Raw genomic sequence first — 189033 nt, forward strand, 5'->3', positions numbered from 1 at the left:
GCGTGGAATGATACTTGGCGTTGCAACTATATTCGGCGCTGGACGTTGTTGATCGCTCCTATTGGTGCCTCTTATTCCCGTCGACTTAAATAATATTTTGCCTTGAATTCTAGAATATATGATCTAGATGATAGTCACGCGATTCGAACAAGGCGTGATCTTGCGTATCGTGAATGGAGCGGCACTCAGAATGCCGCAGTAGATTTGATCATTGAAATGGGGCCCAGAGTAAGATGGATATAACGAACCACGATGCGTCAAACGGCGATATGCTCATGGAGCTTACTGCCGATGTTGTCGCTGCTTACGTCAGCAACAATCCAGTTCCCGCAGCCGAACTGCCAAATCTTATCGCCGATATTCACGCTGCGCTCGGTCGCGTCGGCACCACCGGCGAGCCTGCGCAGGCCGAGAAGCAGAAACCGGCCGTGAATCCGAAGAAGTCGATCCACGACGATTTTCTGATTTGCCTCGAGGACGGGAAGAAGTTCAAATCGCTGAAGCGACACCTCATGACACATTATGGGCTGACGCCGGAACAGTATCGCGAGAAGTGGGGCCTCGATCCCAACTATCCGATGGTTGCGCCGAATTATGCGGCGGCGCGGTCGCAACTGGCGAAGAAGATGGGGCTTGGCCGCAAGCGCGCAAGCTGAATCGCCGGCACCATTCGAATTCAAGATGCGGCGCCTTCTGGCGCCGCTTGTTTATTTGCGCCGTGAATGCCGCATCAAGCCGTCGTGTGAATTCGGCTCGGGGGCGCCTTTGATGAGATCGAGCGCCTGCTTGAGGGCGATGTGCCGGTTGAGGTCATAGCTCCAATGCTGTCTGACGCCCTTGAGGCGCTCGCGTTCGATCGCCCGTTCAAGCCGCAATTGAGCAAGAGCCCTTTCGCGCCCTTTCAGCATCTGCGCATCACCAAGTTCCATGCCGCAGCTTAGAAAATAGGCTGCGCGCTCCTGCACACTCTCCCTCGCGCCATTTTTCCTCGACGAATTCTCGCGCCTCCAAGGCCAGGCCAGACATGTTTCGCTCCGTGACAGTTGGCGTTCGTCTCCACTGTCGCGGCACGCCGGCGCGCGGGGATAAAATGGTGCCTGTGCCTGGTGGGATTTTTCAGAGAATGGCGCATTTTCAAATGCTTGAAAGGAATTGATTACGATAGTGGTTGCTAATTTGTTCACACGTCCCTCTTGCGTCGATATAAGAAGATATTCCTATAACGCGAGAGAGGTAATGCCGTGCAAGCTTTCAGTGTCTGTCTGCCGGAAATAACCGACCGTCCGCTGAAAGGCACGTCACCGCCACCTGCCGACGCCACGCCACGCAGGATCAGCCAACGCCGTTCGGAGCAGCATATCGAGATATGCGAATGCATGATCGATATCGTCGCCGCTCTGTTTAATGTCTCCAGCAAGGAGTTGCGCCGCGCTGGCAAGACGGCGACGGCGGTATCGCGTGTGCGCCAGATCGCCATGTATGTGTGTCATGTGAGCCTGGAACTCACCATGACCGACATCGGCAGCGGCTTCGGCCGCGACCGCACCACCGTAATGCATGCTTGTCACTTGATCGAAGACATGCGCGACGATGCGGAATTCGACGGCATTGTGGGGCTGACCGAGCGGATCGCCGTGGCGGCACTGCGCCGGGGAGACGCGGCCTGACATGATCAAGCAGCAGAACGAGCAGAACGACAAGCATACGCAACGTATTCTTGCCTATCTTACACACGGCAGGGCCGCCCTGCTGCGTGACGGGGCGGACATTGTGCTGCAGACCAGCGGGCACAAGCCTTTGCGCATCAGCGCGGCGCGACTGCGCGACATGGCGCTGCGCGGGCTTGTCGTGTGCAGCGGACAATCGGTCGAACTGACCGGTACGGGCAAGGCGGCGCGCGGGATGGGCCAAGCGCGGCCGGAGGCGCAGGGCCATATCGAGCAGGTCATCATCGAAACGGCGAGCGGGCCACAACGGGTTGCGCGCAACAGCGCCGAATCGCCGCTCGCGCTCCTGTATCGCCGCAAGGGCCGCGACGGCCGCAGCCTGTTGTCGGCGCGCGAGTTCGATGCCGGCGAAAGGTTGCGCGGCACTACACGCGGGCGATGATCATGCCGCGCCTCGGCGCCAATTGGGAAAGCGCGGTGTCTTCGGGCAAGCGCCGGGCGGGGAGCGGAGGGGCGGTCGAGTTGACCGACATGGCGCTTGCCGCGCGGATGCGTGTCGAAAAGGCGCTCGACGCCGTCGGTCCCGAACTGAGCGGTGTACTGATCGACGTGTGCTGCTTCCTCAAGGGGCTCGAACGGGTGGAGGCCGAGCGCTCATGGCCGGCCCGCTCGGCCAAGATCGTTCTCAAGACCGCATTGGCCGCACTTGCCCGTCACTACTTTCCGCCGGCGGGCGGTCGCGACGCCCGGGCGAGGATACTGCACTGGGGCGCGGAGGATTTCCGGCCCGAACTGCCGCGTTGAACGGGATGGCTGGATCTGTTCATTGCTTCACGGAATCGATGAACCGATCCAACCTTTGGATTTGACGCAATTGCGGACGGAGAAGCGGTCTACACTTGGCCTGGAATTGCTCCAGTCAGGAGGCCGGCTGGGGCGCAAGCGCCAGTTCCGCCTCCTGGCGGATGCGGCGCGCCATCGCGCGCAGGCCGTTGGCGCGCTGCGGGGTGAGATGTTCGTCGAGACCGAGCAGCTTGAAGGTATCCTCCGCATTGGTGCCGGCGATTTCGCTTGCCTTGCGGTCGGAATAGAGCGCCAGCATGATCGCCACCAAGCCCTTGACGATATGGGCGTCGGAATCGCCGCGGAAATGGAGCAGCGGGTCCTCGCCCTGTGCGCGCTCGGTGATGAGCCAGACCTGGCTGGCGCAGCCCTTGACGCGGTGCACGTCGGTCATTTCGGTTTCCGCCAACGGCTCGAGATCCCGCCCGAGCTCGATGACATAGCGGTAGCGGTCCTCCCAATCGTCGAGGAAGGAGAAATCGTCGATTATCGCGGCGAGTTTGTCGTTCATGCTTCGATCCTATCCCTCGCCATATAGTGAGGGAAGAGGCCGACGTCACGGAAAATCAGGCAAAATCCGATGCCGCCGGAGCTGTCGTCCGGCAATCGCCCGTGCCGGCGGGAACGAAAATGGGCCTTTCGATCGATCCGCTTGCAGATTATTGCCCGGCGGTCACATTCGGCTCCGCTGCGACGGTGCCGGTCTTGATGCTGTCGTCGGGTTTTGCGAGCGGCACCGTCTCGTCGAGGGGCCGTTCCGGTTCGGCATCCTTGTCGGCTGCCGTGTCATCGAGCATTTCCATCGCGATGCGCGCGGTTTCGCGCGCGCGAATGCCGATCGTATGAATGGCGGCACGGCCGGCTTCGCACACGCCCGGTTTTCGCTCGCAGATCTGGGACAAGTCGGCAAGGGCTTCGCGCGCCGCGCCAAAAGCCTGCAGCGGGCCGATCGTCTGGCCGTCCGAATCCGTTCCCCCCAGACCGAAGGGCAGCAGAAGCAGCACCAGAGATAGCCAGAACGCGGTCTTGATGAGAAACCTCATAGTCTCCTTCCTGTCCTGATCCGCTCAGTCGGAAGGGCGTTCCACCGCTCTCTCCGATGATGACGGACATGTCTGTAGGCCGGGTTGAAAGCCGGCTGCAGCTTTTCATCAAATTCAAAACAAATCGGAAAGAAGTCGCCTATGCGGCATTTGAATCGAATACCCATCGCGGTGGTGACCGCCTGTCGAGCATCCAACTTGCTGTTTTCGGGAAAAAAGCGCCGGCCGGGGGCGGTGGAAGGCGCGCCGCGGCAATGCCGTGCGTCGATACAGCTCGTTAACCATGACGAAAACCAATGTCCCGGATTGGCGTCATTTCGATTGTCTGGCGCCGTTCAATGCCGTTCGGCCGACCGCGGCTTATTCATTCATTAAAGGGTGAGTGAGAGGTTTGGGCCAAACCAAGATCCGCCCGACGGGCCGACAGTGAGTGCGTATCCTTGAGTGAAGTTCCGACCAATACAGGCGCTTGGGCAAACAGCCTGTCGCAATTGTGCGATCGGCTCGTTCATCCATCAGTCGATGATGTCCGCACGCGCGCGCGGCAGGGGCGTTTCGTCGGCGTGGCGCTCGGCGCGCCGCTTTTTCTTTCGGCCGTGCTCGCGCCGCTCCTGGCGCCCGCAATGGGGGCGGCCGTCGCTGCATCCGCCATCTGCGCAAGCTTCGCGCTGGCCTGGGCGCTGGCCATATTGGTGGCGGTGACGGGTGACAGCCGCGCTGCCGAATGGGTCGGCGCCACGCTCATGGTTTTGGTGACGACGCTCGTGGTCATGCTGGCCGGCGGGTTGGCCTCGCCGCTTTCGGCCCTGCTGGCCGCCCTGGCGATCGAGCCCTGGCAGGTCGCGCGCAGCCGCCGCGCCATGGTCGCCGGGGCGGCGATGGCCGGCTTGGCGGGGGCGCAGGTGATCGTGCTTCCCGCGACGGGATGGTTCGCAGCCCAGGACGCCCCAATGGCCTGGCACTGGCTTGTTCCGGCGGCCTATTTCGTCGTGCTCGGCCTGCGCCAGGCGGCCGGCCATGACGAGCGCGCCGTTGCGGCGGGCGAACCCGAAGCGCCGCTTCAGGAGAGGCTGAATGCGGTGACGCTGCGCGTTTCGCGAAACGGCGAAGTCCTCAGTGTGACCTCCCAGGCGCGGCAGCTTCTCGGCATCGAGCCGGAATTCATGCTGGAGAACGCGTTCTTCGAGCGCATCCACGTCACCGACCGCGTGGCCTGGCTGTCGGCGCTCGCCGATGCGCGCGAGGCCAAGCCGGTCAAGGAATTCGAGTTGCGCCTGCGCATTGCGGCCGAGAAAAACGAAATCGTCTTTGCACCCTTCATGGCCGAATTGCCGCAACGTGTGGCGGCTGAGCCGGAATTCGAGGTGGTTCTGCGCAGGGCGGACGAACTGGCCGGGCTGCGGCGGCAGTTGAACCAGATGAGGGAGGAAAAGGAGGCGCAGCATATCGACGGCCGCCACGTCCTCGCCAGTGTCAGTCACGAAATGCGCACGCCGCTCAATTCCATCATCGGATTTTCCGATATGCTGCTGCAAGGGACGAAAGGCCCGCTCGGCAACGCAACGCAGCGCGAATATGTCGAGCTTGTCAGGGAATCGGGCGAGCATCTGTTGTCTCTGGTCGATGCGATCCTTGATATGGGGCGGCTGGAAGCCGGCACTTTCCCCGTTGAGACATTGCGTTTTTCCCCCCGCCAGACGATCGAAACGGGCATGGCCCTCATGACTCCCGCGCTTGAGGAGAAGCGCATCAGGCTCGCATGCGAGATTGACGATGCGATGGACGAGATCTGTGCCGACAGACGCGCTCTTCAGCAGATCGTCGTCAACCTGTTGTCGAACGCGGTGAAATTTACGCCGCAAGGCGGTGAAATCACTGTTGGCGCGCGCAAGCGTGGTGCGCGGGTCGAATTGTGGGTGAGCGACAATGGCATCGGCATTGCCGGACCCGACCTGGAACGGGTCGGCAAACCGTTCGTCAGGGTCGTCAACGACCAGAACCGCCATTGCGAGGGAACGGGCCTCGGCCTTGCCCTGGTGAAGGGCCTGGTCGAGATGCAGAAGGGCTCGATGGCGATTGAGAGCGCGCCGGGCCTCGGCACGACGGTGACGATCGGCCTGCCGCTTGCGGATGAAGCCGCAGAGACGGCCGCCAATCAGGCCGAAATCATTGAAATTGCACGCACTAACCGAAGGGGACAGCCTGATGCGCAACTCCGCAAGATCGCGTAGACCATCGCGCGAGGCAAGCGGCCTGACGAGCCAGGCGCTGACGATTGCCGGACATGCGATTGCGCGCAATCCGCTGATCGTCGGCAGCACGACCGGATTCCTGATCATCCTGTTCTATGTGTCGGCGAATGCGATGTGGTATCAGCCGCATCGGCATATGGGCGCGTTCCTGTCGACACGTGCCGCGCCGCCCCGCCCCATCATCGAGCGGCCGGCCGAGCCCGCCGTGCCGCCCCGGGCGGCACCCGCACCCGAGCCGCGCCCCGAAGCGATGGCGCCGCAAGGCGTTTCCACCGAATCGGTCGCTTCGGTATCGCGGCCCCAGCCCATTGAGGAGACCGCGGCGCAGGGCCGGGTGGCGACCGTCCAGCGCCAGTTGAAGGCGCTCGGTCTCTATCCGGGCGAGGTCGACGGTCTGATCGGTCCGCAAACGCACAAGGCGGTGGAGGATTACCAGAAGGGCGCGGGGCTGGAGGTGACGGGCACCATCGACGAGGCGCTGGTCGCCCAACTGTCCAAGGGGACCCCCACCGCAATCGCCGACGACCCGGTGCCGACGCCTGCGCCGCGTGTCGCCGCGCTCGAGCAGGCGGACGAGAGGGCTGAGACGGCGTCTGTTGTCCCCGATCGCACGGTGGTGAAGGTCCAGGCGGGATTGCGTTCTTTCGGCAATGACGGGATCGAGATCGACGGGGTGGTTGGCGACAGGACGGCGGTCGCAATCAGAGAATTCCAGTCCCTGTTCGGCTTGCCGGTGACCGGCAAGGTGGACGCCGACCTGCTTTCGAAAATGGATGAAATCGGCCTGATCGACGGATAGGGTCGGAGGTGGACAGCCCATGCGTGTAACCTCCGATCTCTTTGTCGCCTCGCTGACGCGGCGTGTCTTCGCCGAGGGTGGATATGCCGCGGTGTTGCGGCGCGGCGCGCGCGAGGCCGGCGCCGTGTTTGTCATTGCGCGGGGACGCGACGGCACCGCGACGCTGCTCGGCCCGGCCGCTCAGACCGACTATGACGCGGCAAAGCCGTCGGAGCGTCTGTTCAGCCAGGTCGTGGAATGCCAGGGCGACGACGGGCCGATCGATGAGCGGCTGCAGCTTGAAGAACGCTTCGACCCCGATTTCTGGGTCGTGGAGATCGAGCCTGCCGGGCGGACCGAGGACCTCATCACGATCCGCTGAGCTCTGGATTCAGGCCTGGCGGCGCAGTGTCACGACTTTTGAACCGCCTCGGTGGCGAGGGGACATGGGCGCGGGCTCGGCGTTGCGGTAGCGGTGCACGAAATCCGGCACCGTGCGAACATCCGAGAAGTGCTCCGGAAAGGCGGAACAGGCGATCAGCAGCGCCTTGTCTTCCGAAATGGTGAGCGATTTCATGGCGGCGATGACGTCGTCGATCGTTGCCGAGCCGAAGAGCCGACCCGGCGAATGCGCGCCCGATGCGGCCTGGCCTGCCGGTCCAAGACGGGATGCCATGACCCGGCTGATCCTGTCGAGCTCGTCCTGCGGGTCGCCCAATGCGAGGTAGGCAGTCGGGTCTGAGCCGGCGACATTGTCGGACGCCTGCATCATCGACCTCAACTGGTCGCGGATCGCATCGGCCCGCGACGGCTTCGCCGCGGAGGCTTTCTCCGCGGCTGATTGTGCAGGCGTGGTATCCGATTCGACCGCCACGCCGGTGCCTGCAACGGGTTCCGACGCCTCCAGGGCCCTGACGAGGCTGGCGATGGTCGGGTTGAGCCTATCTCTGCGGGCGATCGCGCGGGCATGGCCGAGGCCGTGGCGGGCGATGACGGCGAGTAGGTCGAGGTCGCCGAGGAGCGGCGAGCACTTGAGGAGCGGAGCGGCGACGTCCAGCCGGTCGTTGGCGAGCTTCACGACGAGATCGGATGGCGCGTCGGCGAGGCCGGAGAGGGCTGCCGCGACATAGCGCCGTGCGTCGGGGGAAGCACGGTCAAAAAGCGGCAGGACGAGTTGCGAGAGCTGGCGTGCATCGCGTTTCGTCGGCCGTGTCAGCGAGCAGAATGCGGTCGTGGCGGCACGCAGCAGCCTGTCGCTCCTGCCTTGTTCGCCGCGTCGGGCGATATGCCTGAAATCTTCCGAGAACACGCTGGCTACACACGACACTGTTTTCAAACGCCAAGGCGGAGGCTGCGGCCCGCGCCGCCGTCACCGCTTGGCGCAAGGTCGCATGCAAGCGTTAGCAAGCTGTTAACCGCGCCCCGGAAAGCCTTGTTAACCATCGCTTTTCTTCACGCTGAGGTTCGGTGTGTCGAAATCGACCGCGATGGCCGGGACTGTGCGATAGGTCACAGCGCGCAAAGCCGAATTGCCGTAGTAACGTAGCGTTAACTGTTTGCTGGGCAAAACGTCAGGCGACGAGTTGTATGCGTGCTTGAGCGTGCCCACGAGGACCTGCGAAAGCCATGACGAACATCGTCCCCTTTGTGCGCAAGACCTCCGCCACCCGCAGTGCGCCTGCCGGCCCGGCCGCAATCATCATGTTTCCGGGCGTGCGCTACGAGCGCATCCCTTCCTCGCAGGACGACGGGCAGAAGAAGCAGGTGGGCAAGGCGGGTGGCCGGTCACCTCGCTCCAACGGCTCCAAGCGTTAGAACATGTTCCAACATATTGATCTGGCGCGCATATCTTTGCTTCAAACGTTTCCGTTTGAAGCGAACGCGCGCTAGCGGCAGGTTCACTGCGGCGTGCAGCGAAGCGATCCAAGAAATCTGTCGATGATCGCGGCATAGGAATCGTCGGGCCGGAAGCCGCGCACGACGGCGATGCCAAGCGGATCCTCGACCTCGACCAGGATCGACTGCTCGTAGGCCGGCGGCAGATCCTGACGCAATGCGATCATCTGAGCCGGCGAAGCGAGCAGGAGATCGATGTCGCGGCTGATGGTGATGCGGTCGTTGAACGAATAGATGTTTTGACCCCAGCGATTGTAGACCGATACCGACCAGAAGGGGGCGCCGTCGCTCGCCATGATATGCACCGGACCTGCGGCCAGATCGAAGCGGCAGGCGGCCGAGCGAAACAGCGGGTCGTTGTCCCGGATCGCTACGCCTCCCGACGGGCGCTCGATGGCGACCGTCTGCAGCGGCGCACCGAGCGCCGAAAGGCGCGACCAGGCATCGCGTTCCGAATAGAGCGGCAGCAGGAACAGCACCGTGACATGGACGATGACGACGCCCAACAGGGCCAGGATCAGGCAGTGGACGGTCCGGATTGCCATGCGCCTACATCATGCCGTCTTGTCTGTCCGCCGGCGGCGCCGACGGGCCCTGGCCGCGGCACCCCAGGCGGGTGACTTCCGGCAGGCTGATGCGGGCCCTTGATGCCCGCCCGGCGACCGGCGTGTCGTAAAGGGTGAGGACGAGCGTCATTTCGCGCAAATTGCCGGTGCGCAGCCAGTTGCCGGGCATCGGCGTGGGGGCGGCGGTAATCTCGACGCCGTTGTCATCCCGGTGGATGATGGCCATCGAATGCAGCCCGGGCGAGGCGTGGCGTGAGGCGTCGGCCGACCTGACATGCAGCGTCCACAACCGTGCCAGGGGCACGGTGCCTTCGAGGCGGTAGGTGCATCGTCCGCTCAGTCGAATGCCGGTGCTGTCGCGGTCGGCGTAGAAGGCGAGGCCTTCGGCAGGGCCGAGCGGGAGCACGGCATCGCGGGCGATTGCGGCCTTGGAATAGGGATCGGCTTCGGCCGAGCCGAGCTCGGGATAGGCGGTCCACACACCGGTGCGCAGCGCGGCCGGCCCGGTCATCTGGCCAAGCGCATACCACACGCTTGCGCCGCCGCCTGCGATTGCAAAGGTCAGCACGCCGAGCGCCATTGCCGCCGTCTTCAGCATGCCGCTCTCACGCCTGCCTGCCGTGACGCCGGATGGCAGCGGTATCGGGGCAATCTGTGCGGGGGTGGTCTCAGCATGGCGATGCGGCACGCAGCGAAACGGTCAAAGGGCCGACAGTGTGTCGGTCTTCGTGGCCGCCTGCAATGGAGGCGCTTCACGAAAGAGGTCCGACATTCCGCGCAGAAGCCGGACGGTTTCCGGCGAGGGCGTCGCCGGGCGTATCTGCGCGGTGGCACCCTCATCGCCTTCTCCGGTGGCCGATGCGACCGCGCCCTTGCGGCTGTCGTCGACGAAGGGATGATCGATCCCGGGTATCGGCTTCAACTCGACATTCTGATGGACATAGGTCATGAGCCGTTTCCAGGTCATGGCGGGCAGCGAGCCGCCCGTCATGTTGCGGGTCGGGGTGGAGTCGTCGTTGCCGAGCCATACCGCACCCGTATAGTTGCCGGTGAAACCGACATACCAGGCGTCCTTGTAGGCCTGGGTCGTGCCGGTCTTGCCGGCGCTGCGGATGCCGTCGAGCGCCGCACGGCGCCCGGTGCCGACTTCGGGGATGCGCACCATGATGGAGTTCATCGCCGTTACCGCCTGTTCGGAAAGAACGCGCCGGGGCGGCGGCGCGTCGTGCCGCCAGTCATAGACGATCTCGCCGGACGGGGTGCGCAACTGGGCGATCGCGTGGCGCGTCCCGGCATAACCGCCATTGGCGAAGACATTGAAGCCGGTCGCCTGGTCGAGAACGGTCAGGCTGGACGTTCCCAGCACCATGGTCTTGTCGGAAAAGACAGGCGATTCGACACCCATCGCCTCGGTGAGCGCCTTGATGGGCTTGATCGTGAGATGTTCCTTGGCGAGGCGGACCGGCACCGTGTTGATCGAGCGGATGAGGGCGGTCGCCAGCGTCAAGCGGCCGGAATAGCCGCGCGAATAATTCTTCGGCGACCAGCGGCCCCAATAGATTGGCGCATCGGAGATCACCGAGTCGGGCGTGAACCCGTGCTCCATGGCGGTAGCGTAGACATAGGGCTTGAAGGACGACCCGACCTGGCGGCGGGCCCGGGTGGCGCGGTTGTACTGGCTGGCGCCATAGTCCCTGCCGCCGACGACGGCGCGCACGGCACCGTCGTTCGCCATGAGGACGATGGCCCCCTGCGTGACCCCGTAGTCCTTGCCGAACTGGCGCAGGTGGAATTCGAGTGCCTCCTCGGCCGCCTCCTGCATGTCGAGGTCGATCGTGGTGCGGGCGATGAGGGCGTGACCCTTTATGCGCGCGGCAAGACGCTTGACCTCGTCGAACGCCCAGTCGAGGAAATAGTCTGGATGCTTCTGGTCCTCGCGGTCGACGACGGCGGCCGGGTGGCGGCGCGCCGCGACGACCTGGCCGTCGGTCATGAAGCCGGCCTGGACGAGATTGGTCAGCACCTCGTTGGCGCGGGCGCGTGCCGCCGGCAGATCGATGTGCGGCGCGTAGCGCGTCGGCGCCTTGAAGAGCCCGGCCAGCATGGCCGCCTCGGCCAGGTTCAGGTCCCTGACATTCTTGTCGAAGTAAAAATCGGCTGCCGCCGAGATGCCGTGCGTGCCGCCGCCCATATAGGCGCGGTCCAGATAGAGCTGCAGGATCTCCTCCTTGGACAGGTTCGTTTCCAGCCACAGGGCCAGGAAAGCCTCCTTGATCTTGCGCTCATAGGTGCGCTCGTTGCTCAGAAAGATGTTCTTGGCCAGTTGCTGAGTGATCGTGGAGCCGCCCTGGACGACGGAATTGGCCCTGACATTCTCCGTCATGGCGCGGGCGAGGCCCATGAAATCGATGCCGAAATGGTCGAAGAAGCGGCGATCCTCGGTCGCCAGCACGGCCTTGACCACGTGGTCGGGCAACTCGTCGACGGGAACGGAGTCGCGCTGGATGAGGCCGCGCTGGCCGATCTCGTTGCCATACCGGTCGAGAAAGGTGACGGCGAAATCGTCCTGCGCGCGCCAGTTGCCGGCCGTCTCCTCGAAGGCGGGCATGGCCAGCGCCAGCATGACGAGCGCACCGGCGGCTCCGAGCGTCATGCCTTCGCTGAAAAGTTCGACAATGGCGCGCCGCCAGCCATAGACGCGAAAGCGGCGACAAAAGATCGTCACCGTCTCCCAGAACCGGCCGGCCCTGGATGCCGCCTCGTAGAGCGTTGTATCGAACCACGCATCGAATTCGAGAAGGCGTGTCGCCCTGGGCGCCCTGGATTTGCGTGGCTCGAAGGGGTGTTCCATCGGAACGACGTCCCGCACTCGTGAAACATTCGCGCGCACCAACAATTGCGCGCACGCCAAATCGCCGCCCCCCAGGCGAGCTTCTTTTGTCGCCGATTTCGCGTGAGCGAACAAGGAGATTCGCAGATGAGACAACCCTAATGCGAAACAGCGTAAATCTGAAGAAAGCCAGCTGGCACAACCGGAGAAGCCGGATTGGCAAGCCTGCCCGACGCAGCGGAAGCTTGCTACGAACCTGCAGTGCCATCGCTTTGAATGTTTGAGACGGCCTTGCTGCTTTCCCGCAAGCATCCGCCGGTCCCATCGGCCGCGGTGGTCCGTGCCCGTTCCTGCCGCTTGAGGATTTCGATGAACAGCCTGACCTTGGCGGGCCGGAATCGGGTGGCGGGATAGATGGAATGGATGCCGCCGGTCGGCAACGTCCAGTCGGGCAGGAGATGAACCAGGCGTCCCGCAGCGATGTCGCCTGCGACCCGGAAATCCGGAAACACAGAGACCGCCGCACCGGCGAGAACGCAGGCATATGCGGCCGGCGTCTTGTCGGCTGAAATTGATGAGCGTGCCTCAATGATCAACTTTTCAGATTTGCCGCGCGAGAACTGCCAGCGCAGAGGCGCTTTCAGGGCATTGTTGGCGACCCATGGCAGGGCCTCGACCGCCTTTGGATCAAGGCGCAACGGCAAGTGTCGCGCCAGCGCGGGCGAGCCGACAAGAAACTGTTGGAACGTGCCGAGCCTTTGCGCCGGGTAGCTGGAGTCGGTTGGCCAACCGACGCGGATCGCGACGTCGAGCGACTTCTCCGAGAAATCGAAGACGTTGTCGTCAAAGGTCACGTCAACCCGCATGTGGGGGTAGCGCTGCATGAAGAGTGCGATGGCGGGACCAACCGCCATCGCACCATAGTCGATTGGAGCGGAGATGGCGAGCGTGCCCGTCGGGATGGCAGCGCTGCTGGAGATGTCGGCGAAGGCCGATCCGGCATCCCGCAGGATCACAGCACAACGATCGTAGAACAATCGTCCGGTTTCGGTCGACTGAACGCGCCGGGTCGTCCGCGCCAGGAGCGTTACACCGAGTTCTTCCTCGAGCTTCTTGACCTGGTGGCTGACGACGGCCTTGGCAACCCCCAGCCGATCGCCCGCGGCCGTGAACGACCCGGTTTCAACCACGGCCGCGAAGAAGGGCAGACGGTTGAGGTTCAGAAGTTCCGTCACGGCGATTGTCCGATCAGTTGATACATATTGTATGATTGTTGATCATTTTTCGATCGGCGACAACTTGCTATTGTTTCTTGCGGGGAGGATGCAACCTTGGAAGCAATGCAGAGGCAGACCGTCCCATGAAAATCGCTCTCATTGGCGCCACCGGCAATGTCGGCTCGCGCATCCTCGCCGAACTTGTCAGCCGCGGTCACGAGGTCACGGCCATCGTGCGCCATCCCGAAAAGGTCCCAAACGGCGCCGGAGTGACTGCGAAGAAGGGCGACGTGTACGACAAGGACGGGCTCGCCGCCCTGCTCAAGGGCCACGATGCGGTAATCAGCAGCGTGCATTTCACTGCCAGCGATCCGAAGACGCTGGTCGAGGCCGTCCGCGACTCCGGCGTGAAGCGTTATCTGGTCGTCGGCGGCGCCGGCAGCCTGGAGGTTGCGCCGGGCGTGACGTTGGTCTCGACGCCGGATTTCCCGCCCGAATACAAGGCCGAGGCGACGAAAGGGGGAGAGTTCCTCAACATGCTTCACGGTGAAGGGGAAATCGACTGGACGTTCCTGTCGCCATCGGCGGCGTTTGTGCCGGGCGAGCGCACTGGTAAATTCCGCCTCGGCGGTGACCAACTCCTGACCACCAACAAGGGCAGCAGCATTTCCTTCGAGGACTACGCGATCGCCCTGGTCGACGAGCTGGAGAAGCCCGCGCACAGCCGCCAGCGCTTCACCGTGGGCTACTGAAGTTCGCAACGCATACTGGTACTGGTTTCTCGCACTGCTTCTCTGCGCCTCACGGCAAACAGCAAACGGGGTATGACAATGATCTCGAGATCCGCGGTGTTCAGCTACGCAGAACACAAATACAACACGTCACCCGACTACCCATGGAGCAACTACCAGCATTACGCGACCCTGCGGCACAAGGATTCCGACAAGTGGTACGCCCTGGTCATGACGGTTTCGCGAGAGAAACTCGGCATCGCCGGAGAAGGCGAGGTTGATGTCGTCAACATCAAATGCAGGCCCGACGCTGTGGGATCGTTGCGCATGATGAAAGGCTTCCTGCCTGCCTATCACATGAACAAGGAGCATTGGCTCACCGTACTGCTCGACGGATCAGTCCCGGAAAACGAGGTCTATAACTTGATAGACGACAGCTACCAACTGACTGAAGGGGGCCAATAGAACGGAAGACGCTGCTACCAACGCAAGGGCACGAACAGGAGATACGGCCATGGCCACGACCGCCAGCGACATCGGACCAAGTGGACGGCCCTGACAGTGCGCCAATCGATCATAGGAGAGACTGGGATGACGATCAGCAGAAGACGCATTCTCAGCGCCGGGGCGACGCTCGGCGCATACGCCATGGTGCGTTCGACAAATGCGTTCGCCCTTGACACTCCAACCGCGCCACCGCCCGACATCGAGGTCCGCTCGCTCGACGAACTCTATAGCGCGGCGATCGCGGAGGGCGGCAAGCTCGTCGTCTATGCGGGCGGCGACGTTCCCGACGGCAATGTCGCGACCGAAAATGCCTTCAAGGCGCGTTTTCCCGAGATCGACGTCCGCATCATCACAGATCTTAGCAAATATCATGACACGCGCATCGATCAGCAGATCGCGCGCGGGCGCCTGGAATGCGATGTCGCGCATCTGCAGACCATGCACGACTATGACCGCTGGAAGGCAGCCGACCTGATCGAGCCCTACAAGCCGCTCGGCTGGGACGCCGTCTATCCCGAATTCAAGGATCCCGACGGCGCCTTCACCGCGATCAGAATATTCTCCTTCAGCAATGTCGTGGCCGCAGATCTCCCCGAAGACGAGACGCCACGCGATGCTCCCGACTATCTCGACCCACGGCACAAGGGAAAGCTCGTGCTTACCTACCCGCACGATGACGACGCGGTGCTGTTCCAGTTCGACCGTATCGTTTCGACTTATGGCTGGGATTTTGTCGACCGTCTGATGGCACAGGATGTGCAGTGGATCCGCGGCACCGTTCCGGCTTCACGCGTCGTTCAGGCGGGTGAGAAGGTCGCCACCTTTACGGCTTCCGGCGCACTGGCGCCCACGCAGACATCGCGTTTCCTGCTGCCGCGCAACGACACGTTCCTCACCTGGCCGCAAATGGCTGCAATCTTCCGCGCCTCGCCGCACAAGGAGGCCGCGCGCCTCTACCTGAGCTGGATGCTGGACAAGGCGACGATCGAGGCTTCGCCGTTTCAAAGGGTCGTGCGCCGCGATGTCGCCAATCCCGCCGGATTCGATCCCGTGTTTGCCTACAACACCGACCCGACCGCGTTCCGCCGCTTCATGGCCGATCGCGGCAGGATCGAGCGCCTCAAGGGGCAGTTCGAGCATCTGATCGGACCGGCGACCGGCGACAACCCGACCCAGGCCAAGGGACTTTATCTGGTCGATACCTGACGGAAGGGGCGGACGGCGTCGGCAAAAATTTAGGAATTTATTCTTGACACCGTGACGGTGCTTTGGTAGGGTTTCGTCATCGTCGGAATTGTGCCCCGATGGCGGCGCACCGAATTTTCAGGGATCATCGATGGCGAAGAACACGACGCTCAAGTGGGCGGCGGCGCGCCCGCTTTACGAAAGCGGGGCGGCCTCGCCGCAAATGCTGGCAGCGCTGACGGGCTATGCGCAAAGCACGATCGAGCGGCGTATCAGCGCCGAAGGCTGGACGAATGGGCGTGCGGCCGAGGAGGGCGATGCGCTAAAGGCGAGACTGCACCGCCAACTGGTGCATTGGATCGGGCAGATCGAACAACTGGCCAAGGACGGGGAGGAAGGGAGCGCCGCCCCCGACAAGGCGAAGATCGAAACGATCGGCGCGCTGGTGCGCACGCTCGAAAAGATCGGCGACCTGACGCGCCTCCACAAACCGCAAGAAAAGAACAACAACAATGCGGAAACCGCTTCGGTTCTCGAACGTATCCATCAGCGCATCGTCGAACTGGCCGACGAGCACGCCAGACAGATTGCCGCTCAAAGGACTGACGGAACGGCAAGCGCGGCTGGTCGGAAATGAGTGGTTCCTTCAGGCCCGCGCGGCGCAGTACCCGCTTGATGAGCCGACGGGCATCTGGCTCGTTATCGGCGGGCGCGGATCGGGCAAGACGCGTCTCGGCGCGGAATGGGTGCACGGGCTCGTCAACGGTTTTGCGCCGTTTGCCCGGCGCAAGTTCGAGCGCATCGCGCTGATCGGCGAGACGCTGGGCGACGTGCGCGAGGTGATGATCGACGGGCCATCCGGGATTGCAACGATCGCCAGACCGTCGACACGGTCTTCGGCCTGGTCGAGGTGCTTGCCAGAACGGCGGTGCCGCAGGCCGGCCAGCACCTCGAGATTGGCACGCACCAAGTCGTTGTCAGGCATCGCGGCGACATCGCCGCCGGCATGCGCTTTCGGGTCGGCGGGCGGGCGTTGACGATCCTGACAGTCGGCGATCCGGACCAGACGGGCCGCTATCTTGTCTGCCGGACCAGAGAGGTGTCGCCGTGACATCAAGCCTTCATCTGACATTGCAGGGTCTTCTGCGGGCGCTGGGAACGGCGCGGGACGTCCGGGCCGGAGCGCGGCGGGACGATCGTGCGGGCAGGCGGCGCAACGTCAACGCCACTGAAGGAGCAAGCGATGAGCCATCCGGCCCTTGAACTGCAAAAGGCGGTCTTTGCCGCCTTGAGCGCGGATGCCGGGCTCGTCGCCCGTCTCGGCGGCGCGTATATCTACGATCCCGTGCCGGCAAGCCAGGCCTTTCCCTATGTGAGCTTCGGCAAGGCGACGATGCGCGACTGGAGCACGGCGAGCGAGGCCGGCAGCGAGCACCGCATCGTGCTCGACGTGTGGTCGAAGGCGAAGGGCAGGGCCGAGGCGCTACGCATCATGGACGATATCCGCGCCTGTCTCGACCAGGTGCTGCCGCCGCTTGCCGACCATGTTCTGGTGAGCTTGGCCTTCGAGGCGAGCGAACTCGGCTTCGACGACGATCTCGCTCTCTATCACGGATCGATACGCTACCGCGCATTGATCGAGACGGCCTGACCGGCACGACCCCTTATCCCAACATTCGAAAGGAGCGCGCGGATGACGGCGCAAAGAGGCAAGGACCTGCTGCTCAAGCTCGATCTCGACGGGCTCGGCAATCATGTCGCGGTGGCGGGCTTGAGGACCAAGCGGCTCGCCTTCAACAGCGAGACGGTCGATATCACCAATTCCGACTCCAGCGGGCGCTGGCGCGAACTGCTCGAAGGCAGCGGCGTCCAGCGCGCCGCGGTTTCCGGGTCCGGCATCTTCAAGGATGCCGATTCGGACGAACAGATCCGTTCGCGATTCTTTGCCGGCGCCGTGTCGAGCTGGCAGTTCGCCATACCAGATTTCGGCATCGTGGAAGGTTCGTTCCAGATCACCGCGCTCGAATATTCGGGCAACCACGACGGTGAGGTGACCTTCGACATCGCGCTGGAATCGGCCGGCGCCGTGAGCTTCGTGGCCACATGAGCGGCGTGAACGCAAGACGCGGCGAGATCGCCGCCGAATTCGACGGCAAACAATACCGGCTTTGCCTGACTCTTGGCGCGCTGGCCGAACTGGAGCAGGCCTTCGGCGTCGGCAACCTGGCCGATCTGGCGGCGCGGTTTACCGGCGGCAAGCTTGCCGCCGAGGACCTGGTGCGCATCGTCGGGGCGGGCCTGCGCGCCGGCGGTCATGCCATCGACGACGAGGCGGTGCGCCATATGCACACGCCCGACGGCGCGGCCGGATTCGTGCGTATTGCCGGACGGCTCCTGGCGGCGACGTTCGGCACGCGTGCCGAGAAGGAGGAAACGCCGCCAAACCCTTGAACGCCGCAGCATCCCGCCCGGCGCCGTTTCCCTGGTCGCAGGCGATGGCGCTGGGGCTCGGCGTGCTGCGGCTTTCCCCATACCAGTTCTGGGCGATGACGCCGGCAGAGCTTGCCGCCGCGGCGGGGCTTGGCGCGCACCAATCGGGCGTGCCGGACCGCCGCACATTGGGGCGGCTGCTCGAGCGCTTCCCGGACCAAGACAGCAAAGGTCAAACGCATGACGGAGACGAATTTCCTGGACGATAACGCATATCTGGAAAACACCAGGGTGGAGCTCGAAGATCTCGAAAGGCTCTCGCGGCGTTTCGGCACGAAATTGACGAGCGCCATGCGCAGCGCTGCGGTCAGCGGACGCGCATTGGACGACGTCTTGCGGCAGATCGGGACGAACCTGGCGGGGCTGGCGCTCGAACAGGGCCTGCAGCCGCTCAAGGAATTGTCGGGCTCCTGGTTCGCCAGCCTGTTCTCGGCCGCCCGAAACGTCCTGCCCTTTGCCGATGGTGGCGTGGTGTCGTCGCCGACCTGCTTTCCGCTCGGCGGCCAGACGGGGCTGATGGGCGAGGCCGGGGCCGAGGCGATCCTGCCGCTTGCCCGCGGCGCCGATGGAAGGCTCGGCGTCGCTGCATCGGGCAGCACGGCGCCCGTCAGCATCGTCTTCAACGTGACGAGCCCGGATGCCGCCTCCTTCCGCAAGTCGGAAGCGCAGCTCACGGGCATGATTGCGCGCGCCGCCTCGCGCGGCCTGCGCTCCATGTAAGGCGGGAGACGAGACATGGCTGAGTTGTCAGGCTTTCACGACGTGCTGTTTCCGCTGAAGATCTCCTTCGGCGCGACGGGCGGGCCCCGGCGGCGCAACGAGATCGTCACACTGACCTCGGGCCGCGAACAGCGCAATGCGCGCTTCGCCCATTCCAGGCGTGCCTATGACGTCGGCACGGGCCTGCGCTCGCTCGAGGATCTGCACGAACTGACCGAGTTTTACGAGGCCCGGCGCGGCTCGCTGCACGCTTTCCGCTTCCGCGACCCGTTCGACATGAAATCCTGCCGGCCGAGCGACACGGTGTCGGCAGAAGACCAGACGATCGGCACCGGCGACGGTTCAACGGCAAGCTTTGCGCTGGCAAAGACCTACGGCGTGGGTGCCGACGCCTATCGCCGGCCGATCGGCAAGCCCGTGGCCGGCAGTGTGCGGGTCGCGGTCGATAGCGTGGAATTAGCCGAGGGAAGCCAGTTCACCGTCGATGCGGCGAGCGGAACGGTCACGTTTCTCGCCGGCAGCGTTCCCGGAAGCGGCGCGGTGATAACGGCGGGGTTCTTGTTCGACGTGCCGGTGCGCTTCGACGGCGAGGAACTGTCGATCAGCCTTGCCGCCTTCTAGGCCGGGCAGGCGCCGTCCGTTCCATTGCTGGAGGTGCGGATATGAGCGACTTCTCAGAAGATTTCCTGGCCCATCTCGAAGGCGATACGACCACGCTTTGCCATTGCTGGCGCCTGACGCGAAGCGACGGCGTGGTCCAGGGTTTCACCGACCATGACGCGCCAATCAGCTTCGCCGGGACGGCGTTTCGGCCCGAAACCGGGTTTTCGGCGAGCGAGGCACGCACGACGCTGGGGCTGAGCATCGATACGGTGGATGTCGAGGGCGCGATCTCGTCCGACATGCTCGACTTCGACGATGTCCTGGCAGGCAGGTTTGACGGGGCCAGGGCCGAGACCTTTCTGGTCAATTGGGCGAAACCGTCGCAGCGCGCTCTGTTGCGCATCGCCCATATCGGCAAGATTACGCGCGAGGACGGGGTCTTTCGCGCCGAGCTGCAAAGCCCCGCCGCCTTCCTCGACCAGCCGCGCGGGCGCTTTTTCCGGCGCGGCTGCGACGCCGAACTGGGCGACGCCAAATGCGCCTTCGATCTGAACGCGTCAGGATACTCCGCCACGGCAACGGCCGGGCCGCAGTCGGAAGCCGGGCGCGTCGTCGTCAACGCATTGCAAGGATTCGAAGACGGCTGGTTCACCGACGGCGTGCTCGAGGCAACGTCGGGTGCGCAGGCCGGCAAGCGCTGGCGGATCGTCGGGCACCGCCGGGAAAATGGCCGGACGGTTCTCGATCTGTGGCCCGCCCAGCCGGCGCCGGTTGAAGGCGATGGCTTCAAGGTGACGGCGGGCTGCGACAAGAGCTTTGCCACCTGCAAGGCGAAGTTCGCCAATCACCTCAATTTCCGCGGCTTTCCGCACCTGCCGGGCAATGACGCGGCCTATGGCTATGCCAGCGAAGGCGATCTGTTCGACGGGAGCCCGCTTGTGCCATGAGCAGGATCGAGCAGGACGAAGAGGCCACTGCAGCCCGCATCGTCGCGGAAGCGCTGACCTGGCTCGGCACACCTTACCGTCATCAGGGGACGACGCGCGGCGTCGGCTGCGATTGCCTGGGTCTGGTACGCGGCGTGTGGCGCGGCGTCTACGGCCGGGAGCCGGAATTGCCGGGTCCCTACAGCGCCGACTGGGCCGAGATGAACGGCGGCGATCCGCTGCTGGCGGCCGCGCAACGGCACTGCAGGCGCGCGGATGAGGGCGATCTTTCGCCAGGACGGCTTGTTGTCTTCCGCTGGCGGCGCGGCATGGCGGCAAAGCACGCCGGCATCCTGATAACGCGCGAACGTTTCATCCATGCCTATGAGGGGCATGCGGTGCTGATTTCGCCGCTGGTGCCGCAATGGCATCGGCGCATCGCTGGCCTCTTCCGCTTTCCCGACATCAACTGGAGTTGACCGACCTTGGCCACGATCGTTTTGCAGGCCGCCGGTGCCTATATCGGTGGGCTTTTCGGCACGGCCGGAGCCGCAATCGGCTCGGCCGCAGGCGCCATTGCCGGCTATCTCGCCGACCGGGCGCTCATCGACAGCACCAGGCGCCAGGAGGGGCCGCGGCTTACCGAGGTGCGCCCGCTCACGGCTGAAGACGGCACGCCCATCCCGCGTGTCTACGGCACGATGCGTGTCGGCGGTACGCTGATCTGGGCGACCCGCTTCGAAGAGACGAGCCAGACCGACCGGCAGGGCGGCAAGGGCGGACCGAAGGTCACCACCTACAGCTATTTCGCCAATGCCGCATTCGGCCTGTGCGAAGGCGAGATCGCCGGCATCCGGCGCGTCTGGGCCGACGGCAAGGAACTGGATCTCGATACGATCACCTATCGCGTTCATCGCGGCGGCGAGAGCCAGGCGCCCGACCCCTTGATCGAGGCCAAGCAAGGTGCGGGCAACGCCCCGGCCTATCGCGGTGTCGCCTATGTGGTGTTCGACAGACTGCCGCTCGACGATTTCGGCAACCGCCTGCCGCAACTCCAGTTCGAAGTGCTGCGGCCGATCGGCGCGCTTGCCGGACGGGTGCGCGCGATGGCGTTGATCCCCGGCGCCACCGAGTTCGGCTATGCGCCGGACGTCGTCCGCCGCACGCTCAGACCGGGCGAGACCCTGGCGGTCAACCGGCACGTGCTGTTCGGGGCGAGCGACTTTTCGGCATCGATCGACGAATTGCAGGCGACCTGCCCGAACCTGGAGCATGTGGCGCTCGTCGTGACATGGTTCGGCGACGATCTGCGGGCAGGCGCGTGCCGGATACGGCCCGGTGTGACGCAGGGTTCGGACAGCGGGTTCTCGGTCGCATGGCGCGTCTCGGGCCAGGGGCGCGAGGATGCGATGATCGTTTCGCAGGTCGATGGCGGAGCCGCCTATGGTGGGACGCCCTCGGACAGGAGTGTCATCGAGGCGATCGTCGACCTCAAGGCGCGCGGGCTGTCGGTGACGCTCTATCCGTTCATCATGATGGACGTGCCGGCCGACAACCAGTTGCCCGATCCCTATGGCGGGGCGGCGCAGGCGGCCTATCCGTGGCGCGGGCGCATCACCTGCCACCCGGGCCCTGATCGACCGGGCTCGGCCGACAAGACGGCCGCCGCGGCAAACCAGCTTGCCGCCTTCTTCGGCAATGCTCAGCCGGGCGAGTTCCAGGCGACGGCCAATGGCGTCTCCTATTCGGGGGCGGCGGCAGAATGGGGCTACCGGCGGCTCGTGCTGCACTACGCGCATCTGGCCGCGGCCGCCGGCGGCGTCGACGCCTTCCTTCTGGGTTCCGAACTGCGCGGCATCACCGCGCTGCGTGACGGAACCGGGGGCTATCCGGCCGTGACGGCGCTGTGCACGCTTGCCGGCGAGGTCCGCGCCATACTCGGGGCCGGGACCAAGCTGACCTATGGCGCCGACTGGACGGAATATTTCGGCCATCAGCCGGCCGACGGCAGCGGCGACGTCTTCTTTCATCTCGATCCCCTGTGGGCCCATCCGGCGATCGATGCCGTGGGCATCGACAATTATGTGCCGCTCAGCGACTGGCGCGACACCGATTTCGTCGATGGCAATCTCGACGGGGCGGCCACGCCCTATGATGGGAATGCCTTGCGTGGGGCGATTGCAGGCGGCGAGGGATTCGAGTGGTACTATGCTTCCGCGTCGGCCCGGGCAGCGCGCACGCGCTCGCCGATCGAGGACGGCGCGCTCGACGTTGGCACGGGCGAGGTGCTCGTGCGCGACTGGCTGCGCCGACGCCGCAGCGCGCGTCGGCGCATCAGCTTTGGCGTTGCGGCATCGCGCCGCGATCTGCGGCCCGGCACGCCGGTGCTGATGGCGGATTTCGATGCCGGACGGACCTACACTGTCGAGGAGATCGAGGAGGGGCTCGAACGGCGCATCAGCGCGCGCAGCATCGTCCGGTCGACCCCACCGCGTGCCGCGCCGATTGTTGGCGGCCGCGAGACTTCGCCGCCAGCCTTGCCGTCGAGGCCGGCTGTCCAGTTTCTCGACCTGCCCAATTGGGGCGATGCCGACACGCCGCACGCGCAGTTCCGCATCGCCGCATGGGCAAGACCGTGGCGGCGCCAGGTGGTCTATGCTTCGCCGGAACCGAACGGCTACGGGCACCGCACCACCATCGAGCGGGCAGCGACAATGGGCTATCTCGAACAGGCCTCACAAGGCACCTGCAGCGGCCGCGTCGACCACGCCCAGGCGATCATCGTCGCGCTTTCCTCGGGCGAACTGTCGAGCATTTCCAGGGCGCAGTTGCTGAACGGCGGCAATGCAGCCGCGATCCGGTCGCTGTCGGGTGCCTGGGAGATCGTCCAGTTTGAGACGGCAGAGGAGATATCGGCCGACGTCTGGCGGCTCACCGGGTTGTTGCGCGGCCAACTGGGCACCGAGGATGCCATGCGCGCCGGCGCGGCTTCCGGGGCGGCGTTCGTCCTGCTCGACCGAGCGGTGCAGCCTGCGGGACTGCAGGCCAGTGAGGCCGGGCTCGATCTTCATTGGCGGGTCGGACCGACGGCGGCCGAACTGTCGAGCGATCTCTTCGTCGTCGAGACGGTGGCTGGCGGTGTGCGCGCCGCCCGGCCGCTGTCGCCGGTGCATCTGCGTGCCGCCGGCGCGGCGAGCGGCGATGTCGATTTCACCTGGATCCGGCGTTCGCGGGTCGCCGCCGATGCGTGGCTGGAGGGCGACATCCCGCTGGGCGAGGAAAGCGAGGTCTATCGCATCGAGATACGTGATGGCGACGGCGACCTCAAAAGATCGCTCACCGCGACCACCAATGCCTTGACCTACGCTGCCGCCGACATCGAGGCCGATTTTCCCGACAGGCCGGTGCAGGCGGAGGCGAGCGTCAGTCAGTTGAGCGCCCGTTTCGGCCCCGGCCCGGCGGCGACGCTGAACCTCACCCTTTCTTAGGCGGCTTTTCACAATCAAACAGGAGCAGAGCATGGTTTCGAGCAAGAGCTGGCATCATTCGCGCACCATCTGGGCGGCGCTGGTGACGATCCTGACTTCAATCGCCGGATTGGTTGGCCTGCCGGTGGGAACTCTCGACCAGGCGTCGCTGGTCGACACGATCCTGCAGGCCGTGACGGCGATATCCGGTATCATCGCGATCCTTGGTCGGGTATCGGCTTCGCAAAGGATCGAATGAAGCACAACGTTCATTCCCTGTTCAGTCACGCTGGATTAGGGTTTGTCGCAATTCACGCTTGGATGGACCGCAAGGGACCCTGAAGAGGGCTATGAAAACGACCGCACCCCATATCAGCCTGATGGCGGCCATCGTGCTTGCCGCTTCTTCTGCCGGGCTCGGTCAGGCGGCGATGCGCGTCACCGCGCCGCCCGTCTCCCCGCTGCTTCACCTGGTCGCGGCCGATTGCAACGCGATAGGGCGGGCCGAGGCGGCGCGCAATGGCGGGCAATTGCGGCGCGCCGTGGCCGTCCAGCGCGGCGGCCGCACGATCTGCCAGATTGTCTATACGGTGCCGGGCAAGGGCGGCAAGCCGCCGCGCCGCGTGCAACGCAATATTCCGGCCGGATAGGTAACAATTTCGCCGTGGCCGGGTCTGATTCTCGGCAGAAGATTGGGTATAGACGTTCAACCGGGTGAGTACCGGATCCGGCGGTCGGCATTACGGCAAAGGGACGAGCAGCGAAAAGATGCGGATACTCGTTGTCGAGGATGACAAGAACCTGAACCGCCAGCTTGCCGAAGCGCTGACAGAGGCCGGCTACGTGGTCGACAGTGCCTTCGATGGCGAAGAGGGGCATTTCCTTGGCGACACCGAGCCCTACGACGCGGTCGTTCTCGACATCGGCCTGCCGGAGATGGACGGCATCAGCGTTATCGAACGCTGGCGCGCCGACGGCCGCAAGATGCCCGTTCTCATGCTGACGGCGCGCGACCGCTGGAGCGACAAGGTGGCCGGGATCGATGCGGGCGCCGACGATTACGTCGCCAAGCCGTTTCATATCGAGGAAGTCATGGCGCGCGTGCGGGCGCTGATAAGACGCGCAGCCGGCCATGCCAGCACCGAACTGGTCTGCGGCCCGCTGCGCCTCGACACCAAGGCATCAAAGGCTCATATCGACGATACCCCGCTGAAGCTGACCTCGCACGAATTCCGCCTGCTTTCCTATCTGATGCACCACATGGGCGAAGTGGTGTCGCGATCGGAACTCGTCGAGCATCTTTACGATCAGGATTTCGACCGCGATTCCAACACGGTCGAGGTGTTTGTCGGCCGCCTGCGCAAGAAGATGGGTGTCGATCTGATCGAGACGGTGCGCGGCATGGGCTACCGCATGCGCGATCCGCAACAGCCATGAGGGATGCAGCGTCCTTCGCGGACGGGAGGCGGGCGTGAAATACTGGTTGCGATCGCTTTCCTTTCGCGCCGTGACGTTTTCCACGATCTGGGCCGTCGCCGCCTTCGTGGTCATCGCAACGCTGATCACCGCGCTTTATCGCGACGCCTCCGAGCGCAGCTTTCACAGCCTCTTGAGCGCGCATCTCTACAGTCTCGTCGCCGCGGTCGGCGTGTCGGAGGAAGGCAGGCTGCAGGGCGGGCCCGAACTCTACGATCTGCGTTTCACCGATCCGGGTTCCGGCTGGTACTGGTCGGTCGAGCCGGTTTCACAGAACCTGGAAGGGCAATTGCGCTCGCCTTCGATGACGCAGCCGATCGAGGCGCCGTCCGTTGCGGCAGTGCCCTTCGACGCCCAGTTCCAGCGTCGCTACGAGGCGCGCGGCATCGACGGTGAGCGTGTCGAGGTGCTGGAGAACGACTTCATCCTGGACGAGGAAAACCGTATCGCGCGGTTTCGCATCATGGGCAACCGAACGGAACTGGAGCAGGACATTGCACGCTTCGAGCGTCAACTCTTCGGCTATCTGGCATTGTTTGGGTTCGGCATGGTTGGCATCAATGCAATCGCGATCCTGTTCGGATTGAAGCCTCTTGATCAGGTGCGCAATGCCCTGGCGCAGGTGAGGGAGGGCACGGCGAAGAAGCTCGACGGCGCCTTTCCGTCCGAGATCGCGCCGTTGGCCGAGGAAACCAATGCGCTTATCGACAACAATCGCCGCATCGTCGAGCGCGCCCGCACACAGGTGGGAAACCTCGCCCATGCGTTGAAGACGCCGCTGGCGGTGCTTCTCAACGAAGGGCGCAGGATGGGTGGAAGCGAGGGGGGGATGGTCGTGGACCAGGCCGCCGCCATGCAGGAACACGTCGAATATTATCTCCAGCGGGCCCGCGTCGCCGCGCAGCGCGAAAGCGTGGTCTACCGTGCCCCTGTTCGCGCGGCGCTGGAACGGCTCGTGCGGGTGATGCAAAAGCTCAATCCCGACAAGGAAATCAGGTTGCTGTTGCCCGACGAGGAAATCCATTTCGCGGGCGAGGCGGAGGATTTCGAGGAACTGGCGGGCAACATCGTCGAGAACGCAATGAAATGGTCACGCCGCAATGTGCGCGTCAGCCTGAGCGCCGCCGCCAGGGATAAGGGGACAGGCGAACTGCTGCTTGTGGTCGAGGACGACGGTCCGGGCATTCCGCAAGAGCGCATCGGCGATGTGGTCAAGCGCGGACACAGGCTGGATGAAAGCAAACCGGGCTCCGGGCTTGGACTGTCGATCGTGTCCGAGATGACGCGCGAATATGGAGGCGCGATGGAACTGGGCGATTCGCCGCTCGGTGGTCTGAGGGTCAACGTCCGGCTGCCCGCGGCAAGTTGAAAACGCTGGCAAATCTGGCTGAACGCCTGTACGCACGTGCAAAAATGGTCAAACATTAGGCCGTGTGGACAGTTATGGATTGGAGCGTGGTATGAGCGAAAATAGTTCAGTTCCAGGAGCGGACCCGCCGGAAGGGTCGACCCCTTTCAAGGGGCCGCGACGCCGAAATGGACGATTTTCGCCATACCCGTATCGGGCGCGGCGGATTTCGCCCCTGAATACGTCGAAAATGCTCGACGGTGTTCGACACCGCCTTGCGCTTTTCTCCTGTTCAGGAACGAAATCCGGCTCGCGCCACGCCCAAACCATAACTGTCCACACGGCCTAGTGCTGCGGAGCAGATGAAATGTCTGGAGAGGGGAAGCGGATGAAAGCCAGGATAGCGCTTGGCGTCGCGGCGCTTATGGCAAGCGGTTGCACGACGACCTCGCTGCCGGTGGGCGGAGAACAGGTGGCGGGAAAGGCGTCGATGATAGACGCAATGAATGGCGGATTGATCGGCGGAGACATCGGCGAGGACTTGAGCAGCCGTGAACGGCAGATTGCACTGGAAGCCGAATATCGTGCCCTCGAATACACCCCGGGCGGCCAGTCCGTTCCATGGCGAAGCGAGGGTGCCAAGCATTCCGGCGAGGTGATCCCGGCCCAGCCCTACAAGGTCGGCTCGCAGGATTGCCGCCAGTATGTCCACCGTGTATTCGTCGATGGTGCCGTGAGACATGCCCGTGGCACGGCCTGCCGCAATCCGGACGGAAGCTGGACGCCCCTGACTTGATGCGACACAATCGCCGCGGGTGTCCGGCGTCCCGAAGACACAAGCCGGAGCCAAATAGCCGCATGTCGGCGGCGTTGGCATGTGCACGCTGCAACGCTATTGAGATCGCATGCTCCTTTGGCTCACAATCGCGTTTTTGACCGCGGCTGCAAGTCTTGCCGTCCTCCTTCCGCTCGCCTCCAGGCGCGGCGAACTTGCCGGTGCGACCGAACATGACCTTGAAGTCTACAAGGATCAACTTGCCGAATTAGAGCGAGACGCCGCGCGTGGCCTGATTGGCGGCGAGGAAGCCGAGCAGGCCAAGGCCGAGATCGGGCGGCGGATATTGCGCATCGCCGGAGGGACACAGGCCGTCGATGGTGTCCAAGGCGCGCGCCGCACGCGCGTCATTGCCGCGGCAGCGGTTCTGGCCGTTCCGCTTCTCAGCTGGGGGCTCTACGCCGTTCTCGGTTCGCCTGACCTTGCCGATCAGCCGCTGCAGGCGCGCATGAGCAAGGATCCGTCCGACAGCACGGCCGACGAGCTTGTGCGGCGGGCGGAGGAACATCTGCGCGCCAATCCATCCGACGGCCGTGGCTGGGACGTGCTGGCGCCGATCTATTTGCGCATGAATCGCCCGGCCGAGTCCGTCACCGCCTATCGCAACGCGATGCGTCTTCTCGGCGCCACAGCCCGCCGCGAAAGCGGCCTGGGCGAGGCACTGGTTGCCGACGCGGGCGGTGTTGTCACGGCCGAGGCGGCCGAGGCCTTCGAGCGCGCGCTGCAGCACGATCGGGCGGATCCCAAATCGCGCTTCTTCCTGGCGTCCGCGATGGCGCAGGAGGGGCGTCTGGACGAGGCGGCGGATGCCTGGCGGCGACTGGCGCGCGACATGCCGCAGGATTCGCCCTGGCAGGGCGTGGTCGCAGCGGCGCTGGAACAGGCGGGAGAGATGACGGCGGCGCAGGACGAGACGATGCCCGGACCGACCCGCGAGGATATCGAGGCGGCCTCCGATCTCGATGTCGAAGGCCGCGCCGAGATGATCGAGGGCATGGTGGCCCGGCTCGATGCCAGGCTGCGCGAGAATCCTGCCGACCTGGAAGGTTGGCAAAGGCTCGTGCGCTCCTATCTGGTGCTGGGACGCAAGGACGACGCGCTCGCCGCTCTCGAGCGCGGTATCGCCGCACTCGGCGCGGAAGGCGGCGATGCGGCCGAAACGCTTCGAAACTTCGCGGCGCAGCAGGGACTGCAAGCGGACTAGATGATGACGCGAAAACAGAAACGCCTGTCGATCATTGCCGGTGCGCTCGCCGTACTGGGATGCGCCACTGCGCTGACATTCGTCGCGCTCGGCCAGAAGACCTCCTATTTCTATATGCCGGCCGACATCACCACGGCGAATATTCAGCCGGGCGAGCGTATCCGGCTTGGCGGCCTGGTGGAAAAGGGATCGGTCGTGCGCGGCCAGGGGACGCGGGTGACATTTGCCGTCACCGATGCGGCGGACAGCGTGCATGTCACCTATGACGGCATTCTGCCCGACCTTTTCAGGGAGGAGCAGGGGGTGGTCACCGAAGGCGTGTTCGGCGATGATGGGACGTTCGTTGCCGATAGCGTGCTGGCCAAGCACGACGAAACCTACATGCCCAAGGATGTCGCCGACAGACTGAAGGAGCAGGGCGTTTGGCAAGAATGATGGGAAAGACCAGGCATGGTTGAAGCAGGTCATTTCGCACTGGTGCTTGCCTTCGTTCTGGCGCTGGTGCAGGCGAGCCTGCCGCTGATCGGCGCGCGGATCGGCGATGCGCGCTTGATGGCGGCGGGCAATTCCGCCGCCCTGGCCGGCTTCCTCATGACGGCCATCGCCTTCGCCGTGTTGACGGCCGCCTATGTGCAGTCCGACTTCTCGCTGCTCAACGTCTTCGAAAACTCGCATTCGCAAAAGCCGCTCCTCTACAAATTCACCGGCACCTGGGGCAATCACGAAGGCTCAATGCTGCTTTGGGTGTTGATTCTTACCGGTTTCGGGGCGCTGGTGGCGCTGTTCGGACGCAATCTGCCGGCGACCCTGCGGGCCAACGTTCTGGCCGTTCAGGGCATGATCGGCGCGGCCTTCTTCCTCTTCATCCTGTTGACCTCGAACCCTTTTGCGCGCCTCGACCCGGCGCCGATCGAAGGCCAGGACCTCAATCCGATCCTGCAGGATGTCGGGCTCGCTATCCATCCGCCGCTGCTCTATCTGGGCTATGTCGGCTTCTCGATCTGCTTTTCCTTCGCCATCGCCGCGCTGATCGAGGGGCGCATCGACGCCGCCTGGGCGCGCTGGGTGCGTCCCTGGACGCTGATGGCCTGGATATTCCTCACCGGCGGCATCGCGATGGGCTCCTTCTGGGCCTATTACGAGCTTGGATGGGGCGGCTTCTGGTTCTGGGACCCGGTTGAAAACGCCTCCTTCATGCCCTGGCTCGCCGGCACCGCGCTGCTGCATTCCGCCATCGTCATGGAAAAGCGCTCGGCGCTGAAGATCTGGACGATCCTGCTTTCGATCCTGACCTTCTCCCTGTCGCTTCTGGGCACCTTCCTGGTGCGCTCCGGCGTGTTGACCTCGGTCCATGCCTTTGCCACCGACCCGACGCGCGGCGTCTTCATCCTGACGATCCTGACCGTCTTCGTCGGCGGCGCTCTGGCGCTGTTTGCATGGCGCGCCCAGGCGTTGGCGCCCGGCGGTCTTTTCCAGCCGATCTCGCGCGAAGGCGCGCTGGTGCTCAACAATCTCTTCTTGAGCACGGCGACGGCGACCGTGTTCGTCGGCACGCTCTATCCGCTGCTGCTCGAAGCGTTGACCGGGGACAAGATCTCGGTCGGCGCTCCCTTCTTCGAGGCGACCTTCGGACCGCTGATGGTGCCGCTTCTGATCGCCGTCCCGTTCGGTCCGCTCCTGGCCTGGAAGCGGGGCGATCTCTGGGCGGCGGCGCAAAGGCTCGTTTTCGCCTTTGCCGGGGCGCTGCTGGTGACGCTCGTCGTGGCGCTGTTCATCGATCGGGCCTCCGTATTCGCCGCCCTCGGCCTCGGCCTTGGTGTCTGGCTCGTTCTCGGCGCGCTGACCGATCTCGCCATGAAGGCCGGGCTGGGCAAGGTCGGTTTCGCCGCGGCGCGCCGACGCCTTGCCGGGCTGCCGCGCGCAGCCTTCGGCACGGCGCTGGCCCATCTGGGCCTCGGCCTGACGACGCTGGGCGTGATCAGCGTCATGAGCCTTGAGACCGAGCACATCATCACCATGAAGCCCGGCGAGACGACCGACGTCGCCGGCTACGAATTGCGGTTTGACGGGCTGCAGCCCCATCAGGGCGCCAACTATACGGAGGACCGCGGCGTCTTCGCGCTGATGGCGGACGACGGACGGACGATCACCCAAATCGTCTCGTCCAAGCGGCTTTACACCGCGCGCCAGATGCCGACCACGGAAGCAGGTATCGCCACGCGTGGCCTGAGCCAGCTCTACGTATCGCTCGGCGACCCCACCGATGACGGCGGCGTTGTCGTGCGCATCTGGTGGAAGCCGTTCGTTACCCTGATCTGGATCGGCTCGATCGTGATGATGGCGGGCGGAACCCTCTCGCTGAGCGACCGCCGGCTGCGTGTCGGCGCGCCGTCGCCGCGCAAGACGGCGGTTACTCCGGTTCCGGCGGAATGAGGGAGCGAACGGTGCGGATCGCCGCCTTGTTGCTGTGCGCGCTTCTGGCCTGGCCGCTTGCCGCCGGTGCCGTGGAGCCTGACGAAGTGCTCGACGATCCGGCACTGGAAGCGCGTGCGCGGTCACTGTCTGCCGAACTGCGCTGCCTTGTCTGTCAGAACCAGTCGATAGACGATTCCAATGCTGACCTGGCGCGCGACCTGCGCATCATCGTGCGCGAACGGCTCAAGGCCGGTGACAGCGACGGCGAAGTGATGGACTTCGTGGTCTCGCGCTATGGCGAGTTCGTGCTCCTGAAGCCGCGCTTCAACTGGCGCAATGCGCTGCTCTGGGGCACGCCGGTGGTTTTGCTTTTGATCGGCGGCGGTGCCATCCTGATGCGTGCCCGCCGAGCCGCGACACCGACGGCAAGGCTCAGCGCGGAAGAGGAAAAAGCCCTCCAGGATATTCTGCAAAAGCGCAGCTGATCCGGGGCAGTGGCCGGACCGCCCGACGCGTGGGCATCGGTCGGGCGATTTTCAGTCCTTCCGGCACACGCTTTTGATGGAGGAGCGCATGGTCACGACATTGCGAAAGCTGGAATTTGCGGGTCATGCGGGCGGGCAGCTCGCGGCGAGGCTGGACCTGCCGACGGGGCCGGTTCGCGCCTACGCTCTTTTTGCCCACTGCTTCACCTGCTCGAAGGACCTGCTGGCGGCGCGCCGCATCGCCGCCGAGCTCGGCCGCGCAGGCATTGCCGTGATGCGTTTCGATTTCACCGGACTGGGCTCGAGCGAAGGCGAGTTCGGCTCGACCAATTTTTCCTCCAACGTCGCCGACCTCGTTCTGGCCGCGGACTATCTGCGTGCCAATTTCGAGGCGCCGTCGCTTCTCATCGGACATTCGCTCGGTGGCGCGGCGGTGCTTGCTGCCGCCGGCAAGATTCCCGAGACGAAGGCCGTCGTGACGATCGGCGCGCCGGCCGACGCCGATCACGTGCTGAAGAGCTTCGGCGCCAGCCTTCAGGAGATCGAGCAAAAGGGTGAGGCCGAGGTGCAGCTTGGCGGGCGCAGCTTCCACATTGCCAGCCAGTTCGTCGCCGATGTGCAGCAGGCGACGTTGCGCGAGGCCATCGCCGGTTTGCGCAAGCCGCTTCTCATCCTGCATGCGCCGCTCGACCAGACGGTCGGCATCGACAACGCCACGCGCATCTTCCTGGCGGCAAAACATCCCAAGAGCTTCGTTTCGCTTGATACGGCCGATCACCTGTTGAGCGAGCCGCGGGATGCGGAATTTGCGGCCAGCGTCATTGCCGGTTGGGCCGGGCGCTACCTTCGCGAAGACGCCCCGCAGGGAAGCGAGCCGATCGAGCATGTCCGGGTCACGGAAACCGGCGAGGCGAAGTTCCAGAACGCCGTGCAGGCGGGCCGGCACCGGCTGTTCGCCGACGAGCCGGAAAGCGCCGGCGGCCTCGATTCGGGTCCTTCGCCGTACGATTTCCTCTCGGTCGCGCTGGGCGCGTGCACATCCATGACCTTGCGCATCTATGCCGAGCACAAGAAGATCCCGCTCGGCCGGGTCAGCGTCGATGTCTCACATGCCAAGATGCATGCGCGCGACTGCGAGGAGTGCACCGAGGAGGAGCGCGCCAGCGGCGCCCGGATCGACCGTTTCGAACGTGTCGTCACCGTCGACGGAGAGGTCGATGCCGAGCTTTCGGCCAAAATTGCCGAGATCGCGGATAAATGCCCCGTTCACCGCACGCTCGAAGCCGGATCGAAGGTCAAGACGACCGTCCGCTCGAAGCCGGAGCGATGAAACCACGACCTTGTGGGCTTCATCGAAGTAGGGGAGCCGGTATTCGTTCTCGCGGAATGGCTCGGCCTTATCCCGATTTGTTCTTCGCGCGCGTTCGCTCAAACGATTCCGTTTGAGCGGGTCATGTTCCAGGCTCGAACAGTTCGACCAGGTTGCCGGAGGGGTCTTCCAGCAGGGCCTGTCGTCCGCCCTTGCCGGTAACGATGTCGCCGCGAAAGGATGCGCCGGATTGGCGAAGCCGTTCGGTCATTTTATCGAGGTCGCCTGTTTCGATCTGAAACCTGTTCCAGCCGCCGGGCTGCGGTGTTCCGCCCGCAGTGCCGGCACCGCCTGCTCCCGGAGCGTTCAGCAGCAGCCGAAGGTCTCCGCGCGACAGCGCCGCGAATCCCGGTCCGGGATGCATGTCGACGACAAATCCGAGACGATCGCGATAGAAGGCAACGCTCTGGCCGACATCTGAAACGATATATCGAACGGAAACCATGGTCTCCTCCTTGCCGTTCGGTTCATCAGATTGCTATAGAACGGTAGCGTTTCATAAATGGAAACGAAACGCAAGCGTTTCATAATTATGGATGATGCCGGCATCGGGACAAAACATGGACAAGCGCATCGAACGCACACAGTGGGACGTGCGCCGTGCCGCCATCGCGCTGCTTGGCGAACGCGGCTATGCCGCCTTCAACATGGAAGCCGTCGCCAGGCAGGCGGGTGTTTCGAAAAGCACGCTCTACAGGCACTGGCCGACGAAGCTGTCGCTGATCGCCGATGCATTGGAAACGCTGAACGAGCAGCCCCGGCCCGTCCCGTCGCAAGGAAGCGTCAGGCAGCGCGTATGCCGTCTGATGCAACACCTCGCCGAGGCTCTTTCCACCTCGCAGTTCGGCGCCTGCATTCCGGCCCTCATGGAAGCCTCTCACCGCCATGCGGAAGTCGCGCAGTTCCTCCATTCATACAGTGCCCGCCGGCGCCGGACGCTTGTCGATTTGCTGCGCGAAGGGGTCGCTTCCGGCGAGTTGCCGGCGGAATTCGATGCGGAAATGGCCGCATTGGCGCTCAGCGGCGCGATCTTCTACCAGCGCAGCATGACGCCAGAGCCGTTTGCCGCCGATGATATCCCGTCGCTGGTGACGCTGGTTCTCGGCCCGGAACGGCCGAACTGAACGGCCGCTTGCGCAGCGAGGGGGCGGGGCGCGGCAGTACCACCTTCGCTCCGCTGACAATGAACATTACGAATTTTTCATTCGCTGGAAATGGCGTCGTAATGTGACGCGACCTAACTGTGTGTCCGAGGATTTCTCAAAGCGTCCCGCCAAGAAAGGACACACGATCATGAACTCTTCCGTTTCGACCTCTACCACGCGCAAGCGGCTTGCTACCGCCGTCGCCTCCGTCGCAATCGCCGGTGCCGTCGGCCTCGGCGCGGTGACGTCCGGCACGCTGCCCGTCTTCGCCGAGCCGGTGCGTGTCGATGCGCCACAGACGCCGGGCTTCGCCGATGTCGTCGACCGCGTTTCCCCGGCCGTCGTCAGCGTGCGCGTGAAGCAGAACGTCCAGCCGGCATCTGACGATATGCAGGGCTTCTTCGGCCCGCCCGGATTTGAGGACCTGCCGGACGACCACCCGCTGAAACGCTTCTTCCGTCAGTTCCGCGGCGAAGGCGATCATCGCGGCCCCCGCCAGTTCCGCCGGCACACGCGTCCGGTTTCGCAGGGCTCCGGCTTCTTCATTTCCGATGACGGCTATCTCGTCACCAACAACCATGTCGTTAAGGGCGGATCGGAGTTCACCGTCGTCATGGACAATGGCGATGAGCTCGATGCCAAGCTTGTTGGCACCGACCCGCGCACCGATCTTGCCGTGCTCAAGGTCGATGAGAAGCGCGACTTCACTTATGTGACCTTTGCCGGCGACGGCAGTGTTCGCGTCGGCGACTGGGTGGTGGCAGTCGGCAACCCGTTCGGCCTCGGCGGCACCGTGACCGCCGGTATCGTCTCGGCACGCGGCCGCGACATCGGCGCCGGACCCTATGACGACTTCATCCAGATCGACGCGGCCGTCAATCGCGGCAACTCGGGCGGTCCCGCCTTCAATCTCAACGGCGAGGTGGTGGGCATCAACACCGCCATCTTCTCGCCCTCGGGCGGCAATGTCGGCATCGCCTTCGCGATCCCCGCATCGACCGCCAGGACCGTTGTCGACGAACTGATCAAGGACGGCACGGTGGAGCGCGGATGGCTCGGCGTGCAGATCCAGCCGGTCACCGACGACATCGCCGAATCGCTGGGTCTCGATGACGCAAAAGGTGCATTGGTCAGCGAGGCGCAGCCCGACAGCCCGGCCCTCGATGCCGGGATCAAGGCCGGTGACGTGATCACCGGTATTGACGGCAAGAAGGTCGAATCGCCGCGCGAACTGGCCCGCATGATCGGCGGCATGGAGCCGGGCAACGCGGTCGAGGTCGCATTGTGGCGCGATGGCGCTGCCGAGACCGCTCGCATCAATCTGGGCGAATTGCCCGGCGCCGAACGCATCGCGTCGCTGGACTCGTCCGACGAGCAGAGCGGCGCCATGCTGGAGAATTTCGGTCTCACCGTGGTTGCTTCGGATGACGACGACAGCGTCGTCGTCACCGCTGTCGAGCCGGGCAGCGCTGCCGACGAGCGTGGCGTGCGCTCCGGCGATGTCATCGTTTCCGTCAATGGGCAGGACGTCAAAAGTCCCGGCGAGGTCGAAAATGCGATCGGCGAGGCATCGCAGGCCGGCCGCAAGGCGGTTCTGTTCCGGCTTCAGCGCGACGATTCGAGCCGCTTCGTGGCTCTGCCCGTCGCCAAGAGCTGACCTCCTCGGGGATGGCGGGTCTAAACACCCCGATCCGCCGTCCCTGGGAAAGGAACCGGAGCCAGTGTTGCGTAAGTATCCGGTTTCCTGCGGCAGCGGGATCCCATCCCCCGCTGCCGCTTTTTCAATCCGGTAGATCCCGATGCACAGGACAGTTGCGGCCAATCGGCACGATATCGACTATAAGGCGGGTATGAAGATTCTTCTGATCGAAGACGACCGCGAAGCGGCCGATTATCTCGAACGCGCCTTGAGCGAGACCGGCCATACCGTTCATGTCGCGCGCGACGGCGACAGCGGCTTCACCCTGGCCGACAGCGGCGATTACGACGTGATGGTGGTCGATCGCATGCTGCCGGGCCGCGACGGTCTTTCGGTTGTGGCGGGCTTGCGGGCGCGCGGCAACGAGACGCCTGTTCTCATCCTTTCCGCACTTGGCGAGGTCGACGACCGTGTCACCGGCCTGCGCGCCGGCGGCGACGATTACCTGACGAAGCCCTATGCCTTCAGCGAGCTCTTGGCGCGCATCGAGGTGCTCAACCGGAGGGCCGGCGCGCGGGAGGTTGATACGGTCTATCGCGTCGGCGATCTCGAGCTCGACCGCCTGTCGCACTCCGTCAAGCGCGCCGGACAGGATATCGTCCTGCAGCCGCGCGAATTTCGCCTGCTCGAATATCTCATGCGCCATGCCGGGCAGGTGGTGACGCGCACCATGCTCCTTGAAAATGTCTGGGACCTTCATTTCGACCCGCAGACCAATGTCATCGACGTGCATGTCTCGCGGCTGCGCGGCAAGATCGAAAAGGGTTTCGACGGGCCGATCCTGCATACGGTCCGCGGCGCGGGATACGTGCTGAAGGCCGGCTGATGCGCAAGCTGGCCGCAATCATGAAGACGACGGCGGCCCGTCTCTCCGCCCTCTATCTGCTCCTGTTCGGTGCCTGCGCCATCGTTCTGGTCATCTACATGACCTCCGTGTCGGTGCGCATGATCGCCGCCCAGACGCGCGAGGCAGTGAACGAGGAGACGCTGAGGCTCGGCCGCGCCTATGATCGTGGCGGCATACCGGCGCTGGTGAGGCTCATGGAAATGCAGGCGCGCCAGCCCGGAGCCAATCTCTATCTCATCGCCGATCCGAACGGACGCCTTCTTGCAGGCAATGTCGAGAGCCTGGAGCCGGGCGTTCTGGACACGCGCGGCTGGACGAGCCGGCCATTTGCCTATGAGCGCTACGGCGAGGCCGAACCGCAGGGCCATGCGACCCACACCGCCATGGCGCAGGTGATCCGACTGCCCAACCAGATGATCCTGTTGGTCGGCCGCGACCTGGGCGAGCCCGAGCGCCTGCGCCGGGTCGTGCAGCGCGCCCTCATACTTGCGCTTGGCATCATGGCGTTTGGCGCCTTCCTCATCTGGTACTTCGTCGGACGTGCCGCGCTCCGGCGGATCGACAGCCTGTCGGAGGCGAGCGCGCGCATCATGGGCGGCGACCTGGCCGGCCGCCTGCCGGTCACCGGTGCGGGCGACGAGTTCGACCGTCTGTCGGAAAACCTCAACGCCATGCTGGCGCGCATCTCGGCCCTCAATGACGGGCTGAAGCAGGTCTCAGACAACATCGCGCACGATCTCAAGACACCGCTCACGCGCCTGCGCAACCGCGCCGAGGAAGCCTTGTCGAAGAAGAGCGGCACGAAGGGCCATCGCGAGGCCCTGGAGGCGACGATCGCCGAATCCGACCAGCTGATCCGCACCTTCAACGCCATCCTGATGATCTCGCGCCTGGAGGCGGGCTATTCAGCCGAGGCGACTGGAGAAATCGATCTCGCGACCATCGTCAACGATGTGTGCGAGCTCTACGAGCCGGTGGCCGAGGAAAGCGGTGTCGGCCTCAAGAGCGGGATCAACGGCACGCATGTCATCACGGGAAATCGCGAACTGGTCGCACAGGCCTTGTCAAACATCGTCGATAACGCGATCAAATATTCTGCCGATCACGCCGACCAGCCGGAGGTCCTTGTTATGCTCGCGCGAAAAGAGGACGAAGTGCAACTGACCGTATCCGACAACGGGCCCGGCATCGCGCCGGACGATCGGCAACGCGCCACGGAGCGCTTCGTACGTCTCGAGACCAGTCGAACGCAGCCGGGCTCGGGCCTCGGACTGAGCCTTGCAAGGGCTGTCATGACCTTTCATGGCGGGCGGCTCGAACTGACCGGTGAGGAGACAGGCCTTGCCGTCTCCATGGTTTTCCCCACGAACCGGGTACAGTCTTGAGCAACAAGGAGGGCGGTGCATGACAGGCCAAGACTGGTCGCTGGAGATCGCCCACACGCTGTTGCCGCTCGATGCGGCCGCGGCGCAGTCCGCGCTCGACGATCTGGCCCAGGCGGCGGAGGAGGAAGGCTTCCAGCGCCTGGCGGATCTGGTGCGCGACGGTGGACCCCCGGCCGGGTTCCTGGCCGCCGTGAGCGACCTGTCGCCCTATCTGCGCGACGTGCTGCGCCGCCGCCCCATCATTCTCGATCGCCTTTTCGATACCGGCTGGCGCCAGCGGATCTCCGACATCGCTGCAGAAATGAAGGCCTGCAGCATGGCCGACGATGCCAGTGAGGCCTCGCTGATGGCCGACCTGCGACGTCTGAAGGCCGAGGCGCATGCCCTGATCGCGCTGACCGACCTCGCCGGCGCGGCCGATACCCAGCAGACCGTGGGCAACATGAGCGCGATTGCCGATGCGGCGATCGAAGCGGCCACGGCCTTTTTGTTGCGTGACGCGCACAGGCAGGGAAAGCTGAAACTCCCCGATCCGTCGGAACCGACCCGCGGCTCGGGCTGGATCGTTCTCGGCATGGGCAAGCTGGGCGCCCGTGAGCTCAATTTCTCCTCCGACATCGACCTGATCGTGTTCTTCGATCCGCAGGCGCCGGCGGTCGTCGAGCCGCTGGAGGCGACCGAACTCTTTTCGCGCATGACCCGCCGTCTGACCCGCATCCTGCAGGACCGCACCGAGCACGGCTACGTGTTCCGCACCGATCTGAGGCTGCGTCCCGATCCCGGGTCGACGCCGCTTGCGATCCCGGTCGAGGCGGCGCTCAACTATTACGAGGGCAGGGGCCAGAACTGGGAACGCGCCGCCATGATCAAGGCGCGCGCCATCGGCGGCGATGCGGCTGCCGCGGCTGCATTCCTCAAGGAGTTGCAGCCCTATGTCTGGCGCAAATATCTCGATTACGCGGCAATCGCCGATGTCCACTCGATCAAGCGGCAGATCCACACCCACAAGGGCCACGGCGAGATTGCCGTCAAGGGCCACAATGTGAAACTCGGACGGGGCGGCATCCGCGAGATCGAGTTCTTCGTCCAGACGCAGCAACTCATCGCCGGCGGCCGCTTTCCCGAACTGCGCGGCCGCGAAACCGTGGCCATGCTGGCGCAACTCGAAAAACGCGGCTGGATCGACGCCGAGGCGCGCGACGTGATGACCCGGCAATACTGGTTCCTGCGCAGCGTCGAAGACGCCATCCAGATGGTGGCCGACGAGCAGACCCACACATTGCCGGAGGACGATGAGGGGCTCGCGCGGATCGCCCATATGCGCGGATTTGCCGATGCCGATGCGTTTGCCGCCGCCTTCCGCGCGTCGCTTCAGGAGGTGGAAAGCCACTATGCGGCGCTGTTCGAGACCGCGCCGCAGCTCTCTGCCGGTCTCGGCAATCTGGTCTTCACCGGTGATGTCGACGATCCCGGTACACTGGAGACGCTGCACAATCTTGGTTTCGAGCGGCCGAGCGACATCTGCCGGGTGATCCGCACCTGGCATTTCGGCCGCTACCGGGCGACCCGTTCGGCCGAGGCGCGCGAGCGGCTGACCGAGCTCACTCCGGCGCTTCTCCAGGCGTTCGGCGCGACCAGAAGGGCCGACGAGGCCCTTATCCGCTTCGATGAATTTCTCTCCGGCCTGCCCGCCGGCATCCAGCTCTTCTCGCTTCTGCAGTCCAATCCGGGCCTGTTGCAGCTCGTGGCGACCATCATGGGGGCCGCGCCGCGCTTGGCCGCCATCATCACGCGCCGGCCGCATGTCTTCGACGGGCTGCTCGATCCCGCCTTGATGGCGGAGCTTCCCGACAGGGATTATCTCACTGCGCGGCTCGAGACCTTCATGCAGGGCGCCCGGACCTACGAGGAAACGCTCGACCGGCTGCGCATCTTTGCCGCCGAGCAGAAATTCCTGATTGGCATCCGCCTCTTGACGGGTGCCATCGATGCCGCGCGCGCCGGCAAGGCCTTCTCCGACCTGGCCGATTTGACCATCGGCGCCGCACTGGAGGCGGTTGAAGCCGAATTCGCCGTGCGGCACGGCCGCGTGCCCAGCGGACGCATCGTCATCCTCGGCATGGGCAAACTGGGCAGTCGCGAACTGACGGCGGGTTCCGACGTCGACCTGATCCTGCTCTATGATCATGACGCAGATGCGGATGAATCCGACGGCGACAAGCCCTTGCCCGCCTCGCTCTATTACGCGCGCCTGACGCAACGGCTGATCGCAGCGGTTTCCGCGCCGACCGCCGAGGGCGTGCTCTACGAGCTCGACCTGCGCCTGCGGCCCTCAGGCAACAAGGGGCCCGTCGCCACCCATATCGAGGCATTCCGCAAATATCAGCGCGAGCAGGCCTGGACCTGGGAGCACATGGCGCTGACGCGCGGCCGCGTCGTCGCCGGTAATGCCGGGCTTGCCGGCGAGGTCAACGCCGAGATCGAAGCCGTATTGGCCCTGCCGCACGACTTTGCAAGGATCGCCCGCGAGGCGCGCGACATGCGGGCGATGATCGAAAGCGAAAAGCCGCCGCGCAACATCTGGGACTTCAAGCTCATCCCCGGTGGCCTGATCGATCTCGAATTCATCGCCCAGGTGGCCACTCTGACCGGTGGGGCCGCATCCGGGCAGCGGCTTACCGGCACCGCGGATACGCTCGCCGTGCTCGACGCAACGTTCTGCAATCCGCAGACGCGGCAGGAACTGGTTGCCGCCCACGCCTTGTTCATCGAACTCACGCAACTCGTGCGGCTGTGCCTGACAGGCGATGTCGACGGCGAGGATATCCCGCCGGGGCTGGCCGACCTTCTGCTCAGGAGCGTCGACCTGCCCGATATCGGCGTCCTCGAGGCGCATATCCAAGAGACATCGCAGCGTGTCAGGGCGCATTTCGACAGGCTGCTCGGCACGGCGGATACAGCCTCCGGGAACGGCGACGGCGACGCGGGTATTTAGATAACGAGTTTACCGGCCTCGCTGGCCCAAGATCGCCGTGCCATTGGGCGATATTGTCACCTTTGATATATGCTAATAAGCTTTTGCAACCAGGTTTGGTGAGTCACCTTCCAGCTTCAGCCAGCCATTGCCAGCTGTGGACTTCTGCTTGCTCGCAACCTGCTGCGACAACCGCCTCCCGCGCCCCATTTCTCAAAATCCCGGCTCGGAAGGTGCAATCTTCCACTGCACTGCTTTTGCTCCGTGTGTGGGCGGATCACGGCCAGCAAGACGATGAGGAACTCAAATGATCAAAGACGTTGAAACCACTCCGCCGGGATCCGCGGGCTGGCTGCTGCCGCTCATCGGCGTGATCCTGGCCGTCATCGGCGTTCCGCTTGTATGGGGCGGTGTTCAACTCGTCGGCCTTGGCGGGTCATGGTATTATGTTCTCGCCGGTCTCGCCCTCGTCCTGACCGGCATTCTATACTTCTTGCGCAGCAAGCTCGGTGTTTGGCTTTACGCCATCACATTCCTCGCCACCATTGTCTGGGCGATATGGGAGGCAGGCTATGCCTTCTGGCCGCTGATCCCGCGCCTGGTCGCTCCGACCGTGATCGCGATCGTCGTTGCGCTCAGCGTTCCGCTGTTTGCAAGCGGCGCCAGGACGTCGCGCAGCATTCCGTTCGCAATCGCTGCGCTGCTGGGTCTCGGCCTGGTGGCAACCGGCTATTATGCCTTCCAGCCGCATGGCGTCATTCGCAATGAAATCGCCGATGCCGGACAGGCGGCAGAGGTCGTGTCCGGCGAAACGGACTGGCGCGCCTATGGCCGCACGTCCCATGGCACACGCTTTGCGTCGATCGATCAGATCAACACGGAGAACGTGCAGCACCTGGAAGTCGCATGGACCTTCCGTACGGGTGACATCCCCGACGAGATGGCACAGGACCAGAACACGCCGCTGCAGATCGACGGCACGGTTTATCACTGCTCACCGCACAACATCGTTCACGCGCTCAATGCGGAAACGGGCGAGGAGCGCTGGACGTTCGATCCGCAGGCGACATCGCCGCTGTGGCAGCGCTGCCGCGGCGTGAGTTTCTACGAACCGTCGGCAGAAGCGCTGGCGCAAGCCGCTGCTTCGGCAGCGAGTGCTGCCGAAACCCCAGCCACGACGGCTGAAGCAGTGCCGGCGGACAATGCGGACGACGACACGGCCGAATTGGCGCAGGCGCCGGCCACCCCGGCGCCCGCCGAGCCGGAAGCACCGGCGACCTGCGCGCAGCGCATCGTCATGACCACGATCGACGCGCGTCTCATTCAGCTCGACGCCAAGACGGGCGAACCCTGTGCCACGTTCGGCGAAAATGGCACGGTCGATCTCAAGCAGGGCATGGGCGAGGTCAAGCCCGGCTTCTACTTCCAGACGTCGGCGCCCACCGTCATGCGCGACCTCGTGATGGTCGGCGGCTGGGTGTGGGACAATGTGGAGACCGGTGAGCCGTCCGGTGCCGTGCGCGCCTTCAGTGCGGTGACCGGCGAGCTCATCTGGGCCTGGGACCTCGGCAACCCCGAGATCACCAAGCTGCCGCCGGAAGGCGAGAGCTACACGCGCGGCACGCCCAATGTCTGGTCCACGCCCTCCTATGACGACGAATTGGGTCTGGTCTATCTACCGACCGGCAATGCGACGCCGGACTTCTTTGGCGCCCATCGTTCCGAGGCCGCAGAGGAATATGGCGCCTCGATCGTCGCGCTCGACATGGCGACGGGGCGCGAGCGCTGGAAATTCCAGACCGCCCATCACGATCTCTGGGACTACGACGTGCCCTCGCAGCCGGCCCTCTATGACGTGCCCGATGGCGATGGCGGCACTATCCCGGCATTGATACAGGTGACCAAGCGCGGCCAGATCTTCATGTTCGACCGCCGCGACGGCACTCCCATTGCCGATATCGAGGAGAGGCCCGTTCCGCAGGATGGCGGGGTGCCGGAGGATACGGTCGCGCCCACGCAGCCCTATTCGGTCGGCATGCCGTCCATCGGCACGGAGCCCTTGAGCGAAATACGCATGTGGGGCGCCACACCGCTTGATCAGCTTTACTGCCGCATCGCCTTCAAGAAGATGCGCTACGAAGGCGAGTTCACGCCGCCTGGAACCGATATGAGCCTGATCTTCCCTGGCTATTACGGAGGCATGAACTGGGGCTCGGTCTCGGTCGACGAAGCGAATGCGATGCTGATCGTGAACGATATCCGCATGCCGCAATTCGTGCAGCTCATTCCGCAGGACGAAGTGGAGGAGCGTGGCGGTTCGGCCGCTCACGACGGCTTGTCGACCCAGACCGGCACGCCATATGCGGCATGGAAGAACGGTTTCATGTCCCCTCTCGGCGTTCCGTGTCATCAGCCGCCCTACGGCACGATAACCGGCATCGACCTGAATGCGCGTCAGGTGGTCTGGCAGGTGCCGGCCGGGACCTTGCAGGACACCGGTCCGCTCGGGATGAAGACCCGTATGCAGATCCCGATCGGCATGCCCACGCTGGGCGGACCCATGACGACGGCCGGCGGCCTGGCCTTTTATGCGGGGACGCAGGACTACTATCTGCGTGCCTTCGACGTCAAAACGGGTGAGGAGCTTTGGAAGGGACGGCTGCCCGTTGGCGCGCAGGCGACGCCGATGACCTATGTTTCGCCCGAAAGCGGACGCCAGTTCATCGTGGTATCCGCCGGTGGCGCGCGCCAGTCGCCGGACCGCGGTGACTACATCATCGCCTACGCTCTGCCAGAAGCGAACTAGCTAGATCGGGATACCGGCGATCCGGCACTTTTTCTCTCCTCCCCGCGCGGGGAGGAGAGAAGGCCGAATGCGGATTGCAACGTATCCTGATCTCAGGCCGCCGCAGCCATCTCCTCGGCTGGAATGCGCACGGAGACGATCGTGCCGCGGCCTTCGCGCGAACGGATCTTGAGCGCCCCGCCATGCATGTCGGCGAGCGAGCGTGAAATCGCCAGGCCGAGGCCGGAACCCGTGTGGTTCTTGGAAAACTGGTTCTGAACCTGCTCGAACGGCCGGCCGAGCTTTTGCAGCGCGTCTCGCGGTATGCCGCAGCCATTGTCCTCGATGGTCAGCACGAGCGCCCCGGAAGCCTTCTTCGCCCGCACCATGATGTGGCCGCCCTGGCCGGTGAACTTGACCGCGTTCGACAGCAGGTTGAGCGCGATCTGCTTGATGGCGCGGCGGTCGGCGTGCAGCGCTGCCGATTGGGCGATGTCGGTCTCGACGGTGATCGACTTGGATTCGGCCTGCACCGAGACGACGCGCACCGCCTCCGACACCAGTTCCTCCAGGTCGATCTTCTCGCGCTGCAGGGCGAACTGGCCCGCCTCGATCTTCGACATGTCGAGAATGTCGTTGATGACGCCGAGCAGATAGGTGCCGCTGGCATGGATGTCGCCGACATATTCCTCATAGCGCTCCGAGCCCAGCTTGCCGAACAAGCCCGACTGCATCAGTTCCGAAAAGCCGATGATGGCGTTGAGCGGCGTGCGCAGCTCATGCGACATGTTGGCCAGGAATTCCGATTTGGCGCGATTGGCGGCTTCCGCGCGCTCCGTCTCGCGCATGTAGCGGTGGTTCAGTTCGACGAGTTCCTGCGCCCGTTCCTCCTCGGCCCGGCGTGCCAGGCTGAGATCGTGGATCGTCGCCATCAGGCGCCGTTCGCTGTCGACCAGCTTTTCCTGGTGCAGTTTGAGCTGGGTGATGTCGGAGCCAACCGAGACCACGCCGCCGTCGCGTGTCTTGAGCTCGTTGACCTGCAGCCAGCGGCCATCCGCCAATTGCCGCTCGAAGGTCGCGCCCCCATGCCTGCCATGCGCGCTGGCCAGCTTGCGCTCGAAGGCATAGGCCTTCATACGGCCCTCGATCGTCTCGCGGAAGGTGCCGGACTGCACGTTGTCGCTCGACAGCCCCATATGTTCCTGGAAACGCGTATTGCACATGACCAGGCGGTCGGCCGCATCCCACAATACGAAGGATTCGGAGATGTTTTCGATGGCGGTGCGCAGCCTGAGGTCGGCCTCTTCCGACTGGCGGGCCAGGTTGTGCTGCTCGGTCACGTCGACTGCGATGCCGATGAGATGCAGTTCGGGCGCGTCGCGGTCCACCACCTGCGCGCGGGTGCGCATCCACACCCACCGCCCGTCGGCATGGCGCATGCGGAAGACCTGGTCCACCTGCTCGGTCTCGCGCGATGCGACCCGGTTGGCGATCTCGAACAGGTCTCCGTCTTCGGGATGGATGATCGCCGAAACCTCGCCGAAGGAGAGCATGGTGTGGCAGGGCTCGTAGCCCAGCATCTCGTACATGGAGAGCGACCAGTACATCTTGCCGCGCGCCATGTCCCAATCCCAAAGGCCGCAGCGCCCGCGCACCAGCGCCAGCTCGAAGCGCTGATGCGCCTCGCGATAGATCCGGTCGGCCGCGCGGGCGCGCGACGACTGGCTGAAATAGGCGTAGAGCACGGCGATCAGGACCGCCGAGGTGAGCACGAACAGGGCGACATTGAGCGAGACGGTCTTGCGCCATTTGGCGAGCACGGCGTCTTCCGGCAGGAGCGCTGCCGCCACGCCGGCCGCACCTGCGTCGTGGACCGCGGCGTACCATTGTTCGCCGTTGACGGAGACGGGCAGGACGCCGGCACGCTGCCCGAAAAGGAGCAGAGGCTGGCCGCCCGTCATGATGTCTTCCAGCGGCAGGTCTTGCCAGGAGAGATAATTGGGCGCCGAGGCGAGGACCTTGTGGTCGGTTCCGGCCACCGCGAGCACGAGCCGATCCGGCAAGGCGGCGATCTGGGCCGAGTGCTCGAGGAGCGATCGGGCGGAGACACTGCCGTTTGCCGGTTTAGCCTGCGCGGCCGCCATCGTGCCGGCGAGCTGTGCCGCACCCAGTGCGACGAGCGACCTGGCCGTGGTGATGGCCTCGTCGCGCTCGGACAGAAGCGCGGTGGCGCGGGCCGCGGCGATAACGATGAGGAAGATGACGATCAGGACGGGGATGGATCGCCTGACATAGGGTTCTGCCGCAATCAGCCGCTCATAGGTCGGTGCGGCGATCATGCGGACATTGCCAGTCAGCTCGGGCATCGACCATTGGTGGCCGTTGCGCCAGGCAAATGCTCCCCCTCCGGGCGCGCTACGCGCGTCCGCCTTCGCCATGCTGCAGGCTCCGTTGATGCTGGTTGTCCGATCGATCCGGTTTACCGCACGCCCGAATCGCCACTAAAGAATCAAAGGTGATTCGCCTTGTCCAGTGCCGGCGCGGTTATTTCGTAAAATTTTACCTAACTGGCCCGTTTTGACAGGCGTTTCGGTCGGAAGGGACAGGCGGCTTGAGCGCATTTGCTTCAAACGGAAACGTTTGAAGCAAAGATATGCGCGCCAGATCAAATGTTCTAAGCGAGCGTGCGTTCCACGATGTCGCGCAGGTCCGCCGAGAGGCCTTCGGCCGAAGCGATGCGCTGAAGCGTCTCGCGGGCCAGGGCCCTGCGGCCCGGCTCCAATTGACGCCATGAGCGCAAGGTGGTGGCAAGGCGCGCGGCCAGTTGCGGATTGCCGCGCTCGATCTCCAGAACGATGTCGGCAAAGTAGCGGTAGCTTTCGCCGTCGGGGCGATGAAAGCCGGTCTGGTTGGCGCTGCTGAAGGCGCCGATCAGAGCACGGACCCGATTGGGATTGGCGAACTGGAAGGCCGGGTGCTTCGTCAGGGCGCGCACGGTGTCGAGCGTTTCGTGGCCGGGCACGACCGCCTGGATCGTGAACCATTTGTCGAGAACCAGCGGATCTCCGCGATACCGTTCCTCGAAGGCGGTCAATGCGGCGAGGGTCTGAGGCGAGCCCGGATGACGGTTGGCGAGGACACCGAGTGCTGCGGCCCGTTCGGTCATGTTGGTTGCGGCGCGGAACTGTGCGTCGGCCCGCTCGGCATCGCCGGCTGCCGCCAGGTAGTCGAGCAGCACGTTGCGCAACGCCCGTTTGCCGGCGCTTGCCGCGTCCGGGCTGAAGGCGCCCGTGTCGGCCAGTTCGTCGTAAAGCCGCGCAAAGGCCGCGCCATTCTCCTTGCCGATGGCGGCTGCAAGCGCGTTGCGTGCCGCCAGGATGGCATCGGGGTCGATATCGGAGCCGATCTCGCGCGCAATGTCGGTTTCGGAGGGCAGGGTCAGGGCGAGTGCCCGGTAGGCCGGCTCGAGTTCGTGACTTCCAGCGATCTCGCCGCACAATGCGATCAATTTTCCGGGCATCTGGGGCGCGCGACCGCCGCGGACTTTCCCCGACGCGGCGATGAGGGCATCCGTCATCAGCGTATTCAGCGCCTGCCAGCGCGAGAACAGGTCGCTATCGTGACGGGCGAGGAAGAGGCGGTCTTCCTCCGTTTCCTCGGCCGAGATCGTGATCGGCGCGGAAAATTCGCGATTGAGCGACAGGCACGGCCGTTCCTCGACGCCCTCGAAGCGCACCGTGTGGCGCCGCTTGCGCACATCGATCACGCCGTCGCTCACCGTCGCGCCCTCGACTGCGCTCCAGTCGAGATCCTTGCCGTCGCTGCCGACCAGCCCGAAGGCCAGCGGTATGTGCATCAGCCGCTTGCGGCTTTCGCCGGGCGTCGGCGGCACGGACTGCTCGATGGTCAGCGTCAGTGCGCGCTCGCTGGTTGAATACCGAGCGTCGACGGCCAGATGCGGCGTGCCGGCCTGATGATACCATAGAGCGAATTGCGACAAGTCGCGCCGCGAGACGTCCTCGAAAACGCGCAGGAAATCCTCGACGGTGGCCGCTTCGCCGTCATGGCGCTTGAAATAAAGGTCCATGCCCTTGCGGAACAGTTCGCCACCCAGGATGGTGCGGATCATGCGCACCACCTCCGAGCCCTTCTCGTAGACGGTTGCCGTGTAGAAATTGTTGATCTCGCGATAGCGGCGCGGACGCACAGGATGCGCCAGCGGCCCCTGGTCCTCGGGAAACTGATGGGCGCGCAGCGTGCGCACCTCGGCAATGCGCTTGACCGCGCGCGAGCGCTGGTCGGCGGAGAATTCGTGGTCGCGATAGACCGTCAGCCCTTCCTTGAGGCAGAGCTGGAACCAGTCGCGGCAGGTGATCCGGTTGCCGGTCCAGTTGTGGAAATATTCATGCGCGATGATCGCCTCGATATTGGCGAAATCGGCGTCCGTGGCCGTATCCTCGTCGGCCAGCACATATTTGTCGTTGAAGATGTTGAGGCCCTTGTTCTCCATCGCGCCCATGTTGAAATCGGAAACGGCGACGATGTTGAAGACCTCGAGGTCGTACTCGCGGCCGAATTTTTCCTCGTCCCAGGCCATGGAGCGCTTCAGCGCGTCCATAGCGTAGGCCGCGCGCGCCTCCTTGCCGTGTTCGACATGGATGGCGAGATCCACCTTGCGTCCCGTCATGGTGCGGAACGTGTCGCGCACGACGCCCAGGTCGCCGGCCACCAGCGCGAAGAGATAGGACGGCTTGGGGTGCGGGTCGTGCCATTCGGCGAAATGCCGCCCGTCCGGCAGATCGCTGCGCTTTCCCGGATTGCCGTTCGACAGCATCAGCGGCGCTGCATCGCGGTCGGCTTCGATGCGCACCGAATAGACGGACAGAATGTCCGGCCGGTCGAGGAAATAGGTGATGCGGCGGAAGCCCTCCGCCTCGCATTGCGTGCAATAGACGCCGTTGGAGCGGTAAAGGCCCATCAGGGCCTTGTTGGTGTCGGGCGAAAGGCGGGTGACGATTTTAAGCCGGAATTGCCTGTCCGCAGGGACGGCATGGATGGTGAGCTGGTCGGGCGCTGCGGTATAGGCATTGGCATTGGCCGCAATGCCGTCGATCTCGAGCCCGGCGAGGTCGAGCCCGTCGCCATCGAGGATGAGCGGCGCGTCGTCGGACACCCCATTGCGCCGCCTGACGGCAAGTTCGGCCACGACCTCGGTGCGTTCGGCATCCAGACGGAAGACGAGGTTCGTCCGCTCGATGAGGTAGTCCGAAGGACGGTAGTCCTCGAGCTTGAACACCTGGCCCGTATCGGTCCGCATAGCCACCTATCCCGTATTGACGCACTGCAACTTCAGATTTCAGGGCGACCTGGCCCCAACATTTCGTGCCTCTTGCCCTTTACACAATTCTCTCAAGCGACAAAACTATGTCCACCCATACCACCGCAATCACTTCCAATTCACTCACCGGATGTATCAATGACCGTCTTGACGCCGAAATTTGGGATGGGCGCATCCGTTCTCCGTGTCGAGGATGCGGCCTTCATTACCGGCAAGGGGTGCTACACCGACGATATCGCGCCCGAGGGCGTGCTGCACGGCTATGTCCTGCGCTCGCCGGTTGCCAATGCCCGTTTCACCATATCGTCTCTCGACGAGGCCCGATCGGCGCCCGGCGTGCATCTCGTGCTGACCGGCGCCGACACCGCTCATCTCGGCGACCTTAAATCGGGCGTCATGCAAAAGCAGCCCGATGGCAGCATCGCGCCGACGCGCGACATTCCGGTCCTGTGCCGCGATCGCGTGCATTATGTCGGCGATGCGGTTGCATTCATCGTCGCCGACAGCCGCGGCGAGGCTCAGGACGCGGCCGAACTGATCGAGGTCGACTACGACGATGAGGAGTCGATTGCCGGCACGGCCGAGGCGCTGGCGCCGGACGCGCCTCTCGTCTGGCCCGAACTCGGCACGAACAGGTCCTTCGAATACCGGATCGGCAAGGCGCGCGAAACGGATGCCGCCTTCGCGGCGGCCGGGAAAGTCGCCAAGGTCCGCTTTCACAACAACCGCCTGGTCTGCAACTACATGGAGCCGCGTGCGGCGATCGGCGAGTGGAAGGATGACGAGAACCGCTTCGTGCTGACGACCGGATCGCAGGGCGTGCATTCCATGCGCGCCGTCATTGCCGGCCAGGTGATGAAGATCGATCCGGAAAAGCTGCGCGTCGTCACCCCCGATGTCGGCGGCGGGTTCGGGCCCAAAACCTTCGTCTATCGCGAATATCCGCTGGTTCTCGAAGCGGCGAAGCGGCTTGGCCGGCCGGTCAAATGGACCGGCGACCGCAACGAGCATTTCCTGACGGACGCGCAAGGGCGCGACAACGTCGTCGAAGCCGAGATGGCGATGGACGGCGAGGGCCGCTTCCTCGGCCTGCGCATCCGGCTGATCGCCAATATGGGCGCCTACAACTCGCAATACGGGCCGTTCATTCCCTTTGTCGGGGCGAGCATGTCGACCGGCGTCTATGATATCGAGGCGCTCGACGTGACTATCCTCGGCGTCTTCACCAACACCTGTCCGGTCGATGCCTATCGCGGGGCGGGACGGCCGGAAGCCGCGCTGCTTCTGGAAAAGCTGGTCGACGAATGCGCCCGCGAGATGGACCTGCCGGCCGACGAGATCCGTCGGCGCAATTTCATCCGCCCGGAGCAGTTCCCCTACAGGACGCCGACCGGCCGGGTTTACGATGTCGGCGAGTTCGAGGGCCATCTGGAGGCGGCGCTGGAACGCGCCGGCTGGACGAGCTTTGCCGAACGGCTCAACGAGGCGAAGGCGCGCGGCCGCATCCGGGGCTTTGGCCTTGCGACCTATATCGAGGCCTGCGCCTTTGCCGGTTCCGAGCCCGCCCATATCGAATTGAACGGCGACGGCACGGTGACGCTTCTGATCGGCACCCAGTCGAACGGCCAGGGCCACGCGACCGCCTATGCCCAGTTCGTCGCCGACAAGCTCAACCTGCCGATCGAGCGCATCAAGGTCCACCAGGGCGACACCGACCGCCTGGCGAGCGGCGGCGGCACGGGCGGCTCGCGCTCTATCCCGCTCGGCGGCGTCTCGGCGGCGCGCGCCGGCGAGGAGCTGTCGGAAAAGATCAGGAAGATCGCCGCTGACGAACTGGAGGCTTCCGCCGCCGACATCGAACTCGTCGACGGCACGGCGCGCATCGTCGGCACCGACCGGGTGATGGATTTCGCGGCCGTTGCCAAGGCGGCCAAGGCACCGGACGACCTGAAAGGCTTCGGCGAGTTCGTCCAGGACGAAGCGACCTATCCCAACGGTACCCATATCTGCGAGGTCGAGATCGACCCGGAGACGGGAACGACCGAGATCGTCGGCTACACCATCGTCGACGATTTCGGCGCCACGGTGAATCCGATCCTGCTGGCCGGCCAGGTCCATGGCGGCGTGGTGCAGGGCATCGGCCAGGCGCTGACCGAAAACACCGTCTATGACGAGGACGGGCAGCTCTTGACGGCGAGCTTCATGGACTACGCCATGCCGCGCGCCGACACCGTGCCGTCGTTTTCCTTCGAGACGCGCAACGTGCCCTCGACCACCAATGCGATGGGCATGAAGGGGGCCGGCGAGGCGGGCACGATCGGCTCAACGCCGGCCGCGCTCAACGCCGTCACCGACGCGCTCTACCGCGCCTATGGCATCCGGCATATCGAGATGCCGGCGACGCCGATGCGCATCTGGCAAGCGATCCGGGACGCCACGATGAAGTGAGCGTTCTTTCGGCCGATACAGCCCGCCCGCTGACGGGAATCACGCTGAAGACCCTGTCGGTCTGCGCCTTCGTGACCATGTCGTCCTGCATCAAGGCGGCGCCGGGCGTGCCGGCGGGTCAGGTCGTTTTCTTCCGCTCCTTCTTCGCCATCCTGCCGGTCGTGGTCATGCTGGCCTGGCGGCACGAGCTTGCCACGGCGCTCTACACGACCCGGCCGTTCGGCCACATCACGCGCGGCCTCGTCGGCGTCGGCGCCATGGGCCTCGGCTTTTTCGCACTCACCCGGCTGCCGCTGCCCGAATGGATCGCGCTCAACTATGCCCAGCCGCTGCTGGTCGTCGTCTTCAGCGCGCTCATCCTGGGCGAGACGGTGCGCATTTTCCGCTGGAGCGCCGTCATCGTCGGCTTCATCGGCGTCATCATCGTCTCGTGGCCGAAAATGACGCTTCTTACATCGGGCGCCGGCCTTGGCGACGGCGAGGCCGTCGGCATCATCGCCGCGCTTGTCGGCGCGGCGATCTCGGCCATGGCCATGCTGCAGGTGCGCCGTCTCGTGCAGACGGAAAGGACGGCGACGGTCGTCATCTGGTTCTGCCTGACGGCGACGGTCGCCGGGCTTGCCACCTGGCCCTTCGGCTGGGTGCAGCCGGATGCCTGGCAGGCTTCGCTCCTGATCGCGGCCGGCATTTTCGGCGGCGTGGGGCAGATCCTGATGACGGAAAGCTACCGCCACGCGCCGCTGTCGACCATTGCGCCGTTCGAATACACTTCCATGCTGCTCGGCATCGTCATCGGCTTCTTCGTCTTCGGCGAGGTCCCGACCGCCCATGTCGTCGTCGGCGGGTCGATCGTCGTGGCGGCGGGGCTCTTCATCATCTGGCGGGAAAACCGGCTCGGACTGCCGCGCGGCAAAGCGCGGAAGGTCACGCCGCCGCAGGGGTGAGGTTTCCTGCTCTTGGGCGGGGATGTCGCACTTGCCCCCTCCACCGCCTTCGGCGGCTCCCCGTGGTTGCGGCGCCTGCTCCTCCCCTGCGAAGCGGGGGAGGGGGACCATGCGAAGCATGGTGGAGGGGGCATGCAGGCTCAAACGTGATTGTCCCCGAGGCGAGCCGCGGCGATGATGACCACGCTCACTGCGCCGTCGATCCCTGTGCTGCCCGCTGCGCCGCCATGGCCCTCAATACCTCGCCCGTGCGCTCATCGGCGGCAAAGAAGGATTCTACGGCGAGTTCCGACAGCGAAACGTCGAGCGGCGTTCCGAAGACGGTGATGGTCGAAATAAAGGAGAGCGTTTCCGCGCCCGTCCTGATTTTCAGCGGCACGGCGACCAGCGCCCCGTCGGCTCTCTTGCGCGGCGGAGCAGTACGGTGCGGCGCCGGATAGGCCTTCAATTCTTCTTCCAGCGCCACCAGGCCCGCATCGCCTATCGTGTCGTTGAGCTTGCGCAGCCGTTCCAGGAGGTGGTCGCGCCATTCGGAGAGATTGACGATGCGCGGCGCCAGTCCCTTGGGATGCAGGCTGAGCCGCAGCACATTGACCGGCGGCTCAAGCAGCGCGGCGTCCGCCACGCCGTCGAGCAGCGGCGCCAAAGCGGCATTGGCCTTGACGAGGTTCCAGTGCCGGTCGACGGCAAGCGCGGGATTGGGCTCGTGTCCCTTGAGCACAAGTTCGACCGCCCGCATCGCCGCATCGAGCGAGGGGTCGTCGAGCCGGCGCTCGCTAAAGGCCGGCGCATAGCCGGCGGCCAGCAGGATGCGGTTGCGCTCGCGCAGCGGGATTTCCAGGCGTTCGGCAAGATGCAGCACCATGTCGCGCGAGGGCACGGAGCGGCCGCTTTCGACAAAGCTCAGATGGCGCTGCGAGATGTCGGCCTCGAACGCCAGGGCGAGCTGGCTCAGGCGGCGGCGCGTGCGCCATTGGCGGATGAGGGCGCCGGCATCCGGCGCTGTATCGGCAATTGGTTCCATGGCGCCCAGCTTAGCCGAGGCGTGTTCTGCGTTCTATTACGCGAGAGGTAATGTGAGAGAGCGGGCAAAGCGGAAGGAAAACGAACGAGAAGGAATGTTGCCATTGAGGCAGTGGCCCGATCTGTCCTGCCCAAACAAAAAAGGGACCGCCAAGCTGGCGATCCCTCAGCACTCTGTCAAGGAAACAGAGTCTTACTGGGCGGTGTTGGCCGTCGTCAGCGTATCGCCAACCTTGTCAAAGGTCGCGTCGAGCTGCGTACCAACCACCGAAGCCGCGCCGATGATGACGACGGCGATCAGGGCGGCGATGAGGCCGTATTCGATGGCGGTGGCGCCGGATTCATCCCGGACGAAACGCTTGATCATGTTCATTGTCAAGTTCCTCTGTTGTGACAGCTTCCTGTATCAGGCGTGATCCGTTCTACACGCGGCCTCTTGCTGTCACGTTAAGAAGTAAGGTGAAACAGGTCTTAACCACAGAATGGTTGATGTATATCTATTGTGATTATTCAAATTTTATTTTGTTTTGCCTTTTGTTTCCGGCGGCGCAGCAAGGATCTCCTGCGCCCGACGAGTCGCTGCACGCGTGCGGCCGATCCGGCCAATGCTCTATGCTGATCGCATTACCTCCCGCGTAATCGCCAGCACGACCTGGCCGGGCCATCCTCGGGACAAGTCGGCGCGAGCTGAAAGACCAGCGCCGGCGCGAACCCAACCGAGGAGACCCGCAATGACCGTCACCATCACTCCCTTCCTGCGCAAGGCCCTTCTTGCCGATGCCCTCGTCAGCGGCGCGGCCGCCTTTGTCATGGCCGCCGGGGCGGGCGTGCTCGACCCGCTCACCGGCCTGCCCGCCGCGCTTTTGTTCTGGGCAGGTCTCGCGCTCATCCCGTTCGTTTTGGTGCTGGCCGTCGTCGCCCGGCGTGAGACGGTGTCGCGCCTGGTGCTGATCGACATCATCGCCATCAACGCGCTGTGGGTGGCGGGAAGCTTCGCGATCCTGCTCGCGGGCGCCGTCGCGCCCAATCTGCTCGGCTATGTCTTCGTCGCCGCCCAGGCCCTCACCGTGGCGCTGTTCGCCGAGCTGCAATTCGTCGGCCTGCGCCGTTCGGCCGCTTGAAGATGAAAACGTCCGGGAGACCGAGGGCGGGGAGCCAAATCCCCGGACTTCTCCCCCCAAGCGCGCGTCCACCCCCTCCACCATGCTTCGCATGGTCCCCCTCCCCCGTTTACGGGGGAGGATCAAGTGATGCCGTCGGCTCCTCCCCTGCGAAGCGGGGGAGGGGGACCGCCGAAGGCGGTGGAGGGGGCGTAAAGACCCAAACGCGGTTGCCACCGCCGGCCACTCCGTTGCCGTCAGCCCGCGTCGAGATCCCGCAGCTTCGCCTTGATTTCGAGAAAATCGCGCCAGGCCAGCCGCTTGTGCGCCGGGTTGCGCAACAGATAGGCCGGGTGCAGCGTCGGCATGGCGGGAACGGCGAGGCCGCCCGCCGTCTCGTGCGTGCGCCATTTGCCGCGGAACTTCAAGATGCCTTCCTGCGCATGAAGCAGCACCTTGGCCGACGGTCCGCCCAGTGTAATGAGCACCTTCGGATTGGCGAGCTCGATCTGGCGCTCGATGAAGGGGCGGCAGATTTCCGTCTCGAGCGGCGTGGGCGTGCGGTTGCCCGGCGGCCGCCAGGGAATCACGTTGGCGATATAGGCGCTGTCGCGCGTCAGGCCGATCGCCGCCAGCATACGGTCGAGCAGCCGGCCCGAGCGGCCGACGAAGGGCAGCCCTTCCAGGTCCTCGTCGCGGCCCGGCGCCTCGCCGACGAACATGACGCCGGCATTCGGATTGCCGTCGGCGAAGACGAGGGTCTTCGCCGTCGATTTGAGATTGCAGCCGTCGAAGCCGGCGAGAAGGTCGCGCAACTCGGCGAGCGTGGCCGCCTGGCGCGCCAGTTCGCGCGCGCGCAGCGCCTGCGCTTCGTCTGGCACGGAGAGCCTGGGTTCGTTCCTCGATGCGTCCGTCCGGTTGGACGGTCTGCTCGCCGGTGCTGTTGCCTCCGTGTCTCCGCGTCTGGCGGCGCCGGGCTCCGGGGAAGGGGAGGGCGCAGGCGCAGCGGGGGGTCGGCGCGCAGCAATTGCCGTTGCGGCAAACCGGTCGACCGGCTGCTCCTGGAGCGCCTCGTCGACGCCGCTGTCGGCGTAAAAGTGCAATATGTCGCGTAGGCTGGGCAAAGTCGGTGTCCGTTGCGGCGCGCTCGATCGTTCTCCTCTACACCACCTGCCGCCGGCCGTTAACCGGCAAGCGCGCGCCGGTGGCTCTTTTGACCGTCAGGATGAGGGAATGCGCGGATCCTGGACGAGGAAAAACCGTTCAACCGGTGTGAAGTCGGAAATCAGGAAGCCGAACTGCGCCATCTCGCCGGGATCGACGAAGCCGTCGCGAAACAAAAGCCGGTCATAGGGCTCGAAGTCGCGGCTGAAACGCGAGAAGCCGGTAACCGTCAGGTTGTCGCCTTCGGTGCGCCGCTGGTCGAACGACAGCCCGTCGCCAAATACGCTCGGCTGGCCGAGGACTTCCTGCAGCTCGAATTCGAACTCGGTCCAGGCCAGTTCGCTGGCGTTGCGGGCGACGATAAGGACGTAGAGGAACCCGTTGACGAAGCCTTCCTCCACCGCATGGGGCTTGATCGGCGCTTCGGTGCGGATGACCAGCGTGACCGGACTGGCGGAATAGAATTCCTGGTCGATGACGACGGGATCGTCCGCGGTTCCGCGTCCCGACACAGCGAGAATGCGAAATCCGCCCTTCTCGTCGGAAAAGCTGTAGGCACCGGCCCGCCAGGTCGCCGATGCCGCCTCCTCGGCGTTTCCCGGAACGGTCCAGACCACACCGCTCAGCAACGCCGTCACGGCTGCCGCGATCGCGCTTGCCACGGTTTTGTGTGTCGCCATTTGTCTCAATATGGCGCAGATCGGGCGCGGTGCAAAATATGCGACCAATCGTCAGGACGACATTGACGTTTACGTGAAGGTAATATTCATGCGACATGCCGGCATGGCCGTCTGCTTGCTTTTGACGCGGCGGCGGGTTGTGGTATCGCAGCGTCGGAACGACGCTGGTCCAGCGCGTTCGACATTTGAGTCCTCGGCGAGCCGAGTTTATGGGACGACCAACCAAGGGACGGCGCCGAATGGCGTGACGAGTTGCGGAGGCAGGAATGAGCGAAACAGAACGTGAAAGCATGGAGTTCGACGTCGTCATCGTCGGCGCGGGCCCGGCCGGACTTGCAGCGGCAATCCGCCTCAAGCAGCTCGATCCGGAGCTTTCCGTCGTGGTGCTCGAAAAGGGCGCCGAGGTCGGCGCCCATATCCTGTCGGGCGCCGTGGTCGATCCCGTCGGCATCGATCGGCTGCTGCCCGGCTGGCGCGAGGAGGGCGACCATCCCTTCAAGACGACGGTCAACGACGACCAGTTCCTGATGCTCGGGCCGGCCGGCGCCCTGAAGCTGCCCAATTTCCTCATGCCGCCGCTGATGAACAATCACGGCAACTACATCGTCTCGCTGGGCAATGTCTGCCGCTGGCTCGCCGCCAAGGCGGAAGCCCTTGGCGTCGAGATCTATCCGGGCTTCGCCGCCACCGAAGTGCTTTATAATGACGAAGGCGCGGTGATCGGCGTGGCGACCGGCGACATGGGTGTGCATCGCGACGGAACACACGGGCCCAACTACGCGCCGGGCATGGCGCTTCTCGGCAAATACACGCTGATCGGCGAGGGCGTGCGCGGTTCGCTCGCCAAGCAGCTGATCGAGAAATACGATCTGTCGAAAGACCGCCAGCCGCAGAAATTCGGCATTGGCTTGAAGGAATTGTGGGAGGTCAAGCCGGAAAACCACAAGCCCGGCCTTGTGCAGCACTCCTTCGGCTGGCCGCTCGGCACCAAGACCGGCGGCGGCTCGTTTCTCTACCATCTGGAAGACAACCAGGTGGCCGTCGGTTTCGTCGTTCATCTGAACTACAAGAACCCCTATCTGTCGCCCTTCGAGGAGTTCCAGCGCTTCAAGACGCACCCGGCCATCCGCGGCACCTTCGAGGGCGGCAAGCGCATCTCCTACGGCGCGCGCGCCATCACCGAAGGCGGCTTCCAGTCGGTGCCGAGGCTTTCCTTTCCCGGCGGCGCGCTCATCGGCTGCTCGGCCGGCTTTGTCAACGTGCCGCGCATCAAGGGCTCGCACAATGCGGTGCTGTCGGGCATGCTGGCGGCGGAGCACGTGGCCGAAGCCGTTGCCGCCGGCCGCGCCAATGACGAGATCGACGGCTACGAGGCGGCCTGGCGCGGCGGCGACATCGGCAAGGATTTGAAGAAGGTGCGCAACGTCAAGCCGCTGTGGTCGCGTTTCGGCCTCTATCTGGGCATCGGGCTCGGCGGCCTAGACATGTGGATGAACACGCTGTTCGGCTTTTCGCTCTTCGGCACGATGAAGCACGCCAAGCCGGACTACGCCTCGCTCGATCCGGCATCCGAGCACGAGCCCATCGCCTATCCCAAGCCCGACGGGGTGTTGACCTTCGACCGGCTGTCGTCGGTCTTCCTGTCCAATACCAATCACGAAGAAGACGAGCCGATCCATCTGCAGGTCAAGGATCCGGAACTGCAGAAGGCTTCGGAATACGATGTCTATTCGGGGCCCTCGACGCGCTATTGCCCGGCCGCCGTCTATGAATGGGTGGATGCCGACGGCAATTCGGTCGCCGCCCACCCCGGCAACCCGGATGCGCGCTTCGTCATCAACGCGCAGAACTGCGTGCACTGCAAGACCTGCGACATCAAGGATCCCAACCAGAACATCAACTGGGTGCCGCCACAAGGCGGCGAAGGACCGGTCTATCCGAACATGTGAGGAGAGACCGCGTCCGTCTCGACCGCCGTCAACGAAGGAGTCCGGCGAAGGACCGGTCTATCCGAACATGTGAGGAGAGACCGCGTCCGTCTCGACCGCCGTTAACGAAGGAGTCCGGCGAAGGACCGGTCTATCCGAACATGTGAAGGCGCGACCAAGCTCAGTGGCTCGAAGCCGAGCCACCATTACCCCGCCCGGGCCAGCGCGATTGGTCCGTCTGCCCCGGGTCGGAGCGTAAAATCGACGATGACGGGCAGGTGGTCAGAGCCCGCGTTCGGGCCGGTGACGGCATTCAGGACGTCGAGCCTTCCTTTCCACATCACCTGATCGATCGGCAGGCCGATCGTGCGCCGCAGCATGTCCGGCAGCGCGCGGTGCAGCCATGTCGGGCCGATCCCCCGGGCGATTTCAAGCCCGCCGGCCCGGGCGACATTGCGCACCGTCGCGCTCCAGGGCGCGGCGTTGAAGTCACCGGCCACAAGCACCGTGTCGCCCAGCGTCTCCAATTCGCGCCCCAGATCGGCGACCTGTTCCGTCTGACCATAAGGCCATGGCCAACCCAGATGCACTGCCACGATCTCGGCGGTCCGCCCGCCGAAATCGATCGGCGCGACGGCAAAGCTGCCGCGGTCGGCGCAACGCGGTGCCCGACCCTCGACAAAGGGCCGGCGCGACAGGATGGCCACCGCACCGATCGGATTGGTCGTCTGGCATATGATTCGGTACGGGTAGGACGCCTTCAGGGGATCGAGCTTGCCGCGCCACATGATTGAAACTTCGTCCAGCGTGACGACGTCGGGCTTTTCGTGGGCGATCGTCGAGAGCACCCTGGCCGGGTCGTGGTGATCGAAGCGCAGATTGAGCTGCATCAAGCGGTAATGCGCCGCTGGGCCGCCGGCGCCGGCGCCGGCCTTGGCTGAAAAGGGCGTGTAGGTTCCCGCCAGCGTCGCTGCCGCAATGACCAAGGCGAGCGCCGCTGCCGCCAGGTTGCGCAACAACAGCAACGCGACGCCGCAGGCGCCGGTCAGCGCCCCGAGATGCAGCCGAAAATGCGCCAACGAGTCGAGCGCCGGGTGAAGATCGTTGAAATAGCCGCCCGCCAGGGCGAGGGCCGACCCCACCGCGACAACGAGAACGGCGCTCTCCAACCGGCTTTTCGCCAATTCCTTTGTTGCCCCTCTCGCCATGCGGAACGTCTAACCCGGCAAATGCGGCGCCAAAAAGGTGGCGCCATCGTGCCTCACTGGAACGCGGTTTCGGAGAAACTTCTCAGCTTGCGCGAATGCAGCCGTTCGATCGGCATTTCGGACAGTTTCTCCAGCGCCTTCATGCCGATGGTCAGGTGCTGGGCCACCTGGCGCTTGTAGAAGTCGGTCGCCATGCCGGGCAGCTTCAATTCGCCGTGCAACGGCTTGTCGGAGACGCAAAGAAGCGTGCCGTAGGGCACGCGGAAGCGGAATCCGTTGGCCGCGATGGTGGCCGATTCCATGTCGAGCGCGATGGCGCGCGATTGCGAGAGCCGCTGCACCGGACCGCGCTGGTCGCGCAGTTCCCAGTTCCGGTTGTCGATCGTGGCCACCGTGCCGGTGCGCATGATGCGCTTGAGGTCGTAGCCCGCAAGGCCGGTGATTTCCGCCACCGCTTCCTGCAGCGCCACCTGGATTTCGGCGAGCGCGGGGATCGGCACCCAGACCGGCAGGTCGTCGTCGAGCACGTGATCCTCGCGCACATAGGCGTGCGCCAGCACATAATCGCCGAGCGCCTGGCTGTTTCTCAGGCCCGCGCAATGGCCGAGCATCAGCCAGGCATGCGGCCGCAAGACCGCGATGTGGTCGGTGATCGTCTTGGCGTTGGAGGGGCCGACGCCGATATTGACCATGGTGATGCCGCCATGGCCGGGCTTGGTCAGGTGATAGGCCGGCATCTGCGGCATGCGCACCAGCGACGGGTCGCCCTCGGGCTGGTCCTGGCCGGCCGGCGTCACGATATTGCCGGGTTCGATGAAGGACGAATAGCCGCCGCCCCCGCGAGCCATCAGGTCGCGCGCCAGGACGATGAACTCGTCGATATAGAACTGGTAGTTGGTGAACAGGACGAAGTTCTGGAAATGGCGCGGGCTGGTCGCGGTGTAGTGCGACAGCCGGTGCAGCGAATAGTCGATGCGCTGTGCGGTGAACGGTGCCAGCGGCATGGGCTCGCCCGGCGCCGGCTCGAATGTGCCGTTGGCGATATGGTCGTCGGTTGCGTTGAGGTCGGGCACGTCGAATATGTCGCGCAGCGGCCGCTTGATATGGTCGGCCGCCGACGCCTCGACATAGCTTCCTTCCAGAAAGGCGAAGTGGATCGGGATCGGCGTTTCCGATTCCGAGATGGTGACGGGCACGCCGTGATTGCGGATGATGTGGCGGATCTGCTCGGCGAGATAGGGTTCGAACAGATCCGGCCGCGTCACCGTGGTGGCATATTGGCCGGGCGAGGGCATGTGGCCATAGGCGAGCCGCGTATCCACATGGTCGTAGGAGGAGACCGTGACGCCGAGTTCGGGATAGAAGGCACGGTAGCGCTGGCCGCTTTCGCCCGACTTGGCGAGATTGTTGAAGGCATCGCGCAGGAACGCGGTGTTGCGTTCATAGATGGTGCGCAGCGCCTTCACCGCGGCGTCCGCGTCGTTGAAGCTCTGGCGGGCGAGCGGCTCTGGCCGCGCGACCGATTGAATGGGTTGTGGGTAAATTTGCTTGTCCATGTCCCATTATAGAGACAGATATTGCGACAGGGGAGTGGCACAGGCCAAGAATCTGTTGTTTCACCGCGCCCTCTTCAGCCCGGCCACGATCACCAGCCCGGCACCGCTCGAATGCTTGAATGTGCCGTCGATGATCGTGCCGCCATTGCCGGCAAAGCTTGGGATGGACAGGACCGGCACTGCCAGAAACGTCAGGAGCACGGCAAGCCGCAAGGATGTGGCGGCGATCTGGCACAGTCGTGCGAAGCTCGGTGTCATGGCATCGGTTCCTTTCAGCCTCGACCATGCTGCGGCTGCAGGCAGGCCGGACGGTCGTCGAACGAACAGGGAACCAACACGCCATTCGGCCGCTGGTCGGCCATGCGTTGCGCTTGCGTCACGGCGGCCGAAAGGCCGGCGCCGAAGAGCGCGATGAGCAGGCAAACGATGGCGAAGCGGCGTATGAGCATCGGTTGGCTCCCTTCTTGCCGCCCGTTATGCCCGAAGGGGCCTGAACCCGTTCTGAGGGGGCCGTTCATCCGACGTTCAAAATAATTGACGCCGCGCACCTCTTTGCCCGCGCGCCGCGACTGGTTATCTGTGAGGCGAACACTTGCGATTGCAGAGACTGGAGACAGGCATGGCAGAGCAGACAAAGCCGATCGAACTTTACTACTGGCCGACGCCGAATGGCTGGAAGGTTTCCATCATGCTCGAGGAACTTGGCGTTCCCTACGAGGTCAAGTTCGTCAATATCGGCAAGGGCGAGCAGTTCGAGCCGGCTTTCCTGAAAATATCGCCCAACAACCGCATGCCGGCGATCGTCGATCCGCAAGGCCCGGACGGCGCTCCGATTTCTGTCTTCGAATCCGGAGCGATCCTGCAATATCTCGGCCGCAAGTTCGGCCGCTTCTATCCCGCCGAGGAGCGCGCCCGCGTCGAGGTCGATCAGTGGCTGTTCTGGCAGATGGGCGGTCTCGGTCCGATGGCCGGCCAGGCGCATCATTTCCGCCAATATGCGCCGGAGACGATTCCCTATGCCGTCGACCGCTACACCAATGAGGTCAATCGCCTTTATGGCGTCATGAACAAGCGCCTGGCCGACCGTGACTTCCTGGCCGGCGACTACTCGATCGCCGACGTGGCCTGCGTCGGCTGGGTCAAGCCCTACAAGAACCAGGGGCAGGACCTGGAAGACTTCCCCAATCTCAAGCGCTGGTTCGAAGTCATCATGGCGCGCCCGGCCGTCGAGCGTGGCCTGGCGGTCGGCGAGGAATACCGCCGCAACATCGCCAATGACGATGAGGCCAAGAAGGTGCTTTTCGGCCAGAAGGCGCGCGCCTAGAGCATGTCCCGCTCAAACGGCAACGTTTGAGCGAAAGGTGCATGCTCCAGCATATTGATCTGGCGCGCATTGCCGAGAGGTCGAGACCGGTTCTCCGCCCGGAATTGCAGATCATCCAGACGAAAGAGGCGGCCCGACGGGTCGCCTCTTTGCATTTGGCCATACGCTGCCGCCGGATCAGATAACGCTGCTTGTGACCGTTCGGTGACCGGCGACCATGCGGCGTGGTTAGCGTTTCCTTTCGCCACGGCAGTCGGATTTTAAGCGCATTTGAGCCGGATGCCGCACAATCGCTGCCTTCCCATCCTTAACGAATTTCTACGTTTACCGCTTGTTTTCATTTTGTTTTCTTCAAATTAAGCACGCCATTTAACGACGCATTCAAGCCCATCCGGCATTCTCGCAACCATCGAAAGACAAGCGGGCGCACAGAAAACAGACCCGCCGATTGCTGCAAGACAGGGACTGGGACAATGGCACGATTTGAAATGCTTGACGCCGGTTTCGGCGATATCGGAACGACCGCTCAGGCCGACATCCTTCTCGAGCTCGGCATGATGTACGCGACCGGCCGCGATTGTGATGTCGACATGGTGGCGGCGCACAAATGGTTCAACATCGCCGCGATCAAGGGCAGCGAGCGCGCCGCCGGCCTGCGTGCCGATCTCGCCTCCACGATGTCCAAGCCGCAGATCGCAAAGGCGCTGCGCGAAGCGCGCGAATGGATGACGGCGCATTAAGTAGGCGAGCCAGAAAGCAAATAGGCAGGGAGGCAGCCGCACCGGCCGGCAAGAGCGGGCGGGCTGCAGACAACAGGAACCGCGATCGGCCAAATTCACAATGGCTGGCGCGGTTTCCTGCATTGTGGACCGGAGTGGAGCGGTTGGCGTTAGCCTTCCTCGAACCGCACCAGCACCGTGCCGTCCGACACCTGTGCGCCTTCCGGCGCGATTTCGGCGACCACCCCGTCATGCGGGGCGGCGATGGTATGCTCCATCTTCATCGCCTCCAGCACGAGCAGCGGCTGGCCCTTCTTCACCATCGCGCCGGTCTCCGCCTTGACCAGCTTGACGAGCCCCGGCATTGGGGCGCGCAGCGCATCGCCGCCGGCCGCAATGTCCGCCGCCTCCTCGAATGGATCGGGAATGCGGAACGTGTGTCCGACCGCCCTTTCGAACACGGTGACATGACCCGGCCATGCCACGATGCGCGCACCGTCGGTGGCGTCGACGATCATATCGCCTCCTTCGCCGGAAAGAGCGATTGCCGCCTTGCCGCCCGGTCGCATCGATACGCTGGCCGTGGTGAGCGCTTCGTCCTTGATCAGCTTGACCCGCTTGGCGATCGTCCCGAAATGAGTATAGCCGGTGAACGCGTCCCACGGGTCCGCGCTCCTGGCCTCTGCATAGCCGGACGCGGCAAGGGCCGCATGGGCGAGCACGGAACGTGACGGGCCGGGCAGTGCGGTGAGTTCGGGCCGCTTGCGGTCGATCAGGCCGGTGTCGACATCGCCGGCGGCAAAATCGGCCTCGCTTGCCAGCGCCAGGAGGAAGGGAATGTTGGTCGTCGAGCCGGCAATCTCCGTCGCTTCCAGCGTCCGGGCGAGGGCGGACAAGGCGGCTGGCCGGTCGCCGGCATGGGTGACGAGCTTGGCGATCATCGGATCGTAATAGGGCGATATCGCATCGCCCTGGCGCACGCCGGTTTCGACCCGCAATTTCGCTCCCGTTTCGTGGATTTCTGGAAAGTGCAGATGATGCAGCGTGCCGACGGCCGGCAGAAAGCCTTTCGCCGGGTCCTCGGCATAGACGCGCGCCTCGAAGGCATGACCCGCAAGCGTGATTTCGTCCTGGCGTTTCGGCAATTTTTGTCCCGCGGCCACTCGCAACTGCCATTCGACGAGATCGACGCCGGTGACCATCTCGGTGACGGGATGCTCGACCTGCAGGCGCGTATTCATCTCCATGAACCAGAAACGGTCGGGTCTGAGGCCTTCGGATGCATCGACGATGAACTCGATCGTGCCGGCGCCGCAATAGCCGATCGCCTCGGCAGCCTTGACGGCGGCCTCGGTCATCGCCGCGCGCATCGCCTCCGTCATGCCGGGGGCAGGGGCCTCCTCGATCACCTTCTGGTGGCGGCGCTGGGCTGAGCAGTCGCGCTCGAACAGATGAACGACATTGCCGAAATTATCGCCGAAGACCTGCACCTCGATATGGCGCGGCTTCTCGATATATTTCTCGATCAGCACCGCCTCGTCGCCGAAGGCGGCCTTGGCCTCGCGCTTGGCACTGGCCAGCGCGTCGGCGAAGTCGTCCGGGTGATCGACCCGGCGCATGCCCTTGCCGCCGCCGCCGGCGCGCGCCTTGATGAGCACCGGATAGCCGATCTCCTTCGCCTTGCCCGCCAGAAGCACCAGCGCTTGGGCCTCGCCGTGATAGCCGGGCACCACCGGCACGCCAGCCTTTTCCATCAGCCGCTTGGCCGCATCCTTCAGCCCCATGGCGCGGATGGATGCGGCCGAGGGACCGATGAAGACGAGGCCGGCGGCGCTCACCGCATCGACGAAATCCGGATTTTCTGACAGGAAGCCGTAGCCGGGATGGATCGCCTTCGCACCCGTCTGCCTTGCCGCCTCGATGATGGCGTCGGCCCTGAGATAGCTCTCGGCAACCGGGGCCGGGCCGATGCGCACCGCCTCGTCGGCCATGGCGACATGCAGCGCGCGGGCATCGGCATCGGAATAGACCGCGACGGTCTGGACGCCCATGCGGCGCGCGGTGCGGATGATGCGGACGGCGATCTCGCCGCGATTTGCGATCAGGATCTTGGAAAACATGGAGCCTCCTCTGCGTGCCCATCAATAGCGGGCAGCGCAGAGATTTGCACCAGCTTGTTTGCACGTGCCGGAGCTCCGGGCCGAAGCCGTCAGGAAGTCCGCTGCATCAGGGCAAACATGGCACCCTGCGGGTCCTGCGCCTGAATGATGTGGTCGCCGCCGGGCACCTCGATCGGACCAAGCGTGACCGTGCCGCCGGCGGATTTCACGCGCTCGGCGGCTGCGTTGATGTCGGCGACGTTGAAATAGAACAGCCACACCGGTTCAGGCGCCTGCGGCGGCTTGTCCATCATGCCTCCGGTCTGCTTGCCGTCGACCGAGAAGAGCTGATAGGTGCCCATTTCGCCCATGTCGAACGCCTCGTCGCCGGTCCAGCCGAACTGGCCGGAATAGAAGTCGAGCGCGGCTTTCCAGTCGCCGGTATAGAGTTCGTGCCAGCCGATCGTGCCGGGCGCGCCTGCCGGCAGCGGGGGCTGGTCGGGCCCGTTGGGCGTCATCAGCATGAAGGTCGCCCCTTGCGGGTCGGCGACCGCCGAGAAGCGGCCGACTTCGGGTATGTCGGAGGGCTCGCGGTGCACCTTGCCGCCGGCAGCGCGCAGGCTTTCGGTTGCCGCGTCGACGTCTGCGGCGTGGATATAGCCAAGCCACATGGGTGGCACGCCCATCGCCTTCACGTCCTCGGGGATTGTCATCAGCCCGCCGACGCCCTGCTCGCTGCCCTCGGGCTTCATGATTATATAGGGGAATTCGCCGGGCCAGGTATCATGCGTCCATCCCACGACCTTGGTGTAGAAATCCTTTGCCGCGTCGAGGTCGGTGGTCATCAGTTCGTACCAGAAGAAGTTCGAAGCCATTGGTTCCTCCCTTGAATGCCGCCTGCGCAACTGTGACATGCGTTTATATCAACATAAAGTCGCTTCGACCGGTTCCGGACATCTCCTGCCATACGTTCTTCTGGGGGAGAGGAGGGATCGTCGGCCCGGAGCGCTCAGCGCTCTCGCGATGCCGTGATCGCCTGGTGGTGCAGTCTCGCCGCCGCATCGTCGAAACAGCAGAAGATGACGCGCTCGGGCATGTCGCCTTGCGCCAGGAAGGCGGCGACGGTCGACACGGCGATATGCGCTGCCGCGTCCTTCGGATAGCCGTAGACACCGGTCGAGATTGAGGGAAAGGCGACGGAACGGCAGGCATTTGCAAAGGCGAGTTCCAGCGCCCGGCTCCTTCTGCGACGTCAAGAATTGACAAAGGCGGTCGTGAAGGCTGATCTCCCCCTTGAGGGGGAGATGCCCGGTAGGGCAGAGGGGGTGCGAAGGGGTGCCACGCCATTCGAAATATTTGCGGCAAGCCGAACGCAATATGCTTTAGGCTGCGCTCAAGCACCCAATCCGGAGGGACGATGAGAACGGGCCTGTTGATCTTCGCCGTCATTGCACTGGCTGCTGCGCCCGCCCGTGCCGACTGGCAGGCGGTGGAGCGCGTCGAGCCTTACGCGATCTCCGGGCAAAGCGGCATCGCGCTCTACCGCTCGATCGGCGAAAACGGCCCCAAGGTCGGTATCGGCCGGGTGGTCGCCTATACCACCTTCGATCTGAAATGGTCGCGCGACTATCGCGAAGAGGCCGGCGCCTGCCGGCTGGCCGCGGCCAGGCCGCATCTCATCTTCATCTACAAGCTTCCGAAACCCTCCGGGCCGCTGCCTGCGGCGACGAAGCGAAGCTGGGATACGTTCATCGACGGCATCGCGGCGCATGAGCGCGTGCATGGCGAGATCATCGTCGACATGGTCAAGAAGATCGAGGCTTTCTCCGTCGGCCTCGCCGTGGCGAACGATCCCGGGTGTCGGAAAGTCCGGCAGGTGTTGAAGAAGCGTCTCGTCCAACTGTCGCAGGAGCAGCGCGCCCGAAGCCGCGAGTTCGACCGCGTGGAGATGAGCGAGGGCGGCAATGTGCACCGGTTGATTTTGGGGTTGGTCAACGGCGGATAGTTTGGTTGTTCGTGATGCGTGGTTTGCTTGTGATTACCGGCTATTGCGCCCCATCGACCAAAGACTTTCGGCGGCGCACTCGGCTCTGCCGTGACCCGCAACCAGCCCCATCGACCCCGCCTCTATCTTGACCAGATAGTCCGCGATCTTCGAGGCTGGGGAGCGGTTGGCCAGCAAGGTTTCGATCGTCCGGGCATAGGCATCGTATTCGTCTTCTACCGCTCTCTCCCCGCTGATCCCGATGGGGTCCCACTCGGCCAGGAAAACACGGCGGATTTCTGCGAACCTTGATTTCTCGCACATCTTCTATCCAACTTGCGTTGTCCTGCGCAGCGTCGCATGGCTATTGCCATCTTGTGTGATCTTCGTACCGCAACTTCGACCCTATGTCAGTCAAACGGGCTTTCCGTCAGGGCGGATCAATACCAGGGTCGTTCCGGTCGCCGCGGCAGATCTATGCCATAGGCTTTCAGTGGCTCGATCAGGTCGTTGCGATCGTGGCTGGTGATGCCGAAGTGCTTTTCCAGATAATTGCTTGCGCCCACGCGGCCCGGCCTCCTTGATCACATTGAGCGCCGCTACCACCTGTTTGTGCAGCCTGTTGTACCCGGTGACGTTATCTGCGCGATCGGCAGCGGCCTGTTGCTGGAGCCTGCGCACGAATTCCTCGATCCAGGATTCAAGGGATCTATCGGATCGCTTCAAAATCATACCCGAGTTCCTCGTCTCAGAACCTCAATCCGCCGGGCGCCATCATCACTTTGACCGCCTTGAACGGCGTGTGTGAGGAGTATGCCCGAGCTTCGGTTGCAGTTTCGTCGCGAAGAACGCCCCGTTAGTTCTCCTCCCCACCGCCGATCTGCGCGCCGGGCAGATAGAGCATGATCGGGCGGATCTCGTAGACGGCGGTCGGGTTGGCGCGGCGCATTTCGCGTGCCGCCTCGATCGCGCCGTCGATGGTCGGGAAATCGACGACATACAAGCCGAGCAATTGTTCCTTCGTCTCGGCGAAGGGACCGTCGATGACCATGCCGTCGCCGGCGCCGCGCAGCGTCTTGGCTTGCCCGGTCGGCCCGAGCCGCGCGGCCGGGCCGAGATGCTTCTCGGCGATGAGCCGGTCATTGATCTCGAGCAACTCGTCCATCAGCGCGGCGTCCTCCTCCTCGCTCCAGGAATCGACCACACTTTCGGCGTGGTAGGCCAGAATTGCGTATTGCATGGGTGTCCTCCCTGATGTCGGCACGGTCGGCTTAGCATGCCGGCGGCGGTTGCGGAAATCGGCGCGCCCAGCGTCGCAGGGAGGCTCAGTAGCGGCAACGGACAAAATCTCGAAAAACCGATTGCAATCTGCAATCAGTTATGAGATGTAAAGCCGGCGTAAAAGGCAACCGGAGAGGAGATCGGCATGCGCAAGATCGTTGCCTGGAATCTGATGTCGCTCGACGGCTTCTTCGAGGGAGCCAAGAGCTGGGAGCTCGATTTCCACATGACGGCTTGGGGCGACGAGCTCGAAGCCTTCAGCCTCAGCCAGGCCGAGGAGATCGGCACGCTGCTCTTCGGCCGGGCGACCTATGAAGGGATGGCAGCCTACTGGTTGAAGGAGACCGGGCCGATTGCCGATTTCATGAATGGCGTGGAAAAGGTCGTGGCCTCGCGATCGCTTGGAAAGGTGAGTTGGAACAACAGCCGTCTGCTCGAAGGCGAACTGCCGGGCGCAGTCAAAAAGCTCAAGGATGAACCGGGCAAGGACATCTATGTCTTCGGCAGCGCTGATCTGGTGGCGAGCCTGCTCAGGCACGGGCTGGTCGACGAATACCGCCTTTGCCTCGCGCCGGTTGTGCTGGGCCGGGGAAACCCGCTGTTCAAGCCGTCCGAAGGCACGCTGAACATGAAGCTGACGAAGACCACGCCGCTCAAAACCGGCGCCGTCATCCTCTATTACGAGCCGCAATATCGGGGCTGAGGCGGGCGCCTCATCTTTCTGCCCACTGGGGGGAGGCCGAAGCGAGAGGGCGGATCATTGCGCGCGCAGGATCTTGTCCATCGCCTTTCCCCGCGCCAACTCGTCGATCAGCTTGTCCAGGTAGCGGATTTCCCGCATGACCGGCTCTTCTATTTCCTCGACACGGACGCCGCAGACCACGCCTTTGATCAAGGCCCGCGATGGATTGAGGTTCGGGGCGTTGCCAAAAAACGTCTCGAAGTCAGTACTTGATTCAAGGATGGCTTTGAGAGCCCCGGGGCCGTAACCGGTCAACCAGAAGATGATCTGATCGACTTCCGCCTGGGTGCGTCCCTTCTTCTGCGCCTTTGCAACATAGTGCGGATAGACGCTCGCGAAACTCGTCGTATAGATCCGGTGTCTTGCCATGGTTGCTCCAAAGGTCGATCATCGAAGCATAGGACGCCTGAGGTCATCCAGCGCGTTGCCGCAATGCACTCACATCCTGAACACGCCGAACTTCGTTTCTTCGATGGGCGCATTGAGTGCCGCCGACAGCGACAGCGCCAGCACCTCGCGGGTCTTCGCCGGATCGATGATGCCATCGTCCCACAGCCTTGCGGAAGAATAGAGCGGGTGACCCTCACGTTCGTATTTTTCCAGGATCGGCGCGCGGAATTCGGCTTCTTCCTTTTCCGACCAGGTGCCGCCCTTGCGCTCGATGCCTTCGCGCTTGACCAGCGCCAGCACCGTCGCCGCCTGCTCGCCGCCCATCACCGAAATGCGCGCATTCGGCCACATCCATAAAAAGCGCGGCGAATAGGCACGCCCGCACATGCCGTAATTGCCCGCTCCGAAGGAGCCGCCGATGATGACGGTGAATTTCGGCACGCGCGCCGTGGCGACCGCCGTCACCAGCTTGGCGCCGTCCTTGGCGATGCCGCCCGCCTCGTATTTGCGCCCCACCATGAAGCCGGTGATGTTCTGCAGAAAGACGAGCGGGATATTGCGCTGGCAGCACAGTTCGATGAAATGCGCGCCCTTTTGTGCGCTTTCGGAGAAAAGCACTCCGTTGTTGGCGATGATGCCGACCGGCATGCCGCACAGCCGGGCAAAGCCGGTGACCAGCGTGGTGCCGTAATTGGTCTTGAACTCGTCGAGCTCGGAGCCGTCGATGATGCGCGCGATCACCTCGCGCACGTCATAGGGCTGGCGCGTGTCTTGAGGCACGATGCCGTGGATTTCTTCTGACGGCAGCAGGGGAGGGATGGCTGGCTGTATGTCCAGGCTTACATTCTTCGTCCGGTTCAGGTTCTTCACGATGCGGCGCACGGTGGCCAGCGCATGCTCGTCGTCGACCGCGTAGTGATCGGCCACGCCCGATTGACGCGTGTGCACTTCGGCGCCGCCGAGATCTTCCGCCGAAACCTCCTCACCGGTCGCCGCCTTCACCAGCGGCGGGCCGCCGAGGAAGATCGTCGCCTGGTTCTTCACCATGATCGTCTCGTCGCTCATCGCCGGCACATAGGCGCCGCCCGCCGTGCACGAGCCCATGACGCAGGCGATCTGCGGAATGCCGGCCGCACTCATATTGGCCTGGTTGTAGAAGATGCGGCCGAAATGATCGCGGTCGGGAAAGACCTCGTCCTGGTTGGGGAGGTTGGCGCCGCCTGAATCGACCAGATAGATGCAGGGCAGGTTGTTCTGCATCGCAATTTCCTGGGCGCGCAGGTGTTTCTTGACCGTCAAAGGATAGTAGGTGCCGCCCTTCACCGTGGCGTCGTTGACGACCACCATCACCTCGCGGCCCTCCACGCGGCCGATGCCTGCGATCATCCCGGCGGACGCGATATCGCCGGAATACATTTCCCAGGCGGCGAACTGGCCGATCTCGAGAAAGGGCGAGCCGGTATCCAGAAGCTGGGCGAGCCGTTGGCGCGGCAGCAGCTTGCCGCGCGTGACATGACGTTCGCGCGCCTCCTCAGACCCGCCGCGCTGGATCTCGGCCGCCTTGGTGGCAAGGTCGTCGACCAGCCCGCGCATCGTTCCGGCGTTGGACCGGAAGGTCTCGGAGGAGGGGGAGATCTGCGATTGGATGACGGGCATGGGGGTTCCCTAGCGGATGAGTTCGATCTTGCAGCCGACATTCAGGTCGGCCCATTTGCGGTCGGCGGTCAAGGCGGTGGCGTTCTCGCGGATCGCCAGCGCCAGGCAGGCGCGGTCCCCGAGCGAGAGGCCCTTGTGTCTCGTTCCCGCGCGAAGTTTGCCGGCCAGGCGGGCAAGCTCAAGGTCGAATGCCTTGACGCCGAGGCTGAGACCATCGCATCGCAGCGCGGCCATCTCGGGCGAGAGGCCCTTGTCGATCTGCTTGGCGACGATCTCAGTGACGTTGACGGATGAAACGAACGCGTCCCTGAAATATTCTCGCGCCTTTTCGGCGCCCGCTTCCTTGAAAAGAAAGGCAAGGACGACCGAGCTGTCGAGGACGATCATTCCTCTCCCCACATGGCTCTGCGTTCTGCCAGGAATTCGTCGACGACGCTTTCGCCCGGCTTCTTGTAGCTCGATACGTCTTCTTGAATGCGGCGGAGGTTTTCCTCGTAGGAAAGGACGTGCAATTCGCCGTCTTCGACATGCGCAATCAGGGTGTCGCCGGGCTTGACGCCCATTTTTTCACGCATCGAGGCAGGGATGACGAAACGGCCGCCCTCGCCGAGCTTCACGCGCTCGAATTGCGGCGTTTCCTTCAGCATCTCTTCGCGCAGGTCGGCGCTGAATTCGCTCTGCGGGTTCTCGCCGAACCCCTCTTTCTCCCCGACGGGCATGATCCAGTCTCCGCGGCCGTTGCCATGAAGTCACAACATGCCACATCTTCTATTTTATGTCACTCTGCTACGACTTTGTCAGCCCTCATCCTTCAGCCATGATCTCGCGGCCGATCAGCCAGCGCCGGATCTCGCTCGTCCCCGCGCCGATCTCGTAGAGCTTGGCGTCGCGCAACAGCCGCCCGGTCGGATATTCGTTGACATAGCCGTTGCCGCCCAGAAGCTGCAGCGCGTCGAGGGCGCATTGGGTGGCCTTCTCCGCCGCAAAGAGCACGCAGCCGGCTGCATCCTTGCGCGCCGTCTCGTCGCGGTCGCAGGCCGCCGCCACGGCATAGACGTAGGCGCGCGCCGCGTTCGTCGTGGCATACATGTCGGCAAGCTTGCCCTGGACAAGCTGGAACTCGCCGATCGGCCGGTCGAACTGCTTGCGCTCATGCACGTAGGGAACGGCGACGTCGAGGCAGGCCGCCATCAGGCCGAGCGGTCCGCCGGCCAGCACCACGCGCTCATAGTCGAGTCCGGACATCAGCACCTCGACCCCGCGCCCTTCCTCGTGCAGCACGTTGTCGAACGGCACCTCGACATCCTCGAAGACGAGTTCTCCGGTGTTGGAGCCGCGCATGCCGAGCTTGTCGAGCTTCTGGGCGACCGAAAAGCCCTTCATCGTCTTTTCGACGATCATCGCCGTGATGCCGCGCGATTGCTGCTCGGGATCGGTTTTTGCGTAGACGACCATCGTGTCGGCGTCCGGCCCGTTGGTGATCCACATCTTCGAACCGTTGAGCACATAGCGGTCGTTCTTCTTCTCGGCCCTCAGCCGCATGGAGACGACGTCCGAGCCGGCGCCCGATTCCGACATGGCGAGCGCGCCTACATGCTCGCCCGCGCACAGGCCGGGCAGATATTTCTGCTTCTGCTCGGCCGTGCCCCAACGGCTGATCTGGTTGACGCAGAGATTGGAGTGGGCGCCGTAGGACAGGCCGACCGAGGCGGAGGCGCGCGAAATCTCCTCCACTGCCACCACATGCGCCAGATAGTTCATGCCCGAGCCGCCATAGTCCGGCTCTGCGGTGATGCCGAGAAGACCGAGCGCACCCATCTCGCGCCACAGATGGGCGGGAAAATCGTTGTTTGCGTCGATTTTGGCTGCGATCGGGGCGATGTTTTCCTGCGCGAAGCGGTGCACCATGTCGCGCAGCGCCTCGATCTCCTCACCCAGCCCGAAACTCATCGAATGCGTGTACATCGTTGTCCTCCGCATGCTCTCGCGCTCCAACGAGGCGCATTGTCATGACATGGTATTTATCGGCGACTTCGTCGACGGAAAGCCTTTCGTCGGGCCTGAACCAGACGATGACGCCGGTGATCATCTGAATGATTGCCATCGCCGTCAGCGCCGCGTCCTCGACGGCGAAGGCGCCGGCAGCCGCTCCCTCACGCAGAATCTGGCGCAACTCCTTCTCATAGGCCGTGCGCAGCCGCAGGATCGCCGTCAGCCTGTCCGGCGAAAGGCTTCTGAGCTCCATATTCGACACGTGGGTGGAACGACGGCGCTCGATGTGGAAGCGGATGTGATTGCGCACGAAAGCGGCCAGGCACACTTTCGCCGGTGCGGCGGGCTGCGCGACGGATTGCCAGGAGTCGATGAGCTGTTCCATGTGCTCGCGCATCAGCGTGAACAACAGCTCTTCCTTGGTCGGGAAGTAGCGGTAGAGGGCGGCTGCCTGTACGCCAACCTCGGTTGCGAGCTGACGCATGGAGACGGCCTCGTAGCCATAGCGCGCGATGAGGTCGACGGCCGCCTCGCGGATCGCCGCTTCCGTCTTTTCGCCATGTGAGCCTACCGTGCGGGCCATGCGCTGCTCCCTTCCGCATAGGAATAAAACGAACGTTCAATTAATTCAAGGCGGCATTTGCATTGTTGGGAGACGTCGACGGGCGCACGATGCGGTGCTGCGCCTTTTCCATTCCCAGAGTGCCAAGTGATCATTCCGGCGCGCGGCAAAGACGAATCAGGTAGAATGCGGGACGCGGTGGGCCTGAAGTCTCCTCTGTTGGTCGACTGCCCCGTGGCCAAGAGGTTGCGGGGCTCTTTTGATCAAGGCCTCGTTCGGCGAATGACCGCATGCAACCGCCGGATCGAAATGGTGGAATTTTCCGCAAGAACCCTTGTGCGTCCAAGCGTTCCGGTCTATCCACACCCGCCGGAGAGGTGGCCGAGTGGTCGAAGGCGCTCCCCTGCTAAGGGAGTAGGCTCCAAAAGGGCCTCGAGGGTTCGAATCCCTTCCTCTCCGCCACTTCGGAACAAATCCTGGAACGCCAATTCCCGCCGATTTCCCTCTTTTTCTCCATGCCATGTTCGAGTCTGTTCTTGTCATTAGGGTTCCAAGCCGCAACAAAGTTGGGGGAACTATGTGGCGCCGATTCTCGAATCGCCGCTAGCTAAGTCGCTAACGCTACCGAATGAATCCGTTGGAGCGGATCGCATGTGGACTGGCCCCCGGCGAACGGGGACATCACGCCGGTGGGCTTCTATGCACAGGCGTTCGCCCTCCTTCGAGGCCGTGCTCGGGGTGCTCTATACCGTCATCCTGTTGTCGCGCCCGGTGGGGCTTCATGCCAGTTCGTCGAGTGACTGAAGTCGCTTGCTGCGCGCGTTCCGGCATATGCCGCTCATTGTTATCGCGATCCGGTCGAGTGCGCTTGTGACTGCTTTTCGACGGCCGGTTTGCGACATTCCGTCACGCCTGGCCTGACCGTCTTGCAATGTGACGCCGGCCTCCCGATTTAAGCGCCGCGGCGCCCATGGCGCGCAAGGAACCCGACATCGAGGATTTCGATCCGGAGCGTTGCGGCGCACCAGCAAACGTCGTGCGGCCTGTGTGGCTCGCGCCGGCGTGAGGCCGGACCGCGCGAGCCCGATGCGCGATCTCGAAGCCACGGCACGTCGATTGTTGCCTTCGCAGCACTCGCGGCGCGCTGTTCGAGCCACTGGACCACACCATGATCAGTTCCGTACCCTCTTTCGGCTTTCAAGCCTGTGTCGTGTCTTGCCTGACCAACGTTCACGGCCTCGACAGGCGCATCGCGTCGCGGCTCGTTGCAGCGATGAGATCGCACAACATTGCGCAGTTGCGCGCGATGGGAGCCTCGCCCGAGGAGATCGCGCAATCCATCATGGCCTTCACCGGCGGCAGGTCCGTCGACGTCTTGTGGCGTCATTGATCGGGCAATCGCTCGCCATTCGGCACGCTAGAACATGTCCCGCTCAAACGGCATCGTTTGAGCGAAAGGCACATGCTCCAGCATATCGGTCTGGCGCGCATATCTTTGCTTCAAACGTTGCCGTTGGAAGCGAACGCGCGCTATGCAGAAACAACCGCCCGGTCCGTGACCCGGCGCCAGTCGGTGCCGTCGGAAAAGGCCGGCACGGCTCCACCAAGATCGTCGCTAACGAAGACCATCGCGCCAGCCCCGGCGGCGGCTGCGTCTGGAAGCTCTGCCACATTGTGGATCGCGAGCCCGAACGGCCCGCCCGTCGAAAGCCCGGCCGGCGCATGTGCCTGGCCGCTGGCCGCATCCACGACAATTCCGGTGAACCAGTTCGCGCCGTCGGCGCTGACCTTGATGGAAAAATCGTCATTGCCGGCGAGCCCCATCTCGGAACGGCCGGACCACGCCGTCTGGAACAGAAGGCTCGCCGTATCGCCGGCGGCGTTCTTGTTGATCTTGAGCTGATGTCCGGCGCCTTCGTGGTTGAGGAGCGTGGCGGCGGCCGACACGGCGAGCCGGTTGACGCTGTCGGAGGAGGCGTTGATGCCCAGGCCCGCGAGGTTCTGCAGATCCTGCGCTGCTATCGGCATATCGAGCACCGTCCATTGCGCACCATCGAAAACGGCGACCAGGCCCTCGTCGCCGACGTAGCATAGCCACCCCGTGCGCGGCGCAAGAAATGCCCATGCGCCGTCCTGAAATGCAGCGATCTCGCCACCATGGTCGCTCCAGCCGCCAGTCGGATCAGAAGCCACGATATAGCGTTCACCCTCGATCGGATCGGCGGGCGGAGCCTGCAGGTCGCGGCTCGTCACGGCGAGTTGCACCAGCGCGTCGAGCGCGCGTATGGCCTCGTTGTGGGTGACATGCTTTTGGGCCTGTGAGGGCATGATATAGGGCAGATCGAGGTTGGGGCTTTGTTCGCTCATGACGCGCCTTTCGCGAAAAATGGTCTCCTGCTTCATGCTCGCGCGTTGCGGGGAGGCGTGGAAATAATGCTTGCCGGCGATGGGCTGTTTCCCGGCCGGCGCATCGGCGCGCCGTGGCGCGGCGACGCCATCGAACTGTATTGTCTGCGCTTTCTTCAAGCGCCGCAAACCCCGGCTGTTCGCGACCTGCTGCGGCGGAGGTGTTCCATTTCCCCCTTTCTGGCCCTATCCGTGCCGGCCGCCGCGCGCTACGAAACCGCAAACGGTGCAAAGGGGACATCATGACGACAGAACTGCCGCCGCGAACCAGCATCACGCTCGCCAATTGGCGCACGCATCCCTCCAGCCGGTGGTCGTTTCAAAATGTCGGTGAATTCGTTCCGTCAGCCCGTTTTGCCGAGCCCGTGGGCGAGGAGCCCGGTTCGCCAGGTGCTTCAAGTCTCCACGATCTGGCTGTGATGTCGTCCGGTGGCGAACAGGTGCCCGCTGCCGATTATCTTGAACAGTCTTTTGGCGATGCCTTCGTTGCAATGCGCGAGGGGCGGATCGTGGCGGAATGGCATGCGCCGCATTGCGCCGCCGCGCGGCCTCATGTCGTCTTTTCCATCTCCAAATCGATCACCGGCATGCTGGCCGGCATCGCGCATGGCGAGGGACTGCTCGATCCCGATGCACCTGTCGCGCAATATGTCGAGGTCGAGCCCGGTTCGGCCTATTCGCAGGCGCGCGTGCGCGACCTGCTCGATATGACGGTCAGTCTGGAGTTCGAGGAGGACTATCTCAATCGCGACGGGCCGTTCGACCGTTACCGGCGCGCGATGCTGTGGAATCCGGAGCGCGCCGGCACGACGCCCGAAACCCTGGCGGCGGTGCTTGCCAGTCTGCCGCGGGCGCCGGGAAATCACGGTGAGCGCTTCTACTATGCATCGCCGAACACCGATATGCTTGGCCTTGTCGTCGAGCGCGCCACCGGGCGGCGCTACCACGCCTATCTCGGCGAAAAATTGTGGGGCGCCATGGGTGCGCGCGGCGCCGGCGAAGTCACAATCGATCGCGAGGGCACCGCACGTGCGGCCGGCGGCGTATGCGTGACCGCCCGCGACCTCGCCCGCTTAGGCCAGCTCGTCATGGAGAACGGCCGTGGTCCGGACGGCGCGCAGGTCATTCCCGCCGCTTGGATCGACGACATGCGCAGCAACGGCGACCGCAAGGCATGGACGACAGGCAACTTCGCCGACGTCTTTGCCGACGGACGCTACCGCTCGTGCTGGTACAGTGTCGGTGATGCGGACGGCTGCCTCGCGGCGGTCGGCATCCACGGCCAATGGATCTGGATCAATCCGCGCCGCGGTGTCGTGCTGGTCAAATTCTCCTCGCGTCCGGAGCCCAGCGACGATGCCGCGACCCAGCAGGAAATCGCCGCATTGCGCCAGATCGCCGTGACGATATGAGCTGTGACAGGTCACTCCCGGGTGCGTCGCCCGAATTGTGATATTCGTGCAACAGGCATGGTTCAATGTATCTTGAACCGCTGCATAACCGGAACGTCAGACGTTGACAGTCCGACACAAATGCGGCGACTAAGCGGCGTGATCGTGACAGATGGTCCGGTCTGAACAAAAGCAAATTTCAGGGTGCAATCACCTGAGGGATCTCCGGACTCTCCCTGGCCGGCATATGGGTTTTCGCAATCGAACGTCTTCGGGCGTTCACTCTGCTGGAGAATATTAATGAATCTCAAAAGCCTTCTCCTTGGCTCTGCTGCGGCTCTCGTCGCAGTCTCGGGTGCTCGCGCCGCCGATGCGGTCGTGATCGCCGAGCCGGAGCCGGTCGAGTACGTTCGCGTCTGCGACGTCTTCGGCACCGGCTTCTTCTACATCCCGGGCACCGAGACCTGCCTGCGCTTCGATGGTTACGTGCGCTACCGCGTCGGTGCCAGCGAAGATGCCGATGGCTGGTTCAAGCGTACCCGTGTCCGCCTGAACGTCGACACGCGTTCGGAGACCGAGCTCGGCACGCTGCGTGGCTTCATGCGCTTCCAGGCCGACTGGGGAAATGGCGACACCGGTTCGAACGGCACCATCACGAATGATGGCGACGTCGGCATCGACCAGGCGATCGTGCAGCTCGGCGGCTTCTACGCCGGTTACACCGAATCGGCCTTCGCCGCGCCGTGGGGTCTGCCCGGACCGGCACGCTTCGGTATTCTGCACACCGACCAGGGCGGCATGTATGCCGACCAGCAGCGTCACCAGTTGGGCTACATCTTCAATGGCGGCAACGGGTTCTTCGGCTCGATCGCGCTCGAGGATGACAACCATCTTGGTGACACGGTTCTGCCTCCTGAATTCAGGAACATTGGCGAAAGCGACGGGTACATGCCCGACGTCGTCGGCACGGCCGGCCTGAACCAGGCCTGGGGTGCCGTGTGGGGCGGCGTCGGCTATGACGAATCGGCTTCCGAGTTCGGCGCCCGCGCCGGCCTGCAGTGGAACGTTCCGAATGCACCGGGCTCCTCGCTGCGTCTCGGCGGCTGGTATGCCTCCGATCCGAACGCCTATGCGGTCGAGATGCCGATCAACGGCTTGGCCGAGTGGTCGCTCGCGGCGTCGTACCATCATCAGTTCAACCCGCAGTGGGGCGCTGAGATTGGTGCGCAGTACATGCAGAGCTTCGATGATCCTGCGTTCGGCGACGACTCCGATGGCTATCAGATTGAAGCCGCGGCGATCTGGCAGCCGGTGGCCAATTTCGACATCCGTCTCGAGGGCCACTACTACAACCAGGATGGCGCGACGGGTGAAGACGACACCTGGGACGGCTTCCTCTGGTTCCGCCGTTCGTTCTAGCGCGTTCGCTTCAAACGGAAATGTTTGAAGCAAAGATATGCGTGCCAGATCAATATGCTGGAGCATGTACTTTTCGCTCAAACGATTCCGTTTGAGCGGGACATGCTCCAAGCGAATCGACTGATACGACCTCCAGTGGGCCCGGTGCATCGCGCCGGGCCTTTTCTTTTTGCCCGCAAGGCGCAACCCGTCCGAACTGTCGCACTGCGGCAACAGGCAGGCTGCAATGTGGCATGGCAACTGCAGCCCGGACGCGGGCAGCATTGACAGCAAGCATCGATTGCGGCGACCAATTTCGCAATCGTGGATTAATCGGTGCTGGGTCGCATCAAGAGGATGCCTGTGCTCGGTCATCGCCCCGTAGGAGAGCTGAATATGCGAATTCAAAGCCTGCTTCTCGGATCTGCCGCCGCGCTCGTAGCGGTTTCCGGTGCCCGTGCCGCCGACGCGGTGATCATCGCCGAACCTGAGCCGGTCGAATACGTTCGCGTCTGCGACGTCTTCGGCACAGGCTTCTTCTACATCCCGGGCACCGAGACCTGCCTGCGCTTCGACGGCTACGTGCGCTACCGCGTCGGTGCCAGCGAGGACGTCGACGGCTGGTTCAAGCGCACCCGTGTCCGCCTCAACGTCGACACGCGTTCGGAGACCGAACTCGGCATGCTTCGTGGCTTCATGCGCTTCCAGGCCGATTGGGGAAATGGCAGCACCGGCTCGAACGGCACCATCACGAATGATGGAAATGTCGGAATTGATCAGGCCGTCGTTCAACTCGGCGGCTTCTACGCCGGCTACACCGATTCGGTCTTTAGCGAACCGTGGGGCATCCCCGGCCCGGCAGGGGCAGGCGGCATCCTGCAGACGGACCAGGCCGGCATGTATGCCGACCAGCAGCGCCATCAGATCGGATACATCTTCAACGGCGGCAACGGGTTTTTCGGCTCGATCGCGCTCGAGGATGACAACCACCTTGGTGACACGGATCTGCCGGTCGATGATCGGAACATTGGCGAAAGCGACGGCTATGTGCCTGACGTCACCAGCATCATTGGCCTGAACCAGGCCTGGGGCGCAGTGTGGGGAGGCGCTGGCTACGACGAATCGGCGTCTGCATTCGGTCTGCGTGCCGGTCTACAGTGGAACATGCCGAACTCACCGGACTCTTCCTTCCGTTTCGGCGGCTGGTACGCCAGCGATCCAAACGCCTACGCGGTCGAGATGCCGATTGACGGACTTGCCGAGTGGTCGCTGGCTGCCTCGTATCATCAACAGTTCAACCCGCAATGGGGTGCGGAACTCGGTGCTCAGTATATGAACTCCTTTGACGACCCGATGTTCGGTGGCGATGCCACTGGCTACCTGGTCGAGGCCGCCGTGGTCTGGGCGCCGGTCACCAATTTCGACATCCGTCTGGAGGGGCATTGGTACCAGCAGGACGACGTCCTGCAAGCCGACGGGTCCGTCGCCGACGAGGAAACTTGGGACGGCTTTCTCTGGTTCCGCCGCTCGTTCTGAGTTGACAGGGTTGCTTGCCTGGTTCGGGTCCAGCGCACCGCGCTGGATAGCAAACCGGTGGCGAACGTTCTGTTCTGGGTCGGCCGCGACCGTTGGCCGAGGCGCGAATCCGGCATAGGATCCGGCGCCTGCCAACGGAGCCCGATTCATGACCGCACGACCAGCCCTGACGCCGCTTGCCGCAAGCCTTCCCTCCACCGTGCCCTTTGTTGGACCCGAAGTGCAGGAAGAAGAACGCGGGCAGCCGTTTCGGGCGCGCATCGGCGCCAATGAGAGCGGCTTCGGTCCCTCGCCGGGGGTCATTGAGGCCATGCGCGCGGCGGCCTGCGAAATGTGGAAATATTGCGATTCGGAATGTCGCGAGTTGAGGCGGGCCCTGGCGGTCCATCACGGTGTGAAGCCGGACAACATCGTTGTTGGCGAAGGCATCGACGGACTGCTTGGCCTCGCAGTCCGGCTCTTCGCCGCGCCGGGCGCAAATGTCGTCACCTCGCTCGGCGCCTATCCCACCTTCAACTACCATGTCGCCGGATTCGGCGCCCGGCTCGTCACGCGGCCTTACCGCGAGGATCGCGAGGATCTCGACGCGCTCGCCGAGGCGGCGCACCGGGAACAAGCCGCGATGGTCTATCTGTCCAATCCGGACAACCCGATGGGGACCTGGCGGGACGCTGAAGCCGTGAGCCGTTTTGCCGACAGTCTGCCTGAGACGACCATGCTGGTGCTCGACGAAGCCTATGGTGAAACGGCGCCCGAGGCCGCGCTTCCGCCGCTCGACACCGCCCGGCCAAATATCCTGCGCATGCGCACTTTCTCCAAAGCCTACGGCCTGGCGGGGCTCAGATGCGGTTATGCGATCGGTGAGGAAGAAACGGTGCGCAGCTTCGACAAGGTGCGCAATCATTTCGGCGTCAACCGAATGGCCCAGGCGGCCGCGCTCGCCGCCTTGGCCGATCAGGCTTATCTGCAGTCGGTGGTGGGGCGCGTTGCCGAAGCGCGGGCGCGCATTTCGGCCATTGCGGCGGCGTACGGCCTGCAGGCGATTCCTTCGGCGACGAATTTCGTCACCGTCGACTGCGGCGGCGACGGCGCCTTCGCCATGAAGGTCATGCATGAATTGCTGGCGCGCGACGTCTTCATCCGCAAGCCCATGGCGCCGGGTCTCGACCGCTGCATCCGTGTCAGCACGGCCCCGGAGGCAGAGCTTGCCATATTCGAGGCGGAGCTTCCCCGGGCGCTCGCGGCGGCGCGGGGCTGAGCGAATCGGATTCGACAGGCTTCGGCAGACCTGGGTGAACGCACCATTGAAAGAATCATTGATGCTGCCATTCGCCAATTCGGTGCCGGGCACGCCCGGAACACACCCGGATTCGCGGTCGTGCCTGTTAACGAAGAAGTAACAATCATGCCGTCAGCGAAGGGTGCCCGGGCAAATCGTGTCTTTTGTGCAACATCGGTTCGTCATCAAGGTGCGCCTGCGCTCCAAAAGCGCTGATCGTTGTTGAACCAACAAACACCGCGAGTAATGTCGCATTCGAAGGAGGGGCGCGGCAGCGCATCTTTTTCATGAATTGGGGATGGGCAGGGAATGCTGTCCTTCAGCGAAATAACCCAGACCCGTTTTAAACTTTTGACTGGAGGTCAGAAAATGAACATCAAGAGCCTGCTTCTCGGCTCAGCTGCGGCTCTCGTCGCAGTTTCCGGTGCTCGCGCCGCCGATGCGGTCGTGATCGCCGAGCCGGAGCCGGTCGAATACGTTCGCGTTTGCGACGTCTTCGGCACCGGCTTCTTCTATATCCCGGGCACTGAGACCTGCCTGAAGTTCGACGGCTACGTGCGTTACCGCATCGGCGCCAACGAGGACATCGACGGCTTTTACAAGCGCACCCGCGTTCGGTTGAACGTCGATGCACGTTCGGAGACCGAGCTCGGCACGCTGCGTGGTTTCGCGCGCTTCCAGGCCGACTGGGGCAACGGGGCTACGGGCTCCAACGGCACCGTCACGGTTGACGGCCCGGTCGGCATCGACCAGGCGATCGTGCAACTCGGCGGTTTCTACGCCGGTTACACCGAATCGGCCTTTGCAGCGCCGTGGGGCCTGCCCGGACCGGCCCGCTTCGGTATCATGCACACCGATGACGGTGGCTCCTACGGCTACCAGCAGCGTCACCAGTTGGGTTACATCTTCAATGGCGGCAACGGGTTCTTCGGCTCGATCGTTCTTGAAGACGACAACCACCTGGGCGACACGGTTCTGCCTCCTGAATTGAGGAACTTTGGCGAAAGCGACGGCTATGTGCCTGACGTCGTCGGCACGATCGGCCTGAGCCAGGCCTGGGGCGCCGTGTGGGGCGGTCTCGCCTTTGACGAATCGGCCTCGGAGTACGGTCTGCGCGCCGGCTTGCAGTGGAACGTTCCGAATGCACCGGGCTCCTCGCTGCGTTTCGGCGGCTGGTACGCCTCCGACCCGAACGCTTATGCGATCGACATGCCGCTTGCCGGCTTGGCTGAGTGGTCGATTGCCGCTTCGTACCACCAACAGTTCACCCCGGAATGGGGCGCTGAGCTTGGTTTGCAGTACATGAACTCGTTCGATGATCCTGCCTTTGGCGGTGACGCCGATGGTTACTGGATCGAAGGTGCAGTGATCTGGGTTCCGGTCACCAATTTCGAGGTGCGTCTGGAAGGTCACTGGTACCAGCAGGATGATGTCTTGCAGGCCGACGGTACGCTTTCCGACGACGAGACCTGGGACGGCTTCCTCTGGTTCACTCGTTACTTCTAATAGGCTGACGGGCCTTTGTGAGGGGACCCGGCGGGAAACCGCCGGGTTCTTTTTTGTCTGGATTTTAGTTCGTTGTCGCACTGTATCGAACCGAGAATCGGTGCCCATCGCCGGACAAGCACGATGCGTGAATGGGCTAGGAGCGTCTGACGTCGATAGAGCCGGACGGGATCGGTCCGTGTTATCGCTCGGCGCGAGCCAGAAAGTCTGCGATTCGCTCGGGCAGGCCGGCGGTTTCCAGCAGCGGTGCGTGGCCCTGGCCCTCAACCGTGATCACTTCCAGGCCTGGATGATCTTTCTGCATTCGCGCCAGTGTTTCGGCGGACAGAAGGCTGGAATTGGCGCCCCGTATCGCCATGACCGGTATGGCGCCGAGGCCCATGAATTGCGGCCAGAGCGAGGGCAATGGCTGGCTGAGATCGAGCGCATTGAGGCTCTTCAAGAGCGCCGGGTCGTAGGCGGCGACGAGACGGCCGTCCTTCTCGTCGTAAAACGCGCCCATCATGCGATGCCAATCCTCATCCGTCAGGGCGGGAAACGCGTCGCCGACAGCCTTCTTCTGGATCGCCACCGCCTCGGCAATTGTCTTGGGTTCAGGCGCGCGCTCCAGATAGGCCCGAATCTGCGCCAGTCCGGCCGCCTCGATTTCCGGACCGATGTCGTTGAGCACCGCCGAACGCAGGACGCCGGGACGGATGCCGGCAAGTGTATGGATGATCAGGCCGCCGCGCGACGTGCCGATGAAGTGGCCATGAGCAACGCCTGCAGCCGTCAGGCCGGCCAGTATGTCGTCCGCCTCGACCGGTACGTCGTAATTGCGCCAGTTGCCGTCATAGTCCGATTGGCCCCGGCCGCGATAATCGAACGCGATGACGTCGCGCGCCGGCTCGACTTTTTGCGACAGATGCAGGGCCAGTTCGTGGAAGTCACGCGCATTGCGCGTCAGGCCTGCCAGGCAGATGGCGGGCAGGGCGGCCGGATTGTTTGAGCGGTAGATACGGGCATGCAGCCGCAGTCCGTCCCTGGCCGTGTAGAAAAAATGCTCGAATGTGCGGTTGGCATCGGTCATGGCTTGGTCAAACCAGCCGGGCAGCGGACGGGACGTCTCACCTTCACCGCCGCCCCTTCACCAGATCGTTTTCGATGTCCATGCGGCCGGTCAGGCGCATCTTGTAGACCTGATAATTCTCCATCACCCGCTGCACATAATTGCGCGTCTCGGTGTAGGGGATGCGCTCGATCCAGTCGACGACCGCCTCGACGCTCTTGCCGCGGGGATCGCCATAGCGCTCGACCCATTCTTCCGCCCGCCGCGGCCCGGCATTGTAGCCGATGAAGGTGAGGATATAGGAGCCGTCGAAGCGCTCGATCTGCTGGCCGAGATAGGTCGCGCCGAGCGTGGCGTTGTAGGCGGCGTCCGTCGTCAGCCTCGCCTTCGAGAAGGCAAGCCCCGCCTTGCCGGCCATCGATTTGGCCGTGCCCGGCATGAGTTGCAGGAGCCCCAGCGCGCCGGCCGGCGAGACGGCGCCGACATTGAATTCGCTCTCCTGGCGCGCCACGGCATAGGCGAGCGCCTTGCCGCTGGCCGATATGCCGGCCGCGCCGGGAATGGCGCCCACCGGATGGGCAAGCGCGCCGATATCCATGCCGCGCAGGGCGGCCGCCTTGCCTATTCTGAGGGCGAGAAAATGGTTGCCGCGCCGCTCGGCCATCACGGCCAGCAGCGCCAGTTCGCCCGATGTCGGCAATTGTTCGGCGAGCGCCCGGTAAAGGATGTCGGCCCGTCCAGCATATCCGGCCTCCTCGAGCCTGTGGATTGCCGCGACCGCCTCACGCGATGCGAAATTGCGCCTGTCAGCCTCGGACGGCTCGGGATAGGTGGCCGCAATGGTGGAGCGTCCGAGCCGGGCGGCCGCCAGTTGGCCGTAAAAGGCGAAGTCGTTTGCCGCGGCGCGCCGATAATAGTCCCTCGCATTGCCGGGCCCGCCGGCCTCGGCCACCCGGCCGAGCCAGTAATAGGCGCGGGCCTGCGAGACCGGCCCCGACGTCAGATCGGCCACCTTGGCAAAATGCCGGCTTGCCGTCTTCGGGTCGTTGAGCGCGCGCAGCGCATACCATCCGGCGTGGAACTCGGCGTCGGCGGCGTAGGCGGCGCTTTCGGCCGAATGGGCGGCCGCGATCTTGTAGGCAAGATCCGGCTTGCCGATGTCGAGCAGTTCGCGCGACAGGACCCGCCGCTCCACCCACCAGGCGTCGGGGTCGATGAGAGCGCTGGCGTCGCGCGGGGCCGACAACATCACCTCCGCCGCCTGCGTGAAGCGCTCGCTGCGCCGCAAATACCGCGCCTTGGCGAAGACGTAGCCGGCCGTGCGCTGGCTGCGCGGCACCGCTTCCAGAAGCTTTCCGGCATTGGACTGGTTGCGCGTCACCGCCGCCCAGGCTTTCGCCAGCGCCTCGCCACCGCCAAGCCCGGCCACGCGCTCGGCGGAGCGGACCCGGTCCTCGTAAAGCATGCGTTCCATGCGGTAGCGATGATCGGCTGCCGGAATGAGCTTTCCGAATTCCCGGATCATCGCGACTTCATCCTTGGCGTCGAGCTTGGTCGTCCGCCAGAAGGGCGAAAGCGCCTTGCGCGCCGCCTCTGTCTGGCCAAGCCGGACATGGGAGCGGGCAAGCAGGATTGCCCCTTGCGCGGTCTGCGGGGTGGAGCCGGCAAAGGCCTGCACCACCGCGCGCGGTTGCGGTTCCTCGCGGTACATCGCCCTTTCGCTGTTGCGGCGCAGGGCCGCCATGCCCGGCCAGCCGGGCAGGGTGGTTGCGGCCGCCGCGATCTCACCGCTCGTAACGCCGTCGCTGCCGTCCATGGCGATGGCCCAGGCCAGGATGTGATGATCGAGCGCCCTGTCGGGCAGGGCGTCGCGAACCGCGCGCGCCTGATCGATACGGCCCGAAGACAGGGCGTCGAGCCCTTGCTTGAGCCTCGTGATGTCGCCGCCGCGCTCAAATCCCCGCTCGGGGAGCGGATCGGGCCGAACGGCGACGGAGGCGGTCGTTGTTGCGTTGTCTATACCGGCCGACAGCGTCGGGCGGTCCTGCGGAATGGGAATGCCGGAAGCCGGAAGCACGGGTTCGCTCCACGCCGGCAACGACATGCATGCGGCAAGGGCCGTCGAAACGATCATTGTCCTTTTGGCTGCGCGCAGCGATATATGCATTTTGGATTCCGTCCCACACCCGGCATTTGAAGCACAGGAGGACAATCTAGTCGACCTGGGTGAAAAGCCGGTAAACGAAAGCTTAGCACCATTCGTTCAATCGTGTCTTTTGCCGTTGATGCCGCGGCGGGCCATGCCTTGCCGCATGCGGGCGGCAAGACTATGGTGCGCGGCTTCGCAATCGGCTATGGAGCGCTGCGCAATTGTGCGCCCGCCGCCATGCAGGGAGTTCTTTCACATGTTCAAAGGCTCGATGACCGCTCTCGTCACCCCGTTCAGCCGCGACGGGAAGCTGGACGAGAAAGCGTTCCGGGCGCTCGTCGAATGGCAGATCGTGGAAGGCACGAAAGGGCTGGTGCCGGTGGGCACGACGGGAGAATCGCCGACGCTGAGCCATGCTGAGCATCGCCGCGTGGTCGAACTGTGCGTTGAGGCGGCCGCGGGGCGTGCGCCGGTTATCGCCGGTGCGGGGTCCAACAACACGACCGAAGCCGTCGGGCTTGCCAGGCACGCCGAAGAGGTCGGGGCCGATGCGGTGCTTGTCGTCACGCCCTATTACAACAAGCCCACGCAGCGTGGGCTTTATGCGCATTTTGCCGCCGTGGCCGAGTCCACCAGGTTGCCGATCTTCATCTACAATATTCCGCCGCGTTCGATCATCGACATGTTGCCGGAAACGATGGGGCGGCTGGCGCATAACTACAAGAACATCGTCGGCGTCAAGGATGCGACCGGCAAGGTCGAACGCGTGTCCGAGCAGCGGATAAACTGCGGGCCCGAATTCATCCAGCTTTCCGGCGAGGATGCCTCCGCTCTCGGTTTCAACGCCCATGGCGGTGTGGGGGCGATCTCGGTCACCGCCAACGTCGCGCCGCGCCTGTGCGCCGCGTTCCAGGAGGCGACGCTGAATGGCGACAGGCAGAGTGCGATCGAGTTGCAGGACCGCTTGATGCCGCTGCACAAGGCGATCTTCGTCGAGCCCGGCGTCTCCGGCGCCAAATATGCGTTGTCGCGGCTTGGAAGGATCGAGAATGTGGTGCGCTCGCCATTGATGACGGTTGAGGCAGCCACCGCCGAGAAGATCGATGCCGCCCTGAAGCATGCGGGGCTGGCGAACTGACGTCCGTCTGCATGATTGATTGATGGCCAAGGACAAGACCAAGACCAGCAATAACAGGACCGTCGCCGAGAACAGGAAGGCGCGGTACTCCTACGAGGTGCTCGACACGATCGAGGCCGGCCTTGTGCTGACCGGAACCGAGGTCAAGGCGCTGCGCGAGGGCAAGGCCAACATCCAGGAATCCTACGCCTCGGTCGAGGGCGGCGAGATCTGGCTGATCAATTCCTATGTGCCGGAATATCTGCAGGGCAACCGCTTCAACCATGAGCCGCGCCGCAGGCGAAAACTGCTCCTGAACAAGCGTGAAATGGCCAGGCTCGCCCAGTCGGTGGAGCGCGAGGGCATGACCATGGTGCCGTTGAAGCTCTATTTCAACGATCGCGGCCGGGCCAAGCTGCTCCTGGCGATCGCGCGCGGCAAGAAGCTGCATGACAAGCGCGAGACCGAACGAAAGCGCGACTGGAACCGCGAGAAGGCCAGGGTGTTGAAGCAGCACGGGTAGGTTTAGGGGAATAGGGGAATAGGGGAATAGGTTGACACCACTCCCCGCAGTGGCCCGACTCCCTTACTCCCTTACTCCCTTACTCCCTTACTCCCTTACTCCCTTACTCCCTTACTCCCTTACTCCCTTACTCCCCCAAAAACTCCCTCACCCGGGCGAACACGCCGACGAACATTTCCTCCGTCAGGCGTCCGGTATTGGTGTTGTAGCGCGAGCAGTGGTAGCTGGAAAAAAGCCTCAGCGCGCCGGCCTGCTGTTCGCCTGCGTGCGAGAAGGGCAGCGCCGCCACCCGGCAACCGAGCGCGCGAACGGTCGACTGGTGGGCGATCGTTCCAAGTGTCACGATGGCGCGCAGATTGGGAAAATCGGCCATCGTCGCCGTCAGGAATCGCCGGCAATTGTTGATCTCGGATCCGACAGGCTTGTTTTCAGGCGGAACGCATCTGACGGCATTGACGATCGCGGTGTCGACGAGTTCGAGACTGTCGTCCGGCCGCGCCTCGAATGTGCCGCGGGCAAAGCCGAAACGTCCCAGCGTGCCATAGAGCAGGTCGCCGGCATAATCGCCAGTGAAGGGACGGCCGGTGCGATTGGCGCCGCGCAGCCCCGGAGCCAGTCCGACGATGAGAAGCGAGACGCTTTGCGCGCCGCCCACCGGCAGAAAGGCGGGAACCGGCGCATTGTGCCAGTCGGGCGCGCGCGCGCGCCAGGTCGACAGGAAGTCGTGCAGGCGCGGGCAGAGCGCGCAGTCGCGCGCCGGCTCCGCCGGGCCGCTCGCAACGGCTGTCATCAATATTCGTCTTCATTCGCGGTTGTGCTTTCGGCGCGCCGGGCAGGGCGGTCGGAGGAGTCGCGGCCGACTTCGTTCTTCAACGAGGCAAGGTCGATGAAACTGTCTGCCTGCCGGCGCAGGTCGTCCGAGATCATCGGCGGCTGCGACTGCATGGTCGAGACGATGCTGACCTTGCGGCCGCGCCTTTGCAGGGCCTCGACGAGCGTGCGGAAGTCTCCGTCACCGGAAAAGATGACGAAATGATCCACCCAGCTCGACAGGTCCAACGCGTCGATCGTGAGCTCTATATCCATATTGCCCTTGATCTTGCGCCGGCCGGATGAGTCGGTGAATTCCTTGGCTGGCTTGGTGACGACCTTGTAGCCATTGTAGTCGAGCCAGTCGATCAGCGGGCGAATCGAGGAATATTCCTGATCTTCCACCAGGGCCGTATAATAGTAGGCGCGCAGCATGTAGCCGTGCTTTTGGAAAGAGGCGAGAAGCTTTCGGTAGTCGATGTCGAAGCCGAGTGCCCGCGAGGTTGCGTAGAGATTGGCTCCGTCGATGAAGAGAGCGATTTTTTCGCGTTCGTCGAACATCTTAAAATGGCCTTTGATCAGCAAATGGTCGGGCAATGTAGGTGAGGGGATCGAACTCTCACATGAAATGACATAGACCCGCCATGGGGTCATTTAAAGTGGCTCGACTTCGCAAGCGCGAAAATTTGATTGTTGCGACCGGCGCATGCGCCGTGGATGCCGCCGGACGCGGCAAATACGCCTGTTCGAAATGCTTGAGTTTTTGCACTTGATCGGGTAAGGGAGCCTCAATTCTCCCACAAGATCATAGCCTGAAAGGGGCATTTGATGGCCCGCGTAACTGTTGAAGATTGCATCGACAAGGTCGATAACCGTTTCGATCTCGTGCTCTTGGCCGGACACCGTGCTCGCCAGATTTCGCAGGGCGGACAGATCACGGTCGACCGGGACAACGACAAGAACCCGGTCGTGGCCCTGCGCGAGATCGCCGACGAGACGCTTTCGCCCGGCGATCTGAAAGAGGATCTGATCCACTCGCTGCAAAAGCATGTCGAGGTCGATGAGCCGGAAGCCGAAGCGTCCGAGCAGGTCGAAAGAGACGAGATCGCCGCTCCGGTGGTTGAGCTGGGCGCTGAAGAAGGCGATCAGGTTTCCTTCGACCGCATGAGCGAGGAAGATCTGCTGGCCGGCATCGAGGGACTTGTGCCGCCGGAAAAGAGCGACGATTTCTGACGCTCTTGGGACGTCGCCACTACCAAGGCGGCGAAATCATGGCTATCTTCGAAATGCGCCGTGGCTGCCGCGGCGCATTTCCTGTTTGATGAGGGAGTCACAACGCCCATGATGCGTCAGTACGAGCTTGTCGAGCGTGTCCAGCGCTACAAGCCCGATGTCAACGAGGCCCTGCTCAACAAGGCGTATGTCTACGCCATGCAGAAGCACGGCCATCAGCGGCGCGCATCCGGCGATCCTTACTTTTCCCATCCGCTGGAGGTGGCGGCAATCCTCACCGACATGCATCTCGACGAGGCGACCATCGCGGTCGCCCTGCTGCATGACACGATCGAGGACACCAGCGCCACGCGCCAGGAGATCGACGAGCTGTTCGGCCCCGACATCGGCAAGCTCGTCGAAGGCCTGACCAAGCTCAAGAAACTCGATCTGGTGTCGAAGAAGGCCGAGCAGGCGGAAAACCTGCGCAAGCTTTTGCTGGCCATTTCCGAGGACGTGCGCGTCTTGCTGGTCAAGCTGGCCGACCGGCTGCACAATATGCGCACGCTCCACCACGTTCCGGAACAGAAGCGCCTGCGCATCGCCGAGGAGACGATGGACATCTATGCGCCGCTGGCCGGCCGCATGGGCATGCAGGACATGCGCGAGGAACTGGAGGACCTGGCCTTCCAGTACACCAATCCCGACGGGTACCGCGCGGTGACGGAACGCCTTGCCGAGATCTTCGAGCGCAACCGCGGCGTCATCGGCGAGATCGAGACCGCTCTTTCGGGACTTTTTGCCAAGCACGAGATCAAGGCTGTCGTCAAAAGCCGCCAGAAAAAGCCCTGGTCGGTCTTCCGCAAGATGGAGACGAAGGCGCTGTCGCTCGAACAGCTCTCCGACATTTTCGGTTTCCGCGTTCTCGTCGATACGGTGGATGAATGCTACCGCGCGCTGGGTGCCATTCACAGCACCTGGTCGATGGTGCCGGGCCGCTTCAAGGACTACATCTCCACCCCGAAGCAGAACGACTACCGCTCCATTCACACGACGATCGTCGGTCCTTCGCGCCAGCGCGTCGAGCTGCAGATCAGGACGTTCGTGATGAACGATGTCGCCGAATACGGCGTCGCGGCCCACTCCATCTACAAGGATCTCGGCAACCGCCCCAACGGCGCCGGCCACGGCATTTCCAGGGACACCAACGCCTATGGCTGGCTGCGCCGCACGATCGAGGTGCTCTCGGAAGGCGACAATCCGGAAGAGTTTCTCGAAAACACCCGCCTGGAGATGTTCCAGGACCAGGTGTTCTGCTTCACGCCGAAGGGCAAGCTGATTGCGCTGCCGCGCGGCGCCACACCGATCGATTTCGCCTATGCCGTCCATACGGATGTCGGCGACACCTGTGTCGGCGCCAAGGTCAACGGTCGCATCATGCCCCTGATGACCGAGCTGAAGAACGGCGACGAGGTCGAGATCATCCGTTCCAAGGCCCAGGTGCCGCCCGCCGCCTGGGAGCATGTCGTGGTCACGGGCAAGGCGCGTTCGGCGATCCGCCGTGCCACGCGCACGGCCATTCGCAAGCAATATTCCGGGCTCGGCACGCGCATTCTGGAGCGCGCCTTCGAGCGTGCGGGAAAGAAGTTTGCCAAGGACAGTCTCAAGCCGGTTCTGCACAGGCTGGCACGCAAGGACGTCGAGGATGTTCTTGCGGCCGTGGGACGCGGGGAGCTTACCTCTCCCGATGTGCTGCGCGCGGTCTTTCCCGACTACAAGGACGAGCGCGTTACCGCCACGCCCAAGGCGCGCGAGGAGGGGTGGTTCAACCTGCGCAACGCCGCCGGGATGTTGTTTCAGATCCCCGGCCGCTCGACCTCGCGCAAGCAGAAGAAGAACAAGAAGCAGGATGGCGCACTGCCGATCCGCGGCGTGCGCGGCGACCTTCCCGTGACCTTCGCGCCGGAAGGCGCGGTGCCCGGCGATCGCATCGTCGGCATTCTGCAGCCGGGTTCCGGCATCACCATCTACCCGATCCAGTCGCCGTCGCTGACCGCCTTCGACGATCAGCCGGAACGCTGGATCGACGTGCGTTGGGATATCGACGAGGACATGAAGGAGCGGTTCCCCGCCCGCGTCTCCGTCACGGCGATCAACGAGCCCGGTTCGCTGGCCGAGATCGCCCAGCTCATCGCCTCCAACGACGCCAATATCCACACCTTGTCGATGGTTCGCACTGCCCCGGACTTCACCGAGATGATATTCGACCTCGAAGTATGGGACCTGAAGCATCTCAACAGACTCCTGTCGCAGCTCAAGGACAGCTCGGCCGTCAGCGATGCAAAACGCGTCAACGGTTGAACGAAGGAAAGGGTGCATGAAAACCGAGGAAGTGCTCGCCATTTTTCGCGAGGCCGGCGCCATTCTGGAAGGCCATTTTATCCTGACCTCGGGCCTGCGCAGCGCGGTCTTTCTGCAAAAGGCGCGCGTCTTCATGCATGCCGACAAGACCGAGCGTCTGTGCAAGGCGCTGGCGGCGAAGATTCGCCAGGCTGTCGCCACGCCGGACTATGTCGTCGGACCGGCGGTCGGCGGCCTCATCCCGGCCTATGAAACGTCGCGCCATCTCGGCGTGCCCGCCATCTGGGTGGAGCGTGAAAACGGTGTCTTCCGCCTGCGCCGCTTCGAGATCGAGCCGGGCGCGCGGGTCGTCATCGTCGAGGACATCGTCACGACCGGCCTGTCGATCCGCGAAACCATTGAGTGCATGAAGGGCCTGGGCGTCGAGGTGATCGCCGCCGCATGCATTATCGATCGCTCGGCGGGCAAGTCCGATGTCGGCGTGCCGCTGATCGCGTTGGCCGAATATGAGGTGCCGGCCTATCCGGCAGACCAGGTTCCGCCCGAGCTTGCCAAAATTCCGCCGGTAAAGCCGGGTAGCCGTAATATATGAGCGCTGGCATGGACGAATGGGCGTGTTGTCGTCTGTTCGCCCGCTGGCTATAAGTTCGGTTAATGGGGCTGTGGAAGAATGCCCCATATTTCGGGGTTGGTCAGCCAGCTATGCTGCATTCAGTTCCCCGACCGGGTGTTGTTGGGGCTCGACGCAAAGAATGCTGTTTCGGCGCAGAAAACCGGCTGGTCTGCATGAGCGTGTCAGAACCTATTTCTGGCCGCGCCGCTCCTTTTGGCGCTCGGCCAAATATTTCGTCAAGCGGACGCTGCGGCTGAATGCCACGCCGCACGCCGTGGCCGCCGGTGTGGCGGCTGGGGTGTTTGCCTCCTTTACCCCCTTCATCGGCTTTCATTTCATCGTCGCGGCGGCGCTCGCCTGGGTGCTCGCCGGCAATCTTCTGGCCTCCGCGCTCGGAACCGCCATCGGCAATCCTTTGACATTTCCCTTTATCTGGAGCGCCACCTACGAATTGGGCCGTTTCATCCTAGAAGGCCGCCATCCCGGCGATCATCCCCGGATCGATCTCTTCGCCGCACTCAAGCATCTCGAATTTTCCCAGATCTGGGCGCCGCTCATCAAGCCGATGACCGTTGGATGCCTGCCGTTGGGGCTGCTGTTTGCCCTCGTCTTCTATCTCGCCACCCGCTGGGCGACGATTGCTTTTCGCGAGCAAAGGCAAAAGCGCCTCGCCGCGAAAGCCAAGCGCCGCGCCGGCATGCTCGACCAGGCGGCAGCGCGATGATCATCGGGCTGGGCTCCGACCTGATCGACATCAGGCGCATCGAACGGTCGCTGGAGCGCTACGGCGAGCGCTTCACGCGGCGCATATTCACCGAAATCGAACAGGCGAAATCCGATCGCCGCAAGGAACGTGCCGCGTCCTATGCCAAGCGTTTCGCGGCCAAGGAAGCCTGCTCCAAGGCCCTGGGAACCGGGCTTTCGAATGGGGTCTTCTGGCGCGATATGGGCGTGGTCAACCTGCCTGGCGGCAAGCCGACCATGGAACTGACCAACGGCGCGGCGCGGCGCCTGGCCGAAATGCTGCCCAAGGAACACATGGGCCTGGTCCATCTGACGATCACCGATGACTTTCCGCTTGCCCAGGCCTTCGTCATCATCGAGGCGGTTCGCGCCGAATTGCGGCCATGATTACGGTATTTGCAGCGTGAAGTTTCAAGCGATGCCGTTGCTCCCGGCAGCGTCAGCCGGTAAGACCTTGCCCCACACCAAACCGAGGACGACATGAGCGTGTCTGAAAAATCGCGAAAAAAATTGGGCGGTCTCGGCGAAACCGTCAGTGTCATCGTGCAAGCGCTGCTGCTGGCGCTCGTCATTCGCACGCTTCTGTTTCAGCCCTTCTCGATCCCCTCGGGGTCGATGCGCCCGACATTACTGGAAGGCGACTACCTGTTCGTGACCAAATGGGCCTACGGCTATTCGCGCTACTCGCTGCCATTTTCGCCGAACCTGTTTTCCGGCCGCATTTGGGACAGTCCGCCCGAACGCGGTGACGTTGCCGTCTTCAAATATCCGCCCAATCCGTCGCTCGACTACATCAAGCGCGTCATCGGCCTGCCCGGCGACCGCATCCAGATGCGCCAGGGGCAACTGTTCATCAATGATGAGCCGGTCGAACGGGTGAAGACCGGTCAGATCGACAATCCCGACATCACCGAGATGAACCGGCCGGTCGACGTCTATCGCGAGACCCTTCCCAATGGGGTTTCCTACGACACGCTGGACATCACGCCGAACGGCATCGAAGACAACACGCGCGAGTTCGTCGTGCCGGAAGGTCACTACTTCATGATGGGCGACAACCGCGACAACTCCTCCGACAGCCGGGTGTTCGGCTTTGTGCCGGACGACAATCTCGTCGGCCGCGCCAACATCATCTTCTTCTCCATCGGCGGCGGCTCCAGCCCGCTCGAATTGTGGAACTGGCCGACCGAGCTGCGGCCGTCGCGTTTGTTCACCTGGATCGAGTGATGCTGCCATGTCCGCCAAGCGACTGAGCGGCCAAGCTCTTGCCGATGCGATCACCGAGAGGACCGGCTACTCCTTCGTCGATGTCGAACGGCTCGAGCGGGCGCTGACCCATGCCAGCGCTCGCGGCAGGTCGGGCGCCGACTATGAACGCCTGGAGTTCCTCGGCGACCGCGTGCTCGGCCTGGTGATCGCCGATTTGCTGTTTCGCTCCTTTCCCGGCGCGCCGGAGGGCGAACTGGCGGTGCGGCTCAATGCCTTGGTCAGCGGCCAGACCTGCGCCGAGGTGGCCAACGAGATCGGTCTGGCCGATTTCATTCGCGCCGACGCCACGGCGCAGGCCCTGAAGGGATCCAAGGGTCGCGGCCTTCGCGCCGACGCCATGGAGGCGCTGATCGCCGCCATCTATCTCGACGGCGGGTTGGAGGCGGTGCGTCCATTCATCCTGCGCAATTGGGAGGACCGCAGCAAGGCGGCGAGCGGCGCCTGGCGCGACCCCAAGACCGAGCTGCAGGAATGGGCCCACCAGTCCCTGGCGACGACGCCGGTCTACAGCGTGGAAGACCGCAAGGGTCCGGATCACGAGCCGGTCTTCACGGTGCGCGTGGAGATTGCCGGCCTGGCACCGGCAACAGGCACCGGGCGGGCCAAGCGCGAAGCCGAGCAGGCGGCTGCCACCGAGATCCTCATCCGCGAGGGCGTGTGGAAACAAGGAGAGCGCGGATGAGTGAAACCGACACATCCGCCCGCCCCACGCGTTCGGGCTTCGTCGCACTGATCGGAGCGCCCAATGCCGGCAAGTCGACGCTGGTCAACCAGCTTGTCGGCGCCAAGGTCTCGATCGTCACCCACAAGGTGCAGACCACGCGTGCCATCGTGCGCGGCATCGCAACGCATGACAATGCCCAGATCGTCTTCGTCGACACGCCGGGCATCTTCCGGCCGCGCCGCCGCCTCGATCGCGCCATGGTGACGACGGCCTGGGGTGGCGCCAAGGACGCCGACATCGTGCTCGTGCTGATCGACGCCGAACGCGGCATCAGGGGCGACGCCGCCGCGATGCTCGACAATCTGGCCAAAGTGCGCCAGCCGAAGGTGCTCCTCCTCAACAAGGTCGACCGCGTGAAGCGCGAGACCCTGCTGGCGCTGGCCGCCGAGGCCAACGAGAAGGCGTCCTTCGAGCGCACCTTCATGATTTCCGCGCTCACCGGGTCGGGCTGCGAAGATGTCCTCGACTATCTCGCCACCACCTTGCCGGAAGGCCCGTGGTATTATCCCGACGACCAGCTCTCCGACCTGCCGATGCGCCAGCTCGCCGCCGAGATCACGCGCGAGAAGCTTTATCTCAGGCTGCATCAGGAACTTCCCTATTCCTCTCATGTCGAGACTGAGACATGGGAGGAAAAGAAGGACGGCTCGGTGCGCGTCGATCAGGTGATCTATGTCGAACGCGACAGCCAGAAGAAGATCGTGCTGGGACGCAACGGCGAGACAATCAAGGCGATCGGCCAGGAAGCGCGCATGGAACTTGCCGGAATCCTGGACCAGAAGGTCCACCTGTTCCTCTATGTCAAGGTGCGCGGCAACTGGGGCGACGACCCCGAGCGCTACCGCGAGATGGGGCTCGACTTTCCCAGCTGACGCCGGGGCCGTCACGATCGCTTGACGTATGTCCTGCCACCCGGGCAAATGCCGCCATGGAATGGCGTGACGAAGGCATCATCATCGGCTCGCGCCGGCACGGCGAGACGAGCCTCATACTGGAGGTGATGACGCCCGCCCATGGGCGGCATCTGGGGCTGGTGCGCGGCGGGCGTTCGCGCCGCATGCAGCCGGTGCTGCAGGCCGGCAACCGCGTCGCGCTCACCTGGCACGCCCGTCTCGATGAGCATCTGGGCATGTTTCAGGTCGAGGCGCTGGAGATGAATGCCGCGCGGCTGTTTTCCAGCGCCGTCGCGGTCTATGGCCTGCAGACGCTGGCGGCTCATCTGCGCCTTCTGCCCGAACGCGACCCGCACCCGAACCTGTTCGAGACCATGACCATCATGGTGGAGCATCTGGAAGACGCCGAAGCCGCGGCCGAACTCATGGCGCGCTTCGAGCTCCTGGTGCTCGACGAGCTGGGCTTCGGGCTGGACCTGACGCGTTGCGCCGCCACCGGCGCCAAGGACGACCTCGTCTATGTGTCGCCGAAATCGGGCCGGGCGGTGTCGAGCGCCGCCGGCGCGCCCTATCATGACCGCATGCTGGCCCTGCCGGCCTTCCTGCACCGTGGCGCACAGGTGCGTGGCGATGCGCGCGCCTATGAGGACGCGTTCAAGCTGACAGGCTTTTTCTTCTCACGTCACGTCTACGAGCCGCGCGGCATCGAGCCGCCGGAAACGCGGGCCGGGTTTCTTTCCGCCGTCAGGCGGGAGTTGGGCCGCTGACCCTAGAGCATGTCCCGCTCAAACGGAATCGTTTGAGCGAAAGGTACATGCTCCAACATATTGAGCTGGCGCGCATATCTTTGCTTCAAACGTTTCCGTTTGAAGCGAACGCGCGCTATTGCGCCGCGGCCAGCGCCGGGCGATCCACGGTCCGCTCCTCGATCGGCCAGTGGACGACCGCCGCGAACAGGCCCAGCGCCACGCCCAGCCACCACACCGGATCGTACGAGCCGAACAGGTCGTAGAGATAGCCGCCGAGCCAGACGCCGAGGAACGATCCGATCTGGTGCGAGAGGAAGACGACGCCGCCCAGCATGCCGAGATGGCGCGTGCCGAACATGACCGCCACCAGGCCGTTGGTCGGCGCCACGGTGGAGAGCCACAGGAGCCCCATGAGGACGGCGAAGACGATCACGCTTGTCGGCGTCTGAGGCAGCAGCAGGAAGGCCGTCACCAGAATGGAGCGGCCGATGTAGATCCAGGCGAGAAAGTGCGGCTTGGAATAATGCTGGCCGATGAAGCCGGAAGCGAGCGAGCCGATGATGTTGAAGAAGCCGATCAGCGCCAGAGCGATCACGGCGTAGCGCGCATCGATGCCGATATCCGAAATATAGGCGGGAAAATGCGCGGTGATGAAGGCGACCTGGAAGCCGCAGACAAAGAAGCCGGAGGTCAAAAGCAGGTAGCTGCGGTGCCCCAGCGCTTCGCGCAATGCCTGGCCGGTCGTCTGGTCGATCTCCTCCTGGCTTGTTCTGCCGCTCTTTGCATTGCCTCTCAGCGGGATGGCCAGCACCGGCAGCGCCAGCATCATGAAGCTCATGATGACCAGCGTGTCGAACCAGCCATAATTGTCGATCAGTCCCTGGCTGAGCGGCGCGAAGAAGAACATGCCCGCCGAACCGGCCGCCGTCCCGATGCCGAAGGCGAGACTGCGCTGCTCGGGCGCGACGTTTCGGGCAAAGGATGCCAGGACGATGCCGAAGGAACCCGCCGCAACGCCCAGGCCGACCAGCACGCCGCCGCCGAGATGCAGCATGCCGGGGCTGTCGGCGATCGCCATGAGATAGAGGCCGGCGGCATACATCAGGCCGGAAAGCGCCAGCACCCGCCAGGTGCCGAACCGGTCGGCGATGGCCCCGAAAATCGGCGTGCCCAGGCCCCATGCAAGGTTCTGGATCGCCATGGCCAGGCCGAACGTCGTGCGGTCCCAACCCTTTTCGGCCAGCATCGGAAGCTGGAAGAAGCCCATCGCCGAGCGGGGGCCGAAATTGAGCGCCGCGACCAGGCAGCCGCAAATGATGATCATCCAGGGGAGCGAAGGAAGGGCGCGCTGGGCGATGGGGGCAGGGGTCATGGGAAACTCCGTTGGGCGTCGGAATGTATACGCAGATGCTGATGGCAAGAATTCAAATGTTCACGTGCATTGGATCAAAGATTCTGATCTTTCCGTCGCATTCGATCGGCGCTGCGGAATGGCTCCGGCGAATTGCAGGTACGAAGCGTGATTCCGTCGTGAAATTCGATTGTGAATCGAAAGCATACAAGATACTTGTATGCAAGATATATGAACGCGAACGAGAAGGCGGCCATGGATCGCATCGAAGAGTGCATCAGCTTCCAGCTTGGCAAGGCCTATCAGCAGATCACGCGGCGGGCCCGCGAGGCTCTTGCCATGCACGGCATCACGCCCGTGCAATATGCGACCTTGTGCGTGTTGTGGGAACGCGACGGGCTAAGCTGCGCGGACCTTTGCGCGCGTCTCATCCTCGACAGCGCGACCATGACCGGCATTGTCGACCGGCTGGAGACGGCGGGCTGCGTCGAGCGCCGCCGTGGTCCCGACGGCGACCGCCGTCTAAGCCGCGTCTATCTCACCGCGTCCGGCAACACATTGCGCGAACCGTTGCAGGCGGCCATGGACGCAATGAATCGCGAGATCGACGCCCATCTCGGTCAGGCGGCTGGCGCCGTTCGCCGTGCCCTGACAGCAATCGGAGCGTCGTCCCGGGAAGCAACGTAAACCGTAACGCCCGCTGATCCCTTGCTGGCGCGGGTGCCCGCAACCTGTTGTCAACTCGCCTTGGCCTGGAACAGATGGACGTCGCTTTGCGGATAGGGGATCGATATGCCTTTCTTGTCGAAGGCGAGCTTTGCCGCCTTGGTCAGGTCGAGCTTGGTCTGCCACCAGTCGGCGGTCTTGGTCCAGTAGCGGGCCGTGACGCTGACCGCGCTGTCGCCGAGCTCGACGACGAAGGTGGCCGACTCCGGATCGCCGAGCACGCGCGCGTCGGTGTCGACGAGCCCGGCGAGCGTCTTTTGCGCCAGCTCGATGTCGTCGCCATAGCCGATGCCGATCGTCAGGTCGTTGCGGCGAATGGCATTGCGCGAGTAGTTGGTGACCGAGGAGGACCAGAGCTGGCTGTTGGGCGCCAGAACGTATAGCCCGTCGAGCGTCTTGAGCTCGGTGGCGAACAGCCCGATCTCCTCGATCGTGCCCGACAGGCCGCCCGCATCGATGAACTCGCCGACACGGAAGGGCCGAAGCACCAGGAGCATGATGCCGGCGGCGATGTTTTGCAGCGTGCCTTGCAGGGCCAGCCCGATGGCCAGGCCCGCGGCGCCGAGCGCGGCCAGTATGCTGGCGGTCTGCACGCCGAACTGCGCCAGAACGGCGATCACGACGAAGATGAGGACGATGTAGCGCACCAGCTTGGAAAAGAAGCGCCGCAAGGTCTCGTCGAAACCGTGCACACGGCCCAGACCTCTGCTGGCCCAGCGTTCCAGCACGCCGGCGATGAAGTAGCCGACGATCAGGAGGATGATCGCGCCGATGACGGAGAAGGAATATTGCACGACCAGGCCGGACGCTTCGTGGACGGCCGCTTGGGCGGCGTTGGCCATGTCCGCGGTATTCGCTTCAAGCTGTTCCATGACTGGACCTCGTCGGTTGCATAAAGGAGTGCTGTATTAGAGCGGAACCTTCCACGCGCATAAACCCGAACAACGGGAATTTCCCCGACTGGCTTTGCAATTGGCGCCAAACTGCCACAGTTCCGTCGAGCTTCGCGGGCGGTAGCGCAAGGCAGTTTGCGCGCCGTTGCCTGACTGCATGACAGTTCGTTGCGGACCCATGGCCGGCGGCTTTGAATGATGCTTCGTGCCGTCCTAAAATCGATTCCGATTTTCGGGCGGATGCGTTAGGCTTGCCGGGTGCGGCGACTCGCTCCACATCCGGTTGCGTTTGCGTGTGCTATGCCGGGCGAGTTCGAAAGATTGGTGAAGGATCTGATGTCAAATTTCAGCCGTCGAAGGCTTTTGGTCATGGCAGCGACGGGTGCGGCCTCTGCCACGCTGTCGGCTTGCACGAACACGCAGCTTCGGACTGACCGGTCTTTGATGCAGACGGCGCTGGGTCGCCCGATGCATCTGGCGCAGTACGGTGCCGGGGGCGGTCTCGGCAATCACGAGGCGATGTATGCCGCCCTTAGCGATGGCGGACACAACATCCCGGCTGTCCCGATCGACAAGATCGATCCGCAATATTTCCGCCAGATTGTCTCCGACCCGACGGGCGAGCGGCCCGGAACGGTGGTCGTCGATACGGCGAATCACTTTCTCTACCTGGTGGAGCCCGGCGGCCAGGCGATCCGCTACGGCGTCGGCCTCGGTCGCCAGGGCTTCGAATGGGCCGGCCGCGGGGTCATCGAGTGGAAACAGCAATGGCCCCGCTGGTTCCCGCCGGACGAAATGATCGACCGCCAGCCGGACCTGGAGAAATACCGGGCGCGCCAGATTGCGGGCACCAACCAGTGGGATGGGGGCATGCAGCCCGGCATCACGAACCCTCTGGGAGCGCGCGCGCTCTATATCTACCAGAACGGCAAGGATACGCTCTATCGCGTCCACGGCTCGCCGGAATGGTGGTCGATCGGCAAGTCCGTTTCGTCGGGCTGCGTGCGCCTGATGAACCAGGATGTCATTGATCTGTACGGCCGCGTGCCCGAAGGCGCACCGCTGGTGGTCACGAGCGGGTTGCGGAGGGTCGCTTAGCGCAATTCCAGGAGAAGTGGAAACCGGTTCTCTGTCCGGAATTGCGTCAAATCAAAAGGTACATGCTCCGGCATATTGATCTGGCGCGCATATCTTTGAAGCAAAGATATGCGCGCTAGCGCCGTCTATGGCCGAGTGTCGACCTTTTCGGTCAGCCATGCCTTGATCAATGACTGGTAGGGCATGTCTCGCTTGTTTGCGGCGATCTTGATACGTTCCAGCAGCGACACCGGCAATCGCAATGAGATCGAGGCCGACGAAGGTTTGAGATTCGGCATCCGGACGCGTTCGGCCTTGGCCCAGTCCACGTAATCGGTCGAGTCCTGCTCTTCCCAGAAGGTGCGCTCTTCAGCCTCGGTGGCAAAGCTCGGGGTCGACTTAGTCTTCTTCGGCATAACGTGCCCTTTCCTTTCGGCTCATTTCACGGGCGGAAATCACACGGATCAAGGTGTCGGCACCCCGCAGCGTGAAGCTGATGTGAAGCAATCTCCCGTCATCGGTATGGCCGAGCGCGTGGAGCCGTTGCTCGTCGGCGCTGTGCTTTACATCGAGGACGACCAACAGCGGGTCATTGAAGAAGACCTGTTCGGCCTCTGCTTGGCTGACGCTGTGTTTGCGGGCGCTCTTGCGACTGTTGCCGTCATCCCAGTCAAATCCGGCGATCCGTGAAAAGTCGATCATGATGTATATGATGACAATATACGAAAAAGTCCATGGGTGGCTGCAAAAGCGAGAGCCTCGCCAAGGCCTCTCTGGTTTTCGCCGGACGAAATGACCGACCGGCGGCCGGAGAGAGGGAGGTTAATCCATTCGGACGCACAAAGGGCGCCCGCGCTCTTCGAATCTGTGCATCGTGCTTATCGAAAAGTCGATTCCGATATTCACGCCGATACGCTACCAGCGTCAGCCGCACTGCTCTTTCCGGCGCAATTCCTCGATCTCGGCGAAGCGCCGAATGAAGGCGTCTTGTGCCGTTCTGGCCGGTTTGGGGGCCAGGTCGAAATCGTCATGGGCGAAGCCGTGGGGACGGCCGAAATATTTCGTCGCCTCCTTCTCTTCGAACCCGGCAAGCCGCGTCGCCTCGAAATAGGCGGCGATATGGTCGGCCTTCTTGATCGAGGATTTCAGTTTCGCAGGAAGGCTTGCCGGCAGGCCGAAGCGCAGGTGAATGACCGCCTGCAGGCGCCGCTCGACCTGCTTGTAGCCGCCGCCCACCACTGCCTTGAAGGGCGAGATCATGTCGCCGATCACATATTCGGCGCCGTCGTGCAGCAGCGCGGCCATCCGCCAATCGGCCGGGCAATCGGAATTCTGCGCGCAGAAGATCTCCTCCACCAGCAGCGAATGCTGGGCGACCGAGAATGCGTGGTCGCCCTTCGTCTGTCCGTTCCAGCGCGCCACGCGCGCAATGCCATGCGCGATGTCGGAGATCTCGATGTCGAGCGGAGAGGGGTCGAGCAGGTCGAGGCGCCGGCCCGACAGCATGCGCTGCCAGGCGCGCGCAGGCGCGCCGGTTCGGTCGGGCATCAGCCGTTCCCCGTCGTGGCGTCTTCGGGGAAGCCGAAGCGCACGCCTGGCGGAATCCTCAAATGCAGCGCCGTCTCTCCGGCTAAGATGGCGGTGCCGGCGTCCATCGCATCCCTGGCCTTGTCGATGCGCACCAGCGCCAGCCCCGTCGGTCCGACCGACGAGCCGAGCGTCCCGATCGCACGCCCGTCGGCGGTCACGGGCGTACCGGGTTCCGGCAGCGGACCATCGGCCTCGGCGATCAGGATGCGGCGGCGGGCGGTGCCGCGATGCTGCATGCGGCTCACCACTTCCTGGCCGACATAACAACCCTTCTTGAAGCCGATGCCGTCGTTCTGATCGAGCAGGACGTCATGCGGAAAGGCGTCGCCCAGCGCATAATCCGCGCCGCTCTCGGCGACGCCGGCCGCGATGCGATGCCGGTGCCAGTCCTCGAGGCCGGCGCTTGCCGGCGGGGGGGCATCGTAGAAGCGCCGCACGCCGGCATCCGCAGGAAAGCGCAGGTCGGTAAGGCCCGCCGCTGAATCACTTTCTGAAGCAGATGAATCACTTTGCGAAGGCGTTGAATCATCCGGCCAGGAAACGGCGACAAGATTCTGATTTTCTTTCTTAATGTCTGCCTTGGCGCGCAGCTTGTAGAGCTTCAGCCGGCCAACCAGCTCGTCTGCCGTCTCCGCGCGGCACTCGATGCGCAAGCCGTCTGCGCCATGTCTTGAAATCAGGAAGTCGAACAGGATCTTGCCTTGCGGCGTCAACAGCGCGCCGGGCTTTGCCGCGCCTGGCTGCAGTGCATCCAGGTCGGGCGTGATCACGTTCTGCAGGAGCGCCTCTGCATCCGGTCCGGTCACCTGGATCAAGGCACGGTCGGAAAGGTGAACTGTCGGCATGGTTTGACGGCCCGTGCTTGCAATTGAAGGGGCCATTACGTAAGCCCGGCGGAGCGCACGAGCAAGGGTCGCGGTCCCATGAGCACAACATTCGATCTTCTTCTCAAGGGCGGCACGGTCGTCAATCAGGATGGTGTGGGCGTGCGCGACGTCGGCGTGCGCGCCGGTCGCATCGCCGCCATCGGCAATCTGCGAACGGCGGATGCAGCCGAGGTGATCGACTGCACCGGGCTGCATGTCCTGCCGGGTGTCATCGACAGCCAGGTGCATTTCCGCGAGCCGGGTCTGGAGCACAAGGAAGACCTCGAGACGGGCGCGCGCGCCGCGGTCCTGGGTGGCGTGACGGCGGTCTTCGAAATGCCCAACACCAAGCCGCTGACGACCTCGCAGGCCGCGCTTGCCGACAAGATCGCGCGTGCCCGCGGCCGCATGCATTGCGACTTCGCCTTCTGGGTCGGCGGCACGCGCGACAACGCCCATGAAGTCGGCGAACTGGAGCGCCTGCCGGGCGCGGCCGGCATCAAGGTTTTCATGGGGTCTTCGACCGGCGACCTTTTGGTCGAAGACGACGAGGGCGTGGCGTCGATCCTCAGGAACACGCGCCGTCGCGCCGCCTTCCATTCCGAGGACGAGTTCCGCCTGCGCGAGCGTCTTGGCGAACGTGTGGAGGGCGATCCAGCATCGCATCCGGTCTGGCGCGACGTGACCGCCGCCCTTCAATGCACCGAGCGTCTGGTGCGTATCGCCCGCCAGGCCCGCGCGCGCATCCACGTGCTGCATATTTCGACGGCCGAGGAGATCGCCTTTCTCGAGGCGAACAAGGACGTGGCGACCTGCGAGGCCACGCCGCATCACCTGACACTTTCGGCCGAAGATTATGCCCGGCTCGGCACGCTGATCCAGATGAACCCGCCGGTGCGCGCCGCGCATCATCGCGCCGGCATCTGGGACGGGATCGCCAACGGCGTGGTCGACGTTCTGGGCTCCGATCACGCTCCGCATACGCTGGCTGAAAAGCAGCAGGCCTATCCTGCCTCGCCCTCCGGCATGACCGGGGTGCAGACGCTGGTGCCGATCATGCTCGATCACGTCAATGCCGGCCGGCTGACGCTTGAGCGCTTCGTCGATCTGACGAGCCACGGTCCGGGCCGCATCTTCGCCATGGCGCGCAAGGGCCGCATTGCCTGTGGCTATGACGCCGATTTCACCGTGGTCGACCTGAAGCGCCGGGAGACCATCACCAACCGGCAACAAGGTTCGCGGGCCGGCTGGACGCCCTATGACGGGCGCGTCGTGACCGGCTGGCCGGTCGGCACGGTGATCCGCGGTCGTCGTGTCATGTGGGACGGCGAGATCGTCATGCCGGGCGAGGGCGAGCCGGTGCTGTTTTCGGAGGCGCTGCCGGGCTGATCGTGTCGGCGTCTGGCTGTGTCATGCCCTCCGACACTGCCGCAACCGCTCTGACAAGCGCTGCAGCCGTTCGGCGCCGGCCGCGCTCATCCCGCCCTGCTCATAGTCGCGGCGGATCGCGTCCTCGATGCCCTCGGCAATGCCGTCCAGCGTCGGCCGTTGACGCTCGTCGTCATACTCGTTGAACAGGTTGATCCAGCGGTCCGTGTCGCGGCCGAAATGCATCAGCCGGTCGAAGAACAGTTCCGGTTCGCGCGCGGCTATGATGCCTATGACGCCGGCCGCCAGCGACAGCGGGCTCATGACGACATCGCGAAACCCGTCGGCCATCAGCTTGAACTGGAACATCACAAGGCGCCGCACGAGCCGGCCGCGTGTCGAGCGTTTGCGCAGTGCAATGGCCGATCCGCGGCCGTTCCCTTCACTCGCCTGCATCCCTTCCCTCCCGTTCCAAGATGCCCGCCTTCCCTCCCGTTCCAAGATGCCCGATTGAGGGCATATGGGGATCGAGGCGCGAGATGCAATCGAGGGAGGTTCTTCGTCAGTCGCCGGCGACGAAAAACACCCATTCTCCGTCCGGCGTGATGCCGGCGCGATAGAAATTGTAGGCGCCGTAGGTCTTCATGTCCTGGTAATCGCCGGCCGTGACGATCTTGAACAGTTCCACCCGCTGCGGCGCGTCGAGACGCTCCAGCGGCACGGCGAAGAAATAGGGCCAGACATAGACCTCGTTCGGCGTGCCGGCCTCCAGGTGCACGAAGCCTGCTTCCAGCACCTCGAGCAGGATGGCCAGGATTTCCTGTCCGTCGCCGTCCCCCGATATCTCATGAAGAAAGTCGATCGGATCGCCCTCGATGCCGCCGAGCGACAACTGGGTGGCCGAGGCGCCCATGCCGATCAGCGGCCGCAGTCCCTCCAGATCGCCCTTGCGGCAGGCCTCGATAATCAACTGGCGCATGCGCCGGGTCGGCTCGGGCAGACGGGAAAGGTCGTGGATGACCTCGGGCAACGGCTCGTCCAGGTCGACATGCGGCAGATCAGCGGGATCGCCTTCACCGGGTTGTCCGTCGTCCGGCACCTCCATTTCGGGCGCGGGCAGGGGCGCGCGTTCGACCGGATCGGGCATCGGCACGCCCGTTTCGGGTTCGGATTTTTCAGCGGGATCGTCCGAGACTTCTTCGCCGGATGGCACCTCCGGCGTCTTGATTTCGCTGAGTGCCAATTGCGTTTGCCCGGCGGCGGGCAGGGCAAACATCCCGAAGCCCAGGGCAAGAATCATTGTCGAACAGAGGAGAAAGGACGGTGTATTCATGGTCCAGTCGTCAGTTAGGCGTCATGACACCCGCGATGACGGTGCAGGCCGGTTTCGCCAAGCAAACCGGAGCCTCGGCCCAAGGTCAATGATGCGTGCGGGCCGGCTCGAACTCGCCCGCGATCACCTTGTCGCGCATGCGATCCAGGAGCGCGATGGCCGCGTCCTCGCCGCTGCTGCGCAGCAGTTCGGCAAAGGCGGTTGCCAAGGCGGCCTCGGCGATGATTTCCGGCTCGATGCCTGCGGAAAGGCCTTCCGCCCATGCCTCGGTCTGGCTTTCGACCGCCGTCAGCCGCTTTTCCTCGCGGATGAGCGCGTCGAGTTCGCCATTGCCATGTTCCATTTTCACATCCACCCTCCGGCGGTCAAAAGTGTCCCAGAATCCGCCGATCGTGACTTAAGGTCCCATTAAGCCTTTTAGCACAGGAAGCGCGGCATGCACCCGGCTCCTTCGCCAAAAAGTAAACACTCCACTAATTTCCGAATACTGTGGCGATTTCGTGCGAAAGGGTCTCGCCTTCCTTCATGTAGCGCGCGATCACTTCGGCGGTGGAAGCGGTGCAGGCGAGATGGCTGTCGGAAAAGGCTCGATAGCCGCGATTGAAGCTGGCGATGAATTTTGCCCGGCGCTCGCCGGTGGCATTCTCTGCTGCGATCAGTGCCTGTATCTGCTCGCGCCAGCGGTCGCTGTCCTCGCCGCACAGATTGCGCAGATAGTGGAGCGCTCCGAGGATCTCGCTCAGCCGCGTCAGCCGCGCCTCAAACGGTGCGTCGATGGCCGCTGCAGGCGCAGGTGCGGCCGCAATCAGGGCAAGGGCGATGAGGAGGCTGCGCACACGGTCGAAGGCCATGGCGCTTTTGTGCCGAAGGATCGTGAAAGGCGCAAGGCGTATGACGGGTTTCAATCCGGCCGGCGGAGAATTGCCCGTGCTGCCTCGAGGGTCGACGCCGTCACGGGCAGTGCCCCCATCTCGGCAAGCGTGAACCAGCCGACGTCGTCGGCATCGTCTCCCGCCACCGCCTTGCCGCCGCGGTATTGCGCGCAAAACAGACTGAGGCGGAATGTCTGCTCTTCGCCGGTGCCGGGCAGATCGATCACGGTGAAAAGTTCGAGCGCGCCGGCCGCAAGGCCGGTTTCCTCGCCAAGTTCGCGCCGCGCGGCCGTTTCCGCCGTCTCGCCGCTTTCCACCCGGCCGCCGGGAAAGGCGTAGAGCCCCCTGGCGGGTTCGCGGCCACGGCGCACCAGCAACAGCCGCCCGCCGTCGCGCAGCGCAACGGAGACGGCAGGTATGACGGTCGGCTTCTCATTCATCGCGTCCAGCGATAGTGCGGGCAGAGCGAATTCGCAAATCGCGGACGCTTGACGGCGCCCGCCTGACCGGCAAGCTAGAGATATGTGTGGACATATCGCATTGACGGCAACGCCGGAAGAGATCGAGGCGCTGTTTGCGCTTCTCGATCTCGAGCCCTTTCCGCCGCGCTACAACATCGCGCCGACGCAACCGCTTCTCATGGTTCTGGCCGGCGAAAGGCGCCAACCCGGCTCCAACCTGCCCGACCGCAAGGCGCTTCTGGTGCGATGGGGGCTGATACCTGCCTGGGCCAAGGACTCGAAGGCCCTGCCGCTGCTCATCAACGCAAGGGCCGAGACGGCGGCCGGCAAGCCCGCCTTCCGCGCCGCAATGCGCCATCGCCGCGCGCTGGTGCCGGCCTCGGGATTTTACGAATGGAAGCGCGACGGCCGGAAGAAATCGCAGCCCTATTGGGTGCGCCCGAAAGGCGGCGGCATCGTCGCTTTCGCCGCGCTGATGGAAACCTTTGCCGAGCCGGGTGGCTCGGAGATCGACACCGGCGCCATTCTGACGACCACGGCCAATGCGCAACTCGCAGAAATCCACGATCGCCAGCCGGTCGTCATCCGGCCGCCGGATTTCGAACGCTGGCTCGATTGCCGCACGCAGGAACCGCGCGATGTCGCAGACCTCCTGGCGCCGGTCGAGCCGGATTTCTTCGAGGCGATCCCCGTTTCCACCAGGGTCAACAAGGTGACCAATACCGGGCCCGAGATCCAGGAACGCGCGGAACCCGGCGAAGATGCGGCGGAGGCAACCGCCAGGCCGAAGCGGACAAGGAAAGCGGAGCGCGATAACGGCGCCCAGATGAAGCTGCTTTGATGGCGGCGCAGTCTTGCTCGAAAACCTATCGAGTGATCGTCCCTGGCATCTGCCAAAGCACTCTTGACGGGCGGCGATGCCGGGGCGATAAGGCCGTCGATGAAAACGACTTGCGCCATTATCGGCATTTGCATTTGCGGCTAGCATTCCTGCTGGTCCGGTCGTTTTCGCCTTTTCTCCACGGATAAGATAAAACGCCCCGGCCAGCAGGCTGGGATGGATTTATGTCTGAAAACGGTTTTCGTGGGCTTCGCATTTACAACACGCTGACGCGGACGAAGCAGGATTTCGTCCCCCTCGATGCGCAGAATGTGCGCATGTATGTGTGCGGACCGACGGTCTACGACTTCGCCCATATCGGCAATGCCAGGCCGGTGATCGTCTTCGATGTCATGTTCCGGCTGCTGCGTCATCTCTACGGCGCCGAGCACGTCACCTATGCGCGCAACATCACCGACGTCGACGACAAGATCAACGCGCGGGCGCTGCGCGATTTCGGCGAGGATATTGCCGCCGGCAGGCTGTCGCTCAACGAAGCGATCCGCAAGGTGACGGAGACGACGGCCAACCAGTTCCACGCCGATGTGAAGGCGCTCGGCTGCCTCAAGCCCAGCATCGAGCCGCGCGCGACCGAGCATATCGACGGCATGGTCACGATGATCCAGGAACTCCTCGAAAAGGATCATGCCTATCTCGCCGACGGAAGCGAGGGCAGGGAGGTCCTGTTCGACACCGCCTCGATGCCCGATTACGGCCGGCTCTCGCGGCGCAGGCTGGAAGACCAGCAGGCCGGTGCCCGCGTGGCGGTGGAAGAGCACAAGAAGAACCCGGCCGACTTCGTGCTTTGGAAGGAGTCTTCCGCCAAGGAGCCGGGCTGGGAGGCGAACTTCGCCGCCCATGGCCAGACGTTCGCCATTCGCGGCCGTCCAGGCTGGCACATCGAATGCTCGGTGATGAGCGGCCAGCACCTGGGCGACGTCTTCGACATCCATGGCGGCGGGCTCGACCTGATCTTCCCGCATCACGAAAATGAGCTCGCCCAGTCGCGCTGCGCCCACGGTACCGATGTCATGGCGCGCTACTGGATGCATAACGGCTTTCTGCAGGTCGAGGGACAGAAGATGTCCAAGAGCCTGGGCAATTTCGTCACCATTCACGATCTGCTCGAGACAGAGCGCTTCGGCGGGCGCCAATGGCCGGGCGAAGTCTTGAGGCTCGCCATGCTGATGACGCATTATCGCGAGCCGATCGACTTTTCGGTGCGCAAGCTCGAAGAGGCCAAGGCGATCCTGGAGCGCTGGGCCGATGCGCTGGAAGCGTCCGAGGCCGAAGTCGCGTCTGGTCCGGACAGTGAATTGTCGCCCAACAACCCGCTGCTCGACGATCTCAATACGCCGGCCTTCATCCAGGAACTTCATCCGATTGCCAGGCAAGCCGCCGCCGGCGACGGTCATGCCAAGACGCTTCTGCGCCTGGGGCTCGACCTGGTCGGCTTCGAGCGGATCGGCTCCTTCTCGCGCAGCGCGCAGGCCGAGGCGCTGGGCGCCGATGGCGATATGACGGCGCGCATCGCTGCCGCCATCGACAAGCGCCTGGCCTTCATCCGCGAGAAGAACTGGGGCGAGGCCGACCGCATCCGCGACGAGCTCGCGGGTGAGGGCATCCAGCTCAAGGACGGCAAGGACGCGGAAACCGGCGAGCGCGTGACGACATGGGAGGTGAAGCGGTGAGGGTTGTTGAAGGCAGACCTGAAAGGCCGGCGGGACAGCGCCCCCCTCTGGCCTGCCGGCCATCTCCCCCACGAGGGGGGAGATTGGCAATTGCCGCACCTAAGCTTTTACTGCGACCTTGGCGACTGGCGAAAGCGGTGCGGCGAGTTGATCTCCCCCCTCGTGGGGGAGATGTCCGGCAGGACAGAGGGGGGCAACGTAGAGCCTGCACCGACACCGCCCACGTCTTGCAAGCGGAGGCCTAGACATGCCTCACACGCCACCTCCGCCAAAAAGCCGTTCGCGGGCGAAGGCGATGCGTCGCGCCATGACCGATGCCGAGCTGAAGCTCTGGAATGAAGTTCGTGCCCATCGCTTGATGGGGCTTGGCTTTAGACGGCAATACCCGATCGCCGGTTACATCGTTGATTTTGCGTGTCCGACCAAGAAGCTGATCGTCGAGGTCGACGGATCGCAGCATGGTGAGGATGCGCTGGCGGCAGCCGATAGGATAAGAACGAAGCGCCTGCAAGAGGATGGCTGGACCATCCTGCGTTTCTGGAACGACGACATCCTTCGCGACATCGGCAATGTCTGCATGCATATTGTGGCCACGGCCGGCACGGCGGCGCAGGATGCGGCACGGCAGACCATCTTACCATGGAGGGAGGAAGCATCATGATCGACCATCTCGGCATCGCCGTTTCCGATTTCGATAGGTCCAAGGCGTTTTACGATCAGGCGATGGCGCCTCTGGGGGCATCGCTCCTGATGATGGTGCCGGCCGAGTACACCGATGGCGTCAAGGTCGGCGGTTATGGCCGCGATCGGCCGGTCTACTGGCTGCACGAGGTGGACGAACCGGGACCCGGCCGCCACATCGCCTTCACCGCGCGCTCGCGCGCCGAGGTCGACGCGTTTTATCGCGCGGCACTCGAGGCCGGCGGCAGGGACAATGGCGCGCCGGGGCTGCGCCCGCACTACCATGCCGACTATTACGGCGCCTTCGTCTTCGACCCCGACGGCAACAATGTCGAGGCCGTCTGCCACGCGCCGGAATGAGCCGATGATGAGCCTCGACAACAAGCCGATCTATACCGGCGGCTGCCAGTGCGGCGCGGTGCGTTTCCGCATCGAGGGCGCGCTCGGCGAGCCCTCGGTCTGCCATTGCCGCATGTGCCAGAAGGCGTTCGGCAATTTCTATGCGCCGCTGGTTTCGGTGAGAAAGGCGAAGCTCGCCTGGACACGCGGCGAGCCGAAGCGCTTTCAAAGCTCCAACCACGTCCGTCGCGGCTTTTGCGGCGAATGCGGTACGCCGCTGACCTATGAGGCACCGGACGGTATTGCCCTGGCGATCGCCGCCTTCGACGACCCGACGGGGATTGCGCCCGCCGTGCAGTTCGGCCTCGAGGGCAAATTGCCGTTCGTCGACGGCGTGCATGAGCTGCCGGGCATGCGCACGATGGACGATGTGAACGCGGCTGCGTTCCTGGCCGACCTCGTTTCCCATCAGCATCCCGACCACGACACCGACCAATGGCCGCCGCAGGAGCAGACATGAATTCGCAATTCCGCAGCCTCTATCCCGAGATCGAGCCTTTCGAGACCGGCCATCTCGATGTCGGCGACGGCCATTCGATCTACTGGGAGCGCGTCGGCACGAAGGGCGGCAAGCCGGCCGTGTTTCTGCATGGCGGACCGGGCGGCGGCTTTTCGCCCGCCCATCGCCGGCTGTTCGATCCCGCCCTTTACGATGTCATCCTGTTCGATCAGCGTGGCTGCGGGAAATCGACCCCGCATGCCGAACTGGAGGCCAACACGACCTGGCATCTTGTGGCCGACATCGAGCGGCTGCGCGAAATGGCCGGTTTCGACAAATGGCTGGTCTTCGGCGGCTCCTGGGGCTCCACCCTGGCGCTCGCCTACGCGCAAAAGCACCCCGAACGGGTCAGCGAACTTGTCCTGCGCGGCATCTACACGCTGACCAGGGCGGAGCTTGCCTGGTACTATCAGTTCGGCGTTTCGGAGATGTTTCCCGACAAATGGGAGCGCTTCATCGCGCCTATTCCCGAGGCCGAGCGCGACGACCTGATGATGGCCTACCGCAAGCGGCTCACCGCATCGGACGCCAGGACGCGGGTCGAGGCGGCGCGGGCCTGGAGCCTGTGGGAAGGCGAGACGATCACGCTGCTGCCGGAGCCGGCAACCAGCGACAAGTTCGGCGAGGACGAGTTCGCACTCGCCTTCGCCCGCATCGAAAACCACTTCTTCGTTCATGGCGGCTGGCTGGATGAGGGACAGCTTCTGCGCGATGCGCATCGGTTGGCCGACATTCCCGGCGTCATCGTGCATGGACGCTACGACATGCCGTGCCCGGCGCGCATCGCCTGGGAACTGCACAAGGCCTGGCCGAAGGCCGTGTTCCACCTGATCGAGGGCGCCGGCCACGCCTATTCCGAGCCTGGCATCCTGGACCGGTTGATGCGGGCGACGGACATGTTTGCGGGGAAATCGTGATGCCGGAATATACCCCCCTCTGGCCTGCCGGCCATCTCCCCCGCAAGGGGGGAGAAGAACCTTCTTCGCCATTTTCGTCAGTCGCCCAGGCGGCAGGATGGGCGGAAACATCGAAGCTGCCGATCTCCACCCTTGCGGGGGAGATGGCCGGCAGGCGAGAGGGGGGTGCCCTGGCACATCGTCAAAATGTATAAGCAACGCATCTATCTCTTCGACACGACGCTCAGAGACGGCCAGCAGACGCCGGGCATCGACTTCTCGCTCGAGGACAAGATCGCCATTGCCGGCATGCTCGACGTGCTCGGCGTCGACTATGTCGAGGGCGGCTATCCCGGCGCCAACCCGACCGACACGACGTTCTTCGGCGAAAAGCGCACGCACAACGCCGCCTTCGTCGCCTTCGGCATGACCAAGAAGGCAGGCGTGTCGGCGTCCAACGATCCGGGACTGGCCGCGCTGCTCCAGGCGCGGTCCGATGCGATCTGCTTCGTCGCCAAGAGCTGGGACTATCACGTCCGCGTGGCGCTCGGCTGCACGAACGAGGAGAACCTGCAATCGATCTCGGTCTCGGTGGAGGCGGCGCGCGCCGCCGGCAAGGAGGCGATGGTCGATTGCGAGCATTTCTTCGACGGGTTCAAGGCCAATGCCGACTATGCGCTGGCCTGCGCGAAGGCGGCTCACGAGGCGGGTGCGCGCTGGGTCGTCCTGTGCGACACCAATGGCGGCACGCAGCCGGCGGAGATCCGCGACATCGTGCAAAAGGTGATCGCGGCCGGCATTCCGGGCGACCGTCTCGGCATCCACGCCCATGACGACACGGGCCAGGCCGTCGCCAATTCGCTCGCCGCCGTCGAGGCGGGCGTGCGCCAGGTCCAGGGCACGCTCAACGGCATCGGCGAGCGCTGCGGCAACGCCAATCTCATCTCGATCATTCCCACCCTGATGCTCAAGCCGGCCTTTGCGGACCGCTTCGAGACGGGCATTTCACGCGATGCGCTCGCCGGGATTTCGCGCCTGTCGCGCAATTTCGACGAGCTCTTGAACCGCGCTCCCGACGCCCAGGCGCCGTATGTCGGCGCGTCGGCCTTTGCCACCAAGGCCGGCATCCATGCCTCGGCGCTGATCAAGGAGCCCGAAACCTACGAGCACGTGCCGCCCGGGACAGTCGGCAATCACCGCAAGGTAATGGTGTCGGACCAGGGCGGGCGCTCGAACTTCATCGCCGAACTGAAGCGTCGCGGGATCGAAGTGGCCAAGGCCGATCATCGGCTCGACCGGCTGATTTCGATCGTCAAGGAACGCGAGGCGCAGGGCTATGCCTATGAAGGCGCCGACGCCAGCTTCGAGCTCCTGGCCCGTCGGATATTGGGCGCGGTGCCGGACTTCTTCGAGGTCACCGCGTTCCGGTGCATGGTGGAACGTCGTTTCGACGCCGCCGGCAATCTCAAGACGGTCTCCGAAGCGATCGTCAAGGTCCTGGTCGACGGCGAGGAGAAGATGTCGGTGGCCGAAGGCCATGGTCCGGTCAACGCGCTCGACATCGCGCTCAGAAAGGACCTCGGCAAGTACCAGGCCGAGATCGACGGGATGACGCTGGTCGATTTCAAGGTGCGCATCCTCAACGGCGGCACGGAGGCGATCACACGCGTGCTGATCGAGTCGCATGACGAGCTTGGTGCGCGCTGGTGGACCGTCGGCGTCTCCGACAACATCATAGACGCTTCCTTCCAGGCGCTGATGGATTCGATCGTCTACAAGCTGATGAAGAACCGCGAAATGGCCGGGCTGGCAGCCACCCGGTAACACCCATCAACGCCGCCAATTCGTTGATCAGAAAATTGAAATGGTGCGGCACGTTCTGCCGGCGCATGGAGAAGGCATGACGGTTCCCACACGCTCCGACGACAAGGCCGCCGCGCGCGGTTTCGGCTTTGCGTTCGCGGCCTATCTTCTCTGGGGCGTGCTGCCGCTCTATCTGAAGCTGCTGGCGCACATTCCGGCCGTCGAGGTGGTGGCCCACCGCGTGGTCTGGTCGGTGCCCGTGGCCGGCGTCGTCCTGTGGTACCTGGGGCGCACGGGCGATGTCAGGGCGGCGCTGAAATCGCCGCGCACCCTTGCCATGGCGGCGCTGACGGCGATGCTGATCACGATCAACTGGAGCGTCTATGTGTGGGCGGTGGCCGCCGACCGGGCGCTCGAGGCGTCGCTCGGCTATTACATCAACCCGCTGGTCAGCATCGTGCTCGGTGCCGTTCTTCTGGGCGAACGCATGTCGCGCGCCCGACTCGTCGCGGTTGCACTGGCGACGCTCGCCGTCGTTGTCCTGACGGTGGAGACCGGCGGCCTGCCCTGGGTGTCGCTCGTGCTTGCCGTGTCGTTCGGCCTTTACGGCTTCTTCCGCAAGACCCTGCCGATCGGCCCCAGCCAGGGTTTCTTCCTTGAGGTGGCCATCCTGTGCGTGCCGGCGCTGGCCTATCTCTTGTGGCTGCAGGCGGACGGCAGCGGACATTTCGGCCCTGCCGGCCTTTCCGACATTCTGCTTCTCGTTGGCTGTGGACCGGCCACCGCCGTGCCGCTCCTGTGCTACGGCTTCGGCGCCAAGCTCTTGAAGCTGTCGACGATCGGCATCATGCAGTACATCGCACCGACGATGATGTTCCTGATTGCCGTCTTCATTTTCGGTGAGCCCTTCGACCAAGCGCGCCTGATCGCCTTCCTGCTGATCTGGATCGCGCTCGTCATCTACACCTGGTCGATGCTCAAGGAACGTCGAAAAGCGGCGGCCTAGCGCGTTTGCTTCAAACGGAAACGTTTGAAGCAAAGATATGCGCGCCAGATCAATATGCTGGAACATGTACCTTTCGCTCAAACGATTCCGTTTGAGCGGGACATGTTCTAAAGCTTGTCGATGACGTCGGTGACGCCGCCGGCCGGTGCGGCCGTCTCCGCCGCCTGCTCGAGGATTGCCGGAACCACCGCCTCGGCCTTGTCGACAACCAGCGGGCGCACCAGATGGCCCGTATGGACGAAGCCCTCGGCGCGCATATGGTCGATCAAGGCCAGCATCGGGTCCCAGAAGCCGTTGACATTGGCAAAAACGATCGGCTTGCGATGGCGGCCGAGTTGCGCCCAGGTCATGATCTCGACGATCTCTTCCAGCGTGCCTATGCCGCCGGGCAGGGCCACGAAGGCATCGGATAGCTCGAACATGGTGTGCTTGCGCTGGTGCATGTCGTCGGTGACGACGAGATCGTCCAGGCGCCCGAGTGCGCTTTCGGTCGCCTCCTTGCTCATCAGGAAGCGCGGTATGATGCCGGTGATTTTGCCGCCGGCGGCGATCGCGCCTTCGGCGACGGCGCCCATGATGCCCTTGGTGCCGCCGCCATAGACGAGGCGAAGGCCGTGGTGCGCGATTTCGCCGCCGATGGCGCGGGCGGTTTCGACATAATCGGCCGTACGGCCGGGCGAGGACCCGCAATAGATGCAGATGGATCGAATCGTGCTCATGCGGCGATTGGCGTCACGGGAGGGTGGCGCGTCAAGGGCCACAGGGCGTTTTTCTTGTCGCATCGGTGAAAACAGGATAGACCGACGAAAACCGGCAAAGGGATTAATGTGAAATGGCGATCAACCCCGTAAAGGCGCTGCTTTTCCTGGCAGGCGGGACCGCCGCTGCGGCGGCGACCGCCTACGTCACGGGCGTCTTTGACGGAATGGCCAAAAACGAGCCGGCCGTGGTTGCGGCAGCGCCGGAGGACAGCACTCCGCCGGCGGAAGGCCGGCCGCAGCCAGCCGCGGACGACACCAAGGCCTCGGACAAGCAGGCGCGGCCCGAAGCGGGAAAGCAAGTTACTGAAACAGTAGAGGTTTTACCGCCCCGCTTTGATGTCGTGCGGGTCGAGCCGAACGGGTCCATCGTCATTGCCGGGTCTGCCCCGGCCAATTCGAATGTGGAAGTGCTGGCCGGAACGTCGCTGATCGGAACGGCCGAGGCGAACCTGGACGGCGACTTCGCTCTCGTCCTCGACGACCCCCTCGATCCGGGCGACTACCAGATCGTGCTGCGCGCCACGACATCCGACGGTCTTGCCGCCACATCGGTGGAAACGGCGGTTGTCTCCGTGCCGGAGGCCGAATCGGGCCAGGTCCTGGCTCTCGTCGAGGAGCCCGGCAAACCGAGCAAGCTGATCACGGTGCCCGAGGCGAAGCCGGTCACGGACGACATACCCGACGAGGCGGGCGAGGAGTCCCCGCCTCCCGCCGTGAAGAACCCAGACCAGCTCTCCGACCCGGCTGAAGAGCCGGCCGCCGGCGCCCGGCCCGACGAGGAGGCGGCATCGCCGCAACCGGCTGAAGCACAATCACCGTCCGATGACGGCCCCATGGCGGCCGCGGCCGAACCGGAGGCAACGGCGCCCGCCGAACAGGCCGCGCCGAAGGCGGAGACGGCGGCCTCGGAGGCCGATGCCGCAGCCGACACCGATGCTGAACCGGCGCAGCCGCAGGTTTCGGTGGAGGCCGTTGAAATCGAGGGCAAACAGGTCTTCGTGGCCGGGTCGGCCACTCCTGGCGCTTCCGTGCGGGTCTATGCCAACGAAATCCTGCTCGGTGATGCACGCGTCTCGCAAGGTGGCCGCTTCCTGATCGAAGCCCAGCGCGATATTCCGGTCGGTGACTATATCGTGCGCGCCGATGTGCTGGACGGGACCGGCGCGGAGGTGCTGGCGCGCGCGGCCGTGCCGTTTCAGCGCGAGGCAGGCGAGAAGTTTTCGGCCGTGGCGCCGCAGCCCGCGACGGAGCCGGCGGCCGATGCCGGCGCGCCCGAACCGGCCTTCGGGCAGACTTCTGTCGCGTCGCAGAGCGAGGCCAGCGGATCCGCGGCGCCAGTCGCGGCACCTGAGGAAGAGCCGGCCGCAACCGCCAGTGAGACGACGGCGCCGAAGCTCGAGAAGGTCGACGGATCGGTGATCATTCGCCGCGGCGATACGCTGTGGCAGATTTCCCGCCGCGTCTATGGCCGGGGTGTGCGCTATTCGACGATCTATCTCGCCAACCAGGACCAGATCAGCGACCCCGATCTCATCTGGCCCGGCCAGATATTCAAGGTGCCCGGCACGACCGACGAAGGCGAGAAAGCCGATCTCGACGCACTGGATCCCCGTCAGGACGGATAGCGCCTTTGTGGCTGAATCGTCGGTGTAACGCGGCGGCTTCTTGATCCGGCGATCGTTATCGTATATCGCCGATCTACGTTGAATTTGCCGGAAGCAGATACGCTGGAAACCGCGCCGGACGACGCGCTTGCCGCGCAATTGGCGGCACTCGGCCATCCCGCGCGCATCTGCATTCTGCGCCATCTCGCCAGGCAGGACGCCTGTTGCTGCCGCGAGATCGTCGACTGCATCGATCTTGCCCAGTCCACGGTCTCGCAGCATTTGAAGGTTCTGGTGGCGGCCGGGCTCGTGCGCTACGAGCCTGAAAACCGCAAGTCGCGTTACTCGCTCGAGCGCGGTGCCGTCTTGCGGCTGTCGGCTGGCGTGGGCGACCTGCTTGCAACCTGCTGCGCGAGGCGCTGACGCGGCGATCCGCCAGCGCTACAAAGTTCCGGGAGCTGACATTGGCCAACAAGACGGTATCCGCCGAGAGCGGCTCGATTTTCGCCACGCTGGGCAATCTGTGGCCCTATATGTGGCCGGCCGACCGGCCTGACCTGAAGATGCGGGTTGTCTGGGCCACCGTCTTTCTCATCGTCGCCAAGCTCACAACGGTGCTGGTTCCCTATTTCTTCAAATGGGCCACCGAGGTGCTGTCGGGCGAGGGGGCCTCGCTGCCGAACTTGCCGGCCTTCCTGCTGGCGCCGGTCATGCTGGTGTTGGCCTACAATGCCGTGCGCATCGTGCAACTGGGCTTCAATCAACTGCGCGACGCGCTTTTTGCCCGGGTCGGCCAGCACGCGGTGCGCCAACTCGCCCACAAGACCTTCGTGCATATGCATGAGTTGTCGCTGCGCTTTCATCTTGAGCGGCGCACCGGCGGCTTGTCGCGCATCATCGAGCGCGGCGTGAAGGGCATCGAGACGATCGTGCGCTTCACAATCCTGAATACGCTGCCGACGGTGCTGGAATTCGCCCTGGTGGCGGTCATCTTCGCCGTCGCCTACAGCTGGGTCTATGTCGCCGTGATCGCCGTGACGGTCTGGCTCTACACCTGGTTCACCGTCAAGGCGAGCGACTGGCGCATCGTGATTCGCCAGCGGATGAACGATTCCGATACAGACGCCAACACCAAGGCCGTCGATTCGCTGCTCAACTTCGAGACCGTCAAATATTTCAACAACGAAGCGATGGAGGCGCGGCGCTTCGACCATTCCATGGCGCGTTACGAGGAGGCGGCGACCAGGAACTGGACCTCGCTCGGCTGGCTCAATTTCGGCCAGGGGCTGATCTTCGGCGCCGGCATGGCGGTCATCATGTGCATGTCGGCCATCGAGGTGCAGCGCGGCACGCATACGATCGGCGATTTCGTCTTCGTCAACGCCATGCTGATGCAACTCGCCGTGCCGCTCAATTTCATCGGCTTCATCTACCGCGAAATCCGCCAGGGACTGACCGATATCGAGAACATGTTCGATCTGCTGGACGTCAAGGCCGAGGTCGTCGACAAGCCGGACGCCAGGCCGCTTTGCGTGGAAAAGGGCAGCGTGCGCTTCGACAATGTGCACTTTGCCTACGACTCCAACCGGCCGATCCTGAAGGGCATTTCCTTCGAGGTGCCGTCCGGCAAGACGGTTGCGATCGTCGGCCCGTCGGGGGCCGGCAAGTCGACCATCTCGCGGCTCTTGTTCCGCTTCTACGACATCCAGGACGGGGCCATCACCATCGACGGCCAGGACGTCCGCGGCGTCACGCAGGAAAGCCTGCGCGCCGCGATCGGCATGGTTCCCCAGGACACGGTGCTGTTCAACGACACGGTGGCCTACAACATCCGCTACGGCCGCATGGACGCGACGGTGGACGAGATGAGACAAGCGGCCGAACTGGCGCAGATCGGCCCCTTTATCGAGAGCTTGCCGGAGGGCTACCGCACCATGGTCGGCGAGCGCGGGCTGAAGCTTTCGGGGGGCGAAAAGCAGCGCGTGGCGATCGCCCGCACGATCCTGAAGGCGCCGCCGATCCTGATGCTCGACGAGGCGACCTCGGCGCTCGACACGCAGACCGAGCAGGAAATCCAGGCCGCGCTCGACCTCGTCAGCCGCGGCCGCACGACGCTGGTGATTGCCCACCGCCTGTCGACGGTCATCGCGGCCGACGAGATCATCGTGCTTCAGGATGGTGCGATCGCCGAGCGCGGCACGCATCGCGACCTGCTCGACGCCAAGGGCCTCTACGCGCAGATGTGGGACCGCCAGCGCGAGGCCACGGAGGCCGAGGAAAGGCTGCGCCGCGCCCGCGAGGAGGACGAGCTCGGCGTCGTCGTCAGGCGGCGCACCGAAGAAGTGGAAGCGTCTTAGAACATGTACCTTTCGCTCAAACGTTTCCGTTTGAAGCGAACGCGCTAGGTTCGTTGAGGCGACGATGCCTTGATGTCACGCATCTCGTCGAACTAATGTGGCGCGTACCGACACGGTCAGTGCGAGGTGCCAAATTGCCGAATAGCCATGAACTCGTCGCGCTCTATTTGAAGGTCTTGCGGGGCTGGAACGACAGAAGCGCGAAGTCGATGGCGGAATGCTTCGCCGACGAGGGTGTGTTGATCGGCTTTGATGGCAGCCTTGTTGCAGGCCGCCGCGCTATCGAAGAACACCTTGACACGATCTTTGCCGATCACCCCACCCCGGCATTCGTCGCGATCGTGCGTGCGACCCGGGAGATCGGGGGTGTCGGAATCGTGCGAGCGGATGTCGGCATGGTCCCGCCCGGACAGAGCGGAATCAATCCTGCCGCCAACGCACGACAGACCCTCGTGGCACGGGAGGTCGATGGAGGCTGGAAGAGCGAGCTCTTCCAGAATACGCCTGCTGCTCTGCATTGGGATGACGAAGGGCGGGAGAGATTGTCGGCCGAATTGGATGCCGCGTTCAAGGAGCGCGGCCCGCTTCCCGACGCGTAGGCCAACTCGATGCCCGCCGCCTCGCATTGCGGGGGCGGGGCGTTTCGGCTAAGCATCGCGCGTCGACAACCGGAATCTGCGCTGCGCCATGAGCCTCCAGGAGACCATTCGCAACACGTTCGTGCCCATTCACCGCGAGGGATGGGTCTTTATCGCCGCGTTCGCCGGTGTCACGGTGCTGCTCGGCGTGTTCTCGACCAATCTGTTCTGGATCGGACTGATCCTGACGGCGTGGTGCGCCTACTTCTTCCGCGATCCCGAGCGTGTCACTCCAGTCGACGACCGGCTGGTCATCTCGTCGGCTGATGGTGTGGTCTCGGCGGTCGGACCGGCCGTGCCGCCGCGCGAACTCGATCTGGGCGCCGGGGAGCGTCTGCGTGTCTCCGTCTTCATGAATGTCTTTTCGTGCCATGTGAACCGCGCGCCGGTGCGCGGCCGCATCGCGCGGATCGAACACCGTGCCGGCAAGTTCCTGAATGCCGAGCTGGACAAGGCGAGCGCGGAAAACGAGCGCAACGGGCTCGTCATCGAAAGCCCCAACGGGCCGGTCGCTGTGGTGCAGATCGCCGGGCTGGTGGCGCGCCGCATCCTTTGCTTCGTCGAGGAGGGCACGGACATCCCGGTGGGCGAGCGCTTCGGTCTGATCCGTTTCGGCTCGCGCGTCGACATCTATCTGCCTGAGGGCGCAATGGCCCGCGTGGCGCCGGGCCAGACGGCCGTGGCGGGCGAGACCGTCATCGCCGAGTTTGGCGGCCCGGCGGCGGCGCCCCTGATTCGCGTATCGTGAACCCGATGGGCGCAGACAGGCAGCCGAACACGAACGGCGAAACGGCCAGGGATCCGCGCGGCGCCCGGTTCCGCCAGATGCCGTTGCGGCTGATTGTCCCGAACCTGATCACGGTGCTCGCCATTTGCGCCGGGCTGACCGGCATCAGGCTGGCATTCGAGCACCGCATCGAGATGGCGATCGCCATGGTTTTGCTGGCGGCCTTCCTCGACGGTGTCGACGGCCGCGTCGCGCGCGCGCTCAAGGCGACGTCGAATTTCGGCGCCCAGATGGATTCGCTGGCCGACATCGTCAATTTCGGTGTCGCGCCGGGGCTCGTCCTTTACGCTTTCATCCTTGATCGCATCGGCTCGCCGGGCTGGATCGCCGCGCTCCTGTTCGCCATTGCCTGCGGCCTGCGCCTGGCGCGTTTCAACGTCATGGCCGACGATCCCGCCAGCACTGGCTGGCGGGCCGACTATTTCGTCGGCGTGCCGGCGCCGGCCGGTGCGATGCTGGTGCTGCTGCCGGCCTATCTGAGTTTCGTCGGCGTGCCGCATTCGCTGGTCTTCGCCTGGATTTCCTGCATCTTCACCCTGGTCGTGGCCGCCCTTCTCGTCAGCCGCATTCCGGTCTGGTCGGGCAAGAGCACCGGCGCGCGCATCCGCTCGGACTACGTGGTGCCCCTGATGCTGGGCGTGGTGCTCTTCGTTCTCCTTCTCAGCACCTATCCCTGGCACACCATGACTGTCTCGGCGCTGCTCTATCTGGTCTTTCTGCCGCTAAGCTATCGCGCCTACAGCCGCCGCGAGGCGGCCGAGAGCGAAACCGGTGGCCCGTAGGCGAGGTGAGCCGCCGCGCGCCACAGTCATCAACCACAGGAGCCCTTGCATGACCATTCGCCGCATCGAACCCGGAAAGCGCATGAGCCAGGCCGTCATTCACGGCAACACGGTCTATCTGGCCGGCCAGGTCGGCAAGCCGGGCACCGGCGTAGGCGAGCAGACCGAGGCCATCCTCGCCTCCATCGACCGTCTTCTGGCCGAGGCTGGTACCGACAAGTCGAAACTGCTGCAGGCGACCATCTGGCTTGCCGATATGCGCGATTTCGAGGCCATGAACGCGATCTGGGACGCCTGGATCGATCCGGCCAACCCGCCCGCCCGCGCGGCCGGCGAGGCCCGGCTTGCCACGCCGCAACATCTCGTCGAGATCATCGTCGTCGCCGCGCTCTGATCGCCGCGGCGCGCGGCTGAACGAACGTCTTGCCGGTCCCCGGCATCCGTGATTGTCTTGCTTCCTTCACGGGAGGAAGACCAATGGATGCCGAAGCCCTCAAGGACCTGCAGGCGCCGATCAAGGCACGCTACCGCGACAATCCCGATGCCGGGCTGATCGTGCTGAAGGCACAGGGCCGGCTCGACGATGCGAGTATCGCCTGCAAGGTGGAAACCGGCCGCGCCATGGCGGTCGCCGGCCTTCATCCGGCGACCGGCGGCTCGGGTGCGGAATTGTGCTCGGGCGACATGCTGCTCGAGGCGCTGGTCGCCTGTGCCGGCGTCACCATGAAGGCCGTCGCAACGGCGCTTGAGTTCCGCCTTGCCGATGCGAAGGTCAGCGCGGAAGGCGACCTCGATTTCCGCGGCACGCTCGGTGTCGACAGGCAGGCGCCTGTGGGCTTCAAGGCGATCCGGCTTAATTTCGAGCTTGATACCGACGAGCCGCAGGAGCGTGTCGACACGCTCCTGAAGCTCACCGAGCGCTATTGCGTCGTCTTCCAGACGCTCAATTCACAGCCCGAATTGTCGGTGTCCGTGAAGGCGTGAGCCGTCTTGGCGTCAATTCGTGGCGAAGCAGTAGAACAGGCCGTCGCCGCCGGTGCCGCGCAGCGCTTCCTGGCTGCAGCCGCCGCGCGAGGGATGCGACGAGTTCCACGATTTCGACGGCGCGTCGTCGCGCAATCCCATGCGGTCGTGATGGCCGACCATCGCCGCGCCCTCCGCGCCATTCATCGTCCAGTCGCCGCAGGTCTGGTCGGCGGCAAGCGTTCCGTCCGGCAGCGATCCTGTCAGAATGTCGTGCCGGTTCGGATCGTCGCCGCGGCCATTGACCATGCTGCCGCTCTCGTCGAGCGCCGTTTCCTTGCTGATGGCGTTTGCGTCACTATGCAGAGATGCGACATCGTCGGCGATCTTCTCGCCCTTCTGGTTGAACCAAGGGCCGCTGCCGATGCGGTCGCGGGCGTTTTCCGTGCTCGTCGACAGATAGGCGCGCCAGGTCTTGCCGGTGACGCCGGCGGCCTCGGCCAGGCTGGCGCAATGGGCGTCCGCGCCCTCCGGCCCGCCCAGATCGGCGCCGCTGCCGGGGCCGGCGCTGGTGACGAAGAAGCTCATCGTGGTGTCCTGGGCCTGAGCCGGGGCATGGGCCGCGGCGATCGCCAGGGCAAGACCCGAGGCTGCGAGAAGCAATTTCATGGGCATGTCTGCGTCCTCCCGGTGGAGCCAAATCCCCGCCTGCTCCCGGAGGCTAGCCAGTCCGCCGTCGCGCGGCCAATCAAGTCTGTGTGTGGCCGGGCCGAGGACCTATTCTGGCAGGCGATAGGCCAGGAATTTCCGCTCCCGCGCGTCGAAGATGAGGCCGGTCTCGGTCAATGCCGGGTTTGCAAGCTGCAGGATATTTTCGGCGATCTCGGAAGGATGCGGCAGCGTGTCCGGGTTCTCGCCCGGCATCGCCAGCGCGCGCATGGCGGTTCGCGTGGCGCCCGGGTTCACCGAATTGATGCACAGGGCAAGATTCTTCGTCTCGTCGGCCCAGGAGCGGGCCAGCGCCTCGACGGCGGCTTTGGAGGCGGCATAGGGGCCCCAGTAGGCGCGCGCCGAATGCGCCGCACCGGAAGACATGATGATGGCGCGCCCGGCGTCCGACTGGCGCAGCAAGGGATCGACCGAGCGGATCAGCCGCCATGTGCTCGTCACGTTGATCGCCATGACGCGCTCGAACACCTTTGCCTCCACATGAGAGACGGGAGCAATGACGCCCAGGATGCCGGCATTGGCCACCAGCACGTCGAGCTTTCCCCAGCGCTCGTGAATGGCCCCGCCAAGCCGATCGATCCCGGCCATGTCGGTGAGGTCGAGCGGCACCAGGGTGGCCTCGCCCTTGCCGTCCGCCTTGATCTCGTCGTCGAGTTCCTCCAGCCCGCCGACGGTGCGCGCCACGGCGACGACATGGGCGCCGGCCGCGGCCAAGCCCCTGGCGATGAAATAGCCGATGCCCCGCGATGCGCCGGTAACCAGCGCGACGCGGCCGGTAAGATGGAGTTTGTCCTGCATCGAAGCCTTCCGTTGCGGGGTGAAGCTGAAGTCTTATTGCCGCAGCGGCGGCACCGCGACCCGATAGTACAAATATCGCGCGAGTGAAACCCGCCGCCCGGCTTGAAGTTGGCACTTCTGCGGCCTACATCTATCTCGGCCGGGACGACCCGGACCTTTTCCCGAAAATTGATGAGGACGACCTCGTCGCCAGCAATGGAGATGAGAATGGCTTGGATTGTCCTTGTCGCCGCCGGTCTGTTCGAGATCGGCTGGGCGATTGGTCTGAAATACACCGAAGGCTTCACCCGGCTGTGGCCGAGCATCGGCACGGTTGCGTCGATGACCGTCAGCTTCGGCCTGCTCGGCCTGGCCCTGCGCACTCTGCCGCTCGGCACGGCCTATGCGGTGTGGACCGGGATTGGAACGATCGGCACCGTCACGCTCGGCATTCTGCTCTTCCAGGAATCGGCCGATATCGTGCGCATCGCCTGCATCGGCCTGATCGTCGCCGGTATCGCCGGGCTGAAGCTCGTGGCGCATTGATCCGGCGTGGCCGCATCTATCGGCCGCAGATCCCGGCCTACTGCCCGCCATTGGCCAGCAGCGACAGGGTACGGACATTGTCCGTGCCCTCGAGGTCGAGCAGGCGCGTCGGATAGTCGCCGGTAAAGCAGGCGTCGCAATATTGCGGCATTTCGCCATTGCGCGCGGCTTCACCGACGGCGCGGTAGAGACCGTCGATTGTCAGGAACCCGAGCGAATCCACGCGGATGAATTCCGCCATCTCCTCGATCGACATGCGCGAGGCGAGCAACTTCGCCTTTTCCGGCGTATCGACGCCATAGAAGCAGGAGGCGCGTGTCGGCGGCGAGGCGATGCGCATGTGCACTTCCCTGGCGCCGGCGTCGCGCACCATCTGCACGATCTTCTGGCTCGTCGTGCCGCGCACGATCGAATCGTCGACCAGCACCACCCGCTTGCCTTCGATGATGCGGCGGTTGGCGTTGTGCTTCAGCTTGACGCCCATATGGCGGATGGAGTCGCCGGGTGAAATGAAGGTGCGCCCGACATAGTGGTTGCGGATGATGCCGAGCTCGAAGGGCAGGCCGGCCGCCTGGGCAAAGCCGATCGCGGCCGGCGTTCCGGAATCGGGCACGGGCACAACGATGTCGGCCTCGACAGGGTTCTCGAGCGCCAGTTCGGCGCCGATCTGCTTGCGCACATCGTAGACATTGCGCCCTTCCACGGTCGAATCGGGCCGTGCGAAATAGACATATTCGAAGATGCAGAAGCGTGATTTCTGCGGCTCGAAGGGAAAGTGGCTTTCCACGCCCTTGTCGGTGATGACGACCATCTCGCCGGGCTGAAGATCGCGCACGAATCGCGCGCCGATAATGTCGAGGGCGACGGTCTCGGAAGCGAGGATCCACGCGCCGTCGAGATCGCCCAGCACCAGCGGCCGGATGCCCAGCGGGTCGCGGCAGCCGACCAGCTTCTTCGAGGTCAGCGCCACCAGCGAGAAGGCGCCTTCCAACTGGCGGATGGCGTCGATGATGCGCGCATTGGTGTCGCGCTCCTTGCTCATAGCCACCAGGTGCATGATCGTCTCGGTGTCGGATGTGGACGAGAAGATCGCGCCCTGCTTCTGCAGCGTGCGCTGCATGGTCAGCGCATTGGTGATGTTGCCGTTATGCGCCACGGCCAGCCCGCCGTCGGCCAGTTCGGCGAAGAAGGGCTGCACGTTGCGCAGGCCGGCCCCACCCGTCGTGGCATAGCGCGTATGGCCAATGGCGCGGGTGCCCTGCAGCCTGTCGATCACGGACTGCTTGGTGAACGTGTCGCCGATCAGTCCGACATGACGCTCGACGTGGAACTGTGACCCGTCATAAGAGACGATGCCGGCCGCCTCCTGGCCGCGATGCTGCAGCGCATGCAGGCCGAGCGTGGCGATCGCCGCGGCATCCTGCCGGCCGAATATGCCGAACACGCCGCATTCGTCGTGGAAATGATCGTCGGCTTCGGAAGAAAGCACGGATTCATCGCCAGGATCGCTCTTGGCGGTGGTGTCGACCGGGTATGCCATCGCGGGCCGCCTTTCGGACGGGTTGGTCCTTTGCGCGCCGCTGACAAGCGGCTAATTGCTCGTTTCGCCTGCCGTCTGCTCGTCCTCAGGCGACAGCCTCTCCAGGATCGAATTTTCCGGGTCGTCCGGCAGCATGTTCTGCAGCGTCACGCCCACGCCTTCGAGCAGCGGGCGCGACTTCGCCTCCGAAACCCAGGCCGGCTTGTTGTCAGCCACAAGCCAGTCGAAGAACAACAATGCCACGGCGACGACCAGAATGCCACGCGCCGCGCCGTAGACGAAGCCCAGTGTGCGGTCGAGCGCGCCGACGCGGCTGTCGATGATGAAGTCGGCGACCTTCATCGTAATCACCGTCACGATGATCAGCGCGATGACGAACACGACGGCGGCCGACGCTCCCAGCGCCAGTTGCGCATGGCTTATATAGGGAGCCACATAGGGCAGCACCAAGGGGTAAAGATAATAGGCCGCCGCCGCCGCGGCGATCCAGGACGCCACCGACAGAACTTCGCGCGAGAAACCGCGCACCATGGCAAGAATGGCCGAGATCAGGGTGAAGCCGACGAGAATTCCGTCAAGCAGCGTTATCGGCATAGTCGCTCCATCCTTGTCCCGCGCCGCCTCAATCTTCCTCGCGGCTGCGCCGGGGCCCCGCAATCCGGGCCACGAGATCGCCCAGCCCCTCCGGCTGGAAGCTCCCATTCGCGATGCCGCCCACCGCGTCGCCGCTGCCCGCAGGCAGGACCGCGCGGCCAAAGCCCAGCTTCTCCGCCTCCTTCAACCGCTGCTGCGCATGCGCGACAGGCCTGATGGCGCCGGAAAGGCTGATTTCGCCGAAATAGACGCAATCCGCTGGCAGGGCAAGTCCGGTGAGCGACGAAACAAGCGCAGCCGCCACGGCGAGATCGGCCGCCGGCTCGGTAATGCGATAGCCTCCGGCGACGTTGAGATAGACGTCGTGGGTCGCGAAGCGGACGCCGCAATGGGCTTCGAGCACCGCCAGGATCATCGAAAGCCGTGCCGAATCCCAGCCGACGACGGCGCGCCGCGGCGTGCCGAGCGGGGAAGGGGCAACGAGCGCCTGGATCTCGACGAGCACCGGCCGCGTGCCTTCCATCCCGGCGAAAACGGCTGCACCCGGCGCCTTGGCGCTTCGCTCGCCCAGAAACAGTTCCGACGGATTGGCCACTTCGCGCAGCCCCTTGTCCGACATTTCGAAGACGCCGATCTCGTCGGTCGGCCCAAAACGGTTCTTCACCGTGCGCAGGATACGGTAGTGATGGCCGCCTTCGCCTTCGAAATAGAGCACGCCGTCGACCATGTGCTCGACCACACGCGGTCCGGCGATCTGGCCTTCCTTCGTCACATGGCCGACCAGCACGATCGCCGCACCGGTCGATTTGGCGTAGCGGATCAGCGCTTGTGCGGAGCTGCGCACCTGGGTCACGGTTCCCGGCGCGGAGTCGGCAAGGTCGGTCCACAGGGTCTGGATGGAATCGATGATGACGAGGTCCGGCCGCCTGCCGTCGGAAATCGTCGCCAGTATATCTTCGACATTGGTCTCGGCGGCAAGCTCCACCGACGTGTCGGCCGCTCCGAGGCGCTGCGCGCGCAGGCGGATCTGGGCCACCGCCTCCTCGCCGGAGACATAGACGATGCGGTGGCCGTGGCGCGCCAGCGCGGCGGCGGCCTGGGTGAGCAGCGTCGACTTGCCGATGCCGGGGTCGCCACCGACCAGCAGGGCCGACCCGCGCACGAAGCCGCCGCCTGTCGCGCGGTCGAGCTCTGCGATGCCGCTGGCGATGCGCGGCGCGTCCTCGATGTCGCCCGAAAGATTGGTCAGCGCGACGACACGGCCCTTGCGTGCGCTGCGCATCGAGGCTGGTCCCGCCCCGATGCCGCCCGAGGTGCCTTCCTCGACCAGCGTGTTCCATTCGCCGCAGGCGTCGCATTTGCCCGCCCAACGCGTATGCACGGTGCCGCAATTCTGGCAGACGAACTGGATGCGCGATTTGGCCATCAGGAAGCGGGCTCCCGCGACACATAGCTTCGATGATAGCGTCGGCCGATGCCGGTCAGGAGCTCATAGGCGATCGTGCCGGCGGTAGCGGACGCCTCGTCGATCGGGATATTGGGACCGAACAACTCGATCAGGTCGCCGCGGCTGACGGCGTCCTCACCCAGATCGGTAACGTCGAACAGGGTCGTGTCCATGGTGATGCGGCCCAGAATGGGCACGCGCGCCCCGTTGACGAAGCCGTGCCCGCCGGGGCTGCCGTCGCCGCGCATGACGACCCCGGCGCCCGACGCGGAGCGATGAAAGCCGTCGGCATAGCCGACGCCGGCCACCGCGATGATCGTGTCGCGTGCGAGCCTCGTGCCGGCGCCGTAGCTGGCAAATTCGCCGGCCGCGGCCAGGCGTATCTGGACGATGCGGGCGCTGGCGGTGACGACGGGTTCCATATCGACCCGCCCATTGGGCGATCCGCCATAGAGCGCGATGCCCGGCCGTGTCAGGTCGAAATGGTAGTCGTGGCCGAGCACGATGCCGGCCGAATTGGCCAGGCTGGCCTCCACCTTGCCGAAGGCCGGCAGCAAGCCACGGAAAGCCCCGAGCTGGCGATGGTTCATCGGTTGGCCGCGATCATCGGCGCAGGCGAGATGGCTCATGACCAGGATCGGCTGGATCGCCCCGGTCAGGCTGTTGTCGTCAGTGAACGCCGCCACATCGGCTGCCGACAGTCCGAGCCGGTTCATGCCGGTATCGACATGGATGGCACAGGGATGCCTGGCGCCCTCGTCGCCGCAAAAGGCTTCCCAGGTGGCGATCTCGGCCAGCGAATTGAGCACCGGGATCATGCCGTGCTCGCCATAAATCGGCGCGGCCTCGCTGCCGAACAGACCGCCGAGCACGAAGATGCGCGCCTTTGGCGCGATCTGGCGGACCGCCACGCCTTCTTCCGGCAGCGCGACGAAGAAGTCCTCGCATCCCGCCTTCACCAGCGCCTTGACCACCGGCACGGTGCCCAGCCCATAGGCATCGGCCTTGACCACCGCGGCCGTGCGGGCCGGCCGCGACGTCCGTGCAAGGGCCCGGTAATTGGCGACGAGCGCCGAAAGGTCGATGGTCAGGAACCCGCCGGCAAATCGGGAATCGGCGCCGGTCTCGTGGATGTGGATTTCGTCGCTCACCGGCCTACTCGAAACGCTCCGGCAGCCGGTCTTCTTCCGCCAGGTCGGAGAAGCGGGTGAACTGCCCCTCGAAGGCGAGTTCGACCGTGCCGGTGGGGCCGTGACGCTGCTTGGCGATGATGAGCTCGGCCTTGCCCTTCACGCGGTCGAATTTGAGCCGCCAGTCCTCATATTCGGGCGTGCCTTCCTCCGGCTGCTTGTTCTGCATGTAATATTCGTCGCGATAGACGAAAAGCACCACGTCGGCGTCCTGCTCGATCGATCCCGATTCGCGAAGGTCGGCGAGTTGCGGCCGCTTGTCGTCGCGCGACTCGACCTGGCGCGACAGCTGCGACAGCGCGATGATCGGTACGTTCAACTCCTTGGCCAGCGCCTTCAGCCCGGTGGTGATCTCGGTGATCTCCTGCACGCGGTTCTGCGACGAGCGGGCGCTGGATCCCTGCATAAGCTGCACGTAGTCGATGACGATCACGTCGAGCCCGCGCTGACGCTTCAGGCGCCTGGCCCGCGCGGCGAGCTGGGCGATCGAGATGCCGCCGGTCTGGTCGATATAGAGCGGCGTCTTCTGCATGATCTGCGAGCAGGCCACCAGCTTTTCGAAATCGGTCTCGGAAATGTCGCCGCGCCTGATCTTGGACGATGAGATCTCTGTCTGCTCGGAAATGATGCGGGTGGCGAGCTGTTCGGACGACATTTCCAGCGAGTAGAAGCCGACGACGCCGCCATTTGCCGCCTTGAAGGAGCCATCGGCCTGCTGTGCGGGAACATAGGCCGAAGCGATGTTGTAGGCTATGTTGGTCGCCAGCGACGTCTTGCCCATGGCCGGGCGGCCGGCGAGGATGACGAGGTCGGAGGATTGCAGGCCGCCGAGCTTGGCGTCGATGTCGCGAAATCCGGACGAGATGCCCGAAAGGTGGCCGTCGCGCATATAGGCGGCGTTGGCCATGTCGATGGCCGTCTTGACGGCATCGGAAAAGCTCTCGAAGCCCCCATCGTAGCGGCCCGTCTCGGCCAGTTCGAAGAGCCGGCGTTCGGCATCCTCGATCTGGTCGGTCGGCGACATGTCGACCGGCGCGTCATAGGCGATGTTGACCATGTCTTCGCCGACGGTGATCAGCGCGCGCCGCGTCGCGAGATCGTAGATGGCACGGCCGTAGTCGGCGGCGTTGATGACGGTCACGGCCTCTGCCGCCAGCCGGGCGAGATATTGCGCCACCGTCATGTCGCCGACCTTGTCCTCGGCCGGAACGAAATTCTTCAGCGTCACCGGATTGGCCGTCTTGCCCATCCGGATCAGCTTTCCGGCATCCTCGAACAGCTTGCGGTGCAACGGCTCGTAGAAGTGGCTCGGCTGCAAGAAGTCCGAAACCCGATAGAACGCGTCGTTGTTGACCATGATGGCGCCCAGCAGCGCCTGCTCGGCTTCAATGTTGTTGGGTGCCTCGCGGTAGAGGGGCGTTTCCTCCACGTTCAGCTTTCGGACTGCTTCAGCCATGATCTTCCCGTCGACTCATCGCATCGGAGGTATCAGATACCGTGCACCGAAGGTGAACTTTCACACGTCAGTACACGCGATCCACACACATCCACAGGGCAGAACGACGGACGTAGAATCAGATTGACCAGCCGATGCGCGGTCATCTTATGAGTCGCGACCGGAACAAAACAAGAAATATTACCGCAGCCGCATGCGCAAACTGACCGCTGCGCCGCCGTGACCATGGCCAATACGCCGGAGATCGCCGGAACAAGCATGCTTTCGAAGCCGTCCCTGTTGCGGGGCGGCCTTGCGACTGCATTTGTCCAGTCAGTGGGCCGTGCGTTTCTTGCGCGTCGGCGCGGCGTTTGCGGCCTTGTCTGCTTTCGCCGGCGCGCCGTCCTCTCTGGCGAGAACGCCAACATTCGAATCGCGCGTGGCCAAAGCCCTTTCGCATTTGGCGATGTATTCGCGTGTCATCGGCAGCGTGCTGTTCTTGTGCGTAATCTGGATCTGGAAGACCATCATGTCCTGCCAGCGGAAGGCGGCCTCCGAGCCGGCGAGATAAAAATCCCACATGCGGCAGAAGCGCTCGTCGTAGATCTCCTGCACACGCTCGCGATTGGCCAGGAAGCGCTTGCGCCAGGCCTTCAGCGTCTCGGCATAATGCAGGCGCAGGATCTCGATGTCGCCGACCATCAGTCCCGCCTTTTCGATCGCCGGCAACACCTCCGACAACGCAGGGATGTAGCCGCCCGGGAAGATGTGCTTGCGGATGAAGGCGTTTGTGGTCGTCGGGCTTCCGAAGCGGCCGATCGAGTGCAGCACCATCACACCATCCGGCTTCAGGAGCGTCGCGCATCTGTCGAAGAAGGTGCGGTAGTGGTTCACGCCGACATGCTCGAACATGCCGACCGAGACGATGCGGTCGAAGCGTTCGCCGAGATTGCGATAATCCTTCAGTTCGAAATGGGCGTGGTTGGTCAGTTCCTCCGTTTCGGCCCGCTCCGATGCAATCGCGTGCTGTTCCTCCGACAGCGTGATGCCGAGCACGTCTGCCTCGAAATGGCGCGCCAGATAAAGGCTCAGGCCGCCGAACCCGCAGCCGATGTCGAGCACCGTATTGGCCGGTCGGATGGCGAGTTTCGAAGCGAGATGGCGCTTCTTGGCCAGTTGCGCCTCCTCCAGGCTCATATCGGGCCGCTCGAAATAGGCGCAGGAATACTGCATGTCCTCGTCGAGAAAGAGCCGGTAGAGCTCGGGCGACAGATCGTAGTGGCGCTTGACGTTCTCGCGCGACCGCGATGTCGTGTTGATCTGCTGCAGCCGTCTGAAGACGTGGCGCAGCCCTTCCATCGCGCGCGTCCACGCGGCCTCGACGCCGGCGGGCCCCATGTTCTGGTAGGCGATGTGGAGGAACGCGAGAACGTCGCCTTCGATGAAGTCGAGTTCGCCATCCATATAGGCTTCCGGCAGCGAAAGGTTCGGGTCGAGCGCGATGGCGCGTTCGGCGCGGCGCGTTCGCAATACCGCATGGACATGCTCGCCCGTGCCATCGCCGAATCGGTGCTCATTGCCGTCCGGATCGGTTACGGTGAGATTTCCTGTGCGAACCAGCCGCTCGATGACATTGCGAAGTAGAACATTCATGGCCTCTACGCTCCTCTCGGAGAACAGCTACCCTGAAGCGGAGACGCCAACACCGGCTACCACCGCTCGACTCTAATATAATGATGTGGCCTCTTGACCCATTGCATCAAGCAAAAAAATACCCGGGGTGGTGGCCCCGGGCATTGTTCCTGATACGAAAAAGCGCTGTGTCAGACGTTCTGGTCGGCTTCCTCGGCCTCTCCTTCGTCCCCTTCTTCTTCCGCATTGGGGTCGAAGAAGCTGTCGGGGCGCGCGTTGTCGTTGATGTCTTCGCCGTAGATGGCCTCGGCCGAATCGAGCGTCTCGCCGGCGGCCTGGCGCTCCGCCTCGTCGGTCGAGCGGGCGATGTTGAGCGTCACCGTGACCTCCACTTCCGGGTGGAGAACGATCTGCACATTGGTCAGGCCGATGGCCTTGATCGGGTGGTTGAGCTCGACCTGGTTGCGGCCGACCGAGAAGCCTTCCTCGGTCAGGATCTCGGAAATGTCGCGGGTCGACACCGAACCGTAGAGCTGGCCGGTTTCGGCGGCCGAGCGAACGGCGATGAAGGTCTTGCCGTCCAGGCGATCGGCGATCGCCTGAGCCTCCGACTTGTGCTCAAGATTGCGGGCCTCGAGCTGCGCGCGCTGGGCTTCGAACTTCTTGTTGTTCGACTCGTTGGCGCGCAGGGCCTTGCCTTTGGGCAGGAGGAAATTGCGCGCATAACCGTCCTTGACCTTGACGGTGTCGCCCATCTGGCCGAGGCGTGCGATGCGTTCGAGAAGGATGACTTCCATGATTCTGTCCTTTCTGGCCGCGTGCGGCTTCAAATTGCGGACAGGCCCGGAAGCGAGATGGCGATAGCCTAATGCGCTGTCCTGCCTGTCGCGGCAGTTAGAGCGGTCGGACCGCCCAACTCGGGATTTGCTTCAACTCCGCCACGCCCGTCGCGACGGAGCGATGCGGGCGACATGCGCCCGCATCGCAACTCTTGCTCTTACTTCACCACGTAGGGCAGCAAGCCAAGGAAACGGGCGCGCTTGATCGCCTTGGCGAGTTCGCGCTGCTTCTTCTGGCTGACGGCCGTGATGCGCGACGGCACGATCTTGCCGCGCTCGGAGATATAGCGCTGCAGCAGACGCACGTCCTTGTAGTCGATCTTCGGAGCGTTGGCGCCGGAGAACGGGCAGGTCTTGCGGCGGCGATGAAACGGACGCCGCGTCGGGATCTGGTTGATGTCGACCATTACTGTGCACTCCCTTCAGATTCGCGCGGCCGGCGCGGGCCACGGTCGCCGAAACGCGACTGGCGGTCGCCGCGATCGTCGCGGTCGCGCTTTTGCAGCATGACCGACGGGCCTTCCTCATGTGCGTCGACGCGGATCGTCATGAAGCGCAGCACGTCTTCCGACAGGCCCATCTGACGTTCCATCTCGCTGATCGCCGCGGCCGGGGCCGTCAGATCCATCAGCGTGTAGTAGGCCTTGCGGTTCTTCTTGATGCGGTAGGTGAGGGACTTCAGTCCCCAGTTCTCCACCCGGCCGACGGAGCCGCCATTCGCTTCGATAACGCCCTTGTACTGTTCAACGAGCGCTTCGATCTGCTGTGACGAGAGGTCCTGCCGAGCAAGGAACACATGTTCATAGAGAGCCATAGTTCTTTGCCTTTCTTCAAATATATCCACCGGTACCCGACGGCTAAGCCTCTGCGACTTGTCTTTTTCCCGTATGCGACGGGGCGAAGAAAGGCGCGTGTTCGAGACGGTCGAGAGCGGAGACACGGGAGGCGGAAGGCTCATTTTGCCTTCACAGATGCGTGGCTTCCTGATGAAAACCGCGCACTGCCCTCCGTTCAGCCCCCAGTCGGACCGGTAGAGTGAGCGCGCTTATACGGGTTTTTCCGTCTTTTGCAAGCGTATTGGGGGAAGACGATCGAGCCGGCTCAGGCCGGGGCGATATAGAGATAAACGGTGTAGCCTGCATAGACGGCGAGCATGATTGCGGCACCGAAGCGGCCGAACCGATTGCGCGTGACCAGCATGCCGGCGAAGACGATGCTGATTGCCAGCATGAAGGGGATGTCGAACCACAAGAAGCGTTCGGCGATCGGCAACGGCTTGATGAGCGCGGTCACGCCGAGAATGCTCAACACGTTGAAGATGTTCGAGCCGACGACATTGCCCAGTGCCACGGCCGCCTGGCCGCGCCAGGCCGCCACCACGGACGTGGTCAGTTCCGGCAGGCTCGTGCCGACGGCAACGATGGTGAGCCCGATGACGGCTTCCGATATGCCGAAAATGCGCGCGATTGCCACGGCGCCGTCGATGAGCCAGTTCGCACCGGCAAAAAGCAGCACGAACCCGCCCAGGATCAGCCCGATCGACAATGCAATAGAGGTGTCCTGGTCGGGCGTTTCGCTGGATGCGTTCTCCCTATGCTCCTTCATGGCCACGCGCGAGGCGCGGTAGTGAGCGTAGAGATAGATGCCGAGCAGAACCAGAAAGCCGGCCCCGGTCCATCGCGGAAGCACGCCGCAGGCAGCCACGACAAACAGCAGGACCGAGGCGCCAAGCATCACGCGCACGTCGCGGCGCACTGAACGATCCCAACCCGACAAAGGCATGACAAGCGCGGCGCAGCCTACGATCAGGAGGATGTTGGCGATGTTCGAGCCGACGACATTGCCCAGCGCGATCTCCGGACTTCCCTTGAAGGCCGCCTCCACCGAAACCAGCATCTCGGGCATCGACGTGCCGAAGCCGACGATGGTCAACCCGATGACGAGTTCGGACACGCCCAGCCGCCGGGCCGTCGACACCGCACCGCGCACCAGCAACTCGCCGCCCGCGAACAGCAGCGCGAGACCGACGGCAACCAGCATGGCATTGGCGAAAAGGCTCATCGAACGTCCATCATGCAAAAGGTGGCAGGCAATCCCCGGTAGCCGTTTGCCGGGGTGGCGACAAGATGGGTTCGCGCGCGTCGGGCGGCAAGATCACCCAGCGGCAGGTTGCGAACATTTGTTCGATATTCAGTTCAGGAATTATGCATAAGCGATTAAAATAAAATAACTTCATGAATATCAACGTGCGCGTTTCGGGCCGCGCTTGCCATTGCTGGATCAGTATTTTCTTTTTTACCTGCGGCCGCCGATCAGGCAAGAGTCGCATCGAAACGAGGGGACAGACAGAGGAGAACCCGTATGCCGGTCATCAACAGGATTGCCGAATTCCATCGCGATGTGACCGAATGGCGCCGCGACATCCACGCCCATCCCGAACTCTTGTTCGACGTTCACCGCACGGCCGCGCTGGTCGCCGAAAAGCTCAAGGAATTCGGCGTCGACGAGGTCGTCACGGGTATCGGCAAGACCGGGGTAGTCGGCGTGATCAAGGGACGCAAGAGCGGCAGCGGCAAGACGATCGGGCTGCGCGCCGACATGGACGCGCTGCCGATTCGGGAGATCCGCGACCACCCGTACAAATCGAAGACCGACGGCGTCATGCACGCCTGCGGCCATGACGGTCACACCGCGATGCTGCTCGGCGCGGCGCGTTATCTCGCCGAAACGCGCAATTTCGACGGCACGGCGGTCGTCATCTTCCAGCCGGCGGAGGAGGGCGGCGGCGGCGGCCGCGAGATGGTGAAGGAGGGCATGATGGAGCGCTTCGGCATCGACGAGGTCTACGGGATGCACAACTCCCCGGGTATCCCCGTCGGCCAGTTCGCCCTGCGCAGTGGTCCCACGATGGCGGCTGCCGACACCTTCGCCATCGACATCGAGGGCCTGGGCGGCCACGCGGCCCGCCCGCAGCGCTGCATCGACACGACGCTGGTCGGCGCGCACATCATGACGGCGCTGCAGACGGTCGTCTCGCGCAATATCGACCCCGTCGAGTCGGCGGTCGTTTCGGTGACGACCTTTCAGGCCGGCGACACGTTCAATGTCATTCCGCAGACGGCGCGGCTGACCGGCACGGCCCGCACCCTGTCGGCGGACGCGCGCGACCTTCTGGAGGAGCGCATGGGCGAGATCGTGCGTCACACCGCCGCCGCCTTCGGGGCCAAGGCGACGCTGGATTATCAGCGGCTCTATCCGGTCCTGTCCAACCATGCCCTGCAGGTCGAGTTCGCCGGTAGCGTGGCGGCCCAGATCGTCGGCGACAATGTCGATATGGAGATGCCGCCGGTCATGGGCGGCGAGGATTTCGCCTTCATGCTCGAAGCGCGGCCCGGCGCCTTCATCAATATCGGCCAGGGCGATACGGCCTACCTCCACCACCCGGAATATGATTTCAACGACGAGATCATTCCGATCGGCTGTTCCTACTGGGCCAGGCTTGTCGAGACGGCGATGCCGGCAGGCTGAGCGAAGCCGCTCCCGGGGCGGCCGGTTCAGGCTGCCCTGGTAATCGTGAAATCGACATGCACGGCGTCGTAGGGAAAGACAATCTTTCCGTCCTGGGTGCGATCGAGGACGCCCGCATTGAGGAGGGCGTGAACGTCGCCGTGCACGGCCTTGACGTCGCGCCCGACACGCCGCGCCGCCTCGCGGATCGACATCGGTCCCTGTCCGGTCATGGCCTTGATGATCGCCCAGCGTTTGGGGGTGAGGACACTCCACATCAGATCGATGGTTGCAAAAGAGATGTGAGCGCCTTGTGGCTCCCCGCGAAACGCCGCAAGAGCACGCCTGTTTACATCATCGCGCGTAGCGACAGAAAAGGTCACCGTCTTCATGTCGCACTCCATTCATCAACGTCCGCCCAGAAATCGTCGAGCAATTGTTCCGGTCCCTTGAACCAGTACCGTACTTCGGCGGCGCCGATGTGCTTGTGATCTCCCTTGCCGGCTTCATTGTCGTATCGAAGGACGCATTCATCCGCCACGACATAGGCAAGCGAGTATTTATAGTTGTGGTTCGATCCGCGCACAGGTGTCGGAACTCGCCAGATGCGCAATTCGGCGAAGCTGCTTTCCGGCAGTTCGTGACGTTCAAGGAGAACCAGCTCCGCCTTCATGTTGGAGATACTACCAACAGGCAATAGTGTTGTAAATGACTCCATCAGGCGGTCCGGGGACCCGTCCACCCTTGACTCTTCTGCCCGCATTGGCGCACAGCGCTTGGCAAAATTCGCCCGCGCATCAATGCCGGCGGGCAATAATTCGGCAGGAGACGCACGGTGAGCATCGCATTCACTTTTCCGGGGCAGGGCAGCCAGTCGGTCGGCATGGGCAAGGAGCTTGCCGAGGCCTTTCCCGAGGCGCGCGCCGTGTTCGAGGAGGTCGACGAGGCGCTCGGCGAGAAACTGTCGAAAACGATGTGGGAAGGGCCCGAGGAAACGCTCACCCTGACCGCCAATGCACAGCCGGCCTTGATGGCCGTCTCGATCGCGGCATTGCGTTCACTCGAGGCGCGCGGTTTCGTGCTGCAGGACAAGGTTGCCTATGTCGCCGGCCATTCGCTGGGCGAATATTCCGCGCTGTGCGCCGCCGGCGTCTTCTCGCTTGCCGATACCGCCCGGCTCTTGCGCATCCGCGGCAATGCCATGCAGGTGGCCGTGCCGCCCGGCGAGGGTGCGATGGCGGCGATCATCGGCCTTGACCAGGACCAGGTGGAGGCGGCCTGCGCCGAAGCCGCGCGGGGCACGGTCTGCCAGATCGCCAATGACAATGGCGGTGGCCAGCTTGTCATTTCGGGCGCCAAGCCGGCCGTCGAGCATGCCGCGCGCATATGCACGGGAAAAGGCGCCAAGCGCGCCATGATGCTTCCTGTCTCGGCGCCATTTCATTCCGCGCTGATGGCGCCGGCCGCCGAGGCCATGCGCGAGGCGCTTGCCGCGGCGCAAAAGAATGCGCCATCGGTGCCGCTCGTGGCCAATGTGACGGTCGAGCCGATTGCCGATTCCGACGAGATCGCGGCGCGCCTGGTCGAGCAGGTGACGGGCCGCGTGCGCTGGCGCGAGACCGTCGAATGGTTTGCGGCAAACGGCGTGACCGCGCTCTACGAGGTCGGGGCGGGCAAGGTGCTGTGCGGCCTGGCGCGCCGCATCAACCGCGACCTTGCAACCGCCGCCGTTGGGACGCCGAGCGATGTCGATGCCGCTCTGGCGGCGCTCGGGTAAGTCTTCCATTCAACTCACGGGAAACACGACCATGTTCGATCTGACTGGCCGTAAGGCACTCATCACCGGCGCTTCCGGCGGCATCGGAGAGGCGATCGCCCGCACGCTCCATGCCCAGGGCGCCATCGTCGGCCTGCACGGGACGCGGCGGGAAAAGCTTGACGCGCTGGCCTCCGAGCTCGGAGAGCGCGCGAAGGTGTTTCCGGCCGATCTCTCGGATCGCGCGGCCGTGAAGGAACTCGGCCAGAAGGCCGAGGCTGAGCTCGAGGGCGTCGATATCCTGGTCAACAATGCCGGCATCACCCGTGACGGCCTGTTCGTGCGTATGTCGGACGATGACTGGGATGCCGTTCTCGAAGTCAATCTGGGCGCCGTCTTCCGCCTGACGCGGGAATTGACCCATCCGATGATGCGCCGCCGCTTCGGCCGCATCGTCAACATCACCTCGGTGGTTGGCGTGACCGGCAATCCGGGCCAGGCCAACTATTGTGCCTCGAAGGCCGGGCTGATCGGCTTTTCCAAATCTCTGGCACAGGAGATCGCCTCGCGCAGCGTGACCGTCAACTGCGTGGCGCCGGGCTTCATCGAGTCGGCGATGACGGAGAAGCTCAACGAGAAGCAGACGGAGGCGATCATGGGAGCCATTCCGATGAAGCGCATGGGAACCGGCGACGAGGTCGCGTCCGCCGTCACCTGGCTGGCCACCAACGAGGCGTCCTACGTCACCGGGCAGACAATCCACGTCAATGGCGGCATGGCGATGATTTAGGAGCTGTCGGGGCGCGCGATTTGCGCTTTGCGGCCAGGATGTTTCATGCTATGCGGCGCGCCGACCGGCAAAGTGGCGACCATCGGTCGCGTCAATCCCGGCTTCGCTTGGAATATCCGCTATATGAATATCAACATGAAATGCCTGCGGGGCCGTGATCTTTCAGCTTGATTAGCGGGCATGGTGCCGTTAACGAGAACGCAACTGAATCGAAGTCGAGGAATTTCTAATGAGCGATACTGCAGAGCGCGTTAAAAAGATCGTGGTTGAGCATCTTGGCGTTGAAGCAGACAAAGTCACCGAATCTGCAAGCTTCATCGACGACCTCGGCGCAGACAGCCTTGATACGGTCGAGCTGGTCATGGCCTTTGAAGAAGAGTTCGGCGTCGAGATCCCCGACGACGCGGCCGAGACGATCCTGACGGTGGGTGACGCCGTCAAGTTCATCGAGAAGGCGACGGCCTGAGGGGTCGGCGCATTCGCGCCGACATCACTAGGGCCGGAGAGCCGAATGAGACGTGTCGTCGTCACGGGGTTGGGGCTCGTTTCACCTCTCGGGGTGGGTGTCGAGCACGTGTGGAAGCGGCTTCTTTCGGGCGCCAGCGGCGCCCGACGGGTCGAGACATTCGACGTTGGGGACCTTTCCTGCAAGATCGCCAATGTCATTCCACGCGGCGACGGGGCGGACGGGACGTTCAATCCCGATCTTGTGCTGGAGCCCAAAGAGCAGCGCAAGGTCGGCGAATACATCATCTACGGCATTGCCGCTGCCGACGAGGCGCTGAAGGATGCCGGCTGGGCTCCGACCTCGGCCGACGACCAGAACGCGACCGGAGTCATGATCGGGTCGGGCATCGGCGGCATCGAGGGCATCGCCGACAATGCGCTCATCCTGCATGAGCGCGGGCCGAGGCGCATCAGCCCGTTCTTCATCCCCGGCAATATCATCAATCTCGTGTCCGGCCAGGTTTCGATCCGCCATAAGCTCAAGGGGCCGAACCATGCGGTCGTTACGGCATGCTCGACGGGTGCCCATGCGATCGGAGACGCGGCGCGTCTGATCATGTTCGGTGATGCCGACGTGATGGTGGCCGGCGGCGCGGAATCGCCGATCAATCGGCTTTCCCTGGCCGGTTTCGCCGCCTGCAAGGCTCTGACGACGCACTACAATGACACGCCGGAAAAGGCATCCAGGCCTTATGACCGCGATCGCGACGGCTTCGTCATGGGCGAAGGCGCCGGGGTGGTCGTGCTCGAGGAACTCGAGCATGCCAAGGCACGGGGCGCCAAGATCTATGGCGAGGTGGTCGGCTACGGGCTGTCCGGAGACGCCTATCACATCACGGCTCCTGCCGAGGATGGCGACGGCGCGTACCGCTGCATGAGCGCGGCGCTCAAGCGCGCCGGCCTGTCCGCCTCCGACGTCGACTACATCAACGCCCACGGCACCTCGACAATGGCCGATACGATCGAACTCGGCGCGGTCGAGCGTCTTGTCGGCAATGCGGCGTCGACGATTTCGATGTCGTCGACGAAGTCGTCGATCGGCCACCTCTTGGGTGCGGCCGGCGCGGCCGAAGCGATCTTTTCGATCCTGGCGATTCGGGACAATGTCGCGCCGGCGACGCTCAATCTCGACAATCCGTCGGCCGAAACCGCCATCGATCTCGTGCCTCACACGCCACGGGAGCGTCAGATCGACGTGGCGCTCTCCAATTCCTTCGGATTCGGCGGCACGAATGCGTCGTTGGTCTTCAGCGCCTACAACGGATGATTGGCCGTTCGGCCATCAATTTTGCCATATTCCTTGCATCTGTTCGCCACAGCATTGCCGTGAGCGACTCGCGGGGTCGTCTGTGATCAGCAAGATGCCGGAAGCCGGATGCGCATGGTGCGCGGAAGGCTGCCATGCGCATCGCGCCGATTGCGAGGGAGTTTTATAGTCAAGAATGAACGACAAGCCGGATAATCAGGAAAATCAGGAGACAGTGTTCGAGGCACAGGGCGCGTCGCGGCCAATCGTGCCGAAATCGGCGAGCGAGGCCCTGAAACCCGAAAAGGGAACCGAACCGCCCAAGCGGTCGAAGGCGTCCCGCAATCAGTTCGTGGTCTTCCTGAACTTCATGATGTCACTCGTCGTGCTTGTCGTGCTCGGCGCCGGACTGGCGATCTGGCTCGGCAAGCGCGCCTTCGATGAGCCCGGACCGGCGGCCACCAACACCACGGTCATGATCCGCCCCAGCACGGGCGTCGGGGAAATCGCCACGATCCTGGAGCGCAACGGCGCCATCAGCGATTCGCGGATTTTCCGCCTCGGCGTTCGGGCGTATGGCGCCGACGGCGATCTCAAGGCGGGCGAATACGAGATCAAGGCACGCTCCTCCATGCACGAGATCATGGAACTTCTCAAAAGCGGCAAATCGGTCCTCTATTCGCTGACGATCCCGGAAGGCCTCACCGTCGAACAGGCGTTCAAGCGTGTCGCCGAGCATGGGGTCCTTGTGGGCGACATGCCAAGTGAACTGCCGCCGGAAGGCAGCCTGTTCGCCGACACGCAGCGTTTTCAGCGCGGCACGTCGCGCGAGGAAATCATCGACAAGATGATCGCCGACCAGCAACGCATGGTCGAAGAAATATGGGAACGCCGTTCCGAGGACCTTCCCGTCAAGGACATCAATGAATTCGTGACCTTGGCGTCGATCGTCGAGAAGGAGACGGCGCGCGCGGACGAGCGCTCCCGTGTTGCCGCGGTCTTCATCAACCGTCTCGAGCGCGGTATGCGATTGCAGTCCGATCCGACGATCATCTATGGACTGTTCGGCGGCAAGGGAAAGCCGTCCGAGCGTCCGATCTACCGATCCGACATTGACAAGCCGACGCCTTACAACACCTATGTGATCGACGGTCTGCCGCCGACGCCGATCGCCAATCCGGGCCGTGCCTCGCTGGAGGCGGTGGCCAATCCATCGCGCACGGACGAGCTCTATTTTGTCGCTGACGGCACAGGCGGGCATGTCTTCGCCACGACGCTGGACGAGCACAATCGCAATGTGGCGCGCTGGCGTGAGGTGGAGAAGAACCGTGCCAAGGTCGAAGCGGCCGAGGAAGAGGATGAAGCTGCACCGCCCTCGGAGAACTGAGGTCGGCGGAAAGGGGGACGAGATGGCTGTGCAAAGCATGACGGGCTTTGCCAGGGCGGCCGGCGAGCATGACGGGTCGGCCTTTACCTGGGAGTTGCGCTCGGTCAACGGGCGCGGCCTGGAAGCCCGCGTTCGGCTTCCGCAGGGCTTCGAGCGGCTTGAACTGGCCGCGCGGCAGGCAATCCAGAAGCGTTTTTCGCGCGGCAACGTCCAGGCTAACCTGTCGCATGCGCGCGTCGGTCCGGCCGGCGCGCCAGTCGTCAACGAGGCGTTTCTCAAGCAGGTCGCGGACCTCGCCCGTCACATGCAGGCTGAGTATGGTTGCGCCCCGCCCAGCGCGGACGGTCTTTTGGCCTTGAAGGGCGTTCTGGAAACACCCAACGGCCTGGAGCCGCAGGACGGCCAGGGCGGGTTGGACAAAGCCGTCATGCAGGCGCTCGACAGCGCCCTCGATGCCCTCGAGACGGCACGTTGCAGCGAGGGTACGGCGCTTGCCAAGGTGGTGCTTCAGCAGGTCGAGCGCATCGAGGCCCTGACACAGCGCGTCGAGAAGGATCCTTCGCGCGAGCCAGAGGCCATTCGCGAGCGCCTCGCCGGCCAGATCAAGCTTCTGAGCGATGCTTCGGACCAGTTCGACGAGCAGCGACTGCACATGGAAGCGGTTCTGCTTGCCTCCAAGGCCGACATCCGCGAGGAGATCGACCGGCTGAAGGCGCATGTGGCCGCTGCGCGCTCCATGCTTGACGAAGGCGGAACGATTGGCCGCCGGCTCGATTTTCTCGCACAGGAGTTCGGGCGCGAATCGAATACGCTCTGCGCCAAGTCGAACGCCGCCTCGGTGACCGCGATCGGGCTGGAGCTGAAGGTGGTCGTCGACCAGCTTCGCGAACAGGTGCAGAATCTGGAGTAGGCCGATGGGCGAACCGACACGTAGTGGCGACATTCGCCGGCGCGGATTGATGCTGGTTCTGTCCTCGCCCTCGGGCGCCGGCAAATCCACCATCGCGCGCTCGCTGCTGGACAATGTGGACGGTTTCGAGCTTTCGGTCAGTGTCACCACGCGCCAGCGCCGCGGCAGCGAGATCGAGGGCGTGCACTACCGGTTCAAGTCGCAGCGCGAATTCGAGATCATGCGCGACAATGACGAATTGCTGGAATCGGCGGAAGTCCACGGCAATTTCTACGGCACGCCGCGCGCGCCGGTCGAAAAGGCGCTGGCAGAAGGCCGCGACATGCTGTTCGACATCGACTGGCAGGGGGCCGCCCAGCTGCGCGACAAGATGCGCGGCGACGTCGTTTCCATCTTCATCCTTCCGCCGACCATGAAGGAACTGCTGGGACGGTTGACGCGCCGCGCCGAGGACACGCCAGAGATCATCCAGACGCGGTTGAAGAACGCCCGCCTCGAGATCGAGCAATGGGTCGATTACGACTACATCGTCGTCAATGACGATCTCGACCGGGCCTATTCCAGTGCGCGCGCAATCATCGAGGCCGAGCGACTGCGCCGCGACCGCCGCCCGGGCCTGTACGATTTCGTTGCGGGATTGCTCGGCGAAGAGGCCGGCTGATCATCCGCCCGCAGTGCCGGAAGGGGGACGATGTTCAACGATCTGAACGACATCGTCCCTGGCGATGTCCGGATAGTGCTCGCTGCATGAGTGTCTGATCTTCTGTTTTCGCGCCTGCTCAGCCGGTGCCGTGGACCACGCCCGATCCGTTGTGCCGGATGTGATTGAACTGGCCGTAGCTGTCGTCGAGGTCCAGCCTGATTGCTCCCCTCGCCTTGGTGGAGGCGCTGCCGATCTCGGCGATCTCGAACTCGATCCCGGCCGGAATATCGATGCGAACCCGGTGCTCGTCCCCGGTTGCCGGGCTGATGATCGGACGGCCGGTCGATTCCAGCATGTCGCTGATCGTCACATGCGCCTTGCGGGCCTCGATGTCGACATCGAAGGTGAACGGCTTCGTCAGTGGATCGTGGATGGTGCTCGACATGGCATGGAAAACCCACCAATGGGTGGCGGCGGCTTCGGTCTCGCCGCCATAGAGCACTGTGGCCAGCGCATCGCGTTGCTCCTCGCTTGCGCGCTCGTCGATGATGACTTGCATCTCGCCGTTGCCCTCGAAGATGGCGCCCGGCCAAGCATAAAACAGCGCGTAACATAGCCCGGCGAGATCGACCATGCCGAAATGACCGCGATCGATCCTGGCGACCTCGAAGCCGCGGCAGTTGTCCTGTGTCGGCCGCATTTCGAATTGACAGGGGCAGTTGTAGTCGCAATTGCAATTGCCGAAGGCCGTCGCCTCGATATACCAGTCCGTGGCCATGGTCGCCTCCGATTGGCGTGGATAGCCCCCGTGGCCCGTGATCTTAGCAAAGGCCGCAAATCGAGCCAATCAGGCCGGACCCTACACTTTCGATGATCCCGTCCAACAAAAGTCCCGGTTGCTCGATGGGATTTCTCTTGCCCATGTCGGCGTGCGGTGAACTCGAACGTCCTCGGCCGGTAGGAGCAACTCGTATCACAACTGGAGATGGACAATGAGGAAGGTGAAAGTAGGCGCATTCGTCAGCCTGGACGGGATCATGCAGGCGCCGGGTGGTCCCGAGGAGGACCCGGTCGGAGGCTTTGAATATGGAGGCTGGGCCACGACCTATTTCGACGAGGAGATGGGAAAGGCCGTGGACGAATTGTTCGCCGAACCTTTCGATCTTCTGCTGGGGCGCAAAACCTACGACATTTTCGCCGCTCATTGGCCCTATGTCGAAGCCGATGATCCGATCGGCTCGCTCTTCAACCGCATCACCAAATATGTGGCGACGCGCAATCCGGACCTGCAGCTTGGCTGGCAGAAGAGCCGGTCTATCGGTCCCGACGCGGCGGCTGCGGTAAGGGCGTTGAAGGCTGAAGACGGGCCCGTGCTCCTGACCCAGGGCTCGACCGACTTTCTCAAGACGCTGTTGGCCGAGGATTTGGTGGACGAGATGTTCATCGCGGTCTTTCCCCTCGTTCTGGGCAAGGGCAAGAGGCTCTTTGGAGATGGCACCGCGCCCGGCGCGTTGAAGCTCACCAGTTCGAAGGTTTCGGGTTCGGGCATCACGATCAACCGGTATGTCCGCGACGGCGCCGTTTCCACGGGCTCGTTTGCCATGGAGCACCCCACGGAAGCCGAATTGGAACGTCGGCGCAATCTGGCCTGACGCGTCTCAGATCGCGTTGGCCAACGCCACGAATTCGGCGACCGAGAGCGTTTCGGCCCGCCGGGTGGCCTCGATCCCGGTGCGCGCCAGAAGCGCCTCGCCGCCCAGCGCCTTGAGGCTCTGACGCAGCATCTTGCGGCGCTGGCCAAAGGCGGCCTGGGTGACGCGCCCGAGCTTTGCCGCGTCCGCCGGCAAGGGCTCGGCGCGGGGCACGATGTGCACCACGGAAGACGTGACTTTGGGCGGAGGCGAGAAGGCCTGCGGCGGCACGTCGAAGGCGATGCGCGCCTGCGTGCGCCAGCCGGCAAGCACGCCGAGCCGGCCATAGGCGCGGCTTGCGGGCGCCGCCACGATGCGTTCGGCCACCTCGCGTTGGAACATCAGCGTCATCGAGCCGTAAAAGGGCGGCCAGTCTTTCGGCGTCAGCCAGCGGATCAGGAGTTCGGTGCCGATATTGTAGGGCAGGTTGGCCACGATGCGTATATCGGAGGCGCCGGCGGCCAGCTTGGCAAAATCGGTCTCCAGTGCATCGTCGCTGACGATTTCGAGCTTTCCGGGATAATGCGCGGCGATTTCCGCCAGGGCCGCGAGGCAGCGTTCGTCGCGCTCGATGGCGATGACGCGTTGCGCGCCTTCCATCAGCAGGGCGCGCGTCAGCCCGCCGGGGCCGGGACCGACCTCGATTACCGTCGCGCCCGACAGGTCCCCGGCAGCACGGGCGATCTTCGCAGTCAGATTGAGGTCGAGCAGAAAGTTCTGCCCCAATGATTTCTTGGCCGCGATCGCGTGGCGTTCGATGACTTCGCGCAGCGGCGGCAGGCCGTCGGCGCTCATGCAGGCGATCCGGCGTTGTCGGCAAGTTTGCGCGCCAGCCCGATCGCTGCGACCAGGCTGTCGGCTCGCGCCACGCCCTGGCCGGCAATGCCGAACGCCGTGCCGTGGTCGGGGGAGGTGCGGATGAAGGGCAGGCCGAGCGTGACGTTCACCGTCTCGTCGAAGGCGAGCGCCTTGGCCGGAATGAGCGCCTGGTCGTGGTACATGCAGATCGCGGCATCATAGGTCGCCCGCGCGCGGGCATGAAACATGGTGTCGGCGGGCAGGGGGCCGAAGGCGTCTATGCCTTCGGCGCGCAGGGTCTCGATCGCCGGTGCGATGATCTGCGCGTCCTCGCTGCCCATTGCACCGTCCTCGCCGGCATGCGGGTTGAGCCCGGCAACGGCGAGGCGCGGCCCGGCAATGCCGAAGCGCTGCTCGAGGTCGTGCGCGACGATCCGGCAGACGGCAAGGATGTCATCGGTAGTCAAAACTGCGGGGACATGCGCAAGGGGGATGTGGATGGTGACGGGTACGGCGCGCAGGTCCGGCCCGGCCAGCATCATTACCGGTCGAGCGGGCTCGCCTGAATGCTGCTGCGCCAGATGAGCCAGATACTCGGTATGGCCGGGAAAGCCGAAGCCGGCATCATAAAGCGGCTTCTTGGCGATCGGAGCGGTGACGAGTGCGGCGGCACGGTCGTGCATGACGTCATCGACCGCGCGATCGATCGCTTCGATGATGCCTGGCGCATTGGCCGTGTCCGGCTGGCCGGGCGTGTCGACGAAGGCGGCGTCGATCGGAGCGACGGGCAGGGCGCTGGCGAAACGTGCAGTCGCTTCATGCGGCTCGCAGCGATCAATCGGCACCTCTAATCCCAGTCGCGCGGCCCGGGCTTTCAGCAACTGCGGGTCGGTGCGTACATAAAAGGGCGGGATGAACGCCTCATGCCTTGAAAGCCACGCTTTCAAGATGATCTCGGGGCCGATACCCGAAGGATCCCCGGACGATAGGACGAGCGGTATCAACGCTTCACGACAACGGCCTTTTCGCGCAGCTCCTCGACATATTTCTTGCTCAGTTCTTCGGCCTTCGCGTCCTGCTGCCCTTCGGTTGAAAACACCATCTGCGCCACACGGTCATCCGACACCTCGCGGGCGCTGCAGATGCCGATGAATTCCACCCCGCGTTCGGTGTCGCGCACCTTTGTGGCCGCACCCTGCCGGGTTGCCTTGATGGCATCCGCCCAGTCCGGCGGCAGGGCCGGCTCGAGCACCCGCCCGAGATCGCGCACGGTCACGTCAATCAGCCCCTTGGCGAACTGGCGCGTGTTGTCGCAGCCGTTGAAGCGCAAGCGCATGGCTTCCGCCTCGCGTCGGCGCTTGCCGAGCAGGCTGCTGCGTTGGCTGGACGGCACAACGAAAATGACCTGCTGCAGCATGTATTCGGTCGCCGTTGGTTTGTCGCCGCCCTGTTGCAGCATGCGTTGCACGGCGTCCTGTTCGGACATGCGCGTCTCGGCCCGGTAGCGCGCGCGCAACACCTGGTTCCACCCCATCTGGACGCGGATATACTCCTTGAAATGTCCTTTGGTGACGCCGCTTTGCGCCAGCGCCTGGTCGAGCTGGGAGGTGGACATCTTGTTGCCGGAGGCAAAACGTCCATAGGCGTCGTCGACCGCCTGCTCCGGTATGGTGATGTTCAACCGGTTCATTTCGGCGGCCTGCAGCGTCTGTTCGATCATCGCCTGGGAGGCGTCGCCCTTGCGGCGCTGCAGGCGCAGGAAGGCCTGCCGACGGGCGATGTCATAGCTCGTGACCGGAATATTGTCGACGATATACTTGATCTCGCTTGCATGGCTGGGCGCAGCAAATTGCGCGGCCGCTGCCGTCATCGCGAAGATCAGGAATACCCGGACGGCCAGACGCCGTCCCATGGAAGTATTCATTGCGGGAACCCCCGTTCGTTCCATCCTGTCAAATAGCCGACTTTAGTCCATGGGACCATCATACGGCGAAACCATGACGTCAAATTCGCAGCTTCTAGTGCAATTCCAGCAGAAGTGGAACCGCTTCTCCGTGCCAAAGCAATGGTCTTGGATCGTCATCCGATTTTGTGGGACTGTAAGCCAATCTAACGCGAGAACTGGCCGGTCCCGGTGCCGAAATCGCCGATCGTGCGCAGCGATATGTTGAAACCGATCGACGTCGATTCTTCCTTGGTGACTGTCGTTACCGTGCGCTGGAAAATCATTGCATAGGTAAAGCATTCGTCGTCATAGGCAAAGCCGATCGAGCTGCGCGACAGCGTCTCAGAGACCAGATCATATGTCGCCGATCCATAGGCCCGCCAGTTTTCGTTGAACTGCAAGGCCAGCCGGCCGCCGAACTCCCGTCGGTCACCCTCGATGTTGCGAGAAGGATCGTCTTCAAATCCGTAGAGGGGCTGCTGCTGAATATAGGCGTAGGTCGCGCCTATCCGGACCCTGTCGAAATCCAGGTCCGCGGCAACCTCGCCCCGGCGCATCTCGAAAGTCTCTTCGTCGAAGCGTCCGCCCAACGACATTGTCAGCAGGTCGGGCGTGGTAAAACCGACCATGCCGACGAAATCGGAGACATCTGTCTCCAGTCCCGAGTAGGCGCCGACACTGACGAGGTCTGGCGAGGCAAAGGGATTATCTCCCGCCAGATGGTAGGATTGGCCGAACAGGGCGTTGAGCGTCCAGCCATTGGCGAAGCTGCCCGAATAGCGCAGGCCGAGATTGGCCCGGGTGCCGCCTTCGATGCGGTCGTAGCCGGAGAATTTGTCGCGATCGAACAGCGTCGTCGCATCGAAGACCAGGCTTTGCGCGTCCTCGTTCGGAATGCCGAGCGACGACCCATAGGGTGCGTTCGGCCGCACGAAGATCTGTGCCACGGGCTCCAGCACATGCGAGGCGCTGGAGGTCGAGAACAGGATCGGCCAGCGGGCTTCGAGGCCGGCCGTTGCCATTGCGCGATAATAGGCCGAGCGGATGTCGGCGCTAACGTCGCCATAGGCGTCGCCGTTATAGGAATAGTCGGCGCCGGTCAGGAAGGTGGACGTCGAGTTGATGGCCGCAACGGAATCGGCCGAGGCGTCGAGGCCGATGGCATCGCCGCGGGCCGCCAGGACGGGCGTCACCATCAGTCCGCCCGGCATGACCATGTTGCGCTTCCATTCGCTCTCCGCCGTCAGCCGCGCCGACGTGCCTGCGATGCCGCGTACTGCCTCCGCCTCGCGAAAGTTCGGAGGTCGCAGCGCATTCACAGGGGCGACATGCAGTTCATCGCGATAGATGACCTGCGAATTGACGTCCAGGGTGAGTTCGCCGCCGGCCACCGGCTCGTCGAAGGTCTTGGAATAGTCGAAGGAGGGCAGCACCCAGGGCTGCTTGTCGTTGAGCGCCGTCGGCCGGTCGGGCAGTGTGCTTGCCTGAATGTCGAACTTGTGAAAGCGCAGGTCGAAATAGTTCCGGCCATTCAGTCCGGTAAGGTAGACCTGGTTGTCGCGGTAGTAGTCGTCGTAACCCGTAATCTCGTAGGTATTGGAGAAGTTCTCGTCCGACTGCACCATGACGTCCCAGCCGAACGTCCACATCGGATTGATCCGGAATTCGCCCTGGCTGCCGATCATGCCGCGATTGGTGACGGTGCTGTCGACTTCGTCAAAGTCGAATTCGTCCGGTGAGAGCTGGTGGATGCCGGCGATCTTGAGCGAATACTGGCCGTTTTCGAAACGTTGGCGCCATTCGGCCTCGCCCAGGAAGCCCTGGCTCGTGTAGCCGGTGCCGGTGACCGTCAGGTCATAGGTCGGCGACAGGGCGAAGTAATAGGGAATGCCGACGCCGAATCCCAGTTCGGAATTGTAAGCGAAGCGCGGAAAGAGGAACCCGGATTTGCGCTTGACCGTCGGGTCGGCGATTTCGAAGGCCGGCAGCCTGGCCAGCGGAAAGCCGAAGAATTCGAACCGGGCCCGCTCAAAGCGAACCGTCTTCGTCTCTCCGTTCCAGATGATCTTCTGCGCCTTGATACGCCACAATTGCGGTTGGTCCGGCTTGTCCTCGCAGGGCTCACAAGCTGTGTAGACGCCATTGTTGAAGGTCGTTCGCACGCCGCCCACCCGCTCGCCGCTCTCGGCGGCGAAATAGGTCTTGTCCACCGTTTCCACGCGCATCGCGTTGACGAAACCGTCGCGAAAATCGTCGGTGACATCGATCTCGTCGGAATAGACGCGCGTGCCTTCGTCGTCGACGAGTTCGACATCTCCGCGCGCGACCAGCCGTCTGGTCCGGCGGTCGTAGATGACGCGCTGTGCAACGAGCCGGTTGCCTCCGTAGTCGATCTGGACGCCGCCGACGGCCGTCACCGTCTGACGGTCATTGTCGTAAACGAGCGTGTCGGCTTCCAGAAGCAGCGGCTCGTCCGACTCCACGCCCGCATCAACAGTGCTGAGGTCCTGGGCCTGAAGCGGCAGGAAAGGGGTCTGTGCGAGCACAAACACGCACGCCAGCGCGGAAACACTGCCAAGCAGCCGCACGCGTGCAGTCCTGTTGCTGCCACCCCTCTCCGAATGCACTCTACCCGTCCTCCTTGTGCAGCAGATATGTTACCCCGAAAAACGTCGCGATAACCACCGGAAACCACGCCGCAATCACCGGCGGGACGATTCCCGTACTGCCGAACGCCTTGACCAGAGTCGAAACGACATAAAGCAGAAAGCCCGCCAGGATGCCACCCAGAATCATATGCCCCGAATCCCCCAGCCGCACGAATCGCATGGAAACCGTTGCGGCTATCAATGTCATTGCCACCAACAGCGGGGGCAATGCAATAAGCGAATGATATTGCATGGAAAAACCATTCGCCGCATAACCGTATGCCTGGGCCGCCTCGATCTTGCGCCCGAGTTCGAAGAACGGCACGGATTCGGGTCTGACGAGGCGTTGCTGGACGTATTCCGGGCGCAGATTTGTCGCCACGCGCTCTTGATCCGACGTTTGCGGCTTGCCGTCGCCTTGACGGGTGACGACGTCGCGCAACACCCAATAGCCGTCGCGCAACACCGCCCGCCGGGCGTCCTGCCGCTCGACGATCTCGCCGTCCGAATCGATGTGGATGAATACGGCATCCGACAGCGTCATGCCGTCATTGAGCACGGCGCGGGCGCCAATGATGGTCTCGCCGTCATCCGTCTTTTGCCGCAGCCAGGGAATCGAATGGGCCGTGATCTCGTTCGAACGGCCCGAGCGCAGGTCGGCCTCCATGACTTCGGCCTGTGAAAAACCATGCGCAGCCAGGGGGTTAAGGAAAATTACGGCAGCTGTGCCGAAGAGGAAGGCACCGATACACACGGGCAATAGGAACTGCCAGGCCGATACCCCGGCCGAGCGCGCAATCACCAGTTCGTATTTGCGGTTGAGCGCGATCAGCGTCGACATGGCCGAGAACAGGGCGATGAAGGGAATGGTCTGCTGAAGGATCATCGGAACCCGCATGGCGGACATGACCAGCCCGAACTCCAGCGAAAAGCCTTCGAGATTGCCGAAACGGCTCGATTGCTCGGTAAAATCGATGATGTAGATGAGGGCGAAGATACCCGCCAGGAACCATCCGGTGATGACGATGTAGCGGCGGAAGAAGTATCGCCCGAGGGTCCATCCGATCATGCCTGGCCACCTTCTTGTGGAATGCGGCGGCGGAAACGCAGCGTGTCCAGTCGTGCCCGAAATCCGGCCGCCATGCCGGCCATGCGGTCGATCCACGATGCCGGCGGTTCCATCGTGCGGTTGGTGGCGATGAAATAGCAGGCGAAGGCCGTGTTGAGCACCGGCACGGCATAGGCGGCGATGGCATACTCGGCCGCCGAATGAATCATGTTGACGGTGAAATAGCCTTCCCAGCGCACCACGATCGCCACCGCGACGGCCGTCACCATCGGATGGATCTGCGCCTGGCGTTGCGAGCGCGGATTGCCCGCTACCGCCAGCGCGATCAGCGCGAAGATGATCGGGTAGGTCCATTCGGTAAAGCGTGTATGCAACTCGGCCGAGAACATCAGCGGCGTGTTCTTGTACATCGGATCATTTGGATCCGGGTCCAGAATATAGGACAGCTCGCGATCTTTCGGATAGAGCGTGATCTCGGAGGAATTGGGCGCGAATTCGGACAGGTCGAAGGCGTAGGAATTGAAATGCACCACCGACACGTCGCCGCCGGGCACTTTGCGGTGCACCTCGCCGTCGGTCATCATGAGCACGTTGCGCGCCCCGTCGCGATGGACGATGCCGTTCTTCGCGTAATAGACGAGGTTTATGTTATTCTGCCGTGAATCGGCAACGAAAATACCGCCGAGCCGGCCATCGGGAAGCCTTTGCGCGACCTGCACGAACAGACCGTCGTCGATCTTGCGGAACGTACCCTCCTGAATGATGGTCGACAACAGGTCGGCATGTGCCGTGGCGACGATCTCACGCATGCGCATGCGCGCCATCGGGTCGAGCGTATTGTCCACGGCGAATGACGTGATGCTCGCGGCGATCCCCAAAATCATCACCGGCAGAATGACGGTGCGCCGGGGGCTGCCGGCGGCGGCGATGACGGCCAGCTCCGAATCCTGGTTCATCGTCGTCAGGGTCTGGGTGATGCCGATCAGCACGGCGAAGGGGATAACCACCGGTATGACGGTGGGCAGCAGCAATGTTGCCAGTTCGAGAAAGGTGGCGGCGGTCTGGCCGCTGTCGGTCACCAGGTTCAGTCGCGCCAGAACCTGCGTCGTCCAGGCCATGCCCAGGGCAGCCGCAAGCGTCGCCAAGGAGATCTTGAGCGCGCGGAGGAATATGTAACGTTCGATCAGCCGCATTGTATGGCTGGTACCGTCCCTTGGGAGTCCATGCAATTCCAGATCCCGGACGGATGCGTATTTTCCCTCCGGACATAATGTCTCGCGCCGCGCCCGATCGCCGCGTGCGTTTCATGTCTTGGGCCCAAAGGTGCGTCAAGCAAGGCTAAAAAATGACGAAGGAACACGGTAAACGCGATGTGAACGGCATCGCACGGGCTGCATATGCTTGCCGAATGGCGGGCGACAATCTAGTTCATGGGGTGACGGCTTGCTGCAAACCTCTGAAACCGGGATTGATTCATGGGACATTCACCATCCATCAGCTTTGCGAAATTTACCGCGCCGAAGACCGGCAACGTCATCGTTCTGGCCGCTGACGGCGGGACGATTTCGGAGCGCGGGCAAGCGGTCGACCCGGCCGGCGTGCTGAAAAAGGCATTTGGCATTGCTGAATTCACCGGCAAGGCGGCCTCCACCGTCGAGGTTCTGGCGCCGCAGGATACCGGCTTCGACCGTCTGGTCGCCATTGGCGCCGGTTCACCCGACAAGCTCGACGAGCAGTTGTGGCTGCGCCTGGGCGGCGTGGCTTATCCGCTTGCCAGCTCCGCCCCGACGGGCACGGTGATCCTCGACCTGCCGGATGACGAGATTGCCTCTGAGATGGCCGCCACTTTCGCGCTCGGCATGGCGCTGCGCGCCTACAGCTTCGACAAGTACAAGACGAAGAAGGGCAAGGAAGACGACAAGGGCGCCAGCGCCAAGGCGAAGAAGGACGCCAGGATCGTCATCCAGTGTGCCGACCCTGCTGCGGCGAAGAAAGAATTTGCCGCCCGCGAGGCGGCGCTCGAAGGGGCGAACCTCGCCCGCGAACTCGTCAACGAGCCGGCCAACATGCTCGGCCCGCTGGAGTTCGCCGACCGGGCCAGGGAGCTTGAAAAGCTCGGTGTCGAGGTCGAGATCCTGGCCGAGAAGGACATGAAGAAGCTCGGCATGGGTGCGTTGCTGGGCGTGGCCCAGGGTTCGCCGCGCGGCGCGCGGCTGGTCGTCATGCAGTGGAAGGGCGGCAAGGCGAAGAAGAAGCCGGTCGCCTTCATCGGCAAGGGCGTCACCTTCGACACCGGCGGCAATTCCATGAAGCCGGTTGCCGGCATGGAGGACATGAAGGGCGACATGGGCGGCGCTGCCGCCGTGACCGGCCTGATGCACACGCTGGCCAAGCGCAAGGCGAAGGTCAACGCGGTCGGCATCATCGGTCTCGTGGAGAATTCGGTCGACGGCGCGTCCCAGCGCCCGGGCGACATCGTCACCTCCATGTCGGGCCAGACGATCGAGGTGATCAACACCGACGCCGAGGGCCGCCTCGTCCTGTGCGATGCGCTGTGGTACTGCAATGACCGCTTCAAGCCGAAATTCATGATCGACCTGGCGACGCTCACCGGCGCCGTCATCGTCGCCCTCGGCCAGAACCACGCGGGGCTTTTTTCCAACGATGACGAGCTGGCCGAGCGGCTGGCGGCGGCCGGTTCCGCCACCGGCGAGAAGCTGTGGCGCCTGCCGCTCGGCGAGGAATACGACAAGCTCCTGGATTCCAAGAATGCCGACATGAAGAATGTCGGCGGCCGCCAAGCCGGCGCCATCACGGCGGCGCAATTCCTGCAGCGCTTCGTCAAGGACGCCGCCTGGGCGCATCTCGACATCGCCGGCACGGCAATGGGATCGCCGGCCACCGACACCAACAAGTCGTGGGGCTCCGGCTTCGGCGTGCGCCTGCTCGACCGGCTGGTCAGCGACCATTACGAGGGCTGAGCCGCCGGGGCGCGCTGCGATGACAGAGGTGCTGTTCTACCACCTGACCGAATCCGCGCTCGAGGACGCGCTGCCGGGGTTGCTCGAAAAATCCCTGGCGCGCGGCTGGCAGGTGGTGGTGCAGACCGGCAGCGAGGAACGGCGCGACGCGCTCGACCAGCATCTATGGACGTGGCGCGACGATTCCTTCATCGCTCACGGCACCGAGCGCGACCCGCATCCCGCCGACCAGCCGGTGCTGCTTGCAACCGACGACGCCAACCCCAACGGCGCGCGCATCCGCTTCCTGGTCGACGGCGCTTCGCCGCCGCCGCTCGAGGGCTACGAGCGCGCCGTCTTCATGTTCGATGGCCACGACGAACACCAACTGAACAATGCGCGCTCCGCCTGGAAGACGGTGAAGGCGGCGGGGCACCAGGCGACATACTGGCAGCAGACGCCCGACCGCCGCTGGGAGCGCAAAGCGTAAGGTCTTCGGCATCTGCCTGCCACGCCGGATGGCAGGCAACGCTCTCAGATCTCGTCGAAATCACCCGAGCGGCCTTTGCCGGAGGCGAAACGCGCCGCCCCGTCCATGCCCTCGGAGTGGTAGGTCTGTGCGCTCTTCCATTCGTTGGCCAGCGCGGCGGCCGGGCCGAGCGACCATTGCGTGAGCGCCGAGGCGCGGTCGGCGCGCATGCATTGCTGCGGGAAGCGGGCGAGATCGCGCGCCAGCTCCAGCGCCGTTTCCAGCGCCTTGCCTTGCGGGCAGAGGCGGTTGGCGAGCCCCATCGACAGGCATTCCTCGGCCTCGACCTGGCGTCCGGTCAGGATCAGGTCCATCGCTCGGCCCTGGCCGACGATGCGCGGCAGGCGCACCGTGCCGCCGTCGATCAGCGGCACGCCCCAGCGCCGGCAATAGACGCCCATATAGGCGCTTTCCTCCATCACGCGCAGGTCGCACCACAGCGCCAGTTCCATGCCGCCGGCGACCGCCGGCCCGGCGATTGCGGCAATCACCGGCTTGGAAAGCATCAGCCTTGTCGGCCCCATCGGGCCCTTGCGCGGCTGGTCGTCGCGCCCGTCGAAGCTCGCGTCGAGATCGTGCTCGGCAAACCAGCCCTCATCGACGCCACCGGCGGCGTGTTTCAGGTCGAAGCCGGCCGAGAAGGCGCCGCCGGCGCCGGTCAGGATGGCGACCTTGCTTGTCTCGTCGCGATCGAAGGCGACGAAGGCGGAGAACAGTTCGGCGGCGGTCTGCGGGTCGACGGCGTTGCGGGCCTCGGCGCGGTCGATGGTGACGATGGTGATGTCGTCCTGCGCCTCGACCCGGATCGTCATTGTGCCGTTCCTTCCTCATATTCGGCCGACAGCGTCAGCCACATGTCCTCGTGGCGCCCGAGCGCGGCGGTGAGTTCGGAGCGTTCCTTGGCCAGCCGCGTCGCCTTATGCGGATCTTTCTCGTAAAGCGCCGGATTTGCAAGCTCGTCCTCGATGCCGTCGATGCGCTTGCGGGTGCGCTCGATCAGACCCTCGGTCGCCCGGATCTGCTTGGCGACCGGTTCCATCGCCGCCCGCCGCGCGGCCGCCTCGCGCCGCTTTTCGGCTTTCGACGCCTTGTCCGCCTCGCGCCTTTCGCGCCGATCGGCCGCCCCGCCGGTGACAAGCTGGCGGTAGTCGGCGAGGTCGCCCTCATAAGGCGCCACGCCGCCGTCCCTGACCAGCCACAGCCGATCGGCCGTCGCCTCCAAAAGGTGCCGGTCGTGCGAGATCAGGATGACGGCGCCGGGAAATTCGTTCAGCGCATGGATCAGGGATTCGCGGCTGTCGATGTCGAGATGGTTGGTCGGCTCGTCGAGGATGAACAGGTTCGGTCCCTCGAAGGCGGCAAGCCCCATCAACAGCCGCGCCTTCTCGCCGCCGGAAAGATCCTTGGCCGGCGTGGCCATCTTTTCCGTCGAAAGCCCCATTTGGGCAACGCGCGAGCGCACCTTGGCCTCCGGCGCCTCGGGCATCAGGCGGCGGACATGCTCGACCGGGTTTTCCTCCGGTCGCAAATCATCGAGCTGGTGCTGGGCGAACATCGCCACTTTCAATTGCGGGGCGAGCGTGATCGATCCGCTCTCCAGCTCGAGCCGCCCGGCGATCAGCTTGGCGAAGGTCGACTTGCCATTGCCGTTGGCGCCCAGAAGCGCGATGCGGTCGTCGGCGTCGATGCGCAGGTCGAGGTTGCGCAACACCGGCTTGCCGGATTCGTACCCCACCGTGCCGCGCTCGATGGCGACGATCGGCGACGCGACCGCCTTGACCGGTTCGGGAAAGGAGAACGGGCGCACGGTCTGGTTGACCATCGCGGCGATCGGCTGCAGCTTCTCCAGCGCCTTCAGCCGCGACTGCGCCTGGCGCGCCTTCGACGCCTTGGCGCGGAAGCGCTCGACGAAGGATTCCATATGCTTGCGCTGGGCTTCCCGCTTGACGCGCGATTTCTCCTGCAGTTCCAGTTGCTCGGCGCGCTGGCGCTCGAACTGGTCGTAGCCGCCGCGCCAGAAGGTGAGCTTGCGCTGGTCGAGATGAACGATCGAGTTGACGGCGCGGTTCAGCAGGTCGCGGTCATGGCTGATCAGAAGCACGGTATGCGGATAGCGCGCGACATAGCTTTCCAGCCACAAGGTGCCTTCCAGGTCGAGATAGTTGGTCGGCTCGTCGAGCAGCAGCAGGTCGGGCTCGGCAAACAGCACCGCCGCCAGCGCCACGCGCATGCGCCAGCCGCCGGAAAAGGACGATGCCGGCCGCTTCTGTGCCGCCTCGTCGAAGCCGAGGCCGGCCAGGATGGTGGCCGCGCGCGCTTCGGCCGAATGGGCGTCGATGTCGACAAGGCGGGTGTGGATCTCGGCGATGCGGTGCGGGTCCGTCGCCGTCTTTTCCTCCGCCAGAAGTGCTGCGCGCTCGGCATCGGCCTTGAGCACGATGTCGATCAGCGGTTCCTCGGTCCCCGGCGCTTCCTGGGCGACCTGGCCGATGCGGGTGTTCTTGGGCAAGTGGATCGAGCCGGTCTCGACCGGCAATTCGCCGGTGATGGCGCGAAACAGCGTCGTCTTGCCGGTGCCGTTGCGGCCGACAAGGCCGGCCTTGGAACCGGCCGGCAGCGACAGCGAGGCGTGATCGAGCAGGAGCCTGCCGGCGACGCGCAGCGAAAGATCGTTGATGGTAATCATGGAGGCGGGTTTTGACGGAGCAGGGCGGGCTTGGCAAGAGGCGAGATTTTGCGCAAAGCCGGATCGTGCTATGTGTATGCTTGAAGGCATTTACACATCGAGGACACCATGCGCACCAATATCGACATCGACGAAGAGCTCATGGCTGAGGCGATGGCACTGAGCGGGGCAAAGACCAAAAAGGAAACCGTTGAACGAGCGCTGCGCGACCTGGTCAGGCGGCGTCGTGCTGTGAAGGATATTCTGGCGCTTCAGGGCAAGATCGAATGGGAGGGTGATCTTGATGCGATGCGCCGCGACAGATGATCCTCGCAGACACCTCAGCCTGGATTGAATTTTTTCGGGACTCCACGGCGAGCACATCAGTCAGGCTCAGAAGGCCCTTCTCAACGACGATGTCGTGATGGGCGATTTAATTTTTGTTGAATTGTTTCAAGGGTTTCGTCACACGTCCCAGGCCAGGTTGGCCATGTCGGCCGTCGGTCAGCTTGAACAGAAGACATTGTGCGGTCCAGCCATTGCCGCAAAGGCCGCTGAAAATTATCGCATGTTGCGACGCAAGGGTATCACCGTGCGCGGCACCATCGACGCAATCATCGCCACCTGGTGCATCGAGAACGGCGCCTATCTTCTCCACAATGATCGCGATTTCGATCGTTTCGCGGAGCATCTAGCGCTGCCTGTATGGACTTGAGCCACCTCACGCAAACCGCCGCCCATCCTCGGTTCTTTGAAAATAGACCATGTCGAGGACGATGGATGGCCGGCCGAGCATGGTCAGGATCGTGTGGGCCTGGCCGCGGTGGTGCGTCTGGTGGTTGAAGAAATGGGCCAGCGCCGGGGCGAGGCGCTGGCTCACCGTCTTCATGTCGGTCACGGTGAGATAGGTGAAGCGGCCGGTGAGCGTCTCCTCGTCGAGCCCGTCGATCCAGTCGATGATGCGCTTGTCCTCGGCTTCGCGCGCGATCCGCAGCGGGTCGAGATTGGGATGAATGATCGCGTCGAGCGATTTCGGCGCCTCGCCTTGCGTGGTGAAGCGTTTCAACCAGATGCGGTCGGCCACCAGGATATGATTGAGCGTGCCGCGCAGCGAGCCGAAGAAGGCGCCGACGTCGCGGGCAAACTCCGCGTCGGTCAGTTCGCCCGCCGCGTCGTAGATGCGTGTGTTGGCCCAGGCGTTATAGGCGGCAAGCATCGAGAAATGCTGATGAGAATCCATTCCATTGCCCTTGGAAATAGGTCGCATATGCTGACCATTCATTCGCGTCGAACACTATCACCTGCCGGGGAGGCCAGCCAATGCGCATTCAGCTTTACGATCTGATCGGCACCGATCCAAGCCGTCCTTTCAGCCCGCATTGCTGGAAGGTGGCCATGGCGCTGGGGCATAAGGGGATCGATTTCGAGCGGGTGCCCGTCTGCTATACCCAGATACCGCAGGTCGAAGACGGCATTTCCAGAACGCTTCCAGTCATTCGTGACGGGGAGAGGGCCGTGGCGGACTCCTTCGACATCGCGCTTTACCTCGAGGAGACCTATCCTGATCGGCCGACGCTGTTCGGCGGAGAGGGCGGCTGGGCCACGGCCCGCTTCGTCGAGCGCTGGTCGCAGTCGATCCTCCATCCCTACATCTCCAAGGCGGCGTTGATCGACATCCATGAATTCCTGGCGCCGGCCGACCAGGCGCATTTCCGCGCCTCGCGCGAAGCGCGTTTCGGCATGCGGCTGGAGGACGTTCCGGGCGACCGCGAAGCGGGATTGGACGCATTCCGCAAATCGCTCGAGCCGTTGCGGTCCATGCTGGGCTTTCAACCCTTCATCGGCGGCGCGGGGCCGCTATTTGCGGACTACATCGTCTTCGGCGCCTTCCAGTGGGCGCGTATCGTTTCCGACTGGCCGTTCCTGGAAGCAGACGATCCGGTCGGCGGCTGGTTCGAGCGCTGCCTCGATCTTTATGACGGGTTGGGGCAGCGCGTGGCCACAGCCTGATTCGCCGGCACTTGGCAAGCGCACGAGCGGCTTGTATAGAGCCGCCACTTTTCCAGCATTCTGATATTCAAGAGGAAGACACATGGCGCTCGAACGCACCTTTTCCATGATCAAACCCGATGCCACCAAGCGAAACCTCACCGGTGCCATCACCAAGATGCTCGAAGATGCCGGCCTGCGCGTGGTCGCATCGAAGCGCGTGTGGATGAGCCGCCGCGATGCGGAGGGCTTCTACGCCGTCCATCGCGAGCGGCCCTTCTTCGACGAATTGTGCGACTTCATGTCGTCGGGCCCGACGGTTGTGCAGGTGCTCGAGGGCGAGAACGCCATTGCCCGCAATCGCGAGGTGATGGGCGCCACCAATCCGGCCGACGCGGCCGAGGGCACGGTCCGCAAGGCACACGCGCTGTCGATCGGCGAGAACTCGGTTCACGGCTCGGACGCCGCCGATACGGCGGCACAGGAGATCCGCTACTGGTTCTCCGAGACCGAGATCGTCGGCTGATCGCTCACGATCGCGATCATGCGATATTGGCCGGCTTCATGCCGGCCTTTTTCGTTGATGGCCTTACTTAGAACATGTTCCAACATATTGATCTGGCGCGCAGCACTCATGCTCGGCGCAGGACAAGCGGCTCGCCGTCACCCGTGCTCCCCGCCGAGCGCGCGCTGACCATGTCAGCGAATGCCTTGGCCGGCATCGCCCGACCATATCTGTATCCCTGAAAATAGTCGCAGCCGAACGCGTGCAGGAAGGCTTCCTGTTCGGCCGTTCTGACATGCTCGGCCACAGTCGCCAGGCCGAGGGTACCCGACATGGCCAGGATCGTCTTGACGAGGGTGCGATCGCTTTCGCTTCTCTCGATATCGGAGACAAAGTTTCCGTCGATCTTGACCTCGTCGAAGGGCAGCGCCTTCAGCCTCGACAGGGAGGAATAGCCGGTGCCGAAATCGTCGAGCGCGAAGCGGATGCCGAGCGCCTTCAACTGCCGCATGCGTCCGGCGATCAGGTCGGGATCCTTGGCCATCACATGTTCGGTCAGTTCAAGTGTCAGGCGCGATGGGTCGATGGCGAATTCGTCGATGATGGATCTGAGATCACCGACATAATCCGTGGCGGCGAAGGTCTGCACGCTGACATTGAGCGAAAGCCGGAGATTGGCGGTCGCCGGCGACGCCTGCCAGGCGGCGAGCGTGCGCGCGCCCGTTCGCAGGACTTGCTTGCAGACCGCGGCGATGAGGCCGTTCTGCTCGGCCACCGCGATGAAGCGCTCCGGCGAAATGTCGCCGAGCACCGGATGATGCCAGCGCAGCAACGCTTCCGCGCCGACGATCTGCCCCGCGCGATCGACCTGCGGTTGGAAGTGAAGCTCCAGGGTGTTTTCGGCTATCGCCTTGCGCAATTCGCCAAGCAGCGTGAATTGCTCGTTCTCGCCTGCCATCCAGGATGGATCGAACAACGCCATGGCATCCCGGCCGGAGGCCTTGGCCCGATACATGGCGATGTCGGCGCGCTTCAACAGCTCGTCGACGCGTACCTCATTCCTGTCGAACAGCACGACACCCAGGCTGGCGGCCGAGGCGTAGTTGATATCGGCGAGTGCGAACGGAGACCTGAGTGCCGACAGCACCTGGTTGGCGGTAATGATGGCGCGTGAGGCGGCGGTTGCTTCGTCCGGCCCCAGATCCTTCAGAACGACGACGAACTCATCGCCGCCCATGCGCGCGACCGTATCGTTCTGCCCCAGACAACGGCGCAGCCGGTCGGCGATCTCGATCAGATACTTGTCGCCCACATCATGGCCCTTGGTGTCGTTGAGCGACTTGAAATTGTCGAGGTCGATGAAAAACAGCGCGCCGCGGCGACCGGTCTGCACGCATGACGCCAGGGCAGTGGCGATGCGTTCGCTCAGCAGGCGGCGGTTGGGCAATCGGGTGAGAGGATCATAATAGGCCAGCTTCTCGATCTCCAGCGCCTGGATCTTGCGTGTGGAGATATCGAAGAGATAGCCGTGTCACGTGATTGCGTCGCCCGACCGCTCCGGCCGCGCGATCATGCGCAGCCAGCGTTCGCGTTCCTGCATGTCCATGATGCGGAATTCGTGATCAAGTGGACGAAGCCGGTCCTGCGCGTCACGAACGACGGCCAGAAACCGTCTGCGGTCGTCGGGATGGACGCGGCGCCGAAATCGCTCGGCAGACTCGATAATCTCCCGCGTCGGCATGCCGAGCGTTTCGAAGAACCCTTCGCTGAGATAGACCACTTTCGTCCTGCCGCTGGCCTGAACGGTGACCTGAAAGAGGCCGCCGGGCAGATTTCGCGTCAGCTTCTGGAACTGTTCCTCGAGTTGCAGCCGCTTCATTGTGTCCGAATATTCACGCACCGAGCCTTCATAGTAGAGCGCCCGGCCGGTCCTGAAATCGCGCACGATCCGGGCCGATTCGATGATCCAGATGCGTTCGCGCGTCTTGTGCCGGTAGATTTCGGAGACGAAGTCCTTCACCACGCCGTCGCGCAAGAGCATGTCGCGAAACTGCCCGCAGCGTTCGGGGCGGACGTAGCACTCCGATGCGATGTCGGTAGGGGCGTCAAGCATCTGCTGCTTGGACTCGTAACCGTTCATGCGGACCAGCGCATCGTTCACGGTCAGAAGCTTGCCGTCGAGCGAGGAACGGTAGATGCCCTCTGACAGATTATCCATCAGGAGGGTGGCGTTTCGGTGGTCCTCGGCCAGTTTGCGGGCCCGGCGGTTGGCGTGGCACACCGTGCCCAACGCCGTCAGGGTCACCAAGGCTGCGAGGCCGGGCCAGGCCTGGCCGGCGAGCGTCCCCCAATTGATGATTGTGCCGTCCATCCCGATTGCACCGATCCGTCTGATCGAGGCACGCTAGGTTGGGCTACTTTCAAAACCGCTAATTGGACCAGCGTATTGCCGGCATGGTTAAGGACGGGTGACGCGACGGCATTTCCTGGGGCTGTCAGCCGCGCCAGCGCCGGGCCGATGCGTCGTCCGTCTCGCGCGCCTCGATCCAGTTCCCCTTGCTGCCGTCCTTCAAATGTTCCTTCTTCCAGAAGGGGGCCCGTGTCTTCAGGAAATCCATGACGAAGGCGGCGGCATCGAATGCGGCTTCGCGATGCGTCGAAGCGGTCAGAACGAGCACGATGTTCTCGCCCGGTGTGATGACGCCGAAGCGATGAATGACGGTCAGATGGGTCAGCGGCCAACGGTCGGTCGCCTGGCGCGCGATGCGCTCGATCTCGGCTTCGGCCATGCCTGGATAATGTTCCAGTTCCAGGGCTGACAGGCGCCCGCCGTCGTCGCGGCAAATGCCCGAAAAGGTCACCACCGCACCGATGTCGGTGCGGCCGGTCGAGAGCGCGGCGATCTCGGCGGCGATGTCGAAATCGCCCTTTTGTATCCTGACCTGGGGCGCGGCTGGCCGGCTCACGGTCTATCCCCCCGTCATCGGCGGAAAGAGCGCGATTTCCGATGCCCCCGAAAGCGGGGCGTGATGCTCCACATGCTCGTGGTCGATGGCGACCCTGATTGTCTCGGGGTGCTGCAGCGCGGCCTCATAAGTCGCGCCGCGTGTCTGTAGCCACGAGAGCAGGTCGCCCACCGTGCCGATTTCGGCGGGAAGCGCGATTTCTTCCTCGGCCTTTCCGATGCGCTCGCGCACCCATGCGAAATAGACCAGCTTCATGGCGCGCTCCGTCATTCGTCGATGATGTGCTTCAGGCCGGCGCGGAAATAGTCATAGCCCGTATATAGCGTGACGAGCGCCGAGACCCACAGGAGGGTGATGCCGATCTCGACCGTGTAGGGAACCAGCTTTTCGCCGGCCGGTCCGACCAGCAGGAAACCGATGGCGAACATCTGGATCGCCGTCTTCCACTTCGCCAGCCGTGTGACCGGCACGGAGACCTTCAGCTCCGCCAGATATTCGCGCAGGCCCGAGACAAGGATTTCCCGGCACAGGATGATGATGGCGGCCCACAGCGACCAGCCGGCGATTGTCCGGTCGGTGTCGGCGGCAAGCAGCAGCAGGCAGGTTGCCACCAGAAGCTTGTCGGCGATCGGGTCGAGCATCTTGCCGATATTGGACGTCTGCTGCCAGATGCGCGCCAGGTAGCCGTCGAGATAGTCCGTGATGCTGGCGGCCAGGAAGATGGCGAGCGCCGACCACCGCGCAAAGTCGCTCGAGCGCAGGCGTCCTTCGAGGAAAAAGCACAGAACGATCAGCGGAACCGCCAGAATCCGCGCGTAAGTCAGCAGGTTCGGGACGTTGAATGCGCGGTTGGCCATGGTCGAGAGGTTCCTTCGGGACGCTTAAGTCAAATCAGAACCTTGGCCCTCGGGTCAAGCGGACAATGCCCACCCCGGTCCATATGGCGTCTCGGGCTAAGCCCCGGCCTAAGCATTGTCATGGAAATGCTCGTAAATGTGGCGCGCCATGGCCTCCGAGATACCTTCGACCGCTACAAGGTCCTCCACGCCGGCGCGGCTCACCGCCTTGGCGGTGCCGAAATGATGCAGGAGGGCACGCTTGCGCGCCGGCCCGATGCCATCGATTTCGTCGAGCGGGTTCGTGGTCATCTCCTTCTTGCGCCGGGCACGGTGCGAGCCGATGGCGAAGCGGTGCGCCTCGTCGCGCAGGCGCTGGACGAAGTAGAGTACCGGATCGCGCGGCGGCAGGGTGAAGGGCGGCCGGCCCTCCATGAAAAAGCGCTCGCGCCCCGCCTCGCGGTCCATGCCCTTTGCCACGCCGACCGCCGTCACCCACTGGCTGGCGCCGAGCGTGTCGAGGACCGGGCGCACGGCCGACATCTGCCCCTGGCCGCCGTCGATGAGGATCAGGTCGGGCCAGGCGGGGAAGCGTTCTTCCTCCGCCTCGTCGCCGTTGCCGTCCGGCGGGCCGTGTTCCTTGAGAAGGCGGCCGAAGCGCCGTTCCATGACCTCGCGCATCATCGCGAAATCATCGCCGGGCGTTATGTCGGCCGAGCGGATGTTGAACTTTCGGTACTGGCCTTTGACGAAGCCTTCCGGCCCGGCCACGATCATCGCACCGACGGCATTGGTGCCCATTATATGTGAATTGTCGTAGACCTCGATGCGGCGCGGCGGCCTTTCGAGGCCGAAGGTTTCGGCGAGCCCTTCGAGCAGGCGCGCCTGCGAGGAGGTTTCGGCGAGGCGCCGGCCGAGCGCCTCGCGGGCATTCTGCACCGCGTGGTCGACAAGGTCCTTCTTTTCGCCGCGCCGCGGCACCGAGATCGTGACCCTGCGGCCGGCCCGCGTCGCCAGCGCCTCGGTCAGAAGGTCCTGTTCCTCCACCGCATGCGACAGCAGGATCAGGCGCGGGCAGGGCTTGTCGTCGTAGAACTGGGCCAGGAATGCTCCCAGAACCTGCGCGGGCTCAAGTGCCGGGTCGGCCTTGGGAAAATAGGCGCGATTGCCCCAGTTCTGGCCGGTGCGGAAGAAGAAGACCTCGATGCAGACCTGGCCGCCGTCCTGATGGATGGCGAAAACGTCGGCTTCCTCGACCGAGCGCGGGTTGACGCCCTGGTGGCTCTGCACATGGCTGAGCGCGGCGAGACGGTCGCGCAGCATGGCGGCGCGCTCGAAATCGAGCGTTTCGGCCGCGTCCTGCATGGCGCTCGATATTTCCGACTTCACTTTCCGGCTCTTGCCGGAGAGGAAGTCGCGCGCCTCCGACACGAGTTCGCCATAGGCGGCCTCGCCGATCTCGCCCGTGCACGGGCCGGAGCAACGCTTGATCTGATAGAGCAGGCAGGGCCTGGTCCGGCTGTCGAAGACCGAATCGGTGCAGGTGCGCAGAAGGAAGGCGCGCTGCAGCGCATTGATCGTGCGCCCGACCGCGCCGGCCGAGGCGAAGGGACCGAAATAGTCGCCCTTGCGCGAGCGTGCGCCGCGATGCTTGAAAATACCCGGCGCCTTGTGATCGCCCGTCAGCAGAATATAGGGAAAGGATTTGTCGTCGCGAAGCAGGACGTTAAATCGCGGGCGCAAGCGCTTGATAAGATTCGCTTCAAGCAGCAGCGCCTCGATCTCCGTATGGGTGACGACGAATTCCATCGTCGCCGTCTCGCGGATCATGCGCGCGATACGGTTGGTGTGGCCGCGGCCCTGCGCATAATTGGCGACACGCTTTTTCAGGCTGCGCGCCTTGCCGACATAAAGCACGTCGCCGGCGGCGTTCATCATGCGATAGACGCCGGGCGCGTTGGGCAGGTGCTTGACGAAGGTGGCGATGACGTCCGGGCCGGTCTTGCCGTCGCGCGCACTGTCGCCGGCGGCGCCGTCCCACTGGATGTCCAGGGTCCGTGTTGCGCCGGTGGCCGTTGTCCCGGTCTCGGGCGCGGTGTCACCGCTCATGTCGTCGTTCGGATGTTCGTTGGTCGGGTTCATTCACGTATGCCTGCAACATCGGCGGTCTGCCATGCAAGATGCTGTCCGCCGTCGAGGGCGACCATCTGCCCCGTCAGCGAGGGCGTGTCCCAGAAATAGCGTATCGTGCGGCCGAATTCTGTCAGCATGGGGCTCTTGCGCAACGGCAAGGCGGAAATCTGCGCGGCGAAGTCGTCTGCGTCCTGGCGGGTGTTGGCAAGCGTCGGCCCGGGGCCGATCGCGTTGACGCGCAGGCGCGGGGCGTGTGCCTGGGCCAGTGTCCGCGTCGCGGTCCAAAGCGCCGATTTCGACAGCGTGTAGGAAAAGAATTGCGGGGTGAGCTTCCAGACCCGCTGGTCGATGATGTTGACCACGAGCCCGTCAGCAGCGTCCGGCAGTTGCCGGGCCAGCGCCGCGGTGAGCGCGACAGGCGCCTTGACATGCAGGGCGAAATGGCGGTCCCACAGTGTCCAGTCCGGCGTCAGCGCATTGTCGTCCTCGAATACCGAGGCGTTGTTGACCAGGAGCCGCACGGGTCCGAGTGCTGCGCCCGCGCGCTCGACGAGATCGGCGCAGGCACCGGTGTCTTCGAGGTCGGCGGCAAGCACAGCGCATCGTCCGCCCTCGGCCTCCACAGCGGCGACCACGTCCCCGGCCTCGGCGAGCGAGCCGTGGCAGTGCACCGCCACGGCAAAACCGTTGCGTACCAGGTCGCGCACGATGGCTGCTCCGATTCGTCTGGCGCCGCCCGTCACCAGAGCGACTGCTTCAATGTCGGCCATTGCAGATCCCGAAAATGCTTTTGTCCGACCCGCGCCGGGCGCGGGCATTAACCTGGCAGACATATATGTGGCGAAGTCGAGATGCAAAAGCGCCGCCGGTGACGCGCTGCAGCAATCCTGTCATTTGCGTGGCGTTTGCCCGCCGAAGCTTGCTTGGAAAAAAATGAAATGAGTCCAGCGGTTTCGCGGCCGAACGGTGCGGTCGCGGAAGAAGTTGGAGAGCCACGGCCGGGCCGCCTGTTGCAGATCGGTCACGTCATCTTTCTGCCATTTCCATGCCGGGCAATCACCCATTTTCAGGTCCGGTGACGCCGCAATTGCGCACCACATTCGCCCCATCCGAAAACGGTCGTCACTCCCGCGGCCGGTCGGAGCGTTCAAGTATGAGAGCCTCATAGCTCTCGTGATTGGCTAAGGAGCATTTGTATGAGAGCCAAGAATAATCTCGCACGGCCTGCGGCCGCAGCGTTTGGCATTGCAGCCCTGTTCGGTGTCGGACAGGCCTTTGCCGCCGATGCCATCGTCGAACAGCCGCCGGCACCGTCACCGCTTCCCGTCGAGCAGGTCCCGGTCGCATCCTGGGCCGGCCCCTATGCCGGTATCCAGCTCGGCTACGGCTTCAGCGGCAAGGATGAAGGCGATGTCGGCGACATCGATACCGACGGCTTTGTCGGCGGCGGCTTTGCCGGCTGGCAGGGACAGAGCGGCATGCTGGTCTACGGCGTCGAAGGCGATGTCGGCTATAACGGCATGGACGGTGAAGACCGCGGCTTCTCGTCGGAGAAAGGCATCGATGGTTCGTTGCGCGCGCGCATCGGCATGGCCGTGTCCGACAACGTGCTGATCTACGGCACGGCGGGCGGTGCGGCGACCCGCATGGAAGTCAAGGATCCGATCATGTCGGATACCAACACCATGCTGGGCTACACCGTGGGCGCCGGCACCGACATCAAGCTCACCGAGCAGGTCTTCGCACGCGGCGAATACCGCTACACCGACTACGGCTCGGAGGACTTCAATACGTCGCTCGGCACGCAGTCGTTCGACTCCAAGGAGAACAAGGTTCTCTTCGGCGTCGGTATGCGCTTCTGATTTCAGAGCCGTTTACCGCGATCAACAAAGGCCGGGGCGTCGCGCCCGGCCTTTTTCGTTGGCCGCTGCAGCGGACACAACTGTTCCGACTATTGCGGCACCAGCGCGGCGATTTCGGGAAAGCGCTCGTCAAAACGCCTGGCCCAGCGCGTGAGCTTGGAGCGCCGGCGCTCCCATTGTCCGGCAAAGCGCAGTTCGAGATAACCCAGCACTGCCCTGAGCGCGATCTGGCCGCCATCCGGTTTCTTGCCGAGCCGCGGCAGGTTTGCGTTGAGGTAGTCGAGCGCCCGCTCGGCCTTCGCCCACTGCTTGTCGAGCCAGGGCTGATGCTGCTTTTCCGGCGGGTGGAAGCGCCGCTCGTAGACATGGGCCAGAAGGCAATCGGCCAGCCCGTCGGCGAGCGCCTCCAGCCGTTCCGCCTCGAGCCGCTTCTTCGCGTTGCGCGGAAAAAGGGCGTTCTTCGATTCGCGATTGAGGTGCTGCATGATCGTCCGGCTGTCGAAAAGCGCCTGACCGTCATCGATCACCCATGTCGGTATCTTGCCGAGCGGGTTGGCGTCGATCAGCAGCGCCGGTTCGGCATTGGTGTCGACCGTCACCGCCTCGAAGGGGATGCCGGCCCATGTGGCGGCCATGCGCACCTTGGCGCTGTAGGGAGAGGGAGGTGCATAAAGCAGCTTGTCCATGAGAAATATCCTGGTTGGTGAATGCAGCGGGAAGGAAGATGCTCATCTGCGGCCCGTCACCCGCCGCGCTGAGGCGGCATGACGGCCTCACGGCGTTTACAGCCGCGCCTGTCCACCTCCTCGCAGGCGCGAAACTGGAGATCCCTGGTCAGGCAGATGCGCACTTCACGCAGATAGCGCCTGTCGCAGGTCACCGCGATACCGTCGGCATCAAGATCGGGATTGGCCTCGAGGAAGGCCTGCTCGACCCGCTTCGGCTCGATCGTGCGATAATCGGCGGCATGTCGAAAGTCCTGCGGAATGACGACGGCGTCGTGGGCGGCGCGCAATACGGCGAAATACTCTTCGCGCGACAGACCCGCACACGAACCGTGCTTCACCCATTGATGGCGTATCAGCCCGGCCGACGGCATGATCGGCAGCAGGCCCTTGATCTCGGCCGACGGGACGTCGCGGTCGGCGAGGGCGCAATATTCGGGATAGCCGCGCTCGAATTGCGGCCACAGCCCGTGAACGACGAAGGCATAGGGGCGGCCCGAGCCGCATTGCTGCCGATTGGCGTCGGCGCCTTCGGCCGCGCAATAGCTGGGCGACCAGGACAGCGACAGGACGTAGAAATCGAAACCCTCGCCGATCGGCAGCGATCGGCCGGTATCTCCTGCCACAAATGTGTCGCCGGCCTCTTCACAGCCTGCTGCGAGCGTGGCCGACAAAAGCATTCCGACAAGCACTGCCAGGCGCACACTCGCCCTCATGCAGTCAAGGGCCTAATGAAGAACCCGGCAAAGGCCGTTATAGACAAACCAGCGATCGAATCCGGCGACGCAGAATTCGACATTGTCGCCGATCGAGGCAAAGCCCTGGCCCTCTTCGACGAGATACCAGATGTTGCGGCCGCGTCCGTCGGACATGAGTGCCGTCGCACCGCAATAGGTGCGCCCGATCGGCCGGTCCTCGCCGGCCGGTAGATAGCGGTTCGTGTAGATGCCCTGGAAGTCGCTGATCCCGACATCGGGCAGGTTCGGCACATGGCGCACCTGATGGCGGAAGCGCTGGCTGATCGCCCGCAGCACCCAGCCCTCGGTGCATGCGCTGGGATAGGTCGCCTGATAGGTTGTTGCTGCCGGCATGTCGGCCGCCATCGTTGGCAGCGGCGCGGCAGCACTGACGCCGAGAGCGAGCAGAGCGGCGAGGGCGGACGAAAGAAGACGGGTCATGACAGGCCTGTTTACGTTCCGATTGTGGCTGATCGCCGTTACGCAGTGCAATGTGCTTGCCGGGGCCGGTCCGGTCAAGCCTTGTCTTCCTCTCCGGTCAGCCATTGGACGGACGAAGGCGCCCCGCGCGCCCGGGCAAGCCTGTCGTGCAGAAAGGGCACAAGCACCGAAAGTTCGGCCTCCAGCGTGTAGGGCGGGTTGACCACGATCATGCCCGAGCCGTCGAGACGGGGCTCGGCCGACGGCTCCCGGATCATCAGGCTGATGTCGAGGATCCTGGCAATGCCCGACTGCGCCAGCGCCTCACGGAAGCGGGCAACAGCGGCAACGTCCTTGATCGGATACCATAAGGCATAGATGCCGCCCGGCCAGCGCCGATGCGCCCTGGCAAGCCCGTTTGCGAGACGCTCGAACTCGCCCTCCTTCTCGAAGGGCGGGTCGACCAGCACCAGGCCGCGTTTTTCCTTCGGCGGCACATGGGCGCCGAGCGCCAGCCAGCCGTCCAATTCTATGATGCGCGCCTGGTGGTCGCCGGCGAACCTGTCCCTGAGCGCCGCGGCGTCTTCCGTGTGCAGTTCGATCGCCGTCAGCCGGTCCTGGCGGCGCAGGAGCGCCCGCGTCAGCACGGGCGAACCCGGATAATGCCGTATGCCGCCTTCTTCGTTCAGCGCGGCGACCGCGTCGAGATAGGGCTTCATCAACGCCGCCGCGTCGTCGGGCGGCGTGGTTTCCGTGATTCGGCCGATCCCTTCGCGCCATTCGCCGGTCTTCTGCGCTTCGTCCGACGACAGGTCGTAGACGCCGCGCCCGGCATGCGTGTCGATCACGCGAAAAGCCTTGTCCTTGCGCTTCAGGTACTCGACGATACGGGTGATGACGACGTGCTTGAGCACGTCGGCGAAATTGCCCGCATGGTAGGCGTGTCGATAGTTCATGCCGCTGCTCTCGCGTTCGATCTTCCCATCAGCACAGGCGATGGATTGGATCAAATCTTTTCGGCTTCACCGTCTACACGGACGCGGGCAAACACGGTAGTTTGCGCGCCATGAACCAGCACGCCACTATCCGCATAGGCCATTCGGCCTGTCCGCACGATTGTCCCTCGACCTGCGCGCTCGACGTCGAACTGCTCGACGGCAACCGCATCGGGCGCGTGCACGGGGCGAAGGACAACAGCTACACCGCCGGCGTCGTCTGCGCCAAGGTCGCGCGCTATGCCGAGCGCCTGCATCACCCCGACCGCCTGATGAAGCCGCTGGTGCGCGCCGGCGCCAAGGGCGAGGGGCAATGGAAGGAGGCGAGTTGGGAGGCCGCGCTCGACCTCGTCGCCGAAAAATTCCTCGCCGCCGAGGCAAACCACGGCAGCGAAACCGTCTGGCCCTATTTCTATGCCGGCACGATGGGGCTGGTGCAGCGCGATTCCATTGAGCGGCTGCGCCACGCCAGGAAATATTCAGGCTTTTTCGGCTCGATCTGCACCAATCTGGCCTGGACCGGCTGGATGATGGGCGCCGGTGCCTTGCGTGGCCCCGACCCGCGCGAGATGGCGAAATCGGATTGCGTCGTCATCTGGGGCACCAATGCGGTCGCCACCCAGGTCAATGTGATGACGCATGCCGTGCGCGCGCGCAAGGAACGCGGCGCGAAGATCGTCGTCATCGATGTCTACGAGAACGCCACGGCCAAGCAGGCCGACATGGCGCTCGTCTTGAAGCCCGGCACCGACGCGGCACTTGCCTGCGCGGTCATGCATGTGCTTTTCCGCGACGGGCTCGCCGACCGCTCTTATCTGGACAAATACACCGACGATCCGCGCGGTCTCGAAGCGCATCTCGAGGCCCGCACGCCTGAATGGGCGGCGGCGATCACCGGGCTCTCAGTGGACGAGATCGAGGCCTTCGCCCGGTTGGTGGGCACGACGAAGCGCACCTATTTCCGCCTCGGCTACGGCTTTTCGCGCCAGCGCAACGGCGCGGTCAACATGCATGCGGCCATGTCGATCGCCTCGGTCACCGGTGCCTGGCAGTATGAGGGCGGCGGCGCCTTCCACTCCAATTCCGACATCTTCAAGATCGACAAGTCGCTGGTCGAGGGGCGTTCATTTGCCGATCCGGAAATCCGCACTCTCGACCAGTCGCAGATCGGCCGTGTGCTGACCGGCGACGCCGAGGCCCTGCGCCACGGGCCGCCGGTGACGGCGATGCTGATCCAGAACACCAACCCGGCCAATGTCGCGCCCGAACAGCGGCTGGTAAAGCGCGGTTTCCTGCGCGACGATCTTTTTGCCTGCGTGCACGAGCAGTTCATGACCGACACGGCAAGGCTCGCCGATGTCGTGTTGCCGGCGACGATGTTTCTCGAACATGACGACATCTATCGCGGCGGCGGCCATCAGCACATCGTTCTGGGCCCGAAGCTCGTCGAGCCGCCGCAGGTCGACGGTGTCGGCCCGCGGGAGAATGTCTTCGTCATCGAGGAACTCGCAAAACGCCTCGGCGTCGCCGATCTGCCGGGCTTCGGCATGAGCGCGCGCGAGCATATCGACCATATGCTGGCCAAACGTGGCCTGGGCGATTTCGACACTTTTGCCGAAGAGCGCTGGGCCGACATGCAGCCTGATTTCGACACCGCGCATTTCATCAACGGCTTCGGCCATGCCGACGGCAGGTTCCGTTTCCGGCCCGACTGGACGGGCCAGGCAGCACCGGCCAAGCCGCCGGAAACGCTTGGCGCCTTCGGCCCGCATGATCGGCTGCCGGCCTTTCCCGACCATGTCGACGTGATCGAGACGGCGGATGCGGCGCATCCCTTCCGCCTTGCCACCTCGCCTGCGCGCTCCTTTCTCAATTCGACCTTTGCCGAAACACCGGCCTCGCAGAAGAAGGAGGGCCGGCCGGAACTGCAGATCCATCCCGACGATGCAGCACAACTCGGTCTGGCCGATGGCGAGCGCGTCGAGATCGGCAATGAGCGCGGCGAGATCGTGCTGCACGCGAAGCTTTTTGCCGGGCTGAAGCGCGGCGTCGTCATCGCTGAAGGAATATGGCCGAACGGCGCGCATGAGCGCGGCGAGGGCATCAACGTGCTGACCGGTGCCGACGCGCCCGCGCCCTATGGCGGTGCGGCCTTCCACGACAACCATGTGTGGGTGAAGAAGGCGGAGTAGGGGCGTTTAAGCGGGATCGTCCCGGTGGGCGTGCCCGAAAGACAGTCTGGCACCAACACGGAGCCGATAGATGCGCGTTCTGTCGTTGAACGCCTGGGGCGGAAGACTGCACGACCGCCTTGTCCCCTATTTGGCGGCAACCGACCCGGACATCTTGTGTCTGCAGGAAGTGACGCGCAGCCCAAACACGCAATCGGACTGGCTGATCTACAGGGACGGGGACAAGGCGCTTTGGCAGCGTGCCGACCTGTTTCGCGAGGTCGCCGAGGTCCTGCCCGGTCATCAGGCCTTCTTCTGCCCGGCCGCCTGCGGCGATCTTTTCGACGACGAAACCCCGGTTGCCTCCGAATGGGGGCTGGCGACTTTCGTGCGCCGGAGTTTTCCGGTGATCGGCCAGATGCAGGATTTCGTCCACGGAGCATTCGCGCCGGACGGGTGGGGCGGCCATCCGCGCGCCCGCAATGCGCATGCCGTGCGGGTCTTCGACTATGAAGCGCGCCGCGCGGTCGTGATCGCCCACACGCACGGGCTGCGCGATCCGGCGGGCAAGCACGACACGCCGGCGCGCCGGACCCAGGCCGAGGCGCTTGCCGGGCTGGTTGCGCATACGCGCCACGACGGCGACCATCTCGTCGTCTGCGGCGACTTCAACGTGCTGCCGGGAAGCGTGACCTTCGACGTGCTGGGAAAACTCAGCCTCAGCGACCTCGTCACCAAACATGGCTATACCGATACGCGGACATCGCATTATGAAAAGACGCCGCGCTACGCCGACTACATGCTCATCAGCGACGCAGTGACGGTATGCCGCTTCGAGGTCGTTGAAGAGCCGGAGGTGTCGGATCACCGCCCGCTCATGCTGGAGATGGGGTAGGGAAGGGGGGCGGCGATGCCGGCCATGACCACACTCCATCCTGGCTGGTACGAATTGTCAGCAATCGGCAGGAACGAACGGCGACGGGTCCGATGCGGGCCGCTCGCTGATTGCATCCGGGCAGGGCGGCATTCTACGCTGGCGCTGTGCCATTGAGGTCAAGGCAACGTCCCGAATGCATGAGACGCCGGTCCGGGACTGCCTTCAAGAGCGGAGGAGAATGCAATGGCGATGGCCAAGAACACGATCTGTGTGTGGTACGACAAGGACGCCGAGGATGCGGCCCGCTTCTACGCCGAGACGTTTCCCGACAGCGCGTTGAATGCCGTTCACCGTGCCCCCGGCGATTTTCCGTCCGGCAAGGAGGGCGACGTGCTGATGGTCGAATTCACCGTTGCCGGCATCCCCTGCCTCGGCCTCAATGGTGGGCCGACATTCACCCATAGCGAAGCCTTTTCCTTCCAGATCTCCACCGATGACCAGGAGGAGACCGACCGCTACTGGAACGCCATCGTCGACAATGGCGGACAGGAAAGCGCGTGCGGTTGGTGCAAGGACAAATGGGGGATCTCGTGGCAGATCACGCCGCGCGTGCTGATGGAAGCCATGGCTGCCGGCGGCGATGAAGCAAAACGCGCCTTTGCCGCGATGATGGATATGAAAAAGATCGACGTCGCCACGATTGAGGCGGCCCGGCGCGGCTGACGACGGATCTATGCCCCTACGGCCTCTCCCGGCGTTACGAAGTCGGTGAGCCGCGCTGCGCCGTCCTTCAGCTGCGCCCAGTCGCCGTCGAATTCGAAGCGGGCGAGCGCTGCGGTCGGGAATTTCGTCTGCAAGCGCTTGAGCGCCTTGGCATTGGAGCCCTTGCCGGAAAGCGCCACGGCGAGGTCCTCCATGCCGGGATTGTGGCCGATGACGAGCAGCGTCGTGATGCCGGTAGGCACCATGCGGATTTCGTCCAGCATGTCGTCGGCCCCCGTCTCGTAAAGCGCCTCGGGATAGGAGGCAGGCGGGGTGGAAGGCAGTTCGGCGACCACCCCTTGCCAGGTCTGGCGAGTGCGCGTTGCCGGGGAGACTTGCACACGCTGGGCCAGCCAGCCCTTCCTGGCCAGAAAACGCCCCATGAGCGGCGCGGCCCTTTGCCCGCGCGGCGCAAGCGGCCGGTCCTTGTCGTGAAGTGTGGGGTCGTCCCAGCTCGATTTGGCGTGGCGAAGCAGGAGAAGGGTTTTCATCGCGCGATCACCATGCCTTTCCTGCCTCAGGGCGTCATGCGGGCCAGCTTTTCCAGGTCGACCGCTTCGCGCCAGCCGGGCGGCGAGACAAGCCGCGCCACGCCGGCTTGCGGCTGCACTGCGCCTTCATGCACAACGCGACCGTCTTCGACCCGCGCGCTGCCCGCCGCGACCAGCGCCAGGGCGAGCGGATAGAGCTGATGCTCGGCGACAAGCACGCGCTGCGACAACGCATCGTCGGTGTCGTCCGCGAGCACCGGCACTGCCGCCTGGGCGATGATCGGTCCTTCATCCATCACCTCGGTGACGAAATGCACCGTGCAGCCATGGATGCGGCAGCCCGTCTCGATGGCGCGGCGATGCGTGTGGAGGCCCGGAAAGGCCGGCAGGAGCGAGGGATGGATGTTGATCATCCGGCCGTTCCATTGCCGCACGAAGCCGGCCGAGAGAATGCGCATATAGCCGGCGAGGCAGATGAGGTCGGGTTCGAACTCGGCGATTGCGGCGCTGACGGCCGCCTCATGGGCGGCGCGGTCGGCAAAATCCCTGTGCGGCACGGCTGCGGTCGCGATCCCCGCGCGGCGGGCCGTCTCGAGGCCCTTCGCCTCCGCGCGATTGGCGACCACGCCGACGATCTCGGCCGGATAGTCGGGCTCGCCGCAGGCCGCCATCAGCGCCTCCATGTTGGAGCCGCGGCCCGACATCAGCACCACCACGCGTTTGCGCTTCGTCATAGCTCGATCGACCCGCGATAGATGACGCCGACGTCGCGGCGCGGCACGATGCGGCCGATCGAGGTCACCGTCTCGCCGGCCTTGCTGAGCACGGCCGCCACCTGGGCGGCCTGGCCGGCGGCCACGACGGCGATCATGCCGATGCCGCAATTGAAGGTGCGCAGCATTTCCGTGTCGGCAACGCCACCGGCTTTCTGCAGCCAGCCGAAGACCGACGGCGCCTCGATCGCCTCCAGGTCGAGCTCGGCCGACCAGTCATCGGTCAGCACGCGCGGAATGTTCTCGGGAAAGCCGCCGCCGGTGATATGGGCCAGCGCCTTGAGCCCGTGCGTGCCGCGAATGGCCGATAGCACCGAACGCACATAGATGCGCGTCGGCTCCAGAAGCGCCTCGCCGAGCGAACGGTCCTTGTCGAAGGGGGCGGGATCGGACCAGGCAAGCCCGGACTTCTCGACGATGCGGCGCACCAGGGAGAATCCGTTGGAATGCACGCCCGACGAGGCGAGCCCCAGGATCACGTCGCCTTCATGGATGTCGTCGGTCGGCAGCAACTGGCCGCGCTCGGCCGCGCCGACGGCGAAGCCGGCCAGGTCGTAATCGCTCTTGGCGTACATGCCGGGCATCTCGGCCGTCTCGCCACCGATCAGCGCGCAGCCGGCCCGCCGGCAGCCTTCGGCGATGCCGCCGACGATCGCCGCGCCTTGGTCAGGATCGAGCTTGCCGGTGGCGAAATAGTCGAGGAAGAAGAGCGGCTCGGCGCCCTGGACCACCAGATCGTTGACGCACATGGCGACGAGGTCGATGCCGACCGTATCGTGCTTGCCGGCCTCGATCGCCACTTTCAGCTTGGTGCCGACGCCGTCATTGGCCGCAACCAGGATTGGGTCGGAAAAGCCGGCCGCCTTGAGATCGAAGAGGCCGCCGAAGCCGCCGATCTCGCCGTCGGCGCCGGGCCGGCGGGTTGCCTTCACCAGCGGCTTGATCTTGTCCACCAGCGCGTTGCCGGCATCGATGTCGACACCCGCATCGGCATAGGTGAGGCCGTTCTTCTGCTTGCTCATGCCGCGATCCTGCCCGAACTCAGTGCATGTGCCGGCGCTCATCGCATGAAGGGCGGCGCGCTGCAAGCAATCGTGAACGCTGCCCGCCGTCCCGCGGCGTTTTGCACAGCCCGAAAGGGGATGCGCACACCGGCTTGAACGGATTTGCAAAACCGGCCATCTATCGTCCAGGCACGCTGTGCCGGCGGGATATGGAGCAAATGCCTTGACCGTAGCCAATCTGATCACGCTTCTGCGGTTCCTGCTCGTACCGGCGGTCGTCTTCGCCTTGCTCATCGGCGAGATGGGCTGGGCGCTCGCCGGCTTCCTGGTCGCCGGCATTTCCGACGGCGTCGACGGTTTCGTCGCCCGCCATTTCGACCAGCGTTCCGAACTCGGTGCCTATCTCGACCCGGTGGCCGACAAGCTGCTGCTCGTCTCGGTTTTCGTGATGCTCGGCTATATGGACGAGCTTCCCCTGTGGCTGGTGATCGCGGCCGTTTCGCGCGATGCGCTGATCATCGGCGCGGTGCTCCTGTCGACCATCATGGGCAATCCGGTGGCGATGAAGCCGCTCATGGTGTCCAAGGCCAATACCGCCGTGCAGATCGTTCTCGCCGCGCTCGTCCTGGCCGAGCTGACGCTCGACACGGCCTTCGGTCCGGCGCGCTTCATCCTCGTGATCGTCAGCGGGCTCTTGACCGCGGCTTCCGCTGCGGCCTATCTCGTGGCCTGGCTCAGACACATGAACGGCTATGGCGAAAGCGAAAACAAAACAGGCTGACGACATCGCCGTTTTCTCCTCGGCGGCGGCGTTGCGCCGTCAGGTTGCCTTCTGGCTGGCCGCGGCCGCCTTGCTGGTCCTGTTCCTGTTCGTCTTCAGCTCCATCCTGCTGCCCTTCGTCGCCGGCATGGCGCTCGCCTATTTCCTCGATCCGGTCGCCGACCGGCTGGAGCGCTACGGCCTGTCGCGCCTGGCCGCGACGGTCGTCATCCTGATCGGCTTCATCGTCGTTCTCGTGCTGGCGCTGACGGTCATCGTTCCGGTGCTGGCCTCGCAGCTTGCCGGATTTGCCGCGCGGGTGCCCGAATATCTCGGGCAATTGCAGTCGCTGTTCACCCATTTCGACCCACAATGGCTGGAGCGCGTCCTCGGCGTCAGCGCGCAGGATCTGCGCGACGGGATGAGCACGCTGCTGGCCGAAGGCGCCAGCTTCCTGACCGGGCTGGTCCAGCAGATCTGGAGCTCGGGGATGGCGCTGATCAATCTCGGCGGCCTGCTGGTCGTCACGCCGGTCGTCGCCTTCTACATGCTGCTCGATTGGGACCGCATGATCGCCACCATCGACGGCTGGGTGCCGCGCGACCATGTCGAGACGGTGCGCGAACTGGCACGCGAGATCAATGCGGCCACCGCCGGCTTCGTGCGCGGGCAGGGCACGCTGTGCATCATCCTGGGCGTCATCTATGCCGTCGGGCTGACGGTCGTCGGGCTCAATTTCGGCTTGCTCATCGGCCTTTTCGCCGGGCTCATCTCCTTCATCCCCTATATCGGCTCGCTGGTCGGCCTGGTGCTGTCGGTGGGCGTGGCGACGGTGCAGTTCTGGCCCGACTGGCTCATGGTCGCCGTCGTCGCCTGCATCTTCTTCGGCGGCCAGTTCATCGAAGGCAACATTCTGCAGCCCAAGCTCGTCGGCAAGAGCGTCGGCCTGCATCCCGTCTGGCTGATGTTCGCGCTCTTCGCCTTCGGCTCGTTGTTCGGCTTCGTCGGCCTGCTGCTGGCCGTTCCGTCATCGGCCGCCGTGGCGGTCCTGGTGCGCTTCGCGCTCAAGAAGTACCTCGCCTCGCCGATGTACAAGGGCCAAGGCGAAACGGACGCGACGGGAGCCGAATAGGATGGGCGCGAAAGTGGTCGGCGAACGGGCAAAGCCGCGGCAATTGCCGCTTGAGCTCGGCCACCCGACCGGGCTTTCGCGTGAGCACCTGATCGTCTCGCAGGCCAACGCCGCCGCCGCGGGGCTCGTCGACCGCTGGCCGGAGTGGACGGCGCCCGTCGTCGTGCTGGCCGGGCCGGTCGGCTCGGGCAAATCGCACCTGGCCGCCATCTGGGCCGAGAAGGCGCAGGCGGCAGTCGCCGCGCCCGAGGCGATCGACGCCGCCGCGATCGAGGCGGCACGCGAGCATCCGGTGCTCATCGACGGCATCGAGCCGGGCCATCTCGACGAGACGGGGCTGTTCCACTTGATCAACCAGGTGCGCACCGCCGGCACCAGCCTGTTGCTGACCTCGCGCCATTTTCCGCTCGCCTGGCGCGCCGGTCTGCCGGATCTCATCTCGCGCCTGCGCGCGGCGACGCTGGTCGAGATCGGAGAGCCCGACGACCTGCTGCTCGCCGGCGTCATCACCAAGCTCTTCGCCGACCGGCAGATCCAGATCGAGCCGCATGTCGTGCACTATCTGATCGCGCGCATTGAGCGCTCGCTGTCAACGGCCAGCCGGGTGGTGGAAAAGCTCGACCGCGCCGCGCTCGAGCACAAGGCCCGCATCACCCGAGCGCTCGCCGCCGAGATCGTCAGCGCGCTGGACGCGGGGCAGTCGGAGCTTGATCTTTAGATAGCGTGTACCCCGCCGCGCGCCATACGCCGATCTGATGACGTTGCGTCGCTTTTCTCTTACAGTCCGTGTAATAATATGTGAATCGGGGTTTCCGGGTGGGAGAAGAATGGATTTTGCGGCGGGACAGGAATGAATTCGGAACCATCCGGATCGACAGACACTTCGGCAGTTGAAAGAGGCCCGGCGACGTCGCGGCTGTCGGCCATCGTGCTCGTCGATGCTGTCGGTTCCACGGCCGCCATGAGCAACAACGAGATGGCCGCCATGCAGGCCATCGAGCGCAGCCTCGACACATTCGTCGAGGTGGTCGGCGCCACCCATGGCGAGGTGCTGAACTATGCCGGTGACTGCGCGCTCGCCGTCTTCGACAGTGTTGCCAACGCCGTCGCGGCCGCGCTGAAGTTCCAGGAAGTGCTGTTACAGAACGCGTCCGGCGATGGACTGTCGATCGGCTTTCGCGCCGGCGTGCATCTGGGCGAGGTCTACCAGTCCGGCAGCCGTGTCTTCGGCGACGCCATCAACCTGACCGAGCGCATCCAGAGCGTGACGCCGGTCGGCGGGGTCGCCGCCTCCGACCTCATCTATCGTTCCATCCAGGGGCGCTCGGATTTCAGCTTCGAATATCTCGGCCCCCATCGCGGACGCAACATGGCAGAGCCGATCGGTCTCTACCGCGTCCACAAGGGCACCGTGGGCATGCTGAAGGCCACGCCGCGCGCCCTTCCCCTCCCGAGCGCCAGCGACATCGCGCCCGAGCCGGGCGGCCAGTCCGACGTGCCGTCGATCGCCGTCCTGCCGTTCCGCAATCTGTCCGGCGACCCCAACCAGGATTATTTCGCCGACGGCGTGACCGACGACATCATCACCAGTCTCAGCCATTTCCGCACGCTCGACCTGATCGCGCGGGCCTCCTCCTTCGCCATGCGCAACCAGAACCTGCCGGTCTCGGAGATCGGGCGCCGGCTCGGCGCGCGCTACCTGGCGCAAGGCTCCATCCGATGCACGTCCAACAGGGTGCGCGTGTCGATCGAACTGTCCAACACCGAGAACGAACACACGGTGTGGGCGGAAAAATACGACCGGCCGCTGGAAGACATCTTCGCCCTGCAGGACGAGATCGCCGAGCTCGCCGTGTCGGTCATGTCGGCGCGCATCGAGGAGGCGGAACGCCGGCGCGTGGCGAGCGCCCGCCCCGAAACGCTGCATGCCTATGGCCTGGCGCTGAGGGCGCAGAACCATCTCCTGAGCCTGACGCCGAACGACAACGCCGCGGCGCGCGAATTCTACGAACGCAGCATCCTGGAAAGCCCGCGCTATGCCCGCGCCTATGCCGGCCTGTCCAGGGTAAGCAGCCTCGAATGGCGCCACTCCTGGAGCCCCGATTCGGAGAGCAAGCTGGAACGCGCCTTCGACATCGCCGTGCAGGCTGTGCGCGCCGACCCCAACGACGCGCGCGGCCATGCCGAGCTCGGCTTCGCAATGCTCTACCGCAAGGAGCACGAGCGTTCGCTTGCCTCCTATCGCCGCGCCCTGTCGCTCAACCCCAATGACGCCACCATCATCGCCGAGATGGCCGACGCACTGAGCCATTCGGGCCATCCGGGGGAAGCGCTGGAGCATTTCAAGCGCGCCATGCGGCTCAATCCATTTTATCCGGACCAGTATCTCTGGGACATGGCCGGCGCCTATATGAAGCTCCACGAGTACGAGGACGCGATCAAGAGTGTCCTAAAGATGAACAATGTCCAGCAGGGGCGCCGAATTCTTGCGGCGTGCTATGCACATCTCGGCCGCTTGGAAGACGCCCGGCGCGAGGCCGATATGGTGCGCGCCGCTCAGCCCGATTTCGATGCAGAGCGCTGGGGCAAGATCATTCCAGACACGCCGGAGGTTATCGATCACTTTGTCCAGGGCCTGAAGAAGGCGGGGCTGTAAGCCAGCGAGGCTCAGCCCCTGCCACTTTTCCGATTCTATTCTGAATCGTCACGCCGGCGTCGCGGCCGGACGAATGATCCCGCCGACCGCACAAACGACCCTGCTGAGCGCGCAAAGGACCCGGCGGACCGTACGAACGACCCTGCGGACTGTCCCGTCGGATCGCCCAGTTCGGCCTCCAGCAGCACCGCGTCGAACGATCCGTTCTCGACATCGAGGCGCATGGTGAAGTCGGCGCGATCATAGGCCCAGACCTTGATGCCCTTGGCGAAATGACCCGTCTGCGAGGCAACGCCGGTGCGTCCCGTATGCGGCGGTATGTGGTCGAGGTCGCCGAATTCTTCGGGAACGCGGCTTTTCGGACCCTCCGGGTTCTTGCCCTTGCCATGGACCAGGAAGATCGCCGGGCGCGTCATGTCGAAGATCTGGCCCTCGAAGCCGAAAGCGTAGATGCGCGCCAGCAACGGCTTGTCCTTGGACTTCTTGTCCCGGGGCGCCGCCGGCGCAAGCTGGTTGAGCAGGAAGTGGTTTTCGCCGCCGCGCGGAAGTTCGGCCTCCTCGTCCGTCTCGGCGTCTTTCGTATCCTCCGCAAAGGCCTCCAGATTGAGCGTGATATCGGCCAGTGGCCGCCCAAAAAGCCAGATTCTCGATTGGCCTAGCAATGTTTCTTTTGGCATGATCCCTCCTTCAAGTGCCTCAAAGTGCTTCTAGCTGCCTTGCATGCGCGCGCAGCACCGGCCGCGCTGCATCATCGCCTGTAAATGGCGTTGCCTGTATGACATTGGCCACATATCGGCCTCGTCCTGGGGAACGGCGGTGCGTGCCGAAAAGGCGTGCGCGTGCCGCCCGGGCGGCCCGATGCGCGGGCCGGCCTCGACAAGGCCGATCTCGCGCCAGCGGAAATTGTCCAGCATGACCCTTTGTGCCGCCCCGCCGGTGAGCGCGAGATCGGCGTCGATCATCGCGTCGGCGAAATCAGCATAGGTGAGATCGTCGGGCGACAGCCGGCGCCAGGCGTCGACCAGCAGATCGCCCGTCAGGTCGCGCGCCTCCTCGAGCGCGAAGACGAAGGCGCCGGGATCGGCGAGGAAGGCGGCGTCGAATTCCGCCTGCATGGCGGGCGCCAGCTCCGGCCGGTTCTCGGTCGCATCGGCCAGGTCCTCCAGCGTGCGCCGAATAGCGCCGACCTCGACCAGCGCCTCGTGAAAGATGTCGACAAAAATGTCGAACAGCGCGCCCGACAGCGGTTGCGACAGCTTGTGCTCGTCGCGCCAGCCTTCAGCGAAATCCGACATCTTGAGCGTGTTGCTGGCCAGCCGGATCTCCTCGTTCAACGAGAATTCGGAGAACCGGTTGAGCGCGTTATAGGTGTAGAGATTGCCGCTGGTGGTCGACAGAAGAGCGCCGGTGACGGAGGAAAAATGCAGCGCCGCGATCATCGCCACCCAGTCGGCCGCCACCTCGTGGAAGCCGAAATATTCGCCGCTCTCCGCGTCGAGCGCCGGCAGGCCGACCTCGGAATAGATGAGCCCGTGGCCGAGCTCGTGCGCGATGACGTCGAAATTGAGCGCGAGGGGAACGAGCGCGCCGTCGCTGCGCTCGATGCTGCCCACTTCCAGATAGCCGTAGCCCACCTGGCCGTTGTCCCATTTCGGCAGCACGCTCAATTGCAGCTGCTCGAAATCGGCGCCGAAATGCCAGCGGATCGGATGGCCCAGATAGCGCTCCCACACATCCATGACGAAGCGCGTGACGGCGAAGAGATGCGCCCCCTCGAATTCCGGCGTGCCGGGCTCGAGATGATCGAAATGGCCGTCCGGACCCGGCTCGACCGGCGGTGCGGCCGGTCCCGTCCAGGGCGGCAGAAAAAAGAACGGCCTGCCGCGCGGGTCGCGATTGATGCCGTAGGGATAGGCCTTGCCGACCGGCCGGACGAAATACATGCGCTCATCCGCCGGTCCGGCCCGCATCCGGCCCGCCGGCGTGGAGATCTCGATCGTTTCGGGCGGGGCGGCAGGGTCGGAAAAAGGCGGCTGCGGATAGACGCGAAAGCGCGTCCCGCCAATATAATCACCTTTTGTTCCGCCTCTCCTCATATTCAATATTAATATAATATTTCTATACAAGTCTAGTGGAACGAATTTGACATTCGATACCCACCCGATGTCGCCCCAGAGATCGAATGTCAAATTCAAATGTTCCACTAGAATCATAAAGTTGCTAGTGGTTCTTTTGTTTCCAACATTTGCCCTCAGGGCCGATACAAATGGGATGCAAATGTTGGAAACGAACCACTAGAGAGTAAGTATTCCTCCATTGCCATTTCGTAGAGAGACTCTATATCCGGCAGGGCCAGCATGCGCCGCGCGTCCTCCAGATCATCCGGGGCGGGGCGGCCGAGCTTTTGTTCGAAATACCATTCGACCGCGCGCCGCGGCGCAATATCATGGGCCGCCAGTTCTGCCCCGGCCTGGTTGAGCCGCGCCTCCTTCTGCCGCGCCTGTTCGGCCAGTGGCGCATAAATCCCGTCGAGCTTGATCTCGCCGATGAGCGCGGCCTCGAGCGCGGCTCCGTCGCGCCCGGCCAGCGAGGCGACGGCGTCGCGCGCGGCAAGGAGCCGGCCAAGGCCGGCCTCGTCGAGCTCGTTGTCGCCAAGCCAGGCCTGATAGGCGGCGCGGTCGGTCAGTCCGCGTTCGAGGCGGAAGCGGTCGAGGCGCCGTGCGCGCGGCGGGGGTGCGGCGCCGTCACCACCGGCAAGCAGCGCGGCGGCGGCGCGCGCCAGGATCAGCTCGAAACGGGCGACGTCACGGCGCGCCGCGTCGATCACCCGGCGGTCGAAATGGCTGACACCGGAAGCGGCCTCGAAATATTCGACCCCGGCGAGCCAGGCGTCGGTCGGCTCGAAGGCAAAGTCCGCCCGGTGCGGCCCCGGCCAGTCGCGCGCCAGATCGGCCATCGCCGCGATCAGCGCTTCCGCGTCGAGCCGCTTCTGGTCGACCGCGTGGGTGTGAAGCCATGCGCCGAAGGTTCGTGCGGTTTTCTCCGGCAGTTCCACGGCCCCGAGCACGGCCTTCCAGCTTCGCTGCTTGAAATGGAAGCCGCGCGCCACCTGGAGGATATGCCCGGCCGTCCCGGCATCGATCAGGGCGGTTTCGACCGCCTCGTCGAGCGTGGCGCGCACATTGACCAGCGGCAGGCTGAGCGCGACATGGCCCATCTCGGCCGGCGCATGGACCAGCGCCACCTCGTCGTCGGCGTCGATTGCGCCCGCCGCATACCATTCGGCAATGCGCCCGACGCCGCGCATTCCGTAAGGCGCGAGCTCGGCGGCGCGCAGCGCGCCCATGCTCGATGCGCCGAAGACATGCACGCCGCGCGACAGCGCATGGAGAATTTCCTTGTGCCAGACGGCCGGCACACCCTCGAAATGCCCGTCGACCAGCCCGATCGCCCGCGCGCCGCCGCGCACTGCCCTGTAGATGTCGCCCTGCGCCGCCGGCGGCCGGTAGTCGAAGGCGGCGATGGCCGCGGCCTCGTCGCGCGGCAGGGAAGGTCCGAGGAAGACGACAAAATCGTTCATCGCGCCGCCTCCTGCGCCCGCCGGCCGGCCACGGCATTGGCCTCCGGCGGACCTTCCAGTCCCGGAACGATGACGCGCACGACGAAAATCCCGGTATCGGGAAGCGACAGATCGGCGACGAGGATCGGCCCGCAGCCCACCTCTTCGAGCCGCCGCGCCGTCCAGGCGATGTCGTCCTCGAAATAGTGGTATTCCGTGGAAGCGATGGCGGCGAAATCGCGCCGCGGCGCCTTGCCGCCGGCCTCGATCGTCCGCCTGAAAGCCTGAATGTGGTCGCTTTGATATTCGCGCCGGGTGATGTCGTCGCGCCCGCCCGAAATATAGACCGCGCGCACCTGGGCGGCTTCTGAAAGGGCGCGATAGAGCGCCACGGTCTTGTCGGGGTGGCAGCCGGTGCCGGTGCCGGGATGGCCGGCCGGGTCCTGCTCGTCGACGATCAGGCAGTGGAAGGCCGGCACGCCGATATCCGAGGTGATGTCCCAGATGGCGATTTGGAAGCCGGCCCGGCCGAGCTGCTCCATCGTTTCGCCGAGATGCGGCGCATCGGCGAAGGCGTGCGCGACGAGCCTGTCGTTGCGCTGGCGAGGGGCGAGGCGTTCCCACAGATTGAGCGCGTCGCGCTCGATCACCTCGAACAGCCCGTGGCAGACGGCCTCGGCATAGGCGTTGCCCGAGGCGAGGCCGTTGGTCGTCGCCAGGAACGTGCCGGCCGCCGGCAACGCGTCGGGGCAGTAATGCGCATGCACCAGTTCATAGGGCACCATCACCGGCTCGCCGGTGGCGATCTCGATCGCCTCCATCCACAGAAAGCGCGTGTCAGCGGTCAGCCGCGTGCCGTCGACACGCGGCAGGTCGAGAATATCGGCCGGCCTGTGCCTGGCCGCGATCTCGCTGCGGCTGGCGAAGACGAGTGGCCGGTCGATCGTCTCTGCATGAGCGCATTCGATCGCCTCCATGGCGGCCGAAACCTTCGCCGCCGCCAGGCTCAACCCCTTGCCGGCCGAAACGGCGACCGAGCGCGACTGCGGCCTGACCGCCGCGGCGACCGGCAGGCCGATGCGGTCGAGACCCGTGAGATCGGCCACCCGGGTGATGCCGAAGCGCGGGAAAAGCGGTTCGATACGCCGCCAGGTTTCTTCGGGCGACACCAACCGATGCGTGCCCTCGACATGCGCCTTGGGCGTCTTGCCGCAAGCGTTGTCGGACTGGCCGCCGCGATCCGCAGCTTGATTGCCGGCCTTGCCGCTTTTCATCGCCCCTCTCTCCCGATCCGCCGCGCCCCATTGCGGTCATTTCAGCTTACCTTACTTATCTTGCGTGTCGATTCCGGCATTGTCGTTGAGGCAGGCGAGGTCCGGGCGGCAAATTAGGACTTGCGCCACGAGAGGCGAAAACATATGGAAACCGGCGGCCTTGGCGGTCACGGAGTGTAGCGCAGCCTGGTAGCGCATCTGGTTTGGGACCAGAGGGTCGCAGGTTCGAATCCTGCCACTCCGACCATTTTCGGCTGGCAGGGCGGCCGCGGGGTCAAACGGATGAGGGATCAATGTCTGCACGCATCTTCAGCCCAGCCAAAACCGCCATGCAGTCCGGCAAGGCCAAGACCGGCAAGTGGGTGCTCGAATTCGATCCCGAGCAGCCGCGCAAGATCGACCCCTTGATGGGCTATACGAGCTCCGGCGACATGAAGAGCCAGATCAGGCTCGTATTCGACACCCAGGTCGAGGCCGTGGCCTACGCCAAGAAGCACGGCATCCCCTACCGGCTGCAGGAGCCGCATCAGCCCAAGCGGCGGCAGATTTCCTACGCGGAAAATTTCCGCTATGACCGCAAGGTGCCTTGGACGCACTGACTCGTCCGGCGGCTGCGGTCCCGTAGCTCAGTGGATAGAGCACCGGCCTTCTAAGCCGATGGTCGCAGGTTCGAATCCTGCCGGGATCGCCAATAAAATCAGGTCCGTTCCGGACACATTGGTTACAGTTTATATCGGAGACATGGGTAACACTTTCGGCCCGAAGGGGTTTTGAAGTGGTTCCAGTCT

Annotated in this window: 199 protein-coding genes, 3 tRNA genes and 3 pseudogenes; 112 read left to right on the forward strand and 93 right to left on the reverse strand. The window is 64.1% G+C overall.

What is annotated here, in order from left to right:
• Positions 1–233: 233 nt before the first annotated feature.
• Entirely contained in the window at positions 234–656 is a 423-nt protein-coding gene (locus GM909_RS04740; protein ID WP_157015062.1) for a MucR family transcriptional regulator, read from the forward strand.
• A gap of 51 nt (positions 657–707) precedes the next feature.
• Here the strand turns inward: GM909_RS04740 and GM909_RS04745 are convergent, their stop codons facing one another.
• A complete protein-coding gene (locus GM909_RS04745) occupies positions 708–929 on the reverse strand; it encodes a hypothetical protein (RefSeq protein WP_235911667.1) in 222 nt (73 codons plus the stop codon).
• A 447-nt stretch (positions 930–1376) separates the two neighbouring features.
• On the opposite strand from GM909_RS04745, the gene GM909_RS04750 reads away from it, so the two are divergent.
• Both GM909_RS04750 and GM909_RS04755 read left to right on the forward strand, forming a co-directional pair.
• Positions 1377–1667 carry a helix-turn-helix domain-containing protein gene (locus GM909_RS04750; RefSeq protein WP_157015063.1) on the forward strand — a complete coding sequence of 97 codons (291 nt, stop codon included), beginning with the start codon at positions 1377–1379 and terminating at the stop codon, positions 1665–1667.
• A gap of 235 nt (positions 1668–1902) precedes the next feature.
• Positions 1903–2471: pseudogene (locus GM909_RS04755) on the forward strand (DUF6456 domain-containing protein).
• A 115-nt stretch (positions 2472–2586) separates the two neighbouring features.
• Here GM909_RS04755 and GM909_RS04760 read toward each other — a convergent pair.
• Complete coding sequence (locus tag GM909_RS04760) at positions 2587–3021, reverse strand: SufE family protein (RefSeq protein ID WP_157015064.1); 435 nt, start codon at positions 3019–3021, stop codon at positions 2587–2589.
• Between the two features lie 148 nt (positions 3022–3169).
• On the reverse strand, positions 3170–3553 hold the full coding sequence (locus GM909_RS04765; protein ID WP_157015065.1) for a DUF5330 domain-containing protein: 384 nt from the start codon (positions 3551–3553) through the stop codon (positions 3170–3172).
• A 68-nt stretch (positions 3554–3621) separates the two neighbouring features.
• Between GM909_RS04765 and GM909_RS04770 the strand changes: the two genes are divergently transcribed.
• The 4 genes from GM909_RS04770 to GM909_RS04785 all read left to right on the forward strand — a co-directional run bounded on the left by GM909_RS04770 (position 3622) and on the right by GM909_RS04785 (position 6965).
• Positions 3622–3834 (forward strand): hypothetical protein, encoded by a 213-nt coding sequence (locus GM909_RS04770; protein WP_157015066.1) that lies wholly within the window; start codon positions 3622–3624, stop codon positions 3832–3834.
• 159 nt (positions 3835–3993) lie between these two features.
• Complete coding sequence (locus GM909_RS04775) at positions 3994–5784, forward strand: sensor histidine kinase (RefSeq protein WP_157015067.1); 1791 nt, start codon at positions 3994–3996, stop codon at positions 5782–5784.
• Positions 5759–6604 (forward strand): peptidoglycan-binding domain-containing protein, encoded by an 846-nt coding sequence (locus tag GM909_RS04780; protein WP_157015068.1) that lies wholly within the window; start codon positions 5759–5761, stop codon positions 6602–6604. Before GM909_RS04775 ends, GM909_RS04780 begins: the two co-directional genes overlap by 26 nt.
• 19 nt (positions 6605–6623) lie before the next feature.
• Positions 6624–6965, forward strand: a complete 342-nt coding sequence (locus tag GM909_RS04785; protein WP_157015069.1) for a DUF1491 family protein — start codon at positions 6624–6626, stop codon at positions 6963–6965.
• Between the two features lie 9 nt (positions 6966–6974).
• Here GM909_RS04785 and GM909_RS04790 read toward each other — a convergent pair whose 3' ends face one another.
• Both GM909_RS04790 and GM909_RS04795 read right to left on the reverse strand, forming a co-directional pair.
• Positions 6975–7892: a DUF2336 domain-containing protein gene (locus tag GM909_RS04790; protein ID WP_198174131.1), complete on the reverse strand. Its 918-nt coding sequence runs from the start codon at positions 7890–7892 to the stop codon at positions 6975–6977.
• Positions 7893–8018: 126 nt separating this feature from the next.
• Complete coding sequence (locus GM909_RS04795; protein ID WP_157015071.1) at positions 8019–8192, reverse strand: hypothetical protein; 174 nt, start codon at positions 8190–8192, stop codon at positions 8019–8021.
• Positions 8193–8209: 17 nt separating this feature from the next.
• On the opposite strand from GM909_RS04795, the gene GM909_RS04800 reads away from it, so the two are divergent.
• Complete coding sequence (locus GM909_RS04800; protein ID WP_157015072.1) at positions 8210–8398, forward strand: hypothetical protein; 189 nt, start codon at positions 8210–8212, stop codon at positions 8396–8398.
• Positions 8399–8481: 83 nt separating this feature from the next.
• On the opposite strand, the gene GM909_RS04805 is transcribed toward GM909_RS04800, so the two are convergent.
• The 4 genes from GM909_RS04805 to GM909_RS04820 all read right to left on the reverse strand — a co-directional run bounded on the left by GM909_RS04805 (position 8482) and on the right by GM909_RS04820 (position 13110).
• A complete protein-coding gene (locus tag GM909_RS04805; protein ID WP_157015073.1) occupies positions 8482–9024 on the reverse strand; it encodes a DUF1254 domain-containing protein in 543 nt (180 codons plus the stop codon).
• A 4-nt stretch (positions 9025–9028) separates the two neighbouring features.
• On the reverse strand, positions 9029–9643 hold the full coding sequence (locus tag GM909_RS04810; protein WP_157015074.1) for a DUF1214 domain-containing protein: 615 nt from the start codon (positions 9641–9643) through the stop codon (positions 9029–9031).
• Between the two features lie 102 nt (positions 9644–9745).
• Positions 9746–11896 carry a transglycosylase domain-containing protein gene (locus tag GM909_RS04815; protein WP_157015075.1) on the reverse strand — a complete coding sequence of 717 codons (2151 nt, stop codon included), beginning with the start codon at positions 11894–11896 and terminating at the stop codon, positions 9746–9748.
• A gap of 227 nt (positions 11897–12123) precedes the next feature.
• A complete protein-coding gene (locus GM909_RS04820; protein WP_157015076.1) occupies positions 12124–13110 on the reverse strand; it encodes a LysR family transcriptional regulator in 987 nt (328 codons plus the stop codon).
• A gap of 125 nt (positions 13111–13235) precedes the next feature.
• Here GM909_RS04820 and GM909_RS04825 point away from each other — a divergent pair, with 125 nt between their 5' ends.
• From GM909_RS04825 to GM909_RS04940, 25 genes and pseudogenes are all read left to right on the forward strand, one after another.
• Complete coding sequence (locus tag GM909_RS04825; RefSeq protein ID WP_157015077.1) at positions 13236–13844, forward strand: NAD(P)-dependent oxidoreductase; 609 nt, start codon at positions 13236–13238, stop codon at positions 13842–13844.
• Positions 13845–13922: 78 nt separating this feature from the next.
• On the forward strand, positions 13923–14288 hold the full coding sequence (locus tag GM909_RS04830) for an MmcQ/YjbR family DNA-binding protein (protein WP_157015078.1): 366 nt from the start codon (positions 13923–13925) through the stop codon (positions 14286–14288).
• Positions 14289–14414: 126 nt separating this feature from the next.
• Positions 14415–15536 (forward strand): ABC transporter substrate-binding protein, encoded by a 1122-nt coding sequence (locus tag GM909_RS04835; RefSeq protein WP_157015079.1) that lies wholly within the window; start codon positions 14415–14417, stop codon positions 15534–15536.
• 130 nt (positions 15537–15666) lie between these two features.
• Positions 15667–16152, forward strand: coding sequence for a hypothetical protein (locus GM909_RS04840; protein WP_157015080.1), 486 nt, complete (start codon positions 15667–15669; stop codon positions 16150–16152).
• Between the two features lie 109 nt (positions 16153–16261).
• Positions 16262–16552, forward strand: a complete 291-nt coding sequence (locus GM909_RS04845) for a hypothetical protein (RefSeq protein WP_456238005.1) — start codon at positions 16262–16264, stop codon at positions 16550–16552.
• A 206-nt stretch (positions 16553–16758) separates the two neighbouring features.
• Positions 16759–17166 carry a DUF3168 domain-containing protein gene (locus tag GM909_RS04850; protein WP_157015082.1) on the forward strand — a complete coding sequence of 136 codons (408 nt, stop codon included), beginning with the start codon at positions 16759–16761 and terminating at the stop codon, positions 17164–17166.
• Between the two features lie 42 nt (positions 17167–17208).
• The gene (locus tag GM909_RS04855) at positions 17209–17622 is read left to right on the forward strand and encodes a phage major tail protein, TP901-1 family (RefSeq protein ID WP_157015083.1); all 414 of its coding nucleotides are present in this window, start codon (positions 17209–17211) and stop codon (positions 17620–17622) included.
• Positions 17619–17966 (forward strand): gene transfer agent family protein, encoded by a 348-nt coding sequence (locus tag GM909_RS04860; protein ID WP_157015084.1) that lies wholly within the window; start codon positions 17619–17621, stop codon positions 17964–17966. The genes GM909_RS04855 and GM909_RS04860 overlap by 4 nt, the downstream gene beginning before the upstream one ends.
• On the forward strand, positions 17963–18214 hold the full coding sequence (locus GM909_RS04865; RefSeq protein ID WP_157015085.1) for a rcc01693 family protein: 252 nt from the start codon (positions 17963–17965) through the stop codon (positions 18212–18214). Before GM909_RS04860 ends, GM909_RS04865 begins: the two co-directional genes overlap by 4 nt.
• On the forward strand, positions 18186–18725 hold the full coding sequence (locus GM909_RS04870) for a phage tail tape measure protein (protein WP_157015086.1): 540 nt from the start codon (positions 18186–18188) through the stop codon (positions 18723–18725). Before GM909_RS04865 ends, GM909_RS04870 begins: the two co-directional genes overlap by 29 nt.
• A gap of 15 nt (positions 18726–18740) precedes the next feature.
• A complete protein-coding gene (locus GM909_RS04875; protein WP_157015087.1) occupies positions 18741–19346 on the forward strand; it encodes a DUF2460 domain-containing protein in 606 nt (201 codons plus the stop codon).
• Between the two features lie 41 nt (positions 19347–19387).
• The gene (locus tag GM909_RS04880) at positions 19388–20275 is read left to right on the forward strand and encodes a DUF2163 domain-containing protein (protein WP_157015088.1); all 888 of its coding nucleotides are present in this window, start codon (positions 19388–19390) and stop codon (positions 20273–20275) included.
• The gene (locus tag GM909_RS04885) at positions 20272–20733 is read left to right on the forward strand and encodes an NlpC/P60 family protein (protein WP_157015089.1); all 462 of its coding nucleotides are present in this window, start codon (positions 20272–20274) and stop codon (positions 20731–20733) included. Before GM909_RS04880 ends, GM909_RS04885 begins: the two co-directional genes overlap by 4 nt.
• Before the next feature lie 6 nt (positions 20734–20739).
• A pseudogene (locus GM909_RS26575) lies at positions 20740–22515 on the forward strand (baseplate multidomain protein megatron); the annotation flags it as partial.
• 453 nt (positions 22516–22968) lie between these two features.
• Positions 22969–23742 (forward strand): GTA baseplate fiber-binding domain-containing protein, encoded by a 774-nt coding sequence (locus tag GM909_RS26580; RefSeq protein ID WP_456238006.1) that lies wholly within the window; start codon positions 22969–22971, stop codon positions 23740–23742.
• Positions 23743–23773: 31 nt separating this feature from the next.
• Positions 23774–23980 (forward strand): hypothetical protein, encoded by a 207-nt coding sequence (locus GM909_RS04895; protein ID WP_157015091.1) that lies wholly within the window; start codon positions 23774–23776, stop codon positions 23978–23980.
• A gap of 91 nt (positions 23981–24071) precedes the next feature.
• Positions 24072–24371 (forward strand): hypothetical protein, encoded by a 300-nt coding sequence (locus GM909_RS04900; RefSeq protein ID WP_157015092.1) that lies wholly within the window; start codon positions 24072–24074, stop codon positions 24369–24371.
• 118 nt (positions 24372–24489) lie between these two features.
• Positions 24490–25158 carry a response regulator transcription factor gene (locus GM909_RS04905; RefSeq protein WP_157015093.1) on the forward strand — a complete coding sequence of 223 codons (669 nt, stop codon included), beginning with the start codon at positions 24490–24492 and terminating at the stop codon, positions 25156–25158.
• Positions 25159–25192: 34 nt separating this feature from the next.
• Entirely contained in the window at positions 25193–26566 is a 1374-nt protein-coding gene (locus GM909_RS04910) for an ATP-binding protein (RefSeq protein ID WP_157015094.1), read from the forward strand.
• Between the two features lie 367 nt (positions 26567–26933).
• Complete coding sequence (locus GM909_RS04915) at positions 26934–27341, forward strand: hypothetical protein (RefSeq protein ID WP_157015095.1); 408 nt, start codon at positions 26934–26936, stop codon at positions 27339–27341.
• A 109-nt stretch (positions 27342–27450) separates the two neighbouring features.
• Positions 27451–28584, forward strand: a complete 1134-nt coding sequence (gene ccmI, locus GM909_RS04920) for a c-type cytochrome biogenesis protein CcmI (protein WP_157015096.1) — start codon at positions 27451–27453, stop codon at positions 28582–28584.
• A gap of 3 nt (positions 28585–28587) precedes the next feature.
• Positions 28588–29019: a cytochrome c maturation protein CcmE gene (gene ccmE / locus GM909_RS04925; protein ID WP_157015097.1), complete on the forward strand. Its 432-nt coding sequence runs from the start codon at positions 28588–28590 to the stop codon at positions 29017–29019.
• A gap of 15 nt (positions 29020–29034) precedes the next feature.
• On the forward strand, positions 29035–31017 hold the full coding sequence (locus tag GM909_RS04930; protein ID WP_157015098.1) for a heme lyase CcmF/NrfE family subunit: 1983 nt from the start codon (positions 29035–29037) through the stop codon (positions 31015–31017).
• Positions 31014–31484: a cytochrome c-type biogenesis protein gene (locus GM909_RS04935; RefSeq protein WP_157015099.1), complete on the forward strand. Its 471-nt coding sequence runs from the start codon at positions 31014–31016 to the stop codon at positions 31482–31484. The genes GM909_RS04930 and GM909_RS04935 overlap by 4 nt, the downstream gene beginning before the upstream one ends.
• 88 nt (positions 31485–31572) lie before the next feature.
• On the forward strand, positions 31573–32814 hold the full coding sequence (locus GM909_RS04940; protein WP_157015100.1) for a bifunctional alpha/beta hydrolase/OsmC family protein: 1242 nt from the start codon (positions 31573–31575) through the stop codon (positions 32812–32814).
• A 121-nt stretch (positions 32815–32935) separates the two neighbouring features.
• Here the strand turns inward: GM909_RS04940 and GM909_RS04945 are convergent, their stop codons facing one another.
• Positions 32936–33298 carry a VOC family protein gene (locus tag GM909_RS04945; protein ID WP_157015101.1) on the reverse strand — a complete coding sequence of 121 codons (363 nt, stop codon included), beginning with the start codon at positions 33296–33298 and terminating at the stop codon, positions 32936–32938.
• Between the two features lie 115 nt (positions 33299–33413).
• Between GM909_RS04945 and GM909_RS04950 the strand changes: the two genes are divergently transcribed.
• From GM909_RS04950 to GM909_RS04975, 6 genes are all read left to right on the forward strand, one after another.
• Positions 33414–33977: a TetR/AcrR family transcriptional regulator gene (locus GM909_RS04950; RefSeq protein WP_157015102.1), complete on the forward strand. Its 564-nt coding sequence runs from the start codon at positions 33414–33416 to the stop codon at positions 33975–33977.
• A 169-nt stretch (positions 33978–34146) separates the two neighbouring features.
• On the forward strand, positions 34147–35655 hold the full coding sequence (locus GM909_RS04955; protein WP_157015103.1) for a Do family serine endopeptidase: 1509 nt from the start codon (positions 34147–34149) through the stop codon (positions 35653–35655).
• A gap of 193 nt (positions 35656–35848) precedes the next feature.
• Positions 35849–36523, forward strand: coding sequence for a response regulator transcription factor (locus GM909_RS04960; RefSeq protein ID WP_157015104.1), 675 nt, complete (start codon positions 35849–35851; stop codon positions 36521–36523).
• Positions 36523–37929 carry an ATP-binding protein gene (locus tag GM909_RS04965; RefSeq protein WP_407941246.1) on the forward strand — a complete coding sequence of 469 codons (1407 nt, stop codon included), beginning with the start codon at positions 36523–36525 and terminating at the stop codon, positions 37927–37929. Before GM909_RS04960 ends, GM909_RS04965 begins: the two co-directional genes overlap by 1 nt.
• 19 nt (positions 37930–37948) lie before the next feature.
• The gene (locus GM909_RS04970) at positions 37949–40924 is read left to right on the forward strand and encodes a bifunctional [glutamine synthetase] adenylyltransferase/[glutamine synthetase]-adenylyl-L-tyrosine phosphorylase (RefSeq protein WP_157015106.1); all 2976 of its coding nucleotides are present in this window, start codon (positions 37949–37951) and stop codon (positions 40922–40924) included.
• Between the two features lie 286 nt (positions 40925–41210).
• Complete coding sequence (locus GM909_RS04975; RefSeq protein WP_157015107.1) at positions 41211–43709, forward strand: membrane-bound PQQ-dependent dehydrogenase, glucose/quinate/shikimate family; 2499 nt, start codon at positions 41211–41213, stop codon at positions 43707–43709.
• 92 nt (positions 43710–43801) lie between these two features.
• On the opposite strand, the gene GM909_RS04980 is transcribed toward GM909_RS04975, so the two are convergent.
• Positions 43802–46126 carry a PAS domain-containing sensor histidine kinase gene (locus GM909_RS04980; RefSeq protein ID WP_157015108.1) on the reverse strand — a complete coding sequence of 775 codons (2325 nt, stop codon included), beginning with the start codon at positions 46124–46126 and terminating at the stop codon, positions 43802–43804.
• A 236-nt stretch (positions 46127–46362) separates the two neighbouring features.
• Positions 46363–49005 (reverse strand): aminopeptidase N, encoded by a 2643-nt coding sequence (gene pepN, locus GM909_RS04985; RefSeq protein ID WP_157015109.1) that lies wholly within the window; start codon positions 49003–49005, stop codon positions 46363–46365.
• Between the two features lie 159 nt (positions 49006–49164).
• On the opposite strand from pepN, the gene GM909_RS04990 reads away from it, so the two are divergent.
• Together GM909_RS04990 and GM909_RS04995 are read left to right on the forward strand one after the other, a co-directional pair.
• On the forward strand, positions 49165–51474 hold the full coding sequence (locus GM909_RS04990; protein WP_157015110.1) for a xanthine dehydrogenase family protein molybdopterin-binding subunit: 2310 nt from the start codon (positions 49165–49167) through the stop codon (positions 51472–51474).
• On the forward strand, positions 51471–52418 hold the full coding sequence (locus tag GM909_RS04995) for a DMT family transporter (RefSeq protein WP_235911655.1): 948 nt from the start codon (positions 51471–51473) through the stop codon (positions 52416–52418). Before GM909_RS04990 ends, GM909_RS04995 begins: the two co-directional genes overlap by 4 nt.
• A 187-nt stretch (positions 52419–52605) precedes the next feature.
• Here GM909_RS04995 and GM909_RS05000 read toward each other — a convergent pair whose 3' ends face one another.
• Both GM909_RS05000 and GM909_RS05005 read right to left on the reverse strand, forming a co-directional pair.
• Positions 52606–53442 carry a helix-turn-helix domain-containing protein gene (locus GM909_RS05000; RefSeq protein WP_157015112.1) on the reverse strand — a complete coding sequence of 279 codons (837 nt, stop codon included), beginning with the start codon at positions 53440–53442 and terminating at the stop codon, positions 52606–52608.
• Between the two features lie 192 nt (positions 53443–53634).
• Positions 53635–53814 carry a Flp family type IVb pilin gene (locus tag GM909_RS05005; protein WP_157015113.1) on the reverse strand — a complete coding sequence of 60 codons (180 nt, stop codon included), beginning with the start codon at positions 53812–53814 and terminating at the stop codon, positions 53635–53637.
• A gap of 358 nt (positions 53815–54172) precedes the next feature.
• Between GM909_RS05005 and GM909_RS05010 the strand changes: the two genes are divergently transcribed.
• Entirely contained in the window at positions 54173–54562 is a 390-nt protein-coding gene (locus tag GM909_RS05010; RefSeq protein ID WP_157015114.1) for a hypothetical protein, read from the forward strand.
• Between the two features lie 236 nt (positions 54563–54798).
• Here the strand turns inward: GM909_RS05010 and GM909_RS05015 are convergent, their stop codons facing one another.
• Positions 54799–55665: a uracil-DNA glycosylase gene (locus GM909_RS05015; protein WP_157015115.1), complete on the reverse strand. Its 867-nt coding sequence runs from the start codon at positions 55663–55665 to the stop codon at positions 54799–54801.
• Positions 55666–55761: 96 nt separating this feature from the next.
• Positions 55762–56385, reverse strand: a complete 624-nt coding sequence (locus GM909_RS05020) for a hypothetical protein (protein ID WP_235911656.1) — start codon at positions 56383–56385, stop codon at positions 55762–55764.
• A 266-nt stretch (positions 56386–56651) separates the two neighbouring features.
• Between GM909_RS05020 and GM909_RS05025 the strand changes: the two genes are divergently transcribed.
• Complete coding sequence (locus tag GM909_RS05025; RefSeq protein ID WP_157015116.1) at positions 56652–58334, forward strand: electron transfer flavoprotein-ubiquinone oxidoreductase; 1683 nt, start codon at positions 56652–56654, stop codon at positions 58332–58334.
• A gap of 185 nt (positions 58335–58519) precedes the next feature.
• Here the strand turns inward: GM909_RS05025 and GM909_RS05030 are convergent, their stop codons facing one another.
• Genes GM909_RS05030 through GM909_RS05045 form a run of 4 tightly spaced genes read right to left on the reverse strand, consistent with a single transcriptional unit; the run spans position 58520 to position 61526 of the window.
• Complete coding sequence (locus tag GM909_RS05030; protein ID WP_157015117.1) at positions 58520–59521, reverse strand: endonuclease/exonuclease/phosphatase family protein; 1002 nt, start codon at positions 59519–59521, stop codon at positions 58520–58522.
• 53 nt (positions 59522–59574) lie between these two features.
• The gene (locus GM909_RS05035; protein ID WP_157015118.1) at positions 59575–61077 is read right to left on the reverse strand and encodes an AMP nucleosidase; all 1503 of its coding nucleotides are present in this window, start codon (positions 61075–61077) and stop codon (positions 59575–59577) included.
• A 60-nt stretch (positions 61078–61137) separates the two neighbouring features.
• On the reverse strand, positions 61138–61335 hold the full coding sequence (locus GM909_RS05040) for a hypothetical protein (protein WP_157015119.1): 198 nt from the start codon (positions 61333–61335) through the stop codon (positions 61138–61140).
• A 14-nt stretch (positions 61336–61349) separates the two neighbouring features.
• Entirely contained in the window at positions 61350–61526 is a 177-nt protein-coding gene (locus tag GM909_RS05045; protein ID WP_157015120.1) for a hypothetical protein, read from the reverse strand.
• A 170-nt stretch (positions 61527–61696) separates the two neighbouring features.
• Here GM909_RS05045 and GM909_RS05050 point away from each other — a divergent pair, with 170 nt between their 5' ends.
• Both GM909_RS05050 and GM909_RS05055 read left to right on the forward strand, forming a co-directional pair.
• Entirely contained in the window at positions 61697–62401 is a 705-nt protein-coding gene (locus tag GM909_RS05050; protein WP_157015121.1) for a glutathione S-transferase family protein, read from the forward strand.
• Between the two features lie 473 nt (positions 62402–62874).
• Positions 62875–63141 (forward strand): SEL1-like repeat protein, encoded by a 267-nt coding sequence (locus tag GM909_RS05055; protein ID WP_157015122.1) that lies wholly within the window; start codon positions 62875–62877, stop codon positions 63139–63141.
• A gap of 149 nt (positions 63142–63290) precedes the next feature.
• Here GM909_RS05055 and GM909_RS05060 read toward each other — a convergent pair whose 3' ends face one another.
• From GM909_RS05060 to GM909_RS26255, 4 genes and pseudogenes are all read right to left on the reverse strand, one after another.
• A complete protein-coding gene (locus tag GM909_RS05060) occupies positions 63291–65240 on the reverse strand; it encodes an acetyl/propionyl/methylcrotonyl-CoA carboxylase subunit alpha (RefSeq protein WP_157015123.1) in 1950 nt (649 codons plus the stop codon).
• 89 nt (positions 65241–65329) lie between these two features.
• Entirely contained in the window at positions 65330–66094 is a 765-nt protein-coding gene (locus GM909_RS05065) for a VOC family protein (protein WP_157015124.1), read from the reverse strand.
• A gap of 134 nt (positions 66095–66228) precedes the next feature.
• On the reverse strand, positions 66229–66351 hold the full coding sequence (locus GM909_RS26250) for a macro domain-containing protein (protein ID WP_268890740.1): 123 nt from the start codon (positions 66349–66351) through the stop codon (positions 66229–66231).
• A gap of 12 nt (positions 66352–66363) precedes the next feature.
• Positions 66364–66450: pseudogene (locus GM909_RS26255) on the reverse strand (macro domain-containing protein); the annotation flags it as partial.
• Positions 66451–66636: 186 nt separating this feature from the next.
• On the opposite strand from GM909_RS26255, the gene GM909_RS05075 reads away from it, so the two are divergent.
• The gene (locus GM909_RS05075) at positions 66637–67224 is read left to right on the forward strand and encodes a DUF922 domain-containing Zn-dependent protease (RefSeq protein ID WP_157015126.1); all 588 of its coding nucleotides are present in this window, start codon (positions 66637–66639) and stop codon (positions 67222–67224) included.
• A gap of 33 nt (positions 67225–67257) precedes the next feature.
• Here GM909_RS05075 and GM909_RS05080 read toward each other — a convergent pair whose 3' ends face one another.
• The 3 genes from GM909_RS05080 to GM909_RS05085 all read right to left on the reverse strand — a co-directional run bounded on the left by GM909_RS05080 (position 67258) and on the right by GM909_RS05085 (position 68443).
• Positions 67258–67527 carry a hypothetical protein gene (locus GM909_RS05080; RefSeq protein WP_157015127.1) on the reverse strand — a complete coding sequence of 90 codons (270 nt, stop codon included), beginning with the start codon at positions 67525–67527 and terminating at the stop codon, positions 67258–67260.
• Positions 67528–67643: 116 nt separating this feature from the next.
• A complete protein-coding gene (locus tag GM909_RS26260; RefSeq protein WP_268890741.1) occupies positions 67644–67769 on the reverse strand; it encodes a hypothetical protein in 126 nt (41 codons plus the stop codon).
• Between the two features lie 290 nt (positions 67770–68059).
• Positions 68060–68443 (reverse strand): YciI family protein, encoded by a 384-nt coding sequence (locus GM909_RS05085; protein ID WP_157015128.1) that lies wholly within the window; start codon positions 68441–68443, stop codon positions 68060–68062.
• 186 nt (positions 68444–68629) lie between these two features.
• Here GM909_RS05085 and GM909_RS05090 point away from each other — a divergent pair, with 186 nt between their 5' ends.
• Positions 68630–69187 carry a dihydrofolate reductase family protein gene (locus GM909_RS05090; RefSeq protein WP_157015129.1) on the forward strand — a complete coding sequence of 186 codons (558 nt, stop codon included), beginning with the start codon at positions 68630–68632 and terminating at the stop codon, positions 69185–69187.
• 54 nt (positions 69188–69241) lie between these two features.
• Here GM909_RS05090 and GM909_RS05095 read toward each other — a convergent pair whose 3' ends face one another.
• From GM909_RS05095 to GM909_RS05120, 6 genes are all read right to left on the reverse strand, one after another.
• Positions 69242–69595, reverse strand: a complete 354-nt coding sequence (locus tag GM909_RS05095) for a DUF2200 domain-containing protein (protein WP_157015130.1) — start codon at positions 69593–69595, stop codon at positions 69242–69244.
• Between the two features lie 69 nt (positions 69596–69664).
• Positions 69665–71272 (reverse strand): carboxyl transferase domain-containing protein, encoded by a 1608-nt coding sequence (locus GM909_RS05100; RefSeq protein WP_157015131.1) that lies wholly within the window; start codon positions 71270–71272, stop codon positions 69665–69667.
• A 9-nt stretch (positions 71273–71281) separates the two neighbouring features.
• Positions 71282–71659, reverse strand: coding sequence for a type II toxin-antitoxin system VapC family toxin (locus GM909_RS05105; RefSeq protein ID WP_157015132.1), 378 nt, complete (start codon positions 71657–71659; stop codon positions 71282–71284).
• On the reverse strand, positions 71656–71991 hold the full coding sequence (locus GM909_RS05110; protein WP_157015133.1) for an AbrB/MazE/SpoVT family DNA-binding domain-containing protein: 336 nt from the start codon (positions 71989–71991) through the stop codon (positions 71656–71658). The genes GM909_RS05105 and GM909_RS05110 overlap by 4 nt, the downstream gene beginning before the upstream one ends.
• A gap of 85 nt (positions 71992–72076) precedes the next feature.
• A complete protein-coding gene (locus GM909_RS05115) occupies positions 72077–73237 on the reverse strand; it encodes an isovaleryl-CoA dehydrogenase (protein ID WP_157015134.1) in 1161 nt (386 codons plus the stop codon).
• Positions 73203–73847: a TetR/AcrR family transcriptional regulator gene (locus tag GM909_RS05120; RefSeq protein ID WP_157015135.1), complete on the reverse strand. Its 645-nt coding sequence runs from the start codon at positions 73845–73847 to the stop codon at positions 73203–73205. Before GM909_RS05120 ends, GM909_RS05115 begins: the two co-directional genes overlap by 35 nt.
• Positions 73848–74197: 350 nt before the next feature.
• On the opposite strand from GM909_RS05120, the gene GM909_RS05125 reads away from it, so the two are divergent.
• A tRNA-Ser gene (locus tag GM909_RS05125) sits at positions 74198–74288 on the forward strand.
• 706 nt (positions 74289–74994) lie between these two features.
• The gene (locus GM909_RS05135) at positions 74995–75216 is read left to right on the forward strand and encodes a hypothetical protein (protein WP_157015136.1); all 222 of its coding nucleotides are present in this window, start codon (positions 74995–74997) and stop codon (positions 75214–75216) included.
• Positions 75217–75356: 140 nt separating this feature from the next.
• Here the strand turns inward: GM909_RS05135 and GM909_RS05140 are convergent, their stop codons facing one another.
• The gene (locus GM909_RS05140) at positions 75357–76193 is read right to left on the reverse strand and encodes a DUF2793 domain-containing protein (RefSeq protein WP_157015137.1); all 837 of its coding nucleotides are present in this window, start codon (positions 76191–76193) and stop codon (positions 75357–75359) included.
• A 66-nt stretch (positions 76194–76259) separates the two neighbouring features.
• Between GM909_RS05140 and GM909_RS05145 the strand changes: the two genes are divergently transcribed.
• The 6 genes from GM909_RS05145 to GM909_RS05170 all read left to right on the forward strand — a co-directional run bounded on the left by GM909_RS05145 (position 76260) and on the right by GM909_RS05170 (position 83342).
• Positions 76260–76478, forward strand: coding sequence for a hypothetical protein (locus GM909_RS05145; protein WP_157015138.1), 219 nt, complete (start codon positions 76260–76262; stop codon positions 76476–76478).
• Positions 76475–77644 carry a serine hydrolase domain-containing protein gene (locus GM909_RS05150; protein WP_157015139.1) on the forward strand — a complete coding sequence of 390 codons (1170 nt, stop codon included), beginning with the start codon at positions 76475–76477 and terminating at the stop codon, positions 77642–77644. Before GM909_RS05145 ends, GM909_RS05150 begins: the two co-directional genes overlap by 4 nt.
• A gap of 357 nt (positions 77645–78001) precedes the next feature.
• Complete coding sequence (locus tag GM909_RS05155; protein WP_198174132.1) at positions 78002–79042, forward strand: porin; 1041 nt, start codon at positions 78002–78004, stop codon at positions 79040–79042.
• Positions 79043–79357: 315 nt separating this feature from the next.
• Positions 79358–80557, forward strand: coding sequence for a porin (locus GM909_RS05160; RefSeq protein WP_157015141.1), 1200 nt, complete (start codon positions 79358–79360; stop codon positions 80555–80557).
• 148 nt (positions 80558–80705) lie between these two features.
• On the forward strand, positions 80706–81815 hold the full coding sequence (locus GM909_RS05165) for a pyridoxal phosphate-dependent aminotransferase (protein ID WP_157015142.1): 1110 nt from the start codon (positions 80706–80708) through the stop codon (positions 81813–81815).
• Positions 81816–82205: 390 nt separating this feature from the next.
• The gene (locus GM909_RS05170; RefSeq protein WP_407941251.1) at positions 82206–83342 is read left to right on the forward strand and encodes a porin; all 1137 of its coding nucleotides are present in this window, start codon (positions 82206–82208) and stop codon (positions 83340–83342) included.
• A 181-nt stretch (positions 83343–83523) separates the two neighbouring features.
• Here the strand turns inward: GM909_RS05170 and GM909_RS05175 are convergent, their stop codons facing one another.
• Both GM909_RS05175 and GM909_RS05180 read right to left on the reverse strand, forming a co-directional pair.
• Positions 83524–84411, reverse strand: a complete 888-nt coding sequence (locus GM909_RS05175) for an alpha/beta fold hydrolase (RefSeq protein ID WP_157015144.1) — start codon at positions 84409–84411, stop codon at positions 83524–83526.
• Between the two features lie 43 nt (positions 84412–84454).
• Positions 84455–86494 carry a lytic transglycosylase domain-containing protein gene (locus GM909_RS05180; RefSeq protein WP_157015256.1) on the reverse strand — a complete coding sequence of 680 codons (2040 nt, stop codon included), beginning with the start codon at positions 86492–86494 and terminating at the stop codon, positions 84455–84457.
• Positions 86495–86795: 301 nt separating this feature from the next.
• Between GM909_RS05180 and dapA the strand changes: the two genes are divergently transcribed.
• On the forward strand, positions 86796–87677 hold the full coding sequence (dapA, locus tag GM909_RS05185) for a 4-hydroxy-tetrahydrodipicolinate synthase (RefSeq protein ID WP_157015145.1): 882 nt from the start codon (positions 86796–86798) through the stop codon (positions 87675–87677).
• A 22-nt stretch (positions 87678–87699) separates the two neighbouring features.
• Positions 87700–88179: an SsrA-binding protein SmpB gene (gene smpB, locus GM909_RS05190; RefSeq protein WP_157015146.1), complete on the forward strand. Its 480-nt coding sequence runs from the start codon at positions 87700–87702 to the stop codon at positions 88177–88179.
• A gap of 127 nt (positions 88180–88306) precedes the next feature.
• On the opposite strand, the gene GM909_RS05195 is transcribed toward smpB, so the two are convergent.
• Both GM909_RS05195 and GM909_RS05200 read right to left on the reverse strand, forming a co-directional pair.
• Positions 88307–88969: a uracil-DNA glycosylase gene (locus GM909_RS05195; protein WP_157015147.1), complete on the reverse strand. Its 663-nt coding sequence runs from the start codon at positions 88967–88969 to the stop codon at positions 88307–88309.
• Complete coding sequence (locus GM909_RS05200) at positions 88969–89550, reverse strand: LabA-like NYN domain-containing protein (RefSeq protein ID WP_157015148.1); 582 nt, start codon at positions 89548–89550, stop codon at positions 88969–88971. The genes GM909_RS05195 and GM909_RS05200 overlap by 1 nt, the downstream gene beginning before the upstream one ends.
• 267 nt (positions 89551–89817) lie before the next feature.
• Here GM909_RS05200 and rpoZ point away from each other — a divergent pair, with 267 nt between their 5' ends.
• The 9 genes from rpoZ to recO all read left to right on the forward strand — a co-directional run bounded on the left by rpoZ (position 89818) and on the right by recO (position 97572).
• Positions 89818–90222, forward strand: coding sequence for a DNA-directed RNA polymerase subunit omega (gene rpoZ, locus GM909_RS05205; protein WP_157015149.1), 405 nt, complete (start codon positions 89818–89820; stop codon positions 90220–90222).
• A 108-nt stretch (positions 90223–90330) separates the two neighbouring features.
• The gene (locus GM909_RS05210; protein WP_157015150.1) at positions 90331–92562 is read left to right on the forward strand and encodes a RelA/SpoT family protein; all 2232 of its coding nucleotides are present in this window, start codon (positions 90331–90333) and stop codon (positions 92560–92562) included.
• Between the two features lie 16 nt (positions 92563–92578).
• Positions 92579–93154 carry an orotate phosphoribosyltransferase gene (gene pyrE / locus GM909_RS05215; RefSeq protein ID WP_157015151.1) on the forward strand — a complete coding sequence of 192 codons (576 nt, stop codon included), beginning with the start codon at positions 92579–92581 and terminating at the stop codon, positions 93152–93154.
• 160 nt (positions 93155–93314) lie between these two features.
• Positions 93315–93899 (forward strand): DUF2062 domain-containing protein, encoded by a 585-nt coding sequence (locus GM909_RS05220; protein WP_157015257.1) that lies wholly within the window; start codon positions 93315–93317, stop codon positions 93897–93899.
• Positions 93896–94306 (forward strand): holo-ACP synthase, encoded by a 411-nt coding sequence (gene acpS / locus GM909_RS05225; protein WP_157015152.1) that lies wholly within the window; start codon positions 93896–93898, stop codon positions 94304–94306. Before GM909_RS05220 ends, acpS begins: the two co-directional genes overlap by 4 nt.
• A 93-nt stretch (positions 94307–94399) precedes the next feature.
• The gene (gene lepB, locus GM909_RS05230) at positions 94400–95146 is read left to right on the forward strand and encodes a signal peptidase I (RefSeq protein WP_157015153.1); all 747 of its coding nucleotides are present in this window, start codon (positions 94400–94402) and stop codon (positions 95144–95146) included.
• A 7-nt stretch (positions 95147–95153) separates the two neighbouring features.
• A complete protein-coding gene (gene rnc, locus GM909_RS05235; RefSeq protein WP_157015154.1) occupies positions 95154–95870 on the forward strand; it encodes a ribonuclease III in 717 nt (238 codons plus the stop codon).
• On the forward strand, positions 95867–96784 hold the full coding sequence (era, locus tag GM909_RS05240; RefSeq protein ID WP_157015155.1) for a GTPase Era: 918 nt from the start codon (positions 95867–95869) through the stop codon (positions 96782–96784). The genes rnc and era overlap by 4 nt, the downstream gene beginning before the upstream one ends.
• A 56-nt stretch (positions 96785–96840) precedes the next feature.
• Positions 96841–97572, forward strand: coding sequence for a DNA repair protein RecO (gene recO / locus GM909_RS05245; RefSeq protein WP_157015156.1), 732 nt, complete (start codon positions 96841–96843; stop codon positions 97570–97572).
• Between the two features lie 115 nt (positions 97573–97687).
• On the opposite strand, the gene GM909_RS05250 is transcribed toward recO, so the two are convergent.
• Positions 97688–98926 (reverse strand): MFS transporter, encoded by a 1239-nt coding sequence (locus GM909_RS05250; RefSeq protein WP_157015157.1) that lies wholly within the window; start codon positions 98924–98926, stop codon positions 97688–97690.
• A gap of 234 nt (positions 98927–99160) precedes the next feature.
• On the opposite strand from GM909_RS05250, the gene GM909_RS05255 reads away from it, so the two are divergent.
• Positions 99161–99592, forward strand: coding sequence for a MarR family winged helix-turn-helix transcriptional regulator (locus GM909_RS05255; protein ID WP_198174134.1), 432 nt, complete (start codon positions 99161–99163; stop codon positions 99590–99592).
• A gap of 50 nt (positions 99593–99642) precedes the next feature.
• Here the strand turns inward: GM909_RS05255 and GM909_RS05260 are convergent, their stop codons facing one another.
• Positions 99643–100503, reverse strand: a complete 861-nt coding sequence (locus GM909_RS05260; protein WP_198174135.1) for a mechanosensitive ion channel family protein — start codon at positions 100501–100503, stop codon at positions 99643–99645.
• 357 nt (positions 100504–100860) lie between these two features.
• On the opposite strand from GM909_RS05260, the gene GM909_RS05265 reads away from it, so the two are divergent.
• Positions 100861–101622: a L,D-transpeptidase gene (locus GM909_RS05265; protein WP_157015159.1), complete on the forward strand. Its 762-nt coding sequence runs from the start codon at positions 100861–100863 to the stop codon at positions 101620–101622.
• 125 nt (positions 101623–101747) lie between these two features.
• Here the strand turns inward: GM909_RS05265 and GM909_RS05270 are convergent, their stop codons facing one another.
• The 4 genes from GM909_RS05270 to ygfZ form a co-directional block, all read right to left on the reverse strand.
• The gene (locus GM909_RS05270) at positions 101748–102017 is read right to left on the reverse strand and encodes a BrnA antitoxin family protein (RefSeq protein ID WP_157015160.1); all 270 of its coding nucleotides are present in this window, start codon (positions 102015–102017) and stop codon (positions 101748–101750) included.
• Positions 102001–102303 carry a BrnT family toxin gene (locus GM909_RS05275; protein WP_157015161.1) on the reverse strand — a complete coding sequence of 101 codons (303 nt, stop codon included), beginning with the start codon at positions 102301–102303 and terminating at the stop codon, positions 102001–102003. The genes GM909_RS05270 and GM909_RS05275 overlap by 17 nt, the downstream gene beginning before the upstream one ends.
• 222 nt (positions 102304–102525) lie before the next feature.
• Complete coding sequence (locus GM909_RS05280; RefSeq protein WP_157015162.1) at positions 102526–103149, reverse strand: HD domain-containing protein; 624 nt, start codon at positions 103147–103149, stop codon at positions 102526–102528.
• A complete protein-coding gene (gene ygfZ / locus GM909_RS05285) occupies positions 103149–104036 on the reverse strand; it encodes a CAF17-like 4Fe-4S cluster assembly/insertion protein YgfZ (RefSeq protein WP_157015163.1) in 888 nt (295 codons plus the stop codon). The genes GM909_RS05280 and ygfZ overlap by 1 nt, the downstream gene beginning before the upstream one ends.
• A gap of 78 nt (positions 104037–104114) precedes the next feature.
• Between ygfZ and GM909_RS05290 the strand changes: the two genes are divergently transcribed.
• Positions 104115–105446 (forward strand): dihydroorotase, encoded by a 1332-nt coding sequence (locus GM909_RS05290; RefSeq protein ID WP_157015164.1) that lies wholly within the window; start codon positions 104115–104117, stop codon positions 105444–105446.
• Positions 105447–105467: 21 nt separating this feature from the next.
• Here GM909_RS05290 and GM909_RS05295 read toward each other — a convergent pair whose 3' ends face one another.
• The 5 genes from GM909_RS05295 to GM909_RS05315 all read right to left on the reverse strand — a co-directional run bounded on the left by GM909_RS05295 (position 105468) and on the right by GM909_RS05315 (position 108070).
• Positions 105468–105881, reverse strand: coding sequence for a hypothetical protein (locus GM909_RS05295; protein ID WP_157015165.1), 414 nt, complete (start codon positions 105879–105881; stop codon positions 105468–105470).
• Between the two features lie 106 nt (positions 105882–105987).
• The gene (locus tag GM909_RS05300) at positions 105988–106725 is read right to left on the reverse strand and encodes a hypothetical protein (RefSeq protein WP_235911669.1); all 738 of its coding nucleotides are present in this window, start codon (positions 106723–106725) and stop codon (positions 105988–105990) included.
• 118 nt (positions 106726–106843) lie between these two features.
• On the reverse strand, positions 106844–107101 hold the full coding sequence (locus GM909_RS05305) for a hypothetical protein (protein WP_157015259.1): 258 nt from the start codon (positions 107099–107101) through the stop codon (positions 106844–106846).
• A gap of 130 nt (positions 107102–107231) precedes the next feature.
• Positions 107232–107609 (reverse strand): TIGR02301 family protein, encoded by a 378-nt coding sequence (locus tag GM909_RS05310; protein WP_157015167.1) that lies wholly within the window; start codon positions 107607–107609, stop codon positions 107232–107234.
• A gap of 50 nt (positions 107610–107659) precedes the next feature.
• The gene (locus GM909_RS05315) at positions 107660–108070 is read right to left on the reverse strand and encodes an NUDIX hydrolase (RefSeq protein WP_157015168.1); all 411 of its coding nucleotides are present in this window, start codon (positions 108068–108070) and stop codon (positions 107660–107662) included.
• 82 nt (positions 108071–108152) lie between these two features.
• Between GM909_RS05315 and GM909_RS05320 the strand changes: the two genes are divergently transcribed.
• The 8 genes from GM909_RS05320 (at position 108153) to rarD (ending at position 115946) form a co-directional block, all read left to right on the forward strand.
• Positions 108153–108932, forward strand: a complete 780-nt coding sequence (locus GM909_RS05320) for an SOS response-associated peptidase (protein ID WP_157015169.1) — start codon at positions 108153–108155, stop codon at positions 108930–108932.
• Positions 108933–109156: 224 nt separating this feature from the next.
• Positions 109157–110662 carry a cysteine--tRNA ligase gene (gene cysS, locus GM909_RS05325; RefSeq protein WP_157015170.1) on the forward strand — a complete coding sequence of 502 codons (1506 nt, stop codon included), beginning with the start codon at positions 109157–109159 and terminating at the stop codon, positions 110660–110662.
• Positions 110663–110909: 247 nt separating this feature from the next.
• The gene (locus GM909_RS05330) at positions 110910–111323 is read left to right on the forward strand and encodes an endonuclease domain-containing protein (protein ID WP_157015171.1); all 414 of its coding nucleotides are present in this window, start codon (positions 110910–110912) and stop codon (positions 111321–111323) included.
• Entirely contained in the window at positions 111320–111703 is a 384-nt protein-coding gene (locus GM909_RS05335; protein ID WP_157015172.1) for a VOC family protein, read from the forward strand. Before GM909_RS05330 ends, GM909_RS05335 begins: the two co-directional genes overlap by 4 nt.
• Positions 111704–111710: 7 nt before the next feature.
• Positions 111711–112202 carry a GFA family protein gene (locus GM909_RS05340; RefSeq protein ID WP_157015173.1) on the forward strand — a complete coding sequence of 164 codons (492 nt, stop codon included), beginning with the start codon at positions 111711–111713 and terminating at the stop codon, positions 112200–112202.
• Positions 112199–113158, forward strand: coding sequence for a prolyl aminopeptidase (gene pip / locus GM909_RS05345; RefSeq protein ID WP_157015174.1), 960 nt, complete (start codon positions 112199–112201; stop codon positions 113156–113158). Before GM909_RS05340 ends, pip begins: the two co-directional genes overlap by 4 nt.
• A gap of 186 nt (positions 113159–113344) precedes the next feature.
• The gene (gene cimA, locus GM909_RS05350) at positions 113345–114961 is read left to right on the forward strand and encodes a citramalate synthase (RefSeq protein ID WP_157015175.1); all 1617 of its coding nucleotides are present in this window, start codon (positions 113345–113347) and stop codon (positions 114959–114961) included.
• A gap of 76 nt (positions 114962–115037) precedes the next feature.
• Positions 115038–115946: an EamA family transporter RarD gene (gene rarD / locus GM909_RS05355; protein WP_157015176.1), complete on the forward strand. Its 909-nt coding sequence runs from the start codon at positions 115038–115040 to the stop codon at positions 115944–115946.
• Positions 115947–116053: 107 nt separating this feature from the next.
• Here the strand turns inward: rarD and GM909_RS05360 are convergent, their stop codons facing one another.
• Entirely contained in the window at positions 116054–116665 is a 612-nt protein-coding gene (locus GM909_RS05360) for an LOG family protein (RefSeq protein WP_157015177.1), read from the reverse strand.
• A gap of 113 nt (positions 116666–116778) precedes the next feature.
• Between GM909_RS05360 and GM909_RS05365 the strand changes: the two genes are divergently transcribed.
• The 8 genes from GM909_RS05365 (at position 116779) to GM909_RS05400 (ending at position 123859) form a co-directional block, all read left to right on the forward strand.
• The gene (locus GM909_RS05365; RefSeq protein ID WP_157015178.1) at positions 116779–118332 is read left to right on the forward strand and encodes a LysM peptidoglycan-binding domain-containing protein; all 1554 of its coding nucleotides are present in this window, start codon (positions 116779–116781) and stop codon (positions 118330–118332) included.
• 84 nt (positions 118333–118416) lie between these two features.
• The gene (locus tag GM909_RS05370; RefSeq protein WP_328600443.1) at positions 118417–118734 is read left to right on the forward strand and encodes an ArsR/SmtB family transcription factor; all 318 of its coding nucleotides are present in this window, start codon (positions 118417–118419) and stop codon (positions 118732–118734) included.
• Between the two features lie 41 nt (positions 118735–118775).
• Entirely contained in the window at positions 118776–120668 is a 1893-nt protein-coding gene (locus tag GM909_RS05375) for an ABCB family ABC transporter ATP-binding protein/permease (RefSeq protein WP_157015180.1), read from the forward strand.
• A 134-nt stretch (positions 120669–120802) separates the two neighbouring features.
• Positions 120803–121267 carry an SgcJ/EcaC family oxidoreductase gene (locus GM909_RS05380; protein WP_198174136.1) on the forward strand — a complete coding sequence of 155 codons (465 nt, stop codon included), beginning with the start codon at positions 120803–120805 and terminating at the stop codon, positions 121265–121267.
• A gap of 88 nt (positions 121268–121355) precedes the next feature.
• Positions 121356–122054 carry a phosphatidylserine decarboxylase gene (locus GM909_RS05385; protein WP_157015182.1) on the forward strand — a complete coding sequence of 233 codons (699 nt, stop codon included), beginning with the start codon at positions 121356–121358 and terminating at the stop codon, positions 122052–122054.
• Between the two features lie 5 nt (positions 122055–122059).
• Positions 122060–122875 (forward strand): CDP-alcohol phosphatidyltransferase family protein, encoded by an 816-nt coding sequence (locus tag GM909_RS05390; RefSeq protein WP_157015183.1) that lies wholly within the window; start codon positions 122060–122062, stop codon positions 122873–122875.
• A gap of 49 nt (positions 122876–122924) precedes the next feature.
• Positions 122925–123269, forward strand: coding sequence for a RidA family protein (locus GM909_RS05395; RefSeq protein ID WP_157015184.1), 345 nt, complete (start codon positions 122925–122927; stop codon positions 123267–123269).
• A gap of 83 nt (positions 123270–123352) precedes the next feature.
• A complete protein-coding gene (locus GM909_RS05400; RefSeq protein WP_157015185.1) occupies positions 123353–123859 on the forward strand; it encodes an OsmC family protein in 507 nt (168 codons plus the stop codon).
• A gap of 12 nt (positions 123860–123871) precedes the next feature.
• On the opposite strand, the gene GM909_RS05405 is transcribed toward GM909_RS05400, so the two are convergent.
• Positions 123872–124507 (reverse strand): hypothetical protein, encoded by a 636-nt coding sequence (locus GM909_RS05405; protein WP_157015186.1) that lies wholly within the window; start codon positions 124505–124507, stop codon positions 123872–123874.
• 108 nt (positions 124508–124615) lie between these two features.
• Positions 124616–125365 (reverse strand): SDR family NAD(P)-dependent oxidoreductase, encoded by a 750-nt coding sequence (locus GM909_RS05410; RefSeq protein ID WP_157015187.1) that lies wholly within the window; start codon positions 125363–125365, stop codon positions 124616–124618.
• A gap of 207 nt (positions 125366–125572) precedes the next feature.
• On the opposite strand from GM909_RS05410, the gene sugE reads away from it, so the two are divergent.
• Complete coding sequence (sugE, locus tag GM909_RS05415) at positions 125573–125890, forward strand: quaternary ammonium compound efflux SMR transporter SugE (RefSeq protein ID WP_157015188.1); 318 nt, start codon at positions 125573–125575, stop codon at positions 125888–125890.
• Between the two features lie 37 nt (positions 125891–125927).
• Here sugE and purF read toward each other — a convergent pair whose 3' ends face one another.
• From purF to GM909_RS05465, 10 genes are all read right to left on the reverse strand, one after another.
• A complete protein-coding gene (gene purF / locus GM909_RS05420; RefSeq protein ID WP_157015189.1) occupies positions 125928–127430 on the reverse strand; it encodes an amidophosphoribosyltransferase in 1503 nt (500 codons plus the stop codon).
• 51 nt (positions 127431–127481) lie between these two features.
• Positions 127482–128024: a CvpA family protein gene (locus GM909_RS05425; RefSeq protein WP_157015190.1), complete on the reverse strand. Its 543-nt coding sequence runs from the start codon at positions 128022–128024 to the stop codon at positions 127482–127484.
• A 28-nt stretch (positions 128025–128052) separates the two neighbouring features.
• Positions 128053–129450 (reverse strand): DNA repair protein RadA, encoded by a 1398-nt coding sequence (gene radA, locus GM909_RS05430; protein ID WP_157015191.1) that lies wholly within the window; start codon positions 129448–129450, stop codon positions 128053–128055.
• Entirely contained in the window at positions 129450–130622 is a 1173-nt protein-coding gene (alr, locus tag GM909_RS05435; protein ID WP_235911657.1) for an alanine racemase, read from the reverse strand. The genes radA and alr overlap by 1 nt, the downstream gene beginning before the upstream one ends.
• 4 nt (positions 130623–130626) lie before the next feature.
• Positions 130627–132117: a replicative DNA helicase gene (locus tag GM909_RS05440; protein ID WP_157015192.1), complete on the reverse strand. Its 1491-nt coding sequence runs from the start codon at positions 132115–132117 to the stop codon at positions 130627–130629.
• Between the two features lie 312 nt (positions 132118–132429).
• Positions 132430–133749 (reverse strand): SAM-dependent methyltransferase, encoded by a 1320-nt coding sequence (locus GM909_RS05445; protein ID WP_157015193.1) that lies wholly within the window; start codon positions 133747–133749, stop codon positions 132430–132432.
• Between the two features lie 170 nt (positions 133750–133919).
• A complete protein-coding gene (gene rplI, locus GM909_RS05450) occupies positions 133920–134525 on the reverse strand; it encodes a 50S ribosomal protein L9 (protein ID WP_157015194.1) in 606 nt (201 codons plus the stop codon).
• Positions 134526–134725: 200 nt separating this feature from the next.
• The gene (rpsR, locus tag GM909_RS05455; RefSeq protein WP_019170551.1) at positions 134726–134974 is read right to left on the reverse strand and encodes a 30S ribosomal protein S18; all 249 of its coding nucleotides are present in this window, start codon (positions 134972–134974) and stop codon (positions 134726–134728) included.
• Positions 134974–135381, reverse strand: a complete 408-nt coding sequence (gene rpsF / locus GM909_RS05460) for a 30S ribosomal protein S6 (protein ID WP_157015195.1) — start codon at positions 135379–135381, stop codon at positions 134974–134976. Before rpsF ends, rpsR begins: the two co-directional genes overlap by 1 nt.
• 287 nt (positions 135382–135668) lie before the next feature.
• Positions 135669–136628 (reverse strand): calcium/sodium antiporter, encoded by a 960-nt coding sequence (locus GM909_RS05465; RefSeq protein ID WP_157015196.1) that lies wholly within the window; start codon positions 136626–136628, stop codon positions 135669–135671.
• 300 nt (positions 136629–136928) lie between these two features.
• Between GM909_RS05465 and GM909_RS05470 the strand changes: the two genes are divergently transcribed.
• Positions 136929–138095 carry a M20 aminoacylase family protein gene (locus GM909_RS05470; RefSeq protein ID WP_157015197.1) on the forward strand — a complete coding sequence of 389 codons (1167 nt, stop codon included), beginning with the start codon at positions 136929–136931 and terminating at the stop codon, positions 138093–138095.
• A 26-nt stretch (positions 138096–138121) separates the two neighbouring features.
• Here the strand turns inward: GM909_RS05470 and GM909_RS05475 are convergent, their stop codons facing one another.
• Together GM909_RS05475 and GM909_RS05480 are read right to left on the reverse strand one after the other, a co-directional pair.
• Positions 138122–138466 carry an HVO_A0114 family putative DNA-binding protein gene (locus GM909_RS05475; RefSeq protein ID WP_157015198.1) on the reverse strand — a complete coding sequence of 115 codons (345 nt, stop codon included), beginning with the start codon at positions 138464–138466 and terminating at the stop codon, positions 138122–138124.
• Complete coding sequence (locus GM909_RS05480; RefSeq protein WP_235911659.1) at positions 138463–138792, reverse strand: toxin-antitoxin system TumE family protein; 330 nt, start codon at positions 138790–138792, stop codon at positions 138463–138465. Before GM909_RS05480 ends, GM909_RS05475 begins: the two co-directional genes overlap by 4 nt.
• A gap of 117 nt (positions 138793–138909) precedes the next feature.
• On the opposite strand from GM909_RS05480, the gene fabD reads away from it, so the two are divergent.
• The 7 genes from fabD (at position 138910) to gmk (ending at position 145331) form a co-directional block, all read left to right on the forward strand.
• Complete coding sequence (fabD, locus tag GM909_RS05485) at positions 138910–139851, forward strand: ACP S-malonyltransferase (RefSeq protein WP_157015199.1); 942 nt, start codon at positions 138910–138912, stop codon at positions 139849–139851.
• Between the two features lie 31 nt (positions 139852–139882).
• Positions 139883–140620: a 3-oxoacyl-[acyl-carrier-protein] reductase gene (gene fabG / locus GM909_RS05490; RefSeq protein ID WP_157015200.1), complete on the forward strand. Its 738-nt coding sequence runs from the start codon at positions 139883–139885 to the stop codon at positions 140618–140620.
• Between the two features lie 229 nt (positions 140621–140849).
• The gene (locus GM909_RS05495; RefSeq protein ID WP_157015201.1) at positions 140850–141086 is read left to right on the forward strand and encodes an acyl carrier protein; all 237 of its coding nucleotides are present in this window, start codon (positions 140850–140852) and stop codon (positions 141084–141086) included.
• A 45-nt stretch (positions 141087–141131) separates the two neighbouring features.
• Positions 141132–142394, forward strand: coding sequence for a beta-ketoacyl-ACP synthase II (gene fabF / locus GM909_RS05500; RefSeq protein WP_157015202.1), 1263 nt, complete (start codon positions 141132–141134; stop codon positions 142392–142394).
• A gap of 175 nt (positions 142395–142569) precedes the next feature.
• The gene (gene mltG / locus GM909_RS05505; protein ID WP_157015203.1) at positions 142570–143760 is read left to right on the forward strand and encodes an endolytic transglycosylase MltG; all 1191 of its coding nucleotides are present in this window, start codon (positions 142570–142572) and stop codon (positions 143758–143760) included.
• A 22-nt stretch (positions 143761–143782) separates the two neighbouring features.
• Positions 143783–144670, forward strand: coding sequence for a YicC/YloC family endoribonuclease (locus GM909_RS05510; protein WP_157015204.1), 888 nt, complete (start codon positions 143783–143785; stop codon positions 144668–144670).
• A 4-nt stretch (positions 144671–144674) separates the two neighbouring features.
• Positions 144675–145331, forward strand: a complete 657-nt coding sequence (gene gmk, locus GM909_RS05515; protein WP_235911661.1) for a guanylate kinase — start codon at positions 144675–144677, stop codon at positions 145329–145331.
• A 118-nt stretch (positions 145332–145449) separates the two neighbouring features.
• On the opposite strand, the gene GM909_RS05520 is transcribed toward gmk, so the two are convergent.
• On the reverse strand, positions 145450–146091 hold the full coding sequence (locus tag GM909_RS05520) for a DUF1326 domain-containing protein (RefSeq protein ID WP_157015205.1): 642 nt from the start codon (positions 146089–146091) through the stop codon (positions 145450–145452).
• Between the two features lie 214 nt (positions 146092–146305).
• Here GM909_RS05520 and GM909_RS05525 point away from each other — a divergent pair, with 214 nt between their 5' ends.
• Positions 146306–146965, forward strand: a complete 660-nt coding sequence (locus tag GM909_RS05525; protein WP_157015206.1) for a dihydrofolate reductase family protein — start codon at positions 146306–146308, stop codon at positions 146963–146965.
• Between the two features lie 6 nt (positions 146966–146971).
• Here GM909_RS05525 and rsmA read toward each other — a convergent pair whose 3' ends face one another.
• The 6 genes from rsmA to GM909_RS05555 all read right to left on the reverse strand — a co-directional run bounded on the left by rsmA (position 146972) and on the right by GM909_RS05555 (position 154657).
• On the reverse strand, positions 146972–147799 hold the full coding sequence (gene rsmA, locus GM909_RS05530; RefSeq protein WP_157015207.1) for a 16S rRNA (adenine(1518)-N(6)/adenine(1519)-N(6))-dimethyltransferase RsmA: 828 nt from the start codon (positions 147797–147799) through the stop codon (positions 146972–146974).
• Positions 147796–148806: a 4-hydroxythreonine-4-phosphate dehydrogenase PdxA gene (pdxA, locus tag GM909_RS05535; RefSeq protein ID WP_157015208.1), complete on the reverse strand. Its 1011-nt coding sequence runs from the start codon at positions 148804–148806 to the stop codon at positions 147796–147798. The genes rsmA and pdxA overlap by 4 nt, the downstream gene beginning before the upstream one ends.
• Positions 148803–149714 carry a peptidylprolyl isomerase gene (locus tag GM909_RS05540; RefSeq protein WP_157015209.1) on the reverse strand — a complete coding sequence of 304 codons (912 nt, stop codon included), beginning with the start codon at positions 149712–149714 and terminating at the stop codon, positions 148803–148805. Before GM909_RS05540 ends, pdxA begins: the two co-directional genes overlap by 4 nt.
• Positions 149715–149911: 197 nt before the next feature.
• Positions 149912–152293 (reverse strand): LPS-assembly protein LptD, encoded by a 2382-nt coding sequence (locus GM909_RS05545; RefSeq protein WP_407941248.1) that lies wholly within the window; start codon positions 152291–152293, stop codon positions 149912–149914.
• Positions 152294–152375: 82 nt separating this feature from the next.
• On the reverse strand, positions 152376–153464 hold the full coding sequence (gene lptG, locus GM909_RS05550; RefSeq protein ID WP_157015211.1) for an LPS export ABC transporter permease LptG: 1089 nt from the start codon (positions 153462–153464) through the stop codon (positions 152376–152378).
• Complete coding sequence (locus GM909_RS05555; protein WP_157015212.1) at positions 153461–154657, reverse strand: LptF/LptG family permease; 1197 nt, start codon at positions 154655–154657, stop codon at positions 153461–153463. Before GM909_RS05555 ends, lptG begins: the two co-directional genes overlap by 4 nt.
• A gap of 282 nt (positions 154658–154939) precedes the next feature.
• Here GM909_RS05555 and GM909_RS05560 point away from each other — a divergent pair, with 282 nt between their 5' ends.
• Both GM909_RS05560 and GM909_RS05565 read left to right on the forward strand, forming a co-directional pair.
• Positions 154940–156445 (forward strand): leucyl aminopeptidase, encoded by a 1506-nt coding sequence (locus GM909_RS05560; protein WP_157015213.1) that lies wholly within the window; start codon positions 154940–154942, stop codon positions 156443–156445.
• A gap of 19 nt (positions 156446–156464) precedes the next feature.
• Positions 156465–156914, forward strand: a complete 450-nt coding sequence (locus GM909_RS05565; RefSeq protein WP_157015214.1) for a DNA polymerase III subunit chi — start codon at positions 156465–156467, stop codon at positions 156912–156914.
• Between the two features lie 44 nt (positions 156915–156958).
• Here the strand turns inward: GM909_RS05565 and GM909_RS05570 are convergent, their stop codons facing one another.
• Together GM909_RS05570 and GM909_RS05575 are read right to left on the reverse strand one after the other, a co-directional pair.
• The gene (locus GM909_RS05570; RefSeq protein ID WP_157015215.1) at positions 156959–157765 is read right to left on the reverse strand and encodes a crotonase/enoyl-CoA hydratase family protein; all 807 of its coding nucleotides are present in this window, start codon (positions 157763–157765) and stop codon (positions 156959–156961) included.
• Positions 157762–159639 (reverse strand): ABC-F family ATP-binding cassette domain-containing protein, encoded by a 1878-nt coding sequence (locus tag GM909_RS05575; protein WP_157015216.1) that lies wholly within the window; start codon positions 159637–159639, stop codon positions 157762–157764. Before GM909_RS05575 ends, GM909_RS05570 begins: the two co-directional genes overlap by 4 nt.
• A 108-nt stretch (positions 159640–159747) precedes the next feature.
• Between GM909_RS05575 and GM909_RS05580 the strand changes: the two genes are divergently transcribed.
• Together GM909_RS05580 and vapC are read left to right on the forward strand one after the other, a co-directional pair.
• The gene (locus GM909_RS05580; protein WP_157015217.1) at positions 159748–159945 is read left to right on the forward strand and encodes a type II toxin-antitoxin system VapB family antitoxin; all 198 of its coding nucleotides are present in this window, start codon (positions 159748–159750) and stop codon (positions 159943–159945) included.
• 55 nt (positions 159946–160000) lie between these two features.
• Positions 160001–160333, forward strand: coding sequence for a type II toxin-antitoxin system VapC family toxin (gene vapC, locus GM909_RS05585; RefSeq protein ID WP_268890744.1), 333 nt, complete (start codon positions 160001–160003; stop codon positions 160331–160333).
• A 6-nt stretch (positions 160334–160339) separates the two neighbouring features.
• On the opposite strand, the gene GM909_RS05590 is transcribed toward vapC, so the two are convergent.
• A complete protein-coding gene (locus tag GM909_RS05590) occupies positions 160340–160858 on the reverse strand; it encodes a DinB family protein (RefSeq protein WP_157015218.1) in 519 nt (172 codons plus the stop codon).
• 80 nt (positions 160859–160938) lie between these two features.
• On the opposite strand from GM909_RS05590, the gene GM909_RS05595 reads away from it, so the two are divergent.
• Together GM909_RS05595 and ndk are read left to right on the forward strand one after the other, a co-directional pair.
• On the forward strand, positions 160939–161628 hold the full coding sequence (locus tag GM909_RS05595) for a glutathione S-transferase family protein (RefSeq protein ID WP_157015219.1): 690 nt from the start codon (positions 160939–160941) through the stop codon (positions 161626–161628).
• Positions 161629–161710: 82 nt separating this feature from the next.
• Entirely contained in the window at positions 161711–162133 is a 423-nt protein-coding gene (ndk, locus tag GM909_RS05600) for a nucleoside-diphosphate kinase (RefSeq protein ID WP_157015220.1), read from the forward strand.
• A 106-nt stretch (positions 162134–162239) separates the two neighbouring features.
• On the opposite strand, the gene GM909_RS05605 is transcribed toward ndk, so the two are convergent.
• The 8 genes from GM909_RS05605 to GM909_RS05640 all read right to left on the reverse strand — a co-directional run bounded on the left by GM909_RS05605 (position 162240) and on the right by GM909_RS05640 (position 169198).
• Positions 162240–163625: a putative bifunctional diguanylate cyclase/phosphodiesterase gene (locus GM909_RS05605; protein WP_328600444.1), complete on the reverse strand. Its 1386-nt coding sequence runs from the start codon at positions 163623–163625 to the stop codon at positions 162240–162242.
• An 18-nt stretch (positions 163626–163643) separates the two neighbouring features.
• Complete coding sequence (locus GM909_RS05610) at positions 163644–164483, reverse strand: PAS domain-containing protein (protein ID WP_157015222.1); 840 nt, start codon at positions 164481–164483, stop codon at positions 163644–163646.
• A 124-nt stretch (positions 164484–164607) separates the two neighbouring features.
• On the reverse strand, positions 164608–165078 hold the full coding sequence (locus GM909_RS05615) for a molybdenum cofactor biosynthesis protein MoaE (RefSeq protein WP_157015223.1): 471 nt from the start codon (positions 165076–165078) through the stop codon (positions 164608–164610).
• A 3-nt stretch (positions 165079–165081) separates the two neighbouring features.
• Positions 165082–165333, reverse strand: a complete 252-nt coding sequence (moaD, locus tag GM909_RS05620) for a molybdopterin converting factor subunit 1 (protein WP_157015224.1) — start codon at positions 165331–165333, stop codon at positions 165082–165084.
• Between the two features lie 11 nt (positions 165334–165344).
• Positions 165345–165935 carry a CDP-diacylglycerol--glycerol-3-phosphate 3-phosphatidyltransferase gene (pgsA, locus tag GM909_RS05625; protein WP_157015225.1) on the reverse strand — a complete coding sequence of 197 codons (591 nt, stop codon included), beginning with the start codon at positions 165933–165935 and terminating at the stop codon, positions 165345–165347.
• 108 nt (positions 165936–166043) lie between these two features.
• A complete protein-coding gene (gene uvrC / locus GM909_RS05630; protein WP_407941252.1) occupies positions 166044–168023 on the reverse strand; it encodes an excinuclease ABC subunit UvrC in 1980 nt (659 codons plus the stop codon).
• A 29-nt stretch (positions 168024–168052) separates the two neighbouring features.
• Entirely contained in the window at positions 168053–168817 is a 765-nt protein-coding gene (locus GM909_RS05635; protein ID WP_157015227.1) for an SDR family oxidoreductase, read from the reverse strand.
• Positions 168818–168937: 120 nt separating this feature from the next.
• Positions 168938–169198, reverse strand: coding sequence for a hypothetical protein (locus tag GM909_RS05640; RefSeq protein WP_157015228.1), 261 nt, complete (start codon positions 169196–169198; stop codon positions 168938–168940).
• Between the two features lie 45 nt (positions 169199–169243).
• On the opposite strand from GM909_RS05640, the gene GM909_RS05645 reads away from it, so the two are divergent.
• Complete coding sequence (locus tag GM909_RS05645) at positions 169244–169909, forward strand: outer membrane protein (protein ID WP_157015229.1); 666 nt, start codon at positions 169244–169246, stop codon at positions 169907–169909.
• Between the two features lie 89 nt (positions 169910–169998).
• Here GM909_RS05645 and GM909_RS05650 read toward each other — a convergent pair whose 3' ends face one another.
• The 4 genes from GM909_RS05650 to GM909_RS05665 form a co-directional block, all read right to left on the reverse strand.
• The gene (locus GM909_RS05650) at positions 169999–170595 is read right to left on the reverse strand and encodes a glutathione S-transferase family protein (RefSeq protein ID WP_157015230.1); all 597 of its coding nucleotides are present in this window, start codon (positions 170593–170595) and stop codon (positions 169999–170001) included.
• A 56-nt stretch (positions 170596–170651) separates the two neighbouring features.
• Positions 170652–171350: a ribonuclease T2 family protein gene (locus tag GM909_RS05655; protein WP_157015231.1), complete on the reverse strand. Its 699-nt coding sequence runs from the start codon at positions 171348–171350 to the stop codon at positions 170652–170654.
• Between the two features lie 12 nt (positions 171351–171362).
• Positions 171363–171812, reverse strand: a complete 450-nt coding sequence (locus GM909_RS05660) for a hypothetical protein (RefSeq protein WP_157015232.1) — start codon at positions 171810–171812, stop codon at positions 171363–171365.
• Positions 171813–171886: 74 nt separating this feature from the next.
• Entirely contained in the window at positions 171887–172747 is an 861-nt protein-coding gene (locus GM909_RS05665) for a 23S rRNA (adenine(2030)-N(6))-methyltransferase RlmJ (RefSeq protein ID WP_157015233.1), read from the reverse strand.
• Positions 172748–172857: 110 nt separating this feature from the next.
• Between GM909_RS05665 and GM909_RS05670 the strand changes: the two genes are divergently transcribed.
• The 3 genes from GM909_RS05670 (at position 172858) to GM909_RS05680 (ending at position 176557) form a co-directional block, all read left to right on the forward strand.
• Positions 172858–174978, forward strand: coding sequence for a molybdopterin oxidoreductase family protein (locus GM909_RS05670; protein ID WP_157015234.1), 2121 nt, complete (start codon positions 172858–172860; stop codon positions 174976–174978).
• A gap of 70 nt (positions 174979–175048) precedes the next feature.
• Complete coding sequence (locus GM909_RS05675; RefSeq protein WP_157015235.1) at positions 175049–175852, forward strand: endonuclease/exonuclease/phosphatase family protein; 804 nt, start codon at positions 175049–175051, stop codon at positions 175850–175852.
• Between the two features lie 231 nt (positions 175853–176083).
• Positions 176084–176557, forward strand: coding sequence for a VOC family protein (locus GM909_RS05680; protein WP_198174142.1), 474 nt, complete (start codon positions 176084–176086; stop codon positions 176555–176557).
• An 8-nt stretch (positions 176558–176565) separates the two neighbouring features.
• Here GM909_RS05680 and GM909_RS05685 read toward each other — a convergent pair whose 3' ends face one another.
• The 3 genes from GM909_RS05685 to purM are packed head-to-tail and all read right to left on the reverse strand — an operon-like array spanning position 176566 to position 178882.
• Entirely contained in the window at positions 176566–177087 is a 522-nt protein-coding gene (locus GM909_RS05685; protein ID WP_157015237.1) for a SixA phosphatase family protein, read from the reverse strand.
• A gap of 26 nt (positions 177088–177113) precedes the next feature.
• Positions 177114–177821, reverse strand: coding sequence for a phosphoribosylglycinamide formyltransferase (gene purN / locus GM909_RS05690; RefSeq protein ID WP_157015238.1), 708 nt, complete (start codon positions 177819–177821; stop codon positions 177114–177116).
• Positions 177818–178882, reverse strand: a complete 1065-nt coding sequence (gene purM / locus GM909_RS05695; RefSeq protein ID WP_157015239.1) for a phosphoribosylformylglycinamidine cyclo-ligase — start codon at positions 178880–178882, stop codon at positions 177818–177820. The genes purN and purM overlap by 4 nt, the downstream gene beginning before the upstream one ends.
• Positions 178883–179087: 205 nt before the next feature.
• Here purM and GM909_RS05700 point away from each other — a divergent pair, with 205 nt between their 5' ends.
• From GM909_RS05700 to GM909_RS05715, 4 genes are all read left to right on the forward strand, one after another.
• Positions 179088–179645, forward strand: a complete 558-nt coding sequence (locus GM909_RS05700; protein WP_157015240.1) for a CDP-alcohol phosphatidyltransferase family protein — start codon at positions 179088–179090, stop codon at positions 179643–179645.
• Entirely contained in the window at positions 179617–180756 is a 1140-nt protein-coding gene (locus GM909_RS05705) for an AI-2E family transporter (RefSeq protein WP_157015241.1), read from the forward strand. The genes GM909_RS05700 and GM909_RS05705 overlap by 29 nt, the downstream gene beginning before the upstream one ends.
• 1 nt (position 180757) lies before the next feature.
• Positions 180758–181474, forward strand: a complete 717-nt coding sequence (gene hdaA / locus GM909_RS05710) for a DnaA regulatory inactivator HdaA (RefSeq protein WP_157015242.1) — start codon at positions 180758–180760, stop codon at positions 181472–181474.
• Positions 181475–181606: 132 nt separating this feature from the next.
• Positions 181607–183412, forward strand: coding sequence for an adenylate/guanylate cyclase domain-containing protein (locus GM909_RS05715; RefSeq protein ID WP_157015243.1), 1806 nt, complete (start codon positions 181607–181609; stop codon positions 183410–183412).
• A gap of 35 nt (positions 183413–183447) precedes the next feature.
• Here GM909_RS05715 and GM909_RS05720 read toward each other — a convergent pair whose 3' ends face one another.
• The 4 genes from GM909_RS05720 to GM909_RS05735 form a co-directional block, all read right to left on the reverse strand.
• Complete coding sequence (locus GM909_RS05720; RefSeq protein WP_157015244.1) at positions 183448–184089, reverse strand: hypothetical protein; 642 nt, start codon at positions 184087–184089, stop codon at positions 183448–183450.
• Positions 184090–184119: 30 nt separating this feature from the next.
• Complete coding sequence (locus GM909_RS05725) at positions 184120–185508, reverse strand: gluzincin family metallopeptidase (protein WP_198174137.1); 1389 nt, start codon at positions 185506–185508, stop codon at positions 184120–184122.
• Between the two features lie 155 nt (positions 185509–185663).
• Positions 185664–186992, reverse strand: coding sequence for a TfuA-like protein (locus GM909_RS05730; protein ID WP_157015245.1), 1329 nt, complete (start codon positions 186990–186992; stop codon positions 185664–185666).
• Positions 186989–188245: a YcaO-like family protein gene (locus tag GM909_RS05735; protein WP_157015246.1), complete on the reverse strand. Its 1257-nt coding sequence runs from the start codon at positions 188243–188245 to the stop codon at positions 186989–186991. Before GM909_RS05735 ends, GM909_RS05730 begins: the two co-directional genes overlap by 4 nt.
• Positions 188246–188415: 170 nt before the next feature.
• Here GM909_RS05735 and GM909_RS05740 point away from each other — a divergent pair.
• The 3 genes from GM909_RS05740 (at position 188416) to GM909_RS05750 (ending at position 188936) form a co-directional block, all read left to right on the forward strand.
• Positions 188416–188492 (forward strand) — tRNA-Pro (locus GM909_RS05740).
• 46 nt (positions 188493–188538) lie between these two features.
• A complete protein-coding gene (locus tag GM909_RS05745) occupies positions 188539–188844 on the forward strand; it encodes an ETC complex I subunit (RefSeq protein WP_157015247.1) in 306 nt (101 codons plus the stop codon).
• A 16-nt stretch (positions 188845–188860) separates the two neighbouring features.
• Positions 188861–188936 (forward strand) — tRNA-Arg (locus GM909_RS05750).
• Positions 188937–189033 lie beyond the last annotated feature (97 nt).

The organism is Mesorhizobium xinjiangense (assembly GCF_009749525.1).
GTDB lineage: Bacteria > Pseudomonadota > Alphaproteobacteria > Rhizobiales > Rhizobiaceae > Mangrovimarina > Mangrovimarina xinjiangensis.

Bases quoted from the DNA above. Each gene is read 5' to 3' on its own strand.
- GM909_RS04855 (WP_157015083.1), top strand. From the start codon at position 17,209: ATGACGGCGCAAAGAGGCAAGGACCTGCTGCTCAAGCTCGATCTCGAC.
- GM909_RS04860 (WP_157015084.1), top strand. From the start codon at position 17,619: ATGAGCGGCGTGAACGCAAGACGCGGCGAGATCGCCGCCGAATTCGAC.
- GM909_RS05510 (WP_157015204.1), top strand. From the start codon at position 143,783: ATGGCTGTGCAAAGCATGACGGGCTTTGCCAGGGCGGCCGGCGAGCAT.
- GM909_RS05025 (WP_157015116.1), top strand. From the start codon at position 56,652: ATGAGCGAAACAGAACGTGAAAGCATGGAGTTCGACGTCGTCATCGTC.
- GM909_RS05670 (WP_157015234.1), top strand. From the start codon at position 172,858: ATGAACCAGCACGCCACTATCCGCATAGGCCATTCGGCCTGTCCGCAC.
- radA (WP_157015191.1), bottom strand. From the start codon at position 129,450: ATGGCCAAATCGCGCATCCAGTTCGTCTGCCAGAATTGCGGCACCGTG.
- GM909_RS04960 (WP_157015104.1), top strand. From the start codon at position 35,849: ATGAAGATTCTTCTGATCGAAGACGACCGCGAAGCGGCCGATTATCTC.
- hdaA (WP_157015242.1), top strand. From the start codon at position 180,758: ATGGGCGCGAAAGTGGTCGGCGAACGGGCAAAGCCGCGGCAATTGCCG.
- GM909_RS26580 (WP_456238006.1), top strand. From the start codon at position 22,969: ATGGGCTATCTCGAACAGGCCTCACAAGGCACCTGCAGCGGCCGCGTC.
- GM909_RS05115 (WP_157015134.1), bottom strand. From the start codon at position 73,237: ATGTACACGCATTCGATGAGTTTCGGGCTGGGTGAGGAGATCGAGGCG.
- GM909_RS05745 (WP_157015247.1), top strand. From the start codon at position 188,539: ATGTCTGCACGCATCTTCAGCCCAGCCAAAACCGCCATGCAGTCCGGC.
- GM909_RS04930 (WP_157015098.1), top strand. From the start codon at position 29,035: ATGGTTGAAGCAGGTCATTTCGCACTGGTGCTTGCCTTCGTTCTGGCG.
- GM909_RS04815 (WP_157015075.1), bottom strand. From the start codon at position 11,896: ATGGAACACCCCTTCGAGCCACGCAAATCCAGGGCGCCCAGGGCGACA.
- pgsA (WP_157015225.1), bottom strand. From the start codon at position 165,935: ATGGCCAACCGCGCATTCAACGTCCCGAACCTGCTGACTTACGCGCGG.
- GM909_RS05665 (WP_157015233.1), bottom strand. From the start codon at position 172,747: ATGAACTATCGACACGCCTACCATGCGGGCAATTTCGCCGACGTGCTC.
- GM909_RS05030 (WP_157015117.1), bottom strand. From the start codon at position 59,521: ATGGCGAGAGGGGCAACAAAGGAATTGGCGAAAAGCCGGTTGGAGAGC.
- rpoZ (WP_157015149.1), top strand. From the start codon at position 89,818: ATGGCCCGCGTAACTGTTGAAGATTGCATCGACAAGGTCGATAACCGT.
- GM909_RS05330 (WP_157015171.1), top strand. From the start codon at position 110,910: ATGCCTCACACGCCACCTCCGCCAAAAAGCCGTTCGCGGGCGAAGGCG.
- GM909_RS05560 (WP_157015213.1), top strand. From the start codon at position 154,940: ATGGGACATTCACCATCCATCAGCTTTGCGAAATTTACCGCGCCGAAG.
- GM909_RS05440 (WP_157015192.1), bottom strand. From the start codon at position 132,117: ATGGCTGAAGCAGTCCGAAAGCTGAACGTGGAGGAAACGCCCCTCTAC.
- GM909_RS05405 (WP_157015186.1), bottom strand. From the start codon at position 124,507: ATGAAATTGCTTCTCGCAGCCTCGGGTCTTGCCCTGGCGATCGCCGCG.
- GM909_RS05610 (WP_157015222.1), bottom strand. From the start codon at position 164,483: ATGGACGGCACAATCATCAATTGGGGGACGCTCGCCGGCCAGGCCTGG.
- GM909_RS05725 (WP_198174137.1), bottom strand. From the start codon at position 185,508: ATGAGGAGAGGCGGAACAAAAGGTGATTATATTGGCGGGACGCGCTTT.
- dapA (WP_157015145.1), top strand. From the start codon at position 86,796: ATGTTCAAAGGCTCGATGACCGCTCTCGTCACCCCGTTCAGCCGCGAC.
- acpS (WP_157015152.1), top strand. From the start codon at position 93,896: ATGATCATCGGGCTGGGCTCCGACCTGATCGACATCAGGCGCATCGAA.
- GM909_RS05250 (WP_157015157.1), bottom strand. From the start codon at position 98,926: ATGACCCCTGCCCCCATCGCCCAGCGCGCCCTTCCTTCGCTCCCCTGG.
- GM909_RS05195 (WP_157015147.1), bottom strand. From the start codon at position 88,969: ATGACAGCCGTTGCGAGCGGCCCGGCGGAGCCGGCGCGCGACTGCGCG.
- GM909_RS05520 (WP_157015205.1), bottom strand. From the start codon at position 146,091: ATGGCCACGGACTGGTATATCGAGGCGACGGCCTTCGGCAATTGCAAT.
- era (WP_157015155.1), top strand. From the start codon at position 95,867: ATGAGTGAAACCGACACATCCGCCCGCCCCACGCGTTCGGGCTTCGTC.
- GM909_RS05495 (WP_157015201.1), top strand. From the start codon at position 140,850: ATGAGCGATACTGCAGAGCGCGTTAAAAAGATCGTGGTTGAGCATCTT.
- GM909_RS04965 (WP_407941246.1), top strand. From the start codon at position 36,523: ATGCGCAAGCTGGCCGCAATCATGAAGACGACGGCGGCCCGTCTCTCC.
- GM909_RS05675 (WP_157015235.1), top strand. From the start codon at position 175,049: ATGCGCGTTCTGTCGTTGAACGCCTGGGGCGGAAGACTGCACGACCGC.
- moaD (WP_157015224.1), bottom strand. From the start codon at position 165,333: ATGAAGCTGGTCTATTTCGCATGGGTGCGCGAGCGCATCGGAAAGGCC.
- pepN (WP_157015109.1), bottom strand. From the start codon at position 49,005: ATGCGGACCGATACGGGCCAGGTGTTCAAGCTCGAGGACTACCGTCCT.
- GM909_RS04940 (WP_157015100.1), top strand. From the start codon at position 31,573: ATGGTCACGACATTGCGAAAGCTGGAATTTGCGGGTCATGCGGGCGGG.
- GM909_RS05570 (WP_157015215.1), bottom strand. From the start codon at position 157,765: ATGACGATCCGGGTCGAGGCGCAGGACGACATCACCATCGTCACCATC.
- GM909_RS05575 (WP_157015216.1), bottom strand. From the start codon at position 159,639: ATGATTACCATCAACGATCTTTCGCTGCGCGTCGCCGGCAGGCTCCTG.
- GM909_RS04905 (WP_157015093.1), top strand. From the start codon at position 24,490: ATGCGGATACTCGTTGTCGAGGATGACAAGAACCTGAACCGCCAGCTT.
- GM909_RS05035 (WP_157015118.1), bottom strand. From the start codon at position 61,077: ATGGACAAGCAAATTTACCCACAACCCATTCAATCGGTCGCGCGGCCA.
- cysS (WP_157015170.1), top strand. From the start codon at position 109,157: ATGTCTGAAAACGGTTTTCGTGGGCTTCGCATTTACAACACGCTGACG.
- sugE (WP_157015188.1), top strand. From the start codon at position 125,573: ATGGCTTGGATTGTCCTTGTCGCCGCCGGTCTGTTCGAGATCGGCTGG.
- purN (WP_157015238.1), bottom strand. From the start codon at position 177,821: ATGACGAAGCGCAAACGCGTGGTGGTGCTGATGTCGGGCCGCGGCTCC.
- GM909_RS05150 (WP_157015139.1), top strand. From the start codon at position 76,475: ATGACGACAGAACTGCCGCCGCGAACCAGCATCACGCTCGCCAATTGG.
- GM909_RS05595 (WP_157015219.1), top strand. From the start codon at position 160,939: ATGCGCATTCAGCTTTACGATCTGATCGGCACCGATCCAAGCCGTCCT.
- GM909_RS04935 (WP_157015099.1), top strand. From the start codon at position 31,014: ATGAGGGAGCGAACGGTGCGGATCGCCGCCTTGTTGCTGTGCGCGCTT.
- GM909_RS05260 (WP_198174135.1), bottom strand. From the start codon at position 100,503: ATGGAACAGCTTGAAGCGAATACCGCGGACATGGCCAACGCCGCCCAA.
- ccmE (WP_157015097.1), top strand. From the start codon at position 28,588: ATGACGCGAAAACAGAAACGCCTGTCGATCATTGCCGGTGCGCTCGCC.
- GM909_RS04745 (WP_235911667.1), bottom strand. From the start codon at position 929: ATGGAACTTGGTGATGCGCAGATGCTGAAAGGGCGCGAAAGGGCTCTT.
- GM909_RS05400 (WP_157015185.1), top strand. From the start codon at position 123,353: ATGGATGCCGAAGCCCTCAAGGACCTGCAGGCGCCGATCAAGGCACGC.
- rsmA (WP_157015207.1), bottom strand. From the start codon at position 147,799: ATGAGCGCCGACGGCCTGCCGCCGCTGCGCGAAGTCATCGAACGCCAC.
- GM909_RS05720 (WP_157015244.1), bottom strand. From the start codon at position 184,089: ATGCCAAAAGAAACATTGCTAGGCCAATCGAGAATCTGGCTTTTTGGG.
- GM909_RS05255 (WP_198174134.1), top strand. From the start codon at position 99,161: ATGGATCGCATCGAAGAGTGCATCAGCTTCCAGCTTGGCAAGGCCTAT.
- GM909_RS05200 (WP_157015148.1), bottom strand. From the start codon at position 89,550: ATGTTCGACGAACGCGAAAAAATCGCTCTCTTCATCGACGGAGCCAAT.
- GM909_RS05110 (WP_157015133.1), bottom strand. From the start codon at position 71,991: ATGCCCGTCGGGGAGAAAGAGGGGTTCGGCGAGAACCCGCAGAGCGAA.
- GM909_RS05360 (WP_157015177.1), bottom strand. From the start codon at position 116,665: ATGAGCACGATTCGATCCATCTGCATCTATTGCGGGTCCTCGCCCGGC.
- gmk (WP_235911661.1), top strand. From the start codon at position 144,675: ATGGGCGAACCGACACGTAGTGGCGACATTCGCCGGCGCGGATTGATG.
- GM909_RS05265 (WP_157015159.1), top strand. From the start codon at position 100,861: ATGTCAAATTTCAGCCGTCGAAGGCTTTTGGTCATGGCAGCGACGGGT.
- GM909_RS05425 (WP_157015190.1), bottom strand. From the start codon at position 128,024: ATGCCGATAACGCTGCTTGACGGAATTCTCGTCGGCTTCACCCTGATC.
- GM909_RS05165 (WP_157015142.1), top strand. From the start codon at position 80,706: ATGACCGCACGACCAGCCCTGACGCCGCTTGCCGCAAGCCTTCCCTCC.
- GM909_RS04875 (WP_157015087.1), top strand. From the start codon at position 18,741: ATGGCTGAGTTGTCAGGCTTTCACGACGTGCTGTTTCCGCTGAAGATC.
- GM909_RS05480 (WP_235911659.1), bottom strand. From the start codon at position 138,792: ATGGAGTCATTTACAACACTATTGCCTGTTGGTAGTATCTCCAACATG.
- GM909_RS05705 (WP_157015241.1), top strand. From the start codon at position 179,617: ATGGCGAAAGCGAAAACAAAACAGGCTGACGACATCGCCGTTTTCTCC.
- GM909_RS05085 (WP_157015128.1), bottom strand. From the start codon at position 68,443: ATGCAATACGCAATTCTGGCCTACCACGCCGAAAGTGTGGTCGATTCC.
- GM909_RS04785 (WP_157015069.1), top strand. From the start codon at position 6,624: ATGCGTGTAACCTCCGATCTCTTTGTCGCCTCGCTGACGCGGCGTGTC.
- GM909_RS05270 (WP_157015160.1), bottom strand. From the start codon at position 102,017: ATGCCGAAGAAGACTAAGTCGACCCCGAGCTTTGCCACCGAGGCTGAA.
- GM909_RS05315 (WP_157015168.1), bottom strand. From the start codon at position 108,070: ATGAATGAGAAGCCGACCGTCATACCTGCCGTCTCCGTTGCGCTGCGC.
- lptG (WP_157015211.1), bottom strand. From the start codon at position 153,464: ATGATCGGATGGACCCTCGGGCGATACTTCTTCCGCCGCTACATCGTC.
- GM909_RS05385 (WP_157015182.1), top strand. From the start codon at position 121,356: ATGAGCCTCCAGGAGACCATTCGCAACACGTTCGTGCCCATTCACCGC.
- GM909_RS04740 (WP_157015062.1), top strand. From the start codon at position 234: ATGGATATAACGAACCACGATGCGTCAAACGGCGATATGCTCATGGAG.
- GM909_RS04980 (WP_157015108.1), bottom strand. From the start codon at position 46,126: ATGGCGAAGGCGGACGCGCGTAGCGCGCCCGGAGGGGGAGCATTTGCC.
- GM909_RS05335 (WP_157015172.1), top strand. From the start codon at position 111,320: ATGATCGACCATCTCGGCATCGCCGTTTCCGATTTCGATAGGTCCAAG.
- GM909_RS04840 (WP_157015080.1), top strand. From the start codon at position 15,667: ATGGCGAAGAACACGACGCTCAAGTGGGCGGCGGCGCGCCCGCTTTAC.
- GM909_RS05715 (WP_157015243.1), top strand. From the start codon at position 181,607: ATGAATTCGGAACCATCCGGATCGACAGACACTTCGGCAGTTGAAAGA.
- rarD (WP_157015176.1), top strand. From the start codon at position 115,038: ATGACGGTTCCCACACGCTCCGACGACAAGGCCGCCGCGCGCGGTTTC.
- GM909_RS05060 (WP_157015123.1), bottom strand. From the start codon at position 65,240: ATGTTTTCCAAGATCCTGATCGCAAATCGCGGCGAGATCGCCGTCCGC.
- GM909_RS05145 (WP_157015138.1), top strand. From the start codon at position 76,260: ATGCTTGCCGGCGATGGGCTGTTTCCCGGCCGGCGCATCGGCGCGCCG.
- GM909_RS05320 (WP_157015169.1), top strand. From the start codon at position 108,153: ATGTGTGGACATATCGCATTGACGGCAACGCCGGAAGAGATCGAGGCG.
- GM909_RS05010 (WP_157015114.1), top strand. From the start codon at position 54,173: ATGACCGTCACCATCACTCCCTTCCTGCGCAAGGCCCTTCTTGCCGAT.
- GM909_RS05295 (WP_157015165.1), bottom strand. From the start codon at position 105,881: ATGCAGGCGAGTGAAGGGAACGGCCGCGGATCGGCCATTGCACTGCGC.
- GM909_RS05305 (WP_157015259.1), bottom strand. From the start codon at position 107,101: ATGGAACATGGCAATGGCGAACTCGACGCGCTCATCCGCGAGGAAAAG.
- GM909_RS05580 (WP_157015217.1), top strand. From the start codon at position 159,748: ATGCGCACCAATATCGACATCGACGAAGAGCTCATGGCTGAGGCGATG.
- ndk (WP_157015220.1), top strand. From the start codon at position 161,711: ATGGCGCTCGAACGCACCTTTTCCATGATCAAACCCGATGCCACCAAG.
- GM909_RS04805 (WP_157015073.1), bottom strand. From the start codon at position 9,024: ATGGCAATCCGGACCGTCCACTGCCTGATCCTGGCCCTGTTGGGCGTC.
- GM909_RS05135 (WP_157015136.1), top strand. From the start codon at position 74,995: ATGATCAGTTCCGTACCCTCTTTCGGCTTTCAAGCCTGTGTCGTGTCT.
- GM909_RS05220 (WP_157015257.1), top strand. From the start codon at position 93,315: ATGCTGTTTCGGCGCAGAAAACCGGCTGGTCTGCATGAGCGTGTCAGA.
- GM909_RS05475 (WP_157015198.1), bottom strand. From the start codon at position 138,466: ATGAAGACGGTGACCTTTTCTGTCGCTACGCGCGATGATGTAAACAGG.
- GM909_RS05365 (WP_157015178.1), top strand. From the start codon at position 116,779: ATGGCGATCAACCCCGTAAAGGCGCTGCTTTTCCTGGCAGGCGGGACC.
- GM909_RS05340 (WP_157015173.1), top strand. From the start codon at position 111,711: ATGAGCCTCGACAACAAGCCGATCTATACCGGCGGCTGCCAGTGCGGC.
- GM909_RS04885 (WP_157015089.1), top strand. From the start codon at position 20,272: ATGAGCAGGATCGAGCAGGACGAAGAGGCCACTGCAGCCCGCATCGTC.
- GM909_RS04825 (WP_157015077.1), top strand. From the start codon at position 13,236: ATGAAAATCGCTCTCATTGGCGCCACCGGCAATGTCGGCTCGCGCATC.
- GM909_RS05005 (WP_157015113.1), bottom strand. From the start codon at position 53,814: ATGAACATGATCAAGCGTTTCGTCCGGGATGAATCCGGCGCCACCGCC.
- GM909_RS04835 (WP_157015079.1), top strand. From the start codon at position 14,415: ATGACGATCAGCAGAAGACGCATTCTCAGCGCCGGGGCGACGCTCGGC.
- fabG (WP_157015200.1), top strand. From the start codon at position 139,883: ATGTTCGATCTGACTGGCCGTAAGGCACTCATCACCGGCGCTTCCGGC.
- GM909_RS04900 (WP_157015092.1), top strand. From the start codon at position 24,072: ATGAAAACGACCGCACCCCATATCAGCCTGATGGCGGCCATCGTGCTT.
- GM909_RS05465 (WP_157015196.1), bottom strand. From the start codon at position 136,628: ATGAGCCTTTTCGCCAATGCCATGCTGGTTGCCGTCGGTCTCGCGCTG.
- fabF (WP_157015202.1), top strand. From the start codon at position 141,132: ATGAGACGTGTCGTCGTCACGGGGTTGGGGCTCGTTTCACCTCTCGGG.
- rplI (WP_157015194.1), bottom strand. From the start codon at position 134,525: ATGGAAGTCATCCTTCTCGAACGCATCGCACGCCTCGGCCAGATGGGC.
- GM909_RS04970 (WP_157015106.1), top strand. From the start codon at position 37,949: ATGACAGGCCAAGACTGGTCGCTGGAGATCGCCCACACGCTGTTGCCG.
- GM909_RS04760 (WP_157015064.1), bottom strand. From the start codon at position 3,021: ATGAACGACAAACTCGCCGCGATAATCGACGATTTCTCCTTCCTCGAC.
- recO (WP_157015156.1), top strand. From the start codon at position 96,841: ATGGAATGGCGTGACGAAGGCATCATCATCGGCTCGCGCCGGCACGGC.
- purM (WP_157015239.1), bottom strand. From the start codon at position 178,882: ATGAGCAAGCAGAAGAACGGCCTCACCTATGCCGATGCGGGTGTCGAC.
- GM909_RS05175 (WP_157015144.1), bottom strand. From the start codon at position 84,411: ATGACCGATGCCAACCGCACATTCGAGCATTTTTTCTACACGGCCAGG.
- GM909_RS05000 (WP_157015112.1), bottom strand. From the start codon at position 53,442: ATGGAACCAATTGCCGATACAGCGCCGGATGCCGGCGCCCTCATCCGC.
- GM909_RS05075 (WP_157015126.1), top strand. From the start codon at position 66,637: ATGAGAACGGGCCTGTTGATCTTCGCCGTCATTGCACTGGCTGCTGCG.
- GM909_RS05470 (WP_157015197.1), top strand. From the start codon at position 136,929: ATGCCGGTCATCAACAGGATTGCCGAATTCCATCGCGATGTGACCGAA.
- pyrE (WP_157015151.1), top strand. From the start codon at position 92,579: ATGAAAACCGAGGAAGTGCTCGCCATTTTTCGCGAGGCCGGCGCCATT.
- pip (WP_157015174.1), top strand. From the start codon at position 112,199: ATGAATTCGCAATTCCGCAGCCTCTATCCCGAGATCGAGCCTTTCGAG.
- GM909_RS05410 (WP_157015187.1), bottom strand. From the start codon at position 125,365: ATGCAGGACAAACTCCATCTTACCGGCCGCGTCGCGCTGGTTACCGGC.
- GM909_RS05310 (WP_157015167.1), bottom strand. From the start codon at position 107,609: ATGGCCTTCGACCGTGTGCGCAGCCTCCTCATCGCCCTTGCCCTGATT.
- GM909_RS04915 (WP_157015095.1), top strand. From the start codon at position 26,934: ATGAAAGCCAGGATAGCGCTTGGCGTCGCGGCGCTTATGGCAAGCGGT.
- GM909_RS05210 (WP_157015150.1), top strand. From the start codon at position 90,331: ATGATGCGTCAGTACGAGCTTGTCGAGCGTGTCCAGCGCTACAAGCCC.
- GM909_RS05095 (WP_157015130.1), bottom strand. From the start codon at position 69,595: ATGGCAAGACACCGGATCTATACGACGAGTTTCGCGAGCGTCTATCCG.
- GM909_RS05105 (WP_157015132.1), bottom strand. From the start codon at position 71,659: ATGATCGTCCTCGACAGCTCGGTCGTCCTTGCCTTTCTTTTCAAGGAA.
- GM909_RS05120 (WP_157015135.1), bottom strand. From the start codon at position 73,847: ATGGCCCGCACGGTAGGCTCACATGGCGAAAAGACGGAAGCGGCGATC.
- GM909_RS05390 (WP_157015183.1), top strand. From the start codon at position 122,060: ATGGGCGCAGACAGGCAGCCGAACACGAACGGCGAAACGGCCAGGGAT.
- GM909_RS05020 (WP_235911656.1), bottom strand. From the start codon at position 56,385: ATGGCGACACACAAAACCGTGGCAAGCGCGATCGCGGCAGCCGTGACG.
- GM909_RS05290 (WP_157015164.1), top strand. From the start codon at position 104,115: ATGAGCACAACATTCGATCTTCTTCTCAAGGGCGGCACGGTCGTCAAT.
- GM909_RS05065 (WP_157015124.1), bottom strand. From the start codon at position 66,094: ATGGCTTCGAACTTCTTCTGGTACGAACTGATGACCACCGACCTCGAC.
- purF (WP_157015189.1), bottom strand. From the start codon at position 127,430: ATGGCATACCCGGTCGACACCACCGCCAAGAGCGATCCTGGCGATGAA.
- GM909_RS04810 (WP_157015074.1), bottom strand. From the start codon at position 9,643: ATGCTGAAGACGGCGGCAATGGCGCTCGGCGTGCTGACCTTTGCAATC.
- GM909_RS04780 (WP_157015068.1), top strand. From the start codon at position 5,759: ATGCGCAACTCCGCAAGATCGCGTAGACCATCGCGCGAGGCAAGCGGC.
- GM909_RS05655 (WP_157015231.1), bottom strand. From the start codon at position 171,350: ATGAGGGCGAGTGTGCGCCTGGCAGTGCTTGTCGGAATGCTTTTGTCG.
- GM909_RS05645 (WP_157015229.1), top strand. From the start codon at position 169,244: ATGAGAGCCAAGAATAATCTCGCACGGCCTGCGGCCGCAGCGTTTGGC.
- GM909_RS05565 (WP_157015214.1), top strand. From the start codon at position 156,465: ATGACAGAGGTGCTGTTCTACCACCTGACCGAATCCGCGCTCGAGGAC.
- GM909_RS04850 (WP_157015082.1), top strand. From the start codon at position 16,759: ATGAGCCATCCGGCCCTTGAACTGCAAAAGGCGGTCTTTGCCGCCTTG.
- GM909_RS05040 (WP_157015119.1), bottom strand. From the start codon at position 61,335: ATGACACCGAGCTTCGCACGACTGTGCCAGATCGCCGCCACATCCTTG.
- rpsR (WP_019170551.1), bottom strand. From the start codon at position 134,974: ATGGTCGACATCAACCAGATCCCGACGCGGCGTCCGTTTCATCGCCGC.
- mltG (WP_157015203.1), top strand. From the start codon at position 142,570: ATGAACGACAAGCCGGATAATCAGGAAAATCAGGAGACAGTGTTCGAG.
- GM909_RS05280 (WP_157015162.1), bottom strand. From the start codon at position 103,149: ATGCCCGACCGAACCGGCGCGCCTGCGCGCGCCTGGCAGCGCATGCTG.
- GM909_RS05540 (WP_157015209.1), bottom strand. From the start codon at position 149,714: ATGGGACGGCGTCTGGCCGTCCGGGTATTCCTGATCTTCGCGATGACG.
- GM909_RS04765 (WP_157015065.1), bottom strand. From the start codon at position 3,553: ATGAGGTTTCTCATCAAGACCGCGTTCTGGCTATCTCTGGTGCTGCTT.
- GM909_RS05055 (WP_157015122.1), top strand. From the start codon at position 62,875: ATGGCACGATTTGAAATGCTTGACGCCGGTTTCGGCGATATCGGAACG.
- GM909_RS05445 (WP_157015193.1), bottom strand. From the start codon at position 133,749: ATGAATGTTCTACTTCGCAATGTCATCGAGCGGCTGGTTCGCACAGGA.
- ygfZ (WP_157015163.1), bottom strand. From the start codon at position 104,036: ATGCCGACAGTTCACCTTTCCGACCGTGCCTTGATCCAGGTGACCGGA.
- GM909_RS05660 (WP_157015232.1), bottom strand. From the start codon at position 171,812: ATGACCCGTCTTCTTTCGTCCGCCCTCGCCGCTCTGCTCGCTCTCGGC.
- GM909_RS04870 (WP_157015086.1), top strand. From the start codon at position 18,186: ATGACGGAGACGAATTTCCTGGACGATAACGCATATCTGGAAAACACC.
- GM909_RS04830 (WP_157015078.1), top strand. From the start codon at position 13,923: ATGATCTCGAGATCCGCGGTGTTCAGCTACGCAGAACACAAATACAAC.
- GM909_RS04945 (WP_157015101.1), bottom strand. From the start codon at position 33,298: ATGGTTTCCGTTCGATATATCGTTTCAGATGTCGGCCAGAGCGTTGCC.
- GM909_RS04975 (WP_157015107.1), top strand. From the start codon at position 41,211: ATGATCAAAGACGTTGAAACCACTCCGCCGGGATCCGCGGGCTGGCTG.
- rnc (WP_157015154.1), top strand. From the start codon at position 95,154: ATGTCCGCCAAGCGACTGAGCGGCCAAGCTCTTGCCGATGCGATCACC.
- GM909_RS04750 (WP_157015063.1), top strand. From the start codon at position 1,377: ATGATCGATATCGTCGCCGCTCTGTTTAATGTCTCCAGCAAGGAGTTG.
- GM909_RS05090 (WP_157015129.1), top strand. From the start codon at position 68,630: ATGCGCAAGATCGTTGCCTGGAATCTGATGTCGCTCGACGGCTTCTTC.
- GM909_RS05525 (WP_157015206.1), top strand. From the start codon at position 146,306: ATGAGGAAGGTGAAAGTAGGCGCATTCGTCAGCCTGGACGGGATCATG.
- GM909_RS04880 (WP_157015088.1), top strand. From the start codon at position 19,388: ATGAGCGACTTCTCAGAAGATTTCCTGGCCCATCTCGAAGGCGATACG.
- GM909_RS05080 (WP_157015127.1), bottom strand. From the start codon at position 67,527: ATGTGCGAGAAATCAAGGTTCGCAGAAATCCGCCGTGTTTTCCTGGCC.
- GM909_RS05180 (WP_157015256.1), bottom strand. From the start codon at position 86,494: ATGTCGTTGCCGGCGTGGAGCGAACCCGTGCTTCCGGCTTCCGGCATT.
- GM909_RS04895 (WP_157015091.1), top strand. From the start codon at position 23,774: ATGGTTTCGAGCAAGAGCTGGCATCATTCGCGCACCATCTGGGCGGCG.
- GM909_RS05170 (WP_407941251.1), top strand. From the start codon at position 82,206: ATGAACATCAAGAGCCTGCTTCTCGGCTCAGCTGCGGCTCTCGTCGCA.
- cimA (WP_157015175.1), top strand. From the start codon at position 113,345: ATGTATAAGCAACGCATCTATCTCTTCGACACGACGCTCAGAGACGGC.
- uvrC (WP_407941252.1), bottom strand. From the start codon at position 168,023: ATGAGCGGTGACACCGCGCCCGAGACCGGGACAACGGCCACCGGCGCA.
- ccmI (WP_157015096.1), top strand. From the start codon at position 27,451: ATGCTCCTTTGGCTCACAATCGCGTTTTTGACCGCGGCTGCAAGTCTT.
- GM909_RS05735 (WP_157015246.1), bottom strand. From the start codon at position 188,245: ATGAAAAGCGGCAAGGCCGGCAATCAAGCTGCGGATCGCGGCGGCCAG.
- GM909_RS05395 (WP_157015184.1), top strand. From the start codon at position 122,925: ATGACCATTCGCCGCATCGAACCCGGAAAGCGCATGAGCCAGGCCGTC.
- GM909_RS05050 (WP_157015121.1), top strand. From the start codon at position 61,697: ATGGCAGAGCAGACAAAGCCGATCGAACTTTACTACTGGCCGACGCCG.
- GM909_RS04955 (WP_157015103.1), top strand. From the start codon at position 34,147: ATGAACTCTTCCGTTTCGACCTCTACCACGCGCAAGCGGCTTGCTACC.
- GM909_RS05300 (WP_235911669.1), bottom strand. From the start codon at position 106,725: ATGATTCTTGCCCTGGGCTTCGGGATGTTTGCCCTGCCCGCCGCCGGG.
- GM909_RS05730 (WP_157015245.1), bottom strand. From the start codon at position 186,992: ATGAACGATTTTGTCGTCTTCCTCGGACCTTCCCTGCCGCGCGACGAG.
- GM909_RS04990 (WP_157015110.1), top strand. From the start codon at position 49,165: ATGACCGTCTTGACGCCGAAATTTGGGATGGGCGCATCCGTTCTCCGT.
- GM909_RS05590 (WP_157015218.1), bottom strand. From the start codon at position 160,858: ATGGATTCTCATCAGCATTTCTCGATGCTTGCCGCCTATAACGCCTGG.
- GM909_RS05635 (WP_157015227.1), bottom strand. From the start codon at position 168,817: ATGGCCGACATTGAAGCAGTCGCTCTGGTGACGGGCGGCGCCAGACGA.
- GM909_RS05275 (WP_157015161.1), bottom strand. From the start codon at position 102,303: ATGATCGACTTTTCACGGATCGCCGGATTTGACTGGGATGACGGCAAC.
- GM909_RS05680 (WP_198174142.1), top strand. From the start codon at position 176,084: ATGGCCAAGAACACGATCTGTGTGTGGTACGACAAGGACGCCGAGGAT.
- GM909_RS05140 (WP_157015137.1), bottom strand. From the start codon at position 76,193: ATGAGCGAACAAAGCCCCAACCTCGATCTGCCCTATATCATGCCCTCA.
- GM909_RS04950 (WP_157015102.1), top strand. From the start codon at position 33,414: ATGGACAAGCGCATCGAACGCACACAGTGGGACGTGCGCCGTGCCGCC.
- lepB (WP_157015153.1), top strand. From the start codon at position 94,400: ATGAGCGTGTCTGAAAAATCGCGAAAAAAATTGGGCGGTCTCGGCGAA.
- GM909_RS05045 (WP_157015120.1), bottom strand. From the start codon at position 61,526: ATGCTCATACGCCGCTTCGCCATCGTTTGCCTGCTCATCGCGCTCTTC.
- GM909_RS04800 (WP_157015072.1), top strand. From the start codon at position 8,210: ATGACGAACATCGTCCCCTTTGTGCGCAAGACCTCCGCCACCCGCAGT.
- GM909_RS05650 (WP_157015230.1), bottom strand. From the start codon at position 170,595: ATGGACAAGCTGCTTTATGCACCTCCCTCTCCCTACAGCGCCAAGGTG.
- GM909_RS04770 (WP_157015066.1), top strand. From the start codon at position 3,622: ATGTCTGTAGGCCGGGTTGAAAGCCGGCTGCAGCTTTTCATCAAATTC.
- GM909_RS05555 (WP_157015212.1), bottom strand. From the start codon at position 154,657: ATGCGGCTGATCGAACGTTACATATTCCTCCGCGCGCTCAAGATCTCC.
- smpB (WP_157015146.1), top strand. From the start codon at position 87,700: ATGGCCAAGGACAAGACCAAGACCAGCAATAACAGGACCGTCGCCGAG.
- GM909_RS05685 (WP_157015237.1), bottom strand. From the start codon at position 177,087: ATGAAAACCCTTCTCCTGCTTCGCCACGCCAAATCGAGCTGGGACGAC.
- rpsF (WP_157015195.1), bottom strand. From the start codon at position 135,381: ATGGCTCTCTATGAACATGTGTTCCTTGCTCGGCAGGACCTCTCGTCA.
- GM909_RS05100 (WP_157015131.1), bottom strand. From the start codon at position 71,272: ATGCCCGTCATCCAATCGCAGATCTCCCCCTCCTCCGAGACCTTCCGG.